Annotated in this window: 201 protein-coding genes, 3 tRNA genes, 1 pseudogene and 1 riboswitch (2 of these 206 running past the window's edge); of the genes and pseudogenes, 92 read left to right on the top strand and 113 right to left on the bottom strand. The window is 69.0% G+C overall.

Annotation, left to right across the window (positions count from 1 at the left end; translation table 11 throughout):
• From mobA to ACQGNW_RS12855, 8 genes are all read right to left on the bottom strand, one after another.
• Nucleotides 1–555, bottom strand: partial view of a molybdenum cofactor guanylyltransferase gene (gene mobA / locus ACQGNW_RS12890; RefSeq protein ID WP_426663588.1) — the 5' portion only. The gene continues 18 nt to the left of window position 1, outside the view; 555 of the gene's 573 nt are visible here — the first part of the coding sequence; its start codon is at nt 553–555; the stop codon falls past the left edge of the window.
• A complete protein-coding gene (locus ACQGNW_RS12885; RefSeq protein WP_426663587.1) occupies nt 539–1,054 on the bottom strand; it encodes a molybdenum cofactor biosynthesis protein MoaE in 516 nt (171 codons plus the stop codon). The genes mobA and ACQGNW_RS12885 overlap by 17 nt, the downstream gene beginning before the upstream one ends.
• Nucleotides 1,055–1,058: 4 nt before the next feature.
• Complete coding sequence (locus ACQGNW_RS12880; protein ID WP_426663586.1) at nt 1,059–1,319, bottom strand: MoaD/ThiS family protein; 261 nt, start codon at nt 1,317–1,319, stop codon at nt 1,059–1,061.
• Complete coding sequence (locus ACQGNW_RS12875) at nt 1,316–2,569, bottom strand: molybdopterin molybdotransferase MoeA (protein ID WP_426663585.1); 1,254 nt, start codon at nt 2,567–2,569, stop codon at nt 1,316–1,318. Before ACQGNW_RS12875 ends, ACQGNW_RS12880 begins: the two co-directional genes overlap by 4 nt.
• Nucleotides 2,566–3,579 carry a bifunctional molybdenum cofactor biosynthesis protein MoaC/MoaB gene (gene moaCB, locus ACQGNW_RS12870; RefSeq protein ID WP_426663584.1) on the bottom strand — a complete coding sequence of 338 codons (1,014 nt, stop codon included), beginning with the start codon at nt 3,577–3,579 and terminating at the stop codon, nt 2,566–2,568. The genes ACQGNW_RS12875 and moaCB overlap by 4 nt, the downstream gene beginning before the upstream one ends.
• Nucleotides 3,580–3,582: 3 nt before the next feature.
• On the bottom strand, nt 3,583–4,563 hold the full coding sequence (gene moaA, locus ACQGNW_RS12865) for a GTP 3',8-cyclase MoaA (protein ID WP_426663583.1): 981 nt from the start codon (nt 4,561–4,563) through the stop codon (nt 3,583–3,585).
• Nucleotides 4,555–4,690: riboswitch (molybdenum cofactor riboswitch) on the bottom strand. It overlaps the preceding gene by 9 nt.
• A 122-nt stretch (nt 4,691–4,812) precedes the next feature.
• Entirely contained in the window at nt 4,813–5,205 is a 393-nt protein-coding gene (locus ACQGNW_RS12860; protein ID WP_426663582.1) for an HU family DNA-binding protein, read from the bottom strand.
• 110 nt (nt 5,206–5,315) lie between these two features.
• Nucleotides 5,316–7,256, bottom strand: coding sequence for an SUMF1/EgtB/PvdO family nonheme iron enzyme (locus ACQGNW_RS12855; protein WP_426663581.1), 1,941 nt, complete (start codon nt 7,254–7,256; stop codon nt 5,316–5,318).
• Nucleotides 7,257–7,358: 102 nt separating this feature from the next.
• Here ACQGNW_RS12855 and ACQGNW_RS12850 point away from each other — a divergent pair, with 102 nt between their 5' ends.
• A complete protein-coding gene (locus tag ACQGNW_RS12850; RefSeq protein ID WP_426663580.1) occupies nt 7,359–8,471 on the top strand; it encodes a ribonuclease D in 1,113 nt (370 codons plus the stop codon).
• A 58-nt stretch (nt 8,472–8,529) separates the two neighbouring features.
• Nucleotides 8,530–8,605 (top strand) — tRNA-Ala (locus ACQGNW_RS12845).
• 126 nt (nt 8,606–8,731) lie between these two features.
• Here ACQGNW_RS12845 and ACQGNW_RS12840 read toward each other — a convergent pair.
• From ACQGNW_RS12840 to ACQGNW_RS12815, 6 genes are all read right to left on the bottom strand, one after another.
• Nucleotides 8,732–12,811: a chemotaxis protein CheB gene (locus ACQGNW_RS12840; RefSeq protein WP_426663579.1), complete on the bottom strand. Its 4,080-nt coding sequence runs from the start codon at nt 12,809–12,811 to the stop codon at nt 8,732–8,734.
• 592 nt (nt 12,812–13,403) lie between these two features.
• Nucleotides 13,404–14,123: a pseudouridine synthase gene (locus tag ACQGNW_RS12835; RefSeq protein ID WP_426663578.1), complete on the bottom strand. Its 720-nt coding sequence runs from the start codon at nt 14,121–14,123 to the stop codon at nt 13,404–13,406.
• Entirely contained in the window at nt 14,120–15,187 is a 1,068-nt protein-coding gene (locus ACQGNW_RS12830; RefSeq protein WP_426663577.1) for a class I SAM-dependent methyltransferase, read from the bottom strand. Before ACQGNW_RS12830 ends, ACQGNW_RS12835 begins: the two co-directional genes overlap by 4 nt.
• Complete coding sequence (locus tag ACQGNW_RS12825; RefSeq protein WP_426663576.1) at nt 15,184–15,972, bottom strand: AcvB/VirJ family lysyl-phosphatidylglycerol hydrolase; 789 nt, start codon at nt 15,970–15,972, stop codon at nt 15,184–15,186. Before ACQGNW_RS12825 ends, ACQGNW_RS12830 begins: the two co-directional genes overlap by 4 nt.
• A gap of 26 nt (nt 15,973–15,998) precedes the next feature.
• A complete protein-coding gene (gene mprF / locus ACQGNW_RS12820) occupies nt 15,999–18,605 on the bottom strand; it encodes a bifunctional lysylphosphatidylglycerol flippase/synthetase MprF (RefSeq protein ID WP_426663575.1) in 2,607 nt (868 codons plus the stop codon).
• Between the two features lie 73 nt (nt 18,606–18,678).
• Nucleotides 18,679–20,661, bottom strand: a complete 1,983-nt coding sequence (locus tag ACQGNW_RS12815) for an OPT family oligopeptide transporter (protein ID WP_426663659.1) — start codon at nt 20,659–20,661, stop codon at nt 18,679–18,681.
• Between the two features lie 180 nt (nt 20,662–20,841).
• On the opposite strand from ACQGNW_RS12815, the gene ACQGNW_RS12810 reads away from it, so the two are divergent.
• Both ACQGNW_RS12810 and ACQGNW_RS12805 read left to right on the top strand, forming a co-directional pair.
• Nucleotides 20,842–21,579, top strand: a complete 738-nt coding sequence (locus ACQGNW_RS12810; RefSeq protein WP_426663574.1) for a glutathione S-transferase family protein — start codon at nt 20,842–20,844, stop codon at nt 21,577–21,579.
• A gap of 50 nt (nt 21,580–21,629) precedes the next feature.
• Entirely contained in the window at nt 21,630–22,076 is a 447-nt protein-coding gene (locus tag ACQGNW_RS12805; protein ID WP_426663573.1) for an FKBP-type peptidyl-prolyl cis-trans isomerase, read from the top strand.
• A gap of 749 nt (nt 22,077–22,825) precedes the next feature.
• Here the strand turns inward: ACQGNW_RS12805 and ACQGNW_RS12800 are convergent.
• Complete coding sequence (locus ACQGNW_RS12800) at nt 22,826–23,806, bottom strand: LLM class flavin-dependent oxidoreductase (RefSeq protein WP_426663572.1); 981 nt, start codon at nt 23,804–23,806, stop codon at nt 22,826–22,828.
• A gap of 221 nt (nt 23,807–24,027) precedes the next feature.
• Nucleotides 24,028–24,213 carry an oxidoreductase-like domain-containing protein gene (locus tag ACQGNW_RS12795; protein ID WP_426663571.1) on the bottom strand — a complete coding sequence of 62 codons (186 nt, stop codon included), beginning with the start codon at nt 24,211–24,213 and terminating at the stop codon, nt 24,028–24,030.
• A 103-nt stretch (nt 24,214–24,316) separates the two neighbouring features.
• Between ACQGNW_RS12795 and ACQGNW_RS12790 the strand changes: the two genes are divergently transcribed.
• Nucleotides 24,317–25,432 carry a glycoside hydrolase family 18 protein gene (locus ACQGNW_RS12790; protein WP_426663570.1) on the top strand — a complete coding sequence of 372 codons (1,116 nt, stop codon included), beginning with the start codon at nt 24,317–24,319 and terminating at the stop codon, nt 25,430–25,432.
• A gap of 59 nt (nt 25,433–25,491) precedes the next feature.
• Here ACQGNW_RS12790 and ACQGNW_RS12785 read toward each other — a convergent pair.
• Nucleotides 25,492–25,568 (bottom strand) — tRNA-Arg (locus tag ACQGNW_RS12785).
• 116 nt (nt 25,569–25,684) lie between these two features.
• On the opposite strand from ACQGNW_RS12785, the gene amaB reads away from it, so the two are divergent.
• The 6 genes from amaB (at nt 25,685) to murB (ending at nt 31,235) form a co-directional block, all read left to right on the top strand.
• Nucleotides 25,685–27,220, top strand: coding sequence for an L-piperidine-6-carboxylate dehydrogenase (amaB, locus tag ACQGNW_RS12780; RefSeq protein ID WP_426663569.1), 1,536 nt, complete (start codon nt 25,685–25,687; stop codon nt 27,218–27,220).
• A gap of 105 nt (nt 27,221–27,325) precedes the next feature.
• Nucleotides 27,326–27,619, top strand: a complete 294-nt coding sequence (locus tag ACQGNW_RS12775) for a DUF4190 domain-containing protein (RefSeq protein WP_426663568.1) — start codon at nt 27,326–27,328, stop codon at nt 27,617–27,619.
• Between the two features lie 2 nt (nt 27,620–27,621).
• Nucleotides 27,622–28,392, top strand: coding sequence for an SDR family NAD(P)-dependent oxidoreductase (locus ACQGNW_RS12770; protein WP_426663567.1), 771 nt, complete (start codon nt 27,622–27,624; stop codon nt 28,390–28,392).
• A 4-nt stretch (nt 28,393–28,396) separates the two neighbouring features.
• On the top strand, nt 28,397–29,161 hold the full coding sequence (locus ACQGNW_RS12765; protein ID WP_426663566.1) for a class I SAM-dependent methyltransferase: 765 nt from the start codon (nt 28,397–28,399) through the stop codon (nt 29,159–29,161).
• A complete protein-coding gene (locus ACQGNW_RS12760) occupies nt 29,162–30,199 on the top strand; it encodes a quinone-dependent dihydroorotate dehydrogenase (protein WP_426663565.1) in 1,038 nt (345 codons plus the stop codon).
• A gap of 10 nt (nt 30,200–30,209) precedes the next feature.
• Nucleotides 30,210–31,235 (top strand): UDP-N-acetylmuramate dehydrogenase, encoded by a 1,026-nt coding sequence (gene murB / locus ACQGNW_RS12755; protein WP_426663658.1) that lies wholly within the window; start codon nt 30,210–30,212, stop codon nt 31,233–31,235.
• Between the two features lie 12 nt (nt 31,236–31,247).
• Here murB and ACQGNW_RS12750 read toward each other — a convergent pair whose 3' ends face one another.
• On the bottom strand, nt 31,248–32,483 hold the full coding sequence (locus tag ACQGNW_RS12750) for an MFS transporter (protein WP_426663564.1): 1,236 nt from the start codon (nt 32,481–32,483) through the stop codon (nt 31,248–31,250).
• A gap of 155 nt (nt 32,484–32,638) precedes the next feature.
• Here ACQGNW_RS12750 and ACQGNW_RS12745 point away from each other — a divergent pair, with 155 nt between their 5' ends.
• Nucleotides 32,639–33,436 carry an AraC family transcriptional regulator gene (locus ACQGNW_RS12745; protein WP_426663563.1) on the top strand — a complete coding sequence of 266 codons (798 nt, stop codon included), beginning with the start codon at nt 32,639–32,641 and terminating at the stop codon, nt 33,434–33,436.
• 193 nt (nt 33,437–33,629) lie between these two features.
• Nucleotides 33,630–35,774, top strand: a complete 2,145-nt coding sequence (ppk1, locus tag ACQGNW_RS12740) for a polyphosphate kinase 1 (RefSeq protein WP_426663562.1) — start codon at nt 33,630–33,632, stop codon at nt 35,772–35,774.
• Nucleotides 35,775–35,883: 109 nt separating this feature from the next.
• Here the strand turns inward: ppk1 and ACQGNW_RS12735 are convergent, their stop codons facing one another.
• The 3 genes from ACQGNW_RS12735 to ACQGNW_RS12725 form a co-directional block, all read right to left on the bottom strand.
• Nucleotides 35,884–36,441, bottom strand: a complete 558-nt coding sequence (locus ACQGNW_RS12735; RefSeq protein WP_426663561.1) for an NADPH-dependent FMN reductase — start codon at nt 36,439–36,441, stop codon at nt 35,884–35,886.
• A 95-nt stretch (nt 36,442–36,536) separates the two neighbouring features.
• Entirely contained in the window at nt 36,537–37,088 is a 552-nt protein-coding gene (locus tag ACQGNW_RS12730; protein ID WP_426663560.1) for an Ivy family c-type lysozyme inhibitor, read from the bottom strand.
• An 81-nt stretch (nt 37,089–37,169) separates the two neighbouring features.
• Nucleotides 37,170–37,577 (bottom strand): hypothetical protein, encoded by a 408-nt coding sequence (locus ACQGNW_RS12725; RefSeq protein WP_426663559.1) that lies wholly within the window; start codon nt 37,575–37,577, stop codon nt 37,170–37,172.
• Nucleotides 37,578–38,081: 504 nt separating this feature from the next.
• On the opposite strand from ACQGNW_RS12725, the gene ACQGNW_RS12720 reads away from it, so the two are divergent.
• From ACQGNW_RS12720 to ACQGNW_RS12710, 3 genes are all read left to right on the top strand, one after another.
• Complete coding sequence (locus tag ACQGNW_RS12720; RefSeq protein WP_426663558.1) at nt 38,082–38,924, top strand: class I SAM-dependent methyltransferase; 843 nt, start codon at nt 38,082–38,084, stop codon at nt 38,922–38,924.
• Between the two features lie 107 nt (nt 38,925–39,031).
• The gene (locus ACQGNW_RS12715) at nt 39,032–39,550 is read left to right on the top strand and encodes a bactofilin family protein (protein ID WP_426663557.1); all 519 of its coding nucleotides are present in this window, start codon (nt 39,032–39,034) and stop codon (nt 39,548–39,550) included.
• On the top strand, nt 39,547–39,909 hold the full coding sequence (locus ACQGNW_RS12710; RefSeq protein WP_426663556.1) for a hypothetical protein: 363 nt from the start codon (nt 39,547–39,549) through the stop codon (nt 39,907–39,909). The genes ACQGNW_RS12715 and ACQGNW_RS12710 overlap by 4 nt, the downstream gene beginning before the upstream one ends.
• A gap of 41 nt (nt 39,910–39,950) precedes the next feature.
• Here ACQGNW_RS12710 and ACQGNW_RS12705 read toward each other — a convergent pair whose 3' ends face one another.
• The 5 genes from ACQGNW_RS12705 to ACQGNW_RS12685 all read right to left on the bottom strand — a co-directional run bounded on the left by ACQGNW_RS12705 (nt 39,951) and on the right by ACQGNW_RS12685 (nt 43,572).
• Nucleotides 39,951–41,546, bottom strand: a complete 1,596-nt coding sequence (locus tag ACQGNW_RS12705) for a carboxylesterase/lipase family protein (RefSeq protein WP_426663555.1) — start codon at nt 41,544–41,546, stop codon at nt 39,951–39,953.
• Between the two features lie 193 nt (nt 41,547–41,739).
• On the bottom strand, nt 41,740–42,219 hold the full coding sequence (locus ACQGNW_RS12700) for an iron chaperone (RefSeq protein WP_426663554.1): 480 nt from the start codon (nt 42,217–42,219) through the stop codon (nt 41,740–41,742).
• Nucleotides 42,220–42,251: 32 nt separating this feature from the next.
• Entirely contained in the window at nt 42,252–42,665 is a 414-nt protein-coding gene (gene tsaA, locus ACQGNW_RS12695; RefSeq protein ID WP_426663553.1) for a tRNA (N6-threonylcarbamoyladenosine(37)-N6)-methyltransferase TrmO, read from the bottom strand.
• 17 nt (nt 42,666–42,682) lie between these two features.
• Entirely contained in the window at nt 42,683–43,093 is a 411-nt protein-coding gene (locus ACQGNW_RS12690; protein WP_426663552.1) for a VOC family protein, read from the bottom strand.
• A 29-nt stretch (nt 43,094–43,122) separates the two neighbouring features.
• Nucleotides 43,123–43,572 carry a helix-turn-helix transcriptional regulator gene (locus ACQGNW_RS12685; protein WP_426663551.1) on the bottom strand — a complete coding sequence of 150 codons (450 nt, stop codon included), beginning with the start codon at nt 43,570–43,572 and terminating at the stop codon, nt 43,123–43,125.
• A gap of 227 nt (nt 43,573–43,799) precedes the next feature.
• On the opposite strand from ACQGNW_RS12685, the gene pyrC reads away from it, so the two are divergent.
• A complete protein-coding gene (pyrC, locus tag ACQGNW_RS12680) occupies nt 43,800–44,837 on the top strand; it encodes a dihydroorotase (protein WP_426663550.1) in 1,038 nt (345 codons plus the stop codon).
• A 16-nt stretch (nt 44,838–44,853) separates the two neighbouring features.
• On the opposite strand, the gene ACQGNW_RS12675 is transcribed toward pyrC, so the two are convergent.
• Entirely contained in the window at nt 44,854–46,215 is a 1,362-nt protein-coding gene (locus ACQGNW_RS12675; protein ID WP_426663549.1) for a chloride channel protein, read from the bottom strand.
• Between the two features lie 182 nt (nt 46,216–46,397).
• Between ACQGNW_RS12675 and trxC the strand changes: the two genes are divergently transcribed.
• Together trxC and ACQGNW_RS12665 are read left to right on the top strand one after the other, a co-directional pair.
• Nucleotides 46,398–46,835, top strand: coding sequence for a thioredoxin TrxC (gene trxC / locus ACQGNW_RS12670; RefSeq protein WP_426663548.1), 438 nt, complete (start codon nt 46,398–46,400; stop codon nt 46,833–46,835).
• A 132-nt stretch (nt 46,836–46,967) separates the two neighbouring features.
• A complete protein-coding gene (locus tag ACQGNW_RS12665) occupies nt 46,968–48,251 on the top strand; it encodes an amino acid deaminase (protein WP_426663547.1) in 1,284 nt (427 codons plus the stop codon).
• A gap of 41 nt (nt 48,252–48,292) precedes the next feature.
• Here ACQGNW_RS12665 and ACQGNW_RS12660 read toward each other — a convergent pair whose 3' ends face one another.
• Nucleotides 48,293–49,591, bottom strand: coding sequence for an MFS transporter (locus tag ACQGNW_RS12660; RefSeq protein ID WP_426663546.1), 1,299 nt, complete (start codon nt 49,589–49,591; stop codon nt 48,293–48,295).
• A gap of 63 nt (nt 49,592–49,654) precedes the next feature.
• Entirely contained in the window at nt 49,655–50,668 is a 1,014-nt protein-coding gene (locus tag ACQGNW_RS12655) for a LacI family DNA-binding transcriptional regulator (protein ID WP_426663545.1), read from the bottom strand.
• A gap of 447 nt (nt 50,669–51,115) precedes the next feature.
• Between ACQGNW_RS12655 and ACQGNW_RS12650 the strand changes: the two genes are divergently transcribed.
• From ACQGNW_RS12650 to ACQGNW_RS12640, 3 genes are all read left to right on the top strand, one after another.
• On the top strand, nt 51,116–54,364 hold the full coding sequence (locus ACQGNW_RS12650) for a TonB-dependent receptor (protein WP_426663544.1): 3,249 nt from the start codon (nt 51,116–51,118) through the stop codon (nt 54,362–54,364).
• 113 nt (nt 54,365–54,477) lie between these two features.
• On the top strand, nt 54,478–55,722 hold the full coding sequence (locus tag ACQGNW_RS12645) for a hypothetical protein (protein ID WP_426663543.1): 1,245 nt from the start codon (nt 54,478–54,480) through the stop codon (nt 55,720–55,722).
• Nucleotides 55,723–55,831: 109 nt separating this feature from the next.
• Nucleotides 55,832–58,099 (top strand): beta-glucosidase, encoded by a 2,268-nt coding sequence (locus tag ACQGNW_RS12640; RefSeq protein ID WP_426663542.1) that lies wholly within the window; start codon nt 55,832–55,834, stop codon nt 58,097–58,099.
• A gap of 84 nt (nt 58,100–58,183) precedes the next feature.
• Here the strand turns inward: ACQGNW_RS12640 and ACQGNW_RS12635 are convergent, their stop codons facing one another.
• The gene (locus ACQGNW_RS12635; protein ID WP_426663541.1) at nt 58,184–60,055 is read right to left on the bottom strand and encodes a peptide-N4-asparagine amidase; all 1,872 of its coding nucleotides are present in this window, start codon (nt 60,053–60,055) and stop codon (nt 58,184–58,186) included.
• Between the two features lie 200 nt (nt 60,056–60,255).
• Between ACQGNW_RS12635 and ACQGNW_RS12630 the strand changes: the two genes are divergently transcribed.
• The 3 genes from ACQGNW_RS12630 (at nt 60,256) to ACQGNW_RS12620 (ending at nt 61,982) form a co-directional block, all read left to right on the top strand.
• Nucleotides 60,256–60,636, top strand: a complete 381-nt coding sequence (locus tag ACQGNW_RS12630; RefSeq protein ID WP_426663540.1) for a YidH family protein — start codon at nt 60,256–60,258, stop codon at nt 60,634–60,636.
• A gap of 188 nt (nt 60,637–60,824) precedes the next feature.
• Nucleotides 60,825–61,094: a hypothetical protein gene (locus tag ACQGNW_RS12625; RefSeq protein ID WP_426663539.1), complete on the top strand. Its 270-nt coding sequence runs from the start codon at nt 60,825–60,827 to the stop codon at nt 61,092–61,094.
• Nucleotides 61,095–61,226: 132 nt separating this feature from the next.
• Nucleotides 61,227–61,982 carry a M90 family metallopeptidase gene (locus tag ACQGNW_RS12620; RefSeq protein WP_426663538.1) on the top strand — a complete coding sequence of 252 codons (756 nt, stop codon included), beginning with the start codon at nt 61,227–61,229 and terminating at the stop codon, nt 61,980–61,982.
• 53 nt (nt 61,983–62,035) lie between these two features.
• Here ACQGNW_RS12620 and ACQGNW_RS12615 read toward each other — a convergent pair whose 3' ends face one another.
• The 3 genes from ACQGNW_RS12615 to ACQGNW_RS12605 all read right to left on the bottom strand — a co-directional run bounded on the left by ACQGNW_RS12615 (nt 62,036) and on the right by ACQGNW_RS12605 (nt 65,496).
• Entirely contained in the window at nt 62,036–63,136 is a 1,101-nt protein-coding gene (locus tag ACQGNW_RS12615; RefSeq protein WP_426663537.1) for a GGDEF domain-containing protein, read from the bottom strand.
• Between the two features lie 140 nt (nt 63,137–63,276).
• On the bottom strand, nt 63,277–64,947 hold the full coding sequence (locus ACQGNW_RS12610) for a glycoside hydrolase family 2 (protein ID WP_426663536.1): 1,671 nt from the start codon (nt 64,945–64,947) through the stop codon (nt 63,277–63,279).
• 42 nt (nt 64,948–64,989) lie between these two features.
• Nucleotides 64,990–65,496: a gluconokinase gene (locus ACQGNW_RS12605; RefSeq protein WP_426663535.1), complete on the bottom strand. Its 507-nt coding sequence runs from the start codon at nt 65,494–65,496 to the stop codon at nt 64,990–64,992.
• 510 nt (nt 65,497–66,006) lie between these two features.
• Here ACQGNW_RS12605 and ACQGNW_RS12600 point away from each other — a divergent pair.
• A complete protein-coding gene (locus ACQGNW_RS12600) occupies nt 66,007–68,016 on the top strand; it encodes a pyridoxal phosphate-dependent decarboxylase family protein (protein WP_426663534.1) in 2,010 nt (669 codons plus the stop codon).
• A 162-nt stretch (nt 68,017–68,178) separates the two neighbouring features.
• On the opposite strand, the gene ACQGNW_RS12595 is transcribed toward ACQGNW_RS12600, so the two are convergent.
• Complete coding sequence (locus ACQGNW_RS12595; protein ID WP_426663533.1) at nt 68,179–68,700, bottom strand: lipocalin-like domain-containing protein; 522 nt, start codon at nt 68,698–68,700, stop codon at nt 68,179–68,181.
• 129 nt (nt 68,701–68,829) lie between these two features.
• On the opposite strand from ACQGNW_RS12595, the gene ACQGNW_RS12590 reads away from it, so the two are divergent.
• A complete protein-coding gene (locus ACQGNW_RS12590; RefSeq protein WP_426663532.1) occupies nt 68,830–69,726 on the top strand; it encodes a LysR substrate-binding domain-containing protein in 897 nt (298 codons plus the stop codon).
• Nucleotides 69,727–69,825: 99 nt separating this feature from the next.
• Here the strand turns inward: ACQGNW_RS12590 and ACQGNW_RS12585 are convergent, their stop codons facing one another.
• Entirely contained in the window at nt 69,826–70,323 is a 498-nt protein-coding gene (locus ACQGNW_RS12585; RefSeq protein WP_426663531.1) for a DUF4440 domain-containing protein, read from the bottom strand.
• 55 nt (nt 70,324–70,378) lie between these two features.
• On the opposite strand from ACQGNW_RS12585, the gene ACQGNW_RS12580 reads away from it, so the two are divergent.
• Entirely contained in the window at nt 70,379–70,849 is a 471-nt protein-coding gene (locus ACQGNW_RS12580; RefSeq protein ID WP_426663530.1) for an Lrp/AsnC family transcriptional regulator, read from the top strand.
• Nucleotides 70,850–71,100: 251 nt separating this feature from the next.
• Complete coding sequence (locus tag ACQGNW_RS12575) at nt 71,101–72,903, top strand: amidase (protein ID WP_426663529.1); 1,803 nt, start codon at nt 71,101–71,103, stop codon at nt 72,901–72,903.
• A 102-nt stretch (nt 72,904–73,005) separates the two neighbouring features.
• Here the strand turns inward: ACQGNW_RS12575 and ACQGNW_RS12570 are convergent, their stop codons facing one another.
• A complete protein-coding gene (locus tag ACQGNW_RS12570) occupies nt 73,006–73,884 on the bottom strand; it encodes a LysR family transcriptional regulator (RefSeq protein ID WP_426663528.1) in 879 nt (292 codons plus the stop codon).
• Nucleotides 73,885–73,992: 108 nt separating this feature from the next.
• Between ACQGNW_RS12570 and ACQGNW_RS12565 the strand changes: the two genes are divergently transcribed.
• The 7 genes from ACQGNW_RS12565 (at nt 73,993) to ACQGNW_RS12535 (ending at nt 81,083) form a co-directional block, all read left to right on the top strand.
• Nucleotides 73,993–74,493 carry a nuclear transport factor 2 family protein gene (locus ACQGNW_RS12565; protein WP_426663527.1) on the top strand — a complete coding sequence of 167 codons (501 nt, stop codon included), beginning with the start codon at nt 73,993–73,995 and terminating at the stop codon, nt 74,491–74,493.
• 100 nt (nt 74,494–74,593) lie between these two features.
• Nucleotides 74,594–74,989, top strand: coding sequence for a RidA family protein (locus tag ACQGNW_RS12560; RefSeq protein WP_426663526.1), 396 nt, complete (start codon nt 74,594–74,596; stop codon nt 74,987–74,989).
• Nucleotides 74,990–75,283: 294 nt separating this feature from the next.
• Nucleotides 75,284–76,468 carry an SPFH domain-containing protein gene (locus tag ACQGNW_RS12555; RefSeq protein ID WP_426663525.1) on the top strand — a complete coding sequence of 395 codons (1,185 nt, stop codon included), beginning with the start codon at nt 75,284–75,286 and terminating at the stop codon, nt 76,466–76,468.
• Nucleotides 76,465–77,934 carry a hypothetical protein gene (locus ACQGNW_RS12550; RefSeq protein WP_426663524.1) on the top strand — a complete coding sequence of 490 codons (1,470 nt, stop codon included), beginning with the start codon at nt 76,465–76,467 and terminating at the stop codon, nt 77,932–77,934. The genes ACQGNW_RS12555 and ACQGNW_RS12550 overlap by 4 nt, the downstream gene beginning before the upstream one ends.
• A 171-nt stretch (nt 77,935–78,105) precedes the next feature.
• Nucleotides 78,106–78,957, top strand: coding sequence for a protein NO VEIN domain-containing protein (locus ACQGNW_RS12545; protein ID WP_426663523.1), 852 nt, complete (start codon nt 78,106–78,108; stop codon nt 78,955–78,957).
• A 230-nt stretch (nt 78,958–79,187) separates the two neighbouring features.
• Entirely contained in the window at nt 79,188–79,694 is a 507-nt protein-coding gene (locus ACQGNW_RS12540) for a hypothetical protein (protein ID WP_426663522.1), read from the top strand.
• A gap of 246 nt (nt 79,695–79,940) precedes the next feature.
• On the top strand, nt 79,941–81,083 hold the full coding sequence (locus ACQGNW_RS12535; RefSeq protein WP_426663521.1) for a M23 family metallopeptidase: 1,143 nt from the start codon (nt 79,941–79,943) through the stop codon (nt 81,081–81,083).
• Between the two features lie 272 nt (nt 81,084–81,355).
• Here the strand turns inward: ACQGNW_RS12535 and ACQGNW_RS12530 are convergent, their stop codons facing one another.
• The 4 genes from ACQGNW_RS12530 to ACQGNW_RS12515 all read right to left on the bottom strand — a co-directional run bounded on the left by ACQGNW_RS12530 (nt 81,356) and on the right by ACQGNW_RS12515 (nt 86,853).
• Nucleotides 81,356–84,256, bottom strand: a complete 2,901-nt coding sequence (locus ACQGNW_RS12530) for a pre-peptidase C-terminal domain-containing protein (RefSeq protein WP_426663520.1) — start codon at nt 84,254–84,256, stop codon at nt 81,356–81,358.
• A gap of 839 nt (nt 84,257–85,095) precedes the next feature.
• Nucleotides 85,096–85,500, bottom strand: coding sequence for a cupin domain-containing protein (locus ACQGNW_RS12525; protein ID WP_426663519.1), 405 nt, complete (start codon nt 85,498–85,500; stop codon nt 85,096–85,098).
• Between the two features lie 43 nt (nt 85,501–85,543).
• A complete protein-coding gene (locus tag ACQGNW_RS12520) occupies nt 85,544–86,023 on the bottom strand; it encodes a carboxymuconolactone decarboxylase family protein (protein ID WP_426663518.1) in 480 nt (159 codons plus the stop codon).
• A gap of 74 nt (nt 86,024–86,097) precedes the next feature.
• Nucleotides 86,098–86,853 (bottom strand): SDR family oxidoreductase, encoded by a 756-nt coding sequence (locus tag ACQGNW_RS12515; RefSeq protein ID WP_426663517.1) that lies wholly within the window; start codon nt 86,851–86,853, stop codon nt 86,098–86,100.
• Nucleotides 86,854–87,072: 219 nt separating this feature from the next.
• Here ACQGNW_RS12515 and ACQGNW_RS12510 point away from each other — a divergent pair, with 219 nt between their 5' ends.
• Together ACQGNW_RS12510 and ACQGNW_RS12505 are read left to right on the top strand one after the other, a co-directional pair.
• Complete coding sequence (locus tag ACQGNW_RS12510) at nt 87,073–88,653, top strand: winged helix-turn-helix domain-containing tetratricopeptide repeat protein (protein ID WP_426663516.1); 1,581 nt, start codon at nt 87,073–87,075, stop codon at nt 88,651–88,653.
• 462 nt (nt 88,654–89,115) lie between these two features.
• Nucleotides 89,116–89,847 (top strand): hypothetical protein, encoded by a 732-nt coding sequence (locus tag ACQGNW_RS12505; RefSeq protein ID WP_426663515.1) that lies wholly within the window; start codon nt 89,116–89,118, stop codon nt 89,845–89,847.
• Between the two features lie 112 nt (nt 89,848–89,959).
• Here ACQGNW_RS12505 and ACQGNW_RS12500 read toward each other — a convergent pair whose 3' ends face one another.
• From ACQGNW_RS12500 to ACQGNW_RS12490, 3 genes are all read right to left on the bottom strand, one after another.
• A complete protein-coding gene (locus ACQGNW_RS12500; protein WP_426663514.1) occupies nt 89,960–90,238 on the bottom strand; it encodes a hypothetical protein in 279 nt (92 codons plus the stop codon).
• A gap of 163 nt (nt 90,239–90,401) precedes the next feature.
• Entirely contained in the window at nt 90,402–91,019 is a 618-nt protein-coding gene (locus ACQGNW_RS12495) for an antibiotic biosynthesis monooxygenase family protein (RefSeq protein ID WP_426663513.1), read from the bottom strand.
• Nucleotides 91,016–92,011 (bottom strand): alpha/beta hydrolase, encoded by a 996-nt coding sequence (locus ACQGNW_RS12490; protein WP_426663512.1) that lies wholly within the window; start codon nt 92,009–92,011, stop codon nt 91,016–91,018. Before ACQGNW_RS12490 ends, ACQGNW_RS12495 begins: the two co-directional genes overlap by 4 nt.
• Nucleotides 92,012–92,413: 402 nt before the next feature.
• Here ACQGNW_RS12490 and ACQGNW_RS12485 point away from each other — a divergent pair, with 402 nt between their 5' ends.
• Entirely contained in the window at nt 92,414–93,235 is an 822-nt protein-coding gene (locus ACQGNW_RS12485; RefSeq protein ID WP_426663511.1) for a restriction endonuclease, read from the top strand.
• Between the two features lie 68 nt (nt 93,236–93,303).
• Here the strand turns inward: ACQGNW_RS12485 and ACQGNW_RS12480 are convergent, their stop codons facing one another.
• A complete protein-coding gene (locus ACQGNW_RS12480; protein ID WP_426663510.1) occupies nt 93,304–93,648 on the bottom strand; it encodes a hypothetical protein in 345 nt (114 codons plus the stop codon).
• Between the two features lie 271 nt (nt 93,649–93,919).
• On the opposite strand from ACQGNW_RS12480, the gene ACQGNW_RS12475 reads away from it, so the two are divergent.
• Together ACQGNW_RS12475 and ACQGNW_RS12470 are read left to right on the top strand one after the other, a co-directional pair.
• Nucleotides 93,920–94,408: a flavodoxin family protein gene (locus tag ACQGNW_RS12475; RefSeq protein ID WP_426663509.1), complete on the top strand. Its 489-nt coding sequence runs from the start codon at nt 93,920–93,922 to the stop codon at nt 94,406–94,408.
• 71 nt (nt 94,409–94,479) lie between these two features.
• Entirely contained in the window at nt 94,480–95,415 is a 936-nt protein-coding gene (locus ACQGNW_RS12470; protein ID WP_426663508.1) for a hypothetical protein, read from the top strand.
• Between the two features lie 482 nt (nt 95,416–95,897).
• Here ACQGNW_RS12470 and ACQGNW_RS12465 read toward each other — a convergent pair whose 3' ends face one another.
• The 12 genes and pseudogenes from ACQGNW_RS12465 to ACQGNW_RS12410 form a co-directional block, all read right to left on the bottom strand.
• Nucleotides 95,898–96,380, bottom strand: a complete 483-nt coding sequence (locus ACQGNW_RS12465) for a hypothetical protein (protein ID WP_426663507.1) — start codon at nt 96,378–96,380, stop codon at nt 95,898–95,900.
• On the bottom strand, nt 96,377–97,516 hold the full coding sequence (locus tag ACQGNW_RS12460) for an AAA family ATPase (protein ID WP_426663506.1): 1,140 nt from the start codon (nt 97,514–97,516) through the stop codon (nt 96,377–96,379). The genes ACQGNW_RS12465 and ACQGNW_RS12460 overlap by 4 nt, the downstream gene beginning before the upstream one ends.
• Nucleotides 97,517–97,586: 70 nt before the next feature.
• Nucleotides 97,587–99,347, bottom strand: coding sequence for a DGQHR domain-containing protein (locus tag ACQGNW_RS12455; RefSeq protein ID WP_426663505.1), 1,761 nt, complete (start codon nt 99,345–99,347; stop codon nt 97,587–97,589).
• Between the two features lie 2 nt (nt 99,348–99,349).
• Entirely contained in the window at nt 99,350–100,294 is a 945-nt protein-coding gene (locus tag ACQGNW_RS12450) for a DNA-methyltransferase (protein WP_426663504.1), read from the bottom strand.
• A 286-nt stretch (nt 100,295–100,580) separates the two neighbouring features.
• Nucleotides 100,581–100,850: a DUF2442 domain-containing protein gene (locus ACQGNW_RS12445; protein WP_426663503.1), complete on the bottom strand. Its 270-nt coding sequence runs from the start codon at nt 100,848–100,850 to the stop codon at nt 100,581–100,583.
• Nucleotides 100,851–101,110: 260 nt separating this feature from the next.
• Nucleotides 101,111–101,521: pseudogene (locus tag ACQGNW_RS12440) on the bottom strand (methylmalonyl-CoA mutase family protein); the annotation flags it as partial.
• Between the two features lie 20 nt (nt 101,522–101,541).
• Nucleotides 101,542–102,486, bottom strand: coding sequence for an RDD family protein (locus tag ACQGNW_RS12435; RefSeq protein WP_426663502.1), 945 nt, complete (start codon nt 102,484–102,486; stop codon nt 101,542–101,544).
• 141 nt (nt 102,487–102,627) lie between these two features.
• Nucleotides 102,628–104,583: an alpha/beta hydrolase family protein gene (locus ACQGNW_RS12430; RefSeq protein ID WP_426663501.1), complete on the bottom strand. Its 1,956-nt coding sequence runs from the start codon at nt 104,581–104,583 to the stop codon at nt 102,628–102,630.
• A 247-nt stretch (nt 104,584–104,830) separates the two neighbouring features.
• Entirely contained in the window at nt 104,831–105,100 is a 270-nt protein-coding gene (locus ACQGNW_RS12425) for a DUF2442 domain-containing protein (RefSeq protein WP_426663500.1), read from the bottom strand.
• A 342-nt stretch (nt 105,101–105,442) separates the two neighbouring features.
• Nucleotides 105,443–105,733: a HigA family addiction module antitoxin gene (locus tag ACQGNW_RS12420; protein WP_426663499.1), complete on the bottom strand. Its 291-nt coding sequence runs from the start codon at nt 105,731–105,733 to the stop codon at nt 105,443–105,445.
• A 16-nt stretch (nt 105,734–105,749) separates the two neighbouring features.
• A complete protein-coding gene (locus ACQGNW_RS12415) occupies nt 105,750–106,031 on the bottom strand; it encodes a type II toxin-antitoxin system RelE/ParE family toxin (protein ID WP_426663657.1) in 282 nt (93 codons plus the stop codon).
• Between the two features lie 95 nt (nt 106,032–106,126).
• Nucleotides 106,127–109,747, bottom strand: coding sequence for a methylmalonyl-CoA mutase family protein (locus tag ACQGNW_RS12410; protein ID WP_426663498.1), 3,621 nt, complete (start codon nt 109,745–109,747; stop codon nt 106,127–106,129).
• 216 nt (nt 109,748–109,963) lie between these two features.
• On the opposite strand from ACQGNW_RS12410, the gene ACQGNW_RS12405 reads away from it, so the two are divergent.
• Both ACQGNW_RS12405 and ACQGNW_RS12400 read left to right on the top strand, forming a co-directional pair.
• Complete coding sequence (locus tag ACQGNW_RS12405; RefSeq protein ID WP_426663497.1) at nt 109,964–110,791, top strand: energy transducer TonB; 828 nt, start codon at nt 109,964–109,966, stop codon at nt 110,789–110,791.
• Between the two features lie 59 nt (nt 110,792–110,850).
• Nucleotides 110,851–111,696, top strand: a complete 846-nt coding sequence (locus tag ACQGNW_RS12400) for an energy transducer TonB (RefSeq protein ID WP_426663496.1) — start codon at nt 110,851–110,853, stop codon at nt 111,694–111,696.
• Nucleotides 111,697–111,758: 62 nt separating this feature from the next.
• On the opposite strand, the gene chaB is transcribed toward ACQGNW_RS12400, so the two are convergent.
• The 3 genes from chaB to ACQGNW_RS12385 all read right to left on the bottom strand — a co-directional run bounded on the left by chaB (nt 111,759) and on the right by ACQGNW_RS12385 (nt 114,193).
• The gene (gene chaB, locus ACQGNW_RS12395) at nt 111,759–111,986 is read right to left on the bottom strand and encodes a putative cation transport regulator ChaB (RefSeq protein WP_426663495.1); all 228 of its coding nucleotides are present in this window, start codon (nt 111,984–111,986) and stop codon (nt 111,759–111,761) included.
• A gap of 171 nt (nt 111,987–112,157) precedes the next feature.
• Complete coding sequence (locus ACQGNW_RS12390) at nt 112,158–113,219, bottom strand: hypothetical protein (protein WP_426663494.1); 1,062 nt, start codon at nt 113,217–113,219, stop codon at nt 112,158–112,160.
• Between the two features lie 35 nt (nt 113,220–113,254).
• The gene (locus ACQGNW_RS12385) at nt 113,255–114,193 is read right to left on the bottom strand and encodes a transporter (RefSeq protein WP_426663493.1); all 939 of its coding nucleotides are present in this window, start codon (nt 114,191–114,193) and stop codon (nt 113,255–113,257) included.
• Nucleotides 114,194–114,335: 142 nt separating this feature from the next.
• On the opposite strand from ACQGNW_RS12385, the gene pdxR reads away from it, so the two are divergent.
• Nucleotides 114,336–115,808 carry a MocR-like pyridoxine biosynthesis transcription factor PdxR gene (gene pdxR, locus ACQGNW_RS12380; RefSeq protein ID WP_426663492.1) on the top strand — a complete coding sequence of 491 codons (1,473 nt, stop codon included), beginning with the start codon at nt 114,336–114,338 and terminating at the stop codon, nt 115,806–115,808.
• 119 nt (nt 115,809–115,927) lie between these two features.
• Nucleotides 115,928–116,320 carry a VOC family protein gene (locus ACQGNW_RS12375; protein ID WP_426663491.1) on the top strand — a complete coding sequence of 131 codons (393 nt, stop codon included), beginning with the start codon at nt 115,928–115,930 and terminating at the stop codon, nt 116,318–116,320.
• Nucleotides 116,321–116,365: 45 nt separating this feature from the next.
• Here ACQGNW_RS12375 and ACQGNW_RS12370 read toward each other — a convergent pair whose 3' ends face one another.
• Together ACQGNW_RS12370 and ACQGNW_RS12365 are read right to left on the bottom strand one after the other, a co-directional pair.
• Nucleotides 116,366–117,283 (bottom strand): alpha/beta fold hydrolase, encoded by a 918-nt coding sequence (locus ACQGNW_RS12370; protein ID WP_426663490.1) that lies wholly within the window; start codon nt 117,281–117,283, stop codon nt 116,366–116,368.
• Nucleotides 117,284–117,305: 22 nt separating this feature from the next.
• Nucleotides 117,306–117,911, bottom strand: coding sequence for a TetR/AcrR family transcriptional regulator (locus ACQGNW_RS12365; RefSeq protein ID WP_426663489.1), 606 nt, complete (start codon nt 117,909–117,911; stop codon nt 117,306–117,308).
• Nucleotides 117,912–118,015: 104 nt separating this feature from the next.
• On the opposite strand from ACQGNW_RS12365, the gene ACQGNW_RS12360 reads away from it, so the two are divergent.
• The 7 genes from ACQGNW_RS12360 (at nt 118,016) to ACQGNW_RS12330 (ending at nt 129,113) form a co-directional block, all read left to right on the top strand.
• The gene (locus ACQGNW_RS12360) at nt 118,016–118,813 is read left to right on the top strand and encodes a M48 family metallopeptidase (RefSeq protein ID WP_426663488.1); all 798 of its coding nucleotides are present in this window, start codon (nt 118,016–118,018) and stop codon (nt 118,811–118,813) included.
• A 109-nt stretch (nt 118,814–118,922) separates the two neighbouring features.
• A complete protein-coding gene (locus tag ACQGNW_RS12355) occupies nt 118,923–119,267 on the top strand; it encodes a YXWGXW repeat-containing protein (RefSeq protein ID WP_426663487.1) in 345 nt (114 codons plus the stop codon).
• 132 nt (nt 119,268–119,399) lie between these two features.
• Nucleotides 119,400–119,777 (top strand): YXWGXW repeat-containing protein, encoded by a 378-nt coding sequence (locus tag ACQGNW_RS12350; RefSeq protein ID WP_426663486.1) that lies wholly within the window; start codon nt 119,400–119,402, stop codon nt 119,775–119,777.
• Nucleotides 119,778–119,953: 176 nt separating this feature from the next.
• A complete protein-coding gene (gene recC / locus ACQGNW_RS12345; RefSeq protein WP_426663485.1) occupies nt 119,954–123,421 on the top strand; it encodes an exodeoxyribonuclease V subunit gamma in 3,468 nt (1,155 codons plus the stop codon).
• Complete coding sequence (gene recB, locus ACQGNW_RS12340) at nt 123,418–127,080, top strand: exodeoxyribonuclease V subunit beta (protein WP_426663484.1); 3,663 nt, start codon at nt 123,418–123,420, stop codon at nt 127,078–127,080. The genes recC and recB overlap by 4 nt, the downstream gene beginning before the upstream one ends.
• On the top strand, nt 127,070–129,019 hold the full coding sequence (gene recD, locus ACQGNW_RS12335; protein ID WP_426663483.1) for an exodeoxyribonuclease V subunit alpha: 1,950 nt from the start codon (nt 127,070–127,072) through the stop codon (nt 129,017–129,019). Before recB ends, recD begins: the two co-directional genes overlap by 11 nt.
• A gap of 18 nt (nt 129,020–129,037) precedes the next feature.
• Nucleotides 129,038–129,113 (top strand) — tRNA-Thr (locus ACQGNW_RS12330).
• A 242-nt stretch (nt 129,114–129,355) separates the two neighbouring features.
• Here ACQGNW_RS12330 and ACQGNW_RS12325 read toward each other — a convergent pair.
• From ACQGNW_RS12325 to murJ, 6 genes are all read right to left on the bottom strand, one after another.
• Nucleotides 129,356–129,976 (bottom strand): DedA family protein, encoded by a 621-nt coding sequence (locus tag ACQGNW_RS12325; protein WP_426663482.1) that lies wholly within the window; start codon nt 129,974–129,976, stop codon nt 129,356–129,358.
• Between the two features lie 125 nt (nt 129,977–130,101).
• On the bottom strand, nt 130,102–131,061 hold the full coding sequence (ispH, locus tag ACQGNW_RS12320; protein ID WP_426663481.1) for a 4-hydroxy-3-methylbut-2-enyl diphosphate reductase: 960 nt from the start codon (nt 131,059–131,061) through the stop codon (nt 130,102–130,104).
• A 105-nt stretch (nt 131,062–131,166) separates the two neighbouring features.
• Nucleotides 131,167–131,667 (bottom strand): signal peptidase II, encoded by a 501-nt coding sequence (gene lspA, locus ACQGNW_RS12315; protein WP_426663480.1) that lies wholly within the window; start codon nt 131,665–131,667, stop codon nt 131,167–131,169.
• Between the two features lie 215 nt (nt 131,668–131,882).
• Nucleotides 131,883–134,744 carry an isoleucine--tRNA ligase gene (gene ileS, locus ACQGNW_RS12310; RefSeq protein ID WP_426663479.1) on the bottom strand — a complete coding sequence of 954 codons (2,862 nt, stop codon included), beginning with the start codon at nt 134,742–134,744 and terminating at the stop codon, nt 131,883–131,885.
• Nucleotides 134,745–134,927: 183 nt separating this feature from the next.
• On the bottom strand, nt 134,928–135,881 hold the full coding sequence (locus ACQGNW_RS12305; protein WP_426663478.1) for a bifunctional riboflavin kinase/FAD synthetase: 954 nt from the start codon (nt 135,879–135,881) through the stop codon (nt 134,928–134,930).
• A 23-nt stretch (nt 135,882–135,904) separates the two neighbouring features.
• A complete protein-coding gene (gene murJ / locus ACQGNW_RS12300; protein WP_426663477.1) occupies nt 135,905–137,512 on the bottom strand; it encodes a murein biosynthesis integral membrane protein MurJ in 1,608 nt (535 codons plus the stop codon).
• Nucleotides 137,513–137,707: 195 nt separating this feature from the next.
• Here murJ and rpsT point away from each other — a divergent pair, with 195 nt between their 5' ends.
• Nucleotides 137,708–137,971 carry a 30S ribosomal protein S20 gene (rpsT, locus tag ACQGNW_RS12295; RefSeq protein WP_077483432.1) on the top strand — a complete coding sequence of 88 codons (264 nt, stop codon included), beginning with the start codon at nt 137,708–137,710 and terminating at the stop codon, nt 137,969–137,971.
• A 167-nt stretch (nt 137,972–138,138) separates the two neighbouring features.
• Here the strand turns inward: rpsT and radA are convergent, their stop codons facing one another.
• The 7 genes from radA to ACQGNW_RS12260 all read right to left on the bottom strand — a co-directional run bounded on the left by radA (nt 138,139) and on the right by ACQGNW_RS12260 (nt 144,080).
• Complete coding sequence (gene radA / locus ACQGNW_RS12290; RefSeq protein WP_426663476.1) at nt 138,139–139,515, bottom strand: DNA repair protein RadA; 1,377 nt, start codon at nt 139,513–139,515, stop codon at nt 138,139–138,141.
• A gap of 84 nt (nt 139,516–139,599) precedes the next feature.
• Nucleotides 139,600–140,688 carry an alanine racemase gene (gene alr, locus ACQGNW_RS12285; RefSeq protein ID WP_426663475.1) on the bottom strand — a complete coding sequence of 363 codons (1,089 nt, stop codon included), beginning with the start codon at nt 140,686–140,688 and terminating at the stop codon, nt 139,600–139,602.
• A gap of 13 nt (nt 140,689–140,701) precedes the next feature.
• A complete protein-coding gene (locus ACQGNW_RS12280) occupies nt 140,702–142,096 on the bottom strand; it encodes a replicative DNA helicase (RefSeq protein ID WP_426663474.1) in 1,395 nt (464 codons plus the stop codon).
• A 230-nt stretch (nt 142,097–142,326) separates the two neighbouring features.
• Nucleotides 142,327–142,779: a 50S ribosomal protein L9 gene (gene rplI, locus ACQGNW_RS12275; protein WP_426663473.1), complete on the bottom strand. Its 453-nt coding sequence runs from the start codon at nt 142,777–142,779 to the stop codon at nt 142,327–142,329.
• A 106-nt stretch (nt 142,780–142,885) separates the two neighbouring features.
• Nucleotides 142,886–143,116 (bottom strand): 30S ribosomal protein S18, encoded by a 231-nt coding sequence (gene rpsR / locus ACQGNW_RS12270; protein ID WP_008213232.1) that lies wholly within the window; start codon nt 143,114–143,116, stop codon nt 142,886–142,888.
• Nucleotides 143,117–143,130: 14 nt separating this feature from the next.
• Nucleotides 143,131–143,535, bottom strand: coding sequence for a 30S ribosomal protein S6 (gene rpsF / locus ACQGNW_RS12265; RefSeq protein ID WP_426663472.1), 405 nt, complete (start codon nt 143,533–143,535; stop codon nt 143,131–143,133).
• A 218-nt stretch (nt 143,536–143,753) separates the two neighbouring features.
• On the bottom strand, nt 143,754–144,080 hold the full coding sequence (locus tag ACQGNW_RS12260; protein ID WP_426663471.1) for a HesB/IscA family protein: 327 nt from the start codon (nt 144,078–144,080) through the stop codon (nt 143,754–143,756).
• 162 nt (nt 144,081–144,242) lie between these two features.
• On the opposite strand from ACQGNW_RS12260, the gene asnS reads away from it, so the two are divergent.
• The 7 genes from asnS to ACQGNW_RS12225 all read left to right on the top strand — a co-directional run bounded on the left by asnS (nt 144,243) and on the right by ACQGNW_RS12225 (nt 150,352).
• On the top strand, nt 144,243–145,655 hold the full coding sequence (asnS, locus tag ACQGNW_RS12255) for an asparagine--tRNA ligase (protein WP_426663470.1): 1,413 nt from the start codon (nt 144,243–144,245) through the stop codon (nt 145,653–145,655).
• A gap of 13 nt (nt 145,656–145,668) precedes the next feature.
• Nucleotides 145,669–146,517, top strand: a complete 849-nt coding sequence (locus ACQGNW_RS12250) for a MalM family protein (RefSeq protein ID WP_426663656.1) — start codon at nt 145,669–145,671, stop codon at nt 146,515–146,517.
• A 1-nt stretch (nt 146,518) separates the two neighbouring features.
• Nucleotides 146,519–146,833: a hypothetical protein gene (locus tag ACQGNW_RS12245; RefSeq protein WP_426663469.1), complete on the top strand. Its 315-nt coding sequence runs from the start codon at nt 146,519–146,521 to the stop codon at nt 146,831–146,833.
• Between the two features lie 35 nt (nt 146,834–146,868).
• On the top strand, nt 146,869–147,657 hold the full coding sequence (locus ACQGNW_RS12240) for an SDR family oxidoreductase (protein ID WP_426663468.1): 789 nt from the start codon (nt 146,869–146,871) through the stop codon (nt 147,655–147,657).
• A gap of 124 nt (nt 147,658–147,781) precedes the next feature.
• Nucleotides 147,782–149,248: an aldehyde dehydrogenase gene (locus ACQGNW_RS12235; protein WP_426663467.1), complete on the top strand. Its 1,467-nt coding sequence runs from the start codon at nt 147,782–147,784 to the stop codon at nt 149,246–149,248.
• Nucleotides 149,249–149,258: 10 nt separating this feature from the next.
• Nucleotides 149,259–149,924 (top strand): carbonate dehydratase, encoded by a 666-nt coding sequence (can, locus tag ACQGNW_RS12230; RefSeq protein ID WP_426663466.1) that lies wholly within the window; start codon nt 149,259–149,261, stop codon nt 149,922–149,924.
• Nucleotides 149,921–150,352 carry a RidA family protein gene (locus tag ACQGNW_RS12225; protein ID WP_426663465.1) on the top strand — a complete coding sequence of 144 codons (432 nt, stop codon included), beginning with the start codon at nt 149,921–149,923 and terminating at the stop codon, nt 150,350–150,352. The genes can and ACQGNW_RS12225 overlap by 4 nt, the downstream gene beginning before the upstream one ends.
• A 127-nt stretch (nt 150,353–150,479) precedes the next feature.
• On the opposite strand, the gene ACQGNW_RS12220 is transcribed toward ACQGNW_RS12225, so the two are convergent.
• Nucleotides 150,480–150,752 (bottom strand): hypothetical protein, encoded by a 273-nt coding sequence (locus tag ACQGNW_RS12220; RefSeq protein WP_426663464.1) that lies wholly within the window; start codon nt 150,750–150,752, stop codon nt 150,480–150,482.
• Between the two features lie 291 nt (nt 150,753–151,043).
• Nucleotides 151,044–152,303 carry an NAD(P)/FAD-dependent oxidoreductase gene (locus tag ACQGNW_RS12215; RefSeq protein ID WP_426663463.1) on the bottom strand — a complete coding sequence of 420 codons (1,260 nt, stop codon included), beginning with the start codon at nt 152,301–152,303 and terminating at the stop codon, nt 151,044–151,046.
• 90 nt (nt 152,304–152,393) lie between these two features.
• On the opposite strand from ACQGNW_RS12215, the gene ACQGNW_RS12210 reads away from it, so the two are divergent.
• From ACQGNW_RS12210 to ACQGNW_RS12185, 6 genes are all read left to right on the top strand, one after another.
• The gene (locus ACQGNW_RS12210; protein WP_426663462.1) at nt 152,394–153,725 is read left to right on the top strand and encodes a hypothetical protein; all 1,332 of its coding nucleotides are present in this window, start codon (nt 152,394–152,396) and stop codon (nt 153,723–153,725) included.
• Between the two features lie 71 nt (nt 153,726–153,796).
• On the top strand, nt 153,797–154,183 hold the full coding sequence (locus ACQGNW_RS12205; protein ID WP_426663461.1) for a BlaI/MecI/CopY family transcriptional regulator: 387 nt from the start codon (nt 153,797–153,799) through the stop codon (nt 154,181–154,183).
• A 1-nt stretch (nt 154,184) separates the two neighbouring features.
• On the top strand, nt 154,185–155,420 hold the full coding sequence (locus ACQGNW_RS12200; protein ID WP_426663460.1) for a M56 family metallopeptidase: 1,236 nt from the start codon (nt 154,185–154,187) through the stop codon (nt 155,418–155,420).
• Between the two features lie 57 nt (nt 155,421–155,477).
• The gene (locus ACQGNW_RS12195) at nt 155,478–156,032 is read left to right on the top strand and encodes a C40 family peptidase (RefSeq protein WP_426663459.1); all 555 of its coding nucleotides are present in this window, start codon (nt 155,478–155,480) and stop codon (nt 156,030–156,032) included.
• 155 nt (nt 156,033–156,187) lie between these two features.
• Nucleotides 156,188–156,646: a MarR family winged helix-turn-helix transcriptional regulator gene (locus ACQGNW_RS12190; RefSeq protein ID WP_426663458.1), complete on the top strand. Its 459-nt coding sequence runs from the start codon at nt 156,188–156,190 to the stop codon at nt 156,644–156,646.
• A gap of 4 nt (nt 156,647–156,650) precedes the next feature.
• The gene (locus tag ACQGNW_RS12185; RefSeq protein ID WP_426663457.1) at nt 156,651–157,079 is read left to right on the top strand and encodes an organic hydroperoxide resistance protein; all 429 of its coding nucleotides are present in this window, start codon (nt 156,651–156,653) and stop codon (nt 157,077–157,079) included.
• A gap of 572 nt (nt 157,080–157,651) precedes the next feature.
• Here ACQGNW_RS12185 and ACQGNW_RS12180 read toward each other — a convergent pair.
• Both ACQGNW_RS12180 and ACQGNW_RS12175 read right to left on the bottom strand, forming a co-directional pair.
• Nucleotides 157,652–158,137 carry an FKBP-type peptidyl-prolyl cis-trans isomerase gene (locus ACQGNW_RS12180; protein ID WP_426663456.1) on the bottom strand — a complete coding sequence of 162 codons (486 nt, stop codon included), beginning with the start codon at nt 158,135–158,137 and terminating at the stop codon, nt 157,652–157,654.
• Between the two features lie 38 nt (nt 158,138–158,175).
• Nucleotides 158,176–159,408: an MFS transporter gene (locus tag ACQGNW_RS12175; protein ID WP_426663455.1), complete on the bottom strand. Its 1,233-nt coding sequence runs from the start codon at nt 159,406–159,408 to the stop codon at nt 158,176–158,178.
• 83 nt (nt 159,409–159,491) lie between these two features.
• On the opposite strand from ACQGNW_RS12175, the gene ACQGNW_RS12170 reads away from it, so the two are divergent.
• Together ACQGNW_RS12170 and ACQGNW_RS12165 are read left to right on the top strand one after the other, a co-directional pair.
• Nucleotides 159,492–160,178: a class I SAM-dependent methyltransferase gene (locus ACQGNW_RS12170; protein WP_426663454.1), complete on the top strand. Its 687-nt coding sequence runs from the start codon at nt 159,492–159,494 to the stop codon at nt 160,176–160,178.
• A 148-nt stretch (nt 160,179–160,326) separates the two neighbouring features.
• Nucleotides 160,327–161,673 (top strand): DEAD/DEAH box helicase, encoded by a 1,347-nt coding sequence (locus ACQGNW_RS12165; RefSeq protein ID WP_426663453.1) that lies wholly within the window; start codon nt 160,327–160,329, stop codon nt 161,671–161,673.
• A 10-nt stretch (nt 161,674–161,683) separates the two neighbouring features.
• Here ACQGNW_RS12165 and ACQGNW_RS12160 read toward each other — a convergent pair whose 3' ends face one another.
• Together ACQGNW_RS12160 and ACQGNW_RS12155 are read right to left on the bottom strand one after the other, a co-directional pair.
• On the bottom strand, nt 161,684–162,238 hold the full coding sequence (locus tag ACQGNW_RS12160; RefSeq protein ID WP_426663451.1) for a GNAT family N-acetyltransferase: 555 nt from the start codon (nt 162,236–162,238) through the stop codon (nt 161,684–161,686).
• Nucleotide 162,239: 1 nt separating this feature from the next.
• The gene (locus tag ACQGNW_RS12155) at nt 162,240–162,989 is read right to left on the bottom strand and encodes an SDR family NAD(P)-dependent oxidoreductase (RefSeq protein WP_426663449.1); all 750 of its coding nucleotides are present in this window, start codon (nt 162,987–162,989) and stop codon (nt 162,240–162,242) included.
• Nucleotides 162,990–163,076: 87 nt separating this feature from the next.
• On the opposite strand from ACQGNW_RS12155, the gene ACQGNW_RS12150 reads away from it, so the two are divergent.
• The 3 genes from ACQGNW_RS12150 (at nt 163,077) to ACQGNW_RS12140 (ending at nt 166,374) form a co-directional block, all read left to right on the top strand.
• Nucleotides 163,077–164,927, top strand: coding sequence for a DEAD/DEAH box helicase (locus ACQGNW_RS12150; RefSeq protein WP_426663447.1), 1,851 nt, complete (start codon nt 163,077–163,079; stop codon nt 164,925–164,927).
• Between the two features lie 133 nt (nt 164,928–165,060).
• Entirely contained in the window at nt 165,061–165,861 is an 801-nt protein-coding gene (locus ACQGNW_RS12145) for a dioxygenase family protein (protein ID WP_426663446.1), read from the top strand.
• A gap of 66 nt (nt 165,862–165,927) precedes the next feature.
• Complete coding sequence (locus ACQGNW_RS12140) at nt 165,928–166,374, top strand: hypothetical protein (RefSeq protein ID WP_426663444.1); 447 nt, start codon at nt 165,928–165,930, stop codon at nt 166,372–166,374.
• 49 nt (nt 166,375–166,423) lie between these two features.
• Here the strand turns inward: ACQGNW_RS12140 and ACQGNW_RS12135 are convergent, their stop codons facing one another.
• Together ACQGNW_RS12135 and ACQGNW_RS12130 are read right to left on the bottom strand one after the other, a co-directional pair.
• On the bottom strand, nt 166,424–166,753 hold the full coding sequence (locus ACQGNW_RS12135) for a cupredoxin domain-containing protein (RefSeq protein WP_426663442.1): 330 nt from the start codon (nt 166,751–166,753) through the stop codon (nt 166,424–166,426).
• Entirely contained in the window at nt 166,750–167,697 is a 948-nt protein-coding gene (locus ACQGNW_RS12130) for a metallophosphoesterase family protein (RefSeq protein WP_426663441.1), read from the bottom strand. Before ACQGNW_RS12130 ends, ACQGNW_RS12135 begins: the two co-directional genes overlap by 4 nt.
• Before the next feature lie 122 nt (nt 167,698–167,819).
• Between ACQGNW_RS12130 and ACQGNW_RS12125 the strand changes: the two genes are divergently transcribed.
• Nucleotides 167,820–168,392 carry a sigma-70 family RNA polymerase sigma factor gene (locus tag ACQGNW_RS12125; RefSeq protein ID WP_426663440.1) on the top strand — a complete coding sequence of 191 codons (573 nt, stop codon included), beginning with the start codon at nt 167,820–167,822 and terminating at the stop codon, nt 168,390–168,392.
• On the top strand, nt 168,379–169,161 hold the full coding sequence (locus tag ACQGNW_RS12120; protein WP_426663438.1) for an anti-sigma factor family protein: 783 nt from the start codon (nt 168,379–168,381) through the stop codon (nt 169,159–169,161). The genes ACQGNW_RS12125 and ACQGNW_RS12120 overlap by 14 nt, the downstream gene beginning before the upstream one ends.
• On the opposite strand, the gene ACQGNW_RS12115 is transcribed toward ACQGNW_RS12120, so the two are convergent.
• Nucleotides 169,158–169,544 (bottom strand): YkgJ family cysteine cluster protein, encoded by a 387-nt coding sequence (locus ACQGNW_RS12115; RefSeq protein WP_426663436.1) that lies wholly within the window; start codon nt 169,542–169,544, stop codon nt 169,158–169,160. The genes ACQGNW_RS12120 and ACQGNW_RS12115 overlap by 4 nt on opposite strands.
• Before the next feature lie 139 nt (nt 169,545–169,683).
• A complete protein-coding gene (gene ypfJ, locus ACQGNW_RS12110; RefSeq protein ID WP_426663435.1) occupies nt 169,684–170,580 on the bottom strand; it encodes a KPN_02809 family neutral zinc metallopeptidase in 897 nt (298 codons plus the stop codon).
• A gap of 98 nt (nt 170,581–170,678) precedes the next feature.
• Between ypfJ and ACQGNW_RS12105 the strand changes: the two genes are divergently transcribed.
• Entirely contained in the window at nt 170,679–171,074 is a 396-nt protein-coding gene (locus ACQGNW_RS12105) for an MAPEG family protein (RefSeq protein WP_426663433.1), read from the top strand.
• Here ACQGNW_RS12105 and ACQGNW_RS12100 read toward each other — a convergent pair.
• Together ACQGNW_RS12100 and ACQGNW_RS12095 are read right to left on the bottom strand one after the other, a co-directional pair.
• Nucleotides 171,071–172,627: a TerC family protein gene (locus ACQGNW_RS12100; RefSeq protein ID WP_426663432.1), complete on the bottom strand. Its 1,557-nt coding sequence runs from the start codon at nt 172,625–172,627 to the stop codon at nt 171,071–171,073. The two genes, ACQGNW_RS12105 and ACQGNW_RS12100, sit on opposite strands and share 4 nt — an antisense overlap.
• 86 nt (nt 172,628–172,713) lie before the next feature.
• Entirely contained in the window at nt 172,714–173,484 is a 771-nt protein-coding gene (locus ACQGNW_RS12095; protein WP_426663431.1) for a class I SAM-dependent methyltransferase, read from the bottom strand.
• 200 nt (nt 173,485–173,684) lie between these two features.
• Between ACQGNW_RS12095 and ACQGNW_RS12090 the strand changes: the two genes are divergently transcribed.
• On the top strand, nt 173,685–174,479 hold the full coding sequence (locus ACQGNW_RS12090; protein WP_426663430.1) for a CPBP family intramembrane glutamic endopeptidase: 795 nt from the start codon (nt 173,685–173,687) through the stop codon (nt 174,477–174,479).
• A 4-nt stretch (nt 174,480–174,483) separates the two neighbouring features.
• Here ACQGNW_RS12090 and ACQGNW_RS12085 read toward each other — a convergent pair whose 3' ends face one another.
• The 7 genes from ACQGNW_RS12085 to ACQGNW_RS12055 all read right to left on the bottom strand — a co-directional run bounded on the left by ACQGNW_RS12085 (nt 174,484) and on the right by ACQGNW_RS12055 (nt 179,344).
• Nucleotides 174,484–175,053, bottom strand: coding sequence for a Maf family protein (locus tag ACQGNW_RS12085; protein WP_426663429.1), 570 nt, complete (start codon nt 175,051–175,053; stop codon nt 174,484–174,486).
• Nucleotides 175,054–175,063: 10 nt separating this feature from the next.
• Nucleotides 175,064–175,513 carry a GNAT family N-acetyltransferase gene (locus tag ACQGNW_RS12080; RefSeq protein ID WP_426663428.1) on the bottom strand — a complete coding sequence of 150 codons (450 nt, stop codon included), beginning with the start codon at nt 175,511–175,513 and terminating at the stop codon, nt 175,064–175,066.
• Between the two features lie 126 nt (nt 175,514–175,639).
• Complete coding sequence (gene rlmH, locus ACQGNW_RS12075) at nt 175,640–176,110, bottom strand: 23S rRNA (pseudouridine(1915)-N(3))-methyltransferase RlmH (protein ID WP_426663427.1); 471 nt, start codon at nt 176,108–176,110, stop codon at nt 175,640–175,642.
• Nucleotides 176,111–176,354: 244 nt separating this feature from the next.
• Entirely contained in the window at nt 176,355–176,741 is a 387-nt protein-coding gene (rsfS, locus tag ACQGNW_RS12070) for a ribosome silencing factor (protein WP_426663426.1), read from the bottom strand.
• A 76-nt stretch (nt 176,742–176,817) separates the two neighbouring features.
• On the bottom strand, nt 176,818–177,900 hold the full coding sequence (locus ACQGNW_RS12065) for an NAD(P)H-dependent flavin oxidoreductase (protein WP_426663425.1): 1,083 nt from the start codon (nt 177,898–177,900) through the stop codon (nt 176,818–176,820).
• A 263-nt stretch (nt 177,901–178,163) separates the two neighbouring features.
• The gene (locus ACQGNW_RS12060; RefSeq protein ID WP_426663423.1) at nt 178,164–178,814 is read right to left on the bottom strand and encodes an NrsF family protein; all 651 of its coding nucleotides are present in this window, start codon (nt 178,812–178,814) and stop codon (nt 178,164–178,166) included.
• A 5-nt stretch (nt 178,815–178,819) separates the two neighbouring features.
• Nucleotides 178,820–179,344, bottom strand: a complete 525-nt coding sequence (locus ACQGNW_RS12055) for an RNA polymerase sigma factor (protein ID WP_426663655.1) — start codon at nt 179,342–179,344, stop codon at nt 178,820–178,822.
• Between the two features lie 272 nt (nt 179,345–179,616).
• On the opposite strand from ACQGNW_RS12055, the gene ACQGNW_RS12050 reads away from it, so the two are divergent.
• Both ACQGNW_RS12050 and msrB read left to right on the top strand, forming a co-directional pair.
• Nucleotides 179,617–181,344, top strand: a complete 1,728-nt coding sequence (locus tag ACQGNW_RS12050; RefSeq protein WP_426663422.1) for a cytochrome c biogenesis protein DipZ — start codon at nt 179,617–179,619, stop codon at nt 181,342–181,344.
• Nucleotides 181,345–181,461: 117 nt separating this feature from the next.
• Complete coding sequence (gene msrB, locus ACQGNW_RS12045; protein ID WP_426663421.1) at nt 181,462–182,079, top strand: peptide-methionine (R)-S-oxide reductase MsrB; 618 nt, start codon at nt 181,462–181,464, stop codon at nt 182,077–182,079.
• 910 nt (nt 182,080–182,989) lie between these two features.
• On the opposite strand, the gene nadD is transcribed toward msrB, so the two are convergent.
• From nadD to ACQGNW_RS12005, 8 genes are all read right to left on the bottom strand, one after another.
• The gene (gene nadD, locus ACQGNW_RS12040; protein ID WP_426663420.1) at nt 182,990–183,628 is read right to left on the bottom strand and encodes a nicotinate-nucleotide adenylyltransferase; all 639 of its coding nucleotides are present in this window, start codon (nt 183,626–183,628) and stop codon (nt 182,990–182,992) included.
• 390 nt (nt 183,629–184,018) lie between these two features.
• Nucleotides 184,019–185,035, bottom strand: a complete 1,017-nt coding sequence (gene holA / locus ACQGNW_RS12035) for a DNA polymerase III subunit delta (protein WP_426663419.1) — start codon at nt 185,033–185,035, stop codon at nt 184,019–184,021.
• On the bottom strand, nt 185,035–185,571 hold the full coding sequence (locus tag ACQGNW_RS12030) for an LPS-assembly lipoprotein LptE (protein ID WP_426663418.1): 537 nt from the start codon (nt 185,569–185,571) through the stop codon (nt 185,035–185,037). The genes holA and ACQGNW_RS12030 overlap by 1 nt, the downstream gene beginning before the upstream one ends.
• A 5-nt stretch (nt 185,572–185,576) precedes the next feature.
• Nucleotides 185,577–188,207 carry a leucine--tRNA ligase gene (gene leuS, locus ACQGNW_RS12025; protein ID WP_426663417.1) on the bottom strand — a complete coding sequence of 877 codons (2,631 nt, stop codon included), beginning with the start codon at nt 188,205–188,207 and terminating at the stop codon, nt 185,577–185,579.
• Between the two features lie 186 nt (nt 188,208–188,393).
• A complete protein-coding gene (locus ACQGNW_RS12020; protein WP_426663416.1) occupies nt 188,394–189,008 on the bottom strand; it encodes a PqiC family protein in 615 nt (204 codons plus the stop codon).
• On the bottom strand, nt 189,005–190,687 hold the full coding sequence (locus ACQGNW_RS12015) for a PqiB family protein (protein WP_426663415.1): 1,683 nt from the start codon (nt 190,685–190,687) through the stop codon (nt 189,005–189,007). The genes ACQGNW_RS12020 and ACQGNW_RS12015 overlap by 4 nt, the downstream gene beginning before the upstream one ends.
• Complete coding sequence (locus ACQGNW_RS12010; protein ID WP_426663414.1) at nt 190,680–191,312, bottom strand: paraquat-inducible protein A; 633 nt, start codon at nt 191,310–191,312, stop codon at nt 190,680–190,682. The genes ACQGNW_RS12015 and ACQGNW_RS12010 overlap by 8 nt, the downstream gene beginning before the upstream one ends.
• On the bottom strand, nt 191,309–191,959 hold the full coding sequence (locus ACQGNW_RS12005) for a paraquat-inducible protein A (protein WP_426663413.1): 651 nt from the start codon (nt 191,957–191,959) through the stop codon (nt 191,309–191,311). Before ACQGNW_RS12005 ends, ACQGNW_RS12010 begins: the two co-directional genes overlap by 4 nt.
• A 106-nt stretch (nt 191,960–192,065) precedes the next feature.
• On the opposite strand from ACQGNW_RS12005, the gene trxA reads away from it, so the two are divergent.
• The 4 genes from trxA to ACQGNW_RS11985 all read left to right on the top strand — a co-directional run bounded on the left by trxA (nt 192,066) and on the right by ACQGNW_RS11985 (nt 197,080).
• Entirely contained in the window at nt 192,066–192,932 is an 867-nt protein-coding gene (trxA, locus tag ACQGNW_RS12000) for a thioredoxin (RefSeq protein WP_426663412.1), read from the top strand.
• A 287-nt stretch (nt 192,933–193,219) separates the two neighbouring features.
• Entirely contained in the window at nt 193,220–194,083 is an 864-nt protein-coding gene (locus tag ACQGNW_RS11995; protein ID WP_426663411.1) for a LytR/AlgR family response regulator transcription factor, read from the top strand.
• 154 nt (nt 194,084–194,237) lie between these two features.
• A complete protein-coding gene (locus ACQGNW_RS11990; RefSeq protein ID WP_426663410.1) occupies nt 194,238–196,472 on the top strand; it encodes a CocE/NonD family hydrolase in 2,235 nt (744 codons plus the stop codon).
• A gap of 155 nt (nt 196,473–196,627) precedes the next feature.
• Nucleotides 196,628–197,080 (top strand): DUF4442 domain-containing protein, encoded by a 453-nt coding sequence (locus ACQGNW_RS11985; protein ID WP_426663409.1) that lies wholly within the window; start codon nt 196,628–196,630, stop codon nt 197,078–197,080.
• 14 nt (nt 197,081–197,094) lie between these two features.
• Here ACQGNW_RS11985 and ACQGNW_RS11980 read toward each other — a convergent pair whose 3' ends face one another.
• Together ACQGNW_RS11980 and ACQGNW_RS11975 are read right to left on the bottom strand one after the other, a co-directional pair.
• Complete coding sequence (locus tag ACQGNW_RS11980; protein WP_426663408.1) at nt 197,095–197,739, bottom strand: hypothetical protein; 645 nt, start codon at nt 197,737–197,739, stop codon at nt 197,095–197,097.
• Nucleotides 197,740–197,741: 2 nt separating this feature from the next.
• Nucleotides 197,742–198,263 carry an RNA polymerase sigma factor gene (locus ACQGNW_RS11975; RefSeq protein ID WP_426663654.1) on the bottom strand — a complete coding sequence of 174 codons (522 nt, stop codon included), beginning with the start codon at nt 198,261–198,263 and terminating at the stop codon, nt 197,742–197,744.
• A 126-nt stretch (nt 198,264–198,389) separates the two neighbouring features.
• Between ACQGNW_RS11975 and ACQGNW_RS11970 the strand changes: the two genes are divergently transcribed.
• Both ACQGNW_RS11970 and ACQGNW_RS11965 read left to right on the top strand, forming a co-directional pair.
• On the top strand, nt 198,390–199,445 hold the full coding sequence (locus tag ACQGNW_RS11970) for a tellurite resistance/C4-dicarboxylate transporter family protein (RefSeq protein ID WP_426663407.1): 1,056 nt from the start codon (nt 198,390–198,392) through the stop codon (nt 199,443–199,445).
• 42 nt (nt 199,446–199,487) lie between these two features.
• Nucleotides 199,488–200,150, top strand: a complete 663-nt coding sequence (locus tag ACQGNW_RS11965; protein ID WP_426663406.1) for a DUF502 domain-containing protein — start codon at nt 199,488–199,490, stop codon at nt 200,148–200,150.
• Between the two features lie 19 nt (nt 200,151–200,169).
• On the opposite strand, the gene ACQGNW_RS11960 is transcribed toward ACQGNW_RS11965, so the two are convergent.
• Nucleotides 200,170–200,859, bottom strand: a complete 690-nt coding sequence (locus ACQGNW_RS11960; RefSeq protein WP_426663404.1) for an LrgB family protein — start codon at nt 200,857–200,859, stop codon at nt 200,170–200,172.
• Nucleotides 200,849–201,259: a CidA/LrgA family protein gene (locus ACQGNW_RS11955; protein WP_426663402.1), complete on the bottom strand. Its 411-nt coding sequence runs from the start codon at nt 201,257–201,259 to the stop codon at nt 200,849–200,851. The genes ACQGNW_RS11960 and ACQGNW_RS11955 overlap by 11 nt, the downstream gene beginning before the upstream one ends.
• Nucleotides 201,260–201,338: 79 nt before the next feature.
• Here ACQGNW_RS11955 and ACQGNW_RS11950 point away from each other — a divergent pair, with 79 nt between their 5' ends.
• The 4 genes from ACQGNW_RS11950 to ACQGNW_RS11935 all read left to right on the top strand — a co-directional run bounded on the left by ACQGNW_RS11950 (nt 201,339) and on the right by ACQGNW_RS11935 (nt 206,504).
• Entirely contained in the window at nt 201,339–202,223 is an 885-nt protein-coding gene (locus ACQGNW_RS11950; RefSeq protein ID WP_426663400.1) for a LysR family transcriptional regulator, read from the top strand.
• 129 nt (nt 202,224–202,352) lie between these two features.
• Nucleotides 202,353–204,488: a M13 family metallopeptidase gene (locus ACQGNW_RS11945; protein ID WP_426663399.1), complete on the top strand. Its 2,136-nt coding sequence runs from the start codon at nt 202,353–202,355 to the stop codon at nt 204,486–204,488.
• A gap of 176 nt (nt 204,489–204,664) precedes the next feature.
• Nucleotides 204,665–205,822 (top strand): isovaleryl-CoA dehydrogenase, encoded by a 1,158-nt coding sequence (locus tag ACQGNW_RS11940; RefSeq protein WP_426663398.1) that lies wholly within the window; start codon nt 204,665–204,667, stop codon nt 205,820–205,822.
• Nucleotides 205,823–206,210: 388 nt separating this feature from the next.
• Nucleotides 206,211–206,504 carry a hypothetical protein gene (locus tag ACQGNW_RS11935; protein ID WP_426663397.1) on the top strand — a complete coding sequence of 98 codons (294 nt, stop codon included), beginning with the start codon at nt 206,211–206,213 and terminating at the stop codon, nt 206,502–206,504.
• 8 nt (nt 206,505–206,512) lie between these two features.
• Here ACQGNW_RS11935 and ACQGNW_RS11930 read toward each other — a convergent pair whose 3' ends face one another.
• The 7 genes from ACQGNW_RS11930 to ACQGNW_RS11900 form a co-directional block, all read right to left on the bottom strand.
• Complete coding sequence (locus tag ACQGNW_RS11930; protein WP_426663395.1) at nt 206,513–208,366, bottom strand: beta-galactosidase; 1,854 nt, start codon at nt 208,364–208,366, stop codon at nt 206,513–206,515.
• 34 nt (nt 208,367–208,400) lie between these two features.
• Nucleotides 208,401–210,461 carry an alpha-galactosidase gene (locus tag ACQGNW_RS11925; protein ID WP_426663394.1) on the bottom strand — a complete coding sequence of 687 codons (2,061 nt, stop codon included), beginning with the start codon at nt 210,459–210,461 and terminating at the stop codon, nt 208,401–208,403.
• A gap of 371 nt (nt 210,462–210,832) precedes the next feature.
• Nucleotides 210,833–212,170, bottom strand: a complete 1,338-nt coding sequence (locus ACQGNW_RS11920; RefSeq protein ID WP_426663393.1) for a DUF3472 domain-containing protein — start codon at nt 212,168–212,170, stop codon at nt 210,833–210,835.
• Nucleotides 212,171–212,360: 190 nt separating this feature from the next.
• A complete protein-coding gene (locus tag ACQGNW_RS11915) occupies nt 212,361–215,387 on the bottom strand; it encodes a TonB-dependent receptor (protein ID WP_426663392.1) in 3,027 nt (1,008 codons plus the stop codon).
• A 123-nt stretch (nt 215,388–215,510) separates the two neighbouring features.
• The gene (locus ACQGNW_RS11910) at nt 215,511–216,443 is read right to left on the bottom strand and encodes a 1-phosphofructokinase family hexose kinase (protein WP_426663390.1); all 933 of its coding nucleotides are present in this window, start codon (nt 216,441–216,443) and stop codon (nt 215,511–215,513) included.
• A complete protein-coding gene (locus ACQGNW_RS11905; RefSeq protein WP_426663389.1) occupies nt 216,440–217,366 on the bottom strand; it encodes a carbohydrate kinase family protein in 927 nt (308 codons plus the stop codon). The genes ACQGNW_RS11910 and ACQGNW_RS11905 overlap by 4 nt, the downstream gene beginning before the upstream one ends.
• Nucleotides 217,363–218,568 (bottom strand): SIS domain-containing protein, encoded by a 1,206-nt coding sequence (locus ACQGNW_RS11900; RefSeq protein WP_426663388.1) that lies wholly within the window; start codon nt 218,566–218,568, stop codon nt 217,363–217,365. The genes ACQGNW_RS11905 and ACQGNW_RS11900 overlap by 4 nt, the downstream gene beginning before the upstream one ends.
• Nucleotides 218,569–218,625: 57 nt before the next feature.
• On the opposite strand from ACQGNW_RS11900, the gene ACQGNW_RS11895 reads away from it, so the two are divergent.
• From ACQGNW_RS11895 to ACQGNW_RS11880, 4 genes are all read left to right on the top strand, one after another.
• Entirely contained in the window at nt 218,626–219,543 is a 918-nt protein-coding gene (locus ACQGNW_RS11895; protein ID WP_426663387.1) for a class I fructose-bisphosphate aldolase, read from the top strand.
• Between the two features lie 170 nt (nt 219,544–219,713).
• Entirely contained in the window at nt 219,714–220,937 is a 1,224-nt protein-coding gene (locus ACQGNW_RS11890; RefSeq protein WP_426663385.1) for an amidohydrolase family protein, read from the top strand.
• Entirely contained in the window at nt 220,934–221,749 is an 816-nt protein-coding gene (locus ACQGNW_RS11885; RefSeq protein WP_426663384.1) for a DeoR/GlpR family DNA-binding transcription regulator, read from the top strand. The genes ACQGNW_RS11890 and ACQGNW_RS11885 overlap by 4 nt, the downstream gene beginning before the upstream one ends.
• 124 nt (nt 221,750–221,873) lie before the next feature.
• Nucleotides 221,874–222,710, top strand: coding sequence for a DoxX family membrane protein (locus tag ACQGNW_RS11880; RefSeq protein WP_426663383.1), 837 nt, complete (start codon nt 221,874–221,876; stop codon nt 222,708–222,710).
• 36 nt (nt 222,711–222,746) lie between these two features.
• Here ACQGNW_RS11880 and ACQGNW_RS11875 read toward each other — a convergent pair whose 3' ends face one another.
• Complete coding sequence (locus tag ACQGNW_RS11875; RefSeq protein WP_426663382.1) at nt 222,747–225,581, bottom strand: S8 family serine peptidase; 2,835 nt, start codon at nt 225,579–225,581, stop codon at nt 222,747–222,749.
• Between the two features lie 238 nt (nt 225,582–225,819).
• On the opposite strand from ACQGNW_RS11875, the gene ACQGNW_RS11870 reads away from it, so the two are divergent.
• On the top strand, nt 225,820–226,489 hold the 5' portion of the coding sequence (locus tag ACQGNW_RS11870; RefSeq protein ID WP_426663380.1) for a thiolase family protein. Its footprint extends 515 nt past the window's final position; only the first 670 of its 1,185 coding nucleotides appear in the window; the start codon lies at nt 225,820–225,822; the stop codon falls past the right edge of the window.

Raw genomic sequence — 226,489 nt, 5'->3', positions numbered from 1 at the left:
CCAGCTTGCCTCGGTATTGCAGTCGGCCAGTTGCGCGATTTCATCGGGGCCGAGCGCGATCTCTGCACAGCCCAGCGCCTGCTGCAGCGCACGCAGCGAGCGCTGGCGCGGCCCGCGTTCACCCAGCAGTGCGGCGAGCAGCGCACGGCTCGCCGCATCGAGGCGGAAGCGCATCGGCAGCACGTGGCCGGCGCAGCGCAGGCCGCGCGCCTGCGGCTGCTCCGTGCGCAGCCGGCGCAGCAGCGCGGCGCCGAGCAGGGGCATGTCCACCGGGACCACCAGCAGGTCGGCATCGCCCGCCACGGCTTCGGCGATGCCGGCCAGGCCGCCCAGCGGGCCGAGACCGGGCTGTGCATCGGCGATGCCGCGGTAGGCGGGGCGATCGCCGCTCACCCGCGACTCGTCCACGCCGGCGGCACGCAACGCGTCGAGCTGGCGTTCAAGCAGCGGACGGCCGTGCCAGTCCAGCAGCGCCTTGTCGCGCCCCATGCGCGCGGACCGGCCGCCGGCCAGCACCACGCCGATGCACGGCGGGCGTTCAGCGGTCGTGGGCATGGCCGGCATGGTCGTGCCCGTGATCGTGCCGCTCGGCGTCGCGCTGTTCCTCGCACAGCGAGCAGCCTTCGCTCCAGGCGCTGTCGCCGTCCAGGTAATGCTCCTGCTTCCAGATCGGCGCCTCGTGCTTCACCGCCTCGATGGCGAAACGGCAGGCGCGGAACGCCTCGTCCCGATGCGGCGTGCCCGCAGCCACCACCACGGCGAGGTCGCCGATGGCGAGATCGCCCTTCGCGTGGGCGATCCACAGCTTCAGCGGCGTGCCCACCTCGGCCCGCGCGCGTTCGCCGATGGTGCGAAACATGCGCAGCGCCAGTGGCTCGAACAGGTCGTAGCTGATGCCGGTGACGATGCGGCCCACGTTGTGGTCGCGTACCCGGCCGATGAACGTGGCGATGCCGCCGAAGCGCGGGGCGCTCACGAAGTCGAGTGCCGCCGCCACGTCCAGCGCGGCCACGCGGCGTTCCACCACGGCGACGTGCAGGTCTTGCGGCTCCATCGTCTCAGCCTCCGCTCACCGGCGGCAGCACGACCAGTTCCACGCCCGCGGGCACCGTGCGGTGGTTGTGCAGGATCTCCTCGGCGCTGGCGAAGGCGGAACGGCGCACCAGTCCTGCGGGAATCGCCGGCGCGTGTCCGGCGAGGTACGCCGCGAGCCGTTCGCGCAGCTCGGCGATGCTGCTGCCGGGCGGCACCTCCAGTTCCACGTGGCCGCTGGCATCGGCCTCGCGCAGCGCGCCGTACAGGGCGATCCGGATCTTCATGCCGCGCTCCCACCGATGTCCAGGGTTTCCAGATGGCCGAGGCCGCACACCTCCACGAGAGTGCCCGCCGGCAAGGCCGCGGCATCGAGCGGCACCACCACCCAGGCATTGGCCTCGGCCAGTGGACGGATGCGGTAGGACTCCTGTCCCGGCAGCACCTGCGCCGCGAGTTGCCCCTGCGCATCCAGCGCTACGCGCGCCTTGAGGTGGAAGCGCAGGCGCGGCTTCTTCGCGTAGTCGGCAGCCAGCGGCACCCGCCACGGTACTTCCTGCCGCAGGCCCAGCATGGCGCGCAGCGCCGGCTCCACGAAGAAGCGCAGCCCCACCGCCACCGCGATGGGGTTGCCGGGCAGGCCGAAGAACAGCGTGCCGTCGGGCAGCCGCGCGAACAGCAGCGGCTTGCCGGGGCGGATCGCCAGCTTGTGGAAGATGGCCTCCGCGCCCAGCCGCTGCAGCGCTTCGGGCACGAAGTCGTAGCGACCCATCGACACCGCGCCGGTGGACACCACCACGCGTGCGCCGGCGGCGCGGGCACGCGCGAAGGCGGCGAGGAAGGCATCCACCTCATCGCCCACCGTTTCGGCGCGCACGAGTTCGGCGCCGGCGCGCGGCAGGCGCGCGGCAAGGAAGGGCCCGTTGGAATTGCGGATCTGCCCAGCCCCCAGCGGCACCGCCGGGTCGTCCACCAGTTCGCGGCCGGTGCACAGCACCGCCACGCGCGGGCGTTCGGCCACCGTCACGCGATCCACGCCCAGCGCGGCGAGCAGCATCAGCTGCTGCGGCGCCAGCACCGTGCCCGCGGCGAGCACGGCTTCGCCTGCCGCCACGTCGGAGCCGGCGCGGCGCACGTTGTCCCCGGCGGCCACCGCGGCGAGCAGGCGCACGCGCGGCGACGCCTCCAGCCGCTCGGTCTGTTCCACCGGGATCACGCGGTCCAGACCCTCGGGCAGGCACGCGCCGGTCATGATTTCCCACGCGCCGCGCCTTGCCTTCGCGGCGCCATCGCCCGCGGCCTGCTCGCCTTCGATGGGCCAATCGCTGCCCGCGGCCAGCGCTTCCGCGCCGCCGCCCAGCGCGTAGCCGTCCATCGCCGAGTTGTCGAACGGCGGCAGTGCACCGGGCGCGAGTACCGGCGCGGCGAGCACGCGGCCCATCGCCGCGGCCACGGGCACCTCCTGCGCGGGAAGCGGTGCGCAGGCGGCAAGGATCAGGCGCACGGCCTCGGCCGGATCGAGCAGGGCGTGGTTCATGCGTGGCCCTCGCCCGCGATCATCGCCAGCGCATGCGCGAGGATGGGCGCGAGGATGTCCATGCCCTGCGCCACCGCCTTCGCGCTGCCGGGCAAGGCGATCACCAGCGTTTCGCCCAGCAGCACCGCCTCGGCGCGGCTCAGCCAGGCCAGCGGCGTGTGCTGGCTGCTCTCGCTGCGGAACATTTCCGCGATGCCGGGCACGCGGCGCTCGGCCACCTGCGCCAGCGCCTCGGGCGTCACGTCGCGCGGCCCGAGCCCGGTGCCGCCGGTGCACAGCACCAGGCGCACGCCGGCGGCGGCCAGCTCGCGCAGGCGCGCGGCCAGCGGCGCGGCCTCGTCGGCGCGCACCTCGGCGGGACCGACGTCCGCACCGAGCGCGCGCAGGCCTTCCACCAGCACGGCGCCGGAGACGTCCTCGTACTCGCCGCGCTGGGCGCGGTCGCTCAGGGTGACCACGGCGGCGGGCACACCCTCCAGCCGTGGCGCCGCGTGGGGGCGGTAGTGCGCGCGCTCGGCCTCGCTGATGCCGTCGGGGTGGAACCACAGCCCTTTCTTGCCGCCCTCCTTGAACAGCAGCCGCACGCCGCCGATGGCAAGCGCGGGCTGCACCGGCTTGGTGAGGTCGTAGAGCGTAAGCAGGGCCGCGTTGACGCCGGCCAGCGCCTCCATCTCCACGCCGGTGCGCGCGCAGGTGGCCGCCTCGCAGTACACGCGGATCGCCTGGCGTTCGGCCACCGGCTCGCAGCGCAGCTCCAGGTATTCCAGCGGCAGCGGATGGCACAGCGGCATCAGCTGCGAGGCGTTCTTCGCGCCCTGCAGGCCGGCGATCTCGGCCATCGCGATGGCGTCGCCCTTGGGCAGCCGCTTCGCCACGATGTCGTCGAAGGCGCTGCCGGCGTACAGCTCGCCCACCGCCACCGCGCGGCGCGCGGTGGCGCGCTTGCGGCGCACGTCGGCCATGTGGAAGGCGGCGCTCTCGGACGGGGCGCGTTCCTCGCGCTGGGGCATGGATCAACCTCCGGTGGATGCGAGATGGGGCGTGATGCCGGTGCGGCCTTCGTGCAGGAAATGCCCCTGCTCCTTGCGGCCGATCTGGCCGCCGATGGCGCGCACCAGCTCGTCGAGCTGGTCGTCGCGCTGCAGCCAGGACCGCAGCGGAATGCCGAACTCGCCGAACAGGCACAGGCGCAGGTCGCCGGTGGCAGTGACGCGCAGGCGGTTGCAGCCGGCGCAGAAGTCCTTCGAATACGGCGCGATGATGCCGATGCGCCCGGCATAGTCGGGATGGCGGTATTCGCGTGCGGGGCCGGCATCGGCGGCGCGCGGCAGCGGCTGCCAACCCGCCTCCTGCAGTCCGGTTTCCAGCAGCCCGGCGCGCACGTGGTGGTCGCGGAAGAACGCGGCGTTGTCGCCGGTCTGCATCAGCTCGATGAAGCGCAGCCCCACCGCGTGCTCGCGCAGGTAGTCCAGCCAGCGCGGCAGTTCGCGGTCGTTGACGCCGCGCAGCAGCACCGCGTTGAGCTTCGTGGGCAGGCCCGCCGCGAGTGCCATGTCCACGCCGTGCAGGATGTCGTCCAGCCGGTCGTGTCCGGTGACGCGCGCAAAGGTCGCGCGGTCGAGGCTGTCCACGCTGACGTTGATCGCATTGAGGCCCGCGTCCATCCAATCGCCCAACCGGCGCGACAGCAGGGTGCCGTTGGTGGTCATCGCGAGCCTGGTCACGCCCGGCGCCGCGGCCGCGGTGCGCAGCACATCGGTGAGGTCGCGGCGCACGCTGGGCTCACCGCCGGTGATGCGCAGCTTTTGCATGCCCAGTTCGGCGAAGCCGCGCAGCAGGCGCGCGATCTCGTCCAGCGACAGCGGGCCGGCCTTGCCGGGTTCGGCGTGGTAGCCGTGCGGCAGGCAGTACGTGCAACGGAAGTTGCACGCGGGAGTGATCGACAACCGCAGGTACGGAAAGCGGCGACCGTAGCGATCGGCCAGCGGGATCATGCCTGTGCTCCTTTCCAAGGTCGGGAGGCGAACGCGTTTCCCCGCTCGCCCGGTGGCCCGGGGCCACGGACGCCAAGCCATGTTTCCGCGGAAACGAAGGCCGGGCGCCTCGGAGTTGTTGCCGCCCGATTGTGGCGCCGTCGCGCGCGGCTGTCGATGAAGAACTTGTCGCAGCCGTCTGCCGGTCCACAGAAACGAGCAAGGGCCGCTTGCGCGGCCCTTGCTCGTTCCACTGTGCGGGATCGCGCCTTACAGCGCGGCGTCCTTGAGCTTCTTCAGCGGACGCACCTTCACCTTCACCGTGGCCGGCTTGGCGGCGAACACCTGCTCCTGCTTGGTGAACGGGTTGATGCCCGTGCGCTTCGGCTTGGCCGGCACCTGCACCGCGTTGATCTTGAACAGGCCCGGCAGGGTGAACTGGCCGGCACCCTTCTTGTGCACGGCGCCGAGCACGGTGTGCTCCAGCGAGGCGAGCACGGCCTTGACGTGCTTGGTCTCGACGCTGGTCTGCTGGGCGATGTGGGAGATCAGGCCGGACTTGCTGAGCGTGTCCTTGATCGGCTTGATCGCGGCGGGAGCGGCCTTCGGCGCCGGCTTGGCGGCCTTGGCAGGGGCTTTCTTGGCAGTGGTCTTGGTAGCCATGGGCATCCATCGTGGTGAGTGAGGCACCGCCTCCAGCGAGGCGATGGCCATGCGGCCTGCACAATCTACGCGAAATCCGGGGCCATGGTGTAGTGCGATGCGGCAGAAAATCACAGCTCGCGCACCACGCGGAAACCGACGCGGCCGCTGCGCACGCCGGCGTCGGCGCCCTGCCGCCACGCCGAGCGCGCCTGTTCGGGCGAGCTGCCCCAGGAGCCGCCGCGCAGCACCCGCACGCCGCAGCCGGGGTTGAGCCAGGCGCTGCCGTCGACCGGTGCATGGATGTAGTTGTCGTGCCAGCAGTCGGCCGTCCACTCGGAGACGTTGCCGCCCATGTCGTACAGGCCGAACGGATTGGGCGCGAAACTCATCACCGGCGCCGGCCCCCAGTAGCCGTCGCCGTAGTCGCGGAACGCGTGGTTCCAGCGCCGGCCGCTGGGCGAGCGGTCCTTCGAGCCGGTGAGGTTTTCCACCTTGCTGCCCGGCGTGCCGTTGCCCCACCAGTAGCGCGTGGTGGTGCCACCGCGCAGCGCGTAGGCGAACTCGGCCTCGCTGGGCAGGCGGTAGGTCTTGCCGGTGCGCCGGCCGAGCCAGTCGGCATAGGCCTTGGCGTCGTTCCAGGAAACGTTGACCACCGGCAGGTTGTCGGCGGCCGGATGGCCGGCGTAGTCGTCCTGCCAGGTGGCCTCGCCGTCGTCGCGCATCGCGCCGCTGCGCTCGTCGTAGACGCTGGCGCCGCCCCGCTTCGCCGAATCGGGCACGTAGCCGCTCTCGCGCACGAACTCGCGGAACTGGCCCACGGTGATCGCGCTGCGCGACATCGCGAAGCCCCGGTCGATGTCGACCTTGTGCCGCGGCTGCTCGGCCGCGTTGTGGTCGCTGTCGTCGTCGGCTGCGCCCATCATGAAGCTGCCGGTGGGGATCACCACCATCGCCGGCGACTGCCCGGGCAGGTCGACGTAGCGGTCGCTGAACACCTGACCCGGCTTGTGGCTGGCGTACAGCTGCGCGTTGACGAGCTGCTGCTCGAACGCGGCAAGGCCCGCCAGCTGCGGACTGATCGCCTGCGCCTGCGCGGCGAGCTGCTTTGCCATCGCGAGGTTGCCCGCATCGAGCGCGGAGTGCGCCTGCGCCAGCACGCCACTGGCGCGCGCCGTGCGCATGTCGTCTACCCGCTGGCGCACGTCGTGCAGCTGCTGCGAGCCGGGGCGGATCGCCTGCGCCTCGGCCAGCACCTTGTCCGCGCCGGCGAAATCGTTCTGCGCCACCGCGGTCAGCGCGCGGTCCAGCACCACGTGCTGCACGTCCAGGATGCCCTGCTCGGCCACCGCGTTCTGCGGGTCGAGCTGCTGCACCTGGCGGTAGACGTCCAGCGCGCTGCCACCGGCGGGCTGGTCCGCCTTGCCCTGCTGCAGCAGGCCGGACGCCTTCGCCAGCAGCGGGCGCACGTCGGTGAGCGTCTTCAGCGCGGCGGCAAGGCGCGCCACGTCGTCGGCGCTGCCGGGCAGCTGCTGCAGCGCCGCCAGCTGCTCGCCCGCCTCCTCGGCATTGCCCAGCGCGATGGCGCGCTCGGCCTGCGCCACCAGCCGCGCACGCACGTCGATCACGCCCTGCGCGGCACGGCGGCTGTCGGGCTTGTCGTTCGCCGCCTGCAGGTAAAGCGCGGCAGCGCTGTCCTGGTCGCCGCCGAGATGGCCCGCGGCGAGCGCCTTGTCGGCACGGTCCAGCAGTGCGCGCAGCTTGGGCGGATCGGGGGTCAGCTGCTTCGGCAGTTGCGCATGTTCGCGGCTCAGCCGGGCGGCGATCACCGCGGTAGGCGCCAGCGTCAGCGGCGGTCCGGCGTTCAGTTCCTCGGCGGCCGGCTCGTTGATCGTCGCCGCGCCACCGGGCGCCGCCGCCGGCAGCGCCGGCACGCTGCGGCGCACGACCTCGCCCGGTTCGGCATGAAACAGGCGCGGAAAGAAGTGGTAGCCGAGCCCGAACGCCAGCACGACGATGCCGATCACGCCGCCGAGCGTGCGTTGACGGTGCAGCGTGGCGTTGCTCGGCATGCTTGGGCGTTCCCGGATCGGCCTGTTATCGTGCGCCGCTCACCTTATGTCACGACCGATGACGGGGCAATCCGCGCCCTGCAGAATTTTCGAGGAACCCGCATGTCCCTGCCCGATGTCACCGCCGACTGGATCGCCGACCGCGCCGCGCTGCAGGCCTGGCTGGACGACGCGCCGGCGGATGCGGTGATCGGGCTGGACACCGAGTTCATGCGCCGCGATACGTTCCACCCGCAGCTCGCCCTGCTGCAGCTGGGTTGCGCCGGCCGCCACGCGCTGGTCGATCCGCTGGCCTTCGCGATCGGCGACGCGCTGCAGCCCAGGCTGGGCGGGGGCGAAGCCGTCACCGTGATGCACAGCGCCGGCGAGGACCTGGAAACGCTGGCGCCGCTGCTGCCCGACGGTCCCGGCACGCTGTTCGACACCCAGATCGCCGCCGCCTTCGTCGGCATGGGGCTGGGCATCAGCTACCGCGCCCTGGTGGCCGCGCTGTGCGGCGACGACCTGGACAAGGGCGAGACCCGCTCGGACTGGATGCAGCGCCCGCTCACCACCTCGCAGCGCAGCTACGCCACGCTCGACGTGGTGTACCTGGAGTCCATCCATGCCCAGCTCGCCGACCACCTGCGCCAGCGCGACCGCACCGCATGGCACGCCGAGGACTGCGCGCGGCTGAAGCAGCGCGCCAGCCACCGCGAGGGCGATCCGCAGCCGCAGCGCGCGCTGCGCGGCGCCGCCGAATGGCCGCCGCTGCAGCAGGCCCTGTTGCGCCGCATCCTGCTGTGGCGCGACCGCAGCGCCCGCGCGCTGGACCGTCCGCGCCCCTGGCTGCTGGACGACGCGCTGGCGCTGAGCCTGGCACAGCAGCCGCCCGCCAGCCTCGTCGAGCTGGAGCAGCGCGGCCGCGGCCAACGCGCCCTGCGCAGCGCTCAGCGCGGCGAGCTGTTCGCCCTGCTGCGCACACCGGTCGAGGCGGAGGAGATCGCCGCCACCGCAGCCGTCCCCGCCTACCCGCAGGGCCCGGCCAAGCAGGCACTGAACGCGATGAAGGCGCTGGTCGACGAACGCGCGGCCCGGCTCGACCTGCCGCCCGGCCTGCTCTGCCCGCGCAAGGTGCTGGAAGAATACGTGGTCACCCGCGAGTGGCCGGACTTCCTCGACGGCTGGCGCCGCGAGGTGTTGCACGACCGCCTGCCCGCCCTGCTGCCGGACTGAAATTCCACGCGGGGTCTTGGCGGGGCGGCGCACCGCTGCTAAGATGCGCGACTCGCGTGGGGCGGTAGCTCAGCTGGGAGAGCGTCGCGTTCGCAATGCGAAGGTCGGGAGTTCGATCCTCCTCCGCTCCACCAAAATCAGGCAGTCGCAGAAGGGCCGGGAGTGGGAACTCGCGGCCCTTTTGCTTTCCGTGTCCCCGACTCGCCCCTGGCGTTGCCCCGGTTGATGCCGCGCGGCGGCGGACGCTTCGCGCCGGCCGGCTAGGCGGAGCCGAGCGCCGCGTGCACCGCCTGGCCGAGTTCCGCGCGCGTATAGGGCTTGGACAGCACCTTGACGCCCCCGAGATCCCCGTCCGCGGCTTCGGCGCTGTAGCCGGAGGTGAGCAGCACCTTGATGCCCGGCCGCTGCGCGTGGATCCAGCGCGCCAGGTCCGTGCCCGACATCTTGCCGGGCATCACGATGTCGCTGAAGACCAGGTCTATCCCGGCTCCCGGTTCCAGCAGCGCGATCGCATCGTCCGCCGTTCTCGCGGCCACGACGGCGTAGCCGAGCGTTTCCAGCAGCCGCTTCGCGACCTCGCGTACGTTCTCCTCGTCTTCGACGACGAGCACCCGTTCGCCATCGCCCCGCGGAACGGAGCCGGCGCCGCCGGCCCCAGCGCCATCGACGACCCTGGCGCCGGCCCTTGGCAGGTAGAGGCTGACCGTCGTTCCGGTCCCCGGTTTGCTGGCGAGGTCGAGAAAGCCGCCCGCCTGCCGAACGAAGGTCTGCACGCTGAACAGGCCCAGGCCCGTGCCCAGGTTGTTCTCCTTGGTCGAGAAGAAGGCCTCCGTGGCGTGGCTGAGGGTTTCCTGGGTCATGCCGACCCCGGTGTCGGCCACGCTCAGGCAGAGGTAGTCCCCCGGCTTCGCGTCCGGAAGGCCGGCGGCGCTGGCGGCGTCCACCGTCACGTTGCGGGTCGCGAAAACGATCTCGCCGCCGCCCGGCATCGCGTCCCGCGCGTTGAGGGCCAGGTTCAGCAAGGCGCTGTCGGTTTCGGCGGGGTCGATGTCAACGGGCCACAGGTCGGAGGTGAGCCGGGTGGAGATCGCGATCTGTTCGCCCAGCACGCGCTTGAGCAGCGCGGCGGTGTCGGAGACGCGCTCGTTGACATCGACGCGCTGCGGCTCGTACCGGTGCTTGCCCGCCAGCGAGAGCAGCCGCCTGTTGAAGCTCGCCCCCAGTTCCGCGGCCTTTACCGCCTGGTCGATCAGCTGGCGGGCGGACTCGTCCCCGACGGACTGCTCCACGAGTTCCAGATTGGCCGTGATGACGGTCAGCAGGTTGTTGAAGTCGTGCGCAATGCCACCCGCGAGCCGCCCCACCGTCTCGATGCGGCGCACCTGCGCGAGGTCTTCCTGCACGCGATGGCGTTCCGTGACGTCGCTGATGGCGCCGAACCATTCGACGATCCCGCCGTTCCCGTCCAGCAGCGGGATGGCGCGCGAGAGCGCCCAGCCCAGCTTTCCGTCCGGGCGCTTCACCCGATGCTCCAGCTCGAAGGTGCTCCGGGTCCTCATCGCCTTCGCGATGGCCTCCTTCATCAGCGGCTGGTCAGCAGGGTCGATGTAGGTGTCGAGCCAGTCGGTACTCGGTTGCTTGGTATCGCTGATGAAACCGTGGCCGTCGAGCGCGCGCATCTCCTTCCAGTCCGGACTCATCCGGTAGACCACATAGGAGTTCGCGGTGACCAGCGCGCGGAAGCGCGCCTCGCTCTCCTTCAGTGCCGCCTCGGTGCGATGGAGCTGGGTCAGGTCGATGAAGGTGATCACCACGCCGTCGATCCGCCCATCCAGCGTCCGATAGGGGCGAACCCGCATCAGGAACCAATCGCCCCCGGTGCTTTCGATTTCGCGTTGGACGGGCACGAGATCGCGCAGCACGGAGCGCGCGTCCGCCACCAGCCCGTCGTATTTCAGCCGGTGGGTGAAGTCGGTGATCGGCCGCCCGGTATCGCTAGCCGTGATGTTGAACTGATTGACGATGCCCGGCGTGAACAGCTTGATGCGCAGCTCGGTGTCGATGAAAAGGGTGCCGCCCTCCGTCGCCGCGATCAGGTTCTGCAGGTTCGCGTTGGCCAGCGAGAGGCTTTCGACCTTGCTTCGCAGCTCGCTGTTGAGGGTCTGCAGTTCCTCGTTCATGGACTGCAGTTCTTCGCGGCTCGTCTCCAGTTCCTCCGAGGTCGAGCGGTATTCCTCGTTGATGGACTGCAGCTCTTCGTTGGCGGCCCTGAGCTCTTCGTTGGTGGTCTCGTATTCCGCCCGGCTCACGCGCAGCAGCTCCTGCGAGAACTCCAGTTCCTCGTGCAGCCTGCCGACCACCGCATCCGCCTCTTCGCGACCCGGCTGGGATGTGATGGCGTGGTCGACGAGCTCGACGGGGCCGCCGTCGAGGAACACCACCAGCGCCTCGCCGACGGCATCGTCCCGCTTGACCGGCTGGACGTGCAGGATCACCCGCCGTTGCGTGCCGTTGAACTGCACCGGCACGGGCAGGCTGAGGCTGGTTTCGCCGCGCTCGAAGGCCAGCTGCAGACCACGGCTGAGTTCGAACTTCAGCTCCGGCCGGATGAGCTGGACGATGTTGCTGGTCGGCGTCCCGCCTGGATGCTGCAGGAAGCGGCCGGCGGTCTCCGAGAGATGCAGCACGCGCTGGTCGGCATCGACGAGAACGCTTGGCGGCGCGAACTCCTCCAGCGCCTTGCGGTGGGCGCTGGCCTCGCCGGCGCTGGCGGGCGAAAGCGGCAGCGGCCGGCTGCGGGACAAGGTGATGGCGGGAAGAACGGGAATGCGCGGGGGCAGCGGCGGATGCTCCGCCTGGCGGATCGCCTGGTAGATGCGGTTCTTGCGGTCCACCACGCGAAACGCGGCAGGAACGCCTTCGGCGCTTTCCGCCGAACCGAGGAACAGGAAGCCCCCCGGGTTCAGCGCATAGTGCACCGTAGCGAGCACGCGCTTCTGCGCGTCCGGCTCCAGATAGATCAGCAGGTTGCGGCAGGAGACGAGGTCGAGCCGCGAAAAGGGCGGATCCTTCAGCAGGCTGTGGTTGGCGAAGATCACCAGGTCGCGAACCGCCCGCTTGATCCGGTAGCGTTCGCCCTCGCGGGTGAAGAAGCGTTGCAGCCGTTCCTCGGTGACGTCGCTCTCGATGGTTTCCGGATAGAGGCCGTCGCGCGCGGTCTCCAGCGCGGCGGCATCGATGTCGGTGGCGAAGATCTGGATCTCGCGATGGACCTCCTGCCGCGTGGCCTCTTCCAGCAGGAGCATGGCCAGCGAATAAACCTCCTCGCCCGTGGCGCACCCCGGCACCCAGACCCGCAGCGGCGTGTCGTCCGACGATCTCGACACGAGCCGGGGAATGGCCTGCGCGCCCAGCGCGTCGAACGCCTCCGGGTCCCGGAAGAACGTGGTCACCGAGATCAGGAAGTCGCCGAACAGCGACTGCACCTCCTCGACGTTGTTCCGGAGGTAGGCGAAGTAATCGTCCATCCGCTCCAGGTTGCGCAGCTGCATGCGGCGGGTGAGTCGACGCAGGATGGTCGGCGTCTTGTAGCTGGAGAAGTCGTGGCCGGTGCGCGTACGCAGGTAGGTCAGTATGCGGTTCACCGCGTCGCCGGCTTCGGCTGCAGTCTCCTGCGTCCCCGGGTGCTGTCCGTGGCCGACGAGATCGACCAGTTTCGCGGCAAGCTGCGCCATCGGGGCCACCACGTCCACGCAGCCGGTGTCGATGGCGCTTTGCGGCATCGAAGGATACGCGGCTTCTTTCGGCTCCTGGACCAGGACGACGCCGCCGGCGCCCTTCATGGCGCGGACACCGTTGGTTCCATCCGAGCCGCTTCCCGACAGCACGATCGCGAAGCTGTTGCATTGCCGTTCGGCCAGCGAGCCGAAAAACCGGTCGATGGGCGTGCGCCGCCCGCGCGGTTCCTCGAACGGCAGGGAGGCGATCTCGTCGTCTGCCACGGCGAGCTGCCGGTCGGGAGCGATCACGTAGACGTGATTGGCCTCGATCGGCAGCGTGTCCATGACCTCAACCACCGGCATCCGCGTGTGATGGGAGAGGATCGGCGCCAGCTCGCTGGAGTGGTCGGGGTCCAGGTGGGTGACGACGACGAAGGCGACGCCGAGGTCGGCCGGAAGCAGGTTGAACAGGGCCTGCAATGCAGCCAGCCCACCCGCGGAACTGCCGATGGCCACCACCCGGCAAGGCGGAGAGGAGGCTTCCGCAGCTGCGCTCTTGGCCTCGTCGGACGTCGCCATACTCAAATCCCCTTGCGGCGCGGTTGCCGGGCTGCGGCGCACGAATTCCCTGGTGCCAAGAGCGCGTTTTCGGCAGGCAGGCATTATCGCCGAATCGGCGACGGACGTGCGCCATCGCGCGGGAAAAGCCCGCGTGCAACCGGGCAACTGATCCGGACGGGCTTCGCGGAGACGCGTCGGCAGCGATGCACGAGCGGGCGTGGAACGACACCTCGCCGCCGCCACGCGATGCCCTGGTCGCACGCTGGCACCTGCCAGGCGGGCGGCCACGCCCCGGCGGCAGGACCGGACGGGTCTCCGCGGCGTTGGGATGCCGTGATGTCGACCGTGGTCTCCCCGACGATCTGGCCCGGTGCGGGTCGCAGGCAGAAGCCGGCAAAGACCAAGGACAAGGCCGCCGCCTGCAAGCAGCTTGGCCGGAGTGATCGCGGACGGACAGCGCGTCGATGACTGCCGCAACCGCGATCAGCGGGCCGACGCGCATGGCGGCACTTCTCGCGTGCGCCCCCTTCAACCGTCGCAGGAATTCCTGCCGGTGCCACCGGCCGAGGCGCACATCGCATGCGGCACGGCGCGGCAAGGGTCATGCGGCCGGGCGGCAGGTGGTGCAGCCTCGAGGGCTTTCGTCACCGTATCAGGCCCGGCATGCGGATGGCGCGCCGAAGGCTCGCGCGACATCTTCCGCGTCCAGCACGCGCCAGGCGCCCGGCGCCAGTTCGCCCAGGCAGAGCGCGCCGATCGCGACGCGCTGCAGCGTCTCCACGCGGTTGCCGGTGGCGGCGAACATGCGGCGCACCTGGTGGTAGCGGCCTTCGTGCAGCGTGAGGCGGGCATGGCGCGGACCCAGCGCGTCCAGCGCGGCGGGAGCGAGCGGCGTGGTTTCCGATTCCAGCATCAGGGTGCCGCTGGCGAACAGCGCGGCCTCGTCGCCGCGCAGGTCTTCGGCCAGGGTGGCCTCGTAGACCTTGGCCACGCTGGCCCTGGGCGAGATGATCCGGTGCAGCAGCGCGCCGTCGTCGGTGAGCAGCAGCAGGCCCGAGGTGTCGCGGTCGAGCCGGCCCACGGTGGAAAGCGCGGGCTCGCGCACGCGGTAGCGCGGCGGCAGCAGGTCGTAGACCACTCGGCCGGGGTCCTTGCGCGAGCAGGTGACGCCCAGCGGCTTGTGCATCATCAGCACCAGGCCGGGCGGCGGGTCCAGCGGCTCGCCGTCGATGCGGATGCGCGCGTGCTCCACCCTGTCGTCGGCGTACAGCACGTCGCCGTCGGCGTCGGTGATGCGGCCTTCGCGGAACATCCATGCCACGTCCTTGCGGCTGCCGTAGCCGAGGTTGGCGATCAGCTTGACCAGTTTCATGCGCGCGGGCTCCTGGCCTCGATCACCTTGAAGCCGTCCTGCAGCGCGAGCTGGCGCACCTCGGCGAAACGCGCGGCGAGCAAGGCCTCGTAAGGCAGGTGGCGATTCGCCACGATCAGCAGGCGACCCGGCGCCGTCAACGCATCGGCGGCGCTGGCGATGAAGGCGCGGCCCAGTTCCGGCAGGTCGGCGCGCCCCAGGTGGAACGGCGGGTTGCTGACGATGGCGTCGCAGCGCTGCGGCAGGCCGCGGGTGACGTCGTGCCAGTGCACCCGCACCGGCAGATCGCGACCTGCCGCGCGCAGTGCGTTCGCGACGTTGCGGCGCGCCGGTTCCAGCGCGCGCGCCTCGGCCTCGTACAGGTCCAGCGCAGCGATGCCCGGACAGCGCGCGATCAGCTGCGCGGCGAGGTAGCCGTAGCCCGCGCCGAGATCGGCCACCTGGCCATGCAGGTCTCCAGGCAGATGCGCGGCGAGCAGCGCCGAAGCGCGGTCCACACGATCCCAGGAAAACAGGCCGGGACGGCTCCACCAGCCGTCGGCGGTTTCGCGCGGCGCGTCCAGCGCGCGCCATGCGGCCCGCAGCACGCGGTCGACCGCGTCCGGCCGCGGTGTGGCCCAGAACACCCGGCAGTGATGCTTGGACAGGCTGCCCACCGTGCCGGCGAGCCGGGCCAGGTCCGCCTCGCCGGACTTCGCCCCTTCGGCGTTGGCCATGCTCGCCACCAGCGTGCCGCCCGGTGCAAGGCGGTCGAGCGCGCGGGCGAACAGCGCGCGCGCCTCGTCGCGCTGGCGCGGCGGCAGCAGCAGCACCAGCGGGAAGGTTTCGCCCTCGCCCGCCTCGCCGACGCGCAGGCCGCAGCGCGCCAGCTCGTCGGCAAACGGCAGGAAGCTCTGCTCGCACAGCCAGCCGGACTGCGCGATCTCCCGCAGGCGCACGCCGGCACGGGCGCGCAGGAACAGCGCGCGGCCATCCGCCGGCGGCTTCAGCACGCCGGTGTCGAAAGGCACGAACAGGGCGGACAGCGCGGCTTCGGGCGCGTCCGCGGCGAACCCGCCGCTCACGGCTGCAGTGGCGTCGCCGCGGTGGCGCCGGCCGCCGGCAGCTCCCCGACCATCTGCGCCGCCAGCGGCTGGTAGCCGCCTTCGAAATGGTGGTCGCCGTTCTTGGCGTGCACGGTCACCCATGCGGGCAGGCCGGGGTCGGTGCACAGGGCATCATCCGCTTCGTCCTTGCCGTAATAGCAGACCACCGGGAACTGGTCCTTGAGTGCGACCACCGGCGGCAGCGCATCGTAGTGCGGCACCTTGTTGAACTTCTCCAGCACGGTCTTCACGAAGGCCTTGAAGCGGCCCTGCGTGATCATGTAGCCCTCGAACTGGATCTCGAAGCTGGCGTCGCGGCTGGGCGACAGCAGCACCAGCTGGGCGATGCGCGCGCGGTTGGTGGGGCTCAGCTTGTCGATGAAGGTGGGCAGCACGTCCGCGCCGAAGGAGAAGCCCACCAGCCACACGCGCCGCTTGTGCCACTTGTCGAGGTACTTGGTCATCAGCGCGTCGAGTTCGGCGGCGGCCTGGTCCGGATCGCGGTTGCGCCAGAAATACTTGAACGCGTTGATGCCCAGCACCGGGATGCCGTCCGCCACGAAGGCGTTGCCGAGCTGCTTGTCGAGGTCGGCCCAGCCACCATCGCCGGAGTACAGGATGGTGAGCACGTCGCCCTTGCCCGCCGGCGCCTGCACGCCGGCCGCGGGCACGAGCACGATGGTGGACTGCTCCAGGCTGGGTTTCGAGAACGGCGTCCAGATCATGGCCAGCCCAAGCACGCACGCACCGATACCAGCCCACATGATCCGCTTTCCTCGTTTCGACATGCTCATCGGCGCACGACCCCGGTGAGGCCGCCGGAAATCAGGCTGGCCACGTTGGCCAGGATCATCGGCAGCGCGATGCCGCCCGGCACGGCCATGTAGCGCGGTTCCCACTCGGGGTCGAACTTGTCCTTGTAGCGCTGCAGGCCCTGGAAATTGTAGAAGCGTTCGCCGCGGCCGAACACCAGCGCGCCAAAGCGGTTCCACAACGGCGCCTGGCGCCGGTTGCTGAGCCCGGCCAGCGGTGCCATGCCGAGGTTGAACCAGCGGTAGCCTTCCCGCTTCGCCCACTGCATCAGCTCGACGAACAGGAAATCCATGATGCCGGAAGGCCCTTCGGGCACGAAGCGCATCAGGTCCAGCGAGGCCTCTTCCTTCGTCTCGGTGAGGAACAGGTTGGCGAAGGCCACCAGCTGCTCGCCCTGCCACACCAGCGCCATCGGCGTGCGCACCAGGTAGCGGGGATCGAAGGCGCCCAGCGAGAAGCGCTTCTCGCGCGCGTGCTTGTCGGCCAGCCAGGCGTCAGAGATCCGCTTGAGCCGGGGCAGCAGCGGCGCCACCTCGTCCGCCGGCACGATCTCCAGTCGCAGGCCCTCGCGCGAGAGCTTGTTGATGGTGCCGCGCAAGGTCTTCTTGGACTTGCCGTCGAGGTTGAAATCGGCCAGCCGCACGCGTGCTTCCTCGCCGATCTTCAGCAGGTTCATGCCCACCTCGAGGTACATGTCCAGGTCGTCGGGGCTGACCTGGTAGAACACCGGCCAGCCGCCTGCGCGCTCGCATTGCTCGAGGAAACTCCACACCAGCTCGCGCCGCGCGTCCTCGTCCTCGCCCACCGGGTCGCCCATGGTCACCCAGCTGCGGCCCTCGGTGTCGTACATCAGGAAGGCCTTGCCTTCGGCATCGAACAACAGGTGCTTGTCGGCCATCAGCGCCAGGTGCGCCTGCGCCGAGCGGAAGCCGCGGATCAGCGGCAGCGCCCGCTGCAGCTCCGCCTCGCTCGGCGGCACGCGGCGCAGGCGCTGCGGCTTGATCAGCGCCGCCAGCGCGAACAGCAGCCCCGCCACCGCCGCGCCCACCAGCGCGCGCAGCGCGCGCGGCGCACCGCCCTCGTGGAAGCTGAACTCCCACCACAAGCTGCTGCTGTACTCCACGTGCTTGTAGCTGAACATCACCAGCCAGGTGGCGCAGCCGAACACCGCGAGGATCGCCACGATCCACCCGGCCGAGAAGCTGGTGCTGAACAGCGAGGCGCGCCGGTAGAACAGCCGGTGCGCGGGCGCCAGCGCCAGCGCCAGCAAGGCCAGCAGGGTCGCCTCCTCGTAGTCGATGCCCTTCAGCAGCGAGAACACCGCGCCGGCCGCCAGCAGCACCAGGGTCAGCCAGTAGGCCGCATCCAGCCGCCGCTGCAGGCCACGGGCGAGGATCAGCAGCAGCATGCCGATCACGCTGGCCAGCAGGTGCGACACCTCCAGCACCGACAGCGGCAGCACGTTGCGCAGGATCGCCATGCGGTCAGGCAGCGCCTTGGTGGCGCCGGAAAACAGCAGCACCGCACCGGATACCAGGGTGAGCCCCGCGAAGAACGACGGCAGCAGGCCGGTGAACCACGGCGACCACAGCGACTGCCGGCGCAGCCCGCGCGCCTCGCGCTGCAGCACCAGCACGGTGGCCGCGCACAGCGGCATCAGGTAGTAGACGACGCGGAACGCCGCCAGCGACCCCAGGATCGGCGCGGCCAGCGTCGCGTTGCCGGTGGCGCCGAAGCCGGCCAGCATCACCGCCTCGAACACGCCCAGCCCCCCCGGCACGTGACTGACCAGGCCGGCGATCTGCGCGATCACGAAGATCGCCAGGAAATGCCCGAAGCCGGCATTCAGCCGGTCCGGCATCAGCACGTACATCACCGCGGCCGCCAGCCACCAGTCCAGCGCACCCACCAGCACCTGGCGCAGCGCCGCCAGCGGCCGCGGCAGCAGCACGCGCCAGCGCCACAGCCGGATCGGCTTGCGGATGAAACCGCCCAGCACCCATGCCAGCGGGATCGCCGTCAGCACGATCGCCACCGTGATCCGCCAGTCGCTCATCGGCAGGCCCGAGGGCAGCGGCACCACCAGCAGGGTCACGCCGGTCAGCGCCAGCAGGCCCAGCCAGAAGCTGAGCGTGCAATACAGCACCAGCTTCGCGATCTCGGTGGTGGACAGGCCGTTCTGCAGGTAGAAGCGGTAGCGGATCGAACCCGACACCAGCAGCGACATGCCCACCGCGTTGCTGAACGCGTAGCTGATGAAGGAGATCAGCGTGACCCGTCGCCACGGCAGCGGCCTGCCGATCGCGGCGAGACCGAAGCGGTCGTAGAACGACATCACGCCGAAACCCAGCGTGGTCAGCACGATCGCCAGCAGCAGGCGCTCGCGCGACACGCTTTCCACGTACTGGCGGATCTCATGGTAGGTGACGTCGCGCGCCAGCAGGTGCAACGCCCACAGTGCCAGGCACAGCATGCCCACCGACAGCAGCGGCCCGGCGATCCGGCGCAGCAGCACCAGCCGCTGGCTGGGCGGGTTCAGGCCTTCGTCCGTGCGCGGCACCTGCTCGACTTTTTCCTGCTCCACGCGACGCTCGTTTCCCCTGGAAGGCATCTAGTTTAGGGCAGGCCCTGTTGCGAGCGATGAACGGCGCCCGCCATCACCGCGCCGAGGTGCCCTGCCCCATGCGCGCGATCCAGCGGTACATCACCACCACCAGGGCCACGAACACGATGCCGCCGATCCACTGCGCCGCCCCGGCGAAACTCCCGCCCACCAGCGCCAGCGGTGCCGCCTTGCCGGAGAGGCCGACGATGAACGCGATGACCACGCCCATCACGCTCTCGCCCACGATCAGGCCCGAAGCAAGCAGAACGCCGAGCTGCTTGGTGGCTTCCGGCTTCTTCCCGCGATCCGCGCGACGATCGAAGAACCAGCCCACCACCGAACCCACCACCACCATCAGCGTGCTGACGGTCGGCAGGTAGATGCCCAGCCCCACCGCCAGCGGCGGCAAGCGCATGCGCCTGGTCGTACGCATGAGGATTTCGTCGACCACGATGATGGCGACGCCGATCCAGATGCCCGTGATGATCAGGCTCCAGTCGATGTTGTTGGTGATCACGCCCTGCGCCAGCGCGGAGATCAGGCCCGCCTGCGGCGCCGGCAGCGCGTGCGCACCGGCACCGGCCACGCCCACGAAGCCGTAGGCCTTGTTGAGCATGTCCAGCACCGGCGGAATCACCGCCGCACCGGCGATCACGCCGACCACCAACGCCACCTGCTGGCGCCACGGCGTGGCATCGACGAGCTGACCGGTCTTCAGATCCTGCAGGTTGTTGTTGGCGATGGCCGCCACGGCGAACACCACCGAGGTGATGAACAACGCGAACGCCACCAGCGCCTTGCCTTCTTCCGGACCCACGTGTGGCTTCACGAACGCCACCAGCAGCAGCGCCGCGGCGATGACCACGAGGATGCCCACGCCCGACAGCGGGCTGTTGGACGAACCGATCAGGCCGGCCATGTAACCGCACACGGTGGACACGAAGAAGCCCATCAGCACCACGAAGGCCACGCCCCCGATGGCGAGTACGGCAACGTGGTCACCCAGGCCGCTGGTCTCACCGAAGTAGCCGAGCAACCAGGCGATCGGCACGAAACAGGCCAGCGTGATCAGGCCCACAATGCCGATCGGGATATCGCGCTCGGTGCGCGGCAGCGAGTCGGCCTTGCCGGCCTTGCGCACGCGCGAAGCCGCCATCGCCGAAGTCAGGCCGCTGATCACCGGCTTCACAAGCTTGGCCAGTGTCCAGATGGCCGACACGCCGATGGCGCCCGCACCGACGAAGCGCACCTTGTGGCTCCAGGTGGCGTTGGCGAGGTCCGCCACCGACTGGCTCATGTCCCCCAGCACCGAGTAATGCGGCACGCCCCAGCCCCAGCCGATGACGGCACCGGTGAGCATCGCGATACCCACCGACAGGCCCACCAGATGGCCAATGGCGAACAAGGCGAAGGAGAGGTTGAAATCGAAACCGCTGACCGCGCCCTTGTCGCTCACCCGGAAGTTGCGCACGAAGTCGGACGCGAACACCTGCGTGGCCACCATCACGGCGAACAGCGCCGAGACGATGGAGCCCCACAGCACGGCGAGCAGGCCGGCACGGCCTTCTTCCACGCTGCCGGCGTCCGCGTCGTCGCCGGCGCCCACCTTGAGCACTTCGGCGCAGGCGAGGCCCTCCGGATACGGCAGGTCGGTATCGGTCACCAGCGCTCGACGCAGCGGGATGGAATACATCACGCCCAGGGTGCCGCCCAGCGCGCAGATGGCGAACGAGGTCCAGAACGGGAAGTCGGCCCACCAGCCGATCATGATCATGCCCGGCAGCACGAAGATGATCGACGACAGCGTGCCCGCCGCCGAAGCGATGGTCTGGACGACATTGTTTTCCTGGATGGTGGAGTCCTTGAACCCGCGCAGCAGGGCCATGGAAATCACCGCCGCCGGGATCGAGGTGGCGAAGGTCAGGCCGGCCTTGAGGCCGAAGAACACGTTCGCCGCGGTGAACACCACGGTGATCACGATGCCGATGAGCAGGCCGCGCAGGGTGAGTTCGGCGCGCGAGGACACGCTGGGCATGGGCTGAGGGTTCACGCTGGTACTCCCCGGATGGACGCTGCCGCGCAAGATAGCGTGGATTGCCCTTTCCTGCTCGTCTTGCGCGGACTGCGGGTTGGCGCTACGCGGACGCGGCTGCTGACAGCAGGCTGTCAGCAGCGCCGCACCAGACTGGCCGCCGTCCACCCAAGGAGTCCCGCCATGAACACGCCACAGATCACCCTGTACGGTTGCGCCCCTGCCTTCGACCTGCCCGACCCCAGCCCCTTCGTCACCAAGACCGAGGTGCAGCTGCAGATGGCCCACCTGCCCTATCGCAAGGTGTTCGCCATCCCGCCGGAAGCACCCAAGGGCAAGCTGCCGTACATCGACGACGACGGCGAAGTGGTGTGCGATTCCACCTTCATCCGCGCCCACCTGGAGCGCAAGTACGCGCTGGACCTGGACGCGGGCCTCGACACGCGCCAGCGCGCGGAAGCCTGGGCCGTCGAACGCCTGCTGGAGGATCACCTGTACTGGGCGATGGTGTGGTTCCGCTGGGTCGACCCGGACAATTTCGCCAGGGGCCCGGCGCATTTCGTCGACCGCGCGCCCGAGGAATCGCGCCAGCAGTTGCGCGAGAACATGCAGGCCGCGAAGCGGAACGAGCTGCACGCGCACGGCCTGGGCCGCCATTCGCGCGAGCAGATCGCGGAGCTCGGCACGCGCTCCATCGATGCGCTGGCCACGCTGCTGGGTGAACGCGACCACCTGTTCGGCGACCGGCCGCACGCCGTCGACGCCATCGGCTTCGGCGTGCTGGCCGCCGTGCTCACGCCGTTCTTCGACTCGCCGCTGCGCACCGCCGCCGAACGCCACCCGAACCTGGTTGCCTACGTGGCGCGCATGATGCACGTCTACTATCCGGCGCACGCCTGGCGGCAATCGCTGGCGGCCTGAAGCGCGGGCGATCTGCGATGATGGGTCCTCGTCATCGCGGATACCCACCCATGCGCCATCGCCTCGCCCTGCTCGCCGCCGGCGTGCTCGCCCTCGCCGCCTGCAACCGCACCCCGCCGCCTCCGCCGACCAGCCACGGCCAGGTGGACAAGCTCGCCACGATCGACACCAGGGTGGGGACCGGCGCCGAGGCGAAGCCCGGCATGACGGTGCGGGTGCTCTACACCGGCTGGCTGTACGACGACCGCGCCAGGGACAAGCACGGCACCCAGTTCGACAGCACCGACGACCACGGCGGCCAGCCGTTCTCCTTCCCGCTGGGCCAGGGCCAGGTCATCCAGGGCTGGGACCAGGGCGTGGCCGGCATGCGCGTGGGCGGCGAACGCACGCTGCTGATTCCGGCCGAACTCGGTTACGGCGCACGGGGAGGCGGCGACGTGATCCCGCCGAATACATCGTTGGTGTTCGATGTGAAGTTGGTGGGCGTGGAACAGTGACCAGAGGCGCGCCCTCGGCGCGCCTTCGCTCTGGCGCAGGTTTCTTTTCCCATTCGGGAGAATGGCTGGAAAACGAAGCCTTGCTTTCGCTCTTTCGCAGGTGAAAGAGCGGTTTCGGTCGCCTGCCGGCGTCCGGGTTCCTTCTCTTTGCTGGCCCACGCCACCGCAGGAGCAGCGGCGAACGGCGAAACCGGCCCGAAGGGCGGGGGACAGGATGCCCGCAGTCAAGAGAAGCAACCCAGAGAAATGGCCTGGTTCGATACGCCGGAACTACAAGCGCGATGTGTCGAGGCTGTTGGAGCTGCACCCGCCTGTGCGATAGACGTGGCGGCCATGCCGCGCCGTATCTGGGAACTGAGGGTACAAAGCCCCGCGGCGCCTTGCGCCGCTTTGGCTTTGGCTTTCGCAGTGCTCTGGCGGTTGCTTCTGCGCGCTGGGAGCGCGCTGCTTCTCCGGGGCCCCTGGGCGGCGGTGAGGCGGGGACGAGCAGGCCGCGCAGCGGGCGAATCCAGGGATGGATTCGCCTTTTCGCGCGGGCACGATGCCCGCTCGAAAAGCCCGGCCCCGCCTCACGCACTCGCAGGGCAGGATGCCCGCAGAGCGCCTACCGGGGGTGACCTTCTCTTTGGTTTTCTCTTGGCCACGCAAGAGAAAAGTAACTCGGCCACTGGCAGGTGGACGAAACCGCTCTGTCGCCTGCGGTAATGCGAAACAGGCAAGCGACAAGAAGATCGACCTCATCGAGCAGGCTACCCGCGCGCAGCCGCCACCAACTCGTACGACCGCCGCCGCAACGCATGCTCGAACACGTTGCTGGTGATCATCAGCTCGTCGGGCCGATGGCGTGCGACGAACTCCGCGAGGCCCTGCTTCACGGTCGCTGCATCGCCCACCACGGCGCAGGCCAGCGCCCGCTCCACCATCAGCTTTTCCGTCGCCGTCCAGTACGCCTCGATGTCGTCGATCGGCGGCGGGATCAGGCCGGGCCGGCCGCGGCGCAGGTTGATGAAGCTCTGCTGCTGGGTGGTGAACAGGCGGCGCGCCTCGGTATCGCTGCCGGCCGCCACCACGTTGATGCCGAGCATGGCGTAGGGCCGCGTCAGCCGTGCGGACGGCCTGAAGTCGCGGCGATACAGCGCGAGCGCCTCGTCCATCGCGTCGGGCGCGAAGTGCGAGGCGAACGCATACGGCAGACCCAGTTGCGCGGCCAGCCGCGCGCCGAACAGGCTGGAACCGAGGATCCACACCGGCACCTCGCTGCCCGCGCCGGGCACCGCGCGCACCGTCTGCCCCGGCGTGGCCGGCTCGAAATAGCCCAGCAGTTCCGCCACGTCGTGCGGGAATTCGTCGGCACTTTCGTAATAGCGGCGCAGCGCCCGCGCGGTGGCGTGGTCGGTGCCTGGGGCGCGCCCCAGGCCGAGGTCGATCCGCCCCGGGTGCAGTGCGGCCAGCGTGCCGAACGCCTCGGCCACCTGCAGCGGCGCATGGTTCGGCAACATGATGCCGCCCGCTCCCACGCGGATGGTCGAGGTGCCGGCGGCCACGTGGCCGATCAGCACCGCCGTCGCCGCGCTGGCGATGCCGGGCATGTTGTGGTGCTCGGCCAGCCAGTAGCGGGTGTAGCCCAGCCGTTCGGCGAGCTGCGCGAGATCCAGCGTGTTGCGGAACGCCTGTGCGGCGTCGCTGCCTTCGGTGATCGGCGCAAGGTCGAGGACGGAGAACGGAATCATGGCGGTACCCGGAATCGCGATGGGCCTTGATCTGGGGGCACGGGTGGCGCTTGCCAATGCGCCGCCGTCAACCCGCAACCGTGGAGGCCCCACACGCCGCGGAACTTTCCGTCGGCGCGTGCGGCAGTGGCCCGTGCGCGCGTGGCAGACCAGCCACCTGCCGCACCCATTCGCGACTGGCCGCCCTCTGCCAAGCCGGAAGGCTCGCAATCCGCGGCCGCTCAGGCGTCCGGATGGCGCTCCTGCCATGCCGCCAACGCGGCCTTGTAGCGCTCCAGCGCCTGCTCGTAGATGTCGTAGACACAGGGCACGCAGCCCTCGCCGCAGCAATCGGCGGGATCGGGCTCGGGCGGCGGCTGCGGCCGGGGATCGCCGGCCAGGTCGGCAGGCGGGTCGGCGGGGCTCACGCGCGTGGGTTCCGGTCGGGCATGCCGGAAGTGTATCGCCGCACTGGCCGCGCGACGGGCGCGCTGCGATGATCGAGGACTCCCCCGTTGCGGAACCCCTCCGATGCCGTCACGCCGTTCCCGCTTCCTGCCCGCGCTGCTCGCCCTGCTGGCGCTGCCCGCATGCGCACTCGCCACGCCGTCCGCAGCCGCCGGCAGGCACTATCGCGTGGTGGCCTACGACACTGCGCAGCAGCCCATTGCGGCGGATGACGTGGGCCGCATCGACACGCTGATCTTCGCGTTCGCGCAGGTGGTCGACGGCCGCGTGGTGCTGGCTCCCGCCGCGCGCGAACGGCTGCGGCAACGGATCGCGCTGAAGGCCACGCATCCCGGACTGAAGGTGATGGTCTCGGTGGGCGGCTGGAGTGCGGGCGGCTTCTCCGAGGCGGCGGCCACCGCCGCCGGTCGCCAGCGCTTTGCCGACAGCGCGGCCGCGCTGCTTGCCGATACGCATGCCGACGGCCTCGACGTGGACTGGGAATATCCCGGCCACCACGAGTCCGGCATCGCCTCCAGCCCGGAGGACCGCACGCACTTCACCGCCCTGCTCGGGATGCTGCGCGCCACGCTGGATCGCACTGGCCACGGCAAGCACTACCTGCTCAGCATCGCCGCCGCCGACGGCCTGTTCGTGGACGGCATCGACATCGCCGCGGTGGCGCCGTCGCTGGACTGGTTCAACCTGATGACCTACGACTTCTGCAACGCAATGACGCCGACCACCTGCAACCATACCGGCCTGCATGCGTCGAAGCTGGCGCCGGCCGATGCGCGCACGCTGGCGCGCGCGGTGCGGCAGTTCCTCGCCGCCGGCGTGCCGCCACGCAAGCTGGTGCCGGGCGTGGCGTTCTACGGCCGCGAATTCGCCGAGGTCGTGCCGGCCCACGACGGCCTGTTCCAGCGCTACGGCCATTACCAGGGCGGCCACGACTGGCCGCAGCTCAAGGCCGACTTCATCGACCGCAACGGCTACGTGCGCTACTGGGACGCGCAGGCCGACGCGCCGTACCTGTGGAACGCCGCCACCCGCCGCTTCATCAGCTACGACGACCCGCAGTCCATCGCCGCCAAGGCCGCGTTCGTGAAGGCGGAGCACCTGGGCGGCCTGATGTACTGGGAACAGGGCAGCGATCCCGACGGCGAACTGCTCGGGGCGATCTGGCGCGACCTGCAGTGACGCCCTCGCGCGGGCCGACGGAAACAACGAAGGCCGGCATCGCCGGCCTTCGTCGCACCTGGTGCCCCCGACACGATTCGAACGTGCGACCTTCCCCTTAGGAGGGGGACGCTCTATCCAACTGAGCTACGGGGGCGGAACGCGGATTCTGGCATGGATTGCCGCACTGCGCGAACCGGCGCAGGGGGCGCCCCTGCTAGAATCGGCGTTTTGAAACAGGACGCCCGCGCGCGTCCGGCGAAGGAGCAACACATGTCCCACAGCATTCTCAAGGCGCTCGGCCTGGCCGATGCCAATTCCGGCAGCTACCTCGGCCACGGCGAGTGGTCGACGACCACCGATGCCGGCACACTGGCCCCGACGAACCCCGCCAACGGCGAGGTCATCGCCACCGTGCACGCCTCCGGCGCCGCCGACTACGCGCTGATCGTCGAGCGCGCGCAGGCCGCCTTCAAGGCCTGGCGCGCCACGCCGGCGCCGCGCCGCGGCGAGGCGGTGCGCCTGTGCGGCGAGGCGCTGCGCCGGCACAAGGATGCGCTCGGCTCGCTGGTCGCGCTGGAGATGGGCAAGATCAAGCCCGAGGGCGACGGCGAAGTGCAGGAGATGATCGACATCGCCGACTTCGCCGTGGGCCAGAGCCGCATGCTGTACGGCTACACCATGCACTCCGAGCGCCCCGGCCACCGCATGTACGAGCAGTGGCACCCGCTCGGCCTGGTCGGCATCATCAGCGCGTTCAACTTCCCCGTCGCGGTGTGGGCTTGGAACGCGTTCCTCGCCGCGGTCTGCGGCGACATCTGCATCTGGAAGCCCTCGCCGAAGACCCCGCTGTCGGCGATCGCCGCGATGAAGATCTGCAACGAGGCGCTGCAGGCCGGCGGCTTCCCCGACATCTTCTTCCTGTTCAACGACGCCGGCACCGGGCTGTCGCAGGCTTTCGTCGACGACAGGCGCATCCCGCTGATCAGCTTCACCGGCTCCACCAAGGTGGGCCGCATGGTCGGCGAGCGCGTGGCGCAGCGCATGGGTCGCTCGCTGCTGGAGCTGGGCGGCAACAACGCGATCATCCTCGACCAGAGCGCCGACCTGAAGCTGGCGATTCCCGCCATCGTGTTCGGTGCGGTGGGCACCGCCGGCCAGCGCTGCACCACCACGCGCCGGCTGTTCGTGCACGAGTCCATCGTCGACGACGTCACCGCCAGGCTGGTCGCCGCCTACAAGCAGGTGGAAGGCAAGATCGGCGATCCCACCGACCCGAAGACGCTGATGGGTCCACTGAACAGCGCCGAGGCGGTGCAGGCCTACCTCGCCGCGATCGGGAAGGCCAAGGCCGCGGGCGGCAAGGTGCTCACCGGCGGCGCCGCACTCGCCGACCGCAAGGGCCATTTCGTGCTGCCGACCATCGTCAGCGGCGTGAAGAACAGCGACGAGGTGGTGCAGACCGAGACCTTCGCGCCGATCCTCTACGTCATGCCGTTCAAGACGCTGGACGAGGCGATCGACATGCAGAACGACGTGCCGCAGGGCCTGTCCTCGGCGATCTTCACGCAGAACCTGAAGTCGGCCGAGCAGTACCTGTCGGCGGCCGGCAGCGACTGCGGCATCGCCAACGTCAACATCGGCACCTCGGGCGCCGAGATCGGCGGCGCCTTCGGCGGCGAGAAGGAAACCGGCGGCGGCCGCGAGTCGGGCTCCACCGCGTGGCAGGCCTACATGCGCCGGCAGACCAACACCATCAACTACTCCGACGCGCTGCCGCTGGCGCAGGGCATCAAGTTCGACCTGTAACCCGGGCCTCCCTCCCCTTTTCCCCGGCACGGCCGGGGGAAAGGCTTGGGGTGAGGAAAGCTCTCCGCTCCAGCGCCCGCTGGACAACGCACAAGGATCGACGCCATGAGCTATCAGCCTCCCGCAACACGCAGCACCAACGCGCTGGCCGTGGTCAGCCTGGTGTCCGGCATCGCCGCCTGGTGCGTGTTCCCGATGCTGGGTGCGATCGTGGCGATCGTCTGCGGCCACCTGGCACGCGGCGAGATCCGCCGCGCGCCGCCGGGCAGCATGGATGGCGACGGCTTGGCGGTAGCCGGCCTGGCGCTGGGTTACGTGCAGCTGGCCCTCGGCGCGCTGCTCGTCGTCGTGGCGATCGGCCTCCTGTTCCTCGGCATCGGCCTGCACTTCTGGCGCTGACGATGGCGGATACGCCGACAGCGTTCGACTTCCGCGGCTGGCGTGTCGTCGTCGCCGGCGGCAGCAAGGGCATCGGCCGCAGCATCGCGCTGGCGTTCGCACAGGCCGGCGCGTCGGTGTCGGTCTGCGCGCGTGGCGCGGAGGCGCTCGGGGCCACCCGCGCCGAACTGGCCCGCGGCGGCAACCCGGTGCATGCCGCCGCCTGCGACCTCGGCGACGCGGACGCCATTACCGCCTACATCGACGAAGCCGCCGCCGCGCTGGGCGGCATCGACGTGCTGGTGAACAACGCGAGCGGCTACGGCTTCGCGGACGACGATGCGGGCTGGCTGGCCGGTTTCAACGTGGACCTGATGGCTGCGGTGCGCGCGTCGCGCGAGGCGCTGCCGCACCTGCGCCGGTCGCCGCACCCGTGCATCCTGCACACCAGTTCCATCGCCGCCTTCCATCCCCGCCGCCACGGCGCGCCGTATGCCGCGGTCAAGGCCGCGCTCAGCCAGTACACCACCTCGCAGGCATTGGCGCTGGCGGAGCATCGCATCCGCGTCAACGCCATCGCGCCCGGCTCCGTCGAGTTCGCGAACGGGCTGTGGGACCGGCGCAGGCGCGACGATCCCGGGCTCTATGCCGCCACGCTGGCGAAGATCCCGTTCGGCCGCTACGGCACGCCGGAGGAGATCGCCCACGCCGCGCTGTTCCTCGCCTCGCCGTACGCTGGCTGGATCACCGGCCAGACGCTGTGCGTGGATGGCGGCCAAGGTCTTTCAGGCTGACCCGATGAACACGCTGCACAGCACCGAACGCTTCAGCGACCGCGTCGCCGACTACGTGCGCCACCGCCCCGACTACCCCGCCGCGATGCTCGACTGGCTGCATCGCTCACAAGGCGTCACGGCCGCATGGCAGGTGGCCGACGTCGGCGCCGGCACCGGTATCTCCAGCAAGCTGCTGCTCGACGCCGGCCACGCGGTGACCGCGGTGGAACCGAACGCGGCGATGCGCGCGGCCGCCATCGCCTGGCTGGGCGGGCATCCACGCTTCCGCGCCGTCGACGGCCGCGCCGATGCCACCGGCCTGCCCGACGCCAGCATCGACCTGGTGACGGTGGCGCAGGCCTTCCACTGGTTCGATCCCGCCTCCACGTGGCGCGAGTTCGCCCGCATCCTGCGTCCCGGCGGCCTCGCTGCGGTCTTCTGGAACTCGCGCCGGCCCACCGGCACGCCCTTCCTCGAAGGCTACGAGGCGCTGCTGCAGCGCTACGGCACCGACTATGCCAGCGTGGCCGAACGCTACGCCGACGACGACGCCATGCGCACCTGGTTCGGTGCCGGCTGGCGCGGCACCGCGCGTTTCGAGCACAAACAGTCGCTCGATTTCGACGGCCTGTGCGGGCGCCTGATGTCGTCCTCCTACGCGCCGAAGGAAGGCCATCCGCAGCACGAGCCGATGCTTGCCGCCCTGCACGAGCTGTTCGACCGCTGCCGGCAGGACGGCCACGTCAGCTTCGACTACGACACCCGCATCATCGTGGGAACCCTCTAGATGTACGACCTGCTCCGCCCATTGCTGTTCGCGCTCGACGCCGAGACCGCGCACGGCCTCACCCTCTACGGCCTCGACGTCGCCTACCGCAGCGCGCTGATGCGCCTCGTCGCCAGGCCGGCCGCCGAGCTGCCGGTGGAAGCCTTCGGCCTCCGTTTCCCGAACCCTGTAGGCCTGGCCGCGGGGCTGGACAAGAACGCCGAGCATCTCGACGCGCTGGGCGCGCTGGGCTTCGGCTTCGTCGAGGTGGGCACGGTGACGCCACGGCCGCAGGCGGGCAATCCGCGACCGCGCCTGTTCCGGCTGCCGCGGCACGAGGCCATCATCAACCGCATGGGCTTCAACAACGCCGGTGTCGATGCGCTGCTGCGCAACGTGGACGCCTCCGGTTACCGCGGCGTGCTCGGCATCAACATCGGCAAGAACAAGGACACGCCGAACGAGCACGCAGCGGACGACTACCTGCTGTGCCTGGAGCGCGTGTACGGCCGCGCCGGCTACATCACGGTGAACATCTCCTCGCCGAACACCCAGGGCCTGCGCGACCTGCAGGAAGAGGCCACGCTGCGCCGCTTCATCGGCACGCTGCGCGAGCGGCAGGAGCAACTCGGCTCGCAGCACGGCGCGCGCAAGCCGATGCTGCTGAAGATCGCGCCCGACCTCAGCGAGCACGAGCTGGACGGCATCGCCGAGGCGCTGCTCGCCAGCGGCATCGACGGGGTGATCTGCACCAACACCACCGTCGATCGCGCCCTGGTGGCGGACGACCCGCACGGCAGCGAAACCGGCGGACTGTCCGGCAGGCCGCTGTTCGCGCTTTCCACCGACGTGCTGCGCGGCATGCGCCGACGCCTCGGCGAACGCGTGCCCATCATCGGCGTGGGTGGCATCCTCGACGGCAGCGACGCCGCGGAGAAACTCGACGCCGGCGCGACGCTGGTGCAGCTCTATTCCGGCCTGATCTACCGCGGCCCGCGGCTGGTGGCCGAATGCGTCGACGAAATCCGCCGCCACCAGGAAAGCAAGCATGCCGGCTGAGAGAACCGACATGGGCGGCTACACGCTCACCGAGAACGCCCCGCTCGCCACCCGCAACACGCTGCGCGTGAATGCGCGCGCCAGGCTGCTGGCCGAGCTGCGCGACGCCGCGAAGCTGCCGGAGCTGCTGGATTTCCCCGCCGTGCGCCGTGCGCCGCTGCTGGTGCTGGGCGAAGGCAGCAACCTGCTGCTCGCCGGCGATGTCGACGGCACGGTGCTGGCGATGGAAACCCGCGGTGTACAGGTGGAACAAGACGGCGAGGTCGCGCGCATCGCGGTGGCCGCCGGCGAACGCTGGGACGACTTCGTGCGCTGGTCGCTGGGCCAGGGCTACGCGGGGCTGGAAAACCTGATCCTGATCCCCGGCACGGTGGGCGCCGCGCCGATCCAGAACATCGGCGCCTACGGCACCGAGGTGGCCGAGTTCATCGAGAGCGTGGAAGCCTGGGACACGCGCGAACACCGCGTGGCCCAGCTCGACCGCGCCACCTGCGCGTTCGGCTACCGCGACTCGCTGTTCAAGCACGAACCCGGCCGCTACATCGTCACCGCGGTGCGCTTCGCCCTGCCCCGTTCGCGCGAGCTCAGGCTGGACTACGCCGGCATCCGCGAGGAACTCGCGCGCATGGGCGTGGACAAGCCTGCCCCGTTCCACGTCGCCGAGGCGGTGGTACGCCTGCGTACGCGCAAGCTGCCCGACCCCGCGGTGATCGGCAACGCCGGCAGCTTCTTCAAGAACCCCGTGGTCGACGCCGCGCAGGCCGCGGCGCTCAGGCAGGCGCATCCGGCACTGCCGGCGTGGCCGCAGGCCGACGGCCGCAGCAAGCTCTCCGCCGCCTGGCTGATCGAGGCGGCCGGCCTCAAGGGCCATCGCGAAGGCGACGCCGGCATCTCCAATCGCCACGCCCTGGTGCTGGTGAACCACGGCCACGCCAGCGGCGCCGAACTGTGGGCCTTCGCCCAGGGCGTGATCGCCACCGTGCAGGCGAGATTCGGCGTGCGGCTGGAGCCGGAACCGGTGGTGGTCGGCGGCTGAAGCCGCGCGCGCTCAGCTGCGCCGTGGCCGTTCGATGTCCGGCAACAGCAGCGCGCACGCGCCGATCAGCGGCAGGTACGCGCACAACTGGTAGACGTGGGCGATGCCCTCGAGGTCGGCCAGCTTGCCCAGCACCGCGGCTCCCAGGCCGCCCATGCCGAAGGCGAGGCCGTAGAACACTCCGGAGATCATGCCGATGCGGCCCGGCACCAGCTCCTGCGCGTAGACGATGATGGTGGTGAAGGCCGAGGCCAGCACCAGGCCGATCACCACGCTCAGCACGCCGGTCCAGAACAGGTTCGCGTGCGGCAGCAGCAGCGTGAACGGCGCCACGCCGAGGATCGAGCCAAGGATCACCCACTTGCGACCCACCCGGTCGCCCAGCGGGCCGCCGATCAGCACGCCCGCGGCCACCGAGGCGAGGAACACGAACAGGTGCACCTGCGCGTTCTGCACCGACACATGGAAGGTGTGCATCAGGTAGAACGTGTAGTAGCTGCTGATGCTGGCGATGTAGAAATACTTGGAGAAGATCAGCACGCCCAGCAGCAGCAGCGAGGCCCACACCATGCCCGGCGACAGTTCGCGCACCGGCGCGCGGCGCGCGCGCGACTTGCCGCGCGTGGCATGGTGGCGTGCGTACCAGTGGCCCACCTGCAGCAGCACCGCGATCGCCAGCAGCGGCGCCAGCGCGAACCAGGCCACGCTCTCGCGCCCGTGCGGCACGATGATCCAGGCCGCCAGCAGCGGCCCCAGCGAAGCGCCGAGGTTGCCGCCCACCACGAATACCGACTGCGCCAGTCCCGGCCGGCCGCCCGAGGCCATGCGCGCCACCCGCGAGGACTCGGGGTGGAAGATCGACGAACCGGTGCCCACCAGCGCCGCCGCCAGCAGCAGCACCGGGAAGTTCGGCGCGGTCGCCAGCAGCAGCAGGCCGCCCAGGGTGAAGCCCATGCCCGCGGCCAGCGAATACGGCATCGGCCGGCGGTCGGTCGCCATGCCCACCAGCGGCTGCAGCAGCGAGGCGGTGACCTGGTAGGTCAGCGTGATCAGGCCGACTTGGGCGAAGCTGAGATCGAAGCCGCTCTTCAGCAGCGGGTAGATCGCCAGGATCAGCGACTGGATCATGTCGTTGAGCAGATGCGAGAAGCTGATCGCGCCCAGCACGGTGAACTGGGGGCGCTCCTCGGCGGCTGCGGGCGGCGTGGCGGCGGGATTCAGGGGAATGGCGTCGACGCGGGTCTGCATGGGGGAGTCGTCAGGGATCTCGGGGAAAGATCGCGGCGGCACGCCTTGCGTCCGTCGCGGTGCACACGATAATGCCTCGGCGGGCGGCCCGCATGCGCCGCCGGGTCAGATTCTGTCGAATTCGGGCCACACGAAGACACTGGACAGGCACCTGCATGCGTCACACCCGCGTCGATGCTTACGAGAACGCGCCACGCGACGTCGTGGCCACCGGCAACGACTACGCCGCCGGCTACGTGCTGCCCGCGCACGCGCACCGTCGCGGCCAGCTGCTGTATGCGGCCACCGGCGTGGTCGGCGCGGTGACCAGCCGCGGCAGCTGGGTGGTGCCGCCACGTTGCGCGCTGTGGATACCGCCAGGATTGCCGCACGAGGTGCACATGAACGGCGCGGTTTCCACGCGCAGCGCCTACGTGCGGCGCGAGGCCGCCGACGCCGCGGGCCTGCCCGCGCATTGCCAGGTGATCGCGGTGTCGCCGTTGCTGCACGCCTTGCTGCTGGAGGCGGTGGACCTGCCGCTGGAATACGCGCTGGACGGCCGCGACGGCCGCGTGATGGCGCTGCTGCTGGACGAGATCCGTGCGATGCCGGCGCTGCCGCTGAACACGCCGCTGCCCGACGAACCGCGCCTGCGCAAGCTTTGCCGTGCCCTGCTCGCCGCGCCCGCGCTGGAGGTCGACGTCGACGCGATGGCGCACAAGGCCGGCATGAGCCGACGCCACTTCACCCGGCTGTTCCGCCGGCAGACCGGCATGAGTTTCGCCGCGTGGCGCCAGCAGGCCTGCCTGCTCGCGGCGCTGACCCGGCTCGGCAGCGGCGAGCCGGTCACCACCGTCGCGCTGGAGCTGGGTTACGCCAGCGCCAGCGCGTTCAGCGCTGCGTTCCGGCGCGTCCTCGGCGCCCCGCCCAGCCGTTACCTGGCGCTCCGCAGCCACGGCAGCCGCGAAATCTGATGTCCGGCAGGCGGCGCGGGCCCATCGTCCATCCCCCATCGGCGCTGGCCACGCCCGCGCATCCGGAACCCGCCGCGCGTCATCCAGTCGTCACAAGCCGCCAGCAACATGGTTGCCATGCACTGAAAGCATGAACCGCCGGGGTTACCATGCCCGCAGGACTACCGCGGCACGCTCCCACGGATCACGCTCGATGAGTTCACAAGCTCCCCGCAAGCCCATGCCAGCCGTCGCGGACACCGCGGCGGCCAACGACGCGGCAGCCGCGCCCGACCTCGGCGAACGCCGGCTGTATCTCAACCGCGAGCTGTCGCAGCTGGCGTTCAACGTCCGCGTGCTCGACCAGGCGCTGGACGAGCGCACGCCGCTGCTGGAGCGGTTGAAGTTCCTGCTGATCTTCTCGCGCAACATGGACGAGTTCTTCGAGATCCGCGTGGCCGGGCTGAAGGGGCAGATCGCGCTGGACCACGAGCTGATCGGCGCCGACGGCATGGCGCCGCGCCAGGTGCTGGCGGAGATCAGCGCGATCGCGCACCGGCAGGTCGAGCGGCAGTACGCGATCCTCAACGAGCGCATCCTGCCGGAGCTGGCGGCGCACGACATCCGCATCGTGCGGCGCGACGAGTGGACGCACCGGCAGAAGCAGTGGGTGCGCCGCCATTTCCGCGAGGAGGTGGCGCCGCTGGTGACGCCGATCGGGCTGGACCCCACCCATCCGTTCCCGCTGCTGGTCAACAAGAGCCTCAACTTCATCGTGCAGCTGGACGGCACCGACGCGTTCGGCCGCGACTCCGGCCTCGCCGTGGTGCCGGCGCCGCGCGTGCTGCCGCGGCTGATCCGCATGCCCGACGACGTCGCCGGGCACGGCGACTGCTATGTGCTGCTGTCCTCGATCATCCATGCGCACGCCGAGGAGCTGTTCCCCGGCATGAGCGTGCTCGGCTGCTACCAGTTCCGGCTGACCCGCAACGCCGACCTCGCGCTCGACCCCGAGGATGTGGAGGATCTGGCGATGGCGCTGCGCGGCGAGCTGTATTCGCGCCGCTTCGGCAGCGCGGTGCGGCTGGAGGTGGCCGACAACTGCCCGAAGGCGCTCAGCGCCCATCTGCTCAAGCAGTTCGGCCTCGCCGAGTCGGAGCTGTACGAGGTGAACGGCCCGGTGAACCTGGCGCGGCTGTTCCGCATCGCCAGCAAGGTGAACTACCCCGCACTGCAGTACAAGCCCTTCGTGCCCGCGCTGCCGAAGGCGCTGAAGCACGCCGAGGACCTGTTCGCGGTGATCGCACGGCAGGACGTGCTGCTGCTGCATCCCTACGAGTCCTTCGCGCCGGTGGTCGACCTGCTGCGCCATGCCGCGAAGGACCCGCAGGTGCTGGCGATCAAGCAGACGCTGTACCGCACCGGGGCGGACTCCGAGATCGTCGACGCCCTGGTCGACGCCGCCCGCGCCGGCAAGGAAGTGACCGCGGTGGTGGAGCTGCGCGCGCGCTTCGACGAGGAATCCAACCTCACGCTCGCCTCGCGCCTGCAGCAGGCCGGCGCGATGGTGATCTACGGCGTGGTGGGCATCAAGACGCACGCCAAGCTGATGCTGATCCAGCGCCGCGAAGGCAACGAGCTGGTGCGCTACGCGCACCTGGGTACCGGCAACTACCACACGGCCAACGCGCGCCTGTACACCGACTACAGCCTGCTCACCTCCGACGCGGCGCTGTGCGAAGACGTGCACAAGCTGTTCAGCCAGCTCACCGGCATGGGCAAGGCGCTGCGCATGAAGAAGCTGCTGCAGGCCCCGTTCTCGCTGAAGCAGGGCCTGCTCGACCTGATCGCGCAGGAAGCTGCGCACGCCGCAGCGGGCAAGGCGGCGCGCATCCTCATCAAGGTCAACGCGCTGACCGATTCCAAGGTGATCCGCGCGCTGTACAAGGCCAGCCTCGCCGGCGTGCGCATCGACCTGATCGTGCGCGGCATGTGCTGCCTGCGCCCGGGCGTGCCCGGCGTGTCGGACAACATCCGCGTGCGCTCGGTGATCGGCCGCTTCCTGGAGCACAGCCGCGCCTACTGGTTCGCCAACGATGGCGAGCCCGTGCTGTACCTCTCCAGCGCGGACCTGATGGAGCGCAACCTCGACCGCCGCGTGGAATGCGCATTCCCGATCGAGGGCAAGAAGCTGCAGCAGCGCATCCTCGGCGCGCTGGAGCTCTACCTGGCCGACAACGTCGGCTCCTCCGAGCTGCAGGCCGATGGCAGCTACCGGCTGGTGCCGCGCGCAGCCGACGAGGCGACGTGCGATGTGCAGCAATTGCTGCTGGAGAAGTTCTGCGGCGCGGAGGCCTGATCCGCGGAAGGATCATCCGCCACGCCACCGCGCAGGCGGCAGCGTGGCGGAGCCGGCCCGGGTCCGGCGGGTAGGGAAGGCGCAGGACAGCGCTTTCCGGGCGTTCCGGTCAAGCCAGGTGCTGCTTCACCCACGCCACATAACGATCCACGAAACCCTGCAGGAACTTCTGCGTATCCTCGTTCGCGACGTGGCCCTCGGCGTCGATCAGGCCGTCGTCCCTGAACTGCACGAACACCTCGGGCTGCGCCATCATCGCCACGTCGACGAACACCAGCGAGTTGCGCAGGTGCTGCTGTGCCAGCGCGCTGCCGGTGGCACCGATCGAGGCCCCGATCACCGCCCCCGGCTTGCCGGCGAAGGAGTTGGTACCCCAGGGACGCGAAGCGAGGTCGATGGCGTTCTTCAGCACGCCCGGCACGCCGCGGTTGTATTCCGGCGTGACGAACAGCAGCGCGTCGGCGGCCTCGATTTCCTGCTTCAGGCGGCGGGCCTCGGCGGGATAGTCGGCGTCGAAGTCCTGGTTGTACAGCGGCAGGTCGTCGAGGCGGATGTGCCCGAAGACAAACTCCTTCGGCGCCAGCCGCTCCACCGCCCGCGCCAGTCGCTTGTTGATCGACGCCTTGCGCAGGCTGCCCACCAGTACCGCCACCTTGATCGTGCTCATGCCGGAATGCTCCACAGGAGGAAGCGCGCCGCCCAAGTGCGGCGCATCCCGTCCATTTGACCCGCTCGGCGATCAAGCCGCCGTGATGTGCGTCGTCAACGCATGTACAGCGCATCGTGCAGCAGCTGCTTCCGCCGCTCGTCCGGCGTGCCCAGCCAGGTGAGCTGGTCCTGCGAGCTGTCGTCGGGATCGACCGCCGGCGCGAGATCCTCCGGGCGCTGCGCGAACAGGCCCCACATCGCGTGATCCTGCGCGTCGTACAGCAGGGCCACGCGTTCGGTCGGACAATCGTGCGGCTTGCAGGCGGTCGCCAGTTGCATGGGCCTGCCGTCCACCTGCACGACCTGCACCGGTGTCGCCGTGCCGCCCTGGCGCACCCAGTCCGGCAGGTCCTGCACGCCGCGCAGCGCATCCAGCGCCTTCACGAAATCCGGGCGCTGCAGCAGGTCGAACAGGTAGATCGGCGGCACCGTCGGCGTGGCAGCGGTGGCGGCGGTGGTTGCCGCGCCGGCCGGTAGCGGCGCCTGCGTGGCCGGCGCGGTGGGTGCCGATGCGGGAGCCGCCGGTGCCGGCAGCTGCGAACCCTGCGAGCAGGCCGCGCAGGCCAACACCACCGTCCATGCGCATGCGGGCATGGAAAACTTCATCGCAAGCCTCCTCGTCATGTGGCGCGAGGTCCCGTCCTGGCAAGGTGCCATGCAACGCCCGCTGACGCGTTGGCCCGCAGGTCACTTCGCCTGCAGGCTCTCCATCGCCTTCTTCGCATCCGCATGCGCGGCATCCAGCGTGGTCGCCTTCAGGCCCTGCTCGGCCTGCCCCAACGCCGCATGCAAGCGGGCCTCGACGGCGGCATCGCCCTTCGCGTCGACGATGGCGCCCTGGCCCATGCCCTTGCAGGGGTCTCCCGCCTTGGCATCGAAGCCCTTGCCCGACGGTCCGACCAGGCAGTTCACCACATGGTGCAGGTGCGCGTGGGCGGTCGCCAGGTCCGTCGCGCCCAGCGCCATGCCGGCATGCGCCCCGGCGGTGGCGACCTGCTTCGATGCGGCGCCGTTCGCATCTGCGGCCTGCGCCGCGACGGGCAAGGCGAGCGCCAGCAGCAATGCCGGCAATCCACGCGGGCAACATTTCGTCATGACACGGCTCCCGAACGACGCGGCCGCGGCCGCAGTCCCGCGACTATGCCCGCGTCGCCGTGAGGAAAGGGCAAAGGCGTGCCTAGGGTCGCGCCGGCGACGGTGCGATGCCGTCCCGTAGCGACGCCCCTTTCGCAGGGGGCCGTCGCGATGGCCCGCACGGAGCCGCAAGTCGGCCGCATCTCCCCGCGGCGCTCGCCGGACCGGTGCCGGAGACCGGGTCCCGCGTCGGCGTGAACATTCAGTCACCAGGATGGCCGGCAGCTTCTACAATGGCGGGCGCGTGATGTCCTGCGGCTTCCGCGACCCCGCACGCCGGCTCACGCCGGAACCGCAGGACGGGTGCTGCCGGCGCGCGGTGGTCGGGGTCGACCTCGACCCGGATGCCGCCGCGCTCGTCACGCAGGTCGCGGCGCGCCTGCAGCCGATCCGCCACGCTCGTCCCTTCCCCGTCGGCGACGCCGTTGCGGCGCCGCCCGAGACCGCCATTCCGGGAGAATCTCCATGCCGCATTACACCGGCCCGCTGCTCACCCGCGCCACTGCCGAGGCGCTGCTCGCCGCGCGCGATGCCGGCGCTGCCGGGTGGACGGGCTCGCTGGATCTCGGCCGCTCGACCGGTACCGCGCAACTGCAGGCGGACGGTTGGCACTGGCGCGGCAAGCGCTACCCGTGGCCGCCGGTGCCGAAGGACCGCAGCATCCACTACTGGGACGGCGAGGCGTTCGCACCGGCCGCGCGCTACTCCGGATCGCTGATCAAGCTGGTGCCCACCGGCTGGGACGTGCCCACGTTCGAGATCGACGGCATCAAGATGCTGCCCACCGCGAAGGAGTCGCCGCTGGACGACGCGCGTCGCAAGGTGGCGCTGGTCGAGCCGCGCAGCAAGGCGGTGCTGGATACCTGCGGTGGCCTGGGCTACTTCGCCGCCTGCTGCCTGGAGGCAGGCGCGGCGCGCATCCACTCCTTCGAGAGGAACGCCGACGTGCTGTGGCTGCGCACGCTCAACCCGTGGTCGCCCGACCCCGGCGCGCCCGCCGGCGGCGGACGCCTCGAGCTGACCCACGCGGACGTGGCGCAGGCCATCGCGCAGGTGGCCGATGCCGCGGTGGACGCGCTGCTGCACGACCCGCCGCGCTTCGGCATCGCCGGCGAGCTGTACTCGCTGGCGTTCTACCGGCAGCTCGCCCGCGTGCTGCGTCGCGGCGGCCGGCTGTTCCACTACACCGGCAGCCCGAACAAGCTCACCAGTGGCCGCGACGTGCCGCGCGAGGTGGCGCGGCGACTGGAGGAAGCCGGCTTCAAGGCGCAGCTGGCGCTGGACGGGGTGCTGGCGACGCGGCGCTGAGCCCGGCGCACCTCTTCGGCGGCATGAATCCAAGCTGTCTGCGCCGTTTTCCATCGCCATCGTTCGGGGTTACGCTCGACCTTCCCCTGGTGAACCGGAGCCCCCCCATGGCCCTGTGGAAAGAGCCCGTGAAGCCCTCCTCCGCCGCGACTCCCGAAGCCCCGGAGCAGGCGCGTTTCGACGCCCCCGAAGTCAAGCCGGAAGCGACCGCACCGGTGCAACTGGCTCCCCGTCCGGCCCCCGCGGCCGCCGCGGGCAAGCCCAAGGCCGAATCGCTGATCGCGCCCGACATCACCATCGAAGGCAAGATCGAGGGCGCCGGCCACGTGCGCATCGCCGGCAGCTTCAAGGGCGACATCAACGTACGCGGGGACCTTACCATCGAGCCCGGCGCCAAGGTGACCGGCAGCGTGCGCGCGGAGAAGATCACCATCGCGGGCGAACTGGTAGGCAACATCGAATCCGCGGTGCACGTGGAACTGCTGCAGAGCGGCGCGCTGACCGGCGACCTGAAGGCCGGGTCGCTCAGCGTGGCGGCCGGCTCGCGCATGCGCGGCCAAGTCGAGTTCGGCTGGGACGACGACGGCACGCGTACGGGCAGCGGGCGCGGCGGCGCCACTTCGTGAGCGCCGCGCCGTCGGGCACCGCAGGGGCGACGCGCACCTGTCCGCACTGCCGGGAGACCATCCTCGAAAGCGCGAGCGTGTGCCCGGCCTGCCGCCACAAGCTGCGCTTCAGCGAGCCGGGCGCCGCAGCCGCGGTGCCGGCGTCGGTGCCGCTGCGCGTGGAAGGCAGCTTCCGCAATCCCGACAGCGGTGCGTGGGAATACTCGATGGTGCTGACCATCCGCAACGAACGCGGCGAAGAGATCGCGCGCAAGCTGGTGGGCGTCGGCGCGATGCAGCCGAACGAGCAGCGCAGCTTCACCCTCAGCGTCGAGATGCAGGCCGCCGCCGCGGGCGGCAAGCGCACGCGGCCCTACTGAACCGCGGGCTCTCTCGCCGCCCGGTCTTTCGCGGCGCGGCCTCAGAGGTGCGCGTCGGACTCGAAGCGCTGCAGGAACTCGTAGCGCGCCGCCTTGCGGTCGACGAAGCCGTGCGTGTCCGCACCGATGGCCTGGCGCAGCAGGCCGCCGTCCTTCGCCGCGACGGCCGGCCAGTGCGGCAGGCCCGCGCCGTTGGGGTCGCCGGTCTTGATGAAGTTGGCCCAGTAGCCCTCCATCGTGGCCGAGACACGGCGGTCGGTGGCGGTCCAGGCATACACCCTGTTGCCGTCGAGGTTGCCCAGCGCGTATTCGATCTCGCCGCTGTGCACGGCGCCGGTGCCCGGGCCCGCGCTGCCGTCGCGTTTCGCCGGACGCGGCTGCTCGAAGTAGTAGTAGTAGACCGGCGCGCGACCGGTGCGATGCTGCCAGTCCATCCAGCGCCAGGTGGAAAACGCGATGAACTGGTCGCCGGACAGCGCGGTGCCGGAGGCCTTCACTTCGGCCTCGTCGTTGCCGGGATAGAGCTTGAGCGCTTCGTCCACGTGCGCCGCGCCGAACATCTTCTCCACCGCGGCGCGGTAGTTGGCCGGCGTGGGCGGCTGCTTGTCGAGCAGATTCGCGTAATAGCCTTCCTGCGAATTCGAGCCGACCAGCAGCGGGATGTGCGCCTGCTCGCCCGCCGCGTAAATGGCCCCGGGCGAACGCGGCAGGAAATAGCCGTCGATGGTCGGGTTGAAGCTGTCGCTGTCCGAGTTGCCCAGCGCCTTCAGCAAGTCGGCCGCCGGCATCGCGCGCAGGTCGGACAGCGAACGGGCACCGACCTTGCGCATGAAGTCCTCGCCGCGCTGCTCGGCCCGCGCGAACGGCTCCGGCTTGAGATTGCCCAGCAGCCCGCCGCTCTCGCCGATCGCGCGCTGCATCAGCCCCTTCGACAATGGCGAGGCCACCAGCGCCGATACCGCCATCGAACCCGCCGACTCGCCGCCGATGGTGACCTGCGCCGGATCGCCGCCGAACGCGGCGATGTTGTTGCGTACCCACCGCAGCGCCGCCGTCATGTCGAGCAGGCTGTAGTTGCCGGCGGCGTGCTGCGGCGACTCGGCGGCCAGCGCAGGCAAGGCAAGCAGGCCGAACACGTCGAGGCGATAGTTCACCGTGACAGTGACAATGCCTCGTTGCGCCAGGCTGGCGCCGTCGTAGCGCGGCTCCGAGCCGTCGCCGGCCAGCATGCTGCCACCGTAGAAATACACCAGCACCGGCAACTTGCCTTTGGCGTGATGCGCAGGCGTCCACACGTTGAGGTAGAGGCAGTCCTCGCTCATGCCGTTGGAGCGGAACACCATGTCGCCGTACAGCGGGCGTTGCATGCAGCGCGGGCCGAAGCGGTCGGCCGCGCGCACGCCAGTCCACGCGGCCGCCGGCTGCGGCGGCTTCCAGCGCAACGCGCCGACGGGCGGCGCCGCGTACGGGATGCCCTTGAACTCGTCCAGCCCGGCCTGGGCGTCATGGATCCCCGACAGGGTGCCGGCATCGACATGCACGACCGGCGCCGCGTCGGCGGCTGCGGCCCACGGGGCGGGCAGCGCGAGCGCCAGTCCCAGAAGAACGCGGCACGGACATGGAAGAGCCTTACGCATGGCGAGCAGCCTCGGTCGGGGAACAAGGCCGCATCTTAGAGCCTGTCCGGCGTTCCCGCGTGGCCCCGCGCCGGGAGCCCTTTGCGCGCAGGCCAGGGCGGGACGCTCTGCGCGGGACGCGCCAGCCCACCCGCGCGGCCGATTCGCGGCCGCTCATCCGTGGCCTGGCCGGGAGGCCGAAGAATCACGCCGCTCAGCCCAGCGCCTGCTCCAGCAAGGCGGCGATGCGCTTCTCCACGTCGACGTTCAGCACCTTGAGCGCGAACGCGGTCGGCCACATCGCGCCGTCGTCGAGCCTTGCGCTGTCGTTGAAGCCGAGGGTGGCATAGCGGTCCTTGAATTTCTGCGCATCCTTGAAGAAGCAGACGACCTTGCCATCCTTCGCATAGGCCGGCATGCCGTACCAGGTCTTCGGCACCAGCGCCGGCGCATGGGCCTTGACGAGGGCGTGCAGCCGTTCGGCCATCGCACGGTCCGGCGCCTGCATCGCGGCGATCGCCGCCAGCACTTCGCGTTCGCCGTCCTCCCGGGTCCTGTCGGCGCGCGCCTGCGCCTTCTGCTCCTGGGCGTAGGCCTTCATCGCGGCCTTTTCCTCGGCGCTGAACCCTGCGGATGCCTTGCCCGCGGCTCGTGCGGCGGGCTTGCGCACGCCCTTCCTCGAAGTCTGTTCCATGGAATTCCTCGCTTGATGCCTGGTGTGTCCGCTCATCGCTCGCCCACGGGGCCGAGCTCCACCTTGATGTCCACCACGGGCGTGCCATCGATCGCCTCGATCGGGCCGATCAGCAACCGCCGGCCATCCACGGCGCGGACGCGCACCGGATGGATGCCGATCGGGTTGGGCCGGTGGGGCGAACGCGTTCTGAACACGCCGGTCCATGCCGCGTCCGGGTCGCCCCGGGGCCGGACCTTGAGCATGTCCCGCCGCGCCTGATGCAGCCAGGTCAACACGACCAGGCTGTCCCCGGCCACCACGCCGGCCAGCGCGTCTGCATACCCGGCCTCCAGCACCAGCCAGGCGTCCGGCGCACCTTCGTCGCCCTGGTGCGGAGCCGCGTCCGTCGCACCGAGGTCGGAGCGTAGTCGGCCGACCACCTGCAAGACGATGGGTTCGCTCATGGCTGCCTCCCCGTGGCTCAATGCCGTTCCTGCACGCGCAGCAGGTTGCCGGCCGGATCGCGGATGGCGCAGTCGCGTACGCCGTAGGGCTGCATGGTCGGCTCCTCGACGATCTCGGCGCCGCTGGCCTGGATGCGCTCGAACGCGGCGTCGAGATCCCGGGTCGCCAGCAGCATGGTCGCGTAGGTGCCCTTGGCCATCATCTCGGCGATGGTGCGCTTCTCCTCGTCGGTGACGCCGGGGCTGGCGACCGGCGGATACAGCACGATGGCGGTGCCGGGCTGGCCGGCGGGGCCCACCGTGATCCAGCGCATGCCGTTGTAGCCGACGTCGTTGCGCACCTCGAAGCCCAAGGTGTCGCGGTAGAACGCCAGCGAGGCGTCCGGGTCGCTGTGCGGAAGAAAGCTGGCGTGGATGCTGATGTCCATGACGGTGCTGCTCGGTGTGGGTGGAGCGGTCATGCTAGGTCGGGTTCGGTGGCCGGCGCTTCTCGATTCCTGATCGGTCGCGTCACCTGCCGCGCGATGCAGGACGGCATGCCCTCGGTGGCTCGCGCCGCTTCGCGCCGGTAGACGCTGGGCGACATGCCGACGAGCTCGGCGAAGCGGGTGCTGAAGGTGCCCAGCGAGGCGCAGCCCACCGTGAAGCAGACCTCGGTGACGCCGAGGTCGCCGCGGCGCAGCAGCGCCATCGCGCGCTCGATGCGCCGGGTCATCAGGTAGCTGTAGGGCGATTCGCCGAAGGCGAGCTTGAACTGGCGGCTGAGATGCCCCGCCGACATGCCGATGGCGTGCGCCAGGTCCTCGACGTTCAGCGGCTGCGCGTAGTCGCGGTCGATGCGGTCGCGCACGCGACGCAGGCGCGCGAGATCGCGCAGGTGCTGGGCCGGGGCGGGCTTGCTGCTCATCGGCTGGATCGTCCCACGCCCGGTGACGGCCCTCAAGCCTCGCAAGCTTGTCCCTGTTCGCACCGGGGCTGGCACGTACCGTTCGAAGTTTCCCGCCCCACGCGCATCGCGGCGCGATGGACGATCCGATACCATGACGCCCCCGCCCGGGTGGCGCGCGCCCCTTGCCTAGCGCGGCGCATGCGCACTCCCGCCCTTTCCCGTCCGCGTACCGGAGCTGCACCGCCATGTCGCCCATGCGCCTCGAAATCACCCGTCCCGACGACTGGCACCTGCACCTGCGCGACGGCGCCGCGCTGGGCTCGGTAGTGGCCGACACCGCGCGGCAGTTCGCGCGCGCCATCGTGATGCCCAACCTCAAGCCGCCGGTGACCACGGTGGCCGAGGCCGCGGCCTACCGCGCGCGCATCCTCGCCGCGCTGCCGGCGGACACCGGCTTCCAGCCGCTGATGACGCTGTACCTCACCGAGGCCACCACGCCGGACGAGATCGCGCGCGCCCGGGCCAGCGGCTTCGTGCATGCGGTGAAGTACTACCCCGCCGGCGCCACCACCAACTCGCAGGCCGGCGTGCGCGACCTGGCGAACGTGCATGCCGTGCTGGAGGCGATGGAGCGGCACGGCCTGCCGCTGCTGATGCATGGCGAGGTCACCGATCCGGCGGTGGACATCTTCGACCGCGAGCACGCGTTCATCGAGCGCCAGCTCATCCCGCTGCGCGAACGCTATCCGAACCTGCGCATGGTGCTGGAGCACATCACCACGCGCGCCGCGGTGGAATTCGTGCGCGCGGCACCGGCGCACGTGGGTGCCACGATCACCGTGCACCACCTGCTGCTCAACCGCAACGCGATCTTCGAGGGCGGCATCCGTCCGCACCATTACTGCCTGCCGGTGCTGAAGCGCGAAACGCACCGCCAGGCCCTGCTGGAAGCTGCCACCAGCGGCGACCGGCACTTCTTCCTCGGCACCGACAGCGCGCCGCACGCGCAGCACGCCAAGGAGACTGCCTGCGGCTGCGCCGGCATCTACACCGCGCACGCCGCGATCGAGCTGTACGCCGAGGCCTTCGAGCAGGCCGGCAGGCTCGACCGGCTGGAAGCCTTCGCCAGCTTCCACGGGCCGGACTTCTACGGCCTGCCGCGCAACCCCGGGAAGATCGTGCTGGAACGCCGGCCCTGGACCGTGCCGGACGCGCTGCCGTTCGGCGACGGCCGCTGCATTCCGTTCCGTGCGGGCCAGCAGGTGGCGTGGGCGCTCGCGTAGGCTGCGGGCATCCGCGTCATTCGCTGGCGCCGGTCTTCCGCGACCGCCGCCGCATCCGCAGCCAGCGCAGCAGTCCGTAGGACAGCCGCACCTTCTCCTGCGCCACCGGCAGGTCGGCGCGGGCGAAGATCCACGAGGACTTGCTGAAGGCGATCTGCTGCTCCGGGTAGACACTGCGGTGGCCGATGACCAGGTAGGCCGCCACGCAGGCACCGGCCACGTACAGCGTGGCGTTTGCGCCGTACAGCTCCACGCCCATCAGGATCGCGGCGATCGGCGCGTTGGAGGCCGAGGCGACCACCGCCACCAGCCCCACCGCTGCGCCCAGCGCCGGCGGCAGGCCGAACAGGTGGGCGAACGCACTGCCGGCCACCGCGCCGAGCACGAACTGCGGCGTGACGATGCCGCCATAGAAGCCCGAGCCCAGCGTGATCGCGACCAGCAGCGCCTTCCACAGGAAACCGAGGTACGGCATCGCCTCGCCATGCATGGCCCGCTCCATCACCGGCAGGCTGAGGCCGAGGTAGTCCGTCGGCACCACGATCACCAGCAGCGCCAGCACCGCGCCGCCCAGCGCCGGCACCAGCGGCGGCCACAGCGCATAGCGCCGCTTCAGGCGACCGAACGCCAGTTTCGCCTGGCGCAACAGTTCCACGAACAGCCATGCCACGCCGCCGCACAGCACGCCGATCAGCACCGTCTTCAGGAACAGGATCTCGGTGAACTGGCCGGTGAAGTCGATCGCGTAGTGCGGATACGGCACCCCGAGGTAGCGCGAGACCTCGAACGCGGTCACGCCGGCCACGATGCCGGGAAACAGGAAATCGTGGCGGATGCGCCCGATCGCCAGCATCTCCACGCCGTAGATCGCGCCCGCGATGGGGGTACCGAACACGCTGGAGAAACCGGCGCTGACGCCGCAGGCGAGCAGGCGCTTGCGCATCTCGGGATTGAGATGCAGCGAGCGCCCCACCACCGCCGCCAGGCTGGCCCCGATGTGCGAGCACGGTCCTTCCTTGCCCGCCGAACCGCCGCAGGCCAGGGTGATGATCGAAGCCAGCGGCTTGATCCACATCGTGCGGAACGGCAGCTTGCCGTGCTGCTCGTTGACCGCGACGATCGCGTTGTCGTTGAACGTGCTGCGCCGCAGCCGGTAGCCGTAATGCAGCAGCAGGCCGTTGGCGAGGCCGCCCAGCGGCAGCGCCAGCGCCAGCCACCACCACGGCGCCGCATACGCATGGCCCTCGGTGGCATACAGCCCGCGCAGGAACAGGGTGCAGCCTGCGCCGACCACCGTGCCGGTGAAGGTCGACAGGACCAGCCACTGCAGCACGGTCGCCAGCATCACCAGCGGTTCGGTCAGGCGGAAACCTCGCATCGGCGTGGTGGCAGCAGGGTGAAAGGCGTGGACAAAGTCCGTCGATTATAGCGAGCGCACGCACGGGGACCGCAGCGCCGCGGCAACCCGCCACCCCTCGCCGGTGTGCTGCCCAGGCTTTGATCCGGGCACCGCCACCCCCATGTCGCGGACATCCCAACCTGCGATCGCGAGACCACGCCATGAGCGACCCGCTGCATCTCGTCTGTCCGCATTGCCAGGCGGTGAACCGCGTACCGGGCGAACGCCTCGCCGCGGAGCCCGCCTGCGGCCAATGCCACCAGCCGCTGTTCACCGGCCATCCGCTGGCCGTCGACGAAGCCGCCTTCCAGAAACACCTCACCCGCAATGACATCCCGGTGCTGGTGGACTTCTGGGCCACCTGGTGCGGCCCCTGCCAGATGATGGCGCCGCACTTCGCGCAGGCCGCGACGCGACTCGAGCCGCACGTGCGCCTGCTCAAGGTGGACACCGACGCGGAACAGGCGCTCGGCACCCGCCACGCCATCCGCAGCATCCCCACCCTGGCGCTGTTCAGGGGCGGCCGCGAGGTCGCGCGCCAGTCGGGCGCGATGCAGGCCGCGGGCATCGTGCAGTGGGTGCACGCGCAGGGCGCGTAGCGACCAATGCCTCGCGTCGACACGGGGCCAGCGGACTGATCCGCAGCGAGCGGCGCGGCAACCCAGGCCGCCCACCGCGACGGCGGAGACGGATACTCCGGGACATGGACAACAACCCGTTCGCCCTCGTGCATGAAGCGGATGCCGGATCGCATGGGACAACGCAGGGATCGCAAGCGTATCTTCGTCAGCCAGCTCCCGACCGGCTCGCAGCCCATGACTCTCCAGGCACGGCAACTCGAAAAAGGCAGCCCCGTCATCGGCCAGTCGCTGCTTGGCGAGGTAAGCCTGCCTGCCGCGGCGATCCTCGATTCGGCGCTGGCCAGCAACGTCGCCTGGATGCAGCGCTACGCCGACGGCCACGGCGCACAGCTCGCACCGCACGGCAAGACCACGATGACGCCCGCGCTGTTCCGCCGCCAGCTCGATGCCGGCGCCTGGGGCATTACGCTGGCCACCGCCGTGCAGTGCGCCGCGGCCTTCGGACACGGCGTCACGCGCCTGCTGATGGCGAACCAGCTCGTCGGCGCTCCCAACATGGCGATCGTCGCGGATCTGATCGAACGCGGCGCGGATTACTGCTGTCTGGTCGACAGCGTGGCCAACGTCGAGGCGCTGAACCGGTTTTTCGGGGAACGCGGCCTCGTCCTGCAGGTGCTGGTCGAACTCGGCGTGGCCGGCGGCCGCTGCGGGGTGCGCGACGGGAACGCGCTTGCGGCATTGGTCGATGCCATTGCCGCCGCGCCGGCGCTCGTGCTGTGCGGCATCGAAGGCTACGAGGGGCTGATCGGCGGCGAACAGGCGGCCGACGACGTCCGCCGCTACGCCAAGCGGCTCGTCGCCACCCTGCGCGGATTGATGGATGCGGGTGCGTTCGCCGATCGCAAGCCGATCGTCACGGCGGCGGGTTCGCAGTGGTTCGACCTGGTCGCCGAGGCGTTCGACCAGGCGGACTTGCGCGAGCGCTGCACGGCCATTCTTCGGCCCGGCTGCTACGTCGTGCACGACCATCGCTGGTACCGCGACGCGATGGCCGAGGTGAAGGCGCGCGACCCGGAACTCGAAGGCGAACTCCTGCCCGCGCTGGTCGTGTTCGCCCACGTGCAGTCCCTGCCCGAACCCGGCCTGGCGGTGATCGCGATGGGCAAGCGCGACATCTCCTGCGATCCCGACCTGCCGATCCCGCTGCAACTGCACCGCCCCGGCGAGCCCGCGCATCCGCTGCGGCATTGCACGGTCCGCAAGGTGATGGACCAGCACACGATGCTGGTGATCCCCGACGACGTCGACCTCCGTGTGGGCGACACCGTTTCGTTCGGCGCATCCCACCCCTGCCTCACGTTCGACAAGTGGCGGCAGGTCCTGCGCGTCGACGACGATCTGCGGGTGCTGGAGGCGATGCCGACGTTCTTCTAGCGCGCAAGGCGACACAGGGAGCACCTTGAAAGACGCGCGCCTCAGCGCACTCCTTGCACCGGCAGGATGGCCCACGCGCCAAGCGCCACGAGGACCGCCGCCGCGACGAACAGCGCCTCGTAGCTCCCGCCACTTGCCAGCAGGATGCCCGGGGCGACCGCCGGCATCAGCGACTGCGGCAGGACGCTGGCGATGTTGAAGATGCCCAGGTTCCTGGCCGCGTGGGTTTCCCGCTCAGGCAGTACGTCGGTCACCAGCGCAAGATCGGCCGCCAGGTACACGCCTTGCGCGATGCCAGCCATCGCCATGCCCGCGAGGAACCAGGAATACGAGGCGGCGAAGGCGATCATCAGCAGCGCCAGTGCGTAGACCAGCGCCGCGCCGGACACGAAAACCTTGCGCCGTCCGAGGGCGTCGGACAAGGCGCCACCCAGGGCACCGAAGACCGCCACCGTGCAGGACTGCACCAGGGTGGACAGGAAGATCCAGCGCGGCGCTTCGTCCGGGGGGCAGCCCAGCTGGCGGATCAGGTAGAACTCCTGGTACGTCATCAACAACGCGACTCCGGCGTAGAGCAGGAAGCGGCTGCTCCAGGCCCAGGCGAAATCGGGAAAGCGCAGCGGACTGATCCAGAAGCTGCCCAGGAATTCGCGCCATCCGTAAGGTGGCCGCCGCACCGCCGCCAATCGATGGTCCGGCAATACCCAGGCAAGGGCGAGCGCGCAGGCCAATGCAATCGCGGCAGGCACCAGGAAGACGGCGAGCGTGGAATCCGCGAGCGCCTCGACCAGGAAGGTGCCGCCCGTCATGCCCAGCGGCAGGCTGACGTTGACGATGCCGGACACCGTGCCACGCTGCGCCGCCGGGATCTGGTCGGCGAAGATCGCCGCCAGCGCGGCCAGTTGTGCATTGCAGGCGAGTTGCGTGACACACCAGCCCAGCAGGAGTTGCGGAACCGACGCGGCCGTCGCGACCACCGCCAGCCCCGCCATGCCGCCCAGGGCACCGGCGACCAGCCAGGGCCGCCGCATGCCGAAGCGCGAGCTCGTGCGATCCGAAAGGCGGCCGAAGAACGGATTGCCGAACAGCGCGATCAACGCTCCCACACCCACCACCAGCGACAGGCTGCCGGCCGCATGCGCCGGGACGATCTCGCGCACGCGCATCGCCAGGCCCACCAGAATGGGCGGCAGCAACGCCATCCACAGGCCCGTATAGGCCAGGCCGTAGATCACGATGAACGGCCAGCCGACGCGGCGCACGCGCGGCGCCGCATCCGCGTGCCCGTCGGCCTGCGAAGGCGGCCAGCGCACTGCAGCTTCAGCCTTGTCGTCGATCACCGTCTTCGCCCCCCGAATCGAGCGCCGAAGTCATGGCGAACCCGGCGCCGCACAAGGCGAATACTACGGTTTCCCGGGAGCGGCCGTGGATGCGCGCAAACGCACCTGATAAGGCACGCGCGCCTGCTGGCGCGCGGAGGGGGCGCGGATCGACCTCAGCACGCTCTCGACGGCCAGGCAACCGAGCTCGCGGCACGGTTGGCGCACCGTCGTCAGGCCCGGCGAGATCAACTGCGACACCGGCGTGTCGTCGAAGCCGCATACCGAAAGGTCGCCCGGAATCGCCAAGCCGCGTTCATAGGCTTCGCGCATCACGCCGCAGGCCATGTCGTCGTTCGCCGCGAAGATCGCCGTGGGGGGGCGCCGGCGGTCGAGCAGCACCCTGGCGCCCGCCACGCCGGAGGCAAAAGCGAAATCCCCTTCCACCACGAGTGACTCGTCGTACGCGATGCCGGCCCGACGCAAGGCGTCGCGATAGCCGCTGAGCCGCCAGGTATGCGCGCCGTGGCCCTTCAGTCCGGCGATGTGGCCTATCCGCCGATGCCCCAGCGAAATCAGGTGCCCGACCATCTCCGCCGCCGCCTTGCGCTCGTCGAAACCGACGTCGATGCGCGACTGGCGCAGCTTGGAGGAAATCGTCGAGTAGCGGATGTCCAGCTCGTCGAGGCGCTGCAGCAGCTTCGCGTTGTTCGCGTGCGGCGGCACCAGCACCAGCGCGTCCGGCCGGTGCGTCGCCACGAAGCCGTCGATCCGCGCAGCCAGGTCTTCCGCCGCGTCGAAGGGGTGCAGCACCGCGTTGTACGGGGTCCCCTTGCACGCCTGCAGCACGCCGACGATCACCTCCATGGTGTAGCTGGAACCGGCCATCGGGTTGTCGTACAGCAACGCGATCAGGTACGAGCGATTCCCCGCCAGCCCGCGGGCCGACGCGTTGGGCACGTAGTTGAGCGCGCGGATCGAGGCCTCGATCCGCGCGCGCAGCTTGGCGCGCACGCTCGGAAAGCCGTTGATGACACGGGACACCGTCTTGGTGGACACGCCGGCATGCGCGGCGACGTCCTCGATTCTCGCAGGCATGTATGGCCCACCCTGTATGGCTTGCAGCGCCCATGCTAACCCAGGCGCAAGGCCACCAACCAGCCGCGCGAATACCCATCCGGCTCGAAAATACCAGCGCTGGTATTTTTTATTGACAGCGCTTGTATCTTTGATTAGCTTGCGGCAGGCGCAGCAGTCCTCATGCGAGGGGACGCGCCGCCGGGGTGGAGGGGAGCCACCAGGCACCGCCCGCGACGCGGACCGCGGCAGCACCGCGGCCACCGGCGTCCGGAACGGCGCCCCGCCCTGGCCGGGCCACCATGGCCGGCGCGCGGCGCGAGCCTGCCGGCGGCGGCATGCGCGGTCGCGGGGAAACGGCGGGGGCCGTGGCGGCAGGCGAAGGCAAGCCGGAAGACGAGGGGCAGCGGCGCGGCGGCCGCGTATTCATCGAACCATTGGGGAGACATCGAAGTGAAGAAACAGTCCATGCACATGCATGTGGGCAACGCCCATCGGCCGCGCCTGCTGCCTTTCGCGATCGCGATCACCCTGCTGGCGGCCGGGCAGCTGCACGCGCAGGCTGCGCCGCAGGAAACCGACCAGGCCACGCAAGCCACCCCCGTCGCCAGGAAGGCCGCGAAGACCAAGACCGCGGACAAGAAGGGCACCACGGCGACGGCCGAGGAGAAGGAGGCCAAGCAGCTCACCGGCATGACCGTCAACGGTTACTCGTCCAGCTTGAATCGCGCCCAGAACATCAAGCGCTACGCCGACACGGTCGTCGATGCGATCTCGGCGCAGGATGCCGGCTCGCTGCCCGACCTGTCGGTGACCGAAGCCCTGCAGCGCGTGCCGGGCGTGGCCGTCAGCGCGTTCGGCGTGGCCGCCGACCCGGATCACTTCTCGATCCAGGGCTCGGACATCAGCCTGCAGGGCCTGCCCTACACCAGCACGCTGTTCAATGGCCGCGAGGTGTTCTCCGCCGGCGGCGGCCAGGGGCTCAATTTCTCGACGGTGTCGCCGGAGCTGATCGGCTCGGTGGTGGTCAACAAGAACCAGACGGCCGACATGATCGAAGGCGGCATCGCCGGCTCGATCGACCTGAACACGCGCCTGCCCTTCGACAGCAGCAAGGCTACCCAGGCCTCCGTCACCCTCGGCGACTACTGGGGCGACCTGGCCAAGAAGGGCACGCCGCAGATCGCCGGCCTGTTCAGCCACAACTGGAACACCGGGATCGGCCGCTTCGGTTTCCTCGCCAACGTGGCCTACGACCGCATCGACCAGACCGACAATGCGATTTCCGTGGTCGATTACCAGCGGCGCTGCAATGGCTGCGCCCTGCCGGGTGGCAGAACCGACGCCTTTCCCGGCCTTGCGCCGGGCGAATTCCGCTACGTGCCGGTCGGCGGCGACCTTCGCCACCAGGACGAGACCAGCACGCGCTTCGGCCATGCGCTGGCGCTGCAATGGGAAAGCCCGGACAAGGCCTGGCAAGCCGCGTTGACGTGGAATCGGGCATCGGACTCCGAGGCCACCTTCGAGCACACCCTCCAGGCATCGACGGATGGTTGCAGCGGCCAGACACTGGCCGGCTGTGCCGTGCCGCTGGCGGGCACCACGCCGGTTTACGACGCCAACGGCGTGTTCCAGTCCGGCACCATCTCGGGCGATCCGGCCGCATCGACCTTCCTGCCGCTCACCTATGGCGGCGTGCCGACGCAGCTGGATACCGCCGGCTTCAAGCGGCGTTACGTGACCAACGACTACGCCTTCAACCTGAAGTGGAACGTCAATGACCGGCTGCACCTCAGCCTGGACGCGCAGGACACCCATTCCGATTACTCGGATGCCTACTACTACATCCGCCAGATGACCCAGGCGAACTGGTACGTCGCCACGCACGGCGACAGCGTGCCCACGATCAGGCTGTTGTCGCCCGATCCCAACGAAACGACGGCCCAGTATTTCGCCAACCCCAACAACACCTATTGGTCAGCGGCACAGGATCACCAGGAGAAGTCCTGGGGCAACCAGCGCGCCTTCCGCCTCGACGGCAGCTTCGACGTGGACAAGGGGCCGCTGGACAACATCCAGTTCGGCTTCCGGCACAGCAACCAGGAAGAAACGCTGTACAACTCGCCGTACAGCTACTTCTGGGACATCAGCACGCCTTACGCTGGCGGGAATGGTCTGGCGGTCACGGCGGCCAACACACCCGGCTACGTTTCCCCCTACCACGTCAACCTGCCGGCCTTCGGCAACGGCGATTTCGGCGTGGTCGCGCCCTTCTTCAACCTGAATCCGCAGTCGCAATTCTGGCAATCCGTCGCCGCGATGAAGCAGATCAACCAGCAGTCGCTGGCCATCAACCCGGGCTGGAGCTGGTGGAGCCCCTACTACACCAACTACGAACGCGACCAGTACGGCTACACCTTCGTGCCGGGCACGCATTACCTGCCGCAGGAAATCTCCTCCAACGGCGAGAAGACCAACGCCACCTATCTGCGCCTGAACTTCAGCAACAGCAACCTGGATTTCCTGAGCGGCCTGCAAATCAGCGGCAACATCGGCGTGCGCTACGTGCATACCCAGGACGACGCCGCGGGCTACCTGCTGCTGCCGGACATGAAGCAGGCTCTCGGCAACGCCACCATCTCGCAGTATTGCCAGGGCGTAACGAAGAACGGCACCCAGCCGGCCTCGCCGGGCACGTTCTGCGCGCTCACTCCGGCGCAGCAGCAGCAATACGTGACCTTCGCCAACGGCGGGTACAGCCGGATAACGGCCAGCAACGGCTACGGCAACTGGCTGCCCAGCTTCAACCTGGCGATCGGCTGGACGGACGACCTGATCACCCGTTTCGCCTTCTCCGAGTCGATCTTCCGGCCGGCGCTCAACCAGCTGGAGGCGGGCCAGTCGATCAGCGGGCTGCTGCCTTACGGCACCAATGGCAGCACCGAGCCGACAGTGGGCAACGGCTACAACGGCACGAACCCCTACCTCAGGCCCATCACGGCGCACAATTTCGACCTGAGCCAGGAATGGTATTTCGGCAACGCCGGTTCGCTGACCGGCATGCTGTTCTGGAAGCAGTTGAACCACACCATCCAGTACATCACCAACGTGGTGAACACCACGGTGACGAACAACGGCGTGACCTATCCGGAGCAGTACACGGCGGGCCTGGCCAACCTCGACCAGAAGGGCAGCGTGGGCGGCGCGGAACTGGCCTACCAGCAGAAATTCGATTTCCTGCCCGGTTGGCTCTCCGGCTTTGGCGTGCAGACCAACTACACCTACATCAAGCCGCATGGACTGGCCTTCGGCAAGGTCAACTACTGCCCCGCCACGTATCTGCCGGCCACGCAGTGCGTCAACCAGCTCAAGCTGCCGCCGGGCGAATTGTCCCGCGACACCTTCAACTTCACCGCGTATTACGAAAAAGGCCCGCTGTCGGCGCGCCTGGCGTGGAACTGGCGCTCGCAGTTCCTCATCACGGGCCAGGAGGCGGATTATCCGTTCCTGCCGGTCATGGCCGCTTCCCAGGGCCGGCTGGATGGTTCGCTGATCTACTCGCTCAACGACCACGTCAAGGTGGCACTGCAGGTGGCCAACCTGTTGAACTCGACGTTCAAGAGCCGCGAGATCATCGACACCAACGGCACCACCGTGCCCAAGGGCTTCTTCCGCGACGACACCCGCTACAACCTCAGCCTGCGCGCTGACTTCTGACCAGTCCGGTGCAACAGGCTCCCGCCATGGCGCAGGCCGGACCATGTGCCATGGCGGGACGGCAACGCAACTTGGCGAGCTCCCCGGTTGCCGCCGTTCCCGCGAAGGCGGGAATGGCGGCCTTGTTCGCCGGCCTGTTCGCCGTGTCTGCGGCGATGCCAGCCCATGCGAAGACGGCGACGCCGTCGACCAGGGGTACGGATGCCGCGACACCCCGCATCGAGGCCCTCGCCCGCATGGGTTGCAACGCCATCACCGCGCGCGTCGACGCGTTGCCCGGGAATACCCCGGTGCTGCTGCGCAGCTACGACAGCCGGCGCGGACAAGGCGCACCCGACCTGCTCCCCTTGCATTCGGCGGCATTCACCTACGACAACGCACTCGCCGTCATCGCCCTGCTCGCCTGCCATCGGCGACCACAGGCGGAACGCATCGGCGAAGCGTTGCGGCTCGCGGCGTTGAACGACACGCGGCTGCGCGACGCCTATCGCGCCGGCACCGTCGAGGGCAGCAGGCCCTTGCCGAACGGGTGGTGGGATGCGCGGGAAAAGCACTGGGTGGACGCCGCACACGAGTATTCCGGCGCGTACCAGGACGGCTCGTCGTGCGGGAACATCGCATGGGCCGCGCTGGCGCTGCTGGCGCTGCACGACGTCACCGGCGACGACCGCTGGCGCGACGCCGCAGCGCATCTTGCCGACTGGGTCGTTGCCCACGCGGCGGACCCGCACGGCGGCGTCGGGTTCCGCGGCGGCGTCGAGTCCTATCTGCGGGTGCCGAGGAATGCGTCGTGGAAATCCACCGAGCACAACATCGACCTGGCCGCGCTGTTCGCCTGGCTGGCACGGATCTCCGCACCGGGCGGCTACTGGAACGCACGGGCCCGGCGTGCCCGCGATTTCGTGGCGCAGCAGTGGGACGCGGCGAGCGGCCACTTCTGGACCGGCACCGCGGCCGACGGCGCGACGCCGCTCCACTCGCCGTCCGCCCTCGACGTGCAGCTGTGGGCGCAGCTGCTGCCGGATGCGCCGAAGGCATGGCGGCGCGCATTGGCCTGGGCCGGGCGCACGCACGCGGTCGAGGGCGGCTTCGCCTTCACCGATGCCCGCGACGGCATGTGGACGGAAGGCACCGCGCAGGCCGCGCTCGCATACCGACGGGTCGGCGACGAGGCCAAGGCGGACTCACTGTTCGCATCGATCGCGCGGCAGTCGTCGCCGGGCGGGTTCCTTTACGCCACGCCCCAACCGCGCATCAGAGCGCTGTATTCCTGGTACGACCACCAGCCCTGCCTCGCCGCGACGGCATGGGCCGTGATCGCCGCATCGGACCGCAACCCCTACCTGCCCGGATCATGAGCGGCACGGCCGAAAGGCATGCCGCGCGGAAGCCGCACAACGCGCTTGCCATCCCGTATCCGCGACGAGCACGCTTTCAACCTGTCCTGCAACAAGCGAAGGAAATGTCATGGCACTTCACAAGACCCGCATAGCTTCCTTCATCGGCATGGCGCTGCTGGCCGTCAGCGGAACATGCACGACGGCGACCGCCGGCACCGATGCACGCCCGTGGATGAATCGCCGCCTGTCGCCGGACCAGCGCGCCGAACTGGTGCTGAAGGCGATGACGCAGGACGAGAAGTTCCGGCTGATCCGCGTCGACTTCGGCGACACCGAGAACGGCCACGTCATGGCGCCAGGCGCGCTGGGCTCGGCCGGCTACGGCCCGGCGATCGCGCGGCTGGGCCTGCCCGCCATCCAGGAGAGCGATGCCGGCCTCGGCGTGGCCAAGCCGCACAAGCTCGGCGCCACCGCGCTGCCTTCGGGCCTGGCGACGGCAGCCAGCTTCGATCCGGCGATTGCCTACGCCGGCGGCGTGATGATCGGCGGCGAGGCGCATCGCCGCGGTTTCAACGTGATGCTGGCGGGCGGTGCGGACCTGGTGCGCGACCCGCGCAACGGCCGCAATTTCGAATATGCGGGCGAGGATCCCCTGCTGGCCGGCCTGACCGTCGGCAACGCCATCGCGGGCATCCAGAGCCAGCATCTCGTCTCCACCATCAAGCACTACGCGCTCAACGACCTGGAAACCGACCGCACCACGCTGAGCGCGAACATCGACCGCGCCGCCGCGCGCGAGTCCGATCTGCTCGCCTTCGAGATCGCCATCGCCACCGGGCACCCCGGCTCGGTGATGTGTTCCTACAACCGCGTCAACTCGGTCTACGCCTGCGAGAACGACTGGCTGCTCGACCAGGTGCTGAAGCGCGACTGGCACTACCCCGGCTTCGTGATGTCGGACTGGGGCGCCGTGCACAGCGCCGCGAAATCCGCGCTGGCCGGACTGGATCAGGAATCGGCCGGCGAGACCTTCGACAAGGAGGTGTACTTCGACCAGCCACTGCGCGCCGCGGTGGCTTCCGGCGAGGTGCCGCAGTCGCGCATCGACGACATGGCGCGACGCATCCTGCGCAGCATGTTCGCGGCCGGCGTGATCGACCATCCGGCCAAACAGGCGCCGATCGACTTCGCCGCCGACCGCAAGGTGGCGCAGCGCGCCGAGGAAGCCGGCGCGGTGCTGCTACGCAACCGGGACGCGCTGCTGCCGCTGTCCGCCATGCAGTCCGTGGCGGTGATCGGCGGCCACGCCGACAAGGGTGTGCTGACCGGCGGCGGCTCCTCGGCGGTGCAGTCGCCGCAGGGCAACGCGGTACCGGGGCTGGCGCCCACGGCCTGGCCTGGGCCGCGCATCTACCAGCCCTCGGCGCCGCTGGCGGCGATCGAACGGCGCGCGCACGGCAAGGTGGGCTACGCCAGCGGCGACGACATCGCCGCCGCCGCGAAGCTGGCCGCGCAGGCCAAGGTCGCGGTGGTGTTCGTCGAACAGTGGGCGGCGGAAAGTTTCGACGCGCCGCACCTCGCCCTGCCCGGCCACCAGGATGCGCTGGTGGAAGCGGTGGCGAAGGCCAATCCGCACACCATCGTGGTGCTGGAAAACAATGGCCCGGTCGCGATGCCGTGGCTCGACCGGGTCGAGGCGGTGCTGGAAGCGTGGTATCCCGGCGCGGCCGGCGGCGAAGCCATCGCGCGGCTGCTGTACGGCGAAACCGATCCGTCCGGGCGCCTGCCGGTGACCTGGCCACGCGACGAATCACAGCTGCCGCGTCCGAGCATCCCAGGCGCCGGCCTCGCCGCCATCGGCCTGCCGCCGCAGGGCCAGCCGGCACAGGACGTGGACTACGACATCGAAGGCGCCGACGTGGGCTACCGGTGGTACCAGCGCAAGCACCTCCGACCGCTGTTCCCGTTCGGCTACGGCCTCACCTACACGCACTTCGACTACAGCGGCTTCAGGCCACAGGTGGAAAACGGCAAGGTCACCGCCTCGTTCACCGTCACCAACCGCGGCTCGCGCGCGGGCGTGGACGTGCCGCAGCTCTACGTGACCCTGCCCGGCTCGGGCGAGGTGCGGCGGCTGGCCGGCTGGTGCCGCGTGGACCTGAAACCCGGCCAGTCCGTGCAACTGGTGGCCACCGCCGACCCGCGCCTGCTCGCGAACTTCGACGGCCGGAGCCAGCGCTGGCAGCAGCCCGCCGGCGGCTACCGGCTGCAACTGGGGCACTCGGCGACGTCCTTCGAGGGCGAGGGCCAGGTGACGCTGGCCGCGGCCAGCTGGGCCGCGAACGCGTCGCCCGCCGGCGTGCCGCAACCCTGCGTGGCGGGCGGCGCCCGCTGATCCGCCCGCAGGCGTGCCGCCCCTTCCCCTGCCTGCAGGAGAAGGGGCCGGTGCCAGCCGCAACGCACGCGAGGGTCGCGTCGGCTATTTCCGCTTCGCCTGTGCCTGTTCCAGCGGCGCCAGCCACGGATGGTCGGGCCGCGAACGGCCGTCCAGGCGATTGGCGTTGCCGGGGCATCCGGCGCCCTCGCTCGCCGCCGTCAGGCGCTCGTCGCGCGACCGGATGCTGCTGCGATAGCAGCTGCCCAGCGAATCGCTGAAGCTCACCCGTTCGCTGCCGGCCTCGTCGTGCGGGAAGCTCGTGCGGTCGAGCGGGTCGGGGATGGTCTTGCCGTCGGCGTGGTCGCGGGCGGCGAGGCTCTCGTCCAGCACGGCACGGTAGGCCATACCCTGCGCATCGGTCCGCGTGGTGTCGATGTGGTGGCCCTGCTTCATCGCCACCTGCGCGGTGAAGTCCTGCCCCGTGGTCACCATGGTCTTGCGCGAGGAGAGGAACAGCGGATCGCGCTGCCGCACCGTGTAGCCGTCCAGACGCTTGCCATCGAGCGTGCGCTCCACCGTCAACGCCATCGTGCCCAGCTGGTCGATGGTTTCGTCGTAGCGCTTCGCACCCGGCCGCGCGAAGCTCTGGTGGTTGTGGAACCCGCCGGTGTAGCGCACGGTCGTGTCGATGTCGCCGCGCGGCGTGCGCAGGCGGCCGGCGATCGTGTAGCTCTGGGCCAGGTCGGTGTCGATCGTGCCCACGATGCGGCCGGCGCCGTCGGCGTGCAGCGTGTCGCGCACCACGAGCCCCGCCGGCTGCCGCGCGGCCAGCGTGTTCCGGGTGAGCTCGCCGCTCAGCTGGCTGGCGTGCGGGTCCTGGTAGACCAGCAGGTTCGCCGCCACGTTGAAGAAGTGGTCGGTGCCCGGCACGCGCACGGCCACCGCGTGCGGCTTGCCGTCGTCGAACAGGCCGGCGAACGGCGTCAGGTCCACCCGCGCCGGAATGAAGTTCGTGGTCTGGATCGCCGGCGTCGGCAGCCACAGGTTCGGCGCCACGCCGCCGGTGAAGATCCACGGATACACCGGCGCCAGCCCGGCCGGCTTGCCGTCCACCAGCACCTCCACGCCGCGGAAGCTGCCGCCGTCGCAGGCCTCGAACGACTCCAGCGAGTAGTCGCGCGTCTTCTCCAGGTAGGCCTTGTCGACGCAGGTGTACCAACGCTCGTCGTGCGCCTGGCTCTGCGCGATCACGTCGAGGTAGGCGCGCTCGACGTTGCGCGGGAAGGTGATCGCACGCGCCAGGCTGTCGCCCGGCTGCTCCAGTGCCGTCTGCTCGCCGCGCGGGTCGCTGCTGAGCGGATACACATGGTCGGCGGCGGCCGCGGCCGGCTGCCCCTTGTTCGCGGGATAGAACACCAGCCGCACGTCCACGTAGATCGGCTGGTTGGTGGTGGGGCTGACCCAGTTGTTGAGGATCATCTGCCCCGCCTGCGCCTGCTTGAACAGCGCGGCGTAGTCGCTGAGGTCGCGCTCCACGTGCCAGTGCTGGGCCACGTCCGGCTCGGGTTCGATGGTGGTGCCGAAATAGAGGTTCACGCCGCCCAGCCAGAGCGCCACCGTGCGGTCGAACTGGCGCCCGGCGGGCACCGAGAAATCCGCCTCCAGCACCACCTTGCTCCAGCCGCCCGCGCAACCCTTGGGCGGCGCGAAGTCGAAACGGTGCGGGCGCGCCGCCATCGACGAGCCGTCGCCCTGGTCGTCGAAGGCCTCGTGGTCGAACACCGTCACGATGCACGGCTTGCCAGCCGGCCGCGACACCGGCGGCTCGGCGCTGGCCACCACGCGCGAACCGATCTGGAACTGCGCCGCGGTGGCGGTGGCGGCCGCGAGCCCCGTCGCCGGAACCGCCCCCAGCGCCAGCAACGCGACCACGCCCGGCAGCCCATGCCGCACCCTCACCGTTTTCTCTGTCACCACCGTCGCTGCTCCCGATCAAGGCTGGCACATGGCGCATCGCGGCGAACGCTCCCGGGGCCGGAGCCCCGCCAGCCGATCGTCACGATGCGGGCAAGCCTCTATCCTGCCGGCCGCGCCGCCCACTGCCAAGCGCGCCGCGGCCTGCTGCATGCGCAGTCGCGGGCTAGACTGGGCCGACCTCCCGCACGGGCTGCCCCATGATCCCCCACTTCAGCGACCTCTCCGCCAACGAGCGCACCTACCTCGCCTGGATCCGCACCGCGGTGTCGCTGATGGGCTTCGGCTTCCTGATCGAGCGTTTCGACGTGTTCCTCGTCTACACCACGCGTGGCGCGGTGTTGAACAGCGGGCTGCACCTGCGCGCGTCCGAGTGGCTGGGCCTGGGCATGATCCTGCTGGGCGGCGTGCTGATCCTGCTCGCCACCCGCAGCTACTACCGCAACGCCCGCTTGATCCAGGCCGAGACCGCCGCGGCCTACCGCGGCACCATGCTCGAACGCGTGCTGACGACGCTCCTGGTGGCGCTGGCGCTGTTCCTGGTGCTTTACGTGGGGTACCAGCTCACCAGCCTGCATTGACGGTGGCGAACGCCGCAGCCGGACGTTCCGGGTGCGCGGAGCGGAACCGCCCCCTTGCCGCTCACGCCGCCAAGGCACGCAGGCAGACCTGCAATATGTGACGCACACCACACTTGGCCACCCTTTTCTGGCGCGGGAGATGCTGCCTGTACCGCGAGCCTCCCGACGGGAAGCCAAGGATCGCTACCATGCACCAGTTCGTCGAATGCATCATCGCCGGAGGGCCCGAGCACGGCCTGATCCGGCGTCAGCTGTGGGATGCCGGGCAAGCCCCGCCGCCCATGCTGTCCACGCAGGACGGCATGCTCTGCAGCGTCGCCGCCAGCCGAACCGCGGGTATCCCGGGCTGCCGTTTCCTGCTGCTGCTCCACCCGCAGGCCAGCGGCAGGCAGTTCATCGACATGCTGGCGGTGCTGGATGCGCACGCCGCGTCGGCCCGCGCTCCGACGACCCACTGATCCACTGTGCGAAGCCGGACGGGCACGGGCCCCAGCCCGCGCAGCCAAGGATCGCCAGGCACGCCCCAGCGCGCTTGAGAAAGCCCACTTCGCCCTGATGCTGGGAACGCCAGCACTCCTCCCGCGTGGGACATGTTCGACCGACTCAGAAACTGGCGCGTACGCCGCGTCGTCACCAGACACCCGATCCCCGAACCGCTGTGGCAGGCTGCGCTGCGCCGCTGCGCCCCGGCGCAGCGGCTGGGGGCATCCGACCAGGCGACGCTGCGCGTGCTGGCCACGCTGTTCCTGGAACAGAAGTCACTGGAGCCGGTGCAGGGGCTGGAGCTCGGCGACGCCGACCGCGTGCTGCTCGCCGCGCACGCCTGCATCCCCATCCTGAAACTCGGCCTGGACTGGTACGACGGCTGGCACAGCATCATCGTGTACCCCGACGCGTTCGTGCCCCATCGCACGCAAACCGACGAAGCAGGCGTGGTGCACCAGACCCGCACCGCGATGGCCGGCGAGGCGTGGGGGCGCGGGCCGGTAATCCTGTCGTGGGCGGACGTGCTCGGCGCCGACAGGAAACCCGGGCACAACGTGGTCATCCACGAAATGGCCCACAAGCTCGACATGCTCAACGGCGACGCGAACGGCTTTCCGCCCCTGCATCGGCGCATGGACCGCCGCGCCTGGTCGGCGGCGTTCTCGGGCGCGTGGGACCGCCTGCGCGACGAGCGGAGCAAGGGCCTTGCGCTGCCGATCGACCCGTATGCCCTCGAAAGCCCGGCCGAGTTCTTTGCGGTTGCCAGCGAGCAGTTCTTCGAAACGCCCGCCGCCCTGCAGCAGCACCTGCCCGAGGTCTATCGGCAGCTGGAGCGGTTTTACCGGCAGCACCCGTTCTGAGTGACCGGCGCCAGGCACGGCGCGGAAGGCGCGAAAAGCGGCGACGCAACGGCTCAGCCCGAGGCCAGGGCACCCGCCGCAGCGGGCCTGACGGGCATCAGCACCACACGGTTGCCGCCCTGCTCCTTGGCTGCGTACAGCGCGCGGTCGACCCGCTGCAGCACGCTGTCGAAGCTGTCGGCGCCGTCGATCATCGTGGCGCCGAACGAGGCGGTGACCTGGCGCACCGGCGCCACCGGCAGGCGCGCGATCGCCATCTGCAGGCGCTCCGCCACCAGGTGCAGGCCGGCCGCGTCGATGTCCGGCACGATCACCAGGAATTCCTCGCCGCCCCAGCGCGAGATGCATTCGTCCGCGCGCAGCAGTGCCTTGCAGCGTTCGGCGACCGCCTGCAGCACGCGGTCGCCGATCGGGTGGCCGTGCGTGTCGTTGATCGCCTTGAAGCGGTCCACGTCCAGCATGATCACGCCGGCGGAACGGGCTCCGTCGAACACGCCCCTGAGCACGCGCTCGCCCAGGCGGCGGTTGTGGATGCCGGTGAGCGGGTCCCGATGCAGCATCACCTCCATCCGCGCACGCTCGGACGCCAGCCGCCTGATCGTGCCGGCCATCCCGCGTTGCACCGGCAGCAGCACCACCACGATCAGGCTCACCGGCCCGTACGCCATCAGCAGGTCGATGCCGCGCGGAGTCCATGCCTCGCGCGGATGCAGCAGCAGGTAGGCCAGCACCGGCAGCGCGATCAGCAACCAGCAAAGCAGCGCCAGCACGAAGGCCAGGCGCCCGGGGATGAAGATCATCACCATCACCAGCAGCACCACGAACAGCGACGACACCGGCGGCAGCACGACGATCAGCTGGACGCCGGGCGTCGACACCGCCTGCAGGGTGTAGAACCACGCCGGCGCGACCAGCGCCAGCACCGCGGTGACCAGCGCCAACCGCACGATGCCCTGCAGCCACCACGGGCGCCGCCACAGGGCGACGATCAGGCCGCCGAAAATCGCACTGCCGACGGGCGGCACGATCAGGTCCATCGGCCGATGGACCGGGCCCAGCCAGTGGATCAGCGTGGCGCAGATGCCCGCCAGCAGCGACAGCGACAGCATGACCAGCACGGCGACGCGGACGTAGCTGTCATCGGCTGCTTTCATCGGCGTCGTCGGGCACCCGGGAGGCTGTGCCGCCAGTGTAGCGCCCGCCAAAGCCGCGCCGGGATGCTGCGCTGTCCGCGCGCCCCCGACGGCCGCCGCTGGCCGCGGCGGCGCGACGCTGCAGCCGCGCTGCGCCGGGACTAGCCGGGGCTCCCCCGCTCGCTCGCGCCGCCGGCGACATCCCGCTTCGCCGCGACACCGCGCACGCGCCGAACCAGCAACACGGCCAGGCCCGCGATGATCGCGGCATACGCGTACTGCGTGCGCGAGACACCGACGCCGAACGGGAACCAGATGCCCGGCACGCCCAGCGCCGACAGCTCGGCGGGGAACTGGCTCACCGCAACCGACAACACGACGGCGAACGCGAGCAGGCGGTCCGGCTGCCGCCTGCGCAACCCGAGCACGGCGGTCGCCAGCAGCACCACGGCGAGCGGGACGCGCCACAGCGGACTCACCATCGCGTAGGTGGCGTCGCGCAACGTCAGCACCAGCACCGCGCCCAGCACGGTGGCGATGCCGATGGCGCAGCTCAGCCACCGCCAGCGTTCAAGCCGGTACCAGTGGCGCCACGCCATCAGCCATGCCGCCAGCCCCAGCGGCGGCAGTACCGAATACAGCGCGAGGTACACCGGAAGACTCTCGTACGGCGTCCAGTAATACGTCGCCTGGTTGAGCCGGTACGCCGCGGTGAGCAGCAGCGCCGCGCACAGCCACGGCGCAAAGCCGCCGGGCGCCAGGGCCTTGCGAAAACGCCAGGCCAGCATCGCCAGCAACACGAAGCCGAAGGGTTCCACGACCTCGAGCACGTAGCCCTCGATCGTCTGCCGCCACTGCGACCGGTACTGCGCGTCGACGGCATCGCTCGCGCCCAGCGAGGGCGGAATGTGGATGCCGCCCGCATCCGGATCGCGCGACAGCCCGGCACGCATCCACACGCGCACCGCAATCACCGCGTCGTGGACACCGGCGGGCATGGGTGGCAGGCGGAACACCTGCGGCCGCGTGCTGTAGATGACCGGCACCTTGCCCGAGAAGTCGCCTGACCCGCCGAGCAGGGTTCCGTTCCAGAACAACTGGTAGGCATCCTCGACATACGCGGGCGCCAGCAGCGCGACGGACGTGCCGGCGGGGACGTCGACGGCGATGCGCAGGCGGTACCACGCGTATCCCGAATAAGCCCCGTGGCCGCGTGCCCGCCAGCCGGGCACGTAGTTCGTGAGGCCCACGTCGGAGTCGTGCGCACCGGGCGCCGGCGTGAGGTCGGCGGGTTCCCAGCGCGCATCGTCGAAGCCCGGCGCTGCCCAGCCCACGTCGTCGCCGAGATGGAAGCGCCAGGGGCCGGTCAGCAGATGGGACGTCCGGCCAATCCGGATTCGCATCGCCGGGCAGGCCACCGCGGGTTGATCCGCGGCGGAGACGGCGGCCGCCCCCGCGCTGCCATGTCCGGCCACGGCGCACGCAGCTGCGTCCTGGCCGGCAAGCTCCGCACGGGCGGACGGCATGGCCCAACCCGCAACGGCAATCAGCAGGATGGCGCGCAGCAACAGGCCTTCGAGAAATCTCCGCACGATGAATTCGGCCTCGCCAGGGGAAAGGGGCACAAGGGGAACAGGCCACTGGATCGTGCGGGCCCGCGCCGCAACGGCTTGAACCGCACCTCGCGCTTCCCGCACCGCGGCGGAAGCCTGCACGCCACAGCCGCTCAAGGCAACCTGCCGCGTGACCACGCGCGCGAACGGCGTGACAAGCGGCGGGAAGCGCGTGACGGACGGATCATCCGGCGCGCTCGGATGGCATGCCCCGCGCATGCACGATCGACCCGGCGAGGGTGACCTCCGCCGGCGCCGGACTCAAGCCGGTCGGGCCGGCACCGACAACGCCTGCCTGGCCAGGGCGACCGTGGCGACCAGGTCGGCATCGGCTGCCAGCACGATGGCGCGCTCTTCCGCGGCGGGCTCTTCCAGCGTCGCCAACTGGCTGTCGAGCAGGCTGGCCGGCATGAAGTGCGTGCGCTCGCGCAGCCGGCGCGCGAGCTCGTCGCGCGGCACGCGCAGATAGAGCAGGCGCAATGCGGGATCCGCCTGGCGGAGCACGTCGCGGTAGGCACGGCGCAATGCGGAGCAGGCAACCACCACGCCCTTGCCGCGACGTCGCGCGATCGCCGCGGCGATCGCCGCGAGCCATGGCTGGCGAGCCGCGTCGTCCAGCGGGATGCCGGCGCTCATCCGGGCGATGTTCGCGGCCGGATGCAGCTCGTCGCCCTCGACGAAATCCACGCCGCACGCCTGCGCCAGGGCGGCGCCGACATGGCTCTTGCCGCTGCCGGAAACGCCCATCACCACGATGGTCGGCTGCACCCGCACGGCTCAGCCCCGGGAGGCCAGCGGCGACGGGCCGTGCGCGGCGCGGACCTCCGTCGCAACCGCCAGCGCGCGGCATTTCAACGATCCAGGCATGCAGCGTCTCCCGCCATGTTCCGAACTACCTGCGGCGCCTCCGGGACGCCGCGCGACGCCGAAGCATGCCCGGGCATCCGCCGGAACACCAGCGCGAACCCGCCGTGCGAAGCCCGCGCCTGCGGCCGACGGCTGCCGGTGCCTGGCCCGTTCGACCTCGCGATGCGCGGCTCGCACATGCCCCCCGTTTCGCCCCGCGATCGCTGCGGTATGCGGGCTCGAGCCTGACCGCTCCGGCCACCCGCCGGAAGAACGAAGGCGGCACGAACAGGCGGAGACGGCCGCAAAAATGACGCAAGTCAGGGCGTTGCGCCGCTCCTGCGCCGATGCTTCGCCCGTCCGCCCATATCGACTCGCGATGCCCTTCGCCCCCTACCCGTCCCGCCGACCGGCGGCGCATGGACCGCACGCATGAACGCCGCCACGCCCTTTCCCTCGAACGAACCGCGCGACCACACGCTGGACGCCTGCTTCCTCGGCCCCTACGGCGAGAACGACGCGCTGCTGGAAAAGCTGCTGGTGGAGTTCCTGCGCGACCACGTGTACTGGCGGCGCAACTTCCACCCGGAGGACCCGCCGGCGATCGGCACCGCCGCCGCGCACCATCCCGACTACCTGGCGTTCGAGTCGCGCATGCGCCGCGAGCTGCACCAGCTCTCCGCCGCGCTGAAGAAGTCGGTGCCGTTCCACAGCCCGCGCTACATCGGCCACATGGCCAGCGACCTGCTGCTGCCGGGGCTGGCCGCGCAGATGCTCACCCTGCCCTACAACCCCAACAACGTCACCGAGGACGCCGCGCCGGTCACCGTGGACCTGGAGGTGCAGGTCGGCCTGCAGCTGGCGCGCATGCTCGGCTACCCGCACGACCCGGCGCAGCCGGCTTGCGCCTTCGGCCATCTCACCTCCGGCGGCACCCTGGCCAACTACCAGGCACTGCGCCTCGCGCTCGCGCTCAAGGCCTTCCCGGTGGCGCTGCGCGCGGCACAGGTGCCCGGCCTTGCGCTGCCCGACGACGACTGGGCCGCGTTCAACCTGCCACAGGCCGACGGCATCGCGCTGCTGCAGGCCTGGCAGGACTGGCTGGCGACGCTTGCGCCCGCCGAACGCAGGCGCTGGATCGCGGAAGTGGAGCGCGAGCGCATCGAGCAACGCGGCCTGGTGGGCTTCTTCGCCGCGCATCCGGCACTGAGCGTGCCCAAGGTACTGGTGCCGTCCACCGCCCACTACTCGTGGAGCAAGGGCGCGAAACTCCTCGGGCTGGGCCGCGACCAGCTCGAACTGCTGCCCACCGCCGGCATGCGGCTGGATGCCGACGCCCTGGGCGACACCCTGGCGCGCTTCGCGCGCCAGCGACAGGGCGTGCTGATGGCGGTGGCGGTGCTGGGCGGCACCGAGTACGGCACCATCGACCCGATCGACGCCGTGCTCGCCGCACGCGAGGAAAGCCGACGTGCCGGGCTGGATTTCGCCGTGCACGTGGACGCCGCCTGGGGCGGCTACCTGGCCACGCTGTTCCGCCGCGAGGACGGTTCGCTGCGCGACCGCGAGGAAGTGGCCGCCGACTACGTGGGCTTCCCCACGCCGGCCGTGTACGCCGCCTTCGCCGCGCTGGGCGACACCGACTCCATCACCGTCGATCCGCACAAGCTCGGCTATCTGCCCTACGGCAGCGGCGCCTTCGTCTGCCGCGACCACCGCGCCATGACGCTGCTGGCCGAACGCGCCGACTACGTCTTCCACGGCGAGGCGGCCGGCGACTACCTCACGCGCTACCGCGGCCTGGGCCAGTACATCCCGGAAGGCTCCAAATCCGGCGCCGCCGCCGCGGCGGTGTACGTCACGCACAAGGTGCTGCCGCTGGACCACGCCCACTTCGGCCGCCTGCCCCGCGCCACCGTGCGCGCCGCCGAGGCCTTCCACGCCGGCGCGCGGCGGCTCGCGCTGGAGCTGGCCGACTGCGCCCACGTGCTGGTGCCGTTCGCGCCCGACAGCAACCTGGTGTGCCTGGCGCTGAACCCCGCCGGCAACACGCAGGCGGAACGCGCCAACGCGTTCGTGCGCGCGCTGCACGACGAGCTGCGCAGCGACCCGACGCATCCACTGCAGCTCAAGGAATTCTTCGGCTCGGTGACCAGCCTGCGCCCGGAACTGCTGGGCCCGGCGGAAACCGCGCGCATCCTCGGCACGCTGGGACTCGACCCCGCCTCGCTGGGCGACGGCGGGGCCGACCGCCTGCTGATCCTGCGCCACACCCTGATGAACCCGTACCTGGTCGACCGCGAAAACGGCATCAGCTACATCGACCGCTATTTCGGCTTCCTCGCCCGGCGCGTGCGGGAGAACCTGGGACAGAACAGGCCTTCTCCTCACGCCGCCTCCACGCGCACTGCCGACCGGACCCTTCCGGCACGCACGGACTGACGACGAACTGGTCGCCATCCGCCCCATCTCCGAGGACGGCGGCTCCCGAACCCTGGCGATTTTCACGCTGTGGTCGAAGCCAAGGCCCAACGCTTCGCCGGCGTGCGTCCGACTGATCGGCAGTCGCGCGACAAGCAAGCCGCGGGCAGCAGACCCGCCCCGTCAGCCCCCGCTGCGCCGCCAGACCGAGATCGGCACGTTGCCGTCCGGGCGCGGCGGCACCCGGTAGCTCAGCACGTCGCCATGCAGCTCATAGCTGCGGCGCTGTTGCTGGCCCTCCCAGTTGGGAAAGGAAGCGCCTTCGATGTGGAACACGAGCTGGTGCCGCCTGGCGTCGAGCTCGACCGTGCCGTAATGCGTGCTCGAACCCATGACCGCGGCGCGATATTCCTCGGAGCTGCCCTTGGCCTTGTCGCCGGCCGCGAAACGCGGGCGTTCGGCGCGGAAGATCTGCAGCGAATAGTGGCCCTGCCGGTCGATCATCAGCAGGCCCTTGGGCGCGGCGCCGTAGTCGCGGGTACGCGAGCCATCCGGATGCAGCGCGTCGGCCGCCTGCAAGGTCCAGGTGCCGGCCAACGGGAAAGGCATGGTGGCGCCACCGGCGAAGGCTCCGGTCGCCGCGGCGAGGCCGGTGACCAGACAGGCCGTGGCGAAAAGACGAACTGGTGCGGAATGCTTGCGCATGCGTAGTTTTCCTCCGGGGATACGTGGGGAGTGCCACGTCGTTCGGGCGTGGACGTCGCACATCCTAGGACTGGCGGCAGTTCCAAAAAATGGAATAATTCGACATCGATCCATCGGAAGCACTTCAGCATGCAGCAACCCAACCTGGACATGGACGCGCTGCGCACCCTGGCCGCGATCCTGCGCCTGGGCAGCCTGGCCCGCGCCGCGGAACGGGTGGGTCGCTCGCAATCGGCGGTCAGCCAGCAGATGCGCAAGCTGGAGGCGCAGGTGGGGCAGCCGCTGTTCCGCAAGCAGGGGCGCCGGGTCGTGCTGACCGAAGCGGGCGACCGGGTGCATGCGTATGCGCTGCGCATCCTGGCGCTCAACGACGAGGCGGTACACGCGGTGCACGGCGCCTCGGTCGGCGGCGCGGTGCGGTTCGGCCTGCCGGGGGACTTCGCCGAATCCTGGCTGCCGGCGGCACTCGGGCAGTTCAAGAAGGCCTACCCCGCCGTGCAGGTGGACGTGGAGGTCGAACGCAACGGCGCGCTGCTGGAACGGCTGGATCGCGGCGAACTGGACATGGTGCTCGCGATGGGCCACGCCCGGCGCGCCGATGCCGAACGGCTCGCCACGCTGCCGATGACGTGGGTGGGCCCCGCGGATGCGGGCAAGCGATTGCGCTCGAGCCCGGTCATCGACCTGGCGCTTTACCGCCCGCCGTGCTTCTTCCGCAAGGCCGGCACCGAGGCGCTGGACAAGGCCGGCCTCGTCTGGCGACCAGCCTTCGTCACGGCCAGCCTGCAAAGCCTGTGGGCCGGCGTGGCCGCGGGGCTCGGCATCACCTTGCGCACCAGCGCCGGCATCCCGCCCGGGCTGATCCGCCTGGACGGCCGGCACGGGCTGCCGCCGCTGCCGCGCGTCGACGTCTGCCTGCATGCCGGCGGCGAACCGGCGTCGCCCGCGCTGAGGCAGCTGCGCCGCACCGTGACGGAGCATGCGCTTGCGGAGCTTGCGGGGAGAAAAGGGGACGTGGCCGGGTAACCCCGCGTCCACCCGGGGCTTTGCGTCGACGGAAGGCGAAGGCGCGTACTCCCGGCCACTGCATGACCTCGGGCGACCGAACCCGACACGGCATGGCCGCTAACGGGATGCCGGCGTCGCCTGGTAAAGCACGTTCAACCAGCCGCCGCTCCGCTTCATCCACAACGACGAGGCGTACCCGTCGAGCCGGAAGGCTTTCCCATGATCGAGTCCTGCCGCCTTCACGCGGTAGGTCACCAGTGCGGCATTCCGTGCGACGAAACGAACCGCGAATCCCGAAAGCGCACATTGGTCGAAGCGCACCTGCGCATCCATGGCGGATGCCTCGCTGGCAGCCTTGCCCACCACGCCGCCACCGGAAACCGTGATGAAGTCCGGGGCGTGCAAGGCCCTGTAGGCACCGGCGTTTCGCTGGATAGCCAAGTTCCAGCTCGCCCCTTCCTCAGCGACCAATCGTTGCGCCACGCCGCGGTCCGCCGCGGCGGCAACGACCCGAGAGCTGGATGCCATGCTGCAAACGACCGACGGTGCGGCGTTGGCCATCCATGGCAACGGCATGGCGATCAATGCCACATATAAAATTCGCTTCTTTGTCATGAATTTAGAATGTCATTAGGATTAGCGAACCGTCAATCGAATTGATTTCGGATTTATGGCAGCCACGACTGATCTCGACCGAACAGACTTCGCCATCCTCCGCCTTTTGACGAAAGATGCGTGGCTGTCCAACAAGCAGATCGCGGCCGCGGTGGGCCTTGCTCCTTCGAGCTGCCATGAACGAATCAAATCCCTCCGTGCGCGCGGGGTTTTGCTGGGCGCGCATGCCGATGTGAATCTCGAGGCGATCGGGTTCGCGCTGGAGGCCGTGCTGTTCGTGCAGCTCGGCAAGCTGCAAGCCAAGGTGGTCGACGACTTCGTCGGCTCGACCGCCACCATTCCGGAAGTACGCAGCGTATTCCTGGTGTCTGGCCGCTCCGATCTGATTGTCGATGTCGTCGTGCGCGACATGCAGCATCTGAAGGAAATCATTTCGACGCACTTCAATCGCCACGATGTCGTGCTGCGCGTGGAAACATCCATGGTGTTCGACAGCCAGCGGCAGCATGTCATGCCGCCTCCGTAGCAGGCCGCTGAACACCGGATGGGCGCGGACTCGCCGCACGGCGATGTGTGTTGCTGCGGTCTGCGGTCTGCCGTAGTGCCAGCGCCACGTCGGACCCGGTCCGCCGTCCACCCGTGCGGCACAGCCATGGCTGCCGGTTCGCTCCGAAAAGGCTACCCTGCCCCTGGTTTGACAGACGGCCATTCCGGCGCTCCCGGAAGGCCGGATTCGACAGCAACGCGCTCCGACTGCGGGGTGCATCGGGGAGAACCATGAAGACTCGTCGCGATTTCCTCACCCAGGCGCCGCTCGGCCTGCTGGGTGCCGTGGTGGCTGGTGGCGCGCTGGCGCAAACCGGCGAAACCACCACGCCGCCGCCCGGTTCGCCCGGCGCGTTCAACACCGCGCCGCCGGTGGGGCCCAAGCTCACCACCGTCACCTTCGCCGAGGCGGAGAAGCTGCAGCAGGTGACGATGACCGAGGCGCAGCGCGCCATGGCCGTGGCCAACTGGCCCACCTCCATGGCCGCGCTGCTGGAGCGTCGCACCGGCCCGCGCAAGGTGATGCTGGAAGACGGCCTGCCGCCGGCCACCACCTGGTTCCCCGCGATGGGCCAGGCGCACGTGGGTCCCGCGCACGATCGCTTCGTGCCGTCCAAGGTGGCGGCCACGCCGCTGCCGGCGAAGGACGAGGACATCGCCTTCGCCTCCGTCGCCCAGCTCGGCGAGTGGATCCGCGCGCGCAAGCTCAGCTCCACCCGGCTCACGAAGATCTACCTCGAACGCCTGAAGCGCTATGACCCCCAACTGCGCTGCGTCATCACGCTGTGCGAGGAGCACGCGCTGAAGCAGGCCGCGCAGGCCGACAAGGAAATCGCCGCCGGCCACTACCGCGGTCCGCTGCACGGCATCCCCTGGGGCGCGAAGGATCTGCTCGACACCGCCGGCATCGCCACCACCTACGGCGCCGAGCCGTTCAAGGACCGTGTGCCGAAGGACGACGGCGCGGTCACCCGCAAGCTCAACGAAGCGGGTGCGGTGCTGGTGGCCAAGCTCAGCCTGGGCGCGCTGGCGCTCAACGACATCTGGTTCGGCGGCCAGACCATGAACCCGTGGCTACTCAAGGAAGGCGCCTCCGGCTCCAGCGCCGGCCCGGCTTCGGCCACCGCGGCGGGCCTGGTGGCGTTCGCCATCGGCAGCGAAACCCAGGGCAGCATCATCAGCCCCTGCATGCGCTGCGGCACCACCGGCCTGCGTCCCACCTACGGCCGCGTACCGCGCACCGGAGCCATGACGCTGTGCTGGACGATGGACAAGCTCGGCCCCATCGCCCGTTCGGTGGAAGACACCCTGCTGGTGCTCGACGCCATCCGTGGCACCGACCCCGGCGACACGGCCAGCGTGCCCGCGCACCTCGACTACGACGCGGCCGAATCCATCAAGGGCCTCAAGGTCGGCTACTTCCCGGGCTGGATGAAGGAGGCGCCGGCCACCGACCTCGACCGCACGGCGCTCGAGCAGTTGCGCGCACTCGGCCTGGTGCCCACCGAAGTGTCGCTGCCCGACTGGCCCTACGACGACCTCAACGTGCTGCTGTTCGCCGAGTCCGCGGCGGCCTTCGAGGAGCTTACGCTCACGGGCGCCGCCGACCGGATGCGCGTGCAGACTCCGGACGCCTGGCCCAACCTGTTCCGCGAATCGCGCTTCCTCTCTGCCGTGGACTTCGTGCAGGCCGACCGCCTGCGCCGCAAGGTGGCGAAGGAGATGGAGCGCGTGATGGGCGAGGTGGACCTGCTGCTGGTGCCCTCGCTGCGCGACGACATGATGGTGATCTCCAACATGACCGGCCACCCTTCGCTCACCCTGCGCACCGGCTTCGTGGAAGTGAGCAAGGTGCGCAGCGACTGGGCGCCCGACCCGAAACACCCGCTGCCGACCCTGGGCAAGCCGCACCGCGTGCCCTACGGCGTCACCCTGATCGGCCGCCTGTTCGAGGAGGGCACACTGGGCCGCGTGGGACACGCGCTGGAGGCGAAGGTGGCGGCAGCCGGGGAGCGGCCGGCGGGATTCCGATAGGCGCGGACTGATCCGATCGCTCGCATCGAGAGCGCGTCGGGGCAACCCGGCGCGCTTCTTTCATGGACCAAGAAGCGACCCTGCCCTTGCTTTTGCATTCCGTCAGTGGGGAGCGGCCTTCAGCAGTCCGAGCAGGTCGCGGGTATCGGGCATGGTCTTGTGCGCCGACAGGACCAGGGCGGCCCAGTCGCGCCGCAGTCCCTTCGCGCTGAGCCGGCACACATGCAGGCGACGGCGCATGCGCGGCGGCACCGTCCACGTGGGAACGATGCCGACGCCCATGCCGGCACGCACGAATTCCAGGATCGGATCGGTCCACTGGATCTGCTCCAGCGACGCAGCCACGCGGCCGGCGCGCGCCAGGAAATCGGCCGCCCGGCCAGGGCGCTGACCGGGCGATTTGTGCAGGTAGACCACCTCGCCCGCCAGCTCCTCCGGCTCGATGGCGGCGCTTCCGGCGAGGCGATGCCCGCTGGGCACGATCGCTGCCAGCTCGTCGGCGAAAAGCGGGATACGCCTGAAGTACCTTGAGTCCGGTACGGAATGCGCGACGCCCACGTCGATGCGCCCCAGTAGCAGGGCCTGCTCAACGTCGTGGGTGGCTTCGCCGACGAACAGCAGCCGCGTCTGCGGATGCTTGCGGCCAAACGCAGCCATGATCCCCGGCAACCAGTGCAGCGCGGTGTAACACTGGGCGCCCAGGCGCAGCACGCGCTCGCCGCGCGCCATTGCCTTCAGCTTTGCCTCCAGGCCACGGGTCTTGTCGAGCACCTCTCGGGCCGCCTGCAGCGCGAGTTCGCCGGCGGCCGTCGGCACCATCCTGCGCCCGACCCGCGAGAACAGTGTCACGCCCAGTTCCTTTTCCAGCGAGCTGAGTCGCTGGCTGAGCGCCGGCTGCGACAGATGGAGTTCGTCCATCGCCGCGGTCAGTCCGCCATGGCGGGCAATCGCACTGACGAGCCGCAGGTGCTTCAGTTCCATTATGGCATTCGCATTCTTGAATTGAATCAAAACTATCATGAGATTCCATTTGTTCGATAGATAACCGGACGCTAGAGTGCCGCGGCCATCACCATGAAGGAGTGATCCATGAAGCCGAGCACGATTGCCGTCGCCGCTTTCTCCGTGCTGTGCGCGCAGGTGCCCTGCACCGTCGCGGCGCACGATGCCGTCGCTGCGCGCGACGCCGCATCCGCCAGCGCGATCGAGCACAGCGCACTGGAGTTCGAGGAAGCCTGGTACACGGGCAACGCGCAACGCATGGCCGCAGTGCTCCACCCGAGTTTCACGATGCGCCACGTGGGCACCGACCCATCCACCGGACGCAGCACCCTGGACCAGAACGTGGACGCGAGGGCGCTGGTCGAGCTCACCCGGCAAGGCCACGGTGAGGTTCCCGCCGCCATGCAGCAGCACGACGTCACTGTGCTGGACGTCTATGCCAACGCCGCCACCGCCAAAATCGCCACGTGGTATGGCGTCGACTACCTGCAGCTGGCCCGATGGAACGGACGCTGGCTGATCATGAGCGTCGTGTGGGGCAAGGCACCGGGCGTGCGCAGCCCGCCAAACCTGCCACACCACAACTAGTGCGGAGCCGCGCCAAGAGCGCGCTGCCAACACAGTTCCTCGTTACGCCTTGGAAAACCGCCGTGGCACAACACGCCCGACTCACCCAACAAGGAAATTCATGTCCCACCCAGTCGAACCGCAATTCCTCAACTCCGGCAGAGTCCTGAAAGGAAGCTTCCCGTTCTCGGAAGCCGTCAAGGTCGGGAGCATGCTTTACCTGTCGGGCCAGGTCGGCATCGTGCCGGAAACCCAGCAAATCGCGCCCGGCGGCATCGATTCCGAATCGCACCAGGTCATGAAGAACATCGGCACCGTTCTCGAAGCGCACGGCTACGCGATGGACAACCTGATCAAATGCACGGTATTTCTCGCGGACATGGCCGAATGGCCGGCCTTCAACGAGATTTACAGACGCTATCTCGCAGAAGGCAAGCTTCCGGCGCGAAGCGCCCTGGGTGTGAACGGACTGGCCTTGGGGGCGCGCGTCGAAGTCGAGTGCATCGCATCCAGATAGCACGACGCGGTTTGTCCAGGAGCAGGTCGCCGATTTGCGTCCCCCCAAGGTGACCGGGGCCGCCCTTGCTCTATCGGGGACTGGTTGGAGATGCCATCCATCGCCTGCCAGCAAGTTGCCACGTCCGTTCCGCTGCCTGTCGCATCTCCGGCCCGCGCGAGGCCCCGTCTGGTTTCCTAATAGGCACCAACCACGGTCCGGGGCCGCAGTCGCCCGGGGCCCATGGAAGGTCAGCTCCGCACCCGCAACGGTGCGGGGCCATCAACGGAAGCCATGCAGCAAGGGGGCAGCATCATGATGGGCAATTCAAGCAGGCTCAGGACGGCGACCACGCGCGTGTTCAACCGCAGGACGCTGGTGCTGGCGATCCTCGCGCTGGGCGGTTACGCGCTGTACCGGCATCCGCCGATCGAAACCATCGGGCCGCAACAGGTCGGCATCCGCACGAACGAATGGACCGGCTCGGTGAGCGAGGTGGGCCAGGGTCCCTGCGTGGTGATCCCCGGCATCCAGAGCCTGCGTACGTTCCCCCGGCAGGACCAGATCTACCGCCCCACCCGCAGCGCCAAGGCCGACGGCCCCGCGCCGTTCCAGTCGTCTGAAGGCCTGTCCCTCGGCGTGGAGCTGGCGATCCGCTACGCGATCGACACGAAGACGCTGCCCAGGGTCGCCAAGGCGCTGCCCGAGCACATCGGCCGCGACCTGGTGGAGCCGCTGGTGCAGGGCGTGATCTACAAGGTGTTCACCCGCTACACCGTGCGCGAGATCTTCTCGACCAGGCGTCAGGAGATCCAGACGGTGATCGAGACCGAGCTCAAGCCGATGCTGGCGGCCGACGGCATCGTGCTGCGCAACGTGATGATGGGCAACGTCGACCTGCCGCCGGACTACCGCGACGGCATGAACAAGGTGCTGGCCACCGAACTGGAGAACCAGCAGATGCAGTACACGCTGCAGCTGAAGGAAAAGCAGGTGCAGGAGTCGAAGCTGCAGGCCGAGGCCGACAAGGCGCGGCGCGACACCGCCGCCGAGGCGGCGGCCGACGAGCAGGTCATCGCAGCCAAGGGCCAGGAAGAGGCGATGAAGCACGTGCTGCCGTTCAAGCGCAAGCAGATCGAGCAGCGCGAGCTGGAAGCGCAGGCCCAGAGTGCCGCCCTCATCCAGAACGCCAAGGGTGCCGCCGAGGCGCGGCGCATCGAGGCCGCCGGCGAGGCCGACTCGCGCCGCAAGCTCGCCGACGCGGACGCCTACCGGATGGAGAAACTCAGCAAGGTCAACAGCGAGGAGCTCGCGCGCGACGGCGCCCTGATCGACCAGCATCCGCTGCTGATCCAGAAGACCCTGGCCGACAAGCTGTCCGACAAGATCTCGGTGATCATCGCGCCGCCGCCGGCCACGGGCGGGTTCATCGGCCAGGCCCTGATCGACGGTGCGCACAAGGCCCCGACGGCGGGCACCGCCACCGGGAACGCGCCATGAAGGTGCGGCTGTGGATTCTCCTGCTGCTGGGCATGGGCGCAGCGCATGCCGCCGTGCCCCCACTGCCGCCCGCCCACCCGCTGGCCATCGTCACCGGGGACGGCACCGCGCTGCGCGCACAGGCGCGGCACTCGGCGGCCACCCAGGCGGTGTTGTGGCAGGGCGAGAACCTGGAGGTGCGCGGGCGCGCGCTGGACTACCTGCAGGTCTACGACCACCGCATCGAGCGCGCCGGCTTCGTGCGCGCCGACCGGGTACGCATCGTCCCGATGCGGCCGGACGACGCGCCCCAGTTGCTGGCCGTGGTGCGCTTCCTGCGCGACATGCCCGGCGACGAAGCGCTGGGCATCGCGTACACGGCGGCCTACCTGAAGGCCGCGCCCGGCAGCACCATCGACGCCGAGCCGTTCGACGCACTCGGCGTGATGGCCGGGCGCCTGGCCCGGCGCGCCTCCACGAACCACGACAAGTCCCTGGCGCAGGCCCTGTCCGGGCAGCTGGAAGTAGTGGCCGGCTACGGCGTCGCCATCCACAGCATCGCCCGCGCCGATGGCGAGCGGCTGTGCTACGACGGCGACGCCTTCCGCCGCGTGATGGCGCTGGACGCCACGGCGATGCAGAAAGCCACCGCCGCGCTGGCGCTGACCGCGCCGGACTGCGTCGATCCCGCCCTGCCGCCGGTGCAGCGCACCGCGCTCGACAGCTGGCGCGCCGGCCTGCTCGACCGCGTGCCGCGCGCCGGCCTGCCCCGCTACGTGCAGAACCGCCTGCACATGCGCGAGGCGTCGGTGTGGTCGGCGATCGCCTTCGAACGCACGCGCAGCGGGCAACCCGCGCAGCAGGCCGCATCGCGATCCATCGACGAACTCGCCGCCGTCGACACCCGCGCGCTGGTCGATAGCGACCGCGCGGCGTACAACGACGCGGCAATACGCGTCGGTGCCTCGCGCTGGGCGGCACAGCCACTGCTCGCGGCAGCCGCGGGCCTGCACATCGCCACCGTCGCGGGCCGCCCCGGCGAAACCTGCATCCAGTTGCTGGATCGCAGGCACGGTGCCAGGGCGCCGCTGGTGCAACGCTGCACCTACGGCACGGTGTGGGCCAGCTCGGCACGCGCCAACTCCGGCGGCACCGCGCTGACGCTGGCCGTGCAGCCGATGACCAGCTGGCGGGAGCTGTGGCTGTTCCACGTGGTGGGCAAGCAATGGGTGATCGACGTGCTGCCGCCCGCCGACGACGATCCGGGCCTGGGCTACATCGAATTCGCCGGCTGGGTGCCCGGCGACCGCCTGATGCTGGTAGCACGCGAGGCAAGGGTCAACGGCCGCTTCGTGCACCGCTTCGAGATCCTGGACATGGCGAGCCTCGCCACCACCCGCGGGGCCGACAAGCCATCCTCGCTGAGCTGGTTCTACCGCTACCAGGATGCGATCTGGCGCAGCCAGACGGTGAGCCTGCGGAATTGAGGGGCGGGCGGAGGCCTGCCAACACCAGGGTGTGGTCGGAGTCGGCTTTAAAAAAGGTGCATTCTGACGGTTGCCTGGAAGGGAGGAAGTGCACGCGGCCCCCAGTATTGTTCCGCTTTGAATTTGACTACGCTTGGGGGTGGGTCAGGGGCATGTGATCGGGGGACGCACATGGCGAGAGGGGACGACTGGTCGCAACTTGAGGTGGAAGCCTGCGTTGCCGACTACCTCGCGATGTTGACGCTCGAGCTGAACGGCCAGCGCTACAGCAAGACCGGGCGCGCCAATGGCCTCATGCAAAAGCTCGACGGCCGCAACCGACCATCCATCGAGTTCAAGCACTGCAACATCAGCGCGGTGATGCTCGCCCTCGGTTATCCCTACATCGCTGGCTACAAGCCACGCGGCAACTACCAGGGCATGTTGCTGGACATCGTTGAGGCGCAGGTGCAACTGCGTCCCGACCTGCAGGACGCCGCCCAGGCGGCCGTACTGCGCCCAGCGACCGTCGTAGCCGTTGCCAATGGGGGGGCCGTCTGGGTGCCTCTGCCCAGGCCCCCCCGCGTTCGCGAAACCCCGGCGAGCTACGCGCCCCGCTTTTCGCCTGCCAGGCGGGACTATCTCGCCCAGGAAGCGCGCAACCGTTCGCTCGGGCGTGCTGGCGAACTGTTCGTCCTGGAGTTGGAAGCGCGCCGATTACATGCCGCCGGCAAGAAGGTGCTGAGCGAACGGGTCGAGCATGTCGCCGCCACCCAGGGCGACGGCCTGGGCTTTGACGTGCTGTCGTTCGAGGAAGACGGGTGCGAGCGGCTGATCGAGGTCAAAACCACCAGCTTCGGCGAACTGACCCCGTTCTACGTCAGCCGTAACGAGCTGGCGCGCTCCCAAGCTGACGCCGGGCGCTATCAGCTCTATCGGGTCTTCGGCTTCCGCGATCGCCCCCGGCTCTTTTCCGTGCCAGGCGCAATCGAAGACTCCTGCCAGTTGGAAGCGACCACCTACCTGGCCCGCGTGGGCAACTAGCCCAAGCCGCGAAACTCACTACGACAAGCTAAGGAGCACTTTCGCGCGTGGCACCGGAATGACTCACCTTCAGCGCATTGGAAAGGCGTATCGAGGAGGTCCCCGAGTATCCCTCCTACCGAGTATCCCCGAGTCGTCGCATCAGGTGGGGCAACGGCATCGGCATCGCGGCGGCCCTACTCGGGTCGATCCTCGGCAGGACATTCCCGGCCAGCCTCGCGATACTGATCATGACGTCCATGCTGCTCGCCGTGGAGATGATCGCTTTCGCGATCGCGTGGATGGCCGAACTCCCGACCTTGAACCTGCGTCCATCCAAGGAGCGCCAGCAGTACGCCGAGGCGCTGGACTTCGACATGCCCCTCCACCTCGAACTCATCATCTGGTTGCAGCGCTTTCCTCGGGAGCGCCTGGAGCTACTGAGCGCCTACAGCGCCCACCGTCTAGACCGCATGCGGAGCAAGCTGCCGCTCCTGACCGGCAGCATCGAGAAGCTGGGTGTACTCCCACTCCTCGCTGGTCTGTTTCTGCAACTCAAGGACCTGCATTGGCCCTTGCAGCTGCACTGGCCGCAAATCCTGCTGATCGCCTTCCTGATGCTTTGCTACTGGACGGGCATGTTGCAGCTGGGCCTGCGCGTTCGCCTGGAGCTGTACGACGCGCTTCTCAAGCGAGCACTTGGCGACCCGATCGGCGACGACTGTCGAGAACCAACTCCTTTGGAAGTCGGCAGCTAGAGGAACGTGCGCGCCGACAGGGGGCGAACACAACCCGGCTCGCCATCATCCACAAACCCCAGCAAACCGGTGGCAGTGAACCGCCTCCGTTCGCTGTCTATCCCGTTGGCATCGCCGATGCAGTCCACCGCCGGAGCTTCCGCGCCGCAATGCCGCTCGCCCCGCGATAACTGCCCCTTGTCCCAAATCGCTTGGCTTCGTCCGTGCACCGACCTAGCTTGGTCGCTCCACTGTGGAAACCGCTTCATGAAAACGGCGACCAACAGGCTGCTAGCGTTGCTCCTTGCCGTGGCATCCAACACGCAGGCGACGACGCCGGAATCGCTGCAGCCATCTTTCGACCTGCGCGTTCTCGACGTGCCGCAGGCGGTAACGACCGATGCCGGCACGCAGGTGTTCGAGGAGTTGCACCTCACCAACTTCACCGACGTGCCGCTTCGCTTGGTTCGCGTCGAGGTGGTGGACGCGCAGGACGGGCGTGTGCTGATCCGTTTCGCGGGCGATGCGTTGCAGCACCGGCTCGCACAGATCGGCGACCCGGCCACGCCGAGCGACACCGTCATCCCGCCGGGAAGGCGCGGCGTGGTCTACATCGAGTGGCCGACACCCAGGCGCCGTCCGCGAGCGATCGAGCATGTCGTGACGTACGCGCGATTGTCTGGGGCGCACACCGATATCGTGCACGGCGCCCGCACGGCGGTGTCCTACGCCACCGGAGCGCCGCTGGGGCCACCGCTCCGTGGCGGTCCCTGGGTCGCGATCCATCGCGCCGACTGGGCTCGCGGCCATCGCCGTGTCTTCGACGCGGTCGGCGGGCAGGCACGCATCCCGGGGCGCTTCGCCATCGACTGGATGCGCGTGGACGATGCCGGGCATACCGCGCGCAACGACCCCGACGTACCCGGCCACTGGCTGGGCTACGGCGCGGAGGTCCTGGCCGTGGCGGACGCTACCGTGGTTGCCATTCGCAACGACATGGCCGAATCCCCCACCGTATCGGGAAACCCAAAGCACATGCTGGCGGACGACGCCGGCAACTTCGTGACGCTGCGGCTGGACGATGGCCGCTACGCGTTCTACGAACATCTGCGTCCCGGCAGCATCACGGTCCATCCCGGCCAGCGCCTGCGGCGCGGTGACGTGCTCGCCGAACTGGGATTCACCGGCGTGTCGACCGGTCCGCACCTGCACTTCCACGTATCCGACGGGCCATCCCGGATCGGCTCGGAAGGTCGGCCATTCACGCTCGCAAGGTTCGATTTGCTGGGAAACTATGGCGACCTGAGCGAACTCGGCAAGGCCGCCTGGACGCCCAGACCGGCGCGGGAAGACCAGCAGCGCACGGACGAGTGGCCGGCCGAGAACGTGGTCGTCCGGTTTCCGGACTGACTGCCCCAGTGCCCCGACGCGGCCGGGGTCGACAGCCCAAACACCGAGGCGCACAACGCCTGTCGCTGATTGGCGAGGTGGCGGACACAACCCGCCACGCCAAACGCAACAACAGAATCAGGTCCGTTTCCTGGCTCCGTTCCAACGGGCACGGTGTACCTGCCCCCTGAATAGCACTGACACTTTTTTCCACAGGACCTCCGCGATGGCCGGACAGGCCATCGCGGAGCATCCCTTTCCACGACATCACCGCAGGGTGACGTCACCCGCCGTTACGGCAACCACTGGGCCCGAATGGTCAGGCCGGTGACGCTGGTCCGGGCATGCACCAGGACGTAGTACGTACCAGGCTTGGGATTGCTCCCGATGCACAGCTCGTTGTTGCCGGCATGGTACGAACGGCAGTTGTAGCTGCTCAGCGTCGGCGCCGAGCCGTACTTGACGTACAGGTCGGCGTTGCCCGTTCCGTTCGCTGTCATCACCTCGCTGTAGGTGACGCCCTTGGGGATCGTCACGGTGTACCGCAGGTCCCCACCCGTGGGGATCCTCAAGCCGGTCACGGGGACGTCGTTCTGCAACTGGCCGCCCGGTGCGGGTGCGGGTGCGGGTGCGGGTGCGGGTGCTGGTGCTGGTGCTGGTGCAGGTGCAGGTGCAGGTGCAGGTGCCGGTGCGGGTGCCGGTGCGGGCGCCGGTGCGGGTGCCGGTGCGGGTGCGGGTGCCGGTGCAGGTGCGGGCGCCGGTGCAGGTGCAGGTGCAGGTGCAGGTGCAGGTGCGGGCGCGGGCGCGGGTGCGGGTGCGGGTGCGGGTGCGGGTGCTGGTGCTGGTGCCGGTGCAGGTGCCGGCGCCGCGGTCACGGTGCCGCCGCCGCTTACGCTGAAGGCAAGCACGCCGTTGGCGCTGGCCATGAACGTACCGCCGGGCGACACGCTTACCTGCTGCTGTCCGTTGACGCTGGCCACCGTCACCGAATAGCCGGTGTTGGGAACCAGCTCGGTGATCACGTGACTGGCGGCATCCGCGGGCACGGTGTAGCCGATGGCCCCGCTGATGGGCGTGCCGGCAGCGCCGGCGCTGTTGATCACCACGTCGTTGCCGTCGCTGCCCGACAGGCTCACGCCCACGATGGCGCCCGCGTTCACGGTGACCGGGGTGACGGAGGCCACGAGCGTCGGCGACGACGAGGTATCGAACACGTTCAGCCACTGCTGGCTGACGCCGGCGGCCGGCGCGCGCTCCTGCACCTGCCACACCTTCACCGGGTTGCTGCCCGGATACAGCCCGACCGTGGTCGTGGTCGCGTTGGCGGGAAGCACCGACGTCATCGCGCCGGCATAGGTGCCGTTGTAGGTCACATCCAGCCGCGTCTCGCCGGTGGGCGCCGTGCCCTTGACCGGGCTGGCCGGGAAATGCCAGGCCAGGTACTGGTCGTAGGCGCTGCTGCCGGCCGTGGTGCGGTCGTGGACGACAAACCGGTGCGGCCGCAGGTACACCACCTCGCGCGACCAGGCCGCCACGGCCGGGCCGGCAGAGAACGTGCGATACATGTCCTCGATGTGTTCGGCGCGGGTGTAGACGTAATGTGCGCCGTCCTCGAAAGCCGCGACGTGCGTGCGCACCTGGTTGTCTTCGGTGGTTGCCGCAGCCTGTGAGCCGCCTTCGACGATCTTGCCGCCGCTTTTGTTGAACACGTAGAAAATGTTGTAGAGCTGGCGGTTGCCCATGTAGAGCGTGCCGTCGGGGCTGCCGTAGTTGTCGTTGTAGATGCGGTCCTCGTCCGCGCTGCCGGTGGGCCCATGCACCATCCAGCCGCTGGCGTTGACCAGCAGCGGCGTGTTGCCGTGCGTCAGCGCCAGGCTGCCCTCGTCGAAGAACTGCTCGCCCTGCGCCGGGGCATTGGTGTACGGCCCCGCGCGGAACGACATCCAGCTGGCAGTGTTGCCCCAGTCCGAGCGTGCCGCCACCGCGTTCATGCCCTTGGCGAAATACGACAGCGGCAGGGACGTAAGCGACGTGGTGGGCGCGGCCGGATTGCTCTCCAGGAACAGCAGCCACGGGTCGGAGGAATTGAAGCCGTTGGTGGCCGTGCTGATCTCGTTGAGGTACTCGTGGAACACGCCCACCTTGGGCGATTTCCAGAACCCGATCTCACCCAGGATCATCTCCGCCAGGCCCACCTGCGTGGTGCCGGGCATGCCGATGCCGATCGCCGATCCATCCGCGTGATTCATGTCGCGGTCGTCGAAATACGCACGCGACGGCCAGGTGAAATGGATCATGTAGTCGGCGTTGTCCACCGGGTAGCTGTACGGCGCCGCCGTGGCGTGCACGATGTCCGTGCCCGTCGCCGTCATCACTTCGCGGGCCGGCATGCTCATGTTGAAGATGCCCAGCGTCGCGTAGTTGCCGAAGCCTTCCGGCCAGCCGCCGCCGGCGAGGTGCTGCGCGTAGAACGGCTGCACGCGCTTGGCGAACTGGTTGGTGTACCAGTCGTTCCACTCGGTCGGCGCACTGGGGTTGTCCCCGTAGGTGCCCAGCGCGATGGCCGCCTTGGCGTGGAAATAGCCGGCGAAGTAGTTGCTCTGCGGGTGGTTGTATTCGAACGTCTTCGTCTCGAACGACGTCACCCACGCATTGGCGGTGGTGTAGACCTGGGTCCGCTGTGCCGGGGTCAGCAGGTCGTACAGCCAGTCGTAGCCGAGGCCGAAACCCACGCCGTAGAAGCGCATGGCATAGCCGTCATCGACGTTCGGGTTCTCACCCTGGTTGCCGTACGGCGCCGCCATCTTCATCAGGATATCGACCGCCTTCGCGCCGTAGGTGGCCGCCGCGGTCGGGTTGCTCGACTTCAGGGTCTGGTAGCACAGCGCCTCGGACAACAGTGCCGGCAGGTAAGACTCGCCCTGGTAGCCCGAACCGATATTCGGCAGGTTCGGGTAGGTGGCGCCGGTCGGATAATTCACCGTGCCACCGATGTACGAGTCGCAGACCGACTTCAGCATCTGCCACTCGGGCGTGTTGGCGGCGGCGTTCTGGCGCAGCGCCGAAAGAGTGGGCGCATCGAGGATCATCCGGGGATGCGCCGCGGTCACGGCGGGTGCCGTGGCGGCAAAAGCATTCGCGGACAGCGTGGTCAGCAACAGGGTCAGCAGCGTGGCGCAGCCACCTGCGCCCACGCCGCGCAGGAACCTGGACGGCTTGCCCAGGGCACGTGGATCACTGGCTACGGTAGGGGTTGAAGCAACGGAGGGGGTGGAAGCGAGGGCGCGCGCGAGACGCCCCGCGGGGACATTGCGGGGAAAACTCATTCAATACTCCAGGACGCGTCGTTTCCCCGTGCGCCTGCGACAAGCCTTCGTCTGCATCACGGGGGGACATGGATCAGGATCCGATCCAGCCCCGCAAGTTACGCAGGCGAACATTGATCAATCGTTAGCTTCTCCGCTGGAGGATGCGAGAATAATGTGATCTGGTTCACACTTTTCACCATCGTCCCTTGAAATGGAGGCGCTCAAGCGCCGTGAGATCTTGCGTGGACGCAAAAAGTGTCGGGAACGGTGCGGGCGCCGCAGCAGCCTGCACCTTCTGCTCTGCGGATGGCTGCGGGTCTCCGTCACCGGCGCATCGGACAGCGCATATGCCTGCAGTCTGCAGCCGAACCGTCCCGACGCGTGCCGCAGACATGGCAGGTAACGCTGACGATCGAGATCGTCCGGAAGGCGCAGCAGCCAATAGCTGCGCCGCCGCACCCCATGCCGGGGAATGCCGGGAAAATCGAAGCGCGGCAGGCGCCGCGCATATCAACGCGACCACGACTCAAAGGGCAATGTCCCTGACGTCCCTGTGAATCCCCCGTCGTTCCTGGCCCTGCGTGGGCCGCGATGCAACCTGCGCGGCCGTGGACGCCAGCTCGCGACGGCAGATGGGGAAGGCCCGCCAATGGGCGGGCCTTCGAGTCGTTTCGGCATGACGAGAGGGTTCACGGATATCGCGGGTTTCCGCCTCGTCGCTCGCATCACTTCACCGGTATCAACACCGGCGCGCCCTTCTTCTTCAGGAAGAACACCACGAACCTGGCGGGCTTGGTGAGGCTGGCGTTGCGGCCGATGGTGTGCACGTCGTTCGGGCCTTCGTAGAAGGTCTGGCCGGCGGTCAGCGTGACCGGCTTGCCGCCGCGCAGGCCCATCACGATGGTGCCTTCGAGCACGTAGATGAAGGCGTCCGCGTTGTGGCGATGCACGGGGTCCACCGTGCCGGGTGGGTACTCGACCGTCAGCATCACCGCTTCCTTGCCGGGATAGTCGGGCAGCGGCTTGGTCATCAGCGTGGTGACATGCGCTTCGGGCGCCGGCTGCCGGGCGCTGGCGGTGCCGGCGGCCAGCAGCAGCAGCGCGGCGGCGAGCGATTTGAGTGCGGTCATGGTCGGGTTCCTCGCGGGGTCGGGAAATGCGCGCGTCCGCGCGTCAGGACAGCCCGGCCTTGTCCAGGCCGTACATCTTGTCGTGGCTGCCGGGCACGGAGCGGAAGCCCACGCTGACGCGGTTCCAGGCGTTGATCGACATCACCTGGAAGGTCAGGTCGCTCAGCTCCTTCTCCGACAGCTCCGCGCGCACGCGCTCGTACACGTCGTCGGGCACGCCTTCGGCGGGCATGCGCGTGAGGACTTCCGTCCACTCCAGCGCGGCGCGCTCGCGCGCGCTGAACAGCGGCGACTCGCGCCACACCGCCACGTGGTACAGCCGCAGCGGCCGCTCGTTGTCGATGGTGGCTTCCTTGCTGTGCATGTCCACGCAGAAGGCGCAGCCGTTGAGCTGCGAGGCGCGCAGGTCCACCAGGTGACGGATCGAGGCCTCGATCGCGCAGTTGCGCAGGGCCAGGCTGAAGTCGACGAACTTCTTGAACAGTTCGGGGGATTGCTTCTGATAGTTGATGCGCTGGGTCATGGGAGTCTCGATGGTGGGCAAGCCGGGAAGGTGGAGGGAATGCGCCGGCAGGCGCGGGATGCGGGCGCGCCGCCTCAGGGCCGCGCCGCGGCGCGCTTGAGCCAGTCCTGGAAATGCGTCGCGCCGAGGCGCGGGTGCGCGCCGGGCGTGAGCGAGCCGTCGTCCAGCTCGGCGCCGAAGTAGCGCGCGTGCACGTCGGCGATCACCTGGCGCCGGTCGCCGTGGACGGCCATCGCGGTGCGCGCCAGCTCGTCCAGCGGCAGCGCCTGCGGACCGGCCACTTCGACCGTGTCGTTCAGCGGCGGCCCGACGGCCAGCTCGGCCAGCGCGGCGACCACGTCCTCCGCGGCGACCGGCTGCAGCAGCGCGGGCGACAGCCGCACCACGTCGCCGTCGACGGCCGCGGCGATGATGCCGTCGATGAACTCGAAGAACTGCGTGGACCGGAGGATGGTGTAGGGAATGCCGGAGGCCTTGATCAGGCGTTCCTGCGCCAGCTTCGCGCGCAGGTAGCCGCTGTCCGGCAGGCGGTCGCTGCCGACCACCGAGAGCGCGACGTGGTGCTGCACGCCGGCGGCCTTCTCGGCGGCGAGCAGGTTGCGGCCGGAGGTTTCGAAGAACGCCAGCACCGCCCGGTCCTCGAACGAGGGCGAGTTGCAGACGTCGACGACCACGCGGGCGCCGGCCAGCGCCTCGGCCAGCCCTTCCCCGCTCAGCGTGTCGACGCCCGAGCTGGGCGAGGCCGCCAGCACGTCATGGCCACGTTGGCGCAGCCGCTTGACCAGGTTCGAGCCGATCAGCCCGCTGCCGCCGATGACGACGATCTTCATGGAATCCTCCTGCGTCCGCGTCGACCGCGACGATCGACGGCAGCAGGATGCGCGCCGCGCGCATGAAACACTTTGCGCGGGCTTTGGATTACTGTTGGATTTCCCTTGCAAAGCTGTCCAGAAGGCCGTGTCGCGATCGCTTTCCTGTCCACGCCGCGGGCGCCATCGTGGCCGCCCGGCGGCCGCCCCGCCGACGCAAGCCAAGCGGTGGAGCGTGCCATGTCGCTGATGTTCGACGGCTACCGGCTCGACCTCGCGCGGCGCGAACTGTCCCTGTCCGGCATCGTCGTCGCGACGACGCCCAAGGTGTTCGACCTGCTGGCCTACCTGGTGCAGCACCGCGGGCGCGTGGTCAGCCGCGACGACCTGCTCGCGGCAGTGTGGCAGGGCAGGATCGTCTCCGAGTCCACGCTGGCCAGCCATATCAATGCCGTGCGCAAGGCGATCGGCGACACCGGCAGCCAGCAGCGGCTGATCCGCACCGTCGCCCGCCGCGGCTTCCGCTTCGTCGGCGATGCCACGGAGGAGACTGCGGCGTTCGACGGCGCGCCCTCGCCCGCCGTCGAGACGACCGCCGCGGAGCCGGCGCCGGCGACGACGCCGCGCAGCAAGCCTTCGCTGGCCGTGCTGCCGTTCGTCAACCTGAGCGGCGACCCGCAGCAGGACTATTTCGCCGACGGCGTGGTCGAGGACATCATCGCGGCGCTGTCGCGCCTGCGCTGGCTGTTCGTGATCGGCCGCAATTCCAGCTTCGCCTACAAGGGCCGCGCGCTGGACCCACGGCAAATCGGCCACGAACTGGGCGTGCGCTACCTGCTCGAAGGCAGCGTGCGCAAGGCCGCCGACCGCGTGCGCCTCACCGGGCAGATCGTCGATGCGAGCACCGGCCAGCACCTGTGGGCCGATCGTTTCGAAGGCGTGCTCGGCGACATCTTCGAACTGCAGGACCAGTTCGCCGAAAGCGTGGTGGGCGCGATCGCCACGCAACTGGAACGCGCGGAGATCCGCCGCGCCAAGGCGAAACCGACCGACAGCCTGGACGCCTACGACTGCTACCTGCGCGGCCTGGCCTGCTTCCACCGCAACACGCGCCAAGCCATGGACGAGGCGCTGCCGTTCTTCCACCGGGCGATCGCGCTCGACGGCGAATACGCCGCGGCGTACGGCATGGCCGCGTGGTGCCACTGCTGGCGCAAGATCAATCGCTGGATGGTCGACCCCGAACGCGAATCGGCCGAAGCCGCGGCGTTGGCCCGGCGGGCGGTGGAGCTTGGCCGCAACGACGCGATCGCGCTCACCCGCGGCGCCCACGCGCTCGGCCATTTCGGCGGCAGCCTCGACTACTGCAACGACCTGCTCGATCGCGCCCTGGCGCTCGATCCCAACCTCGCCGGCGCCTGGCTGTTCAGCGGTTATCTGCGCCTGTTGCGCGGCGAGCCGGACGATGCGATCGAGCGCTTCGAACACGCCATGCGGCTGGCGCCGCTCGACCCGGAGATGTTCCGCATGCGCGCCGGCATGGCGCTGGCGCACCTGCTGGCCGGGCGCTTCGACGACGCCTCGGCATGGGCGGACAAAGCCTACGGCGAAATGCCGAGCTTCGTGCTGGCCGCCGCCGTCATCGCCGCCAGCCACGCGCTCGCCGGCCGCACCGACCGCGCACGCCAGGCCATGCGCCTGCTGCGCGAGATCGATCCCGCGCTGCGCGTGTCGGCACTGGCCGACTGGCTGCCGTTCCACGCGCAGGCCGATGCCGCGCGGTTCGCGGAGGGGCTGCGGCAGGCGGGATTGCCGGAGTGAGCGTCGCACGGAGCGCGCGCAGCACGCCTGCGTGCTGATCGCCCGTTCCGCGGTGGGTGGCCGGGCCGCCGCGAAGCATCCTGATCCTGTCTCGACCCGGGCACGGAATCGATCCGATCCCGGCACCGGCTGCTGTTGCAGATGGCGCGGGTCTGCGTCGCCGGCGCATCGGGCAGCGTATCTGCCTGCAGTCTGCAGCCGAACCGTCCCGGCGCGTGCCGTGGGCACTGCGGGTCACGCGAACGATCAAGCTGCAGCCCGGCGCACCCGATTCCCGCCCCCGTAAAAAAAGTTTGCTGCCGGTGTCGATCTGCGAACGTCTCCGTCGTCGTCCCTGTGTGGCCGCCAGGGCCAACACCGACCGGAGAGATCGCCGTGAGAAAGCCAGCGCTGACAATGTCCCACTCGCCTGACCACGGCGGCCCGCTCCGCACCGTGCTCATGACCGGCAGGGTGAAGTTGATGGGCCGGCTTGCTGCCGGGCTGCTGGCCTGCGCCCCGCTGGCCTTGCTCGCCGTCACCGGCGCCGCCGCTGCACCCGCCCGGCCCTATGCCCGCATGGCGCCCGTCGATGCCTACCTCATGGACCGCGCCCAGGAAATCGCGTTGGCCAGGAGTGCCGCGCCCGCTGCGATCGCCAAGGATGCGACGGTGCTGGTGCTCACCCGCACCGGCTACGCAACCGCCGTCACGGGCAGCAACGGCTTCGTGTGCTGGGTGGCGCGGAGTTTCAGCGGCGCCCCCGACTGGCCCGAGCGCTGGAACCCGAAGATCCGCGCCCCCGGCTGCGACAACCCGCAGGCCGTGCGCACCGTCACCCGCATCGCCGAGCTGCGCACGGCGCTGACCCTCACCGGCCACAGCGACGCGGAGATCGCCAGCCGCATCCAGGCCGCCCTGCGCAGCAAGCAGATTCCGCCGCTGGCGCCGGGCGCCATGTGCTACATGATGTCGAAATCCGCCTACCTCACGGACGACGGCGGCCACGACATGGCGCACGTGATGTTCTACGTGCCCTTCAAGGACGGCGCCGATTGGGGCGCCAACCTGCCCGGCTCCCCGGTCTTCGGCGGCAACTACTGGTACTACACGCCCGGCCATCAGGCCGACGCCGCCGCCCTGCCGCCGCTGTCGGTGCTGCTGGTCGGCGTCGGCACCTGGTCCGACGGCACGCCCGCGGGGATGGCGAAGTAAGGAACAGGGACGGGTTCACTTTCACGCGCCCGGGAAATGAACCTCACCCCGTTGGCTTGCGCGCAGGGCCTGGCGACCGGCAGGCCATGCCTTCCGCCGGGCACGGCCCGCGTCAGGGATGGTAGAGGACGTACAGAGCCAGGCCAGCCTGCACCAGGAGCCATATCCAGCCCGCCGCCGCCAGCTGGAAGCGGGTGCTGACCTGGAGGTCCTCGTTCGCGGACACGAAAATCAGGATGTTCGGGATCGCCAGCAATATCAGCTGCTCGAGCCACGGTATGCCGATGCCACGCCGCATCGTCACCAGGGGATGAACCGGCCTCGTCGCGGCGAGGTGCACATTGATCACTGCCACGAACAGCGAGACGGCAATGGCGGCGTATCGCATCATGTCCTGGTCCTTGGGTCAGGTTGTCGGGCAGCACGCACCTGCTGGAATTCACGGCCCCAACACGACGGTGGGACCGCGGCGATTATGCGCTTTTGATTGCCCCTGCCTTGGCCGAACGGACTCAGGCTCACTTTCGCGTGCCCGACAGGTGAACCTGACCGCGTCAGCGGGGCGGATAGTGCTGCGGGGCCTGGGCCCGGTCGCGCATGCCGTAATCCCGCTCGACCCGCACGAACAGTCCGCCGGCGATCGCGCTGCCCGCTCCGTGCCCGGCCATGTGGCGTGCCGCCGAACGCGCGTCGGGCCAGGCGGCCAGCGCCAGCTGGCGTTCCGGCTCGGCCAGGTGTTCGAACCGCTCGTGCGTCATCGGTACGGGCTGCGGCAGCCTGGCCTCCGGGCGCGTCGACGCGCCGGCCGTCGCCCCGGTGAACAGGGCCAGGAACCGCGCCTGGCCATCGCCGGCCGCCGGCATCGCCGTCGTGCACGGCCCTACCCGCAGGCGGTAATCCAGGAAGATTCCATCGCGCCCCGCCTGCTGCGCCAGCCTGTGGCGCTCCATCGTGCGCCAGCGCACGATGCCCGCCTCGCTCTCCCACAGCGAAAGCGAAAGCAGCACGCCGGGGCGATCGAGGCTGCGGAAGCGCTCGTTCTCGAGGAAGCCCGTGATGCTTTCCAGCGCCGGCCGCAGGTCGGCGGCGATGCCCAGGTATTCGTCCATGCGTGCCGGCTCCGGGCGCACCTCGAACACCACAGCCCAGCGGGCCCGCCCGGCGGCGCTCATGGTGCTAGCGCCCCGGCCGCCTCGATGAAGGCGGCCACGCCCGCATACAGCGAGTGCCGGTTGCGCTCCAGGTGCATGACGTGGGTGCCATCGTCGATGCGCAGGCGCCAGCGCAGCGGGCTGGCGGTGAAGCGCGCCAGGAACGTTGCCGCGCCCGCGTCGTTCACCACCGTGTCGTAGCTCCCGTAGACCACGAACACCGGCAGGCGCACCTTGGCCGGATCGTACGGATAGTGCCCGCGCTCCGCGGCGACGATGTCGACATTCGGCCCGTTGGGAATGCGCAGCCGGTCCGCGGGATCGCCTGCCACGTGCGGGACCGACGCCCGGAACGCCGCGGCCCAGCGGGCTTCCACCGCCGGCTCCAGCAGCGTCAACCCGGCGGGCAGCACGCCCTTGTAGTGCAACTGGTCCAGCCGCTCGGCGGCAGTCAGCGGGAACCAGGCTCCGGCCGGGGCGTGGTCGTCCTTGCCTCCCGGCACGGGCACGATCGGCCCGAACAGGGTGAGCGAGGCGAGCGCGGCACTGTCGCGCGCCGCGAAGGCCGCGGCTGGGATGGTGCCCCAGGAATGGGCGACGAGGTGCACCTTGGCCATGCCCATCGCCCCGTGCAGGTAGCGCACGGCAACGGCGATGTCGTCGGTCGCGTCGTGCGCACGTTCCACCGGCTGGCCGGCGGCGGCCGGCGCTTTCATCGCCGGCGGCCGGCTCGAATCGCCGAAACCACGGAAGTCCAGACCGCAGGCCTGGTAACCGCGGGCCGCCATGTAGGCCAGCCAGGAGTCGCCAGGCGCGAAGCGGTAGCCCGACGCGAGGTCCGTGGGAAAGCTGGAGCCATGTACGAACAACACGCTGCGCGACGAGGGCTGCGGCGGCGCCATGCAGTGCAGGGCCACCCACTCCCCCCGCTTTCCCGTTGGCAGGCGGATGGTACGTTCAACCCCGCTGGGGCCCGCAGTCGCCAGCGCCATGGTCAGCAGCATCGAAAGCATGTTCGGGTTCCTTCGGGTGGGAGACCCGACCATGCTGCGTGATGCGCGACGGCAACGTTTCGCTGTGGGGCGAAGCGTGGGCTCCCGGCTGCGGGTGCCGCCACTTTCAAGCGTTCGTGCGGCCCTCCCTGCGGGGGGCTGCGTGGACTTCCAGAAAATGCACCCTGCCCCTGTCTTGGCGAGGCGGGGCGTGGACCATCGGTCCCTGCGTCGCGCAGGCGGCTGCGCCCTGGTGACCGGCCGGTGCGGAAACCGCGGGTCAGGGCTGAATCGCGGAACTCTAGGGGGCGCTCAAGCAAGCCAGCGTAGACCCTCGATCTATTCGCCCAGAAGGCTAGAATCCGTTGGTCGGACGCGACCCGGTCTCGTTTGGTTGCAGTATTCCCATGGAGGGAGAGAAGCATGGCAAAGCGCAGAGAAGGCGGCTTCGAGCTACTGGCAGCGATGCCCTGGCCCGTTCCCCTGGTCCTTGGTGTCATCGGCTTTGTGGGCGTTCGATACGGTATTGGCTGGGCGATGAGCACCAGCCAGAACGCCATTCTCGCCGGCCTGGGCAGGCAGCTATCCAACGGTGCCTACGCACTCTTGGCCTGGGCCGTGCTCGGCATCTGCTGGTTGGCGGCCCTCGCCTCTTACATCAGTGCCAAACGCCGCCGGCGTTTACTGGAAACACAGACGAGCCTTGAGAGCATCCGCGCCCTGAGCTGGCGCCAATTCGAGCTGCTGGTGGGCGAAGCGTTCCGGCGCCAGGGGTACGCCGTGCAGGAAACGGGACTCGGCGGCGCGGACGGCGGCATCGACCTGCTGCTGCGCAAAGAGGGCAAGCTGACCCTCGTGCAGTGCAAGCGCTGGAAAAGCCAGCGCGTCGACGTGAAGGTTGTCCGCGAGATGTTCGGGCTGCTTGCCCACCACCAGGCTTCAGCGGTAAAGATCGTCGCCGTAGGCGCCTACACGCCTGATGCCCAGCGCTTCGCCGAAGGGAAACCTGTTGAACTGATTACCGGCGCCGCGCTGCTCGAACTGGTCCGCAGCGTCCAGACGGCACCCGCCGAACCGGCGCCCCAGGCGCAGGTGCCCGCCCCAGCCGAAGCGTCGCCGTCTTGCCCGAAGTGCGGCAAGGAGATGACGCAACGTACCAACCGACGCACAAACGAACGCTTCTGGGGCTGCCCGTCCTACCCGAGCTGTCGCGGCACGCGCCAGCTAGACGGGAATGCGCTCTGACACCTGCCTCTCGCCATCCCGGTACATGAACCTGACCCGGCTTTCGCGAACCGGATGGCCGCCAATCGTTACGAGCTTGCTTCGTCGGACGACGCGGAGCCCGTCAACTGCCACAGCGTCGCGTAGTTCATCACGGGGCGCTCGAACGTCGCCCCCTTTTCGCTGAAGGATTTCCCCAGATCAAGCATCGGCTGGAACGTTTCCATCTGCTTGGCGGCTTCGAGGCTGGTCCAGAGGCTGACATTCGTCAGCGAAGATGTCGCCTCATCCGCCCCGAAATAGAAGGACAGCAATCCGTCCATGGCCTCTATGCCGGGACGCAGGATGGGATCAGTCTCCACCGCCATTTGCCGGAGTTCGGCGAAGCGCTCTGGAGGACACCGCAGAATCGACACGCGCACTACAGGCTTCATGCACCGCGTCCTTATATTGTCGTTCGGCTCGTTCGGTTCGTCCCTCATGGGGACGCGGCAATCTAACAGTGGGCAAATTCGCCTACAAGTGAGTTCCGGCGCCGATCCGTCTCCCGAACCGAACGATTGAACGGGGTCAGGTTCACTCTGACCCGGGTTTTGAACCCGGCCCGTTTTGCACTTTTCCTCTGTTGACCTGCATCAACACCACCGCCCGTCGCCATCCCAACATGGAGGTCACGGCCACCTTGCCGGGCGGAGAGGACAAGCCATGACACCCGCCAACCGCACGCTCATCGTCTACTACAGCCGCAGCGGCACGACCGCGCGCGTGGGCCATGCCCTGGCCCAGCGCCTGGGCACGGACGAGGTGGCGATCCAGGACAAGCGGGCGCATGGCCGCGTATCCGTCTGGCGGGCAGCGCTCGATCGCCTGCTCAACACCTTGCCCCCCATCGCCCCGATCACGGCGCCGCTGGATAACTATGACCTGATCGTGCTCGGAACACCGGTCTGGGGAGGGCGCGCCGCGGCCCCGATGCGCCGGTTTCTCAAGGACTACGGGCCAAGCCTGCCTGCGGTGGCGTTCTTCTGCACGATGGGCGGCAGCGGTGCCGCAAGCACCTTCGAAGACATGCAGGCGCGGCTGGGCAAGCCGCCGCGCGCAAGCTGCTCGTTCGATGCCAAGGCACTGAACAGCGGCAGTTATCTGGGCGCGCTCGACCACTTCGCGATGCAACTGGCCGGCGATGCGCACTAGCGGTTTTCAAGCCAGCCGCACCCAACTTAATTAGCCACGTCCCCTTTATTTCGCCATTAGGAGTTCAGACGATGCGATACGTTCTTCTTGCCATGGCGATACTCCTCGCTCCGGCCATACCGACCCAGGCCCAGGCGCAGACCCAGCTGAGCATCGGCATCTCAGATCGCGGCGTCAGCCTCGGATTCGTGATGTCGACGTATCCGGCGCTGGTGCGCATTCCGGGCTACCCGGTCTATTACGACCCGCGAGTGGACGCGAACTACTTCTTCTACGACGGCTTGTACTGGGTGTACCAGGACGACAACTGGTATTCGAGCAGCTGGTACAACGGCCCGTGGGACATGATTCCACCGGCCTATGTGCCCTGGTTCATCCTGCGCGTTCCGGTGCGCTACTACCGCCGCCCGCCCGCCTACTTCCGGTACTGGCGAGCCGATGCCGCCCCGCGCTGGGGCGAACGCTGGGGGCGCGACTGGGAACGCCAGCACAGCGGATGGGATCGCTGGGATCGTCGCTCCGTACCCGTTGCCGCGCCGTTGCCGAGCTATCAACGCAACTACACCGGCAACCGTTACCCCCGCCAGCGAGAGCAGCAACGCGCGATCCAGTCGCGCAGCTATCACTACCAGCCGCGCGAAGCGGTGAGCCGGCAGATACTCGAACAGCGCCGCCAGGGTGCGCCAGCGCGCGAGCAGGAGCAACAGCAGCAGCGGAATGCCATGCAGCAGCAGAACCTGCAGCAGCAACGGCAGCGGAGCGCCCGGCCGCAGCAGAACCTCCAGCTACAACAGCAGCGAACTGTCCGGTCGCAGCAAAACCTCCAGCAGCAGCGGAACGCCCGGCCGCCGCAGAACGTCCAGCAGCAACGGCAGCAGCGAATCCAGCAGCAACGTGCACAACCTGCGCAGCGGGCCCGCGGTGCTGAAAGGAAGGGCGAGCAGGGTCAGGCTGACAAGGGCAAGAAACAGAGAGGCAACAACCAGGACAACGGCGGGCACCCATAGCCCAAGGCAGCAACAAAAGGCGTTAGGGACGATTCGAACGCCGCGGCAGCCTGCGGAGTGACCGGACCGCTGCGAAGCGTCCCGTTGTTGCTTCGACCCGGACACGGCGAGATAACTGAACCTGACCCGCTTTTGGCAATCAGGAAGCCGTATGCCACCCGCACGGGTAGCCGAAACCGCACCAACGCACAGGACGCGGCTTAATTAGCCGCGCCCCCTTTATTTGCATTACGCGACCGGAGGATGAGATTCGTTGCGGCAGGCGTGACACGCGTCCGCCGCTGTTGCCTGGCCATGATTTGCGGCGGGCTCGCTTTACTCGGCGATGCGCACTAGAAGCTTTCAAGCCAGCCGCACCCTACTTAATTAGCCACGCTCCCTTTTATTGCGCGTACAGGAAGCGGCTTAATTAGCCACGCTCCCTTTATTCGTAGGCTTTTTTTCAGCCAGATGACGACGCAATGTAATTACCCACGCTCCATTCATTCCCGAAATAAGTAGCCGGTTGCGGCATTGAGACGCCGAGCCTCATGCAGATTATGCCGCAAAAGCTCGTGACCCCAAAAAACTTCTTCGCCTGACGCGCAATCTCCAGCCAACTTGAGCCCGATGGCTTCTAGATTCATCCCCATAGCCGCACGTAGGGCCTCGGGTTCAATACCGGTGCCGAGTATAAATACCCTGTCCAACAGGTCTTCCGGCACCCGACCCTTCAGGCGTTCTATTCTCTCTTCAAACTTACCGTCAAAATCGATGATTAAAACAACCCGACGCAGATCGAACTTTCGAAGTTGCTTGATATGATAGCTCTCGAACTCCTCCAGGACCTTCAGCCACCCGCCCGATGGCGGCGATATACCAAACCTGTGGACATCTACTGCGTGATGCCGCAGAAAGCCATTCACTAGCTCTCTATTCGCATCGTCTTCGAGCACAATTTGAACGTGATCAACATACTTGTTCACCACGGGTCAATATCCCCTTCGATCACACGGGCAATCAACTCTTGCCCATCTTCAGACAGCTCCTGCAATTGGCGAATTACGGTCGGCTCCAAGTGACTTCGCCTACCAAGGACCCACGTGCTATCTCTGGAGAAGCGCCGAATAGCTTCCGAGTTATGAGATGTCATGAGTATCTGGCCGCCAACCTCAAAGCCCTGCCGCAAGGCGGCCACAAACTGGCTGACCTCACTGAGAGACAAGTGGTTATCGGGTTCATCCCAAAAGGTAAATATCGGACCGTAGACCTGGTTTGCGGCCAGAACTACAGCACAAAGAAAGAAGCATTTCTCCCCATCCGATAAAACATCAAAAAGCAGCTCAAGTTTTTCCTGGCCACTTTGACTATCCGACCCCGTATCACGAAAGCGGACCCAGAGCGACTTAGCTTCACGCCCCAACTTTTCAAAGCGAAAGTCGACCACATCGACCATCACTTTCTTAAGATAATCGATCACTATTGCATAGGCCGCAGGATATCCGTCAAACACCCCTGATAACCAATCTGCCAAATTGTCGCCATCTTCACTAACAGCGAGTGTACCAATACCGGCATCCCCCTTCATCAACTTAGGAATAGGCGACAATATAACTATGCGCGAGAGCCAATCACGGAATGTGCTTAGAGCACTAACGGCGGTTGGATCCTGGATTACGGGAAGCGCTAACAGATGCCAATCCACGTTAAAGGTTACGCCTCTATTTGACGAGGCCCCCTTATGAATTGTGACTTGCGCCAGTTTCCTAGAAAAAACCTTCTTTTCATTCAAGGTCAATTCTTCTTCCAACACGCGCAACTCACGAAAGTTTTCCGGCAAATCCATTGCAAGTGCATATGTGTAAAGATACCCATTTAGCCTAACGTCGATTTCCAATCGCATAGGTATCGTTACGCGGCCATGCGAAAAATCGGAGATGCTTACAAGCTCGCCCACCCGATTTCTGCCGCGCCCGATGCCCTGAAATATCCGCAAGAGATACCGCAGGGTGGATTTACCAGACCCATTCTTTCCGATGAGCAAAGCGGAAGGAATCCCTCCCGTCTGGAAGTCGAAATTTTCATAGCATCGAAAATTGTGAGCGTATATGCGCGCAAGCATAAATAAACTCTTTTTTTGTGAGATCAAAGGGCGGGACAGCTAGCGAGAAGAATGAAATGCCCGCCATGAACTAAAAGTAATCCCCAAAAATCTTTGCTCCAAGCGCGGACCAATGGCTTGATTTGTACTTCTTGTAATTTGATGAACCGAAACCGGCAAGTCTGGCCTCATAGACCGATTGTGAGTAAAGACTCTTCTGGCTAATGAGGAGCCGCATGCAGACTAGAAATCCGTTAATGAGCGTCGGCGTCAGGTGGCGATCCTTGGGTTTATCGGCAAGCGCCCATCGCTCAGAGCCCAAGGCCTTGCGCGCAGCCAGCAAAAGAGCGTTTATCGATTTTACACAGAAATCAACGTAGTCGACCAACAGGTCGTCGTTAGCTCCCGCCCTGCCACCCTGTTGCTTCGCTAGAAGCTCATGCTTATTCGGGTCAGGCCAAGCTTCGAACAGGGAATCCTTGCTACCAACCTTCACCAGCGGCCTGAGGCCATAAGTAACGATCGAGGTCGTTCGTATCAACGTTGGCGGGTCGAAGTAATTGGTTTGCAGCATACCCTTCAACGCACCGCCAGCGTTAAGCCTCTCAATAACTCTTTTGGCAATAGCAATGTTGGAGCAGGGGCTCAAGATCAACTCAATACTTTGCTTAAGATCCGATTTCGCTTTTTTTTGTTTGTCGTTAATCTCCAAGAAGAGTTTAGCCTCGAACCGCTGACGCTCTACCTCACCGTAACTATCAGGGTAAATAATTCCGGTGACCAGAAGATTCTGGCGCGTCCGAAGCTTCTTGATTTTTGCTTCATACACGTCGACACCTTCGTGATAACAATAAACTCGATGCTGGCCGTCAACGATACCGATCACGTTTGAGGCCCTCGGAACTGCAACCGTCACGGGGCGAACTAACTTCGTTTCGTCCTCAGTTAAGTTTTTGCCGGAGACGTGAAGATCGTTGATCATCGTCGGACCCGGAAGCGTGACGATGATATTGTTAACAAATACCCGCTCCTGAGAGGTTAAGTATTTTCTCATTTCCGTCATGCGCCCCCGCATTAGGACACGTTGATACATACCTTCTGGATCGCGCCAACTGTCTCGGCGGAGCACGTACGACATTGAAAGCAGCGTGTTTGGGTCTGCGTAAAATGAGACGACTTTAAAACCAGGCGGGAAACTACTGAAATTCGCGGGCAATAGAAAGCCTCTGAACGCTTTAGTTTCGTTAGACGAATCTTTTATTTGATCGCCGATCTCCGTGTACGCGAGCCCCAAGAACGCAAAGAATTCGAATCGAGCACTTTTTTGTATGGTCTTCACCAGAGCATCGAAATACCTAAATGTGGTGAGATCTAAAAACCTGGTATCGCTGATACAGTTTACGACCTCTTCAGACATGGTCCGCTTTGAAAAATAGCACACCCTAACCCGGTATTCGGATGCGTCGAAATCGCCTTCATTGAACGCGTCCGCGAACTGAAGAAATGTATCGCATAGGAAAGACACCCACGCCTGTTGATTATTTACTATACGACTCCACAGAAGGTTCTTTTTTGCCGCATGCTCCGTTGATGGCTGCCCCACCGTGTATTCAGCAACTACAACGACATTTTCGTAGACAAAGATATCATCGAGCTCACCCGTTCTTCCCAAAAAAGTGAACTCTTTACCTTCAGTCTTTATGCGTCGAAAGCTGAGTCGCGTGAAAAGTCCAACGATGCCGCGGCTGAATTTGCGCTTCTCCAGTTCGTGGGGCGACAAGGAAGACTTATTTCTTTTCTTTTTTACAGGAGACTTCTGGGCTTTGGTATGTAGCTTCAGCGTGCTTGCCATGCTCATCCCCTGAAATGGTCTGGCTTACGGGCTACGGCTTCTGTTGGCTTCGGCTCGCGAATAGGCCGTTCTAACGGACGGACCTTTGCCCTGCCCTCTCTAGCGTCAACGATCCTTGCGCGAGCAGTTTCCACGTACGGCGCCTGGATTTCCGCACCCAAGAACCTTCGCCCTTCTATCGCAGCGGCAACACCGGTTGATCCGACGCCCATGAAAGGGTCGAAGACTAAACCAGATAAGGGGCAGACCGCACGAATAAATTTTTGAGGTAGCCCAACGGGGAATTGGCAGGGATGGTCGGTCTTCTCAATGTGACCGCCCTTTACATTGGGTATTTCCCATACGTCACCCGGGTTCTTACCCAGTGGGTTGCCACTCAACTCACCCTTCTTCGGGCCCTTGTAGTACCGTTTGCCAGGATATCTTTGTGGCACCCTAACTCCATCCAAGTTGAAATTCGAAGATCCCTTTGAATACCAAAGAATTAGCTCATGGCGACCGCTGAATCGGTTCTTAGCGTGCAGCCCGTGGGCAAATGCCCATACTATTCTGTTGCGCAGCCGCAAGCCCGGCATTCTGGTGAAGATGGAATGAGCTAGATAATCTAACGGCGTCAACTGTCTTCCGTCCGAGTGGTACCCAACCTGCCAGCAAATTGACCCCCCCGGCTTGAGCACCCGGATTAGATCTGGAACGATAGCTTCATGAGACAAAATGAAATCTTCGACGGAAGAGCTATCCTCATAAGACTTCCCCATGCAATATGGCGGGGATGAAAATATTAGATCGACACAGCCGTCCGGCAGCGCCTCAGCCAACCTAAATGCGTCACCAGAAAACAGGACGTCCAGCTCGACCTGTGCCGCTGAGGCAGCTTTGGCGGGTTTCTTATATACCTTCACGCGGTCCCCTGATATAGAAAAAGCGGCACCCAAGCAGGTTCTCATGATGGGCGTATGTGCTCACCCACCGGCCTACCGGCTAAACAAAACAGGGGTCAGAGTGCACTTTTCTTGCACTCGCCAGCTTGAGCAATTCTCCATCGCGGCTTGGTGACCGCAGGTGCTGGACACGATTTTCGCTATCTCAATCATCCGGCTTGCCCCTCACGCCAATCCCTTACGCCAATCCCCGAGCTTGCTCACGTTCCGAGCCACCGGCCGATGATAGGCCCGTTCGCCGTGGAAGTCAGGACCGTGGCCGGAGGCCTAAGCGATAAGGGGACGGAGGCAATTAAGCCACCCGCTTGCCATGCACCAGCTTCCCCGCACACTCCAACCGCCGGTGCAACGATCCCGCACTGAAATCTAGCCCGTTGGGCCAGGCCAGCGCAGCGAGCTCGATGCAGTGACGCGCGAAAAACGCGGGATCACGCAGCGATGCCGTCATGGGGGCGTTGGCATCAACAAACGGCGCAAAGTCGAACACGCCCGCCGCGCCATCGGAGAAGCGCAGTGCGCGTTGGTAGCCCTCTTTCGGCTCGACCTCGATCAGCTTGATCACCTTCGGCTCCCTGAACGTGGCTCATGGGCTGCGGAACCCGCGTGCGCAGGCCATTCTGCTCCAGGTTCTGCTGGCGGTCGAGTTGATGCTGCCTGACCCTCAGGCTCCATCGATCAAGTCGCGCCGTGCTGGAACGGCGTGCCAGCCCCGAGCTGGCACAGCAAGAGCTTCCCCCTCACCCCAACCCTCTCCCCCGGCGCAGCCGAGGGAGAGGGTGTTGTACTGCCCGGCGACGCGGCGCGACCCGAGGGCTTGGCGCGTTACATATTGCGCCGATACTCTCCACCCACGTCATACAGCGCGTGGCTGATCTGCCTCAGCGAGTGCGTCTTCACCGCCTCCATCAGCGCGTTGAACACGTTCTTGCGATCCCGCGCGGTGTTCTGCAGGTAGGCCAGGCCGTGCCCATGTCCTTCGACTCCGCTCGCCTGCGGCGAGCTACGCTCAGGGCGAACGGAGGTTTCTTCGTCGGTGGAGTCGGTGCCGTGCGCATGTGAGGTCTCACCTGCCGGCGCCAGCGCATTCCGCGCCTTCTGGAACGCCTGCACATTGGCGATCTGCTGGCCCTTCTCCTCTTCCGTGGAGCGGATCTGCTCGATCCCGGTGGCGATCTCGCCGCCGTGGTCCTTGGGCAGGACGGTGTTGACGCCGATCAGCGGCAGGCTGCTGTCGCGCCCCATGTCGTGTCGTATCACAGCAGTTCGCCCGGCTTGAACGAATAGCCGTGCCTCTTCCACCCCGAAGCGATGCCCATGTCGTAGCCGTAGACCAGGGTCACCACGACGACGTCCTCCTTCGCGATATCGGGGTCGCCCTTCGCCATCTGCTGTGCGATGCGCCTGGCCATGGCGTCGTCGTCGGTCAAGGGTGCATCCAGCCGCAACGCGGCCTGCAGGGAGTGGGTGGTATGGCCGTTGACGGACATCCAGCCTCGCTGGACTTGCGCCGTCATCACGTGCGGCTGGGTCGACAAGGTGCGGTACAGCGGCAGTATGCCGGCAAGGGCCTGCGACTTCGCGAATCGACTCGCCACGACGGGCGCGCTCAAGGCGATCACCGCGATCACCGCCAGCGCGACCAGATGCCCGCGCCACACGACGGGGAACGGCACCGGCTGCGCCGCGCGGTCGAAGCGCTCCACGTACGACCCCACGGCCAGGTCGTGCAGCGACTGCCGCGTGCGGCGGTTGAAGATGTACAGGTAGACGATGGCGAACATGCCGCCGAAGACGATGAGCGCCAGCAGATAGCCCAACGGCGACGACGTGGCCACGTCCGGATTGAGCGGCATGCCGTTGGCAAAGAAGGGAATGCCCAGCACCGCGTAGCGCAGCAGCGCGCGCGGCAGCGTGAGCAGCTGGCCGTGGGCGTCGACGACCCGGACGCCCAGCCAGCGCTTGCCCAGTGTCTGCCCGCCGCCCAGGCGGCTGTTCAGGATGCCGAAGTAGGCCAGCGCGATCGCAAAGCCGATCAGGCGCGCATAGAAGCCCATGCGCGCGAACGTGTCGAAAAACAGCGCCCCCAGCACAAAACCGACGATGCCGAGCAGCATCAGATCGACCACCAGGGCGCCCAAGCGGCGCCAGAAGCCGGCGACAGCGCGCTCCGGCCGACCTTCCCCCTGCTGTGTGTCCATGAACTCCCTCCCCTGAAGTCGGTGCATCTTGCTCCAAGAATTTTGTCGGGGCGAGATGCAGCGAGGCAAAAAGTGTCACTCGATCGTCAGGACGGCAGCGGGATCCGAAGCCGGCCCACCGCCGCTTCCGCTTGTCACCACTCAATTCCCCCCACCCACCTTCGTATTCCCGCCTCCCGCTCCCACAGCACTCCCGCTGCCCTGCGCCGGCCCCAGATTGGTCGCCAGGAATGCCAGCATGCGCGTATAGAAATCCTGCATGTCCGCCGGATCGCTGAGGCCGTGCCCCTCCCAGTCGTACTGGACGAACTCCGGCGGGTGCCCCGCCTTCTTCAGTGCGGAGCGCATGGCCAAGGCGTACCGGATCGGCACGCGGCCATCCAGCTCGCCATGCGCCAGCAGCACGGGCACCGTGATGGCGGAGGCGCGCGAAACGGGCGAGTCGGCGACCAGGGCGGCCTTGTCCGAGCCGAGCACCTCGTTGAGATAGTGCATGCCGTAGTCGCTGCGGTGGATGTCGCCCCAGCGGTAGAGCTTGCTGAGGTCGTACGGACCGGCCAGCCCGATCGCGCAGCGATAGAGCCCGGGCTCGCGCGCCACTCCCATGAGGGCAGCGTATCCACCGTAGCTCGCGCCGTAGATGCAGATCCTCTTCGGGTCCGCCACGCCCTGCGCGATGGCCCAGCGCGTGGCGTCGGTGACGTCGTTCTGCATGGCCATCCCCCACTGGCGATAGCCGAGCCGCATGAAAGGCAGGCCGAAGCCCGCCGAACCGCGGAAGTTCACCTGCAACACGCTGTAGCCATTCGCGGCCAACAGCTGGGCTTCCTGGTCGAAGTTCCAGTCGTCCGCAACGAAGTAGGGGCCGCCGTGGACGATCACCACCGTCGGCGCCGGGCCATTCACGCCCTGCGCGCGCGTGAGGAAGCCATGCAGGGTCAGCCCGTCCCTGGCCTTGAACTCGAAGGGCTCCATCGCGGCCATGCGGGCAGGATCCAGCCAGGGCCGGGCATGGAACAACAGCGAGGCCTTGTGCGTTACCCGGTCCAGCAGGTACCAGGTGCCGTCGTCCTTGTCGCTGTAGGTGAACACGACGATGGTGGAGCCGTCGGCGGTGCTGCTCGGCACGCTGACCACGTTGCCGGGAAAGGCCTTCACCAGCGCGCGATGCCACTTGGCGTCGTCGCTGTTCGGTGCCCAATAGCGCGCCTGCGGGCGGCCGGGGCCGAACCAGGCGCCGATGGGCTCCTGGCCGTCCATGGAGAAGATGATGCCGAGCGGGTCAGACACCGGGTCGCTCAGCAGCTCGGTGCGCTTGCCGCTGGCGAAGTCGTAGCTCTCGATGACGTCGGGCCCGTCGGTACGCTGGCGCTCCAGAAACGCGGTCTTGTTGTCGCGGGATATGCCGACCGGCACCTCGTCGACGTGCGTCGCGTCGCTGTCGTTGAGCGAGGACCATTGCCCGCTGTCGCTGCGCACGAAGAGCTGGCTGCGCGCCGTTTTGCTCCAGGCCCAGGCGAAGCGCACCACCCCGGCGTGGTCCACCATCATCGACGCGTCGCCCAAGGGGGCTACGGCCAGCTCCTGCCCCTTGTCCAGCCATTGGTCAATGTCCTCGCGCCACAAGCTGAAGCGGCATTCGTGGTCCTTGCTGAAATCCTTGCATTCCCGGATCAGGAAGTGGTGGTCGTCGCCGTGGATGGTGCCGAAGAAGTTCGCCGGCATGGGCAGCGGGTGCTTCTTGTGGATGTCCACCAGATAAAGAATGGGATCGAAGATGGGCGCGTGATACGGCCCCGTGTCGCGGTTCGCGGCGATCAGCAGGTGGTCGGACCCCATCCACGAAAGTCTCCCGAACTCTCCGTGGCCGCCCGTGCTGATCTGCGCGACCTGATGAAGATCCGAACGCCGCAGGATCGTGACCGTCGTGTCGCCGTCCTCGCGATGGGCAATGGCCAGCAAGGCCCCATCCGGCGATATCGCCACGCGCTCGTATTCGGGACGCCGCAACAGGTCCATGGTCGCCGGACCACTGCCTGCCGCGCAGGCGAACGACACCGACACCAGCCACCCCGCCAGCCAATAGCGCCACATCATGCATCCCCCTGATGCCATGAACCCCGAACTACCCCATAACGGGGAGAGGCCGTTGAGCCACCCTCAACGCCGGCACTCTCCCACGCCCCCGCCTTCCCTCGCCGGCCCCACCGGACACAACGCCCCCGCCGCTTCCATCAACCCATCGAGTCGTTCCGCAGTCGAACAGAGCGAAGTGTTCGCGTACTTCGGCCAGCTTGAGCTTTCCACGCCGGCAACAACCTGCAGGCTGCAGCGCAGCCGCAATTCATGCCACTCGCCTGTCATGCACCAGCTTCCCCGCATCTTCCAATCGCCGATACAGCGACCCCGCACTGAAATCCAGCCCATTGGGCCAAGCCAACGCGCCGAACCCGATGTAGTGCCGCGCGAAGAACGCAGGGTCGCGCAGCGGCATCGTCATGGGCGTATTCGCATCGACGAAGGGGGCGAAATCGAACAGTCCGGCCGCATCACCGGAGAAGCGCAGTGCGAGTAGGTAGCCGCCTTTCGGCTCGACCTCGATCAGCTTGATCACCTTCGGCTCCTTGAACGTGGCTCACGGGCTGCGGGGACTGCGCGCACGGGCCATTCTGCTCCTGGTCCCGCTGGTGGTCGAGGCACCACCGGCTGACCGGCGCGTTCCTGCCGCTGAGCCGGACCGCCGCAAGGGTGTGCCAGCGCCCGGCACCGGTACAGCAAGCCCCCCTCACCCCGGCCCTCTCCCCGGTGCAGCCGGGGAAAGGGTGTCGTATTGCCCGGCAACGCGGCGCGACTTGAGAGCCTTGGTGCGTTACATGTTGCGGCGGTACTTGCCGCCCACGTCAAACAGCGCGTGGCTGATTTGCCCGGCGAGCGGTACGCCGCTTCGATCAGCTGCTCATGCGGCAAGCCGCTCGATTTTCCCGATGGCCTTGCCCAGCACACGATGCGCCTCTTCCAGATCGTAGTCCGCCTGCAGTCCGAGCCAGAATCGCTCGCTTGTACCCAGGGCGGCGGCCAGGCGCACGGCCGTATCGGCGGTGACACCACGCTTGCCGAGCACGATCTCGTTGATGCGGCGCGGCGGCACGCCCGCGGCGCGCGCCAGCGCGTTCTGGCTGATGCCCATGGGAGCGAGGAACTCCTCAAGCAGCACTTCGCCGGGATGGATGTTGGGCAGGGTATTCATGGTCGACTCGTTTGCGTCAGTGGTAATCGACGATCTCCACGTCGTGGGCATCGCCATCGATCCAACGAAAACAGATGCGCCACTGGTCGTTGATGCGAATGCTGTACTGGCCCCTGCGGCTGCCCTTGAGCGCATCCAGACGATTGGCCGGCGGGATACGAAGATCCTCCAGCGAGGAAGCATTGTTGAGCATGCGCAGCTTGCGGCGGGACACAGGCTGGATGTCGGCAGGCAACCGCCGGGAAGGCACTCCGCCCCAGATCTTCTCCGCTTCCTTGTCGGCAAAGTTCCTGATCACGAAGAAACCATAACGCGCGCCGTCATATGACGCAAGTCGCCATAGCAAAAGCCCGCCAAACGGCGGGCCTTTGTTCATTCCATGGTCCGATGGCCTCACATGTTGCGGCGGTACTCACCACCCACGTCGTACAGCGCGTGGCTGATCTGCCCCAGCGAGTGCGTCTTCACCGCCTCCATCAGCGCATTGAACACGTTCTTGCGGTCGCGCGCGGTGTTCTGCAGGTAGGCCAGGCCGTGGTTGTCGTGCACCTGCGGCACGGGCGCGTCGGTGGAGTCGGTGCCGTGCGCATGCGAGGTCTCGCCGGTGGGCGCCAGCGCATTGCGCGCCTTCTGGAACGCCTGCACATTGGCGATCTGCTGGCCCTTCTCTTCTTCCGTGGAGCGGATCAGCTCGATCTCGGTGGCGATCTCGCCGCCGTGGTCCTTGGGCAGGAAGGTGTTGACGCCGATCAGCGGCAGGCTGCCGTCGTGCTTCTTGTGCTCGTAGTACAGGCTCTCTTCCTGGATCTTGCCGCGCTGGTACATGGTGTCCATGGCGCCGAGCACGCCGCCGCGTTCGCTGATGGCTTCGAACTCCTTGTAAACGGCCTCCTCCACCAGGTCGGTGAGCTCCTCGACCACGTAGCTGCCCTGCCAGGGGTTCTCGTTGAAGTTGAGCCCCAGCTCCTTGTTGATGATCATCTGGATCGCCACGGCGCGGCGCACGCTCTCTTCGGTCGGCGTGGTGATGGCCTCGTCGTAGGCGTTGGTGTGCAGGGAGTTGCAGTTGTCGAACAGTGCGTATAGCGCCTGCAGCGTGGTGCGGATGTCGTTGAACTGGATCTCCTGCGCGTGCAGGGATCGGCCACTCGTCTGGATGTGGTACTTCATCATCTGGCTGCGCGGGCTGGCGCCGTAACGCTCGCGCATGGCGCGGGCCCAGATGCGGCGGGCGACGCGGCCGATGACGGTGTACTCCGGGTCCATGCCGTTGGAAAAGAAGAACGACAGGTTGGGCGCGAAGTCGTCGATCTTCATGCCGCGCGCGAGGTAGTACTCCACGATGGTGAAGCCGTTGCTCAGGGTGAAGGCGAGCTGGCTGATCGGGTTCGCGCCGGCCTCGGCGATGTGGTAGCCGGAGATGGAGACCGAGTAGAAGTTGCGGACCTTGTGCTCCACGAAGTACTGCTGGATGTCGCCCATCATGCGCAGGGCGAACTCTGTGCTGAAGATGCAGGTGTTCTGCGCCTGGTCCTCCTTGAGGATGTCGGCCTGCACGGTGCCGCGCACGCTGCTGAGCGTCTCGGCCTTGATCTTCGCGTAGGTCTCCGCGTCCACCAGCTGGTCGCCGGTAACGCCCAGCAGGCCCAGGCCCAAACCTTCGTTACCCTTGGGCAGTTCGCCGGAGTACTGCGGACGGCCGTGGGGGTACATGGCGGCGATCTTCCTCTCGGCCTCTGCCCAGCGCGAGGGGTCGGCCTTGAGGTACTTCTCCACGTTCTGGTCGATCGCGGTGTTCATGAACATCGCGAGGATGATCGGCGCCGGGCCGTTGATGGTCATCGACACCGAGCTGGTGGGCGCGCTGAGGTCGAAGCCGGAGTACAGCTTCTTCATGTCGTCCAGCGTGGCGATGTTGACGCCGGAGTTGCCGATCTTGCCGTAGATGTCCGGGCGCGGCGCCGGGTCTTCGCCGTACAGCGTGACCGAGTCGAACGCGGTGGACAGGCGCGTGGCCGCGCCGCCCTGGCTGAGGTAATGGAAGCGGCGGTTGGTGCGCTCGGGCGTGCCCTCGCCCGCGAACATGCGGGTGGGATCTTCGCCGCTGCGGCGGTACGGGTACACGCCGCCGGTGTAGGGGTAGTGGCCGGGCAGGTTTTCCTTGCCGAGGAACACGAGCTGGTCGCCCCAGCTTTCGGTCTTGGGCGGCGCCACCTTGGGGATCTTCTGGTGGCTCAGCGACTCGCGGTAGTTCTCCACGCGGATGGTCTTGTCGCGCACCTTGTACTCGTTGACGTCCTTGGTCACCGACTCGCGCAGCGCCGGCCAGTCGCGCAGCAGGTGGATGGACTCGTGGCTGAGTTCCTTCAGGGCGGCGTTGTAGCGCTGGCGGAGCAGCAGCAGGGTGCGGTCGGCCACAGGCTCGTCATGCCGGCGCAGGCCGGCATCCAGTGCCTTTGCGTCGTGCGCTTCGCGCGAGTTATCCGACTGGATCCCGGCCTTCGCCGGGATGACGGCATCGTGCAAATCCTCGCCGTGGTACAGCTCCAGCGGCTTGGGCAGCTTGCCGTCACCCAGCTCCTTCAGTGACTCGTAGTAGTGCTGCGCCTTGCTGGCGGCTTCCGACTGGTGCGCGATGGAGGCGTTGATGCCGCGGCCCTGCTCGGCGATCTCGGCGAGGTAGCGCACGCGGCTGCCGGGGATCAGCACGGTGGCGCGCGGCTCCTTCAGCGAGGTGTCGACCTGCGGGGTCCACTTCTCGGCGGGAAGGTGCAGCTTGTCGCGCATCAGCCGGCACAGGTTGGCGAACATCCAGGTGACGCCGGGGTCGTTGAACTGGCTGGCGATGGTGGGGTACACCGGCACGTCTTCGTCGGCCACCTTGAACGCGGTGTGGTTGCGCTTCCACTGCTTGCGCACGTCGCGCAGCGCGTCCTCGGCGCCGCGGCGGTCGAACTTGTTGAGCACCACCAGCTCGGCGAAGTCGATCATGTCGATCTTCTCCAGCTGGCTGGCGGCGCCGTAGTCGCTGGTCATCACGTAGACCGGGAAATCCACCAGGTCGACGATCTCCGAATCGCTCTGGCCGATGCCGGCGGTTTCCACGATCACCAGGTCGTAGGGCTGCGCCTTGAGGAAGTCGATGCAGTCGTGCAGCACTTCGTTGGTGGCGGCGTGCTGGCGGCGCGTGGCCATGGAGCGCATGTAGACGCGGTGGCTGCGCAGCGCGTTCATGCGGATGCGGTCGCCCAGCAGCGCACCGCCGGAGCGGCGGCGGGTGGGGTCGATCGCCAGCACCGCGATGCGCATCTGCGGGAACGCGTGCAGGAAGCGCAGCAGCAGTTCGTCCACCACCGACGACTTGCCCGCGCCGCCGGTGCCGGTGAGGCCCAGCACGGGGGTGGCCTTGCCGGCCAGCTTCCACTGCTTGCGCAGGTGGTCGAGGTCGGCGGCGGAGAACCTGCCCTCCTCGATGGCGCTGAGCATGTGGCCGATGGAGATCTCGTCGTCCACGCTCACCTTGGAGGCGGCGGTGTCGGGCGCGCGCTGCGCGGCGGCACGGCCGGCGCGCTGCATCACGTCCTCGATCATCTCGGTGAGGCCGAGCTTCATGCCGTCGTTGGGGTGGTAGATGCGCTCCACGCCGTAGGCCTGCAGCTCCTTGATCTCTTCCGGCGTGATGGTGCCGCCGCCGCCGCCGAACACGCGGATGTGCCCGGCACCCTTCTCCTTCAGCATGTCCACCATGTACTTGAAGTACTCGACGTGGCCACCCTGGTACGACGACAGCGCGATGGCGTCGGCGTCCTCCTGCAATGCGGCGCGCACCACGTCCTCCACCGAGCGGTTGTGGCCCAGGTGGATCACCTCGGCGCCCTGGCTCTGGATGATCCGGCGCATGATGTTGATGGCCGCATCGTGGCCGTCGAACAGGCTGGCCGCGGTGACGAAGCGCAGCGGGGTGGTCTCGGCCTGGGGGGCGCCGGCGGGGACGTGCTTGGCGGGGGAACTCATGGCGACTCCGACATCGTGTGCTTGAACCGCACAATTCTAGTGGGGATCGCCGTGAAGGGCTTGCTGCAGCGCGTGTACCGGGGCGTATGGAGCGATGGCCGGCCGGTCGTCGACGCCGTCGCGGCCGACTTATCCGGGCCACGGTTTGCCCGCATACTGGACGCCGCAGCGGGGCGCCGTTGGTGCGCCCATCGAACGCAACCGGGGGGAAATCGCATGAAGAAGGCAATGCTGGGCGCACTGCTCACCGTGGCGGCGATGACCGCCCAGGCCGCGACCGACCAGGTCGTCGAAACTTCCGCGATCGTCAATGGCACCATCGTGCTGGCCAAGGACGGTGCGGTGCAGACTGCGGTCATCGACAACCCGGCCAAGTACGGCCAGCCCATCGCGGACTTCGTGCAGAAGGCCGCACTGCAGTGGCGCTTCAAGCCGGTGCTGCGCGGCGGCCAGCCCGTGGTGGCCAAGGCCAGCATGCATGCCCGCGTGGTGCTCACGCAGAAGCCCGATGGCAACTACGTCGCGCAGATCAAGGGGGTCTCGTTCGGCGACTACGACCCGAACGACACCAGTGCGCTGCGCGAGGGCAAAATGATTACTCCGTCCTATCCGCTGGAGGCGGTAGTAAGCCACGTGCAGGGCACGGTTTATTTGGCATTCCGTGTGGATCGCAGCGGCCATGTGGCCCAGGCCGTCGCCGAACAGGTCGACATTGACGGGCGAGGCCCGGAAGGCGTACTCCGCCATTACCGCGAGGTTTTGGCGCGATCGGCCCTCTTGGCGATTCGCGGGTGGACCTTCCTGCCGCCGACTACGGGAAAGCTGGCCAAAGAGGACAGCTGGACTGGCCGTATACCGGTTTCCTATCACTTGGGCACAAACCATTCTCAACCCGTGTGGCAAGCCTACGTCCCTGGGCCGTACACACCGGCCCCGTGGGTCGGCAAACCGGATGTAAGTGCAGCGGACGCCCTTGCCGGCGGCAGCCTGCAGACGGATGGCGCGGGCCCGACCCTGCTCTCTGCCGCATCCAAACACGGCTGACAGGCTGCAGAACCCTTACGTCGAATCGACTGACTTCAATGCAACTCAGGGGAAATCGCATGAAGAAGGCCATGCTCGCCACGCTTCTCGCCATGACGGCCATGGCCGCCCGAGCCAGCACGCTCAAGGACATCGAATCGTCCGCCGTGGTCAACGGAACCATCGTGCTGGCGAAGGACGGCACGGTCGAGGCCGCTGTGATCGACAACCCGGGCAAATACGGGCAGCCCATTGCGGACATGGTTCGCAAGGCCGCGCTGCAGTGGCGCTTCCACCCCGTGCTGCGCGACCACCAGCCGGTGGTCGCCAAGGCCAGCATGCATGTGCGGGTGGTGCTGAAGAAGATGCCCGACGGCAACTACAACGCCCGCATCAAGGGCGTCACGTTCGGTGACTACGATCCGAACGACACCGGTACGATGCGCGGCACCGCAGACAACAAGAAGATCATTCCACGCTACCCCAGAGCAGCGATCCGTGCCCGCGTGCAAGGAGAGGTGTACCTGGCGTTGCGCGTGGACCGCAGCGGCCACGTAACCGATGCCGTCGCCCAACAGGTCAACCTTGACAACATTGGGGCAGACAACCTGCTCAAGGAATACCGGAAGATCCTCGCCGATGCGGCCCTCAAGGCGGCACGCCATTGGACCTACACGATCCCCACCACGGGCAAGTTGGCCAAGCTGGACAGTTGGACCGTGCATGTCCCGGTCATCTTCAACCTGAGGGGAGGCGGCGTGACCGAGTTCAACAAGGTGTGGCGGACCTACGTCCCCGGCCCATACACGCCGGCCCCCTGGGTCGACAAACCCGATGTGGGCGCCGCCGACGCCATCGCGGAAGGTGGGCTGCAGACGGATGGTGCGGGCCCGACCCTGCTCCATGCATCCGGCAACCACGGCTGACGCGTAGCAAACCACTCTCGCATAACCGGGGCGCTTCCACATACGCGCCGGTGCCAGCCGGTCTATTTGGCATGCCAGCGGCCGTCGTCGCCCTTGGCGTAGCCCTGCTTCACCGCCGCCCACGCCACCTTGCGCGCCACTTCCTCGCGCGATTCGTCGCCGCGGCGCTTGTCCGGGTCGGCGTATTCCTCCCAGGCGTGGTTGAAGGCTTCCTTGTAGATCTCCTGGGCATGTTTCGGCAGGTGGTCGCGCACCGCATCGGGCAACTGGCTGAGGGTTTGGTAAGGCATGACGGCGCTCCGCAGGGACGGGCTGCCAGCTTGGGGGATGCGGGATAAAGCGGCCGTCAAGCGGCGGCGAATTTCACCTCCGCCGGCATGCGGCGTGCGGACCGAAGCACTCGACCCCAACCCTCCCCTGCCGGCGGGAGGGCGACCGCGGCTCGGCGCCGGTCGGTGGAATCAGCCGCCCAGCGTGTCGGTGGACGTCCAGGTGGGCACCCAGGTCTTGCCGCCATCCGTCGAGATGGCCCAGTCCTGCCGGCACGATTTCGCAGTGACGCCCGACCACACGTTGCGCACCAGCACGGTCTTGCCCTCGACCTCGTCCATGCCGACGAAGCTGCCCACGCCGTCCTTGAAGCCGCCCACCATCGGCTGGTCGAGCGTGCCGGACTTGCTGCTGGCGAAATAGACCCGCCACTGCTGCGTCTTGCGGTCGTACAGGCGCAGCGCGAGGTCCTCGACGTGGCCGCCAGGTCCATCGACTTCGAGCTGGCCGATGTTGGCCCAGTCGTCCCACAGGCGGTACACCGCATGCGTGCCGCCGAGGTTGCTCCACGCACCGGGCGAGGACAGGGGTTTCGACACCGCCCGGATGCGGGTCGTCCAGCGACCCATGTTGAAGTCGAAGTCGTGCTCGGGCCCGCTGCCCTGCGCATGGTGCACGTCGTAGTCGGGAGCCTTCTTCAGCCGGGTGAGCTGCGCAACGAAGCCGGTGATCCAGGTCTTGCCGCCGTCGGGGGAGGTGGCGATCTCGTAGTGGTAGGAATCCGGCGTGATGTTCGACCAGACGTCGCGCTGCAGGACCTTCTTGCCGTCGACCTCGGTCCAGGCGTGGAACACGCCGCGCCCGTTGGCGAACTCGCCGTACGAAGGCTCCTGCATGGTGCCGTCGCCGCTGCCGGCGAAGTGTTCGCTCCATTGCCCGGACTTCGGGTTGTAGAGGAACAGCGTCACTCCCTGGAAGTGGCCGCCGGTTCCCGCGGCCTCGATCTTCTCGATGTTGGCGCGTCCGTTCCACAAGGGTTGATCGATCACGGTGCCGTTGAATTCGGTCCATGCGCCGACGCCCGACGCGGTGACGTCGCGGCTCATGATGTGAGTACGCCAGGTGCCGAAGTGGAAATCGAAGGCGTGCTGCTGGTCGACACTCCGCGCCGCATCCGCGGCCGACGGCGTCGGCCAGGCCATCGTCGTGGCCAGGGCAAGCAGGCAGGTCCGCCAGATCGTCGTTGCGCGCATGGGGTTGGTCCTTCCGCGGGGAATGGGTGTCGACGTCAACGCACGTAGTTGACCGCGATGGCCGGGGTGAGCGAGCGCGTCGCGTTGTGCCCGCCCACGATCACGCGGGCGCCCAGCAGCACGCCGAGGTTCGCGCTGAAGTTGTATTCGATGGCAGGCGCGTAGCCGTAGGCGTCGCTGGAGCCGCCCTGCAGGTGCACGGGTACGGGCAAGGCATTCGCCGGATCGGCGGTGCCGTCGACGCGGGTGGCGGCGCCGTGGCTGCGGAACAGGTCCAGCGCCAGCACCCAGCGGCGGGTGAGGCTGTATTCGAACGAGGTGCCGATGTAGAACGCGTCGCCTGGCCGCGCGGTGCCGCGGAAACCGGGCGCGGTGCCGTAGACGCTGGCGCCGCTCACGTCGGCGTTGCCGCTGAACGTGCGGGTGAGGTTGAGCCGCACGCGCAGCAGGCGGCCGTTCGGCATCCAGAAATAGCTCTGCGCATTGAGGCCCAGCGTGGTGGCCCAGGCGCCGCCGCCCATGCCGTCGCTGGCGCGCGCCAGGCGGTCGTAGCGGCCGGTCGGCAGGGTCTCCTGCAGCTGCACGGCGAGCGTGGGCAGCCAGCTGCCCTCGTGGAAGCGGGTGAGCCGGTACTGCGCCTGCAGGATCTGGTCGCCGAGGCCGATGCCCGAGCTGTTCGGCCCGTTGCTGACGCGGTTGTAGCCGATGATGGGGATCAGCCCCACGGTGAGCCGGTCGGTGAGTCCGTACAGCACGTAGGCGCGCGAACCGAACGCGTCGGTGCCTTTCGAGGTGACGTCGTAGAGGTAGGGCTCGACCAGCACGTGCCCGCGCGGCAGCGTCTCGGCGGAATTGGCCAGCATCGGCCCGGTCCACCAGGCATCGTCCAGCGACTGCCGCGGCGGCCCGGCGTCCTGCGCGACGGCCGCGCCGATACCCGGCAGCACGGCGAGCAGCGCCGCGATGGCGCGCACCGTTCGCCGCAGCTTCGTCCCCCGTTCCCGCATGACCACCGACACCTCCGCCGCCTGCCTGTTATGGGCAGACTAGGCAAGCAAGTGGCTCGAACGAATAGCCACTTGGTGAGAACATGGCATGACCACTCGGGAGATTGTGATGAAGCGTGCCTCCGCCGGCCTGGTGCCGTCGATCGTGCTCGACGGCAGCGGACCGATCTACCAGCAACTGGCGGAATGGTTCCGCCGCGCCATCGCCGAGGGCCGGCTGCGCCCCGGCCAGCGCGTGCCCTCCACCCGCGCGCTGGCCGGCGAACTGGGCGTGTCGCGCCTGCCGGTGCTGGGCGCCTACGAGCAGTTGCATGCCGAGGGCTACCTGGAGAGCTTCACCGGCGCCGGCACCTGCGTGGCGGCGGCGATCCCGCACGAGCGGGCGGCCGCGCCGCGCCGCCGGCCGCCGCGCGCGCCGACCGCAGTGGCCACGCCGGCTTCGCGCCGGGTCGCCGCGCGGGTGGCGGCGATGGCCGCACCGCCGCAGACCTGGCTGGAGAGCCAGGGCGCGTTCCGCATGGGCGTGCCCGCGCTCGACCACTTCCCGCACGGCGTGTGGTCGCGCCTGCTGAGCCGGCACGGGCGCCACGTCGGCGCCGATGCGCTGGTCTACGGCGACGCGATGGGCTACGCGCCGCTGCGCGAGGCGATCGCCGAATACCTCGCCACGGTGCGCGCGGTACACGCCGACGCCGGGCAGGTGATGGTCACCAGTGGCGCGCAGCACGGCCTGCAGATCTGCGCGCACGCCCTGCTCGACCCCGGCGACCGCGCCTGGGTGGAGGAACCCGGCTACCCCGGCGCGCACCAGGCGCTGGCGGCGGTGGGCGCCGTGCCGGTGCTGGTGCCGGTGGACGGGGACGGGCTCGACGTGGCCGCGGGCATCCGCCGCGCACCGACGGCGCGCCTGGCCTGCGTCACCCCCTCGCACCAGTTTCCGCTCGGCGCCACGCTGAGCGCGGCACGGCGTATCGAGCTGCTGCAGTGGGCGGCGCGCACCGGCGGCTGGATCGTGGAGGACGACTACGACAGCGAATACCGCTACGGCAGCAAGCCGGTCGCCGCGCTGCAGGGGCTGGACGCCGACGCGCGGGTGATCTACGTGGGCACCTTCAGCAAGGTGATGTTCCCCGCGCTGCGGCTGGGCTACCTGGTGGTGCCGAAGGACCTGCTGCCGGCCTTCCGCACCGCCCGCGACGCACTGGACACCTGCTCGCCGATGCTGCCGCAGCGGGTGCTGCACGACTTCATCCGCGAAGGCCACTTCGCGCGGCACATCCGCCGCATGCGCGTGCTGTACGCGGCGCGGCGCGCGGCGCTGCAGGCCGCGATCCAGCGGCACCTGCCCGATGCGCTGCAGGCGGCGGGCGCCGCGGCCGGCATGCAGCTCACCGCGCTGCTGCCGCCGGAGGTGGACGACGTGGCGCTGTCGCGGCGCGCGGCCGAGGCCGGCGTGTCGGTGCGGCCGCTGTCGCCCTGCTATCGCGGCGAGGCGAAGCGCAGCGGCCTGATCCTCGGCTACGGCAGCGTGGACGAGCGCGCCATCGAGGAGGGGGTGCGGCGGTTGCGGCGATGCCTGTAGCAAGCCCGCCGCCCGGCATTCCCACGAGGGGAGGATCCGGTGCCGCGGCGAGGCAGGCGACCGGCGGACGCTGATCGAGACAGGCGGCGCATCGCACGAAACGCACGGGAGACGACTGAATGTTCAGCCATATCATGGTCGGATCGAACGACATCGAACGATCCAAGCGGTTCTACGACGCGGTGCTTGGCGTGCTCGGGGCCGGCGAGCCAATGCGGAAAACGAATCGCACCGGGCAGACCCGCCTGTTCTATCGCCACGACGGCGGCACGTTCTGCGTCACCGAGCCGATCGACGGCGCGTCGGCTACGCCTGCAAACGGCGGCACCATCGGCTTCAAGTGCATTTCGCCGGAGCAGGTGCGGCAGTTTCACGACGCGGCCGTCGCGCACGGCGGAACGTCGATCGAGAATCCGCCGGGCATGCGTGACGGCAACCTGGGTGCCATGTACCTGGCCTACGTACGCGACCCGGACGGCAACAAGCTCTGCGGGGCGCACAGGATCCCGTGAGTCCGCCACGCGGCAGCGCGACCGGTTTTCGGTGAGCGCAGGCGCTCAGGCCACGCCGAACGGCAGGTTGGGCGTGCCGATCACGCGCTCGCCGACGCACTCGCCGCGCGCGAAGGCCAGCGCCGCGGCGATCACCGCGGGCGCGTCCAGCACGCGGCGATGGCCCAGCCCCTGCGTGGTGAGCAGGCGTGCGCCGGGCCAGTAGCGCGCGTAGCGCTCGCCCTCGCTCCATGGCACGTCGGCGTCGTCGAGGTCGTGCACGATCAGCGCGGGCTGCCCCAGCGCCGGCAGGTGGCGATGCACTTCCAGCTGTTCCACGGCAATGCCTGTGCGGCGCAGCAGCCAGTCATAGAAGGCCTGGCGCAGGTGCTCGCCCAGGCGCACGAGGCGGAAATAGCGGCTGGCCGCGTCGGCCATGTCGGCCGCGGGCGCCACCAGCACCAGGCGCTGCGCGTGCCAGTCCTCGTCCTGCGCCAGCGCCAGCGCGGCGCCGCCCAGCGAGTGCCCCACCGCCAGCGCGGCCTCGCCGTAATGGCGACCCACGGCGCGGAGGGTGGCGGTGAATTCGGGCAGCGTGCAGAGCTTGCCGCTGCTGCGGCCATGGCCGGGCTGGTCGAAAGTCACCACGGCATAACCCTGCGCGCGCAGCCCCTCGACCCATGGCAGGTAGCGCAGGCCGAAGCTGGACCAGCCGTGGACCAGCAACGCGTACGGCTGGACGGCTGGGTCGCCCCAGATGTAGGTGGCGATGCGCTCGCCGCCGACCTGCAATTCGCTGCGCCGCATCGCCGTGTCCTCCGGCGCCGCCAGCGCACGGCTGCGGCTGCTGGCGAACGGCGTGGCGAACAGCCGCGCGGCGCGGTCGGCAGTGCGCTTCGGCGCCAGCCGGCCGCCGAGCGCGAAGCCGGCGCGCAGCGCGCCGAGACGGAGGCGCGTGGAAACGGAAGCGGCATGCGGGGACATGAGGGGTTCCTCGTGCGGAAGGTCAGGGTTGCCAGCTGCGCCACAAGCGCTCGAACGCCGCGGTGGTACGGCGCTCGGCCTCGCCATAACCGAACAGGCCGCCGTCGTGGTGCAGGCCGAGCAGCAGCGCATAGATCTCGAAGGCGAGCTGGGCGGCGTCGGTGTCGGCGCGCAGATGGCCCTCGCCCACCGCCTGCGCGATCGCCTTCTGCAACTCGCCGCGCCAGCCGGCCTGCTGCGCCACCACGGCGTCGTGCAGCGCGCCGTCACGGCCGTCGTACTCGCTGGCGGCGGAGAGCAGCACGCAGCCGCTCTGGTGCCGGCGCGCCCACGCGAACCAGTTCGCCACGATGGCGCGCAGGCGCGGCAGGCCGCGCGGCTCCTTCAGCGCGGGCAGCAGCACGTCCTTCATGAAGCGCTGCGCGCCCAGTTCGAGCACGGCCCGCTGCAGCTCCTCGCGCGAGCCGAAGTGCGCGAAGACGCCGCTCTTGGACATGCCCACGCCGGCCGCCAGCGTGCCGATGGACAGGCCCTCCAGCCCGTCGCAGCGGGCCATCGCATAGGCTTGGTCGAGGATGGTGTCGCGCGTGGCGGCGCGCTTGCCGGCGGGGATGGTTGTACTGCTCATGGCGGAAAAATAGCACGACCGTTCGTTTTATTTCCAGTCCCGTGACGCTCTTCGGACGGCGCCATGGCTATGCTCGGGGCACTGTTCTGCCGAAAGGAATCCGCATGCGCCCACGCATCCTGCCTGCCCTGCTCGCCACCACCCTGCTCGCCGCCTGTGCCACGTCACCCACCGGCCGCCCGCAACTGATGATGGTGTCCGATGCGCAGATGAGCCAGATGGGTCTCACCGCCTTCAACACCATGCGCAAGCAGGGCAAGTTCGTGGACGCACCGAAGGAGCGCGCCTACGCCAGCTGCGTGGCGAACGCGCTGATCGCGGTGTTGCCGCCGCCGTGGAACACGCAGTCGTGGGAGGTGCAGATCGTGGGCGACGACAGCGCCAACGCCTTCGCCCTGCCCGGCGGACGCATCGGCGTGAATCGCGGCATGTTCAAGATCGCCAGCGACGAGAACCAGCTCGCCGTGGTGCTGGGCCACGAGCTGTCGCACGTGGTGGCCCGGCACGGCGCCGAGCGCGCGTCGGACAACTATCTCGCGCAGGGCGTGGTGCTGGCCGGCAGCGCCTACGCCGCCAGCCGCGGCACCGATGCCGGCTACGCCGCCGCGGCGCTGGGCGCGGGCGCCGAACTGGGCATCCTGCTGCCGTTCTCGCGTACGCAGGAAAGCGAGGCCGACGAACTGGGCCTGCGCTACATGGCGCGCGCCGGCTTCGACCCGCGTGCCGCCGCCGTGCTGTGGACGAAGATGGAGCAGCAGCACGGCGCGAAGGTGCCGGCCTTCCTGTCCACCCATCCCTCGCCCGCGCATCGTGCGCAGACCCTGGCGGCCGAGGCGCAGCAGCTGATGCCGGCCTACGCGCAGGCGCGGGCGAGCGGCCACGCACCGGATTGCCGGATGTAGCCGAGCCGTCCCTTGCCTGAACGCGGCGCCGGCATGGCGTCAACACGCATTCGCGCAGCGGCGTTCTCCGTCCTGCATGCCGCACCGCGCGGCGATCAAGGAGAGCACGATGAGTCGCAAGTCTTCCGCCCTGATCCTTTCCGCCGCGCTGGCGCTGGCCGGCGCCGGGTTCGTCGCCGCGCCGGCCGCGCAGGCGGCACCGCAGGTGTCGATCGGCGTGGGCGTGGGCATCGGCGTGGCCCCGCCGCCGCCACGTTTCGAGCGGGTGCCGCCAGCACGCGCCGGATTCGTGTGGGCACCCGGGTACTGGGCGTGGAGCCCGCGCCTGCATCGCCACGTGTGGGTGGGCGGCCGCTGGGTGCGCGTGCGTCCGGGCTACCGCTACGTGCCAGCGCGCTGGCGGCAGGGGCCGCGCGGCCACTGGCATTTCAGCGCCGGCTACTGGGCCCGCTGAGCGCGCAACGGGCTGCGGCGGAAACGGCGATGCCGCGCCGCTTTCCGCCGCAGCGGCCGTCTCTGGGCTCGATCAACCTCCTCGGCGCGGCAACGCCGCCCGCACGTTCCACCACACACCACGAGGGAACCCATGTCGTCACGTCTTGCAGGTCTGTTGATCGTCGCCGCCGTCGCCGCGGTGGCGTCGGGCTGTGTCGAGGAGCGCCCGGTCCATCGCCCGCGTCCGGTGCGGCGCGAAGTGATCGTGGAACGCCGGGCTCCGCCGCCGCCCGAAGTGGTGGAGGTGATCGCCCCGCAACCGCCGCCGCCGCGCATCGTGGAAATGGTGCCGCCGCCGCGCCGCGGTTACGTCTGGGTGCACGGCTACTGGCGCTGGGACGGCAGGCGCTACGTCGCGGTGGCCGGCCATTGGCGCGAGGCGCGCCCCGGCTACCACTACGTGCACCCGCACTGGGAGCGGCGCGATGACGGCTGGCACTTCCACGTGGGCGTGTGGGTGAACGACTGAAGATGGTTCTTGCGGTCATCACCGATCGCGAGAGTCACGCGGGCGGCCATCCATGGCCGCACTGTTGAAGCAAACGGCCCGGACACCTCCGGGCCGTTTCGTTTCGCCGCCGCTTTCCGCCGGTCGTCCATCGGCCCGTCGCAGACGCCGAGACGAAAGCTAGGCAGAATTCGCAGATGCCTTCGCCCTCGCCCATCACGGAAGATCTCCAGCCCGGCCTGATGGTCGTGCACGGCAACCAGCTGGAAGACCTGCGCGACCTGCTGGTCGAATGGCTGGCGCGCACGCCGCTGGCGCCGCTGGAAGACGAGCTGATGCTGGTGCAGAGCAACGGCATCGCGCAGTGGCTGAAGCTGGCGCTGGCGCGCCCGCGCGGGGCGGGCGGCATGGGTATCAGCGCGGCGGTGGAGATGCAGTTGCCCGGCCGCTTCCTGTGGCAGGCCTATCGTGCCGTGCTGGGCCGCGAGGCGGTGCCGGCCGATTCGCCGTTCGACAAGTCGCGGCTGACCTGGCGGCTGATGCGCCTGCTGCCCACGCAACTCGACGACGAGGCCTTCGCGCCGCTGCGCCACTTCTTCGGCGGAGACCGGATCGACCCGGTCAAGCTCTTCCAGCTGGCTTGCCAGGTCGCCGACCTGTTCGACCAGTACCAGGTGTACCGCGCCGACTGGCTGGAAGACTGGGAGCACGGCCGCGACGTGCTGCGCGACGATCTGCGCGGACCGGCGGTGTCGCTGCCCGGCAACCAGCGCTGGCAGGCCCGCCTGTGGCGCGCGCTGCTGGACGACGTGGGCAGCGCGCAGCGCGACCGGCACCGCGCCGCCGTGCATCGCGCCTTCATGGAGCGCGTCGCCGCGCTGGACACGCGACCTGCCGCGCTGCCGCGGCGCGTCGTGGTGTTCGGCATCTCCTCGCTGCCGCGGCAGACGCTGGACGCGCTCACCGCGCTGGGCCGCCACTGCCAGGTGCTGTTGCTGGTGACCAACCCCTGCCGGCACTACTGGGCCGACATCATCGAGGATCGCGAGCTGCTCAAGGCTGCGCAGCGTCGCCAGGCCGGCAAACCCGGCCTGCCCGCCGAGCCGCGCTTCGAGGAGCTGCACCTGCATGCGAATCCGCTGCTAGCCGCTTGGGGCAAGCAGGGCCGCGACTACATCCGCCTGCTCGACAGCTTCGACCGCCCCGACGCCTACCGCGCGCGTTTCGCGGCGCTGGGCCGCGACATCGACCTGTTCGTCGATCCCGGCCGCGACAGCCTGCTGCACCAGGTGCAGCAGGCCATCCTCGACCTCGAACCGCTGCCGGCCGATCCCGCGCAGCGTCCGCCGCTGATTCCCGGCGACGACTCGCTGCGTTTCCACGTCGCGCACAACCCGCAGCGCGAGGTGGAGATCCTGCACGACAACCTGCTCGCGCTGTTCGAGCAGGCCGCGCGCGACGGCAGGCCGCTGGCGCCGCGCGACGTGATGGTGATGGTGCCGGACATCCAGGCCTACGCACCGCACATCCAGGCGGTGTTCGGCCGCATTCCGCCCGAAGATCCGCGCTTTCTCCCCAGCAGCATCGCCGACCGCCCCGCACGTGGCGCCGCGCCGCTGCTGGTGGCACTGGAACAGCTGCTGCGCCTGCCCGAGTCGCGCTTCGCCGCGGGCGATATCCTCGACCTGCTCGACGCGCCTGCGCTGCGCCGCCGCTTCGGCCTGGCCGAAACCGCGCTGCCCGTGCTGCGCCGCTGGATCGAGGGCGCCGGCATCCGCTGGGGGCTCGACGGCGCACAGAAGCTGGGCCTCGGCCTGCCGCCCGAGGAACAGAACACCTGGCGCTTCGGCCTGCGCCGCATGCTGCTGGGCTACGCCGTGGGTGACGGCGAATCGCTGGACGGCATCGCGCCCTACGCCGAGGTGGGCGGCCTCGACGCTGCCCTGGTCGGGCCGCTGGCCCTGCTGCTGGATCAGCTCGACCAGTACGGCAAGCTGCTCGCCAGGCCGGCCACGCCCGGCGTCTGGGGCGGGCGCCTGCGCGGCCTGCTCGCCGCCTGCTTCGACCCCGGCCGCGATGACGCCGACGCCGTGCTGCTGCAACGCCTGCACGAGGCACTGGAGACCTGGGAGCGGACCTGCGAGGAAGCCGGCTTTGCCGACGCCGTGCCGCTGGCCGTGGTGCGCGAACACTGGCTGGCCGCCCTGGACGAAAGCCGCCTCTCGCAGCGCTTCCTCGGCGGCGCGGTGAGCTTTGCCACCCTCATGCCGATGCGCGCGATCCCGTTCCGCGTGGTGTGCCTGCTGGGCATGAACGACGGTGCCTACCCGCGCCGCACGAACGCCCCGGATTTCGACCTGATGGCCACGCCCGGCCAGCAACGCCCCGGCGACCGCTCGCGCCGCGAGGACGATCGTTACCTGTTTCTGGAAGCCCTGCTCGCAGCCCGCGACACGCTGTACGTAAGCTGGGTGGGCAGGAGCGCGCGCGACAACAGCGCGCTGCCGCCCTCGGTGCTGGTGGGGCAGCTGTGCGACTACCTCGCCACCGGCTGGGACGCGCCGCTCGCCGCGCTCACCACCGACTACCCGCTGCAAGCCTTCAGCCCCGGCTATTTCGACGCCGCCAGCGACGCACGCCTGTTCACCTATGCCGCCGAATGGCAGCGTGCGCGCCAGGTTGCGCCGGCCAGCGACGCCGCCCCGCTCCCGCCATGGCCACGCGAGGCACCGCTGGGCCTTGCCCTGCTGCAGCGCTTCCTCAAGGCACCCGCCAGGGCATTCTATGCCGAACGCCTCGCCGTGCACTTCGCCGAGGACGACGAGGCCGGCACAGACAGCGAACCCTTCGCGCTCGATCCGCTGACGCACCACCAGATCACCGACGGCTTGCTGCGCTCCGCCATCCACGATGGCCAGGGCGCACTGGCGTCGGCCACGCAGCGCCTGCACGAACAGGGCGCGCTGCCGCCGGGCAGCTTCGGCGAGCTGACGCTGGCGCCGCTGGACGCCGCCGCCGCGCGCGCCGCCACCCGCTGGCGCGCGCTGGATGCCCACTATCCGCTCAGCGGCGAAAGCCGGGCGCTGCGCGCTGCGGCGCACGGCCTCGTCGTCGAGGACACACTGGATGACCTGCGCGAAGGCGACGACGGCCAACGCATCCGCCTCATGGCCACCGCCAGCACGATCAAGAGCGACAAGAAACTCCGCCACGACAAGCTGCTCGCCTACTGGGTCGCGCATCTGCTGGTCAACGCCAACGCGGTGGCCGCCACCACCTGCATCGTGGCACCGGACGCGCTGGTGCAATTGCGCCCGCTCGATGCCACCGAGGCGAAGCATCATCTCGACGAGCTGCTGGCCGCCTTCGCCGAAGGCATGCGCACGCCGCTGCCCATCGCGCGCAAGACCGCCTTCGCCTGGCTGCTGACCGAAGCCGCGAACCAGGGGCTGCCCGCCGAGAAGCAGAAGAACCCCTACACCAACGCGCGCAAGCGCTACGACCACGACGGGGGCGAACACGGCCACGGCGAGGTGGACGAGGAACCCGCCCTCGCCCGTACCTGGCCCGATTTCGCCGCCCTGCACGGCGCCGGCTTCGAGCGCTGGCTGCACCTGTACCGCCCCCTGCTCGACGCCGCGCACGTCATGGACGAAACCGCATGAGCGCTACGCAAGCCCTCGATCCGCTGCGCCTGCCGCTGACCGGGACCCGGCTCATCGAGGCCAGTGCCGGCACCGGCAAGACCTGGACCATCGCCGCGCTGTACCTGCGCCTGGTGCTGGGCCACGGCGGCGCAACGCCGCTCCTGCCCGCGCAGATCCTGGTGATGACCTTTACCAGGGCCGCCACCGCCGAGCTGCGCGAACGCATCCGCATGCGCCTCGCCGAAGCCGCCGAAGCCTTCCGCGACCGGTGCGCAGCCGACGGTTTCCTGCGCGACCTGATTGCCGAATACCCGGACGCCGGGCAGCGCGCCCGCGCCGCGCGCCAGCTGGAACTGGCCGCGCAGTGGATGGACGAGGCCGCGGTGTTCACCATCCACGGCTGGTGCCAGCGCATGCTCACCCAGCACGCCTTTGCCAGCGGCGAGGCAGCCAGCGCGGATGCCGTGGCCGACGACGCCGAACTTCTCGCCGAAGCGGTGCGCGACTACTGGCGCGACCAGGTGTTCACGCTGGATCGCGATGCCGCCGCGCTGTATGCGCAGTCATGGGGCACGCCAGCCGCGCTGCAGGCCGCGCTGAAACCGCTGCTTCGCCACGTCGGGCGCCTGCAAATGGACGGCCAGCCGCTGCCCGCCCTGCGCGCCCCTGGCGACCTGCTGGACGCGCGGGCCAAGGCGCTGCACGCCGCCGCCGAACGTGCCTGCAGCCTGTGGCGCGCGGAACGCGACGCCATCGTCGGCATCCTGTTCGACGCACTGGACAACAGCAGCCTCAGCAAGGTCAGCTACAAGCCCGCCACGCTGGCCAGCGACCACGCCGCCTTCGACGCCTGGGCCGCCAGCGGCGAGGCGCCCGACGCCAAGGCGCTGGAGCGCCACACGCCCACCAAGCTCGCCAGCGCCACCAACAAGAACGGCCGCACACCGCAGCACGTATTCTTCGCCGCCATCGAGGCTTGGCAGGTCACCGCCGCGCAAGCCAAGGCACTGCCCCCGCTGCTGCTCGCCCACGCCGCCCCCTGGGTGGCGCAGCGTGTGGACGAAGCCCGCCGCCAGCTGGCCCTGCTCGGCTACGACGACATGCTGAAACGCCTGGACGCCGCCCTGCGCGGCGCCACCGGCGATACCCTGGCGCGCCTGATCGCCGCGCAATATCCGGTGGCCCTGGTGGACGAGTTCCAGGACACCGACCCGCTGCAATGGCGCATCTTCCACCGCATCTACCACGGCATCGAAGACAAGGCGCTGCTGCTGATCGGCGACCCCAAGCAGGCCATCTACGGCTTCCGCGGCGCGGACATCCACACCTACCTCGCCGCGCGCGACGAGGCCGCCAGGCCGCACTGGACGCTGGGCGTCAACCACCGCTCCACCGACGCACTGGTCACCGCCGTCAATCACGTTTTCGAGTTCGCGGACCTGCACCATGGCAAGGGCGAGCGCATCAGCGGCGCGTTCGGCTTCGGCACGGCGCTGCCCTTCGTCGCGGTGAATGCCAAGGGCCGCAGGGAACGCCTCCAGCTCGACGGCACCGATCTGCCAGCGCTGCAGATGGCCGTCCAGACGTCTGCCACCGCCATCGGCTCGGGCGACTATCGCGAGACGTTCGCCGCCCACGCCGCCGCGCAACTGGTGGACTGGCTGGACGCCGCGCAGGCGGGCCGCTGCGGCTTCGTGGGTGAAGACGGGCGCTTCACTCCGCTCGAGCCCGGCGATATCGCCATCCTGGTGCGCGACAGGAACGATGCCACCGCGATGCGCGCGGCGCTGCATGCGCGCGGGCTCGCCCACGTGTACCTCTCGGACAAGCAATCGGTCTACGAAAGCGCCGAGGCGGTCGAGTTGCAGTGCTGGCTCGCCGCCTGCGCCAACCCCGGCAACGACCGCGCCATGCGCGCCGCACTGGCCACGCCGATGATGGGCCAGGGCCTCGCCGAGCTGGATCGCCTGAACACCGACGAGGCTTACTGGGAAGCCTGCGGCGAGCATTTCCGCCAGTTGCATGCCCTGTGGCAACGCCACGGCGTGCTGGCGATGCTGCACGAGCTTTTGCACCGCTTCGGCGTGCCCGCGCGCCTGCTGGGCCGCACGGGCGGCGAGCGCGCGCTCACCAACCTGCTGCAGTTGGCCGAACTGCTGCAGCAGGCCGCCACCGGGCTGGACGGCGAGCACGCACTGCTCCGCCACCTCGCCGCGCAGATCGCCAACCCCGACAGCGGCGAGGCCGCCGAGGAACAGGTCGTGCGTCTGGAAAGCGAGGCCGCGCTGATCAAGGTGGTGACCATCCACAAATCCAAGGGCCTGGAATACCCGGTGGTGCTGCTGCCCTTCGTCTGCGGCTACAAGGAAACCGGCGACGGGAAGCCGCTGCTCTGGCACGACAAGCAGGGCGCCGCGCACTTCGACCTGCGCCCCGACATCGATGCCTGGCAAGCCGCCGAGGACGAACGCCTGCAGGAGGACCTGCGCCTGCTCTACGTGGCGCTCACCCGCGCCCGCCACCTGTGCTGGCTGGGAGTAGCCTGCCCCAGGGACGGATCGAAGAAGGATTCCGGTCTGCACAAGTCCGCCTTCGGCTACGTGCTTTCCGGTGGCACGCCCATCGAACCCGCCGAACTGATGACGAGACTCGGCGCCCTCGCCAACGGCCAGCCGGCCATCCGGCTCGTCGCGCTGGCCGGAACCGCCGGCACCCGGCACTACCAGCCCCGGGACAGCGCCGGCACGCCGCGCCCCGCGCGCCTGTGCACCTTGCCTGCGCACACGCCGTGGTGGATCGCCAGCTACAGCGCCCTGGCCCGGCACGACGAAGCCGCGGCACACGCCGCGCCGGAAACCGCCGGCCAGGCCACGCTGGCCGAGACCGCTCAGGCCGAGGCCGACGCCGAAACCTCGGCCTCCGCACCCGGCATCCACGGCTTCGACCGCGGCGCCGCACCCGGCACCTTCCTGCACGAACTGCTGGAGCACTGCGCGGAAGAGGGCTTCGCCCGCGCCGCTGCGCCCTCGCCACTGCTGCGCGACACGATCGCCCGCCGCTGCCAGGCGCGCGGCTGGAAGCGCTGGATCGAACCGCTCACCGCGTGGCTGCCCACGCTGCTGCGCACCCCGCTGCCCTTGCCCGGCGGCGGTGCGATGCCGCTGGCCGCGCTCGCCGATCCGCGGCGTTACCGTGCCGAGCTGGAGTTCTGGTTCGAGGCGAACCGCGTCGAGGCGCAGGCGCTGGACCGCCTCGTCACCACGCACACGCTGGACGGCGCGGCGCGCCCCGCGCTGGCGCCGAACTTCGTCAACGGCATGCTCAAGGGCTTCATCGATCTCGTGTTCGAGCACGAGGGCCGCTGGTACGTGGCCGACTACAAGTCGAACTGGCTGGGCCGCGACGCCGGCGCCTACACCGTGGCCGCGATGCGCGACTCGGTGCTGCAGAGCCGCTACGACCTGCAGTACGCGATCTACACGCTGGCGCTGCATCGCCAGCTCCGGGCCCGCCTGCCCGGCTACGACTACGCGCGCCACATGGGCGGCGTGCTCTACCTCTACCTGCGCGGCGTGGACGGCGGTGGCCATGGCGTGCACGTCGAACGCCCGCCGTTCGCGCTGGTCGATGCGCTGGACCGGCTGTTCGCCACGGGAGGCATCGACCATGCCGCTTGAAGCCCTGCTCGACCGCGCTCTGGAACAGCAGCGTCTGCGCCCGCTGGACGTGGCCTTCGCGCGCTTCCTCGCCGGACTCGACGCAAACATGCCGCCCGCCCTGCTGTGGCTCGCCGCCGTGCTCAGCCGGCAGCTGGCCGACGGCCATCTGTGCCTCGACCTCGACCTGCTCCCCGCGTTGGCCGAGGAACAGGACTGGCCCGCAGAGTGGCGTGCACAGGCCGAGGCGTTGCGCACGAACGGCCTGCCCACATCGCACCTGCTCGCCGCGGGCGGCGACGGCATGCCGGCCAACGTGCCACTGGTGCTCGACGGCACGCGGCTCTACCTGCGCCGTTACTGGAACCATGAGCGCGCCGTGGCGCAGGGCATCCTCGAACGCGTGGCGCGCGGCGCAGCGCCAGCGGCGCACTTCGCCGACGAACTCGCCCGGCTGTTCCCGGGCGCCGTCGCGCCCGACTGGCAGCGCATAGCCTGCGCGCTCGCCGCGCGCGGCGCCTTCGGCGTGGTCACTGGCGGTCCCGGCACCGGCAAGACCACCACCGTGGTACGCCTGCTCGGCCTGCTGCAGACGCTGCAACTGCGCGAACACGCAGAGCCGCTGCGCATCCGCCTCGCCGCCCCCACCGGCAAGGCGGCGGCGCGGCTCAACGCCTCGATCTCCGCACAGTTCGCCCAGCTCGACGTGGACGCCGCCGTGCGTGCGGCGATCCCCGCCGAAGTGCTCACCCTGCATCGCCTGCTGGGTGCGCGGCCGGACACGCGCCGCTTCCGCCACGATCGTCGCAACCCGCTGCACCTGGACGTGCTGGTGGTCGACGAAGCCTCGATGATCGACCTCGAAATGATGGCGGCGGTGCTCGACGCGCTGCCGGAATCGGCGCGGCTGATCCTGCTGGGCGACAAGGACCAGCTCTCCTCCGTGGAGGCGGGCGCGGTGCTGGGCGACCTGTGCCGCCGTGCCGAGGCCGGCCACTACGATGCCGCCACCGCGCAGTGGCTCCGGGCCACCACCGGCGACGACGTCGCTGCCTTCGTGCAGGCCGACGCGCAGGCGCTGGACCAGCGCATCGCGATGCTGCGCACGAGTCACCGCTTCGGCACGGCCAGCGGCATCGGCCAGCTGGCTCGCGCCGTGAACGCGGGCGACGCAACCGCCACGCTGGCGCTGCTGCAGGCGCCCGCAGGCGATCTCGCCTGGCTACCGTCAGCCGACGCGGATGCGCTGGCCGAGCTGGCGATCGAAGGCGCGGCGGCAGCGCATGACGGCGATGCTCCCGGCGGCCTGCGCCACTACCTCGACTGGCTGCGCAGCCATCGTCCCGCCGCCGGCGCCGCCGAAGCGGCGCACGCGGACTGGGCCCACGGCGCGCTGCAGGCGTTCAACCGCTTCCAGCTGCTGTGCGCGCTGCGCCGGGGCCCCTATGGCGTGGAAGGCCTGAACCGGCAACTCGCCGCCGCGCTGCACGCGCGTGGGCTGATCGAGGACGAACACGGCTGGTACGAAGGCCGGCCGGTGCTGCTCACCCGCAACGACTACGGCCTCGGCCTGATGAACGGCGACATCGGCCTGTGCCTGCGCCTGCCCGCTGCCGACGGCACGCGGCTGGCGGTGGCCTTCCTCGCCGCGGCCACCGACCACGACGGCGGCACGCGGCTGCGTTTCGTCGCGCCGTCGCGGCTCGTCGACGCCGAGACCGCCTTTGCGCTCACCGTGCACAAGTCGCAGGGCTCGGAGTTCGAGCATGCCGCCCTGCTGCTGCCGCCCGAGCCGAACGGCGTACTGACGCGCGAGCTGCTCTACACTGCCATCACCCGCGCGCGCCGCCGGTTCAGCCTCGTCGGCAGCGCCGCCATCATCGAACAGACCATCGCCCGCCGCACGCAGCGCCACTCCGGCCTGGCCGCTCGGCTTGCACCCCACCCGGCCGCCCCGTAAAATCCCCGGCTCGCCATCGCCGGAATAGCTCAGTTGGTAGAGCGGCGCATTCGTAATGCGTAGGTCGCAGGTTCGACTCCTGTTTCCGGCACCATCAAGCCGTCCAACGGCATCCAGAAAGGTCGGCAAGCCCAGCAGAATCGGGGCTCCGGCCTTTTTTCTTGGCCTTCGCCAGGCCCGGCGACGAAAAGCGATCTGGCGAATGCCGGCCGAAGCGCTCGGCGGGCTGCGCCGGAGGCCGATCCGGCCTGCGCGCCGCGAGACTGCGCGGCCACGCTACGGGACCAGCATCCAGCCGGTGGCCTGACGACGGTCACGACCATCGGCGCGATGCGGTCAGCGCCGGCGGATGTTGCGCAGGTGGCGCCAGACGTACCAGCCGGCGAACAGCAGCACGGCGACGCCGATCGCGGTGTCGAAGCGGTGGAAGTACACGCCCAGCGTGTCCCAGTTCTCGCCCAGCCGCAGGCCGATCCAGGCCAGGGCCCAGCACCAGATCAGCGAGCCGAGGAAGGTGTAGAGGCTGAATCGCCACAGCGGCATCCGCGCGACCCCGGCCGGAAAGGCGATGAAGGTGCGGATGACCGGCAGCAGGCGGCCGACGAAGATGGTGAGCTCGCCATGGCGGCTGAACCAGCGGTCGGCCAGGTCGAGGTCATGGTGGGAGATCAGCACGTACTTGCCGTAGCGCTCGATCAGCGGCCGCCCGCCCCACGCCCCCACGGCGTAGGCCACCCAGGAACCGAGCACGCAGCCGACCGCGCCGGCCACCGCCACCAGCCACAGCGTCAGCGTGCCCTTGTAAACGAGGTAGCCGGAGAACGGCATGATGACTTCCGAGGGCAACGGGATGCAGGCGCTCTCGATGCCCATCAGCAGCACAATGCCCGCGTACTGCAGCCGCGAAATCACCGCGATCACGAAGCCTGCGATCAGGCCGATCAATTTTGCGAGCATGAAATCCGGAATCCGACAAGGCAGGCTGACGATGGTAATGCGTGCTTGCGCCCAGCGGACCGCGCGACGATCCGCTGGTTGCGCGGTCACCCGGCTGCCGGGCGGCCGCGCCCAGGCGCACCGGCTCAGCTTGCCGGCGGAGTACCGCCCGACAGGCGCAGTTCCTTCGGCAGCGCGAAGGTGATCGTCTCGGGTTCGCCGTCCAGTTCGCGCACGGCACCCGCGCCCCACGACTGCAGCCGGGCGATCACGTCGCGCACCAGCTTCTCCGGCGCGGAAGCGCCCGCGGTGAGGCCGATGCGCTGCACGCCGTCCAGCCATGCGCGCTCGATGTGCTCGGCGCCGTCGATCAGGTAGGCGCGCACGCCCTGCTTCTCGGCCAGTTCGCGCAGGCGGTTGGAGTTCGAGCTGTTGACCGAGCCCACCACCAGCACCAGGTCCACCGCGTCGGCGAGCCGGCGCACGGCATCCTGGCGGTTCTGGGTGGCGTAGCAGATGTCGTCCTTGCGCGGCCCCTCGATGTCGGGGAACTTCGCGCGCAGTGCCTCGATGATCGCCCTGGTGTCGTCCACCGACAGCGTGGTCTGGGTGACGTAGGACAGCAGGTGCGGGAATTTCGGCGCCAGCGCCGCCACGTCCTCCACCGATTCCACCAGCAGGATCTCGCCGCTGTTGGCGGGATTCCACTGGCCCATCGTGCCCTCCACCTCCGGATGGCCGGCATGGCCGATCAGCACCACGCTGCGGCCGATGCGGCCCAGCCGCGCCACCTCCATGTGCACCTTGGTGACCAGCGGACAGGTGGCGTCGAACACCTTGAGGCCACGCTGGTCGGCCTCCTCGCGCACCGCCTTGGCGACGCCGTGGGCGCTGAAGATCACCGTGGCGCCGTCGGGTACCTCGTGCAGTTCTTCCACGAACACCGCGCCGTCGTGGCGCAGCTTGTCCACCACGTAGCGGTTGTGCACCACCTCGTGCCGCACGTAGATCGGCGCGCCGTAGGACTCCAGAGCCCGTTCGACGATGGCGATGGCGCGGTCGACGCCGGCGCAGAAACCGCGGGGATTGGCGAGCAGGATGTCCATGAGTGCACCGACGAAGGGGAGCGGCGCAGGAGCGCAGCCTGTGCGCGACAAGGCGTTTCGCCAGATCATTCGCGCACAGGGTGCGCTCCTGCGGGCAGGCGACGATTATCGCACGCCGCCCTGCCCCTTGCCCCCGAACAGCCCGAACGCCACCAGCAGCACCGCACCGACCGTGATGCCGCAGTCGGCGAGGTTGAACACCGGGTAGTGCCAGTCGCGGTGGTACACGTCGATGAAGTCGGTGACCTGGGCCGCATGCAGGCGATCGATCAGGTTGCCGATCGCGCCGCCGATGACCAGCGCGAGCGGCAACGCGGTGCGCCAGTCGCGCCGCGCGGTGCGCAAAAGCCAGACCACCAGCACGGCGCTGATGACCAGCGCCAGCACCACGAAGAACCAGCGCTGCCAGCCGTTGCCCCAGGCGAGGAAGCTGAAGGCGGCGCCGGGGTTGTAGGCCAGCGTCCAGTTGAGCAGGCCCGGGATCACCGGGTGCGGCATGCCGGCCGGCTGCAGCGCAGCCAATGCCCACCACTTGCTGAGCTGGTCGAGGACGATGACGGCGGCGGAGAGCAGCAGCCAGGGGAGTGCGTTGGGTTTGGTGGTCATGGCGGACACAGTCTGGTGGGTTTTACCCCCTCTCCCCTTCGGGGAGAGGGCTGGGGTGAGGGGCCAATCTTGCCGTGGGGCCGGACCGTAGCGCAGATCAGGAGAAGCTTCCGCAAGCACCCGCCCCTCACCTCGATCCTCTTCCTCGCCCCTCAAGGCAGGGCCATCCATGGCCCCTTCCCGCGTCCCAGAGGGGAGAGGAGGAAAGCAAAGCGTCAGAACCAGCGCCGCGTCTCGCCCGGCCCGTCCACGTTGCTCACGCAGCGCCCGCAGAGTTCCGGGTGATCGGCGTGATGACCCACGTCGTCGCGGCGGTGCCAGCAGCGCACGCACTTGGCGGCGTCGCTGACCGTGGCCGAGACCCACACGTCGGCGCCCTCCAGTTCGGTGAGTACGGCGTCGTCCGGCTGGCCACCGGCCTTGTCCAGGCGCACGTCGGAGGTGATGAAGAAGAAGCGCAGCTCCTCCGACGCCTTCGCGTAGCGAGCCACGGTGGCTTCGTCGGCGTGGATCGCCAGCTTCGCCTCCAGCGCCGCGCCGATCTTCTCGGCCTTGCGCATGCCTTCGAGCACGCGCGCGGCGGTATCGCGGATCGCCAGCAGGTCGCTCCACCAGCGCCGCTGCCCGGGCGACGCCTGCGTGGCGACCAGGCCGCCGTACCAGGTCTCGAACAGCACGCTCTCGCCGCGCTGGCCCGGCAGCGCCTGCCAGATCTCCTCGGCGGTGAACGCCAGGATCGGCGCCAGCCAGCGCACCAGCGCCTCGGCGATGCGGTACATCGCGCTCTGCGCGCTGCGCCGGCCGTGGCTGTCGGTGGGCATGGTGTAGAGGCGGTCCTTGGTGATGTCCAGGTACAGCGCGCCCATCTCGTTGGTGCAGAAGTTCTGCACGCGCGCCACCACCTCGGGGAAGTCGTAGCGCTCGTAGGCGGCCACCACCGCCTGCTGCACGTCGTAGGCCTGCTGCACCGCCCACTGGTCGAGCAGCAGGCTGTCTTCCACCTTCACCAGGTGCTTGGCCGGATCGAAGCCGTCGAGGTTGCCGAGCAGGAAGCGCGCGGTGTTGCGCAGGCGGCGGTAGCCATCCGACACGCGCTTGAGGATCTCGTCGGAGACGCTCATCTCGTTGCGGTAGTCGGCCGAGGCCACCCACAGGCGCAGCACGTCGGCGCCCAGCGTGTCCATCACCTTCTGCGGCGCCACCACGTTGCCCAGCGACTTGGACATCTTGCGGCCGGAGGCATCCACGGTGAAGCCGTGGGTGAGCACGTCGTCGTAGGGCGCACGGCCGTGGATCGCCGCCGAGGTGAGCAGCGAGGACTGGAACCAGCCGCGGTGCTGGTCCGAGCCTTCGAGGTACATCACCTTGTATTCGCGTGCGTCACCCTGCTGCAGCTCGGGACGCTGGCCGATCACGCCGAAGTGGGTGACGCCGGAGTCGAACCACACGTCCAGCACGTCGGTGACCTTGTCGTAATCCTTCGCCTGGTCGCCCAGCAGCTCGGCGGGATCGAGGTCGTACCAGGCGTCGATGCCGCCCTGCTCCATGCGCTTCGCCACCTGCTCCATCAGCGCCACGGAATCCGGATGCGACTCCTGCGTCGCCTTGTGCACGAACAGCGCGATCGGCACGCCCCAGGTGCGCTGGCGGCTGATGCACCAGTCCGGACGCCCGGCCACCATGCCGGCGATGCGCTCCTCGCCCCAGCCCGGCACCCAGCGCACGTCCTTGATCGAGGCCAGCGCGGTGGCGCGCAGGCCGGCCTGCTCCATGCCGATGAACCACTGCGGCGTGGCGCGGAAGATCACCGGCGTCTTGTGGCGCCAGCAGTTCGGGTAGCTGTGCTCGATCTTCGCGTGCGCCAGCAGCACGCCACGCCCGCGCAACAGCTCGACGATGGCGTCGTTGGCCTTCCACACGTGCATGCCGGCGAGGTCGAGCCCGCCCGCCTTCGGCGTGTCGTCGCGGTAGGTGCCGCGCGCGCCGATGTAGTTGAGCAGGCCGATGCCGTTCTCGCGGCCGACCACGAAGTCTTCCACGCCGTGGTCGGGCGAGGTGTGCACCGCGCCGGTACCGTCCTCGGCGCTGACGTGCTCGCCGAGGATCACCGGCACCACGCGCGCGTAGAACGGATGGTGCAGCTGCACGCCATCGAGCGCCGCACCGGCGGCATGGCCCAGCACCCTCGGCGATTCCACGCCGTAACGCGCCAGTGCCTTTTCCACCAGCGCGGCGGCGATCACCAGCAGCAGGCGCCTGCCGTCGCGCGCCGGCCCTTCGACCAGGGCGTATTCCAGTTCCGCGCCCAGCGACACCGCCTGGCTTTCCGGCAGCGTCCACGGCGTGGTGGTCCAGATCGGCACGGCGACCACGGCGTCGCCTGCGTCCACGCCGAACATCTCCGCCAGCACTGCGGCATCGACCGCGTCGTAGGCCACGTCCACCGCGGGCGAGACCTTGTCGCCGTATTCGATCTCCGCCTCGGCCAGCGCCGAGGCGCAGTCGAAGCACCAGTACACCGGCTTGGCGCCGCGCACCACGTGGCCGTTGGCGACGATGCGCGACAGCGCGCGCACCATGTCGGCCTCGTACTTGAAGTCCATCGTGCGGTAGGGATTTTCCCAGTCGCCCAGCACGCCCAGGCGCTTGAAGCCGGCGCGCTGGGTGTCGATCTGCTCGGCGGCGTACTCGCGGCACTTCTGGCGGAACGCGCGCGCGTCGAGCTTCTCGCCCGGCTTGCCGTGCTGCTTCTCCACCGCGATCTCGATCGGCAGGCCGTGGCAGTCCCAGCCCGGCACGTAGGGCGCGCGATGGCCGGCCAGCAGCTTCGAGCGCACCACCATGTCCTTGAGGATCTTGTTGACGGCGTGGCCGATGTGGATCGCGCCGTTCGCGTACGGCGGGCCGTCGTGCAGCACGAAGGCCTTGTCGCGGCCGGCGGTCTTCGCCTGGATCTGCGCGTAGCGGCCCGCCTGCTCCCATTCGGCCAGCCAGCCCGGCTCGCGCCTGGGCAAGTCGCCGCGCATCGGGAAATCCGTCTGCGGCAGGTTGATGGTGCTCTTGTAATCGGTGCTCATCGCTTCGGGTGCCTCTTGGGTCTCGCCCCGAAGCCGCCCGGCCCGGAGCGCGGTTGTGCCGCCCGCCGCGCGCGGCGGCAGGCGCTCGCGCTGCGGGCGGATGCCTTCAAATAATAATGATCGCCGCGACGGCGCTGCTGCGCCCGCGGCGGATGTACTGCGGATTGGGCGTGTCGCAAGCGTTCATGCGCGGGCCAGTACCGGATTCATGCCCAGGATCTCCCGGGCCGAGCGCGCATCATGATCCATCTGCGCCTTGAGTGCATCCAGATCGTGGAATTTCTGCTCGTCGCGCAGCTTGGCGACGAACTCCACCGCCATGCGCCGGCCGTAGAGGTCGCCCTCGAAATCGAACAGGTGCACCTCCAGCAACGGCTGGCTGACCTGGTTCACCGTGGGCCGCACGCCCAGGCTGGCCACGCCCGGCCAGCTGCATTCGCTCTCGCCCAGGCCCACGCGCACCGCGAAGATGCCGTGCACCGGGCTGACCCGCTCGCGCAAAGGGATGTTCGCGGTGGGGAAGCCCAGCGTGCGGCCGAGCCGGTTGCCGTATTGCACCTTGCCCTCGATCAGGAACGGGCGGCCGAGCAGCGCGGTGGCGCCAGCGAATTCACCGGCCGCCAGCAGCATGCGGACACGGCTGGCCGAGACGCGGGCACCATCCAGAAGGATCGACGGCATCACGCAGCCCGCGAAACCGGCCTTGGCGCCCAGCTCGCGCAGCAAGGCCACGTCGCCAACGCGCTTGTGCCCGAAGCGAAAGTCCGCACCTACCCATACTTCCTTTGCAGCCAGGCGCTCGACCAGGACGCGCTGCACGAAGTCCTGGGCGGACATCGCCGCCAGCTCGGCGTTGAAGCGCAGCATGTGCACCTGCTCGAAACCCGCCGCCGCGAAGCCGAGCAGCTTTTCACGCACGCTGGAAAGGCGGGGCAGCGGCTCGGGGGAGAAATAGGTCCGCGGCAGCGGCTCGAACGTCACCACCGCCGGTGCGCAGCCCAGGGATCGGGCACGGCGCTGCACTTGCGCGAACAAGGCCTGGTGGCCCCGATGCAGGCCATCGAACGCGCCGATGGCCACCACGCTGCCGTTGGGGGCAAGGCACGGGCCTGCGATATCGCGGGAAAGTCTCGTCATCGCGCCAGTATATCGGGCCAGCGTCAACTTCCACGCAGATCGCGCAAGCGGAAACCCGTGGCGAACAAGCCGCCCGCATAGGCCGCTGTACCGGCCATCACCAGCACCGCCAGGTGCCAGAGGCGCGTGTGCACGGGCACCACCGTCCAGTGCGGCCACAGCCACAGTCCGGCCAGCAGCACCGCCACCATCGTGGCGCAAGCGAACGCCAGCCTCAGCCAGTGGCGCAGCCAGCCCGGCTGCGGATCGTACACGCCGGCACGCTTCAGCCAATACCAGAGCTGGCCGAACTGCAGGTAGTTGGACAACACGCTCGCCACCGCCAGCCCCACATGCAGCCCGGGAATGGCGGCAATGCCTTGCAGCCAACCGGCCTGGCGCTGCGCCGGCGTGGCCCACAGCAGATACAGCAGGGTCACCAGCAACACGTTGAAGACCATGTTGCTGATCAGCGACACCACCGCCGCACGCACCGGCGTGCGGGTGTCCTGGCGCGAGTAGAACGCCGGCAGCAACACCTTCACCAGCGCATATGCGGGCACGCCGCAGCTCAACGCCATGGTCGACAGCGTGGTCATGCGGGTGTCGAACACGGTGTACCGGCCGTTCTGGAAGAACGTGCTGACCAGCGGCTCGGCCAGCAGCAGCAATGCGCACATCGCCGGCACGGCGATCAGCAGCGTGGTGCGCACGCCCCAGTCCAGTGCCTTCGAGAAGCCGATGCGATCGGTGCCCACATGATGGCGCGACAGCGCCGGCAGAATCACCGTGCCCAAGGCCACGCCGAACACGCCCAGCGGGAGCTCGAGGAAGCGGGTGGACTGGTACATCCAGGTCTGCGAACCGGTCACCAGCAGGGTGATCAGGATGGTGTCCAGCAACAGGTTGACCTGCCCCACCGAAGCACCGAACAAGGTCGGCACCATCAGCTTCATGATCCGTCGCACCGCCGGATGTCGCCAGCCCCAGCGCGGCAGCGTCAGCAAGTCCAGTCCACGCACCGCCGGCAGCAGGAACAGCAGCTGCAGCACGCCGGCCACCAGCACCGCCCAGCCCAGCGACATGATCGGCACCTCGAGGCGCGGCGCCAGCCACAGCGCAGCCACGATCATGCAGATGTTGAGGATCACCGGCGCCATCGCCGGCAGGCCGAAGCGGTGGAAGCTGTTCAGCGCGCCGCCTGCGAGGGCGGTCAGCGAGACGAACAGCAGGTACGGAAAAGTCAGCCGCAGCAGGTCCACGATCATCGCGAACTTCTGCGGCTCGCGCACTGCGCCAGGCGCGAACACCATGGCCAGCTGCGGCGAGAACAACATGCCCAGCGCCGTCACCACCAGCAGCACGCCGCCGAGGGTGCCGGCCACGCGCGCGGTCAGTTCCTTCAGCTCGGCATGGCTGCGGGTTTCCTTGATCTCGGTGAACACCGGCACGAAGGCGGTGGAAAACGAGCCTTCCGCGAACAGCCGGCGCATGAAGTTGGGGATGCGGAACGCGATGACAAAGGCGTCGGTGGCGGCCGAGGCGCCGAACACGTGACTCATCGCCACGTCCCTGGCCAGACCGAGCACACGCGATACCATCGTAGTGCTGCTGAACGAGAGCAGCCCGCGGAACATGCTGGGGGACTTCATCCGGTGGGGAATCCTGGATCAGGCGGGCAATGGGCGCACAGTCTGCCAGCCGGCGTGGGCAAGATCACCGCCGGATCATGACAGGATGCGGGCAGGACGTTGTCCGTAGCCGCCTAAATGCTTGACGCGTGGGCGAATCGACCGCATAATTCGCCTCTTTCTCCAACCTGCAACCCGCGATTCGGGAGTTCTACCTTGGCCAACATCAAGTCCGCGAAGAAGCGCGCGCGCCAGTCCGAGCAGCGCCGCCTGCGCAACATCAGCGCCCGTTCCATGGTGCGCACCGCGCTGAAGAAGGTCGTCAAGGCCATCGAGGCCAAGGACAAGGCTGCCGCCGTCGAAGCCTTCGCCGCCGCCCAGCCGGTGATGGACCGCTACGCCTCGCGTGGCCTGATACACAAGAACAAGGCCGCCCGCCACAAGAGCCGCCTGAACGCGAAGATCCGCGAACTGGCGTAAGCCGGCTCCATCGAGCGTCACGAAGAAGCCGGCCTTGGCCGGCTTTTTTGCGACCGCCCTCCCTGGCGGCCACCCTCCGGGCCATCGCTTGGGCGATGTCAAGAATCGTTTCGGGCGATTTTTGCGCGGGTTTGTCTCCCTCTCACGCAAGAGAGAGGGGCGCCAGATCAACGACAGGCATCGATCGCCTGCCCCAGCCGCTCCACCCCCACCACTTCCAGATCGCCCACGCGGCCGGACTTCGGCGCGTTCGCCCTGGGCACGATGGCGCGGCGGAAGCCGTGGTGCGCAGCTTCCTTCAGGCGCTCCTCGCCGTTCGGCACCGGGCGGATCTCGCCGGACAGGCCCACCTCGCCGAAGGCCACGGTCTTTTCAGGCAGCGGCCGGTCGCGCAGGCTGGACAGCACCGCCAGCAGCGCCGGCAGATCCGCGGCGGTCTCCTGCACCCGGATGCCGCCCACCACGTTGATGAAGACGTCCTGGTCGTAGGCGGCCACACCGCCGTGCCGGTGCAGCACCGCCAGCAGCATGGCGAGGCGGTTCTGCTCCAGGCCCAGCGCCACGCGGCGCGGATTGCCCAGGCTCGACTGGTCCACCAGCGCCTGCACCTCCACCAGCAGCGGCCGCGTGCCCTCGCGCGTCACCATCACCGCGCTGCCCGGCGTGGGGCCGGCATGGGCGGAGAGGAAGATGGCCGAAGGATTGGGCACCTCGCGCAGGCCCTTGTCGCCCATCGCGAACACGCCCAGCTCGTTCACCGCGCCGAAGCGGTTCTTGAATGCGCGCAGCACGCGGAAACGCGAACCCGACTCGCCCTCGAAATACAGCACGGCGTCCACCATGTGCTCCAGCACGCGCGGGCCAGCGATGCCGCCTTCCTTGGTGACGTGGCCGACCAGGAACACGCTGGTGCCGGTTTCCTTGGCGAAGCGGGTGAGCCGCGCCGCCGACTCGCGCACCTGCGACACCGAACCCGGCGCGGCGGTGAGCAGCTCGGTCCAGATCGTCTGGATCGAGTCGATCACCAGCACGCGCGGGCGCGCCGACGCGGCCTGGTCGAGGATGCGCTCGATGCAGGTTTCGGCCAGCGCCTGCAGCGGCGCCAGCGGCAGGCCCAGGCGCTGCGCGCGCGCGGCCACCTGGGCCAGCGACTCCTCGCCGGTGACGTAGACGCTGGGCAGCTGCGCCCCCAGCGTGCCCAGCATCTGCAGCAGCAGGGTGGACTTGCCGATACCGGGATCGCCGCCCACCAGCACCACCGAGCCGTCGACCAGGCCGCCGCCCAGCACGCGGTCCAGCTCGCCGATGCCGGTGAGCGTGCGCACTTCGGCAGTCATCGCGACCTCGGTCAGCGGCGTCACCTTCGGCGCGCCCGCCGCCTTGCCCGCGTAGCCGCCCCGCGCGGCACCCGCCGACTTCGCCGCCGGCTGCAGCACGATCTCGGACAGCGTGTTCCACGCCCCGCACTCGGCGCACGAGCCCTGCCACTTGGCATGCTCGGCACCGCAGTCGGTGCAGACGTAGGCGGTTTTAGCCTTGGCCATCGGGGTTCCGCTCCTTGAGAATAGTGCGGCCAAGGATGGCCGTTTCTTGATCTTCGCGCTCATGGATGAGCGCAAAAATGACGATCAGCTTTCGTCCTCGACGAACAGCACGCGCCGCGTCATGCCGCAGGTAAGGTCGTAGCTGATCGTGCCGGCGTGGTCCGCCACGGTTTCCACCGGCAAGCCCTCGCCCCACAGGGTGACGTGGTCGCCCACCTTCGCCTGCGGCGCCGCGCGCAGGTCGAGCGTGACGAGATCCATCGAGACGCGGCCGATCAGCGGCACGCGCTCCTCGCCTACCCGCACCGGCGTGCCGCTGGCCGCGCTGCGCGGGTAGCCGTCGCCGTAGCCGATGGCGGCCACGCCCACCGGCATGTCCTCGGGGCAGGTCCAGGTGCCGTTGTAGCCGATGCGCTCGCCCCTGGCGATCCGGCTGATCGCGATCAGTCGGGTGGTCAGCGTCATCGCGGGCCGGAAACCGAAATCGGCGCCGCCTTTCCCTTCCACCACCGACAGGCCGTACAGCAGCCCGCCGGTGCGCACCCAGTCGGCGCGCGCCTCGGGCCAGCCCAGCACTGCGGCCGAATTGGACAGCGAGCGCGGACCATCGAGGCCGCGGGTCACGTCGTTGAAGCGCTCGATCTGTGCGCGCGTGACGTCACCGTCGAACACCTCCGATTCCGCGAAATGCGTAAGCAGGCCGACCTCGGGATCGACGCCGGGCAACGCGGCGAGCCGCGCGTGCACTTCGGCCGCACGTTCGGGCGCAAAGCCCAGCCGGTGCATGCCGCTGTCGATCTTCAGCCACACGCGCAGGCGGCCGCGCGCGGCGCTGGCCTCGGACAACCATGCCAGCTGCGCCTCGTGGTGGATCGCCGCGCCCAGCCCCAGCCGCTGCATCTCGGCGATGTCGCCGGCCTGATCGGGGCCCGACAGCACTACGATGCGCTGGCGATGCCCCGCTGCGCGCAGGCGCAGGCCGTCGCCCAGCGCGGCCACCGCGAAGCATTCGGCGTCGGCGTCCAGCGCACGCGCCACGCGCTCCAGCCCGTGGCCGTAGGCATCGGCCTTGACCACCGCCATTACCTTCGCCGGCGCGGCCATGGCCTTGATGCGGGCGAGGTTGTGGCGCAGGGCGCCGAGATGGATGGTGGCGACGGTGGTGCGGCTCATGCGGGATGCACGGCTACTCGAAGCTCCCAACGAACGAATCGGCCGCGTAGTTCTCGAACTTGGTGTAGTGGCCGAGGAAGGTGAGCTTGACGGTGTCGGTGGGGCCGTTGCGCTGCTTGCCGATGATGATCTCGGCCAGGCCCTTGTCCGCCGATTCCTTGTTGTAGTACTCGTCGCGGTAGATGAACATGATCACGTCGGCGTCCTGCTCGATGGCGCCCGATTCGCGCAGGTCCGACATCATCGGCCGCTTGTCGGCGCGCTGTTCCAGCGAGCGGTTCAGCTGCGAGAGGGCGATCACCGGCACGTTCAGTTCCTTGGCGAGTCCCTTCAGTGAACGCGAGATTTCTGAAATCTCGGTGGCGCGGTTCTCCTTGTTCCCGGGCACCTGCATCAGCTGCAGGTAGTCGATCACGATCAGGCCCAGGCCGCCGTGCTCGCGATGCAGGCGGCGCGCGCGCGAACGCATCTCCACCGGCGACAGGCCCGGCGTGTCGTCGATGAAGATCTTCGCCTCGGACAGGATCGCGATGGCGTTGGAGACGCGCGGCCAGTCCTCCTCGGCGAGGTCGCCGTTGCGCAAGTGCTGCTGGTGGATGCGGCCCACCGAGGAGATCAGGCGGAACGCCAGCTGCGAGGCGGACATTTCCATCGAGAACACCGCCACCGCCTTCTTCGCGCGCAGCGCGGCGCTCTCGGCGATGTTCAGCGCGAACGCGGTCTTGCCCATCGACGGGCGCGCGGCCACGATGATGAGGTCGGAGGGCTGCAGGCCGGAAGTGAGGTTGTCGAGGTCGGTGAAACCGCTGGTGATGCCGGTGAGCTGGCCGCGGTTCTCGTAGCGCTCGGTCAGCAGGCGGAAGGCATCCTTCACCGCCTCGCGCATCGAGACGGAATCCTTCTTGCCGCGCGCGCCGGATTCGGCGATGTGGAAGACGCGCTGCTCGGCGCTTTCCAGCACCTCGTGCACGCTCTTGCCCTCGGGACGGTAGCCGTCCTCGGTGATCGCGGTACCCGCGTCGATCAGCTGGCGCAGCACGGACTTCTCGCGCACGATCTCCGCATAGGCGGTGATGTTCGCCGCGCTGGGCGTACCGTTGGCCAGCTCGATCAGATAGCTCGCGCCGCCGACCATCTCGGCCAGGCCGTTGGCCTCGAACCAGTCGCCCAGGGTCACCGCGTCGCAGGGCATGCCCTTGTTCGCCAGCTCGGTGATCGCACGCCAGATCAGGCGGTGGTCGCGGCGGTAGAAGTCCTCCTCGCCCAGGCGATCGGCCACCTTGTCCAGCGCGTCGGGCGCCAGCATCAGGCCGCCCAGCACCGCCTGTTCGGCATCGATCGAGTGCGGCGGCACGCGCAGCGCCTCGATGGCCGGCGACGAAGGCTTGCGTTCGGGCACGAAGGACATCGTGATACCTCGGGAAAGACGAAGCGCCCGTGTCGCGGCAGGCGCCGACGCGCGGTGGCGGACAAGACCCACATGATGCGCGGCCTCGTCTCACGGGTCGAGATGGAAAGCTGTGGAAAAGCTGGGGAAAGCTGGGGATAAGGTGCCCCGCCCTCCCGTGCCGCATTTCCGGTCGTTCAAAACAAACGGGCGCCCGAGGGCGCCCGTTCGTTCCGGTGCGGGTGGCGGGATTACTTCTTCTCGCCGACCACGATCACCTTGACGCTGGTCTGGACGTCGGCGTGCAGGTGGATGGCCACCTCGAACTCGCCAGTGTTGCGCAGCGGGCCCTCGCCCAGGATGACCTCGCCCTTGTGGATGTCGTGGCCGATCGCCTGCAGCGCCTCGGCGATGTCACGCGGACCCACCGAGCCGTACAGCTTGCCCTCGGGGCTGGCGTGCGCCTCGATCGTCACCGAAACGTCGGCCAGCTTCGCCTTGCGGGCTTCGGCCTCGCTCAGCATGTTCTTGGCCTTGGCCTCGTACTCGGCGCGGCGCTGTTCGAACGCGGCGAGGTTGGCGGCATTCACGCGCACGGCCTTGCCCTGCGGGATCAGGTAGTTGCGGCCGTAGCCCGGCTTCACGCTGACCTTGTCCCCAAGGTCGCCGAGGTTGCGCACTTTCTGCAGAAGAATGAGTTCCATGGGTATTCCTTTTCGTTAGCGCCGGGATGGCCGGCGCAGCCGTGGACGGTTGTCCGAAGGTCCTGCTGTCGGCGCCCCGCCCCGCGAGGGGAAGGGCGCCAGAGCATCAGACGTCGTGGTTGTCGGTGTACGGCAGCAGCGAGAGGAAGCGCGCGCGCTTGATCGCGGTCGCCAGCTGTCGCTGGTAGCGCGCCTTGGTGCCGGTGATGCGGCTCGGCACGATCTTGCCGTTCTCGGTGATGTACTGGCGCAGGGTGTTGAGATCCTTGTAGTCGATCTCCTTCACCTTTTCCGCGGTGAAGCGGCAGAACTTGCGGCGGCGGAAAAACTTGGACATGGTCGTGGTTCCTCTCAGTCTTCGCTGTCGCTGTCGTTGTCGCGGCTGTCACCCTCGTCGTCGCGGCGGCGCGACGAACGGGCGTCGTCCTTTTCCTTGCTCTTGAGGATGAAGGACGGCTCGGTGTCGGCGGCGTCACGCTTGATGACGAGGTGGCGAAGCACGGCGTCGTTGAAGCGGAAGCCCGACTCCAGCTCGTTCAGCGCGTTCTGGCCGACTTCGATGTTCAGCAGCACGTAGTGCGCCTTGGCCAGGTTGACGATCGGGTAGGCCAGCTGGCGACGGCCCCAGTCCTCGAGGCGGTGGATCTTGCCGCCGTCGGCCTCGATCAGCGCCTTGTAGCGCTCGATCATCGCCGGGACCTGTTCGCTCTGGTCAGGGTGGACCAGAAACACGACTTCGTAATGTCGCAGGGACATCGTGGTTCGACTCCTTGTGGATGCGGCCGGTATTGGCCTCGCAGCCTCCCGCCGGATGCGGTGAGGCAAGTGTCCGTCACGCCCCTTGCGGGACGGACAGAAGCGGAATTGTACGCGGGGCGCGGGATGCCGCGCAAGCTACTGAATTTGAAGAGTGCGGCCATGGATGGCCGCCCGTTTGATCTTCGCACCCCTGGACGGGCGCGCGAGCGCACCGATCAGCCGACGGTGAAGCTCTCGCCGCAACCGCATTCGCCGGTGGCGTTGGGGTTGTGGAACACGAAGCTGGCGTTGAGCCCCTGGCGCCGGAAATCGATCACGGTGCCGTCCACCAGGGGCAGGCTCTTGTCGTCCACCACCAGCGGCACGCCGTCCACCTCGAGCACGCGGTCGCCCTCGCCCGCGGCGGTGGCCAGATCCACCACGTAGCCGAAGCCCGAGCAGCCGGTGCGCTTCACGCCGAAGCGCACGCCGGCGGCGCCCGGCGTCTGCGCGAGGAACTGGCGCATGCGTTCGCTGGCGGCTGGGGTGATCGTGATGGTCATGGCGGACGGGGACTTCGTGCGGAACCTGGGATCGCGCGCACCGAAACGGTCGCGGCGCGCGCAGGGGCTACATTATCATGCCGGTTTGTCCACGCGCGCCACCGGACGCGCGTTCCAGCCATTCAGCGCCCGCGGCGGCGCACCCCACGGGAGTTTTCGACGATGACGGCGGCCACCACGGCATGCAGTGTGAAACAGGCGCTTTCCGGCCGGATCGCGGCCGGCAGCCCGGTGACCGTGCGCGGCTGGGTACGCACCCGGCGCGACTCCAAGGCCGGGCTGTCCTTCGTCAACGTCACCGACGGCTCCTGCTTCGACCCGATCCAGGCGGTGGTGCCGGCCACGCTGGCCAACTACGACAGCGAGGTGAAGCACCTCACTGCAGGCGCCGGCGTGATCGTCTCCGGCACGCTCGTCCCTTCGCAGGGCAAGGGCCAAGCATTCGAGATCCAGGCCGACCGCGTCGAGGTCACCGGCTTCGTGGACGATCCGGAAACCTACCCGATCCAGCCCAAGCAGCATTCGATGGAGTTCCTGCGCGAAGTGGCGCACCTGCGCCCCCGCACCAACCTGTTCGGCGCGGTGACCCGCGTGCGCCACACCATGATGACGGCGATCCACCGCCATCTCACCGGGCAGGGCTTCTTCTGGATCAACACGCCGATCATCACCACCTCCGACGCCGAGGGGGCCGGCGACATGTTCCGGCTGTCCACGCTGGACCTCGCCAACCTGCCGCGCGACGACAGGGGCAGGATCGACTTCCGCAAGGATTTCTTCGGCCGCGAGGCGTTCCTCACCGTGTCCGGCCAGCTCAACGTCGAGGCCTACGCGCTGGCGATGAGCAAGGTCTACACCTTCGGCCCCACCTTCCGCGCCGAGAACTCCAACACGCCGCGCCACCTCGCCGAATTCTGGATGGTGGAGCCGGAAATCGCCTTCGCCGATCTCGCCGCCGATGCCGACTGCGCCGAGTCCTTCCTCAAGGCGATCTTCAAGGCCGTGCTGGAGGAGCGCCCCGACGACATGGCGTTCTTCGCCGAGCGCGTGCAGCCGGACGCGATCAGCCGGCTGGAGAACTTCGTCGCCCAGCCGTTCGAGCGCATCGACTACACCGAGGCGGTGGAGATCCTCAGGAAATCCGGGCAGAAGTTCGAATATCCCGTAGCCTGGGGCATCGACCTGCAGACCGAGCACGAACGCTATCTCGCCGAGAAACATATCGGCCGTCCCGTGGTCGTAATGAACTACCCCGAAGCGATCAAGGCGTTCTACATGCGCCTCAACGACGACGAGAAGACCGTGGCCGCGATGGACGTGCTGGCGCCGGGCATCGGCGAGATCATCGGCGGCAGCCAGCGCGAGGAGCGGCTGGACTACCTCGACCGCCGCATGGCGCAGTTCGGCCTCGACCCCGTGACTTATGGCTGGTACCGCGACCTGCGCCGCTATGGCACGGTGCCCCATGCCGGCTTCGGCCTCGGCTTCGAGCGCCTGCTGGTCTACGTCTGCGGCCTGTCCAACATCCGCGATGCCATCCCCTATCCGCGTGCGGCGGGGACGGCCGAATTCTGAGTATCCCATGCGCATGAAGCACCGCATCCTCACTCTGTGTCTCGCCCTTGCCGCCGGCGCGCTGCTGGCCGGCTGCCACACCGTGAAGGAGCTGGTGCCGGCAAGTCTGGTGCCGCCCAACCTGCGCCCGCCGGAAAACAGCGACGACCAGCTCAAGCTGGCACAGCAGCGCCTGCTCGAGGCCACCCCCTGCTGCACCAGCTTCGCGGATTTCTCCTACCAGAACCTGCTGCCGTGGCAGCCCCAGCCGTTTACCCTGGGCCCCGGCAGCAGCGTGGCCAACATCAACGGCGCGCAGAGCTACTACCTCGCCTTCCGCCTGCCGGTGGGCGCCAAGCTGCCCTACCGCGTGGCGTTCAAGTCCGAATTGAACGGCCGCTGGCTGAAGTCCAGCTACCTGTTCGCACCCACCGTGGTGGTGCTGGACAGCGGCTTCCAGCCGATCGGCTCCAGCGCCGACATCCCGCTGTGCGAGCACATGGGCTGGAGCGACGCCGTCTCCGGCGCGTTCGGCAGCTATACCGTCGACAGCAAGCAGGCGCGCTACCTGCTCATCTACAGTTCGGCCGCGCAGCAGACGGGCAAGACCTACTGGGAGCAGTCGCCCGCGGCGTTCTCCAGCAACGCCACGCTGGACATGAACTCCAGCGGCACCTTCAGCGTGCCGCACGGACCGGACGGCACGATCTGGGTGGGCATGATGAACACCACCTACGCCAAGGCCGTGGACAACGCGATCTGCAAGAAGCCGCAGGAAGGCGACGGCGTGCTGAACACCTTGCGCAGCGCCCTGCCGCTGCCGTGGAGCAACAACACCAGCGACACCGTGAACGGCAGTGCCGTTGGACCCAAGGGCAGCTGACGTGCTGGCCATCTACCTGGGTCTCCTGGCGGCCGGCGTCGTCCTGTTCGTGCTGTCCTATGTCGCGCCGTTCCGCGTGGCCGCGCTGATGCGCCAGCGCCATCCGCAGCACTGGCAGGTGGTGGTGGAAGCCGCCGGCGGCAAGCTCGGCGCGCTGCGCACCTGGGTACGCATGCAGTACGTGCTGCGCTCGCCCGCCCTGCCCCTGCTGGACGATCGCGACATCAACCGCTGGCGCGGCATCTGGCGTTACAGCCAGTGGCTGGGCTGGCTGTGCTGGCTCGCCGCGCTGGCGATGCGCCTGCGCTGGGGCTGATCCGCGCCTTTCGAAAACGCCACGGGAGCGTGCCCATGCAACTGCAACTGGACGGTCGCCATGCCCTCGTCTGCGGCGCCTCGCAAGGCATCGGCCGTGCCAGCGCGATCGAACTGGCGCAGCTCGGCGCCGATGTCACCGTGCTGGCACGCCGCGCCGAAGCGCTGGAAGCCCTGGTCGCCGAACTGCCGCGCACACACGCCGCGCAGCGGCATGGGTTCCTCGCCATCGACGTGGGCGACACCGCCGCGCTGCACGCGCGGACCGCGGCGCTCGTCGACGCCGTACCGGTGCACGTGCTCGTCAACAACAGCGGCGGTCCGCCGCCGGGCAGCGTGCTCGATGCCACGCCGGAGGATTTCCTTGCCGCCTGGCGGCAACACCTCCTGGCCAGCCACACGCTGGTGCAGGCGGTGGTGCCGGCCATGCGCGCGGCCGGCTGGGGCCGTATCGTCAACGTGATCTCCACCTCGGTGCGCGAGCCGATTCCCGGCATCGGCGTCTCCAACGTCACGCGCGGTGCGGTGGCGAGCTGGGCCAAGACCCTGGCCGGCGAACTGGCCCCGTTCGGCATCACCGTCAACAACGTGCTGCCCGGCGCCACCCGCACGCCGCGCATCGAGCAGATCGTCGCCGCACGCGCGCAAAAGAGCGGCAAGCCGCCGACCGAGGTGCAGCAGGCGATGGAAGCCGAGGTGCCGATGCGCCGCTTCGCGGAGCCCGCGGAGATCGCCGCCGCGGTGGCGTTCCTCGCCTCGCCTGCCGCCGGCTACATCACCGGCGTCAGCCTGCCGGTGGACGGCGGACGCCTGCGTTCGCTCTGACGGCGGCAGGCATCGGGATCCGGCCAGGCAGGCCACCGGACGACTGCTGCGCGTTGGCGGACCCCGTCCCGGCATACGCCCGCGTCCGGTGCAATCGCGGACCACGCGGCGTAAGCTTGAGCGGATGCCTTCCACGCGCCTCGCCAACCTGATCGACGGTCGCCTTGCGCCGCCCCAGGCCAACCGCTGGCTCGACGTGTTCGAGCCGGCCACCGGCGAAATCTTCGCCCAGTGCCCCGATGCCGATGCCACCGACGTCGCCGCCGCGGTCGACGCTGCGCAACGCGCCGCGCCGGGCTGGGCCGCCACGCCGGCCGAGCAGCGTGCCGGCCTGCTGCATCGCCTCGCCGATTCGATCGAGGCCCGGCTGGACGAATTCGCCGTGCTGGAATCGCGCGACAGCGGCAAGCCGGTGAAGCTCGCACGCACCGTGGACATCCCGCGCGCGGTGAGCAACCTGCGTTTCTTCGCCGCCGCGGCCACGGCCTGGGGCAGCGAATCGCATGCGATGGCACTCGGCCAGCCGGACCAGGGCGCGATCAACTACACGCTGCGCCAGCCGCTGGGCGTGGTGGGCACGATCAGCCCATGGAACCTGCCGCTGTACCTTTTCACCTGGAAGATCGCGCCCGCGCTGGCCACCGGCAACGCGGTGGTGGCCAAGCCTTCGGAAGTGACACCGTGCACCGCCACGCTGCTCGGCGAACTGGCGATCGAGGCCGGCCTGCCGCCCGGCGTGCTGAACATCGTGCACGGCCGCGGCCCCGTGGTGGGCCAGGCCATCGTGGAGCACCCGGCGGTGAAGGCGATCTCCTTCACCGGCAGCACCGCCACCGGCGCGCAGATCGCCGCGGCGGCCGCCACGCGCTTCAAGAAGGTCTCGCTGGAGCTGGGCGGCAAGAACCCGGCCATTGTCTTCGCCGATGCCGACCTCTCGGACGCAAACCTCGACACCCTGGTGCGCTCGGGCTTCGCCAACCAGGGGGAGATCTGCCTGTGCGGCTCGCGCGTGCTGGTGCAGCGATCCATCTACGACCACTTCCGCGAGCGCTACCTCGCACGCGTGCGCGCCTTGCGCGTGGGCGACCCGAACGACGGCGCCAGCGACCTCGGCGCGCTGGTGTCAAAACCGCATCGCGACAAGGTGCTGGCCTGCCTCGCGCAGGCACGCGCCGACGGCGGCCGCGTGCTCTGCGGCGGCGAGGCGATGACGCTGCCCGGCCGCTGCGCCAACGGCTGGTTCGTGGCGCCCACGGTGATCGAGGCGCTGCCGAACGAAGCCGTCACCAACCAGCAGGAGATCTTCGGCCCGGTGGTGACGCTGATCCCGTTCGAGGACGAGGCGGAGGCGCTCGCGATCGCCAACGGCACCGGCTACGGCCTCGCCGCCTCGCTGTGGACACGCGACCTTTCGCGTGCACACCGGCTGGCCTCGCAACTGGAATTCGGCATCGTGTGGATCAACTGCTGGATGCTGCGCGACCTGCGCACGCCGTTCGGCGGCATGAAGCACTCCGGCCTGGGTCGCGAAGGCGGCGTCGAGGCGCTGCGCTTCTTCACCGAGCCGAAGAACGTCTGCATCCGTTACTGAAGGAAACCCGATGAACTCGCTGAAAGACCTGCTGGCCAACAACCGGCGCTGGGCCGCCGACGTCACCACCAAGGAGCCGGACTTCTTCGAGAAGCTGGCGCAGCAGCAGGCGCCGAAATACCTGTGGATCGGCTGCTCGGATTCGCGCGTGCCCGCCACGCAGATCGTGGACCTGCCGCCGGGCGAGATCTTCGTCCACCGCAACGTGGCCAACGTGGTGGTGCACACCGACCTCAACGCGCTCAGCACCATCCAGTTCTCGGTGGACGTGCTGAAGGTGAAGCACATCCTGGTGGTGGGCCATTACGGCTGCGGCGGCGTCGGCGCGGTGCTGAAGCAGTCGCGACTGGGCCTGATCGACAACTGGCTGCGCCACATCGGCGACGTGGCGATGAAGCACCCCGACAAGCTCGATCCCGCCACCGAGTTCGCGGTGCGCCACGCACGCCTGTGCGAACTGAACGCGATCGAGCAGGCGGTGAACGTGTGCCACACCACGGTGGTGCGCGAGGCGTGGGAGCGCGGCCAGCCGCTGGCCGTGCACGCCTGGATCTACGGTCTGGACAACGGCCTTATCCACGACCTCGGCCTGGACGTGCGCGACCACGAGCAGCTGCCGGGCGCCTATCAGGCTGCGCTCGCCGGCCTGGCCGAACGCTGGAAGATGCCGGCATGAACGGCATCGTGCGCACCGACGCGGCGCCGGCGCCGGTGGGCGCCTACCCGCATGCGCGGCGCGTGGGCGACCTGCTGTTCCTCTCCGGCGTGGGCCCGCGCCAGCCGGGCACGAACACGATCCCCGGCAACGTGTTGGACGCCGACGGCGAGCTGGTCGCCTACGACATCGAGGCGCAGTGCCGGCAGGTGTTCGCCAACGTGCGGGCGGTGCTGGATGCCAGCGGTGCGCGGTGGGAAGATCTGGTCGACGTCACCGTGTTCCTCACCGACATGGCGCGCGATTTCGCCATCTACAACAAGCTCTATGCCGAGCATTTCGCCGGCGTGGACGCCTGCCGCACCACGCTGGGCGTCACCGCCCTGCCCACGCCGATCGCGATCGAGCTGAAGTGCGTGGCGGCGCTGCGTCCTTGCGATCGTCCCTGATCGCAGGGAACGGACGGCTCGCCAGGCCCGGCCGCGCATTTCGGAACGCGCCCGCCGGTCATCCCCGCACCAACGAAAAAACCCGCCGGCGCGCCGGCGGGTTTTCGTGATTCCGGAACGTCGGCGATCAGCCGGCGCCGGCCGCCGGGGCGGCATCGGCCTTCTTGGCGGCCTTCTTGGCAACCTTCTTGTGATGCTTGTGGTGCTTGTGGGCCTTGTGGTGGCTGGCGACCTTGTGTTCGGAAGTCATGGCGTGCCCGGCGGCGGGAGCCGCGGTCTGCGGGGCCGCGGCCGGAGCAGCCTGCGGGGCAGCAGCCGGTGCCGCCTGCTGGGCCAGCACGGAACCGGAAAGGGCCACACCCGCGACAAGCAGAGAAGCAATGGCAAGCTTACGGATCATGATGGTGCGCCTCGATGTAATTGTTGTATCGCGAACCCGGCCGGAACCCGGCACCGCGGGTGGCGCGACAACTCCACGATAGCAGCATCGCAGGCGTACCAAGACTGAACGGTACAAGGATTCCCCGGGATGCGTCGACCGCGGATATCCGGGCTTCAGCTTGGTGACGACGCGCATAACAAACCCGTCCGCGCGACACCCGCGACCACCCACCGGAAACGCCGCGGTCAACACCGGCGCACGGCCGGAAGAAAGCCGGCGCCCGCCGCACACCGATCCGCAACAACGCCCTCAGAGCCCGAAACGTGCCGGCGCGTAAGGCCGCGGATCGAGCCCCGGCACGCCGCCGCACAACTGGTCAGCGACCAGTTCGCCGGTGGCGGCCGACATGCTCATGCCCAGCATGCCGTGCGCGGTGGCCAGATGCAGGTTGGACCAGCGCGTGCTGGGGCCGATGATCGGCACCTCGTCCACGCTCATCGGTCGCCAGCCCCACCATTCTTCCAGCCGCCGCGGGCCTTCGGGCTCGTGCAGTCCGGCAGCCGCGCCGCGGCGCAGCGCGTCGAGGCGGGCGCGGTTGAGGCCTTCGGCATAGCCGGAGAATTCCATCGTGCTGCCCAGCCGGTAGCCGCTGGCCCAGGTGGTGACGCAGACCTGCGCCTCGCGCAGCACCAGCGCATGGCGCGGTGCCCGCGTCGGCCGCGTGTAGGTGATCGAATACCCCTTGCCCGGCTGCATCGGCAGGCGCAGGTCCAGCGCTCGAGCCAGCAGCGGTGACCACGCTCCCAGCGCCAGCAGCACGCGCTCGGCCGCGAACACGCCGTGCGTGGTACGCACCTGCGCGATGCGGCTGCCATCGGTATCGAAACCCTCGACGCGGGTACCGCTCTCGATCGTGCCGCCCAGCTCGCGAACCCGCCGCACCAGTTCGTCGACGTAGCGGTCCGGCCGCAGCCGCGCATCGCCGGGATGGAACAGGCCGCCCGCCACGCCCGGCTTCAGCGCCGGCTCCATCGCCTCCACCGCGTCGCCGCGCAGGCGCCGCACCTCGACGCCGAGGCGGTCGAGCACGGTGGCATGGTGCCGCTCGTCGGCCGCCATCGCCTGCGCGCTGCGGTACACGTACAGCTCGCCTTCCGCGGCGAACTCGCAATCCAGCGGCTCGCTCCGCACCAGCTCGCCGATCAGCCGGCGCGAATGCTGCAGGATCGCCGAGCGCGCCGTGGCGGCGCGGTGGAAGTCGGCCCAATTGCAGTGCCGCGCGAAACCCAGCAGCCAGCGCAGCCGCGCTCCGTCGAAACGGGGATTGAGGTACAGCGGGGCATCGGTGCGCAGCATCGACCGCAACGCCACGCCCAGCGTGCCCGGCATCGCCAGCGGCGCGGCATGGCTGGGCGTGATCGTGCCGCAGTTGCCGTGCGACGCGCCGCAGCCGGGCGTGCCCTGCTCCAGCACGCGCACCGTGGCGCCGCGCTTGAGCAGGAACAACGCGCACGACAGCCCGATCACCCCGCCGCCGAGTATCAGCACATCCCCACGGGTCGTATCCATCCGGCCATTGTAGCCGCCTGCTGCGTCGCGTCATGCGCGGGCCGCAGGCAACGTGCACCATGCGAAAAGCCCTCCCCCAAGGCGGCAACCATGCTGGCCAGACATGCCGTTCGTGCAGGCTTCGTTGCCGCGCTGCTGGTTTGTGCCAGCGCCGCCGCGCAATCGTTCAGCCCCTCCGCGCTGAAGCTGCTGCAGGCGATGGAGCGGACGCCAACCACGCTGGCACGTTACCAGTACCTCGTCCGGACGACACCGACGCTGTCGCGCACAGACCAGCTGCTGGCGCTGCAGTTCATGGCCTTTTCGCAGAACGAGCTCGGCCTCTACGACCAGGCCGTGTTCGGCTTCCCGCTGAAGAACGAACTGCCCGGCGACCTCAAGCTGCCGACGCCGGCGGAGTGGAAATCGGCGGATGCCGTCGACGCCATCGCCGCACTCGCGGCGCACCGGCGCATCGTGATGGTCAACGAGGCGCATCACGACGCGCATACCCGGCAGCTCACGCTCGAGCTGCTGCCGCGGCTGCGCGCGCTGGGCTTCACCTACTTCGCCGCCGAGGCGCTGGGCAAGAACGACCCGGGCCTCGCCAAACGCGGCTATCCGGTGCGCAAGAGCGGCACGGAATACCTGCGCGACCCGATGTACGGCGACATCCTGCGCGAGGCGATCCGGCTGGGCTTCACCCTCGTCCCCTACGACAGCGCGCTCACCGGGCAGGCGCGCGAAACCGCCCAGGCCGAGACCTTGTACCGGAAGGTGTTCGCGAAGGACCCCGAGGCGCGGCTGTTCGTGCACGCCGGCTACGCGCATATCGACAAGACGCCGGGCCGCCTGGGCGAGTGGCATCCGATGGCGATGCAGCTGGAAGCGCTCACGGGGCTGGTGCCGCTGTCCATCGACCAGACCGACTTCCTCGAAACCGGCCTGGATGCCTCGGATGCCTACCACCGGCTAGCGCATGCCTTCCCGTCCGACAAGCCGGAGATCCTCCTGAACCGCCAGACCGGCCAGCCATGGAGCGCACGGCCGGCGGCCTACGACGTCAACGTGATCCTGCCGGCCACGCTCAGCATCGAGGCGTTCGGCAAATACAAATACGGCGGCAGGCTCGACTACGAACAAGCCGGCCTGCCGCACGTCCTCGCCTACAACGAGATGCGGCGGGCGGGCTGGCTCTCGCTGGACGGCACGCGATACCCCTACTCGATCGATACGACGCTGTGCAGGGGCACGGTCCCCTGTGTGGTCGATGCGCAGTACCTCGGCGAACCGGACGACGCCATCGCCGCCGACCGCTACGCGTTCATGGGCCCCACCGAGACGTCCAAACTCTATCTGCGCCCGGGTGCGTATCGGCTGCGCGCCAGCGACAGCGACGGCCATACGCTGTCGGAAAGCAACATCAAGATCGCGCCGCCCTAGCCCTTGCACCGAAAAGATTACGGATGTAGTCTTCGAAAGAACTACGTGCGTAATCCTTTGCAGGTGCAGCCATGCCGAATCCCGTTCCCGCAATCAGCGAATCCGAAAGCCGCGTGATGGAGGTGCTGTGGCGCAAGGCGCCGCAAAGCTCCGAGGAAATCGTCGCGACGCTGCAGCAGGACAGCGACTGGCACGAGAAGACCATACGCACCCTGCTCGGCCGCCTGCTCGGCAAGGGTGCGGTGAGCGCCGAGAAGGACGGCCGCCGCTACCTGTACTCGCCCGCGCTGAGCCGCGAACGGTGGCGGTCGCAGGAAAGCCGCAGCCTGCTCGACCGCGTGTTCGGCGGCCGGCTCGGCCCGCTGCTGGCGCATTTCAGCGAGCACGAGAAGCTCGGCGCGAAGGACGTCGCCGAACTGCGCAAGCTGCTCGACGCGATCGAGAAGAAGGAGCGCTGATATGGACGCGATCCTGTCGCGCAGCCTGCTGCTCGCCACCGCGGCATTGATCCTCGTGTTGCTGGTGCGCCAACCCGCGCGGCGAATCTTCGGCGCCACCCCCGCCTTCGGCCTGTGGGTGCTACCCGTGCTGGCGATGGCGCTGCCGTGGCTGCCGGGCCTGCCCGCGCGCTGGGCCATGCTGCCCGCCCTCAGGGTGCTGCCGGACGCCATCGCCGTCGGCAGCGCAGGCAGCCACGCCGCCGCGGACACGCCATGGTGGCGCTGGCTCTGGCTGGCCGGCTCCGCGGCGATGCTGCTGCGGCTGGCTGCGCAGTATCTGTGCCTGCGCCGGCAGGCGCGTCCGTTGCCGGAGACGCTGGTCGCCCGCTTGCGGCAGGAACTCCCCGGCCTCGATCCGCGCCGGCTGCGCCAGCATCCGGCCGGACCCGCCGTGCTGTGGGCGCCGCGCAGCCTGGTGCTGCTGCCGGCGGATTTCCTCGAACGCTTCGAGGCCGCCGAGCGGCGCCACGTGCTGCGCCACGAACTCACCCACCTGCGCCGCGGCGACGCGCTGTGGAGCCTGCTCGCCGAACTGGCGTTCGCGCTGCTGTGGTTCCATCCGCTGGCCTGGCTGGCCCGGCCACGCTTCCGGCTCGACCAGGAACTGGCCTGCGGCGAACACGTGCTGCGTCATGCGCCGCGCGACGAGGCGGGCTACGCCCACACCCTGCTGCACAGTGTCGGCCTGTCCCCGGCGCCGGCGTTGATCCCCTGGCTCGCCGAGCCCCAACTCAAGGAGCGACTCACCATGATCCAGCGTCGTCGTCCCGGCGCCCTGCGCCGCCGTTCGGGCTATGCCGCGCTTGCCGTGCTGATGGCCGGCAGCGTGTTCCTGGCGCAAGCGGCAACCAGCAGCCGCAAGGCCAGCCAGGACTTCTCCTTCGATGCACGCATCGAGCCGCACTATCCCGCGACGGCGATCAGGAACAAGGAACAGGGCACGGTGATCCTGAAAGTGCTGGTCGGCACGGACGGCAAGCCGCACCGGATCGATGTCGATCCGGCGACCCGGGCCACCGCGGACCTGGTGGAATCCGCCCGCGCGGCCGCCATGCAGTGGCGCTTCCGTCCGGCCCTGAGGAACGGCAAACCCGTCGCGGCTTATGCCCGCGTGCCGGTATCGTTCAGCCTGACACCGCTGCCCGACGGGATCAAAGTTGAGAAACAAAATTCGAAACAGACGAAAGCCATTTGATTTGCATGTGAATTATTGAGTTGATAACCTCGGTGCGTCTCACGCCGAGGTTATCTCGTGTATCCCTCGCCTGCTGCCCGATCCGCCACGACGCCTGCACGCACCGCACGGCTGGCGCTGCTGGCAGCCGCGATCGCCCTGCTCGCCGCCTGTGCCGGCGCTCCCCGCCGCGGCGGCACCGCCCCATCCACGCTCGCCAACGAACCCGCCCGCGGCCCCGACGGCGAGATCGCCGCCGCCAACGACGTGCTGTTCCGCGCGATGGCCCTGGTCGGCACGCCCTACCGCTGGGGCGGCAACAGCCCTGCCGGCGGTTTCGACTGCAGCGGCCTGGTCGACTACATCTACCGCCATGCCACCGGCCTCGAACTGCCGCGCACCTCCGGCGAAATGGCGGACATGGACGCGCGCAAGGTGAAACGCATGACCCAGCTGGTCAGCGGCGACCTGGTGTTCTTCGACATCGGCGGCCACATCAGCCACGTGGGCGTCTACGTGGGCAAGGGCCGCTTCGTGCATGCGCCGAATACCGGCGGCACGGTGCGGCTGGACGACATCGACGGGCCGTACTGGCGCGATCACTTCGCTTACGGGAGAAGGGTGCTGGACTGACCTCCCGGGCGGCCTGGCGAAGCGCGGGCCCGCCTGTCGCGGCACGAGCCGGGACGCCTTGGCCCGCTCCTCCGGTGCCCGGCAAGGCCCTGCCTATCACTTCGATTGAAAATTTAAATTGTACACAATTTAATTTTGCGCTTAAGGTACACCCGATGAAACGCCCCCCTTCCCCCGACCGCCTGCTTCTGGACCAGCAGTTCTGCTTTGCGCTCTACGCGGCCTCCCGCTCGGTCATCGGCCTCTACCGGCCGCTGCTGGAACCGCTGGGGCTCACCTACCCGCAGTACCTGGTGATGCTGGTGCTGTGGGAAAAGGACGGACTGACCGTGCGTGAACTGGGCCGACGACTGCAATTGGATTCAGGGACGCTGACGCCCCTGCTGAAGCGGTTGCAGGCGGCAGGCCTGGTTGATCGCCGGCGCCGCACGGAAGACGAACGCGAGGTGGATATCCGCCTCACCGACGCCGGCCTCGCCCTGCGCAAGCAGGCCAGCGACGTACCCGAATGCATGGCCCAGCGCCTGCAGCTCTCCCTGGAGCAGATGCAGACGCTGCGCGATGAACTGAAGCGACTCACCCGGCAACTCCACCCCATCCCCACCGAGGACTGACACCATGAACATCAGCAAGATTCTCTACACCGCGAACGCCACCGTGACCGGCGGCCGCGAAGGCCACGCCAGGAGCGACGACGGCGTGCTCGACCTGCAACTGGTCGTGCCCAAGGGCCTGGGTGGCCCGGGCGGCGCCGGCAGCAACCCGGAACAACTGTTCGCCGCCGGCTACGCGGCCTGCTTCGAGGGCGCGGTGCGCTTCGTGGCCCGCCAGAAGAACGTGGCGCTGAAGGAAGCCTCGGTGACCGCGCACGTGGGCATCGGCCCGCGCGAGCCGACGGGTTTCGGCATTGCGGTGAAGCTGGACGTCAGCCTGCCGGGCATCGACCGCGCCGTGGCCCAGGAACTGGCGGACACCGCGCATCGCGACATCTGCCCGTACTCGCATGCGACGCGCGGCAACGTGGACGTGCAGATCACGCTGGTTTGAGCTATGGCAGGGCGGGAACGACAACGGCGCCGGAAGGCGTCGTTGTCGTTCGGGCAGGAGAGGCTCGGCGCGGGCGCCTATCCCTCACGTCGGCCCTCTCCAGGACAGGAGCGGGTGAAGCGATGGACCGGGGCGACCAGCGAAGCGGCCTCGGTCGTCTCCGCCGCGACGGGGTGCGGCGTGGCCGCCATCCACGAGCGCGGGAATGGACTCCCCGCATGCAATCGCGGCGATTCCCGGTCCTGGATCCTTCGGACCGCTGCGCGCACTTCAGGCCGTCTTCTTTGAGTTGCTCTTCTTCGGCAGCTGCCAGAGAAAAGCAGCTCCGGCAGCACGTCGACACCCCACGGCGTCCCATGGAAGGCCCTTCGGTCGCAGGCAGCCACCCGGCGAACGCACGACAGCTGGAGAGCGAAGCGAACGACGGCCGCGCACCGGGTGCTGCCACAAAAAACATCGAGCGACCGGAACCACGGCCGAACCGCAACGTCATCGCGATGGGCCGCCCGAAGCCGGACCAGCATCAGGCCATCTGCCCCACTCCCCTCAACGAGAGCGGGGCAAGACAGGCATCAGTGCGCCTCGGCGCCCGGTGGATGCGCGTGGCCGTGCTTGAGCTCTTCCTCGGTGGCATCGCGCACTTCCTGGATCGCCACGTCGAAGTCCAGGGTCTTGCCGGCCATCGGGTGGTTGAGGTCCACGTCGATCGCGCTCATGCCCACCTTGTGCACGGTCACCGCTCGCTGGCCGCCTTCCTTCAGCGCCAGCACGGTGGTCATGCCGGGCTTGAGGTGTCTGGCGTTCTGGAAGTACTTCTTCGGCACGCGCTGGATCTGGCCTTCCTGGCGCTCGCCGTAGCCGTCGGCCGGGGCGATCGTCGCCTTGACGCTGTCACCGGCAGCGTGGTCTTCCAGCGCCTTCTCCAGCCCCGGAATCAGCTGGCCATGGCCCAGCAGGATCCACAGCGGCTCGCCGTTGTCGTGCGAGCTCTCCACCTTCGCGCCGTCCACCGTGAGCGTGTAGTGCAGCGCGACGACTTTGTCCTTGCCAGCCTTCATTGCCTGTCTCTCGTGATGATGCAAAGGGCGTGATTCTATCAGGACGCGCGGTCGCCGAAGTCCACTCCGCGCGCCTCCGGCCCCAGCCACACCAGCGCGGCAAGCAGCATGGCCACCACCGCGATCCACAGCGACATCGCCCAGGCGAGATCGTCGCCATGCCGGTGCGCCAGCCAGGTCTGCGCGGTGGCGGTGCCGGCGGCGAGCAGGTTGCCCAGCTGGTAGGCGAAGCCAGGCAGGGTGCCGCGCACGGCAGCCGGCGAGAGCTCGTTGAGGTGGCTGGGCACCACGCCCCAGGCCCCCTGCACCATCACCTGGATCAGGAAGGCGCCGAGGCCGAGCAACAGCAGCGAGCCGCCATGCGTCCACAGCGGAATCACCGGAATCGCCAGCAGCGCCGCCGCGATCATCGCCCGGCGACGGCCGGCACGTTCCGACCACGCGCCGAAGAACAGGCCGCCCGCCAGCGCGCCGAGGTTCAGCAGCGCCACCAGCAGGAAGGCCGCGCCCGAACCGGAGGGCAGGTGCAGGTCCACTTCCTCGAAGGTGTGGTACATGTCCTGCGAGCCGTGGCTGAAGGCGTTGAACGCGGCCATCAGCACGATCATGTAGGCGAACAGCTTCCAGTGCCCGCGCATCGCCTCGCGCATGCCGGTCTTGCCGCCCGCGTGCCGCCCCGCCCGCCACACCGGCGACTCCGGCACCTTGCGCCGGATGTACAGCACCAGCAGCGCCGGCAGCGCACCCACCACGAACAGGCCGCGCCAGCCGATCGCGTCCACCAGCAGCCAGTTCACCAGCGCGGCGAGGAAGAAGCCGCAGGGGTAGCCGCTCTGCAGCAGGCCCGAAACCGCGCCGCGCGACTTCGGCGGAATCGACTCCATCGCCAGCGAGGCACCGATGCCCCACTCGCCGCCCATCGCCACGCCGAACAGGAAGCGCAGCACCAGCAGCATCGCCAGTGAAGTCGAGAACGCGGTGGCCAGCTCGAACAGCGAGAACAGCACCACGTCCAGCATCAGGATCGGTCGCCGCCCGTAGCGGTCTGCCAGTCGCCCGAAGACCAGCGCGCCCAGCGGCCGCGCCGCCAGGGTGAGGAACAGCGCGAAGGTGACCTCGGTGTTGCCGACGTCGAACTCCCTGGCGATGGCCACGATCACGAAGGTGAGCAGGAAGTAGTCGAACGCATCCAGCGTCCAGCCGAGGAAGCTGGCCAGCACGGTGTGGCGCTGCTCGTGGTTCAGCTCGCGCAGGGACGACAGTAGCGACATGGCTCGGCATTCCGCGGGGCGACGGCGCAGGCTAGCATGGCGCCACGCTTGCCCCCACCGCAGGCAGCCGGCACCATCGCCACATGCTCGCTCGCGAAGCCACCGACCCGCTGCTGCTCGACCGCGTCGCCCGCCGCGCCATCGCGCGACGCTACGCGGGTCGCTTCTACCGCGGCTACGCGCAGGGCAAGCTGGCCGGCGACCCGGTCTATGCCGCCGTGGCCGGGATGCTCGCGGCCGCACCACCGCGGCCGCTGCTCGACATCGGCTGCGGCCTGGGGCTGCTCGGCCAGTATCTGCACGAATGCGGCCTGCTGCATGGCTACCTCGGCGTCGATTTCCATGATCGCCGCGTCGCGGCCGGCCGCGCCGCCGGTGCCAGGCTGTCGCCGCCGCTGGAGTTGCGCTGCGGCGACGCGGCGCAATTGCCGGCATTCCAGGGCCACGTGGCGCTGCTGGACATGCTGCACTACCTGCCCGCGCCGCGGCAGGCCGCGCTGCTGCACGAAGCAGCCACGCGGCTCGCGCCCGATGGTCTGCTGCTGATCCGCAACGTGCTGCGCGAGGCGAACTGGCGTTTCCATGCCACCCGGGCCGAGGAATGGTTCCTGCGCGTCAGCGGCCAGATGCGCGTGGGCGCCCAGCACTACCCCGACGCAAACGAGATCCGCGCACCACTCGCCGCGCTGGGCCTGACGGTGACGGTGCAGCCGCTGTACGGCCACACGCCGTTCAACAGCTACCTGATCGTGGCGCGGCATCCCTCCTGAACCGCAGCGCGCCGCCGCCAGACAGCGGCGCGGCCATCGGCTACAATGCCGGAACGGCCCTCCGCCGTTGGTGGCTTTGCCGCCTCCCTTTCCCCAAGATCGCAACACGGTCCGCATCGACGACTCCGGGTTGCACAGGAGTCTTTTCATGTCTTTCGAATCGCTGGGCCTCGCGCCCGCGTTGCTGCGTGCGCTCGCCGAACAGGGCTACGCCGAACCCACCCCCGTGCAGGCCGGCGCGATCCCGCTGGTGCTGGCCGGCCACGACCTGCTCGCCGCGGCGCAGACCGGCACGGGCAAGACCGCCGCGTTCGCGCTGCCGCTGCTGCACAAGCTGGCCGGCGCCGGCCCGACCATGACGCACCGCCCGCGCGCGCTGGTGCTCACGCCCACCCGCGAACTGGCCGCGCAGATCCTCGACAACGTGCAGGCCTACGGCAAGCACCTGCGCATCAGCGCCGCTACCGTCTTCGGCGGTGTCGGCATGGGCCCGCAGATCAACGCGCTGCGCCGCGGCGTGGACATCGTGATCGCCACGCCGGGCCGCCTGATCGACCACATGCAGCAGCGCACGATCGACCTGTCCGGCGTCGAGACGCTGGTGCTGGACGAGGCCGACCGCATGCTCGACATGGGCTTCCTGCCCGCGCTGAAGCGCATCCTCGGCGCGCTGCCGAAGCAGCGCCAGACCCTGCTGTTCTCCGCCACCTTCGCCCCCGAGATCAAGGCGCTGGCGCTGCAGTTCATGCACGCCCCCCGCGAGGTCACGGTGACGCCGCCAAACACCGTGGCCGCCACGGTGAGCCACCATGTGCACCCGGTGGATGCCGAGCGCAAGCGCGAGCTGCTGCTGCACGTGCTGGCGCAGGACAGCCGCCGCCAGACCCTGGTCTTCAGCCGTACCAAGCACGGCGCCGACAAGCTGGTGAAGTACCTGGAGCACGCCGGCCTGCGCGCGTCGGCGATCCACGGCAACAAGAGCCAGAACAACCGGACGAAAGCCCTGGGCGACTTCAAGAGCGGCCGCATCACCGTGCTGGTGGCCACCGACATCGCCGCACGCGGCATCGACATCGACCAGTTGCCGATGGTGATCAACTACGACCTGCCTATGGTGGCCGAAGACTACGTGCACCGCATCGGCCGCACCGGCCGTGCCGGCAGCGAAGGCATGGCGGTGTCGCTGGTGAGCCACGACGAATCCGGCCTGCTGCGCGACATCCGCAGGCTGCTCAAGGACGAGATCGCGATCTCCGTCATGCCCGGCTTCGAACCCGCCACTCCGCTGCGGCTGGACGCCGGCGCGCCCCGACCGAAGCAGGGCCAGCGCCAGCTGCGCGCGCCGCAGCGTGGGCAAGGCGGACAGCCGCAGCGCCCGCAAGGTACGTCGCAGGCGCATCGCCCGCACGGCCACGCGCAGAAGCAGGGCAACGGCGAGCACGCCGCCGGCAACCGCAAGCGTCGCCGCCGGCCGCGTCCCGCCGCGAACGCCTGATGGCGCCGGCTCAGCCGTCCGGCCGGATCCGGGCGGTGAGCACGTGGTCCTCCCACACGCCGGCGATCTGCAGGTAGCGCTTCGCGTAACCCTCGCGCTCGAAACCCAGCCGCGCCAGCAGGCGCGCGCTGCGCTCGTTGCGCGGCATGTGGTTGGCCATCACGCGGTGCAGGCCCAGTTCGCCGAAGGCCCAGGCCAGGCCGGCCTGCAGGGCCTCGTGCATGATCCCCTGCCCTTGCGCACGCGCCGCCACGCCGTAGCCGAGGTGACAGGCCTGGAACGCGCCGCGCACCACGTTGGCGAGAGTGAAGGTGGCGAGGATTTCCGTCTCTTCGCGGTCGAACACCAGCAGCGGGTAGCCGCGGTCGAGCCGGGCATGCTCACGGACCTCGGCGATGGACTGCAGGCAGTGTTCCAGCGTGTAGAACGCCTCCTCGCGCAGCGGCTCCCACGGCGACAGGTGCGCGCGATTCGCCACGCGATGGCGCAGCAGTGCCGGCGCATCCGCCTCCCCGGCGAGACGGATGCAGGTGCGTTCGGTGTGCAGCCGCGGCGAAACGCCCACCTCAGCGCTCCTGGTCCGTCGGCCGCATCAGCACTTCGTTGATGTTGACGTGCGAGGGCCGGCTCACGCAGAAGGCGATCACCTCGGCCACGTCCTGGCTCTGCAGCTGGCGCATGCTGTCGGCCCACGCGTTGAGCGCGTCCTTCGTGGCGGCATGGCCGATGTGCTCGCGCAACTCCGTCGCCACTGCGCCCGGTTCGATCACGCTGACGCGGATGTTGTCCTTGTACACCTCGCGACGCAGCGCCTCGGAGAACGCCACCACGCCGAACTTGGTGGCCGCGTAGCCGCCCGCATTCGGGTTGGCGATGCGGCCGGCGGTGGAGGAGATGTTGACGATGTGGCCGTCGCGTCGCGCGCGCATGCCGGCCAGCGCCGCCTGCGTGGAAGCGATCAGGCCAAGCACGTTGAGTTCCAGCATGCGCCGCCAGCGACCGAGGTCGGCTTCGGCGATCGGCTCCAGGTACATCACGCCGGCGTTGTTGACGAGGATGTCCAGACGGCCGAAATGCTGCTCGGTTTCGTGCACGATGCGCTGCGCGTCCGCCTCGTCGGCCAGGTCGGCCACCAGCACCAGCGGCTCGGTACCGAGCTCACCCAGTTCCTTCGCCAGCGCATCCAGCCGGTCGCGGCGGCGCGCCGCGATCGCCACCCTGGCGCCGTGCCGCGCCAGTTCCAGCGCGGTGGCCTCGCCGATGCCGGAGGAAGCGCCGGTCACCAGCGCGATGCGGTCTTTCAGACGGCTCTGCATGTTTCTCTCCCGATGGAAGGCGTGGGGACTGGTACAATGCCGGCCATTCTCCCGCATGCCGTCGCGCATGCCACCCCGAGGTACCCCATGTCCGCCCCGTCCCCCGACTCCGCCCCGGCTTCCGCCGGCTTCGGCGCGCTTGCGCTTTCGCCCGAGGTGCAGCAGGCGCTGGCCGACGTGGGCTACGAGTCGCCCTCGCCGATCCAGGCCGCCACCATCCCGCCGCTGCTGGAAGGCCGCGACGTGCTGGGCCAGGCGCAGACCGGCACCGGCAAGACCGCCGCGTTCGCGCTGCCGATCCTGTCGCGCATCGACCTCAAGCCCGGCAAGCCGCAGGCGCTGGTGCTGGCGCCCACGCGCGAGCTGGCGATCCAGGTGGCCGAGGCATTCCAGCGCTACGCCGCGCACCTGCCCGGCCTGCAGGTGCTGCCGATCTATGGCGGGCAGAGCTACGGCCCGCAGCTGCACGCGCTGCGCCGCGGCGTGCAGGTCATCGTCGGCACGCCCGGCCGCGTGATCGATCACCTGGACAAGGGCACGCTCGACCTCTCCGAACTGAAGTACCTCGTGCTCGACGAAGCCGACGAGATGCTGCGCATGGGCTTCATCGACGACGTGGAGAAGGTGCTGGAAGCCACCCCGCCCACCCGCCAGGTGGCGCTGTTCTCGGCCACCATGCCGGCGCCGATCCGCAAGATCGCGCAGAAGCACCTGAAGGAACCGGTCGAGGTCACCATCAAGGCGGCCACCACCACCGCGGCGAACATCCGCCAGCGCTACTGGTTCGTCAGCGGCCTGCACAAGCTGGACGCGATGACGCGCATCCTCGAAGCCGAGCCGTTCGACGCGATGATCGTGTTCGCGCGCACCAAGCAGGCCACCGAGGAACTGGCCGAGAAGCTGCAGGCACGCGGCCTCGCTGCCGCCGCGATCAACGGCGACATCGCCCAGCCGCAGCGCGAGCGCGTGATCCAGCAGCTGAAGGACGGCAAGCTGGACATCCTGGTCGCCACCGACGTGGCGGCGCGCGGCCTCGACGTGGAGCGCATCAGCCACGTGCTGAACTACGACATCCCCTACGACACCGAGAGCTACGTGCACCGCATCGGTCGCACCGGCCGCGCGGGGCGCAGCGGCGAGGCGATCCTGTTCGTCACGCCGCGCGAGAAGGGCATGCTGCGCGCGATCGAACGCGCCACGCGGCAGAAGATCGACGAGATGAAGCTGCCCACCGTCGAGGCGGTAAACGACCAGCGCATCGCGAAGTTCAAGCAGCGCATCAGCGACACCCTCGCGACCGGCGAGCTGGAGCTGTTCCAGCAGCTGATCGAGCAGTACGAGCAGGAGCACGACGTGCCCGCCATCGAGATCGCCGCCGCGCTGGCGCGCATCGCGCAGGGCGATCGTCCGTTGCTGCTGACGCCACCGCCGAAGCGCGAACCTGCGCCAGGCGAACACACCGGACACCACGACAGACCCGAGCGCGGCCAGCACCATGAACGCCCCGGGCGCGAGCATCATGAGCGTCCGCGCGCCGCCGGGCACCCGCCGCGTCCGCATCACACCGAGGCCGGCAAGATCACCTACCGCATCGAGGTGGGCCACGAGCACGGCGTGAAGCCCGGCAACATCATCGGCGCCATCGCCAACGAGGCGGGACTGGACAGCCAGTACATCGGCCGCCTCAGCATCCGCGGCGACCACAGCCTGATCGACCTGCCCGAAGGCATGCCGAAGGAAATCTTCGAGCACCTGAAGAAGGTCTGGGTGGCGCGCCAGCAGCTGCAGATCCACGCGTGGGACGGCAAGGACGACACCAGCACCGGCGAACAGGGCTCCCACCCTGCCCGTCGCCCCGGCGGTTTCCGCAAGCCGGGCGGCTTCAAGCCCGGTCCGCACAAGCCCCGCGCGCACGGCGGCAAGCCTCCGCGCAAATAAGCTGCCGCCGCCCTTTCCATCGCTGGCGGTAGGGGGCGGCGTTCGCGGGCGGCAACGCAGCGTTCCCGACGCAACCGCTGCAAATGCGCCGGCAGCCCCCACCATGCAGCGATCCCCTGCGAGGAGATCCGCCATGCCTGCCCTGCCCAGCCTGTATGTCTCCCACGGCTCGCCGATGACCGCGCTGCAACCCGGCGCCACCGGCGCGCGGCTGGCGGAACTGGCGCAGGCGCTGCCGCGCCCCGCGGGCATCGTGATCGCCAGCGCACACTGGCTGGCGCACTCGCCGCTGGTGGGCGGCGCGACGCAACCGGAAACCGTCCACGACTTCCACGGCTTCCCGCCCGAGCTGTACCGGCTGCGCTACCCTGCGCCGGGTGCACCGGCGCTCGCCGCACATGTGGTTGACCTGCTGGACCGGGCCGGCCTCGCGCCGCAGCTCGATCCGCAACGCGGGCTGGACCACGGCGTCTGGGTGCCGCTGCGCCTGCTCTATCCCGCGGCCGACATTCCGGTGGTGCCGCTGTCGATCCAGCCCGGGCTTGGTCCCGCGCACCAGTACGCCGTGGGCCGTGCGCTGGCGCCGCTGCGCGAGGAAGGCGTGCTGGTGATCGGCTCGGGCAGCATCACCCACAACCTGCACGACTTCCGCGCCGGCTACAGCAGCGAGCGCGAGGCACCCTACGTGCGCCCCTTCACCGGCTGGATCGAGCAGAAGCTCGCCGCGCGCGACGTCGACGCCCTGCTCGACTACCGCCGCCAAGCACCGTTCGCCCAGCGCGCCCACCCCACCGACGAGCACCTGCTGCCGCTGTTCGTGGCACTCGGGGCGACCGGCGACGGCGCGAGCGCGCAGCGCATCGACGCCGGCATCGACCTGGGCTTCCTCGCGATGGACATCTACCGATTTGACGGAGCGCAAGCCGCCGGTTGACCCTCTGCGGCAGACATGCCAGCTTGCACGGTGCGGCCCCGCTGCCGCGATCAGGGACAGAACGCGATGCCGGTAACCAGACTGGGTGGCCTGCTCGGATGCATGGTCGTGATCGGTGGCTTCCTGCTCTGGCACTACGGCCGCAACGCCACCATGCCCACGCTGGCCGAGGAAGCCCGGCTCGCGCCGCCGGCAACGGCCACCGCCGTGCGCTTCAAGCCTGGCGCGTGGGCCTGCACCGGCGAGGAATTCAAGCTGCAGGTGTCCGACCGCGGGAGCTATTACGCCACCCCCGTGGTGACGAGGATCGTCGGTGGGCCGCCCGAGTTCTGCCGCGCAGTCGACACCAGCCGCGACTACGCGCTGCCGGCGCAGACTGCGCACGGCATGGGCGCCGACACGCCCTGCGCGGATCGCAGCTGCGTGGCCTTCGTCGCGCGCGTGGCGGTGGACGGCCGCGACTGCGACTGGACGCTGTACGCGCCGAACAGCTTCATCGCCGCGACGCGCTGATCGCCGTGCGGCCGGATGCGGCCAGCCGCACGGCGACTCCCATTCTCCGTCACTTCACGACGACGGTGCCGGTCATGAACGGATGCACCGTGCAGAAGTACACGTAGGTACCCGGCTTGCCGAAGCTGACTTCGTAGCGGTCGTTGCTGTCCAGTGCCTTCGACGGCGCGAACTGCCCGTTCGCGCTGACCACGGTATGCGGCTCCTCGTCGCGGTTGATCCACGTCACCTTGGCGCCCACCGGCACGGTCAGCGTCTTCGGCATGAACATGAAGTTGTGGATCTCGATCTGGTTCGATTTCGGCGTGGCCGCGACGGCGGCCGTCGCCCAACCGCCCATGGCCAGCACCAGGCATGTGGTGCAGACGAGGCGCCTCATGCCATTGCCTCCTCGGTGACGGCCAGTACGTCCCGGCCCTGCACGTGCCGCACGCTGCGGATGCCGAGGTAGCTGCGCAGCCGGTCGGGCGTCACGCCCTGCAGCGGCCCCGGCGCCGGCCCCACGCCGGGCGGCGGCTGCGGGTAGGCCGTCGAACGGGCGGTGTAGAACGTGATGTTGCCTTCCACCTTCTGCTGGATCTGGTGGATGTGGCCGTTGAGCACGCTGACCGAGCCGAAACGGCGCAGGTAGCCCATCGCCGCCAGGCTGTCGTCGGTCCCCCAGCCCCAGGCCGGATACAGCGACCACATCGGCATGTGCGCGAACACCAGCACCGGCGTCTCGGCGGACAGCGGCGCCAGATCCTTCTTCAGCCACGCGAGCTGCTCGGCGCCCAGCCAGCCCAGTCCGCCGGCCTTGAGGTTCAGCACGTTGACCAGGCCCACGAAGTGCACGCCGTGGTGGTCGAAGCTGTACCAGCCGCCAGGCTGCTGCTTCTCGCCGAAGCGGCGGAAGAACTCCGCGCCGTTGTCGCCGATCACGTCGTGCTCGCCCGGTACATAGAACACCTTGCCCTTGCCGGCGCGCGATTCCTGCATGATCCCCTCCACGGTGGCGAACTGGTCCGCGCGCGACAGGTGGGTGAGGTCGCCGGTATGCAGCAGGAAATCCGGGCGCACCGGCAGCGCGTCGACCTGGGCCAGCGCGGCGCGCAGCGTCGCGGCCGGGTCCGGGTTCGGCGCCAGGTGGAAGCCGATATGCGAATCGCTGACCTGGGCGAAGCTGAAGGTGGCGTCCTTCGCCTCGATGCCCGCGTCGGCACCCAGGGTACGCGCCTGCAGCACGCCGCCTTTCATCATCAGCAGGGTGCCGGCGCCGGCCCAGGCCATGCATTTCAGGAATTCGCGGCGATCCGGGTTCTTGTTGTCGTGCGGGTCTGACATGCTCGTTCGCTCCGTGCGGGCGCGGAAGGCGCCCTTCGCCATGCATTACCGGGCGCCCCGGCGGCCTATTCCGGTTTCTTCGCGCCGGGAATAAAGTCGCCGCCAGCGCGGTAATCCCATCCATGCCCAGCGAAGCGCCAGCCGCATCCCCATCGCCGCCGCCCGTCATCGGCGCACGCTTCGAAGCCGTGGTGTTGCCATGGCTGGACGCGGCATGGAACCTCGCGCGCTGGCTCGCCCGCGACGATGCCGACGCGCAGGACGTGGTGCAGGAGGCAATGCTGCGCGCGCTGCGCTACTTCGACAGCTTCCGCGGCGGCGACGCGCGCGTGTGGCTGCTCGCCATCGTGCGCAACACCTACTTCACGCTGCGCGCGAAGACGCCGCCCGAGCACCTGCTCGAACCGCTGGACGAGGACGCGCATCCGCTCGTCGACGAGCAGGCCTCGCCGGAGGCGCTCACCCTGCTTGCGGTCGACGTCGGCTCGCTGCGGCGGGCGCTGGAGCGGCTGCCCCCGCCATGGCGCGAAGCGATCGTGCTGCGCGAGCTGGAGGAATGCTCCTACAAGGAAATCGCCGCCATCACCGGCCAGAAGATCGGCACCGTGATGTCGCGGCTCGCCCGCGCCCGCGAGCGGCTGAAACTCGAACTGTCCCATCACGCCGGGGAGGCGCGCCGCCATGATCTGCGCTGACGCCCGACTGCTGCTGCACGCCTATATCGACGACGAACTCGACGTCGCGCAGAGTGCGGCGATGGCCAGCCATCTGCAGGATTGCGCGGCCTGCGCCACCCGCGTGCGCGAACACGAACGGCTGCACCGGGCGCTGGCGCAACCGGAACTGTACCGACGCGCGCCGGCGGCGCTGCGCGAGCGCTGGACGCCGCGGCACGACGCCGCCCCGCCGGCAACCGTCGCGCGCCCGCGGCGCGCTCCCGTCGCCTGGGCGCTGGCGGCGGGCTTCGCCGGCGCGCTGCTGCTGGCCACGCCGCTGCACTTCGCCATGCAGCAACGCAATGCAGCCGGCGAAGCGCTGGTCGACGAGGCGGTGTCCAGCCACCTGCGCGCGCTGCAGCCGCAGCACCTGGTGGACGTGGTGTCGACCGACCAGCACACGGTGAAGCCGTGGTTCGACGGCAAGCTGGATTTCTCGCCGCGGGTGGTGGACCTGGCCGGTGCGGGCTTCCCGCTGGTAGGCGGCCGCCTGGACGCACTGGACGGCCACAGCGTGGCGGCGCTGGTGTACCGCCGCCACCTGCACATCATCAGCGTGTACGAATGGCCCGCCGCCTCGGCGGAGGCCAGCACCACCCAGCGCGAATCGCGCCACCACGGCTACACCGTGCTGCGCTGGACCCGCGACGGCATGCATTACGTCGCCGTGTCCGACGTCGACCCCGCCGCCTTGCGCGAATTCGCGCAGGAACTGCGCCAGGCCCCCGGCGGCGGCGACGCGCGCTAGGCGCTCCCGGGCAGCGGCGGAGGGTTCGAGCCCGCGGAATCGATCCAGTCTTCCGGCGTCAGCGGCTGCAACCCGTGGGCGATGCGCCCCTTGTCGCACTGCGGGCTGTGCCGGCCGAATTCCCAGGACGGCTCCACCTCGCGGCACACCGAGGGCTTGATCGGGTGGATGCCGCAGTGCGCGGCCACGCCGATCTCACCCGCCAGCGCCACGCAGCGCGGCGTCTTCGACTGCGTGCCGCGCATCACCACGCGGTGCGGATCGAGCTTCTCGGTGAGTGCGACGGGCACCGTGCCGCCCAGCGACGGATCGGTTTCGGACCAGTGGAAGGCGATGCGGAAATGGGCGCAGCAGGCGCCGCAACTCAGGCAGGGGTGGCTCATGCAGGCCGGGACAAGCGCACCCCGAGGCGCGCGGCGGACGGATTCTAGAGCCGGCCGCCAAGGCGCGGAAGAGGCCCCCCGGGCACCGCGTCGTTCACCCCGGGCCGAGGCCGCAAGAGACGGGTGCGGGGGAGCAACCTCAGGGGATGGCTGCGCCCGGAGCGGTGCCGCGGCCTCGGGGCTCGCCAGCGAAGGTATTGCAGCTGCGGATGTCGCCGCTGGCCATGCCGGCCTTGAACCATTTCACCCGCTGCGCCGAGGTGCCGTGGGTGAAGGAATCGGGCACCACGGTGCCACGTGTCTCGCGCTGCAGCGTGTCGTCGCCGATCTGGCTGGCCGCGTTGAGCGCGGACTCCACGTCGCCCGGCTGCAGCCACTGCAGGCGCTGCTCGGTGCGGTTGGCCCACACACCGGCAAAGCAGTCGGCCTGCAGCTCCTGGCGCACCGAAAGACCGTCGGCGCCGTCCATCGGCACGCCCTGGCGCTCAAGCTGGCGCACCCTGCCGAACACGCCCAGTTCGTTCTGCACGTGATGGCCCACCTCGTGCGCGATCACGTACGCGCGGGCGAAGTCGCCGTTGGCATGGAAACGGTCCTGCAGCTCGCGGAAGAAGTCCAGGTCCAGGTAGATCTTCCGGTCGCCCGGGCAATAGAACGGGCCCACCGCGGTGGAGGCTGCGCCGCAGGCGGTGTTCACGCCGCCGCTGAACAGCTCCAGCGTCGGATCGGTGTAGTCGCGCCCCGCCGCGGCGAAGAGGTCTCCCCAGGTCTTCTCGGTGGAACCGAGGATCTTCGCCACGAACAGCTTCTGCTGCGGATCGACCTGGGCCGGCTGGCCGGTCGTGGCGGGTACGGAACCGTCCGGCTGGCCGCCCTGCAGCAGCGCCAGCGGGTTCCTGAAGAACACCCAGCCGAGGATCGCCAGGATCAGGATGCCACCCAGCCCCAGCCCGCGGCCGCCGCCGAAGCGCGGGCCGCCGCCACCGCTGTCGTCGACCTCGACATTGCTGCTGGTCTCGCCCTTCTGCCAGTCCATGCCTGCGCTCCTCTGCGCTGCCCGTGGCGACGATAGCGCCTCGCCCGCCGCCGGACCAAACCGCTACAGTAGGCGCCTCCCTCCGGACGAGACCCGCCATGCTCCAGCAACTGCCTGCCCTGGTCACCCTGCTCACGGTGCTGCTGATGGCCGGCACCGCCTTCGCGGTGGGCCACGCCCGGGTGAAGTACGGCATCAAGGCACCCGCCACCAGCGGTCACCCCGCGTTCGAACGGGCGTTCCGGGTGCAGATGAACACGCTGGAGGCGGCGGTGATGTTCCTGCCGCTGCTGTGGCTGGCCGCGCACTACGGCCTGGGCGGCTGGGCCGGCATCGCGGGGCTGGTGTGGGTGGCCGGGCGCACCTGGTACGCCGCGGCCTACCTCAGGGAGGCCAGCAAGCGCGAAGGCGGCTTCACGCTGGGCGCGCTGGCGTGGATCGCCGTACTGGTGTTGGCCGTCATCGGCGCGGGCCGCGCGCTGCTCGCCGCCTAGGCTCCCTCGGGCAGCACGCGCAGGCGCCCGATGCGCGCGCCGTCCATCGCCACCACCTCGAATTGCAGGCCCTCGCTGGCGAAACGGTCGCCCTGTGCAGGCAAGCGGCCCAGCCGTTGCAGCACATAGCCCGCCAGGCTGGAGAAGCTGTCGTCGCTGCTCAGGCGGTGGCGCAGCAGGTGCTCCACCCGGCGCAGGTCGAGGCTGGCGTCCAGCAGCCAACTGCCGTCGCTCTCCTGCACCGCGGCGGGGTCGCCGCTGTCCTCGTCCGGAAACTCGCCGGCGATCACCTCCAGCACGTCGGCCGGCGTGACCATGCCGAGCACGCTGCCGTACTCGTCCACCACCAGCGCCACCTGCAGCGGCGCGCGACGGAATTCGTCGATCAGGCGCAGCACGCTCAGCGACTCCAGCACGCTCATCGGCTTGCGCACGACGCTGTCGATGTCGATGCGGCCGTGTTCCAGCAGGCTGGCCAGCAGGTCGCGCGAAGTAGCCACACCGATCAACTGGTCGAGGTCGTCACCGGCCACCGGCAGCCAGTGGTGGCTGGAGGCGGTGACCTCGGCGCGCAGCTTTTCGGCATCCTCGCGCGGATCGATCCAGCTGATCTCCGGCCGCGGCGTCATGATCGAGCGCACCGGCCGGTGGGCGAGGTCGAGCACGCCCTGCACCATCGCCAGCTCGTCCTTGCCGAACACCGCGCCGCCGCTCTCGGCCGCCACTGCGGCAGCCTTCGGCACGTCCTCCTCGTCCTCGCCACCGGCACCGAGCAGGCGCAGCACCGCCTTGGCCGTGCGGTCGCGCAGCGTGCGCGAGCTGCTGAACAGGCTGCGCTGGCGATTGCGGCGCATGGTCTGGTTGAACGCCTCGATCATGATCGAGAAGCTGATCGCGGCGTACAGGTACCCCTTCGGAATGTGGAAACCGAAGCCTTCGACGACCAGGCTGAAGCCGATCATCAGCAGGAACGACAGGCACAGGATCACCACCGTGGGCCGCTCGTTGATGAAGACGGTGAGCGGCTTGCTGGCGCCGATCATCAGGATCATCGCGACCACCACCGCGACCATCATCACCGTGAGGTGGTCGACCATGCCCACCGCAGTGATCACCGAATCCAGCGAGAACACCAGGTCGAGCGCCACGATCTGCGCCACCACCAGCCAGAAGCGTGCCCGGGCGCGCTCGCCCGCGTCGCGCTCGTCGCCGGCCTCCAGCCGCTCGTGCAGCTCCAGGGTGGCCTTGAACAGCAGGAAGGCGCCGCCCAGCAGCAGGATGATGTCGCGCCACGACAGCGAGAAGCCGTGCCAGACGACGATCGGCGCGGTCAGCCGCACCAGCCAGGACATCGCCGCCAGCAGCAGCAGGCGCATCACCAGCGCGAGGCCCAGGCCCATCAGGCGGGCGCGGTCGCGCTGCTGCGCGGGCAGCTTGTCGGCGAGGATCGCGACGAAGACGAGATTGTCGATGCCCAGCACGATCTCCAGCACCACCAGGGTGAGGAGACCGGCCCAGGCCGCGGGATCGGTCAGCCAGTCGAATGCGAACATGGGAAAGCGCCGCAGCGCCGTCGTCCTCCTTGGAAAGGCCGGCCACTATAGCAAGGCGCCCGCGCGCCCCCGTGCGGCTGCCCGGTTCAGCCCGGGGGCGCCGCCGCGCTCACCACCCACAGCCGGTAGGGCACGGCCATCGGCTCGTTCGGATGCCGCTCGGCCAGCAGCGCCATCAGCTCCACGTCCAGGCGTTGCACGCGCGCCTCGTCGCTGAGCGTCGCCACGGCCGGGCAGGCGCGCACGCGCTTGCGCCAGGCGGCGTGGCTGCAGGGCACCTCCTGGTCCAGCGACCAGGTGCGCAGGTCGACGAAGCCGGCCTCGGCCACCTCCTTCAGCCACAGCGGATGCAGGCCGCTGCCGCTGTGCGCCGTCCAGCCGGGGTTGCAGCCCAGGATCAGCCGCTCGCTGTCCTGCACCACGTTGCCGGCCAGCGGCAGCCACTCGTATTGCGCGATCAGCAGGCGCCCGCCCGGGCGCAACCAGCCACGCGCCAGCGCGAGCGTGCGCGGCCGTTCGCAGGCCTGCCAGCACTGCCCGGCGGTGATCGCATCGAACGAGGCGGCAGGAAAATCAGCGTTCTCCACCCGCGCCCGCCACTGCTTCACCGTCACTCCGGCGAGCCGGTCGAGTTCGGCGGCGTGGGCCAGCAGCGGCGCGGAATGGTCGATGCCGGTGAGTTCGCAGCCACGTGCCGCCAGGCTGCGCGCGACATTGCTGCCGCCGCAATGCAGGTCCAGCACGGCGCAGCCCGGCCACACCCAGCCGTCGGCCAGCAGCCGCTCGAAGAAGACCTCGGGAAACTCGGTGACCGGGCGCAGGCGCTCGCTGGCGCCGCGCACGAAATCCTCGCCCACTGCCCCTCCCCTGCAGCGCAAGCCGCGTCTTGTCGCCAGCCGGACGGCAATCCCCCAAGTGCGGGCCAGAGCGTAACACCGACGACCATGCCGGATGGCGTATTGCGCCGGCTCGCAGGAAGCCGCCAAGATGCGGCATCGGGGTGCGGCGCCGCGCGCCCCGGCGTTTTCGTCCGTCAGGCGCATGGGTTTCTCGTCCGATGGATGCACTGCGCTACACCCTGCCGCCGGCCTCGGCCGATCGGCCCCCGCCACCCGGCATCGGCGGCGCGCTGGGGCTGATCGCGCTGTACTTCGTGCTGCAGGTGGCCGTGGGTTTCGCGGCCGCGCTGCTGCTGGGCTTCGGCTATCGCCTCATGCACGGTACCGCTGCGGTGGGCTTGGGCGCGCTGATGACGCGCCCGGACATCAGCAGTGTCGTGGTGATCCTCACCCTGTCCGGCGCCGCGCTGGCCACGCTGTGGGCGGCGCGCGCGCGCTGGCCGCGGTTGTGGTCGCAGGCCGCGCCGCCCGGCTTCGGCTTCGCCGTGCCCGCGGCGGCGTACTGCATCGCTGCGGTGGCGCTCGGCATGGTGGTGCCGCTGATCGGCGCCAAGCTCACCGAGCTGCTGGCGCACGGCCATGCCGTGCCGCAGGACGTGAAACAACTGGGCGGCGGCGCCAGCGCCGGCTACCGCATCGCGCTCACGCTGGCAGTGGCGAGCATCGGCCCGCTGGTGGAGGAGCTGCTGTTCCGCGGCGTGCTGCTGTCCGCCCTGCTGCGCCGCCTGCGCCCGGTTTGGGCGATGCTGGCCAGCGCCACGATGTTCGCGCTGGTGCACCTGCCCGACCTGCACTGGCTGTGGTACGCGCTACCCAACCTGGCGCTGCTGGGCGTGGTGCTGGCCTGGTTGCGGCTGCGCTCGGGCTCGCTGTGGCCGGCGGTGATCGCCCACGCCAGCAACAACCTGCTGGCGATGCTGGCGCTGTTCGCCTCGCTGCACCACGCCGGCTGACGGTTCAGTCGCCGGGGCCAGCCTCGCGCAGCAGCTTCGCAGTCTCGAACAGCGGCAGGCCCATCACGCCCGAGTAGCTGCCTTCCAGGTGCTCGACCAGCGCCGCGCCACGGCCCTGGATCGCATAGGCGCCCGCCTTGCCGAAGGATTCGCCGGTGGCGACGTAGGCGGCGATGGCAGCCTCGTCCAGTTCCGCGAAGCGCACCCGCGACACGCAGCAGGCGTTGCGCTCACCCTGCGCGTCGATCAGCCACACCACCGAAACCACCGCGTGCGTGCGGCCGGACAGGCGGCGCAGCATCGCCGCGGCATCGGACGCGTCGCGCGGCTTGCCGAACACCTCGTCGTCCAGCACCACCTCGGTGTCCGCACCCAGCACCCGGGCATCGGCAACGCCGGCCAGCGCGACGAGTCCGGCCCGCGCCTTGTCGCGGGCGACCCGGCTCACGTATTCGCGCGGCGATTCCTGCGCGCCGCGATGCTCGGGCACGTCCACGTCGACCACGCGGAAATCCACGCCGAGCTGGTTCAGCAGCTCGCGGCGGCGCGGCGACTGCGAGGCGAGATGGAGCATGCGCAGTCCGTCAGAGGGTCAGTGAGTATTCGCGGAACTGCGTGTCGCGCTGCCAGCCCAGCGATTCGTACAGCGCCTGCGCGGCGAGGTTGTCGTGCGCGGTGGACAGCGACAGGCTGGCCGCGCCCAGGTTCCTGGCCTCCGTGGCGGCGGCCTCCAGCAAGGCCTTCGCCACGCCCTGCCGCCGCGCCGAAGCGGCCACGAACAGGTCGTTGAGCAGCCAGGTGCGCACCATGCGCACCGAGGAAAACAGCGGATAGAGCTGGGTGAAGCCCGGCGCCGCGCCGTGCCGGTCGCGCGCCAGCAGGATCATCGACTCGTTGAGGCGCAGGCGCGCGGTGAGGAAGTCGCGCGCGCCGGCCTCGTCGGATGGCTTGCCGTAGAACTGGCGATAGCCGTCGAACAGCGGCACCAGCACGTCGAGGTCGTGGAACGTGGCGCGGCGTATCTCGAACGACATGGACCTTCCTCCGGTTTCACAAAGCCAGTTGCCTGCGCCTGGTACCGCGCAAGGCGGGCGCACGCCACAAGCATGTGTTGCCCGCGTGCGGGCGTGCAAGTGCTGGAACGGCGGCTTCCGCCGTGGTCAGGCGCGATGGTAGGGATGCCCTGCCACGATGGTCGTGGCGCGATAGAGCTGTTCGGCCAGCACCAGCCGCACCAGCATGTGCGGCAGGGTGAGCGGGCCCAGCGACCAGCACTGGTCGGCGCGCGCCAGCACCGCGGGCGCGTGGCCGTCGGGGCCGCCGATCAGGAAGGCGAGCTCGCGCCCGGCCATCCGCCACTGCGCCAGTTGCCCGGCCAGCTCCTCGCTGGACCAGGCCTTGCCGCGCCCGTCCAGCGCCACGACGTGGCAGTCGCGCGGCAGCGCCGCGAGGATCGCGGCGCCCTCGTCCTGCATCGCCTTGGCGTCGTCGCGGCCCTTGCCGCGCGTGCCGGGCTTCAGTTCGACCAGCTCCAGCGGCAACTCGTGCGAGAGGCGCTTGCGGTATTCGGCGAAGCCTTCGGCCACCCAGCCGGGCATGCGCTCGCCGACGGCGATGATGCGCGCGCGCATCATCGCCGTCCAAGAGCAAAACCAGGTGCGCGGCACCCGCGTCTGCTTCCTCTACCCCTTGGGGCACGCGGGGAGCGGCCATGGATGGCCGCCGCTCTGAGGAGCGAGGAGAGGATCGAGGTGAAGGGGCGGGGCTTGCGAAGGCGTACACCGAAGCAGTGCGTCGCTTGGCGGCCAGAATGTCGCGAGCTTGTCCCCTCACCCCGGCCCTCTCCCCGGAGGGGAGAGGGAGAAAGCGACACGCTCACCCCGCGCTCGCGGCGCCGACGTCCGGTTCGCGGTCGCCCACCGTCCACAGCCGCTCCAGGCCGTAGAACTCGCGGATGCGCGGCAGCATCACGTGGACGATCACGTCGCCCAGGTCCACCAGCACCCATTCGGCTTCCTGTTCGCCTTCCACGCCCAGCGGCATCACGCCCGCCTTCTTGGCGAACTTCACCACTTCGTCGGCGATGGATTTGACGTGGCGCGCGGAGGTGCCGGAGGCGATCACCAGCAGGTCGGCGATGGAGGTCTTGCCGCGCACGTCGATCTCGCGGATGTCCTTGGCCTTCAGTTCTTCCAGTGCGGCGACGACCGCCTTGCGCAGTTCGGCCGTGGAGTCGGACTTGGTCTTGCGGCTTGTGCTCAAGATGGGGGAGCCTCGATGCGGAATCGCGCGCCGTGGCGGCGCAGCGGCAGTATAACGCCCGCGGCGTTGGCGCAAGTCAATGCGCCAGCGCGCGCCGGGCCAGGCGGTACTCGTGCATCAGCCGCGCCACCAGCTCGGCGGCGGGCTGCGGGCGCACCCGCGCGGCAGCCTGGCCGCACCATTCGGAAACGAGGTCGGCCCGGCCGGCGGCAGCCGCCGCACGCCGCAGCGGCGCGGTAAGCGCGTTGAGCACCGGATACGCCGGCAACTCGCCCGCCACGTCTTCCATCGCCTCCACGTAGCGGTTGCGCCGGCCGCGCGCGGCGCGGCCGGAGAAGCTGCGGATGGTGGCCACGCGATGATCTTCCGCCGCGGCCAGGTCGCGCTTCCACGCCTCCGCCGCGGACGATTCCGGGCAGGCGAGGAAGGCCGTGCCGAGCTGGCTGGCCGCCGCGCCCAGCACCTCGGCGGCGAGCATGCCGGCGCCGTCCATGATGCCGCCCGCGGCGATCACCGGCAGCTCCCTGCCGCAGGCCGCGACGGCGGCCACCGCCAACGGAATCAGCGCGAACAGGCCGATCAGCGGCGTCTCGCCCGGGTGCAGGAAACCGCCGCGATGGCCACCTGCCTCGGCGCCCTGCACGCACACCGCATCGGCGCCGTGCTCGGCCCAGGCGCGTGCCTCCGCCGCCGTGGTGGCGGTACCGATCACGTAGATGTCGCGGCGCCGCAGCTCCTGCATCTGCGCCGGCGAGGGCAGGTCGAAGGCGAAGCTGGCCACGGCGGGCCGCGCCTCGCACAACGCAGCGAACTGCTCGGAGAAGCGCGGCGCCCAGCGTGCCGGCACGCTGGTGCGCACGGCCAGGCCTTCGCGCTCCATCAGCGCATCGAGGCGCGCCCGCGCCCGCGCCACCGCGGCCATGTCGGGCACCACCTCGTCGGGCAGCACGAACAGGTTCAGCGCGAACGGGCGCCCGGTGAGTGCGCGGACCCGCGCCACCTGGTCGAGGATCGCCTGCGGCTCGGTATAGCCCGCGCCCAGCGAACCCAGGCCGCCGGCGTTCGATACCGCGGCGACCAGTTCCGGCGTGGTGGCACCCGCCATCGGCGCCTGGACCAGGGGGCATTCGATGCCGAGCCGCTGTGCGAAAGAGGACATACGCGATCCATGGCGGGGGAACCGCCGCATTATCGATCCGGCACGTCCATGCGGCATGAAAGGCAGCAGCGCGGACACCATCGCCACGCCGCGATCACGTCAACCGTCTCGCCGTGTCGCCGGCGCCCCGCTTCATCGTCGCGACGTCCCCGCGCATGGCGCCCTGCACCGCATCCGGGGGCTGCATGGCCTCGCACGCCGGCGCCGCCTCCCGCACGCCACCTCCATCCACGGGTTTCGCCGCACCCGCGGCAGCGCCCGCCTCAGCGCCGCGACAGCAACCTGCCGCCCATCGCCGCGTTCGCCCCGATCACGATCAGCACCGCCAGCGCATGCGTAAGCAAGTCGGTGGCGGCCGCGTCGACGGCGTGGCAGATCTCCAGCAGGCTGGCCGAGGCGGCGGCGCTGGCGAGCCCCACCTGCAGCGCGGTGAGCAGCGGGCGCAGTGGGCAGGCGCGGCGCAGCAGCCACACCAGCAGGGCCGACAGCGGGATCGAGAAGGCGATGATGAAGACGAGGCAGTCGGCGGACTGGTGCAGCGTGGCGACGCTGGTGTCGGGCGCCAGCCAGGTGCGCAGGCACCCCAGGCCGCTGGCGGCTACCCACAGCAGCGCGGACGGCAGCGGCAGCCAGGCCCAGGCGCGGCTGCGCCCCGGCACAGCCAGCGCGAACGCGGCCCAGGCCGCGGTGATCGCGGTGAACACCGCGCCCAGCGCAGCCCAGGCGAGATCCGGCGCGCCGGCCCAGCGGCGCAGCATGGGCGCATCGCCGTAGCGCGCGAACAGCAGCACCGCGAACACGGCCACCAGGGCCAGCCAGCCCAGCGTGCGCAACCATGGCGGCGGCAGGCGCCGCACCGGCACCAGCTCGGCACCGAGCGCGTCGATCAGGGCCTGGTGACGTGGTTCGGACATGGCGCTCAATCGTCTCCGTGCAGGCGGCCGCGCAAGGCCTTCAGGGCGCGGTGCAGGTTCACTTTCAGCGCGCCGGCGTTGCGGCCGGTCTGCGCGGCGGCCTCCGCCAGCGACTGTTCGCGCAGGCCGAGCTGTTCCACCGCCTCGCGCTGGCCGGGCGGCAACTGCGCGATCGCCTCGCGCAGGCGCCGCGCCTGCTGGCGGCGTTCGGCGTCCATGCTGGCGTCGTCGCGGTCCGGGTGCTGATCCAGCGCGAACTCGTCGTGCAGCTCGCGGCGATCGCGGCGGCCGTGGCTGCGCAGCGCGTCGATCGCGCGGCGCCCGGCGATCGCGCTCAGCCAGGCGTCGTAGGAGCGCGCCGGATCGTAGGTGTGGCGCACGCGATGCACGGTGAGCAAGGTCTCCTGCACCACGTCGTCCAGCGCATCCGTCGCCACGCCGTGGCGCCGCGCCACCGCGCGGATCAGCGCCACCGAATCCGCCAGCACGCGTTCGTAGGCACGGCGATCGCCCGCCTGCGCGGCGGCCATCCACGCGGCGCGCTGCCGGTCGACCTGGTCGCTTGTGCTGGCGGGTTCGGCGGACACGGCGGCGCGGCGATCCATCAACGGGACGAGACCGCCATCTAGTACCAAGCTGCCGCCGGCGGTCAAGCGCATTCGCTCCGTGCCATGGGTGTCACTGGGCGATTCGTCGTATCCGCCGCTGCGGTTACCTCGCGTCGGCGCAATCGCCGGGACCATGTAACCGCAGGCACGATGGCGGCGAATCACCAGCACACCCCAACCCGGAACCGCCCACCATGTTCCTGCTGATCCTCGCCTACCTCGGCGGCGTACTCACCATCCTCAGCCCCTGCATCCTGCCGGTGCTGCCCTTCGTGTTCGCCCGCGCCGACCGTCCGTTCCTGAAGAGCGGCCTGCCGATGCTGCTCGGCATGGCGGCCACCTTCGCGCTGGTCGCCACGCTGGCGGCAGTGGGCGGCGGCTGGGCGGTGCACGCGAACCAGTACGGCCGCGCCGTGGCGCTGGTGGTGCTGGCCCTGCTCGGCCTCACCCTGCTCTCCTCGCACGTCGCCGAATGGCTGACGCGCCCGTTCGTGGCGCTGGGCAACCGGCTGTCGCAGCGCACCGAAGGCGATGGCGGATCGGCCTGGGGCGCGGTAGGCCTGGGCGTCGCCACCGGCCTGCTGTGGGCGCCGTGCGCGGGGCCGATCCTCGGCCTGCTGCTGACCGGCGCCGCGCTCAAGGGCGCCAGCGTCACCACCACCCTGCTGCTGCTCACCTATGCGCTGGGCGCGGCCACCTCGCTGGCGCTGGCGCTGGCGGTCGGCGGCAAGGTGTTCGGCTTGATGAAGCGCTCGCTGGGTGCGGGCCAGTGGGTGCGCCGCGCGCTGGGCGTGCTGGTGCTGGCCGGCGTCGCCGCCATCGCCTCGGGCGTGGATACCGGCCTGCTCACCCGCGTCTCGCTGGCCGGCAGCAACGGCATCGAGCAGAAGCTGATCGACGCCGTGCGCCCGATGCCCGCCGCGGTGGCGGCGCCGGCGCCGAAGCCCGGCGAGGCCCTGCCGGTGGAGGGCACGCTGCCGTCGCTGGCCGGCGCCACCGGCTGGCTCAACAGCGCTCCGCTCACGCCTGCCGCGCTGCACGGCAAGGTGGTGCTGGTGGATTTCTGGACCTACTCCTGCATCAACTGCCTGCGCTCGCTGCCCTACGTCGAAGCCTGGTACGACAAGTACAAAGACCACGGCCTGGTGGTGGTCGGCGTGCACTCGCCCGAATTCGCGTTCGAGAAGGACCCGGCCAACGTGGCCGCGGCGGTGCGGCGGCTGGGCGTGCGCTACCCGGTGGCACTGGATTCGGACTACGCCATCTGGCAGGGCTTCAACAACGAGTACTGGCCCGCGGACTACTTCATCGACGCGCAGGGCCGCATCCGCCACCACTATTTCGGCGAAGGCGGCTATGCCGAAGGCGAGGACACGATCCGCCGGCTGCTCACCGAAGCCGGCTACAAGGATCTGCCGGGCGGCTACGTGCAGCCTGGCGCCAAGGGTGCCGAGGCGGCGAGCTCTGGCGACCACAACCGCTCGCCGGAAACCTACGTGGGCTATGCGCGCGCCGACAACTTCGCCAGCGGCCAGGTCGCGCACGACGACGCGTTCGCCTATCGCACGCCCGCCACGCTGGCCTCCAACCAGTGGGGACTCGCCGGCCGCTGGACCGTGCACGCGCAGGATGCCGCGCTCGACACCGCGAACGGCAGCATCACCTACCGCTTCCGCGGCCGCGACCTGCACCTGGTGCTGGGTCCCGGCAGCGACGGCAAGCCGGTGCGCTTCCGCATCACCCTGGATGGCCAGGCGCCCGGCGCCGACCACGGCATGGACACCGACGCCGCCGGCAACGGCACGGTCACCGCGCAGCGCCTGTACCAGCTGGTGCGCCAGGCCCACGGCAACGGCGAGCGCACCTTCACCATCACCTTCCTCGATCCCGGCGTGCGCGCCTATGCGTTCACGTTCGGCTGAGCTGCATCCGGTAGGAGCGCACCCTGTGCGCGAATGCTCTTCGCCACGTTTCCCAAAAGCCATCGCGCACAGGGTGCGCTCCTACCGGAACCCTCCATTCGCGCCAAGGAGATTCCCATGTCCCGCATCGACGAAACCCTCGCGATGGACCGCCGCCGCTTCCTGCGCGCCGCGCTGAGCGGCGGCGCCCTGCTCGCGGTGGGCGGCAGCTTCGCGCTGCCCCGCCTGCTCGCCGCCGGCGCCGAAGGTGGCGTGCCCGCGCTGGTCCATACCCCGCCCGGCGACGTGCTGCTGGAGTGCTATGCCGACGACGGCCGCGATCTCGGCCCCTGCCGCGTGCACCGGCTGGTGCTCAGCGATGCGGAGTGGCGGGCGCGCCTGTCGCCGCTGGCCTTCGAGGTGATGCGCCGCGACGGCACCGAGCGCGCCTTCAGCGGCCCGCACGAACGCCCCGCGCACCCCGGCATCTTCCGCTGCGTGGCCTGCGCCACCGCGCTCTACGACGCCGCCACCGAATTCGACTCCGGCACCGGCTGGCCCAGCTTCTGGGAGCCCATCGCGAAACGGAACGTGATCGAGACCCGCGACGACAGCTTCGGCATGGAACGCATCGCGATCAGCTGCGCCGGCTGCGACAGCCACCTCGGCCACGTGTTTGACGACGGCCCGCGGCCGACGGGATTGCGCTATTGCATGAATTCGGTGGCGTTGAGGTTCGTGGCGCGGACCGGGTGACGTCGAGGCCGCCGCGGGCAGCACGTGGTCGCGCCGGGCGTTGCCTCGGGTTCTGCCTGGTCGCGGATGGCTGGCTTCGTCTGTTCGTTGTTGGGCGTTTGCGCGGGATGCAGCGCGGGTTCTAGCACCTGTCGCTAGGAACAGGGCGGTTTCGTGCACCTGCCGCCAGGAACAAGGCGGTTTCGAGCGCCTGCCGGCGCCCGAGTTACCTCGCTGGCCCACGCCGCCGCAGGAGCGGCGGCGAACGGCGCAGCCGACCCGAAGGGCGGAGGGCTGGACGCCCGGAGTCAAGAGAAGTAGCCAAGAGAAATGGCCTGGTTCGATCCGCCGGGAATACAAGCCCGGCGTGTCGAGGGCTTTGGAGCCACTCCCGCCTATGCGATAGACGGAGCGGCCACGTCGCGACGTATCCGGGAACCGAGGGGACAAAGCCTCGCGGCGTTTCGCGCCGCTTTGGCTTTGTTCTGGCCTCGCTTTCGCTTCGCTCTGGTTTTGCGGTTGCTTCTGCGCGCCGGGAGCGCGCTGCTTCTCCAGGGGCCCCTGGGCGGCGGCGAGGCGGGGACGATGAGGCCGCGCAGCGGGCATCGCCATGGAAGGCGATGCCTTTTCGCGCGGGCAGGAGCCCGCTCGAAAAGCCCGGCCCCGCCTCACGCACTCGCAGGGCAGGATGCCCGGAGAGCGCCGCCCCGGGGTGGCCTTTCTCTTTGGCGACTTTCTCTTTGGCCACGCAAAGAGAAAGTCACTCGGCCACCGGCAGGTGGACGAAACCACCTTGTTCCTGGCGGCAGGCGCTCGAAACCGCTTTGTCCCTCGCGGCAGGCGCTCGAAACCGCCCTGTCCCCTGCACCAAGCGCAACAACGAACGGACAAGGAACGAAGTCACTCGGGTCAGCGGGCAAGCGAAACCGCTTCAGCGGCGATAGGGAGCCAACAGCACCGGATCGTCGAACAATCCCGCCGGCAGCAGATAGCGCGGATCGCGTCCCGCCGCGAGCAGCTCGCGGATGCGCGTGGCGGAAATTTCCAGCGGCGTCACGGCAAGTTCGACCAGCCTGCCGCAGGGCGCGGCACGCAATGCCGCCACATCATCGACGCGGCGCGCGGCGATTTCCGCCACCAGCGAATCCGGGAGCGTGACCTCCACGCCGGGCCGGCTCAGCACGCCGATGTGGGCGAAGTCGAACAGTTCGCGCCAGCGATTCCACGTCGGCAGTCCCGCAAAGGCATCAGCGCCAAGCAGCAGCACCAACGGCCGTTCGCCCTGCTCCGCACGCAGTTCGCGCAAGGTGTCGATGGTGTACGACGGCCCGTCACGCTCCAGCTCGCGCGCATCCAGCACCAGCCGCGACTGCCCGGCCAGCGCCGCACACAGCATCGCCACCCGCTCGGCGGGCGAAGCCAGCGGCGCCGGCCGGTGCGGCGGCACGTTGGCCGGCATCAGCCGTACCTCTGCGTCCAGCAGCTCCGCCGCCTCCCACGCCACGGTGAGGTGGCCGATGTGGATGGGATCGAAGGTGCCGCCGAAGATGGCGAGGGGGCGCGTGGTCATAGCCACACCTCCAATGTCGACGCTGCAATCACCCCTGTTTCCAGATACGGCGCGATGTGGCAGCACCGTCTATCGCGTAGGCGGGAGTGTTCCGAAGCCCTCGGCATTTCTGGCTTGCATGGTCGGCGGATTGAACCAGGCCATTTCTCTTGGCTACTTCTCTTGACTCCGGGCGTCCAGCCCTCCGCCCTTCGGGCCGGCTGCGCCGTTCGCCACCGCTCCGGGCGGTGGCGTGGGCCAGCAAAGAAAGGTGGCTCGGGCGCCGGCAGGCGTCCGAAAGCCCGCCGCAGGCGAGCCTGGTCGCGGAACCGAAAGGCTGTCGCGAGCACTCGCCCCTCACCCCAACCCTCTCCCCAAAGGGGAGAGGGAGAAAAGCTTGCGAGACGAATCTCATGCCAGCGCCCGCGCTGCCCGCGGCTCGGCGATCGCCGCGATCAGGCGCTCGGCCTCGCGCCAGGGTTCGCCCTGCTCGCGCCCCTTGGCGATGCGGTCGATGCGCGAAGCCCGCGCCAGGCAATCCAGCCAGTGCTCGCGTGGCGCCCGCCGCAGCGCCTTGCGGAACAGCTGCTCGCGCGCCGGCCACAGGCGCTCGGCGCGCGCCTGCGCGGCAAGGTCCTGCGCGTTGGCGAGGCGCAATGCCAGCTGCAGCTGGTTCACCAGCCAGCCCATCATGGCGATCAGCTCGTCGCCCTCGGCGCGCAGGCCCGCGAGGATGCGCAGCGCACGGGCGCCCTCGCCTGCCAGTGCGGCGTCGGTGAGCTTGAACACGTCGTAGCGGGCGCTGTCGGCGACCAGGCTTTCCATCGCATCGGCGTCGATGCGCGTGGCGTCACCCGCGCGCAGCACGGCAAGCTTGTCCACTTCCTGGGCGGCCGCGAGCAGGTTGCCTTCCACGCGCTCTGCCAGCAGGGCCGCGGCATCCGGCGTGGCGGCGAGGCCGCGCGAGGCGAGCCGCGCACCGATCCACGCCGCCCATTCGTTGGGCCTGGGCGCGTTGAACACCACCATGATGCCGGCCGCATCCAGCTTCTTGCTCCAGGCGCCGTCGTGCTTGCTGCTCCATTCCATCGCGGTGATCAGCAGGGTGACGTCGGGCGGCGGATTGGCGCAGAACTCGGTGATCGCCTTGGCGCCATCCACGCCGGGCCGCCCGGTGGGCAGGCGCAGGTCGAGCAGGCGGCGCGTGGCGAACAGCGACATGCCGGCGGCGGCGCGGGCCAGGTCGTCCCAGTCGAAATGCTGGCCCGCCTCGAGCACTTCGCGCTCGGCGTAACCGAGCCGCTTGGCCTGCGCGCGCAGCGCGTCGGCAGCCTCCAGCACCAGCAGCTCCTCGCCCGCGAGCAGGTAGGCCGGCGCCAGGTGGTCCCCGGCGAGCGCCTTCTGCCATTGGGCGGGAGCGAGCGGCATCAGTGCCCGCCGGTACCTGCCGGCGCCGGGGTTTCCTGCGCGTGGCGGCCGGCGGCCTCCAGGCGGAACATGATCGCCTGCACCATGTCGTCGACCAGGCTGCGCTGGATCTGCTGCACCTGCGAGGCGTTGCCCACGGTGTCGGTGGAGTCGTAGCTGTATTCCCGCTGCATGCTGATGCGCTGGTGCGGCAGCAGGACCTTGCCGTCGGCGCCGGTGACATCGAACTCCACGTTGTAGTTCACCGCGTACTCGGTGATGCGCACGTAGCCGCCCTGCGTGAGCGACTGGGTGCCGAACGAGGCCACCGGCACGCGCAGTTCGGCGATGCCGGGGCCCGCGTCGTCCTCGACCGTGACGTTGGCGTTCTCCAGCGCGCGGGTCAGCCCGCGCTCCAGGTCGCCGCCGCCCGAGACGGTGAGATGCACCTGGCTCATCGACGGCGGCAGCGCCGCGCTGCGGCGCAGGTGGAAGCCGCAGGCGCTGAGCGCGAGGGCGGCGACGAGCGGCAGCGCGACACGGAGCATGCGGTTCATGGCTTTCATCCTGCGACGATGTTGACGATCTTGCCGGGTACCACGATCACCTTGCGCACGGTGAGCTCCCTGAGGAACGCGGCCACCTGCGGCTGCGCCAGCGCCAGCGCTTCGGCCTCCTCCCTGCCCGCATTCGCCGGCACCTCGATGGTGCCGCGCAGCTTGCCGTTGACCTGCACCGCGAGCGTGAGACTGTCGCGCACCAGCGCGTTTTCGTCCACCGTCGGCCAGGGCTGGTCCTCCAGCACGGTCTCGGCGTGACCCAGCACCTGCCACAGATGGTGGCTGACGTGCGGCACCACCGGATTCAGCAGCAGCACCATGGATTCCAGCGCCTCGTGGCGCACCGCGCGGCCCTGCTCGCTCATGTCCGCGAACCTGCCCACCGCGTTCAGCAGCTCCATCAAGGCGGCAATCGCGGTGTTGAAGGAATGGCGGCGGCCGAAGTCGTCGCCCACCTTCTGGATGGTTTCGTGCAGCTGGCGGCGCAGCGTCTTCTGCCCGGCGTCGAGCTGCGACGGATCGACCACCGGGTGATCCGGCTGCGCGGCATGCGTGACCACCTCGCGCCAGAAGCGGCGGAGGAAGCGCGCCATGCCTTCGACGCCGGCCTCGTTCCACTCCAGCGACTGCTCGGGCGGCGCGGCGAACATCGAGAACAGGCGCACCGTGTCGGCGCCGTACTTGTCCACCATCGCCTGCGGATCGACGCCGTTGTTCTTGGACTTCGACATCTTCTCGGTGCCGCCGATCTGCACCGGCTGGCCGTCGGCCTTGAGCAACGCACCGACCACGCGCGCCTTGTCGTCGCGCTGGATCTCCACGTCGGCGGGATTGATCCAGTCCTTCGAGCCGTCGGCGTTGTCGCGGTAGAACGTCTCGGCGATCACCATGCCCTGGCACAGCAGGTTTGTCGCCGGCTCGTCCGACCGCACCAGGCCGGCGTCGCGCATCAGCTTGTGATAGAAGCGGAAGTACAGCAGATGCAGGATCGCGTGCTCGATGCCGCCGATGTACTGGTCCACGGGCAGCCAGTAGTCGGCGCGCCCGTCCACCTGCGCGTCTGCGCCCGGCGAGGTGTAGCGCGCGTAGTACCAGCTCGACTCCATGAAGGTGTCGAAGGTGTCGGTCTCGCGCTCGGCCGCGCCGCCACACCCGGGGCAGGTGGTCTGGCGCCATGCCGGGTCGGCCTTGATCGGCGACTGCACGCCGGAGAACGCCACGTCTTCCGGCAGCCGCACCGGCAGCTGGTCTTCCGGCACCGGCACGTCGCCGCAGTGCGGGCAGCGGATCACCGGGATCGGGCAGCCCCAGTAGCGCTGGCGGCTCACGCCCCAGTCGCGCAGGCGGTAGTTGACGCGGCGCTGGCCCTTGCCGTCCTTTTCCAGGATGGCGGCGATGGCGTCGAACGCCTCGCGATAGTTCCTGCCGTCGAGCGCGCCGGAGTTGACCACGCGCATGTCCTCGCGGGTCTTGTCCGAGTACCAGTCCTGCCAGCGCGACGGGTCGTAGCTCCCGCCCTCGATCGCGATCACCTGCTTGATCGGCAGGCCGTACTTCGTGGCGAACTCGAAGTCGCGCTCGTCGTGGCCCGGCACCGCCATCACCGCGCCGGTGCCATAGCCCATCAGCACGAAGTTGGCCACCCACACCGGCAGCTTCTCGCCGGTGACCGGGTGGATCGCGAACAGGCCGGTGGCCATGCCGCGCTTTTCCTGCGTCTCCAGCTCGGCCTCGGAAACGCCGCCATGCTTCAGCTCGTCGAGGAAGCCGGCGAGCTGCGGGTTGCCCGCCGCCGCCTTCAGCGCCAGCGGATGCTCGCCGGCGATGGAGACGAAGGTGACGCCCATCAGCGTGTCGGGCCGCGTGGTGAACACGGTGAGCGGCTCGCTCTCCCCGTCCACCGCGAAGTGGATCTCCAGCCCCTCGCTGCGGCCGATCCAGTTGCGCTGCATGGTCTTCACCGCGTCCGGCCAGCCGGGCAGCGTGTCCAGGCCGTCGAGCAGCTCCTGCGCGTAGTCGGTGATCTTCAGGAACCACTGCGGGATCTCGCGCTTCTCCACCAGCGCGCCGGTGCGCCAGCCGCGGCCGTCGATCACCTGCTCGTTGGCCAGCACGGTCTGGTCGACCGGGTCCCAGTTCACCACGCTGTTCCTGCGGTAGGCGAGGCCCTTCTTCATCAGCCGCACGAACATCCGCTGCTCGTGCACGTAGTAGTCGGGCTTGCAGGTGGCGAACTCGCGCGACCAGTCGATCGCGTAGCCCAGCGACTTCAGCTGGCCGCGCATGTGCTCGATGTTGGCGTAGGTCCACTTCGCCGGCGCGGTCCTGTTCTTGATCGCGGCGTTCTCGGCCGGCAATCCGAACGCGTCCCAGCCCATCGGCTGCAGCACGTTCCTGCCCTGCATGCGCTGGAAGCGGCTGATCACGTCGCCGATGGTGTAGTTGCGCACGTGGCCCATGTGCAGCGCGCCGGACGGATACGGCAGCATCGAGAGGCAGTAGAACTTCGGCCTGCCCGGTTCTTCCTTCACCTCGTAGGCGCGCTGTGCGCTCCAGTACCGCTGCGCGGCCGCTTCCACCGCCTGCGGCTGGTAGTCCTGCTCGGTCTTGCTGGGATCGTGGGTGTCTTGCATGGTTCCGTAGCCGTGGTCTTTGCGGGCAGCCCGACGCTGGGCTTCGGGCTGCCGGGAGAACGGGTCAGATTAGCAGAAGGGGCCCGCACCCCGGGCCTGCGCCGGGCCGAAAACCACCCCGCCCCGGCCCTTCTCCCGGATCAGGTCCGGGACAGGCTCCGCGCGCAGGGGAGCGGGCCCATGCCTTCAATCGGCGGGGCATGCCGGGGCCTGGCCGGCCTCGTAGGCGCGCGCCGTGGCGGCGATGCGTGCGGCCAGTGCGGCCAGTGCCTGCTGGTGGCCGGCCACCAGCGCGTCGTAGCCAGCCGCCACCGGCTCGCTGACGAGGCTGGTGCAGGCGAGCGCGTCCTGCCCGCCGGAGCCGCCCACCAGGCGCAGGCTCCACGCCGCGTCGAGCAGTGCCCGGCTGCCGGGCACCGACTCGAAGCGGCGCACGTCCAGCATGATGCGCAGGCGCGGTTTGCCGTCCCCGGGCAGACCGCTCATGTCCGGCACGCCGAGCGCACGGGCGAGGTCGGCGGACAGCGCGCCACGGATCTCATCGCCCAGCGGCGCGATCCAGCGCCGTCCCTGCAGCGGCAGCATGCCCTGCCCGCCCTCGCGCACCACCAGCTGCGGCACGTCGACCTGTGCAGGCACGTTGACCGGCAGCAACTCGAACGGATACGGCGCAGGCGAGGTGGCGGGTACGCCACCACCGGCCGGCGCGACCAGCGTGTAGTAATGCAGCGGCGCCGAGGCGCAGCCGGCGAGGCCCAGCGTGATGGCGCCGGCGAACAGGCACGAATGCAGGCGGCTCATGGCTGGCTCCTGTGGACGGGGGCGGTCGGTTTCCGTTCCAGCGGCTGCGGATCGGCCGACCGGCCGCGCAGCAGCGATTCCGGGTGCACGCCGAGGTAGTCGGTGAGCACGCGCAGCGAGCGCATCGTGCGCTGCAGCTCCTCCAGCGTCTGCCCCACGTTCTGCTGCAGCGGCGAATCGGCGGACAGCGTGTCGTTCGCCGTGCCGAGCGTCCTGCGGGCGTCGTGCATGGTGTCGTCGAGCGCCGGCAGGGTCTTGCCGTTCACCTGCTTGAGCGTGGCGTCAAGGCTGGCCAGCGAGTCGTTGAGGTGGTTGCCGATCTGGTCGAACGGGATCCTGTCCAGCTTGTCGACGATGTCGGCCATCTGCTGCTGCAGCTTGTCGAAGCTGCCCGGCGCGGTGGGAATCTGCAGGGGATGCGCATCGGGGTCGTAATGCACCTTCGCCGCGTGCGGCAGGAAATCCAGCGCGATGTAGAGCTGCCCGGTGAGCAGGTTGCCGGTGCGCGCCTGGGCGCGCAGGCCGTGCTCGACCAGCTTGCCGACCATGTGCGAGAGATCGGCGTTGTCGCCCTGCGCCTTCGCCAGCGCCAGCAGCTTGTCGTGCGCCTGCCCCAGCCGCTCGGGGTAGACCACGGCGCCCACGATGAACGGGAAGCGCTGGGTCTTCTCGTCGTAGTCCATGCGGATGGACACCACCCTGCCGAAGTTCATCCCGAGGAATTCCACCGGCGCGCCCACCGCCAGCCCGCGCAGCGGCTGGTCGAAGCGCATGCGGATGTATTGCGGCTCGCCGTCCGGCGGCGCCATCGCGGTGGTCTCGTCGCCGAACAGGCGGAAGCTGGCGCCGTCGGGCGCCAGCGTGGTGTCGTGCGGACCGCCCGGGTCCTGGAAGGCCACGCCGCCGGCCAGCACGGTGGCCAGCGACTGCGTGTTGACCTTGAGCCCGTTTGCGCCCAGCGACACGTCCATGCCGCTGGCGTTCCAGAAGCGCGTGGAGGCATCCACGAAGCGGTCGTTCGGGCTGTCGATGAACACCGCGAGCGACACGCCCTTGCCATCCTTGTCCAGCTGGTAGGACACCACCCGGCCCACCTGGATGCGACGGAAGTACACCGGCGAGCCGATGTCCAGCGAACCGAGGTCGTCGGCGTGCAGGGTGTAGCTCTTGCCCGGTTCGCCGTGGGTCACCGCAGGCGGGTTTTCCAGCCCCTTGAATTCATCCTCCGGCGCGTTCGAGTCGCCGGTGTCCGCGCCGATGTAGGCGCCGGAGAACAGCGTATCCACCCCGGAGACGCCGCCCAGGCCGATGCGCGGACGCACCACCCAGTAGCGCGTGCCCTTGGTGGCGAAAGCCTTCGCGCTCTTCTCCAGCGCCACCTTCACCAGCACGTGGCTGCGGTCGCCGCTGAGGCGGATCTTGTCCACCTTGCCGATCACCACGTCCTTGTACTTCACCGGCGTCTTGCCCGCCGTCAGGCCCTGCGCACTCTGGAAGCTGATCGTGATGTCGGGGCCGGCCTGCAGCCAGCTGCCCACCACCAGCGACGCACCCACGACCGCCGCCAGGATCGGCACCAGCCAGATCAGCGAGACGTTGGTGCGCCGCTTGCGCACCACCGCGCACGGCAAGGCGTTGCCACCTGCCGGCTGCGGCGCGCCGGATTGCTCGTCAGTCATCGGAATCTTCCTTGCCGTCCCAGATCAGCCGGGGATCGAAGCACATCGAGGCGAACATGGTCAGCACCACGGTGAGGCCGAAGAACACCACGCCCGGCAGCGGTTCCACCAGGCTGAAGTAGCCGAAGCGTACCAGCGCGGTGAGCAGCGCCACCACGAACACGTCCAGCATCGACCAGTAGCCGATCAGTTCCACCAGGCGATACAGCTGCGCGCGCTGCCGTCGCGCCCAGCTGCTGCCGCGGCGGCAGCTGATCAGCAGCGTGCCCAGCGCGAGGAACTTCAGCATCGGCACCATGATGCTGGCGCAGAACACGATCACCGCCAGCCCCGGCGAGCCCTTCACCCACAGCTCCACCACGCCGCTGAGGATGGTGTTGTCGTCGATGTCGCCCAGGCTCGCCGTGCGCATGATCGGCAGCACGTTGGCGGGGATGTACATCAGGAACGCGGCGATCAGCAGCGCCCAGGTGCGCGTGTACACCGCCGGCTTGCGCCGGTGCAGCGTCGAGCCGCAGCGCGGGCAGGCCAGCACGCCGTCGCCCTCGTCCGCCGCGCGGCAGACCTGACCGCAGACGTGGCAGCCGATCAGGCCCAGCGCGTCGGCGCGCGGCAGCGCGTTCATGGTGCCGCCCCGTCGTCGCGGGTCTCGTCCCACAGCCGGGTGAGGTCGACGCCGGCGAACACGGTGATCAGCAGCATCAGCGCGCCGTAGGCGTAGATGCCGGGATCGGGGGTCACGTCGAAGTACAGGTGCGCCTTGACGATCGACACCAGCGCGCCCAGCACGAACACCTCGCTCATCGTCCACGGCCCCACGTGGTGCAGCGTCACCATCAGCCGGCGGAAGCCCGGCGCGCGGCGGCCGCTGCGCGCGAACAGCAGCAGCCAACCCAGGATCAGGATCTTGCACAGCGGGAACACGAACAGCGTGGCCGCCGCCAGCACCGCCACCAGCTGCGAGTGGTCGATCCACATCATGCGGATCACGTCCCACAGCGTGGCGGCCACGTACTGGCCGTTCAGGCCCAGCGTCACGATCGGCCACAACGTGGCCTGCACGAACACCACCAGCCCGGTCAGGATCAGCGCCAGCAGCGCGTCGGCGCGCAGGCCGTGGTAGCGCTCCAGCACCGCGCCGCAACTCGCGCACTCCGCCACCTCGCCCTTCGCCAGCGGGCGGCGGCGATGCACGGTGTCGCAGTGCTCGCAGATCAGCAGCGCGGACGGCGCGGTGTCGTGGTCGGCGATGTCGGGCGGGGACGCGTCCATGCGGCGATTCTCGCAAATCCGGCCGGCTCGCGGCTGAAGCGGCGCCGGCTTGATATGCTCCCCGGCGCCCCGATCTGGGGTATTTCCCCGCCCGCTGGAATCCGCCGTGACCGACGCCACCCTCGACCACGTCTTCGACGTCACCGAACAGAACTTCGAGGCCGAGGTGATCAACGCCTCGCTGGACACCCCGGTGCTGGTGGATTTCTGGGCCACCTGGTGCGGCCCGTGCAAGACGCTGGGCCCGCTGCTGGAGCAGCTTGCCGCCGAATACAAGGGCGCGTTCCGCCTCGGCAAGGTGGACGTGGACCGGAACCAGCAGCTCGCCGCGATGTTCGGCATCCGCAGCGTGCCCACCGTGGTACTGGTGAAGGACGGCCAGATCGCCGACGGCTTCGCCGGCGCGCTGCCGCTGGGCCAGTTGCGCGAATTCCTGGCGCGCCACGTGCAGCCGCTGGAGGGCGGCGAGGAGGAAGTGGCGGCTTCCGAAACGTCTGCCGAGACGCCGGAGGCGGCGATCAACCGCCTGCAGCAGGCGATCGCCGTCGAGCCCGAGCGCGCCGAGCTGAAGCTCGACCTCGCCGTGGCGATGGCCCAGGCCGGCCGCAGCGACGCCGCCGCCACCGAACTCGACGCCCTGCCCGCCAACCTCGCCACCGACGCGCGCGCCGTGCGCCTGCGCCATCAGCTGGAGCTGGCGCGCGTGCTGAAGGACGCGCCCGCCCAGGCCGAACTCGAACGGCGCGTGGCGGCCGACCCGGCGGACTGGGAGGCGCGCGACCTGCTGGGCGTGCGCCTGCTGCTGGGCGACGACCCCGCCGCGGGCCTCGACCAATTCCTCGCCATCCTCGAAAAGGCCCGCGACTGGAACGACGGTGCCGGCAAGAAGCGCCTGCTCGCCGCGTTTGCCACGCTGGACGACGCCGAACTGGTCGGTCGCTACCGCCGCCGCATGGCCTCGCTGCTGTTCTGAGCCGACGGCTTGACGAGCCGCCGTGCGATGCAGGCACTGCGGCGGTCATCGTTGCCGCTTGTCCATGCCCCCGCGACCAACGAGCGTCGGGGGTTCAACGGGCGCAGGAAAACCGACGCCGCCTCGACATGCGCGGCAGTGCATCGCAAAGCAGCTAGGATGGCGCCCGGGTCCCATGGCACCGACAGACTTGGCGACGGCGGCCCTCGACCAGGGCACGGATTGAACACGGGTCGTTGCGAATGAGACCGCGGAATTTTGATCTTCTTGCGATCGCCGGCATCTTCATGGCCTATGCGGTCACGATCCGCTTGGCCATGGGCCTCGATCTCGCCGGATGTCTCCTGGGCGGAGCAGCCAACACGATACCGGTGGTGATCTTCGGAGTAGCGGTGCGCCGCATCGTGGCGCGGCAGCTTGTCGGCAGGCCGGTGGCGATCCAACTGGCCTCCCATCTCCTGCTGTGCACCGCCTTTGCCGCCTTGTCCTACCTGTTGCTGATCGTCCTGCTGGGCCTGTTCAATGGCGCGGGGCCCGACGGTTTCGTGGTGCGGCCTTTCTCGATCAGCGGGGCATCCTGGCAATCGCTCGAGAACGTGACCACCTATGCGCTGATCGCAGCGGTGTCCCATCTGCAATCCCCGGGCAGGACATCCGGCGTACCTGCCCCTGGACGGAACGAGGCCGAACCGCAGGCCGCAGCCGCGCTGCCGCCACCCGTTTTCCCGGACGCCGGCACGCAGGGGGACGGCATGTCGAGCGCTGATGCCGCCATCACGCCGGCCGAAGGCGGCGAGCGGGGACCCGAGGCACGGGCCGACACGGCGCTCTCCCGCTACTTCGTGCGGATCGGCGAAGAACTCCGGCCGCTCGACATCGATACGGTGGTGAGCATCGGCGGTGCGGACGACTACGCCGAAGTGCGCACGCTGAGCGGCAGGCACCTCGTTCGGCTGACGCTGGCGGAATTCACCAGATCCCTCGATCCGGCGAAATATGTGCGCGTCCATCGCTCCTGGATCGTCAACACCCACCGCATCGCCCGGGCGGAGCCAGCCGGTGGCGGGCGCCTGCTGCTGCACATGGAGACCGGCCATACGATCTCCACCAGCAGAGAGGGCGCCAAACGGCTGCGCAACCGGGTGCTCTGACCGCCCGCTGTTGCCGTTTACCGCCGCGAAGTGTCCATTCGCCGATTTTTCGGCCTTTCCTCTGCGGACCTCCCGATCATCGAACCGCCCAGGCCACGACCCGGCTTGCGACGCGCATCGCTGATCCATCCCGTGACCCGGAGATACGGACCGCATGAAACCCTTTGCCCTGCCTGTCCTGCTCGCTGCCAGCCTCGCAACGCTTACCGCCTGGGCCAAGGCCCCTCCTGCCGGAAGCGCTGTGTTGCCCGCCGTCGCCGCGAGGCTGATCCCGGACTACGCCGCAGCCGAAAGTCCCGCCGACCTGACCACGCTCTACCGGCTGCAGCTCGCCGCCGGACGCTACGCGGAGGCGGAAGCAACGCTCGATCGCCTCGGCTCGGTCTATCGGTCCAACGAACCGAGGCTCGCCCCTGCCCTCACGCCCTGGCGGATCTATGCCCGGGCGAAAGGCCACGAGGCGGCGGGAATGGCACCCCACGACGCACTGGCCCGCGCCTTTTCCCAGCTCTACGGCGCCCTTTCGAACCGCCGGGTGGCGGATATCCACCCCTGGCTTCGCGTCGACCTCGATCGCCTGCGCGCCGAAGACGCGGAGCGGGAAAGACCCTGCGCAGGGATGTCACTCGCCGCATGCCCATCGGCTGGGGACCTCATTGCCGCCCGCGAGGCGCTGAACGTTTGGAAGTACCTGACGCCGGCGCTGGGGGCGCTGGTCGAAGCCGACACGAGGCGACGATTCCTCATCGACGACCCTATCCTGATCCCGACGCCGGATGGCTCCACGATCGCGGCGATGCTCGTGCTTCCCCGCTCCACGGGGCCGGCCAAGCTGACCGCGCTGTTGAACTTCACGATCTACGCCAAGGATCGCTGGAGCCTGGACGACGCCATGAAAATGGCGGCCTGTGGCTATGCCGGCGCCGTCGCCTACACGCGCGGCAAGGGAAGCAGCCCAGGCCCGGCGGTGCCCTACGTCCACGACGGCCAGGACGCGGCCACGGTGATCGCCTGGCTTGCGCGCCAATCCTGGAGCGACGGCCGCGTCGGCATGTTCAGCGGCAGCTACAACGGCTTCACCCAATGGGCTGCCGCCAAGCACCATCCACCCGCGCTGAAAGCCATCGCCACCAATGCCACCAACGCACCGGGCATCGATACGCCGATGCAGGGCAACGTGTTCCAGAGCTTCATCTACCCGTGGCCGTTCTACACCACGGATACCAAGGGCCTGGACGACAAGACCTATGACGACCGCGCCCGCTGGGACCGGCTCGAACGGGCGTGGTACGCAAGCGGCCGACCGTACCGCGACCTCGACAAGCTCGACGGCAAACCCAACCCCATCTTCGACACCTGGCTGAAGCACCCCGCCTACGATGCCTATTGGCAGCGCCTGGTTCCCTACGGCCGCGAATTCGCCAGCATCCGCATCCCGGTATTCGTGGAGACCGGCTACTACGACGGCGGCATGGTCGGCGCGCTCTACTACTTCGAGCAACACCTCAAGTACCGCCCATCGGCCGACGACCGCATGCTGATCGGCCCTTACCACCACATCGCGATGCAGGTCGGCGTGCTTGCCAAGGTCGACGGCTACGCGATCGACAAGGCGGCGCTGATCGATCTCCAGGACGTGCGGCTGAAGTGGTTCGACCATGTATTCCGCGGCGCGCCCCTGCCCGCTCTCCTGAGCGACCGAATCAACTTCGAAGTGATGGGGGCAGACCACTGGCGACACGTACCCACGCTCGCGGCGATGGCCACCGACCACCGGCGCCTCTACCTTACGGGTCGCCGCCAGGCCGGCCACCTGCTGCTGGTCAATGCACCGGACCGGCAGGCGCCCCCCGTGCTGACGGTCGATCTCGCCGACCGCAGCGACGTCGACTTCCGTCCGCCGCCGGGCATCCCCGATACCCGCAACGCACTGGTGTTCGAGACGGAGGCGCTGCAGAAGCCGCTGGAAATCGACGGCTTGTTTCGGGGACGGTTCGAAATCGTCGCCAACAAGCGCGACTTCGACCTGACGGTCAACTTCTACGAACTGACACCGGATGGCCGCTACCTCGATCTCGCCTCGTACCTCGGCCGGGTGAGCTACATGCAGGACCGCACCCGCAGGCATCTGCTGAAGCCCGGCCAGCCACGCACCCTCCGCTTCCAGAGCCAGATGCTGACGGCACGCCTGCTGACGCCCGGGAGCCGGATCGTGGCCGTGGTCGGCGTACCCAAGGTTCCGTCCATCCAGATCAATTACGGCACCGGCCACGACGTAAGCTCCGAGTCGATCGCCGACGCGGGTGAGCCGCTACGGATTCGCTGGTCGACCGGCAGCTACCTCGAGCTGGGCATGCGGGGGAGCCTCGCATTCGCGCATGGCCACTGACGGCTTCCTGCACCACCGCATCGACCCCTTCAGAGACGACAGGCCGCAGCGGAGCCTCTCGTGTGTTCCGTTGCGTCACGGGACAATACCTTGCACCCCATACGCCACCGCACGCTTGCCGTAGACTCCGACTTTTCATCATCGCCCACAAACCCATGCGCGCATCCACCTTCCGGCGGCTGATCAACCTGTGGCCGCCGTTCCTGGTCAATGCCATCCGCGTGCAGTCGCTGAGCAAGGACTACGCCGAGGCGACGGTGGTGCTGCGGCTGCGCCGCCGCAACCGCAACTACGTCGGCTGCCAGTTCGGCGGCAACCTCTTCTCGATGGTCGACCCATTCTGGATGCTGCTGGCGATGCACCGGCTCGGCCCCGACTACTACGTGTGGGACAAGGCCGGCGCGATCGACTTCGTGACGCCCGGCCGCGAGGATGTCTACGCCCGTTTCCACCTCGACGACGCCACCGTGGACGAACTGCGCGCCGCTGCCGCAGGTGGCGACAAGGTGCTGCGCTGGTTCGACACCGACATCGTCACCGCCTCCGGCGAGGTGGTCGCCCGGGTGCGCAAGCAGCTCTATGTGCGGCTGAAGCCACGGGCACGTTGAGGCAGTGCCGCAGCCTATTCCCGCTCGAAGCGGGCAATCTCCTCCAGCACCGCCTCGGCCTTCTGCACGCTGCGCCCCGCGGAGCTGTCCTCGACGCGCCGCGCCAAGCCGGCGCGGCGCATCAGCCACACCACGAGCATGCATGCAGCCAATCCCGCCAGGCCGCTGGATACCGCCCACGACATGAAGCCCGGCGACCACAGGTCCACGCCGTACCACGCCAGGTTCATCCACAGCACCGGAATCCAGACAAAGCAGCCGAGCACGAGGTTGACCGGCGCCTCGACGCGCACCCGCCAGGCGCGCAGGTCGGCGAGTTGGCGCTGGATGGCCACGACGGGCGCGGCAGGATCGATCCGCTGGACCAGATACAGCACCCGTGCGGCGAATGCGATCAGCAACAACCCGTAGGCATGCACCAGCAGTCCGCAAACCACCAGACGCGCAACATCGCGGTGCCCCGCCCAGAAGGCGGCGGCCACGACGACAAGCAACACGCCAATCGTCATCTGCAACGCCTGTCCCCAGATCAGCGGACGCAGGCCGCGGCGCAACTTGCCCATCCGGCTGTCGCGGAACAGCTGCTGGTTCAGCGCGTTCTGCCGTTCCAGCTGCCGGCCCAGCGCCTGCCACGCCAGTTTCATCTCGTCGAGTTCCATGGTCATGCTCCGGTGATGGTCGCGGCGGTGATCCGGCCGCGCAGCTTCTGCTTGATGCGGTTGATCTTGGTGGCCACGTTGGTGGTGCTGATGCCGAGTACGTCGGCGATCTCGGCGTAGCTGCGGTCTTCGAGGTACAGCAGGATCAGCGCGCGGTTGAGCGCATCGAGCCCGCCGATGAAGGCGTGCAGCGCGGCCATGCGTTCATCCGTTTCCGCGGCAGGCTCGCCAGCGATGGTCTCCAGGTGCCGCTCGTCCAGCGGCTCGAAGCGTCCGGCCTCGCCGCCCGCACGCCGCAGGTGCGAGATCGCCACGTTCAGCGCGATGCGATACAGCCAAGTGCTGAACTTCGCGCGCCGCTCGTCGTAGCCGGCAAAGGCGCGCCACAGCTGCGCGCCGATCTCCTGCGCGAGGTCCTGGCGCTCCTCGGTGCCGCGCGCGTAGACGCCGGCCACCTTGAGCACGATGCCCCGGTGCTCGCGCCACAATGCCTCGAAGCGCTGCTGGTCCGCCTTGCCGCCCATGTCCGTCCACGCATCCGGGGTCGTTGCCGGCATGATTCGCACGGACGCGGGAAAAGTCACAGTGCGTCACCGGGCGACCACACCCGCGGCCCGCATAATCGCCGCCACGGGCTGGCGGAGAACCGCATGGCACTGGCCGAAAACCTGCTGATCCGCGTGCGCCGGCTCCATCCGGGCTGCTTCGCGCTGGTGATGGCCACGGGCATCGTATCGGTGGACGCCAGCCAGCACGGCCTGCCGCGGGTGGCACTGGCGCTGTTCGCGTTCAACCTGCTGGCCTATGCCTGGCTGCTGGCGCTGACCCTGCTGCGGCTGGTCCGCTTTCGCCGCGAGCTGGTGGCGGACTTCACCGATCCCTCGCGCGGAGCCGGCTTCCTCACCCTGGCCGCAGCCACCTGCGTGCTGGGCAGCCAGTGCGTGCTGGTGCGCCCCATGCCCGTACTGGCGGCAGTGCTGGCAGCAGCCGGTGCGCTGCTCTGGCTGGCGCTCATCTATCTGCTCTTCGCCGCCACCATCACCGCGCGCTTCAAGCCCGGCTTCACCCGCAGCATCAACGGCGGCTGGCTGGTGGCGGTGGTGTCCACCCAGGCGCTGTCGGCCCAGCTGACCCTGATCGCGGCCAGCCGCGCCGCCCCCGACCGCCTGCAGTTCGTGGCGCTCAGCCTGTACATGCTGGGCGCGGCGCTGTACCTGCTCATCATCACGCTGGTGGTGTACCGCATGGTGTTCTTCCCGCTGCGCGCCCGCGAGTTCACCCCGCCGTACTGGATCGACATGGGCGCGCTGGCGGTCACCACGCTCGCCGGCAGCCTGATCGTGCTCCACGCACCCGCGGACGGCGCGCTGGCCGGGCTGCTGCCGTTCGTGAAGGGCTTCACCGTGTTCTTCTGGGCCACCGCCACCTGGTGGATCCCGCTGCTGGTGATCCTGGAAGCGTGGCGGCACATCTGGCGCCATGTGCCGCTGCGCTACGAGACGGACGACTGGGACATCGTGTTCCCGATCGGCATGTACACCGTAGGCACCTTCGAGCTGGCGCGGGCGCTGCACGCGGACTTCCTGCTGGCGATTCCCGCGGCGGGCGTGTACGCGAGCTTCGCGGCGTGGCTGCTGGTCGCGCTGATCGGCCTGCGCCGGCTGTACCGCAAGGCGTGGCGGCACGGCGCACATACGCCACGCTGAGCCGTTCCCTACAATGGGGCGCCCATCCCCGCGCGTGCCGCCATGCCTCCGTTTCGACTCAAACGCTATCTGATCACCGGCCTGCTCACCTTCCTGCCGCTGTGGGTGACCCTGCTGGTGTTCAAGTTCGTGCTGGGCCTGCTGGCAGGCATCGGTGCACCGCTGGTGGCGGCGCTGGTCGGCGCGCTGGCGCTGGTGGCGCCGCACGCGGCGGACACGCTCAACCAGCGCGGACTGGTGTTCGTCCTCGCCCTGCTGCTGACGCTGGGCGCGCTGTACCTGCTGGGCTGGCTGGCGAACCGGGTGATCGGGCAGCGCCTGCTCGACGCGTTCGACGGCCTGCTGCAGCGCATTCCGCTGGTGCAGACGATCTACGGCGGCACCAAGAAGCTGATGGCGGTGCTGCAGAACAAGCCCGGCGGCACGCAGCGCGTGGTGCTGGTGGATTTCCCGCGGCCAGGCATGAAGGTGGTGGGCTTCGTCACCCGCATCCTGGTCGAGGAGGGCACCGGCCGCGAGATGGCGGCGGTGTACATACCCACCACGCCCAACCCCACCGGCGGCTATCTGGAACTGGTGCCTACCGACGAGCTCACGCCCACCGACTGGACGATGGACCAGGCGATGGCCTTCATCATCTCCGGCGGCGCCGTGGCGCCCGACAACCTGCCCGCGCCGCGCCACCTGTCCGACCGGTCGCCGTAGGCCCGCACGGCAGCAGCGCTCAGCGCAGCAGCCAAGCCACGCCCGGCGCCGCCAGCACGTTGAGCAGGCCGCCCAGCACCATCGCGAGGCTGGCCACGGTGCCTTCCTCCGAGCCGATGTCCCAGGCCCTGGCGGTGCCGGCGCCGTGCGCGCCCACGCCGAACAGCGCACCGCGCGCCAGCGCCGAACGCAGCGGCAGCCATTTCAGCAGCAACTCGCCCAGTGCGATGCCGGCCACGCCGGTGATCACCACGAACAACGCGGTCAGTTCCGGCACGCCGCCGATGTCGGCCGACACCAGCATCGCCAGCGGCGTGGTGATCGAACGCGGCACCAGACTCAGCCGCACCTCGCCGCCGAGGCCGAACAGCGTGGCCAGGCCCCAGGCGCTGGTCATCGCCACGGTGCTGCCGCCCAGCACGCCGGCCGCCAGTGCGGGCCACTGCCGGCGGACCAGCGCGCGGTGGCGCCAGATCGGCAGCGCGAACGCCGCCGTGGCCGGCCCCAGCATCAGCACCAGCCAGTGCGTGTCGCGGATGTAAGAGGGGTAGTCCATGCCGAACAGCAGGCCCAGCGCGATCAGCAGCAGCGGCACAGTGAACAGCGGCGAGGTCCACCAGCGCGGCAGGCGCCGGTACAGGGGCTTCAGCAGGTAGTAGCCGCCCAGCGTGGCCGCCAGCCACGCCAGCGAGACGAATTCAGCGCGCACGCCGCCGCTCCCAGCGCCACACCAGGTCGACCACGAAGGCGGTGCTCGCCATCACCAGCACGGTGCCGAGCAGGATCACCGCCACGATGCGCAGGCCGTCCGCGCGCAGCAGGTCCAGGTGCTGCGATACCGCCATCACCGCGGGGATGAAGAACAGCAGCATCTCCGCCAGCAGCCAGTCCGCGCCGCGCCGCAGGCCCGCCAGCGGCACCACGCGCAGACCCAGCAGCGCCAGCAGCAGGCCCAGCGCCAGCACGCTGCCGGGCAGCGGCAGATGCAGGCGGCGCGTCGCCGCGTTGCAGGCGAGGCAGAACAGCGTGAGCGCCAGCACCTGCAGCGCCAGCGCCAGCCGCGGGCGGCGCATCGAGTACAGGCGGATCCGGGCATGCAGCGTCTTCATGGATGCGTAGCCTAGACCCGCCGAAGTTATGATGGAAATGAATTGTTTCCATCACATCGATTCCATAAAGGAATACATCATGGATCCCCGCGCCCTGCGCTACCTGGTCGAGGTGGTGCGCCACGGCGGCTTCGCCCGCGCCAGTGCGCACGCGCACGCCAGCCAGCCCACGCTGAGCAAGGCGATCGCCCAGCTGGAGGAAGAGTGCGGCGCGCGCCTGCTCGAACGCGGCCGCCGCGGCGTGCGCCTCACGGCGGCCGGCGAGCTGGTGCACCGGCACGCGCTGGCCGCGCTGGCCGAGGGCGAACGCCTGCGCGCCGAGCTGGACGCACTGCGCGGACTGCGCCGCGGCGAGCTGCGGCTGGGCCTGCCGCCGCTGGGCAGCAGCGTGCTGTTCGCCCCGCTGCTGGCGCGTTATCGCCAGCAGCATCCCGATATCGAGATCCGCCTGATGGAGCACGGCAGCCGCCGGCTGGAGCAGGCCGTGCTGGACGGCGAGCTGGACATCGCCGCCACCCTGCTGCCCACCGGCGCGGGCCTGCAGCACCAGCCAGTGCGCGACGAGCCGATGCTGGCGCTGCTGCCCGAGTCCCACCCCCGCGCGGGCGCTGCGCGCTTCCGGCTGGCATGGCTGGCCGAGTCGCCGCTGATCCTGTTCGAGCAGGGCTTCGCGCTGAACCAGCTGATTCGCGACGCCTGCGCCCGCCATGGCATCGTGCCCAGCGAGACCGTGCACAGCTCGCAGGTGGACTTCATCGTGGCGCTGGTCGCTGCCGGCGGCGGCATCGCGCTGCTGCCGCGACTGACCGTGGAGGAGCGCCGGCTGAGCGGCGTGGCGGCGGTGCCGCTGGCCGGCCGCGAGCTGCGCTGGCGCATGGTGCTGGCCTGGCGCCGGGGCACACAGCTTTCTGCGGCGGCGCGCGCCTGGCTGGCCCTGGTTGCCGGAACCACCCCTGACCTTTGACACTGTGCCGACCATGACGATCGACCTAGCGTGGACGGTCATGGCCGCCGCGGACAGGCATGCCCGCGACCGACCCGCAAGCGCAAACACCGCCACGGCGGAACCACACACTCCACGAGAGGGAAATCCATGACCCAGCAATTCCTGAAGCCTCTGGCGCTGGCCGCCGCCGTCGCGCTGGCGCTGGCCGGCTGCGGCAAGAGCGAGCAGGCCGCCGCCCCGGCGCCGGCCAAGCCGGCCACCGCTGCGCCGGCCACGGCTGCCACCACCGCCGCGGCCGCCGCGCCGAAGAGCGTGTTCGACGTCGGCGAGCTGGGCCCGGGCAGCGAGGCCTGCACGGACTTCAACGGCTTCGTCAATGCGAAGTGGGTCGCGGCCAACCCGATTCCGTCGGATTACCCCATGTGGGGATCGTTCGTCCAGCTGTACGCAAAGAGCCTGGACGACCAGCACCAGCTGGTCGAGGACGCCGCCAAGAACGCCGACAGCGCAAAGGCCGGCTCGGTCGAGCAGAAGATCGGCTGGCTGTACAAGTCCGGCATGGACGATGCCGCGATCGAGAAGGCGGGCTTCGACCCGATCAAGCCCAGGCTCGCCATGATCGACGGCCTGAAGAACACCGCCGACATCGTGAACTACCTCGACCAGACCGCTGCCGAGGGCGACGGCCAGGTGTTCGGCTTCGGTTCCGGCGCCGACTTCCACGACGCCACCCAGCAGATCGGCTACGCCATGCAGGGCGGCCTGGGCCTGCCCACCAAGGACTACTACTTCAAGCCCGAGTACAAGGACCTGCGCACCGCCTACCTCGCCTACATCGCCAAGACGCTGGAGCTGACCGGCGTGGCCGAAGCCGACGCCAAGAAGCAGGCCGACCAGGTGATGAAGTTCGAGACCGCGCTGGCCGGCGCCTCGCTGGCGCCCACCGAGATGCGCAACCTCGACAACCAGTACCACTTCGTCAGCGTGAAGGACGCCGACAAGGTCACCCCGCACTTCAGCTGGGAGCAGTTCTTCAAGACCCAGGGCGTGACCATCGACAAGGGCTTCTCGCTGTCGCAGCCGAAGTTCTTCGCCGAGTTCGACAAGCTGCTGGCTGCCGCGCCGGCGTCCGAGTGGCAGGCCTACCTGCGCTTCCACACCATCGACGACGCCTCCAACGCGCTGTCCAAGGCCTTCCGTGACAACCGGTTCGCCTTCTACGGCAAGACCCTGACGGGCACGCCCGAGCAGAAGGCACGCTGGAAGCAGGTGCTGGGCGGCGTCAACGGCGCGATGGGCATGGGCCTGGGCGAACTTTACGTGGCCAAGTACTTCACGCCGGAAGCCAAGCAGCGCGCCGAGCAGCTGGTCACCAACGTGCGCGACGCGCTGAAGAACCGCATCGAGCACCTGGACTGGATGAGCGACGCCACCAAGGCCAAGGCCATCGACAAGTGGAACAAGTTCCTGCCCAAGATCGGCTATCCCGACCAGGGCGAGTGGCGCGACTGGTCGGGCCTGACCATCAGCCCGGACAACTGGTACGCCAACCTGCAGGCCGCGCAGAAGTACAACTACCAGTTCGACCTGTCGCACATCGGCAAGAAGACCGACCGCAAGGAATGGGGCATGACCCCGCAGACGGTCAACGCCTACTACGATCCCAGCACCAACACCATCAACTTCCCGGCCGCGATCCTGCAGGCGCCGTTCTTCTATCCGAACGGTGACGACGCGATCAACTACGGCGGTATCGGCGCGGTGATCGGCCACGAGTCCAGCCACGGCTTCGACGACCAGGGCAGCCAGTTCGACGGCGACGGCAACCGCGCCAACTGGTGGACGCCGCAGGACAAGAAGCAGTTCGACGAACGCACCAAGGCGCTGGTCGAACAGTTCGACGGCTACGCCCCGATCAAGGACAAGCCGAACCTGCACGTCAACGGCAAGCTGACCCTGGGCGAGAACATCGCCGACCTGGGCGGCCTCAACATCGCCTACGACGCGCTGCAGACCGCGCTCAAGGCCGATCCGAAGGAAGCCGACGCGAAGATCGACGGCTACACCGAGGATCAGCGCTTCTTCCTCAACTGGGCGCGCGTGTGGCGCGGCAGCATGCGCGAGAAGGCAGCGGAGCTGCGCCTCAACACCGATCCGCACTCGCCGATCGCGGTCCGCGCCATCGCCGCGCCGTCGGACATGAGCGCCTTCGCCACCGCCTTCCAGTGCAAGCCTGGCGACGCGATGGTGCGTTCGGGCGACAAGCAGGTGAAGATCTGGTAAGCCACTCGGGCCGCGGCGGCATCCGTCGCGGCCCGCAGTCTCCTCGACGCCGCGCGCAAGCGCGGCTTTTTTTCGTGCGGCGCGGAGAGGTGCCGCCACTGGTGCGCCGCGTCAGAGCCAGCCCGCCCCGCTGCGCTACTATCTTCCGGCTAAGTCCCCACGATCAGGAGCCCGTGATGCGCCCGTTCCCGCTCGGCGAAGAAATCGACCTGCTGCGCGACACCGTGCACGCCTTCGCGGAGAAGGAGATCGCGCCGCGCGCCACGCAGATCGACCACGACAACCTGTTCCCGGCCGACCTGTGGCGCAAGTTCGGCGAGCTGGGCCTGCTCGGCATGACGATACCGAGCGAGTACGGCGGCACCGGCATGGGCTATCTCGCGCACATGGTGGCGATGGAGGAGATCTCGCGCGCCTCCGGCTCGGTGGGCCTGTCCTACGGTGCGCACTCCAACCTGTGCGTCAACAACATCTTCCACAACGGCAACGAGGCGCAGCGGCGCAAGTACGTGCCGAAGCTGTGCTCCGGCGAGTACGTGGGCGCGCTGGCGATGAGCGAACCGGGCGCCGGCTCCGACGTGGTCGGCTCGATGAGCTGCAAGGCCGAACTGAAGGGCGACGCCTGGGTCGCCAACGGCTCGAAGATGTGGATCACCAACGGCCCCGACGCCGACGTGCTGCTGGTCTACATGCGCACCGCGCCGCGTCCGGCCGGCAGCCGCTGCATGACCGCCTTCATCGTCGAGAAGGGCATGAAGGGCTTCAGCACCGCACAGAAGCTGGACAAGCTCGGCATGCGTGGCTCGAACACCTGCGAGCTGGTGTTCGAGGACTGCGAGATCCCCGCCGAGAACGTCGTGGGGGAGGTGAACGAAGGCGTGCGCGTGCTGATGAGCGGCCTGGATACCGAGCGCCTGGTGCTCTCCGGCGGCCCGATCGGCCTGATGCAGGCGGCGATGGACCTCACCCTGCCCTACGTGCGCGAACGCAAGCAGTTCAACGCGCCGATCGGCACGTTCGAGATCATGCAGGCCAAGGTGGCCGACATGTACACCGCGCTGCAGTCCTCGCGTGGCTTCGCCTACATGGTGGCGCAGCAGTTCGACGCCGGCATCAAGTCGCGCGTCGACCCCGCCGCCTGCCTGCTCAACGCTTCCACCAACGCGGTGAAGGTGGCGCTGGAGGCGATCCAGTCGCTGGGCGGCAACGGCTACATCAACGAGTTCCCTGCCGGACGCCTGCTGCGCGACGCCAAGCTCTACGAGATCGGCGCCGGCACCAACGAGATCCGCCGCATGCTGATCGGGCGCGAGCTGTTCCACGGCAAGGCATGAAACACGGCGCCGATCAAGAGCATCGGCGCCGGCACGCCAAACCGTATTCCGCCGCATGCTGATCGGGCGGGAGCTGTTCCACGGCAAGGCGTGAAACACGGCGCCGATCAAGAGCATCGGCGCCGGCACGCCAAACCGTATTCCGCCGCATGCTGATCGGGCGGGAGCTGTTCCACGGCAAGGCGTGAAGCACGGCGCCGATCAAGAGCATCGGTGCCGACACGCCAAACCGTATTCCGCCGCATGCTGATCGGCCGCGAGCTGTTCCACGGCAAGGCGTGAAGCACGGCGCCGATCAAGAGCATCGGCGCCGGCACGCCAAACCGTATTCCGCCGCATGCTGATCGGGCGGGAGCTGTTCCACGGCAAGGCCTAGAGAGCCCACGACATGAAGCCAGCGACCGCCGCAAACCTTGCGTTAGTTCTGGTGGTAATTGGCGGAGTGCTGGGCAGCTACGGCGCGCTTTCCCAACTTGGCGATCCCGCGCCATGGGTAACCGCTGCCCAGCTCGATGCCATGCGCCGCCGCTCGTTGTTGTTCATGCTGGTCGGGATGCTCGCTCCACTCTGTTCGTTGTGGCTCGCCGGATACAGTTTCCATGCTGCCCGCATACGCGCGTTGGCAGCATCCATTCTCTGTCTGGTGCAACCCGTGGCGCTGTTCCTCTGGATGCTGTGGTAGCCCGCAAACTAAGTCGAAAGTGATTCGGCGCTGCGAATCAGCGCCCCTTCCGTGCGGTGCATGTCGAACACCAGCACCTCGTTGTCGCCGACGCGTAGCCACGGCGCGGGACAATACAACCGTTGCTGCGGGCCGAGGTTCCAGTAGCGCCCGAGCAGGCGGCCGTTGACCCACAGGTAGCCCTTGGCCCAGTCCGCCATGTCGAGGTAACAGTCGCCCGCCTGCGCGAGCGACAGCGTGCCCTTGAAGAACACGCCGGGCCGCGCGGGCTTGCCGGTCAACGGCTTCAACGCGGCCAGCCACGCCTCGTCCAGCGGCAGGCCGAACACCTCCCAGCCCTCCAGCGGCTTGCCGTCGAGGTGCACCTCGCCCACCAGGCCCTTGCGGTCCGCCATGGCGTGGCCGTAGTTCACGTGGCCGAAGCTGTCGACCAGGATCTCCAGCGGCGCTTCGTCCCGGCCCGCCGGCAATCGCAGCGTGTTGCCGGCGCGCAGCTTCGGATGCTTCACGCGCGAGATGCAATCGACGTGGCGGCCGCCATGGAACACGGTGGCGTAATCGCGCACGCCGTCGATGGTCAGTTCGCCGCCGCCCTTCGTCGCGTGGCGGTACAGCACCAAGCCGTGGTCCTGGCCGAACAGCAGCTCGTTGGATTGCGGCTGCCCCACCTGCTTAGCGGCCGGCAGGTTGTCCCACAACGAGGCGTGCGGCTGCGGCGTGAAAGTGGCGAAGCTCGCCATCGACGGCACTGCGGGCAACGCGGGCAGAGGTTGCGCCGAATGCGCCGCGAACAACTGGCGGAAGACGTGATAGTCCGCCGTGGGCGCGCCCTGTTCGTCGATGGGCGCGCCATAGTCGTAGCTGGTGATGACCGGCTGGAAGTTCGCGTAGTCGTTGTCCGCGTTGGCCCCGGCACCGAAGCCGAAGTTGGTGCCGCCATGCACCACGTACAGGTTGAACGAGCGGCCTTCGGCGAGCAGCCTGGCCAGCGTGCCGGCGAAGTCGCCGCGCGCGAACTCCCGGTCGCCCCAATGGGTGATCCAGCCGGGATAACCCTCGCCCATCCACACCGGCATTTCGCCTGCGATGGCCTGCGCGGCGGCGAAGTCGGTATCGCCGTCCAGGCCCAGCGCGGTGCCGGGCAGCCAGGTCTTCGCCGCGCGGATCTGACCGAGCCCGTCGGAGATCGAGAACGGCCCGTGCACGCCGTGTTCCTGCCACAGCGCGCGTATCGTTTCGAGGTAGGCGAGGTCGCGACCGAACGAGGCGTATTCGTTCTCCACCTGCACCATCAGGATCGGCCCGCCGTGTACCGCCAGCAGCGGCCGCAGCACCGGCGCCACGGTGGCGATGTAGCGACGCACCGCGGCCATGTAGTCCGGATCATCCTTGTCGCGCACGCGGATGTGCGGATGGCGCAGCAGATACGGCGGCAGCCCGCCGAAATCCCACTCGCCGCAGACGTAGGGACCGGGGCGCAGGTAGACCCACATGCCTTCTTCCTGGCAGAGGCGGATGAACTTCGCGAAATCGCGGCGCCCGGTGTGCAAGTCGAACACGCCCGGCTCCGATTCCAGCGCGTTCCACATCAGGTAGACCGCGATGGTGTTCAGCCCCATCGCCTTCGCCATGCGGATGCGCTGGCGCCAGTATTCGGCCGGGATGCGGATCGGATGCATCTCGCCGCTCATGATCCGGAACGGCTTGCCGTCGAGCAGGAAGTGCCGCTTCGACAGCTGGAAGCGGTGCGGCCGGCCGTCGGGCATCGCCGCCATCGCGCGGCTGCCCGGTGCCGCCGGCAGCGGCAGCGCCGGCAGGCTCGGCGCCAGCAGGGACAACTTCAGGAAATCCCGGCGTCGCATGGTGTCCTCCGTTGCGATGCAGGCGCAGCGATGTTCAGCGTGCCGCCGGCGTCAGTTCCAGGGTCAGGACCTCGAACGGTAGCAGCTTGATCGTGCCCGTGCGGTCGGCATCCAGCGTCTTCGGCACGTCGGCGCCGCCGCTCCGCCACACGTCGCGCACGTCGAAGTGGCGTGCCACGCCCGGCGGCAGCTGCAACTGGCGCTCGAGGTCGACCACTGCGAGTTGCGGCTTGTCGTCCGGATTGCGGAGGGTGACGATGGCCTTCCTCGGCGACCACGCGGCCCAGCCGTAGACATCCAGCCGGCCGGGGTCGCCGCCGATCCAGTGCACGTCGCGCAGCACGTCGGCGTTGGCGCACGACCATTTCGCCGCGTCCGCCAGCGTGTCCCAGTCCTGCGGCGTGAGCAGCGACGGCGTGATGTACATCTCCTGCAGCTCGGTGCCGGTGGCGAAGTACGAGTGCACCTCGTTGGCGAAGTCGTGTCCCGGATCGGTGTCGAGGCGCGGGTTCTTCCGCGCGTAGATGATGCCGTGGAGCATCAGCGAGTCGATCGGGAACAGCGGACCCTTCAGCACGATGTTCTGGTAGGTCTGCTGGTCGCGGTAGGTGATCCACCGCTCGCGCATCGTGCCCACGCCGGCATACCAGTCGTCCTCGCCGTCGCGCCAGATGGTGTCGGCGTAGCGCAGCCAGAACGGCGACGCCCAGGTGCCGGTGGTGAGGTTGATGAAGGTGTCCGGCTTGTCCTTGCGGATATCGCCGATCAGCTGGATCGCCGCGGCGAAGTCGCTGTCGAAGCGGCTGCCCGGGAACACGCTGCTGACGTTGCCGGTGCCGTCGAACTTGAACTGGTTGATGCCGTCCTTGTCCAGCAGATCCATCACCACCCGGTGGAAGCGCTGGTAGTACTTCGGCCCGGACAGCGCGAAACCGCCGTCGTTGGTCTCGTAGCCGGCTGCCTTGCCGCTCTTCACGCGCTCCTGCCACGGCTTGCCGTAGCCGCCCCACGGCGACAGCCAGATGCCCGGCGCGGCGCCGTACTTCGCGGCCGCCTCCCGCAGCGGCACGAAGCCGTGCGGAAAGTCCCTGCTGAAGTTCCAGCTGCCGCTCAAGTCGTCCCAGCCGTCGTCGAACAGGAACGAATCCAGTTTCACGCCGCGCTTCACGGCGAGCTCCCGGCCGAAGGCGTTGATGCGGTCCAGCGCCTCCGCCTCGGTGTACGGGGTGAAGTAGCCGATGTCGTACCAGGAGTTGTAATGCAGGAAGGTGCGGTAGGGATGCGCGCGTTCGCGCTCGACGTAGCTATTGAAGTCGCGGCGCAGCTGGCCGCCGCGCACCACGCCAACCACCGCCGAGTAGGCCACCGTCTTGCCCTGCTCCAGCGGCAGTGTGCGGGCCATGGAGAGTTTCACCGCGTCGTGGTACGCGGTGCTCTCGGACAGCGGGTTCTCGAAGCCGAGATAGACGTCGCCGGCCACCACCGGCGAGCCGTTCACCGTGCCTTCCACCTCGGCACCGGCCACCTTCGTCTCCAGCAGCAAGACCTTGGCGATCTTCTCGGCCTGCTTGAGCGCGGTGATGCCCACTTCCTCGCGCAGGTAGGGCGAGCCGTCGCGCTGCACGAGTTTCCAGTCCACCCGGAAGCGGCCGTTCGCGTCGCCGAAGCTGGCCGCGACCGCCTTGCCGGGAATCCGACCGGCCAGCCGCGAGGACCTGGCATCCACCGGCAGCGCCACCACGTGCGGCAGCGACAGCAGGTTCATGTCGGCGGCCTTGATCATGCTGCCGTCGGCCATCACCAGCGCGAACGGCGCGGATACCCGCAGGGTGCGGCGGTGCACGCGGTCGGTCACGGTGAAGTCAACGAGGTGCCGGCTGTCCAGCTTCCAGCGTGCCTCGATCGCGGCGTTGCCGAAGCTCTCCTCCCCCTGCCGGTCGGCAAAGATCGCGGTGCCCGGCGCCAGCACCAGCTTGCCGCTGGCGACGCTGTCCCCGGCGTGCACCGGGCCGAGGCCCGCCAGCGCGACGAGCAGCCAGGACGCCAGCACGCTCGTGCGTGGCGAACGAAGCGAGTGCGGATGCGATGCTGCCATGGTTACCTCTCGTATCGATCTGGTGGCACCGACCTGCCCAGCGTATGGGCAAGCCTGTCGATGCCTGTGCTGGAAGCGCCGTACGGCACGGCTGTGCGGCATGCGCCGGAAATGCCTTGCATCAAAAACGGATGTCCGTCGTTCAGCAGCGGCAGCAAATGCCGAAATCCGTCCGTTGCGCCAGAGGGCAAGCCACGCTGCAGCACGTGGACACGCTCATCCCGACGCGAATGGAAAGGTGGCGCCGGGTCCCTGCCCTGCAGCGTTGTCCCGGAGAGGCAAGGAAGCCATCGTGAACATGACCTCGCTTGTGCCGCCGCTGCGCGGAAGTGCAGCCGGCGCCCTCCCTGCGCCGGCTGCCTGCGTTGGGCTTACTGTTCCGGCAGCTTGCCGAGATCCACATCGGGCCGGATGCCGTTCGGCTGGCGATAGAACCACTGGTGCGATGCGACCGAAGGCGTGAAGAAGCCATCGTTGCGCAGATAGAACTGGTTGCCGACGGCTCCGCCGGCGAAATCCGCGCGCTGGTTGTTGTATCCCGTGGGGTCGACGTCGTACCAGGCCGATGTCATCTCGGTCCACGCACCGCTCGAGCTGATCGCCCACTCGTTGCCGAAACTCGCGCGGCGGCCAAGATAGCCGGTGTCGGGATTGAACCCCTCGAGGAAGGAATACACGCCCCGCTGATACGTCGACGTACCGGGATATTTCCACGTGGCAACAAAATGCCATTTGACGCCCGCCTGTACCTCGTTGCCTCCCTGGCCGTTGTCGCCGCAGGCGTTCTCGCCCTGGGGTGAGCCGAACCAGGCCGAGAACAGCGTGTTGCCCTGGCCGTCGGGCTGGGCGCGCGTGACGAAGCGATACGTACTGCCCGCTCGCCAGTTGCAGATCATGTGGCTTTGTCCGCCGGTCCCTTCCCCACCGAAATTGTTGACGATGGTCTGGTTGCCCTTGGCGACGAGCGTGGTGCTGCCGCCCGGCGGATCCCACACCGAGAACAGGATCCAGCGCTTGTTCGGGGCGTTCACCTGCATGCCGAAGTAGCCGACGTTGAACCCGTTCGCCATGTAGTACGTGCCGACCGGGTCCTGCCCGGCCGGCACGGTGACTTCACTGTAGAAATATTCCGTCTCGGCCGGAACATTGAAGCCCAGATGCACCGACGGGCCGCGCCGCGACCAGTAGAAGTTGCCCGGATCATCGGCGAAGAGCAGACCGCCAGCGGTCGCCGTGCCGTCCAGTTGCAGCCCGGAGATGTCACCGAAGTAACCGCCGTTGTTGGAGACGCCCCGCAGGTCGATCTTCACGTAACCCGGCTGGTTGATCCTGAACGTGCCCACCGGGAACACGGTGTTTGCCACGTCCGCTGGCGCCAGCGCGACGGTCTGCGACTGATCGCCAATGGATACCTTGACCGTGCTCTGGGTCGAGCCGGACAGGCTGCCGACCAGCGACACCTGCAGATCGCCCGGCTGCATCACGTCGACATAGGTGCTGATCGTGGTGTAGGGCGAATCCCAGTTGTGCAGGCCGGTGTCGTCGATCGTCTCGTCCGGCTTGTTCCTGGACTGGGTGATGTACGCATTGCCGCCCAACGGAACCGTCGTGGGCAGCGCTTCGGCCGCGGGCGCCGCGAACAAGCCGGAACCAAGCAACAAACCGGATGCAAGCCATAACCCGCCAATTCGATATCCGAGTTTCCGCACAAAGCCTCCGTAATCACGAGTGAGAAAGAGAGCATGTGTGATCCGCGCCCGCATCGTTTGTCCGTGGCTGGCTGCCGCGGATGAAGCCGCAGGACCAGCCGGCGTGCGTCGCGAATCGGTTCGAAGCCGCCGCCCGGCAGGGCCGGGCGGCGGTTTGTTGCAAGGCGGCGCGGCACGCCGCCGTCCACGTTCAGTAGTCGTAGGTGACGCCGAGCCGCACGTAGCGCGGCGGCTGCAGCACCAGCGGCGTGCCGTAGAGCGGGTTCGGCGTGCCGCCGCTGTTGCCGTTGTAGTGGGGATTCAGGTTCAGCGGCGCCTGCCCGTTGAACACGTTGAACACGTCCACGCTGAAGGCGAGCTTGTGGTCGGCTAACGCCGGACGGTAGTGGACACCCACGTCAAGCTGCCTCATCCACGGCAGGCGTCCCGTCGCTCCCGGCGGCGATGGCTGGCCGTTGCACCAGTGGTAGTTGGAACCGTAGCCGTCCGGGTCGCTCTGACCCGGCCCGTAGTAGCCGAGGCAGTACTTCGGGCCGCCCGAAGTCAGGTTGAGGTTGGCCGACACCATCCACTCGGGCGTGACCGCGTAGTAGCCGTAGGCCTTGATCACGTGCGTGTGGTCGTTGCCCTGCGGACCGTTGGCGTAGACCATCAGCTCCGGAAAATCCCAGTCTTCGTTCTGCGTGCCGCCAGTGGCCTGGATGTTGGACTGGCCCTGGCCTTCGCTGTTGCCGTAGCTGCGCGAGAAGGTGTAGCTGATCTTGCCGTACCACTTGCCGTCGAACGGGTGCTCCAGGAAGCCTTCGAGGCCGTAGTAGCGGCGCACCGCATGCGGGAAATGCATTTCGGCATTGGACAAGGTCACGCTGTGGAACGCGCCGCTCGGATCCTGCACCGCGAAGGTGTTGGCCTGGCCCGGGTTGATGTAATAGCAAGTGGCGTCGTTGACGTCGGTGATGCCTTCCGCAGCCGCCTTGTCCACCACCGCCTGCGCATCACAGTAATCGTCGATCACGTGCCGCAGGATGCGCCGGGTGAGCTTGGCGCCGTAAACCCAGTTCGGGCCGCCGGTCTTGCTGAAGCCGAGCATGAACTCGTCCTGGTCCATCGCCTTGAGGCTGGTCACCGTCATGGTGCGCGGGTCGGGCGTCTGGCCATAGGCACCGTTCGGCGACACCGGCGGCGACATCTGCGTCAGGCCGGTCGGCGTGCCGTCCGCCGCAATGCCGCTGTACGTGTAGTACTGATTGGTGGCTACGTAGCCGTTGGCGGGGTCGCCCGGGGCGATCGGCGAGCCCAGGTAGTAGCGGCCGGCATTGCCGAACACCTTGAACGTGCTGTCGCCGAACACGTCCCAGCTGAAGCCCAGGCGCGGCGCCCATTGCGGCTTGGTCTGGCGCATGTAGGCGCTGGCGCTGGCATTGGTGTTGGTGAAGCTGTCGTCGCGCAGGCCGATGGAAAGCAGCAGCCGATCGTTGACCTGCCACTGGTCCTCGATGTACTGGGCCTTCTCGCTGGAGAACAGGTTGCCGCCCTGGCTGAAGATGTACTTGGAGGCGTAGTAACCGCTCGCCCCGTTCGGATAACTGGCTGGCGCGCCTACGCCGAGCCCGGGGAACAACGCATCGCCCGGTGTGCTGGTGTGGCCGTATTGCCACAGGTAGCCCGGCCCGGAGGTCAGGTCGGCCTGGTCGCGCGCCGCGGTACGCAGGTTGTCGATGCCCGCGGTGATCGTGTGGTCGCCCAGGGCATAGGACAGCGCAACCCGCAGGTTGGTGGTCACGAAGTTCTGGCCCGGGTTGCTGATCCTGCTGACGGTCTGGTTGTTGGTGATCGGCGTGCCGCCGTTCAGCGCCGGATTCTGGTTCGTGTAGCCGCTGAGGTAGGTCAGGCTCGGGTCGTAGGCCGGGTTCTCGCTGTAGCTGCGCGTCTTCATGCTGCCGTACATGGCGGTCAGGGTCAGCTTGTCCGTGAGGTAGCCGGTGTACTTCGCCAGCCACAGGTCGCCACCGTGCTTGGTGTTGTTGGCGTAGGACTTGAAGCCCGCGTCGGTCAGGTTGTCGTAGTCATAGCTGTAGACCGTGCCGCTGGACAGGCTCTTCTCGGATGCACCGGTCAATTCCAGCAGGTTGTTGCTGGTGATGTTCCAGTTGACCTTGGCGTACCACTTGGGCAGCGTGTTCCGGTAGTGCGAATCGGTGCCGCTGTCGACGCTGTTGACCGTGTTGCCCTGCGTGTGGGTCATTTCCGCCGAGGCGAAGAAGAACAGCTTGTCCCTGATGATCGGGCCGCCCACGTAAAGGTCGTAGACGGAGGACCAGCTGCCGTTCCGGTTGCGCGGGTCGTACAGCCGGCCGGCCACCGGCGACGGTGGCAGGCCGTTCGCGTAGTAGGTGCTGTCCTGGTTCGCGCGCAAGGCGGAGGGCTCGTAGAGGAACTGCCCGCCGAAATGCCACTCGTTGGTGCCGCTCTTGCCGATCATGTTCAGCACACCGCCGTCGCTGCGCCCGTACTGGGCGCTGTAGCCGCCGGTGTAGACCTCTTCCTGCTCGATCGAGCCGTACGGCAAGGTGATGCCGCCCGCGGACAGGTTCGGGTCGGTGGTGTTGAAGCCGTTGAGGTAGTACGCGTTCTCGGTGGACGACGACCCGCCGAAGCTGACCAGCGACTCGCCGGTCGTGCTCTTCGCGCCGCCGGCGCCGATGTTCGCCGCCGGCGCCAGCAACGCGACCGCTTCCGCCGTATGACCCAGCGGCAGCTTGGCCAGCTGGTCGGCGGTAAGCACCGTGCGCGAGTCCACCGAGCTGACGTCGATCGGCGGGATCGCGCTGGCGGTCACGCTCACGCCGGAAAGCTGCGTCGCGTTCTCCGCACCGCCCGTGGCGGCTTCCGTGTTGAACGAAACGTCCGCGCCCACGCCCACCTTGAGCACCACGTTGTCGCGGCGCTGCACCACCTGGCCGTCGCGCATCAGGCTCACCGAATACGTGCCCACCGGCAGTTGGGTGGCGTTGTAGCGACCCTGGCTGTCGACGCCGACAGTGCGCGTCAGGCCTGCGCCGTTGCTGACCGTCACGCTTTCGCCCGACTGCGCCGGCACGCGGCCGAAGATGCTGCTGGTGGTGGACTGGCCATGCGCGGCCGTGGACGCCAGCAACAGACCCAGAGCCGTGGCCAGGCCGGTCTGTCGCAGCGGAATGCATCTGCTGGATTTCATGAATGCCCCTCGGAATGTAATGAACTGCTTCTGGATATCCGCAAGCCCAGCACCCCCGCAGCCCACGGATTGTTCGTACGCCGATGGCTCATCCTCATCGGCAGTGGCGGACTCCGCCGCCGCTCAGTGCTTCCATTCCCGCACCCGCACCCGGCCGAGCAAGGCCTCGACCTGGTCCGGGCGCACGTAACCGGTTTCCACATCCATCGCGTTGGCGGCGCCGCAAGCCACCGCCAGCCGCAAGGCCTCGCGCAACGGCTCGCCGCGCCTGACGGCCACGGCCATGCCGGCGAGGAAGCAGTCGCCCGAGCCGACGGTGTTGCGCACCTGGTCGAGCTCGACCGCGGCATGCCACGCGCCGCTGTCGTCCATGCCCAGCGCGCCCTGCGCGCCCAGGCTCAGCACCGGCATTGCCACGCCGCGGGCATGCAGCTCGCGCAGCGCGGCGACGGCGGCATCGAGATCGCCGAGGCTGCGGCCGAACAGCGCCTCGGCCTCGTCGCGATTCGGCTTCAGCAGGAACGGCTGCGCCGCCACCGCCTTCCGCAGCACCTCGCCGCTGGCGTCGACCAGGCAGCGCTTGCCCGCCGCGCTCACCTGCTGCGCCAGCTCGGCGTAGGTGTCGACCGCCAGGCCAAGCGGCAGGCTGCCGGACAGCACCACCAGTTCGCTGTCCGCCAGCGCGAGGCGGAACGCGCGATGCAGCGCCGCGCCATCGCGCTCGCCCAGTCGCGGCCCCTGCCCCAGCACCTCGGTGATCTGCCCGCCCGCGTCCTGCAGCGCGATGCAATGACGCAGCGGCGCATCGATCTCCACGCCGTGGAACAGCACGCCGCGTTCGCTCATGCGGCGGGCAATGAGGTTGCGGTGCGCCGCGTCGACGAGGCCGATCAGCTGCACCGGCTCGCCCAGCGCGGCAACGGTCTGCGCCACGTGCAGGCCCTTGCCGCCGGGCAGCACCTGCTCCTGCACCGCGCGATTGACTTCGCCCAGATGCAGCTCGTCCACCCGCATCAGGTGATCGATCGCGGTGTTGAAGCCGGCGACGGTGATCATGCGGCGCCTCCCAGCAAGGCTTCCGCCTCGGCTGCGTCGGCCTGCCGTGCCGTGCCGCCCACGCCGCGCGTGGACAGCGCGCCGCAGGCGTTGCCCCAGCGCATGGCCTCGGCCAGGGGCAGGTCGCGCAGCCAGGCATGCAGGAAGCCGGCGTCGAAGGAATCGCCCGCGCCGGTGCTATCCACCGCCTCCGCTGCGAAGGCGGCTGACTCGAGCAGGCTGCCGTCGCGGCCCAGCGTGGCGCAGCCGTGCCGGCCGCGCTTCACCACGATGCGGGTGCGGCCGTTGTCCAGCGCGCGCAGGCCGTCGAGTACGTCCCCGCAACCGCTGATGCCGGCGAACTCCACGTCGTTGGGCAGGAACAGGTCGACTTCGGCGAGCAGGCGAGGCCATTCGCTGCCCCAGCGCTGCTCCGGGTCGAAGCCCGGATCGAGCGAGGTACCGAGGCCATGCGCACGCGCCCGCGCGAACAACGACGCCAGATCCGGTCGCAGCGCGCTCTGCAGGTAGTACGAGGACACATGCAGGTGGTCGGTCCTGGCCAGCAGCGCGTCGTCGATGTCCGCGGCGCACAACGCGCCGATCGCGCCGGCGTAGGTAACCAGCGCGCGGTCGCGGCTGGTGGAGAACGAGGCCGTGATGCCGGTGCGCAACGCAGGGTCGCGCCGCACCGCGGCCACGTCGATCCCCGCTCCCTGCAACGCCGATACGCAGAAGCCGCCCCAGCCGTCCGCGCCCACCTTGCCGGCGAAGGCGACCGGATTGCCCAGCCGCGCCAGCCCCATCGCGCAGATCATCGAGGAGCTACCCGGCACGACCATGGCGTCCTCGGCCAGCACCTCGCGGCCCGGCGCGGGAAACGCCCGGCAATCCCGGAACACCAGGTCGACGTTGAGTTCGCCGGCGACGAGGATGCGTTTCACGCTCCGCCTCCCGCGTGCAGCGCGAACGATTCGACCACGCGGGTGAGCACGCCCTGCGCCGGCGCGTCCGGCTTGCCGCCCAGCGCCAGGCAGCGGAAGAACGCCAGCACCTGGCCCACCGCCACGTCGGCCAAGAGCGGCAACGCGTCGTCATCGGCCGCCAGGCCGCCAAGGTCCACCGCCACGTCCTGCGCGCCGATCACGTCGGCGCCGATGCCCTCGCCCACCAAGACGCGCGCCAGGCCAAGACGCTTGCGGTCGAGTTCGCGCAGCAGGTCGTATTCGTAGGCGCGCACCGCCGGATCGGGCGACAGGAACGCCACCACCAGGGTGTCTGCGTCGAGGCTGGACATCGGGCCGTGGCGCAGACCGAGGAAGGTCTCCGCCATCGTGTGCACGCGGCCGCCGGTCATTTCGAGCATCTTCAGCGCAGCCTCGCGCGCAGCGCCCAGCGCGCCGCCGCTGCCGAGGTAGACCGCCCGCTCGAAGCCGCGATTCGCGATCGCGGCGAGCGCGCCGGACTGCCGCTCGAACACGCGCTGCACGCAGCTGGCGAGGCGCCGCACGCCGTCCTGCCAGTCGGCAGCGTCGGCGCGGCCGCCAAGACCACTGCCGGCCAGCACCAGGTTGGTGAAGCTCGAGGTCATCACCAGGCTGCGGTCATTGGTGCGCTCGTCCAGCACCAGCGCCACGCAGCGTGGCTCGCCGCGGTACTGCGTGGCCAGCCTGCCGCCCGCGTTGCAGGTGATCGCGAGGTGGCGCCAGTCCGGCGCATGCGCCAGCAACTGGTCGACCACGCCAGTGCTCTCCGGGCTGTCGCCCGAACGTGCGATCGAGATCAGCAGCCCGCCGCCCGGCGGCAGCGCGCCGCGCCAGTGCGTGAGCAGGGTGCCCGCGGCAATCGCCTGCACCGGCACGCCGAGTGTCTGCTGCAGGTCGGGCGCGATGCATTCGCCCGCGTAGATCGAGCTGCCTGAACCGGTCAGCACGGCCTGTGCCGGGCGCGGCGTCAGCATGGCCCGCCGTTGCGCCAGCACCGACGGTTCGCGCAGCAGGGCCGCGGTGGCCTGCCAGGTCGCCGGCTGCTGCAGGATCTCGCGCAGGGTGTCGGCGCAGCCGAGCTCGCGCTGCAGCGCCGGCGCGGCCGCCGCCAGCGCGGCGAGACTGTCGAATGCTTTCGATTTGTTTCCAAGTATTGACATTTGACTCATTTCGTTCGAATGTGAAGCCATTCGCCCACCATATGCAGCGTATTCGAAATGAATCAGAACTTACAAGTACCTTCGCAAGCTTCCGAAAAGTTTTCGAGCCTGCCACTGTCGCAGGGCAAGCGCGCCCGCCTGTGGCGCTTGCTGTACGGCTCGGGCCCGAAGAACGGCAGCCTGCTCGTGCTGCCGCTGGACCAGGGCCTGGAGCACGGCCCCACCGACTTCTTTCCCCATCCGCCGGCCGTCGATCCGGACTACCAGTTCGAACTCGCCGCGGCCGGCGGCTTTTCCGCCATCGCGCTGGGCATCGGCCTGGCCGAGAAGTACATGAGCGGATACGCCGGCCGGGTACCGCTGATCCTCAAGCTCAACGGCAAGACCAACATCCCCGGCGACGCCGAGGCCACCTCGCCGCTGTTCGCCTCGGTGGAGGACGCCGTGCGCCTCGGCGCCGACGCGGTGGGCTACACCATGTACGTGGGCTCGCCGCGCCAGCACGACGAGTTCCGCCAGTTCGAGCAGGTGCGCCGCGACTGCGAGCGCTACGGCATGCCGCTGGTGCTGTGGTCCTACCCGCGCGGCAGCGCGGTCAACGCCAAGGGCGGCACCAACACGCTGTACGCGCAGGATTACGCCGCGCGCGTGGCGCTGGAGCTGGGCGCCGACATCGTCAAGCTGCACGAGCCGAACGACAGCGTGGCGAACGTGCCGGCACCCTACGACACGCTCATGGAAGACTCCGCCGCCCGCTGCGCCCGCGTGGTGCGCTCGGCCGGCCGCACCATGGTGCTGTTTTCCGGCGGCGAGAAGAACGACGACAACGCGGCGGTGCTGCGCAAGGTGGAGCACTACATGCAAAGCGGCGCCAACGGCGTGATGTTCGGCCGCAACATGTGGCTGCGCCCGTTCGACCAGGCGGTGAACCTCGTGCGCCAGGTGCACGACATCATGGCGAAGCATCCGCGCTGAGCTTGACTCCCTCTCCCCCGGCCGGGGAGAGGGCTTGGGCGAGGGGCCGGGCTGGCGATGAAGTGGTTTCAGAGCGAGCGTTGATCGAGGATCGCCGCGAGCCTCGACCCCTCACCTCAATCCTCTCCCCGGCGGGGAGAGGAAGCGAACGCAAGAAGCGAGTTATCAGATTGAAGCGGACCCAACAGAAACCCTGCCTCTGCTGCGCGCCGCCCACCGGCGCCGGCACCGTGCGTATCGAAGGCAGCGGCAAGAATCCGCTGCAGACGGCGCGCGACGACGGCAAGGGCGAATTGCGTCTCAAGGATTTCAGGCCGCGCAGCATGCTGCACGTGCCGCAGACGCGCGTCGAGCGCCCGCGCTACCCGGTGATCGATGTGCACGCGCACCTCACCTGGTCGAAGAACGTGCGCAACGGCGTGTCGGTGGGCGAGGAGATCACCGTGTTCGGCACGCCGGAAGAATTGCTGCCGGTGATGGACCGCAAGGGCGTGCGCACGCTGGTGAACCTCACCGGCGGCGTGGGCAAGGGGCTGGAGGAAAGCATCCGCCTGTTCGACGAAGCCGCGCCGGGGCGCTTCCTCACGCTTACCGAGCCGTCGTTCGCGCTGTTTCCCGAGCCGGACTATCCGCAGCGCCAGGCCGACGCGATCGCGCACGCGCATCGAGCCGGCGCGCGCGGCCTGAAGCTGCTGAAGACGCTCGGCCTGTACCTGCGCGAACGCATCGACGAAGGCCCGCTGGTGGGCGTGGACGACTGCCGTTTCGACCTCATGTGGGAAGCCTGCGCCGCGCACGACATGCCGGTCTTCCTGCACGTCTCCGACCCGGAGGCGTTCTTCCTGCCCACCGACGGCGGGAACGAACGCTACGAGGAACTGGCCAACCACCCGGACTGGTCGTTCTACGGCCCCGGGTTTCCCAGCCATGCGGAACTGATCGCCGCGCGCGACCGCATGATCGCGCGCCACCCGGACACCACCTTCGTGCTGCTGCACGTGGGCAACAACGCCGAGAACCTGGCCGCCGTCGAGGACTGCCTGGCGCGCTTCCCGAACACGATGGTGGACATCAGCGCGCGCATCGGCGAGCTGGGCCGCCAGCCGCGCATCGCCCAGCGCTTCTTCGACCGCTACCAGGACCGCATCCTGTTCGGCACCGACGCGGTGCCGTCGCCGTGGGGCGACGACGTGCCGCAACAGTTGTTCGGCGACGCGCTGTACGAGATCTACTACCGCTTCCTCGAAACCGAGGACGAATACTTCGACTACGCCCCCGCTCCGGTGCCACCGCAGGGACGCTGGTCGATCTACGGGCTGAAGCTGCCGGACGCGGTGCTGCGCAAGGTCTATCATGACAATGCCGCCCGACTCCTGCATATTCCGCCCGCATGAGCAAAGCCCAGACCGCCAAGCCCGCCACCCGGCCCCGCCATCGCCTGCTGCTCGGCGAGCGCCGCCGCCTGATCGTGGAGCACGTGGAGGAACACGGCCGCGCCACGGTGGAGGAGCTGGCGAAGAAGTTCGCCACCTCCGCCGTCACCATCCGCGCCGATCTCGAGGCGCTGGCGAACGCCTCGGCCATCGTGCGCTCGCACGGCGGCGCGCTGCCGGTGGTGCCGGTCAGCAGCGACATCCCGCTCAACATCAAGGAAACCCGCCACCAGGCGCAGAAGCTGCGCATCGGCCAGGCCGCGGCGGCGATGATCCGCGACGGCGAGACGATCATCCTCGACTCCGGCTCCACCACGGTGGAGATCGCGCGGCAGATCCGCCAGCGCAAGTTCCAATCGCTCACCGTGATCACCAACGCATTGAACATCGCGCTGGAGCTGTCCGGCCTGCCGCACGTCCGCGTGATGATGCTGGGCGGCCTGCTGCGCCAGACCTCCTATTCGCTGGTCGGCCCCGATGCGGAACACGCACTGGCCAAGCTGTCGGCCGACCGGCTGTTCCTCGGCGTGGACGGCATCGACCCCGAGGTGGGTGCGACCACGCCCGATCCGCTGGAGTCCGCGCTCAACGCACTGATGATCCGCGTGGCTCGCCAGACCGTTGCCGTATGCGACGCCAGCAAACTGGGCCAGCGCAGCCTGTCGGTGATCGCGCCGGTACGCCAGCTGCACAAGGTGATCAGCGACAGCAGCGCGCCGCCCGAGATCGTGGAGGCGCTGCGCAACGCCGGGGTGCAGGTCGAATTGGTCTGAAATTTGCCGCCCAAAGTGGTCGTTGCCCGGGCGGGCCCGCCTGATTAGGCTCGGCTTCCTGTGCTCAGGCAACTCCGCAGGAGGGTGGACGATGGACGCAGCATCCGGAACGGGCGGCAGGGGCATGGCTCCGCTCGCATGGCTGGCGGCGTGCCTCGCTACCGGCGCAGGCAGGCCGGCCGCGCGCGGCATGGGGCCCGGTCGTGTGCTGCTGGCGCTGGCAATGGCCGCACTGGGCCTGCGCGGACTGGCGTTCGGCGATTTCGCGGGCACCTGGCAACGCATCCCGGTCGCGCACCTGCCGGCGCAGGATTTCCTCGTGCACCTCGCTGCGCTGGTCGAACTGGCGACCGGCATCGGCATCCTGGTCCCCCGCACCGCGAAGATTTCCGCGGGCGCGATGGCGACCTTCGCCCTGCTGTGGATGGTGCTGCTGAAATTTCCGGCCGTCATCTACGCGCCAGCCATGGAAGCGACCTGGCTGGGCGCGGGCGAGATCGCGGTGATCCTGGCCGGCGCATGGGCGGTCTTCGCCGCGCTGGCGAAGCCGGACGGGCGCCTTGTCGCTGGACGCAACGGCATGCGCAACGCACGGCTGCTGTTCGTGCTGGCGCTGCCCACCATCGGCCTTTCGCATTACGTCTACGCCGACATCACGGCCGGCTTCGTACCTGCCTGGCTGCCGTGGCGGCACGGCTGGGCCTACCTGACCGGCGCGGGCAGCCTCGCCACGGCAGCCGGCATCCTGTTCGCGATGTGGCCGCGCCTGGCGGCCACACTGGAGGCGGCGATGCTGGGCGTCATCACCCTGCTGGTCTGGCTGCCGCCGCTGCTCGCGCAATGGCACGACAGCAGTGCGTGGTCGGCGTTCCTGATGTCCAGTGCGATCGCCGCCGGCGCGGCGGCGGTCGCGGATTCGTACCGCGGCATCGGCTGGGCGACGCGGGGGCCGCAGGCCTGAGCGACGCCGGCTCCTGGAAGCCGGCGTCACGGGTGCTCAGAACGACCAGCGGTAACTCAGCGTGGCCATCTTCGCCGCATCGCGCTGGCCGAAGTACTGGTCGTAGCCCAGCGTGAGGTCGCTGCGCGCACTCATGCTCCAGTCCAGCGTGGCGCCCGCCACGCCGCCATAGCGCGACAGGCCGATGCCCCCCAGCGGCGCCCACTGGTTCACGCCGCTGAAGCTGGCGTCGAACACGGCACCGCGCAGGCCAAAGGACTGCTGCCAAGCCAATCGCCCCTGCAGATTGAGGCTGCCGCCACGGGCCAGCTGCCAGCCACGGCTCGCGCGCAGGCCCATTCCCGCCTGCCAGCGGGCAGTGGTGAGCGCGCCGGACTTCAGCCCGAAGCCGTCGCCACCCAGCTCGTCGAACCCGTCGCGATTGATCTGTGCGTATTCCAGGCTCGCATACGGCGTGACGCGGGTGCCGCCCAAGCCCAGCCGGTAGCCGCTCTCGCCATAGGCCACGCCGTAGCGGCCGCGGCTGTCGCTGGATACGCCGCTGAACTGGTTGCCCAGCTGCAGCCGGCGATGCATGGTTTCCCGGTAGCTGCCCACGCCAAAGCGGCCCATCGCGTACCAGGCACCGCGCTCCGTGCCGCCGTAGACCATGCCTTCCACCGCGTGGCTGTAGCCCTGGTCCGCGGTTTCGGTCAGCCGACCCAGGCCCTGGCTGCGGCTCAGCGCGAAACCGGCCACGCCGCTGCCGCCCACGCGGAAGTCCTGCCCCACCAGCCAGCCGCTGAGATCGTAGCCCACGTTCCCGTAGCCGCTGCGCGACATGTCGCCGTGGTAGCCGAGCCCCTGCGTCCACGCACCGGGCTGCGGCGTGTCGAGCAGTTGCTCGAAGCGCTGCGACAGCGCCCGCGTGCCGGCGTCGATCGCCTCGAAGGTCATCGCCGCACTGGCCGCGTGCAGCTGGCCGGACAGGCTTTCCAGGGACTGCTGAAGGGACTTGAGATCCGCAGTTTGCTGCAGGCTCGCTGCGCCGCTTAAGAAAGCGGCGTTGGTGCTGCCTGCTGCTCCGCCGAGCTGCGCATCGATTTGCTGAAAGGCGCTATCTACGCGTCGTGCAGCCCCATACGAAGCGCCCGTATAGCTCATCCCAGGGACCGCGCTGGCCTGAACCTTCACGACATTCAACCACGCACTGTTTGCGTCATAGCTCAAGGTGGCGGTCAACAGCACGCCCGTTCCAACACTGAGCGATGAAAACGTGCCGCTCAGTCCACCATTGGCCACAAGCACATCCGTGTGGGAATTGGCTACATAACCATTGGCGGCTCCCACAACCTGGAGGTCGGCCCCCGGATAGCCATTGCTTGGACCAGACAACGTGGCGGAGCCACTGACCCGCAACACGGAACCCAGTTCCAGTGCAAGCCGGCCACCAGGCCATTCGTAGTAATTGCCGCCTACGTTGACGTCCCCCCCACTCACCAACAACGTACCGCTGTTGGTGATGTTCCCGCCAATTGTGTGGGTGTCGCGCACCATGCCATCGATATTCAGGGAGCCACCGATCGACTTGGCGACCAGCATGCCCTCTTGGACATCCGTCAAACCGGTGTATGTAGCCGGCTGAGTAAGTACCAACGTGCCGCTGCCCTGCTTGATCAGACCGCCCGCGCCGGAGATCGGGTTGTTCCAGGTCGAGGTGCCGCTGAAGCTGACGGTGACGTCGCCCCAGTTGAACTGCATCGGGCCGTTCACCGCACGACCCACGTCCAGTTCGCCGTAGCCGAAGGTGGCATTGGGCTGCGAACCGCCCAGCGGATCGGCGGTGCCGAGCAGGGTCTGCCGCACCAGGTCGTTGCTGAAGTACGGGTAGGCCTGCCACACCAGTGCCGCCGCACCCGACACCTGCGGCGCCGCGAACGAGGTGCCTTCGACGATGTAATAGGACGGGCTGGTGGTGGAGGACGTGGTGTTCTTGTCCAGCACGATCACGTCGCCCGGCGCGGCGAGGCAGTAGTTCATCGCGCGGCCGCAGGCGTTGGAATAGCTCGCCAACTGGGTGGGACTGTTGCTGTTCACCGCGACCGCCACCAGCCAGCCCTTGTCCAGGCCGAGACCGGGCGCCAGCGTGGGCAGGCTGGCGATGTCGCTTGGGTCGCTGCGCGATTCGTTGCCCGCCGCGAACACCACCAGGCCGCCGTGCTGCTGCACGAACGGCTGGTAGGCCTGGCCGAAGGCCTGGTTGATCGAGGCGTTGGTGGTGTCCCAGTAGATGCCGCCCCAGGAATTGTTCTGCACCTGCACGCCCGCGTTGATCAGGTCCGGGTTGAGCGTCTGCGCGAAGAAGGCGGCGTCGGCCGCGGTCACCTGGTTGCCCTGGCCGGAGCCGTCGTCCTTCGGCTCGGTGTCGGCGATGATGCGCGCCGAGACCAGGCTGGCGCCCGGCGCGATGCCGCCGGGAAACTTCCCGAACGCCGCGCCTGCGGCGATCTCCGAGACCCAGGTACCGTGGCCGACCACGTCGTCGATGCTCGTGTTGTTGGCCGTGGGATCGACGTAGACCAATTCCTGCGTGACCCGCCCGGCCACCGTCGGATTGCTGCGCATGATGCCGCTGTCGACCACGCCGATGGTCACGCCCGCGCCGGTGTAGCCGGCCTTGTGGGCGTCGTAGGTGTTGGTGATCGAGAGCTGGGCATCCAGCGGCGGCGGCGGCGGCGCGGTCGAGGCGGGTGGTGGCGCCGCAGGGGTCGGCTTGACGCCACCGCCCCCTCCACCGCCACCGCAGGCGGCCAGGCTCAGGGCCATGCCGACGGCACAGGCCAACCGGTGACTACGCAGGCCGTGCACGGCCGTTTCCCCATGCGGTTTCATGGTCTCTCCCCCTGATCCTTAGGATGACGCCCGCCACCTCTGAAAGCCGCCGCCCCGGCAACACCTGCCCGCACGGCTCCGGTGGAAGCCCAGTGTGGCACAAGAGCGGCCCCGCCAGATGCGATGAACAGTCCCGGGGCACATCGCCCATCGGTTTGCCGCACTGCGCCATCGGCTGCGATAATCAGGCGGTTGCTTCCCCGGCGCCACGCGCCATTCGTGTTCTGCGGAGATCCCCATGTCGGACGTCAGCGTTGTCATCGCCGGTGCCAAGCGCACCGCCATCGGCTCCTTCCTCGGCCAGTTCACCGGCGTGCCCACGCCGAAGCTGGGCGCCACGGCGATCCGCGCCGCGCTGGAGCAGTCCGGCGTGGCCGCCGCCGACATCAGCGAAGTGATCATGGGCTGCGTGCTGCCGGCCAACCTCGGCCAGGCTCCCGCCCGCCAGGCTTCGCTGGGGGCCGGCCTGCCGGTCGGCACCGGCTGCACCACCATCAACAAGGTATGCGGCTCGGGCATGAAGGCGATCATGCTGGGTCACGACCTGATCAAGGCCGGTTCGGCCGCGGTGGTGGTGGCCGGCGGCATGGAGTCGATGACCAATGCCCCGCACATGGTGCAGGCCCGCACCGGCATCCGCTACGGCGACGGCAAGCTGGTCGACCACATGGCCTGGGACGGCCTCACCAACCCCTACGACGGCAAGGCGATGGGCGTGTTCGGCGAACTGTGCGCCGACAAGTACCACTTCAGCCGCGAGGAGCAGGACGCGTTCGCGACCGAGTCGGTGAAGCGCGCCCTGGCCGCGCAGCAGTCCGGCGCGTTTGCCGGCGAGATCGTCCCGGTCACCGTGGCCGGCCGCAAGGGCGACGTGGTGGTGGATACCGACGAACAGCCCGGCCGCTCCG

The organism is Rhodanobacter aciditrophus (assembly GCF_050026795.1).
In the GTDB taxonomy this organism is placed as follows: Bacteria; Pseudomonadota; Gammaproteobacteria; order Xanthomonadales; family Rhodanobacteraceae; genus Rhodanobacter_A.
This window is presented reverse-complemented; position numbering and strand designations above follow the sequence as displayed.

Bases quoted from the DNA above. Each gene is read 5' to 3' on its own strand.
- ACQGNW_RS12390 (WP_426663494.1), bottom strand. From the start codon at position 113,219: ATGCGCGCAACGACGATCTGGCGGACCTGCCTGCTTGCCCTGGCCACG.
- ACQGNW_RS11990 (WP_426663410.1), top strand. From the start codon at position 194,238: ATGAAACCCTTTGCCCTGCCTGTCCTGCTCGCTGCCAGCCTCGCAACG.
- ACQGNW_RS12715 (WP_426663557.1), top strand. From the start codon at position 39,032: ATGGCCCTGTGGAAAGAGCCCGTGAAGCCCTCCTCCGCCGCGACTCCC.
- ACQGNW_RS12860 (WP_426663582.1), bottom strand. From the start codon at position 5,205: ATGGCTACCAAGACCACTGCCAAGAAAGCCCCTGCCAAGGCCGCCAAG.
- ACQGNW_RS11935 (WP_426663397.1), top strand. From the start codon at position 206,211: ATGAAGCCAGCGACCGCCGCAAACCTTGCGTTAGTTCTGGTGGTAATT.
- can (WP_426663466.1), top strand. From the start codon at position 149,259: ATGAACTCGCTGAAAGACCTGCTGGCCAACAACCGGCGCTGGGCCGCC.
- ACQGNW_RS11995 (WP_426663411.1), top strand. From the start codon at position 193,220: ATGGCCTATGCGGTCACGATCCGCTTGGCCATGGGCCTCGATCTCGCC.
- ACQGNW_RS12055 (WP_426663655.1), bottom strand. From the start codon at position 179,344: ATGGCCGCCGCGCAGGCGGGCGATCGCCGTGCCTACGAACGCGTGCTG.
- ACQGNW_RS12435 (WP_426663502.1), bottom strand. From the start codon at position 102,486: ATGGACACACAGCAGGGGGAAGGTCGGCCGGAGCGCGCTGTCGCCGGC.
- ACQGNW_RS12100 (WP_426663432.1), bottom strand. From the start codon at position 172,627: ATGTTCGCATTCGACTGGCTGACCGATCCCGCGGCCTGGGCCGGTCTC.
- ACQGNW_RS12210 (WP_426663462.1), top strand. From the start codon at position 152,394: ATGCTGGCCAGACATGCCGTTCGTGCAGGCTTCGTTGCCGCGCTGCTG.
- ACQGNW_RS12005 (WP_426663413.1), bottom strand. From the start codon at position 191,959: ATGGACGCGTCCCCGCCCGACATCGCCGACCACGACACCGCGCCGTCC.
- ACQGNW_RS12585 (WP_426663531.1), bottom strand. From the start codon at position 70,323: ATGACAAAGAAGCGAATTTTATATGTGGCATTGATCGCCATGCCGTTG.
- ACQGNW_RS12625 (WP_426663539.1), top strand. From the start codon at position 60,825: ATGCACCAGTTCGTCGAATGCATCATCGCCGGAGGGCCCGAGCACGGC.
- moaA (WP_426663583.1), bottom strand. From the start codon at position 4,563: ATGATCCCGCTGGCCGATCGCTACGGTCGCCGCTTTCCGTACCTGCGG.
- ACQGNW_RS12490 (WP_426663512.1), bottom strand. From the start codon at position 92,011: ATGCTTTCGATGCTGCTGACCATGGCGCTGGCGACTGCGGGCCCCAGC.
- ACQGNW_RS12090 (WP_426663430.1), top strand. From the start codon at position 173,685: ATGGATGCACTGCGCTACACCCTGCCGCCGGCCTCGGCCGATCGGCCC.
- ACQGNW_RS12135 (WP_426663442.1), bottom strand. From the start codon at position 166,753: ATGAGGCGCCTCGTCTGCACCACATGCCTGGTGCTGGCCATGGGCGGT.
- ACQGNW_RS12500 (WP_426663514.1), bottom strand. From the start codon at position 90,238: ATGATGCGATACGCCGCCATTGCCGTCTCGCTGTTCGTGGCAGTGATC.
- amaB (WP_426663569.1), top strand. From the start codon at position 25,685: ATGTCCCACAGCATTCTCAAGGCGCTCGGCCTGGCCGATGCCAATTCC.
- ACQGNW_RS11885 (WP_426663384.1), top strand. From the start codon at position 220,934: ATGAGCAAAGCCCAGACCGCCAAGCCCGCCACCCGGCCCCGCCATCGC.
- ypfJ (WP_426663435.1), bottom strand. From the start codon at position 170,580: ATGGACTGGCAGAAGGGCGAGACCAGCAGCAATGTCGAGGTCGACGAC.
- ACQGNW_RS12175 (WP_426663455.1), bottom strand. From the start codon at position 159,408: ATGTCGCTACTGTCGTCCCTGCGCGAGCTGAACCACGAGCAGCGCCAC.
- trxC (WP_426663548.1), top strand. From the start codon at position 46,398: ATGAGCGACCCGCTGCATCTCGTCTGTCCGCATTGCCAGGCGGTGAAC.
- ACQGNW_RS12805 (WP_426663573.1), top strand. From the start codon at position 21,630: ATGCGCCATCGCCTCGCCCTGCTCGCCGCCGGCGTGCTCGCCCTCGCC.
- ACQGNW_RS12700 (WP_426663554.1), bottom strand. From the start codon at position 42,219: ATGGAACAGACTTCGAGGAAGGGCGTGCGCAAGCCCGCCGCACGAGCC.
- ACQGNW_RS11925 (WP_426663394.1), bottom strand. From the start codon at position 210,461: ATGGCAGCATCGCATCCGCACTCGCTTCGTTCGCCACGCACGAGCGTG.
- ACQGNW_RS11940 (WP_426663398.1), top strand. From the start codon at position 204,665: ATGCGCCCGTTCCCGCTCGGCGAAGAAATCGACCTGCTGCGCGACACC.
- ACQGNW_RS11955 (WP_426663402.1), bottom strand. From the start codon at position 201,259: ATGAAGACGCTGCATGCCCGGATCCGCCTGTACTCGATGCGCCGCCCG.
- ACQGNW_RS12085 (WP_426663429.1), bottom strand. From the start codon at position 175,053: ATGCTCCATCTCGCCTCGCAGTCGCCGCGCCGCCGCGAGCTGCTGAAC.
- ACQGNW_RS12645 (WP_426663543.1), top strand. From the start codon at position 54,478: ATGGCGGCCTTGTTCGCCGGCCTGTTCGCCGTGTCTGCGGCGATGCCA.
- ACQGNW_RS12590 (WP_426663532.1), top strand. From the start codon at position 68,830: ATGCAGCAACCCAACCTGGACATGGACGCGCTGCGCACCCTGGCCGCG.
- ACQGNW_RS12125 (WP_426663440.1), top strand. From the start codon at position 167,820: ATGCCCAGCGAAGCGCCAGCCGCATCCCCATCGCCGCCGCCCGTCATC.
- recD (WP_426663483.1), top strand. From the start codon at position 127,070: ATGCCGCTTGAAGCCCTGCTCGACCGCGCTCTGGAACAGCAGCGTCTG.
- ACQGNW_RS12065 (WP_426663425.1), bottom strand. From the start codon at position 177,900: ATGTCCTCTTTCGCACAGCGGCTCGGCATCGAATGCCCCCTGGTCCAG.
- ACQGNW_RS12815 (WP_426663659.1), bottom strand. From the start codon at position 20,661: ATGCCCAGCGTGTCCTCGCGCGCCGAACTCACCCTGCGCGGCCTGCTC.
- ACQGNW_RS12690 (WP_426663552.1), bottom strand. From the start codon at position 43,093: ATGGACATCAGCATCCACGCCAGCTTTCTTCCGCACAGCGACCCGGAC.
- ACQGNW_RS12405 (WP_426663497.1), top strand. From the start codon at position 109,964: ATGAAGAAGGCAATGCTGGGCGCACTGCTCACCGTGGCGGCGATGACC.
- ACQGNW_RS12235 (WP_426663467.1), top strand. From the start codon at position 147,782: ATGCCTTCCACGCGCCTCGCCAACCTGATCGACGGTCGCCTTGCGCCG.
- leuS (WP_426663417.1), bottom strand. From the start codon at position 188,207: ATGCAAGACACCCACGATCCCAGCAAGACCGAGCAGGACTACCAGCCG.
- ACQGNW_RS11900 (WP_426663388.1), bottom strand. From the start codon at position 218,568: ATGTCAATACTTGGAAACAAATCGAAAGCATTCGACAGTCTCGCCGCG.
- ACQGNW_RS12615 (WP_426663537.1), bottom strand. From the start codon at position 63,136: ATGAAAGCAGCCGATGACAGCTACGTCCGCGTCGCCGTGCTGGTCATG.
- murB (WP_426663658.1), top strand. From the start codon at position 30,210: ATGGGCGGCTACACGCTCACCGAGAACGCCCCGCTCGCCACCCGCAAC.
- pdxR (WP_426663492.1), top strand. From the start codon at position 114,336: ATGAAGCGTGCCTCCGCCGGCCTGGTGCCGTCGATCGTGCTCGACGGC.
- ACQGNW_RS12825 (WP_426663576.1), bottom strand. From the start codon at position 15,972: ATGTGGGCTGGTATCGGTGCGTGCGTGCTTGGGCTGGCCATGATCTGG.
- ACQGNW_RS12520 (WP_426663518.1), bottom strand. From the start codon at position 86,023: ATGACCCAGCGCATCAACTATCAGAAGCAATCCCCCGAACTGTTCAAG.
- ACQGNW_RS12360 (WP_426663488.1), top strand. From the start codon at position 118,016: ATGCGCCCACGCATCCTGCCTGCCCTGCTCGCCACCACCCTGCTCGCC.
- alr (WP_426663475.1), bottom strand. From the start codon at position 140,688: ATGAGCCGCACCACCGTCGCCACCATCCATCTCGGCGCCCTGCGCCAC.
- ACQGNW_RS12015 (WP_426663415.1), bottom strand. From the start codon at position 190,687: ATGACTGACGAGCAATCCGGCGCGCCGCAGCCGGCAGGTGGCAACGCC.
- radA (WP_426663476.1), bottom strand. From the start codon at position 139,515: ATGGCCAAGGCTAAAACCGCCTACGTCTGCACCGACTGCGGTGCCGAG.
- ACQGNW_RS11950 (WP_426663400.1), top strand. From the start codon at position 201,339: ATGGATCCCCGCGCCCTGCGCTACCTGGTCGAGGTGGTGCGCCACGGC.
- ACQGNW_RS12675 (WP_426663549.1), bottom strand. From the start codon at position 46,215: ATGCGAGGTTTCCGCCTGACCGAACCGCTGGTGATGCTGGCGACCGTG.
- ACQGNW_RS12240 (WP_426663468.1), top strand. From the start codon at position 146,869: ATGCAACTGCAACTGGACGGTCGCCATGCCCTCGTCTGCGGCGCCTCG.
- rplI (WP_426663473.1), bottom strand. From the start codon at position 142,779: ATGGAACTCATTCTTCTGCAGAAAGTGCGCAACCTCGGCGACCTTGGG.
- ACQGNW_RS12140 (WP_426663444.1), top strand. From the start codon at position 165,928: ATGCCGGTAACCAGACTGGGTGGCCTGCTCGGATGCATGGTCGTGATC.
- ACQGNW_RS12565 (WP_426663527.1), top strand. From the start codon at position 73,993: ATGAAGCCGAGCACGATTGCCGTCGCCGCTTTCTCCGTGCTGTGCGCG.
- ACQGNW_RS12480 (WP_426663510.1), bottom strand. From the start codon at position 93,648: ATGAAGCCTGTAGTGCGCGTGTCGATTCTGCGGTGTCCTCCAGAGCGC.
- ACQGNW_RS12430 (WP_426663501.1), bottom strand. From the start codon at position 104,583: ATGATGTGGCGCTATTGGCTGGCGGGGTGGCTGGTGTCGGTGTCGTTC.
- ACQGNW_RS11985 (WP_426663409.1), top strand. From the start codon at position 196,628: ATGCGCGCATCCACCTTCCGGCGGCTGATCAACCTGTGGCCGCCGTTC.
- ACQGNW_RS11965 (WP_426663406.1), top strand. From the start codon at position 199,488: ATGCCTCCGTTTCGACTCAAACGCTATCTGATCACCGGCCTGCTCACC.
- ACQGNW_RS12250 (WP_426663656.1), top strand. From the start codon at position 145,669: ATGAAGCACCGCATCCTCACTCTGTGTCTCGCCCTTGCCGCCGGCGCG.
- ACQGNW_RS12220 (WP_426663464.1), bottom strand. From the start codon at position 150,752: ATGATCCGTAAGCTTGCCATTGCTTCTCTGCTTGTCGCGGGTGTGGCC.
- murJ (WP_426663477.1), bottom strand. From the start codon at position 137,512: ATGAAGTCCCCCAGCATGTTCCGCGGGCTGCTCTCGTTCAGCAGCACT.
- ACQGNW_RS12450 (WP_426663504.1), bottom strand. From the start codon at position 100,294: ATGAGAACCTGCTTGGGTGCCGCTTTTTCTATATCAGGGGACCGCGTG.
- ACQGNW_RS12765 (WP_426663566.1), top strand. From the start codon at position 28,397: ATGAACACGCTGCACAGCACCGAACGCTTCAGCGACCGCGTCGCCGAC.
- ACQGNW_RS12800 (WP_426663572.1), bottom strand. From the start codon at position 23,806: ATGATTCCGTTCTCCGTCCTCGACCTTGCGCCGATCACCGAAGGCAGC.
- ACQGNW_RS12515 (WP_426663517.1), bottom strand. From the start codon at position 86,853: ATGAAGATCGTCGTCATCGGCGGCAGCGGGCTGATCGGCTCGAACCTG.
- ispH (WP_426663481.1), bottom strand. From the start codon at position 131,061: ATGGACATCCTGCTCGCCAATCCCCGCGGTTTCTGCGCCGGCGTCGAC.
- ACQGNW_RS12880 (WP_426663586.1), bottom strand. From the start codon at position 1,319: ATGAAGATCCGGATCGCCCTGTACGGCGCGCTGCGCGAGGCCGATGCC.
- ACQGNW_RS12080 (WP_426663428.1), bottom strand. From the start codon at position 175,513: ATGTCGTTCGAGATACGCCGCGCCACGTTCCACGACCTCGACGTGCTG.
- ACQGNW_RS12750 (WP_426663564.1), bottom strand. From the start codon at position 32,483: ATGCAGACCCGCGTCGACGCCATTCCCCTGAATCCCGCCGCCACGCCG.
- moaCB (WP_426663584.1), bottom strand. From the start codon at position 3,579: ATGCCCCAGCGCGAGGAACGCGCCCCGTCCGAGAGCGCCGCCTTCCAC.
- ACQGNW_RS12260 (WP_426663471.1), bottom strand. From the start codon at position 144,080: ATGACCATCACGATCACCCCAGCCGCCAGCGAACGCATGCGCCAGTTC.
- ACQGNW_RS12770 (WP_426663567.1), top strand. From the start codon at position 27,622: ATGGCGGATACGCCGACAGCGTTCGACTTCCGCGGCTGGCGTGTCGTC.
- ACQGNW_RS12200 (WP_426663460.1), top strand. From the start codon at position 154,185: ATGGACGCGATCCTGTCGCGCAGCCTGCTGCTCGCCACCGCGGCATTG.
- ileS (WP_426663479.1), bottom strand. From the start codon at position 134,744: ATGAGCACCGATTACAAGAGCACCATCAACCTGCCGCAGACGGATTTC.
- ACQGNW_RS12475 (WP_426663509.1), top strand. From the start codon at position 93,920: ATGACACCCGCCAACCGCACGCTCATCGTCTACTACAGCCGCAGCGGC.
- ACQGNW_RS12535 (WP_426663521.1), top strand. From the start codon at position 79,941: ATGAAAACGGCGACCAACAGGCTGCTAGCGTTGCTCCTTGCCGTGGCA.
- chaB (WP_426663495.1), bottom strand. From the start codon at position 111,986: ATGCCTTACCAAACCCTCAGCCAGTTGCCCGATGCGGTGCGCGACCAC.
- ACQGNW_RS11910 (WP_426663390.1), bottom strand. From the start codon at position 216,443: ATGATCACCGTCGCCGGCTTCAACACCGCGATCGATCACCTGATGCGG.
- ACQGNW_RS12760 (WP_426663565.1), top strand. From the start codon at position 29,162: ATGTACGACCTGCTCCGCCCATTGCTGTTCGCGCTCGACGCCGAGACC.
- ACQGNW_RS12730 (WP_426663560.1), bottom strand. From the start codon at position 37,088: ATGAAGTTTTCCATGCCCGCATGCGCATGGACGGTGGTGTTGGCCTGC.
- ACQGNW_RS11945 (WP_426663399.1), top strand. From the start codon at position 202,353: ATGACCCAGCAATTCCTGAAGCCTCTGGCGCTGGCCGCCGCCGTCGCG.
- ACQGNW_RS12370 (WP_426663490.1), bottom strand. From the start codon at position 117,283: ATGTCCCCGCATGCCGCTTCCGTTTCCACGCGCCTCCGTCTCGGCGCG.
- ACQGNW_RS12720 (WP_426663558.1), top strand. From the start codon at position 38,082: ATGCCGCATTACACCGGCCCGCTGCTCACCCGCGCCACTGCCGAGGCG.
- ACQGNW_RS12375 (WP_426663491.1), top strand. From the start codon at position 115,928: ATGTTCAGCCATATCATGGTCGGATCGAACGACATCGAACGATCCAAG.
- ACQGNW_RS12355 (WP_426663487.1), top strand. From the start codon at position 118,923: ATGAGTCGCAAGTCTTCCGCCCTGATCCTTTCCGCCGCGCTGGCGCTG.
- ACQGNW_RS12130 (WP_426663441.1), bottom strand. From the start codon at position 167,697: ATGTCAGACCCGCACGACAACAAGAACCCGGATCGCCGCGAATTCCTG.
- ACQGNW_RS12485 (WP_426663511.1), top strand. From the start codon at position 92,414: ATGGCAAAGCGCAGAGAAGGCGGCTTCGAGCTACTGGCAGCGATGCCC.
- asnS (WP_426663470.1), top strand. From the start codon at position 144,243: ATGACGGCGGCCACCACGGCATGCAGTGTGAAACAGGCGCTTTCCGGC.
- ACQGNW_RS12155 (WP_426663449.1), bottom strand. From the start codon at position 162,989: ATGCAGAGCCGTCTGAAAGACCGCATCGCGCTGGTGACCGGCGCTTCC.
- ACQGNW_RS12460 (WP_426663506.1), bottom strand. From the start codon at position 97,516: ATGCTTGCGCGCATATACGCTCACAATTTTCGATGCTATGAAAATTTC.
- ACQGNW_RS12165 (WP_426663453.1), top strand. From the start codon at position 160,327: ATGTCTTTCGAATCGCTGGGCCTCGCGCCCGCGTTGCTGCGTGCGCTC.
- ACQGNW_RS12305 (WP_426663478.1), bottom strand. From the start codon at position 135,881: ATGACGAGACTTTCCCGCGATATCGCAGGCCCGTGCCTTGCCCCCAAC.
- pyrC (WP_426663550.1), top strand. From the start codon at position 43,800: ATGTCGCCCATGCGCCTCGAAATCACCCGTCCCGACGACTGGCACCTG.
- ACQGNW_RS12145 (WP_426663446.1), top strand. From the start codon at position 165,061: ATGCCTGCCCTGCCCAGCCTGTATGTCTCCCACGGCTCGCCGATGACC.
- rpsF (WP_426663472.1), bottom strand. From the start codon at position 143,535: ATGTCCCTGCGACATTACGAAGTCGTGTTTCTGGTCCACCCTGACCAG.
- ACQGNW_RS12595 (WP_426663533.1), bottom strand. From the start codon at position 68,700: ATGCGCAAGCATTCCGCACCAGTTCGTCTTTTCGCCACGGCCTGTCTG.
- ACQGNW_RS12170 (WP_426663454.1), top strand. From the start codon at position 159,492: ATGCTCGCTCGCGAAGCCACCGACCCGCTGCTGCTCGACCGCGTCGCC.
- ACQGNW_RS12030 (WP_426663418.1), bottom strand. From the start codon at position 185,571: ATGAACCGCATGCTCCGTGTCGCGCTGCCGCTCGTCGCCGCCCTCGCG.
- ACQGNW_RS12555 (WP_426663525.1), top strand. From the start codon at position 75,284: ATGATGGGCAATTCAAGCAGGCTCAGGACGGCGACCACGCGCGTGTTC.
- ACQGNW_RS12600 (WP_426663534.1), top strand. From the start codon at position 66,007: ATGAACGCCGCCACGCCCTTTCCCTCGAACGAACCGCGCGACCACACG.
- ACQGNW_RS12410 (WP_426663498.1), bottom strand. From the start codon at position 109,747: ATGAGTTCCCCCGCCAAGCACGTCCCCGCCGGCGCCCCCCAGGCCGAG.
- ACQGNW_RS12190 (WP_426663458.1), top strand. From the start codon at position 156,188: ATGAAACGCCCCCCTTCCCCCGACCGCCTGCTTCTGGACCAGCAGTTC.
- recC (WP_426663485.1), top strand. From the start codon at position 119,954: ATGCCTTCGCCCTCGCCCATCACGGAAGATCTCCAGCCCGGCCTGATG.
- ACQGNW_RS12180 (WP_426663456.1), bottom strand. From the start codon at position 158,137: ATGAAGGCTGGCAAGGACAAAGTCGTCGCGCTGCACTACACGCTCACG.
- lspA (WP_426663480.1), bottom strand. From the start codon at position 131,667: ATGACCACCAAACCCAACGCACTCCCCTGGCTGCTGCTCTCCGCCGCC.
- rpsR (WP_008213232.1), bottom strand. From the start codon at position 143,116: ATGTCCAAGTTTTTCCGCCGCCGCAAGTTCTGCCGCTTCACCGCGGAA.
- ACQGNW_RS12560 (WP_426663526.1), top strand. From the start codon at position 74,594: ATGTCCCACCCAGTCGAACCGCAATTCCTCAACTCCGGCAGAGTCCTG.
- ACQGNW_RS11975 (WP_426663654.1), bottom strand. From the start codon at position 198,263: ATGGGCGGCAAGGCGGACCAGCAGCGCTTCGAGGCATTGTGGCGCGAG.
- ACQGNW_RS11875 (WP_426663382.1), bottom strand. From the start codon at position 225,581: ATGAAACCGCATGGGGAAACGGCCGTGCACGGCCTGCGTAGTCACCGG.
- ACQGNW_RS12420 (WP_426663499.1), bottom strand. From the start codon at position 105,733: ATGAATACCCTGCCCAACATCCATCCCGGCGAAGTGCTGCTTGAGGAG.
- ACQGNW_RS12835 (WP_426663578.1), bottom strand. From the start codon at position 14,123: ATGAAACTGGTCAAGCTGATCGCCAACCTCGGCTACGGCAGCCGCAAG.
- ACQGNW_RS12550 (WP_426663524.1), top strand. From the start codon at position 76,465: ATGAAGGTGCGGCTGTGGATTCTCCTGCTGCTGGGCATGGGCGCAGCG.
- ACQGNW_RS12885 (WP_426663587.1), bottom strand. From the start codon at position 1,054: ATGGAGCCGCAAGACCTGCACGTCGCCGTGGTGGAACGCCGCGTGGCC.
- ACQGNW_RS12685 (WP_426663551.1), bottom strand. From the start codon at position 43,572: ATGAGCAGCAAGCCCGCCCCGGCCCAGCACCTGCGCGATCTCGCGCGC.
- ACQGNW_RS12650 (WP_426663544.1), top strand. From the start codon at position 51,116: ATGCACATGCATGTGGGCAACGCCCATCGGCCGCGCCTGCTGCCTTTC.
- msrB (WP_426663421.1), top strand. From the start codon at position 181,462: ATGTCCCGCATCGACGAAACCCTCGCGATGGACCGCCGCCGCTTCCTG.
- ACQGNW_RS12775 (WP_426663568.1), top strand. From the start codon at position 27,326: ATGAGCTATCAGCCTCCCGCAACACGCAGCACCAACGCGCTGGCCGTG.
- ACQGNW_RS12855 (WP_426663581.1), bottom strand. From the start codon at position 7,256: ATGCCGAGCAACGCCACGCTGCACCGTCAACGCACGCTCGGCGGCGTG.
- ACQGNW_RS12525 (WP_426663519.1), bottom strand. From the start codon at position 85,500: ATGACCGCACTCAAATCGCTCGCCGCCGCGCTGCTGCTGCTGGCCGCC.
- ACQGNW_RS12540 (WP_426663522.1), top strand. From the start codon at position 79,188: ATGACGTCCATGCTGCTCGCCGTGGAGATGATCGCTTTCGCGATCGCG.
- holA (WP_426663419.1), bottom strand. From the start codon at position 185,035: ATGCCGCTCGCTCCCGCCCAATGGCAGAAGGCGCTCGCCGGGGACCAC.
- ACQGNW_RS12580 (WP_426663530.1), top strand. From the start codon at position 70,379: ATGGCAGCCACGACTGATCTCGACCGAACAGACTTCGCCATCCTCCGC.
- ACQGNW_RS11970 (WP_426663407.1), top strand. From the start codon at position 198,390: ATGGCACTGGCCGAAAACCTGCTGATCCGCGTGCGCCGGCTCCATCCG.
- ACQGNW_RS12470 (WP_426663508.1), top strand. From the start codon at position 94,480: ATGCGATACGTTCTTCTTGCCATGGCGATACTCCTCGCTCCGGCCATA.
- ACQGNW_RS12400 (WP_426663496.1), top strand. From the start codon at position 110,851: ATGAAGAAGGCCATGCTCGCCACGCTTCTCGCCATGACGGCCATGGCC.
- ACQGNW_RS12655 (WP_426663545.1), bottom strand. From the start codon at position 50,668: ATGCCTGCGAGAATCGAGGACGTCGCCGCGCATGCCGGCGTGTCCACC.
- rlmH (WP_426663427.1), bottom strand. From the start codon at position 176,110: ATGCGCGCGCGCATCATCGCCGTCGGCGAGCGCATGCCCGGCTGGGTG.
- ACQGNW_RS12640 (WP_426663542.1), top strand. From the start codon at position 55,832: ATGGCACTTCACAAGACCCGCATAGCTTCCTTCATCGGCATGGCGCTG.
- ACQGNW_RS12875 (WP_426663585.1), bottom strand. From the start codon at position 2,569: ATGAACCACGCCCTGCTCGATCCGGCCGAGGCCGTGCGCCTGATCCTT.
- ACQGNW_RS12665 (WP_426663547.1), top strand. From the start codon at position 46,968: ATGAAGCGGATGCCGGATCGCATGGGACAACGCAGGGATCGCAAGCGT.
- ACQGNW_RS12050 (WP_426663422.1), top strand. From the start codon at position 179,617: ATGTTCCTGCTGATCCTCGCCTACCTCGGCGGCGTACTCACCATCCTC.
- ACQGNW_RS12325 (WP_426663482.1), bottom strand. From the start codon at position 129,976: ATGCTCGCAAAATTGATCGGCCTGATCGCAGGCTTCGTGATCGCGGTG.
- ACQGNW_RS12350 (WP_426663486.1), top strand. From the start codon at position 119,400: ATGTCGTCACGTCTTGCAGGTCTGTTGATCGTCGCCGCCGTCGCCGCG.
- ACQGNW_RS12725 (WP_426663559.1), bottom strand. From the start codon at position 37,577: ATGACGAAATGTTGCCCGCGTGGATTGCCGGCATTGCTGCTGGCGCTC.
- ACQGNW_RS11930 (WP_426663395.1), bottom strand. From the start codon at position 208,366: ATGCGACGCCGGGATTTCCTGAAGTTGTCCCTGCTGGCGCCGAGCCTG.
- nadD (WP_426663420.1), bottom strand. From the start codon at position 183,628: ATGACCACGCGCCCCCTCGCCATCTTCGGCGGCACCTTCGATCCCATC.
- ACQGNW_RS12365 (WP_426663489.1), bottom strand. From the start codon at position 117,911: ATGAGCAGTACAACCATCCCCGCCGGCAAGCGCGCCGCCACGCGCGAC.
- ACQGNW_RS12630 (WP_426663540.1), top strand. From the start codon at position 60,256: ATGATCCCCCACTTCAGCGACCTCTCCGCCAACGAGCGCACCTACCTC.
- ACQGNW_RS12735 (WP_426663561.1), bottom strand. From the start codon at position 36,441: ATGAGCACGATCAAGGTGGCGGTACTGGTGGGCAGCCTGCGCAAGGCG.
- ACQGNW_RS12745 (WP_426663563.1), top strand. From the start codon at position 32,639: ATGCGTCACACCCGCGTCGATGCTTACGAGAACGCGCCACGCGACGTC.
- ACQGNW_RS12060 (WP_426663423.1), bottom strand. From the start codon at position 178,814: ATGTCCGAACCACGTCACCAGGCCCTGATCGACGCGCTCGGTGCCGAG.
- ACQGNW_RS12020 (WP_426663416.1), bottom strand. From the start codon at position 189,008: ATGAGCCGCCTGCATTCGTGCCTGTTCGCCGGCGCCATCACGCTGGGC.
- ACQGNW_RS12510 (WP_426663516.1), top strand. From the start codon at position 87,073: ATGTCGCTGATGTTCGACGGCTACCGGCTCGACCTCGCGCGGCGCGAA.
- ACQGNW_RS11915 (WP_426663392.1), bottom strand. From the start codon at position 215,387: ATGAAATCCAGCAGATGCATTCCGCTGCGACAGACCGGCCTGGCCACG.
- ACQGNW_RS12010 (WP_426663414.1), bottom strand. From the start codon at position 191,312: ATGAACGCGCTGCCGCGCGCCGACGCGCTGGGCCTGATCGGCTGCCAC.
- ACQGNW_RS12495 (WP_426663513.1), bottom strand. From the start codon at position 91,019: ATGAGCGCCGCCGGGCGGGCCCGCTGGGCTGTGGTGTTCGAGGTGCGC.
- ACQGNW_RS12455 (WP_426663505.1), bottom strand. From the start codon at position 99,347: ATGGCAAGCACGCTGAAGCTACATACCAAAGCCCAGAAGTCTCCTGTA.
- ACQGNW_RS12610 (WP_426663536.1), bottom strand. From the start codon at position 64,947: ATGCGCGGGGCATGCCATCCGAGCGCGCCGGATGATCCGTCCGTCACG.
- ACQGNW_RS11880 (WP_426663383.1), top strand. From the start codon at position 221,874: ATGGCTCCGCTCGCATGGCTGGCGGCGTGCCTCGCTACCGGCGCAGGC.
- ACQGNW_RS12790 (WP_426663570.1), top strand. From the start codon at position 24,317: ATGCCGTCACGCCGTTCCCGCTTCCTGCCCGCGCTGCTCGCCCTGCTG.
- ACQGNW_RS12225 (WP_426663465.1), top strand. From the start codon at position 149,921: ATGAACGGCATCGTGCGCACCGACGCGGCGCCGGCGCCGGTGGGCGCC.
- ACQGNW_RS12570 (WP_426663528.1), bottom strand. From the start codon at position 73,884: ATGGAACTGAAGCACCTGCGGCTCGTCAGTGCGATTGCCCGCCATGGC.
- recB (WP_426663484.1), top strand. From the start codon at position 123,418: ATGAGCGCTACGCAAGCCCTCGATCCGCTGCGCCTGCCGCTGACCGGG.
- ACQGNW_RS12120 (WP_426663438.1), top strand. From the start codon at position 168,379: ATGATCTGCGCTGACGCCCGACTGCTGCTGCACGCCTATATCGACGAC.
- ACQGNW_RS12575 (WP_426663529.1), top strand. From the start codon at position 71,101: ATGAAGACTCGTCGCGATTTCCTCACCCAGGCGCCGCTCGGCCTGCTG.
- ACQGNW_RS12215 (WP_426663463.1), bottom strand. From the start codon at position 152,303: ATGGATACGACCCGTGGGGATGTGCTGATACTCGGCGGCGGGGTGATC.
- ACQGNW_RS11980 (WP_426663408.1), bottom strand. From the start codon at position 197,739: ATGGAACTCGACGAGATGAAACTGGCGTGGCAGGCGCTGGGCCGGCAG.
- ACQGNW_RS12185 (WP_426663457.1), top strand. From the start codon at position 156,651: ATGAACATCAGCAAGATTCTCTACACCGCGAACGCCACCGTGACCGGC.
- ACQGNW_RS12810 (WP_426663574.1), top strand. From the start codon at position 20,842: ATGAACACGCCACAGATCACCCTGTACGGTTGCGCCCCTGCCTTCGAC.
- ACQGNW_RS11895 (WP_426663387.1), top strand. From the start codon at position 218,626: ATGAATCAGAACTTACAAGTACCTTCGCAAGCTTCCGAAAAGTTTTCG.
- ACQGNW_RS12105 (WP_426663433.1), top strand. From the start codon at position 170,679: ATGCTCCAGCAACTGCCTGCCCTGGTCACCCTGCTCACGGTGCTGCTG.
- ACQGNW_RS12150 (WP_426663447.1), top strand. From the start codon at position 163,077: ATGTCCGCCCCGTCCCCCGACTCCGCCCCGGCTTCCGCCGGCTTCGGC.
- ACQGNW_RS12620 (WP_426663538.1), top strand. From the start codon at position 61,227: ATGTTCGACCGACTCAGAAACTGGCGCGTACGCCGCGTCGTCACCAGA.
- ACQGNW_RS12545 (WP_426663523.1), top strand. From the start codon at position 78,106: ATGGCGAGAGGGGACGACTGGTCGCAACTTGAGGTGGAAGCCTGCGTT.
- ppk1 (WP_426663562.1), top strand. From the start codon at position 33,630: ATGAGTTCACAAGCTCCCCGCAAGCCCATGCCAGCCGTCGCGGACACC.
- ACQGNW_RS12205 (WP_426663461.1), top strand. From the start codon at position 153,797: ATGCCGAATCCCGTTCCCGCAATCAGCGAATCCGAAAGCCGCGTGATG.
- ACQGNW_RS12705 (WP_426663555.1), bottom strand. From the start codon at position 41,546: ATGCGTAAGGCTCTTCCATGTCCGTGCCGCGTTCTTCTGGGACTGGCG.
- tsaA (WP_426663553.1), bottom strand. From the start codon at position 42,665: ATGAGCGAACCCATCGTCTTGCAGGTGGTCGGCCGACTACGCTCCGAC.
- ACQGNW_RS12850 (WP_426663580.1), top strand. From the start codon at position 7,359: ATGTCCCTGCCCGATGTCACCGCCGACTGGATCGCCGACCGCGCCGCG.
- ACQGNW_RS12505 (WP_426663515.1), top strand. From the start codon at position 89,116: ATGGGCCGGCTTGCTGCCGGGCTGCTGGCCTGCGCCCCGCTGGCCTTG.
- ACQGNW_RS12115 (WP_426663436.1), bottom strand. From the start codon at position 169,544: ATGAGCCACCCCTGCCTGAGTTGCGGCGCCTGCTGCGCCCATTTCCGC.
- ACQGNW_RS12280 (WP_426663474.1), bottom strand. From the start codon at position 142,096: ATGTCCTTCGTGCCCGAACGCAAGCCTTCGTCGCCGGCCATCGAGGCG.